The following is a 230,686-nucleotide window of genomic DNA, read 5'->3' on the forward strand; positions in this document are numbered from 1 at the left end:
GAACACCTCAGCCGTCCCGGCGAGCAAGCGCTGAGCCTGGGAGACCCCGTTCTCGGCGGGAGCGGAGCCGGAGCGGCCGGTTCGGGGCGGGGAGTCGGTTGTCCGTGGCGTAGGCGAGACTTGTCCCGTGTCATCGACAGACGAGAGCGCCCCGGCCCAGCCGCCCGCCTCCCCGCCCGCTCCGCCGCCGACCGGACCCGGTGGGGTCCGTATGCCCGGCTGGCTGCCGCGTGCGATGGTGCTGGCCCTGGCGCTCTACGCGTGCTTCCAACTCGGCAGTTGGGCGTTCGACCAGCTCATCGGGTTGCTGACGAACGTTCTGATCGCCTTCTTCCTCGCCCTCGCCATCGAGCCCGCGGTCGGCCGGATGGCGGCTCGCGGGATGCGCCGCGGACTTGCCACGTTCCTCGTCTTCCTCGCTGTGACGATCTTCGGCGTCGGATTCGTGGTGCTGCTCGGGTCGATGCTCGCGGGCCAGATCGTCGACATGGTCGACGAGTTCCCCAAGTACATCGACTCGGTGATCAATTGGGTCAACCAGACCTTCCGTACCGAACTGTCCCGGGTCGAGGTCCAGGACAGCCTGCTGCACTCCGACTGGCTGCAGAAGTACGTCCAGAACAGCGCCACCGGAGTGCTCGACATCTCCACGACGGTGCTGGGCGGGCTGTTCCGGCTGCTGACGATCTTCCTGTTCTCCTTCTACTTCGCGGCCGACGGCCCCCGGCTCCGCCGAGCCCTGTGCTCCGTCCTGCCGCCGGCCCGGCAGACCGAGGTGCTGCGCGCCTGGGAGATCGCGGTCGACAAGACCGGCGGCTACATCTACTCGCGCGGCCTGATGGCGCTGGTCTCCGGCGCCGCTCACTACATCCTGCTGGTCATCCTCGAAGTGCCCTACGCCCCGGCGCTCGCGGTCTGGGTCGGACTCGTCTCGCAGTTCATCCCCACCATCGGCACGTATCTCGCGGGCGCTCTGCCCATGCTGATCGCCTTCACGGTCGACCCCTGGTACGCGCTGTGGGTGCTCGGCTTCGTCGTGATCTACCAGCAGTTCGAGAACTACGTGCTCCAGCCCAAGCTGACCGCGAAGACCGTCGACATCCACCCCGCGGTCGCCTTCGGTTCGGTCATCGCCGGCACGGCCCTGCTCGGCGCGGTCGGAGCGCTGGTCGCCATCCCCGCGATCGCCACGCTCCAGGCGTTCCTGGGCGCCTATGTGAAGCGGTACGACGTCATGGACGACCCGCGCGTGCACGGGGGAAGCAGCCACGCGCCCAGGAGGCCGTTGCCGTCGCGCATGAGCCGCCTGCTGCGAGGACGGGCCGGCGGCCGTGGGGGAGCGGAGGGGACGTCGGACGGGCCGCGTCAGCGGTAGCCCGTCACGTCGGCCGGGAGGCCCGGGTCCTGGACCTCGGTCAGATAGCGCCAGGCGTCGGGCCGGCTCCCGTCCACGTCGGTGAAGCCGTAGACCTGGGCGAGCTGCCCGCTGGAGAGCGACCTGCCGTTCCAGCGGGCCACCTCGGGATCGCCGGCGAGCGCGGCCACGGCACGGCCGACGTATGCGGGTGACTCGGAGATCGCGAAGTGGGGCGTGTGCGCGACGGCGTCGCGCCAGGTGGCCTCGGTCACCCCGTGGGCCTGGAGCATGGCCTCGGACCGGAGCCAGCCCGGGGTGAGCGCCACGGCCGTCGCACAGTGCGGCGCGAGTTCATGGCCGAGGGCGAAGGCCATCCGGTTCACCGCGGCTTTCGCCAGGTCGTAGAAGAACGAGACGCGGTAGTGGGACGCGTTGTACTCGTCCGTCCCGTCGGTCATCTCGACGACCAGCCCGCCCGGTGTCTCGATCAGCAGCGGCAGCGCGAAGTGACTGGTGATGGCGTGGGTGTCGACGGCCAGCCGCAGGGTGTGCAGTCCGGTGTCGAGCGACGACTCCCACACCGGCTTGTCCCACTCGATCTCCGCGCCCCAGATGTCGTTCACCAAGATGTGCAGGGCTCCCTGCTCGCTCGCGATCCGGGCCACGAGCGCCCTGACCCGGTCGGGGACCAGATGGTCGACCTGGACGGCGATCCCCCGTCCGCCCGCCGCGTCGACCAGGGCCACGGTCTCCTCGATCGTCTCGGGCCGGTCCATCTCGGAGCGCTCGGAACCACTGGTGCGGCCGGTCACGTACACGGTCGCCCCGGCGGCGCCGAGCTGGACGGCGGTGCCTCTCCCGGCCCCGCGGGTGCCTCCGGCGACGAGCGCCACACGACCGGCCAGGTCGGGGCCGGGGTGCTGCCCGTAGTGGGGTGCGCCGGGCTCCGTAGTCGCTCCCATACCGACCGAATATAGGGTGATCCGTCAGGTTCCGCAGGTGGTCGACGGCCAGGCCGGGCCACCGGGGAGGGCGTCGGGTCAGGACAGGACGCGGTAGGTCACATGGGTCACCCCGTCCCCCGTGCGCGCCTCGACCTGCTCGAGATCCAGTGACGGTACACCGTCGAAGAGGCGGGTGCCGGCGCCGAGCGTGAACGGCACGATATGCAGGCGCAGCTCGTCGATCAGGCCCGCGGCCAGGTACTGGTTGATGGTCCGTGCGCCGCCGTGGATCGACACGTCGCGCTCTCCGGCGGCCTCGCGGGCCCGGCGGAGCGCGGACTCGATGCCGTCGGTGACGAAGTGGAACGTGGTGCCGCCGTCCATGGGCTGCGGGTCGCGCGGATGGTGGGTGAGCACGAAGACGGGCGCGTGGTACGGAGGATTGCCACCCCACCAGCCCTTCCACGCGCGATCCCACGTGCCGCGTACGGGGCCGAACATGTTGCGGCCCATGATGAAGGCGCCGACCGTCGCCAGCCGGTCGAGTTCGGCCTGGCGCAGCTCGGGCGTCGCGAACATCCACGAGTGCAGCCGGTCGCCCCAGCCGTCGCCGCCGTCCTCGCCGAACGGACGCTGTTCGCTCTGGTCGAGCCCTGCCGAGTATCCGTCCACGGAGATCGAGAGGTCGCAGGTGACTCTGGCTGAATGTCCGGTCATGATGCCGTCCTCCCGCGGCGACCTTGCGGCGCCTGCGCGGTGAACCGCCGGATGCGGTTGTCATGGGGTAGACCGCTGAGGGCCCGCGAACTCATCGCGCCGCCGTCTCGCCGCTCCCGTGTGGTGCGCTTGACACGGAAATCGAACATCCATTCTGATGGGATTCCGGCCGGGTTTTCCCGGGCCCGGCCAATGGAGTTGTCCACAGGTCGGGAGGACGTCGAGGCCCATTGTCAGTGGCAGGGGTTAGCGTCTGTGACGTGAAGCGATCGACTCAAGCAAATCGGGTGGAACCCATGGCAGGAACCGACCGCGAGAAGGCGTTGGACGCCGCACTCGCACAGATTGAACGACAGTTCGGCAAGGGTGCGGTGATGCGCCTCGGTGAGCGGCCGAACGAGCCCATCGAGGTCATCCCCACGGGATCGACCGCCCTCGACGTCGCCCTCGGCGTCGGCGGTCTGCCGCGCGGCCGTGTGGTGGAGGTGTACGGACCGGAGTCGTCCGGTAAGACGACGCTGACGCTGCACGCCGTGGCGAACGCGCAGCGCCAGGGCGGCTCGGTGGCCTTCATCGACGCCGAGCACGCCCTCGACCCCGAGTACGCGAAGAAGCTCGGCGTCGACATCGACAACCTCATCCTGTCCCAGCCGGACAACGGCGAGCAGGCGCTGGAGATCACCGACATGCTGGTGCGCTCGGGCGCGCTGGACCTGATCGTCATCGACTCCGTGGCGGCCCTGGTGCCCCGTGCGGAGATCGAGGGCGAGATGGGCGACTCGCACGTGGGTCTCCAGGCCCGACTGATGAGCCAGGCCCTCCGCAAGATCACCAGTGCGCTCAACCAGTCCAAGACCACCGCGATCTTCATCAACCAGCTCCGCGAGAAGATCGGTGTGATGTTCGGCTCCCCGGAGACCACGACCGGTGGCCGGGCGCTGAAGTTCTACGCCTCGGTGCGCCTCGACATCCGCCGGATCGAGACGCTCAAGGACGGCACCGACGCGGTCGGCAACCGCACCCGCGTCAAGGTCGTCAAGAACAAGGTCGCCCCGCCGTTCAAGCAGGCGGAGTTCGACATCCTCTACGGCCAGGGCATCAGCCGCGAGGGTGGACTGATCGATATGGGCGTGGAGCACGGCTTCGTCCGCAAGGCCGGCGCCTGGTACACGTACGAGGGCGACCAGCTCGGCCAGGGCAAGGAGAACGCCCGCAACTTCCTCAAGGACAACCCCGACCTCGCCAACGAGATCGAGAAGAAGATCCTGGAGAAGCTGGGAGTCGGTGTCCGCCCGGACGCCGCCGCCGCCGGCGAGCCCGGAGCGGACGCGGCCGCGGCCGCGGCACCGGCGGCCGACGCGGCGGCGAAGCCGGCGGCCACCGCGACCACCAAGGCCAAGCCGGCCAAGACCGCGGCGGCCAAGAGCTAGGCCGTGACGCGTCGTACGGAGTGGCCGGACAGCCCTGCCGAGCCCGGCGGTGACGCCGGATCGGGTGACGGGCCCACCGAAGCGTTCGCCGCCGCGCGGGGGGCGGCAGCGGGCGATGCCGAGGTGCGGTCCGGGCACCGCTCACGCGGTGGATCGGGCGCCGGGAGCGGATTCGGCCAGGGAGCGGGCCGCCGTGCCCGCTCCGGCACCAGAAGCAGCGGCTCCCCCTCCTCGTCGAGGGCCGAGAAGGGGGAGCCGCGTGACCCGGTCGAGCAGGCGCGCAACATCTGCCTGCGGCTGCTCACCGGGACACCGCGGACGCGCAAACAGCTCGCGGACGCCCTGCGCAAGCGGGAGATCCCGGACGAGGCGGCCGAGGAAGTGCTCTCCCGCTTCGAGGACGTCGGGCTGATCGACGACGCGGCGTTCGCCGGGGCATGGGTGGAGTCCCGGCACCACGGCCGAGGGCTCGCGCGCCGTGCCCTCGTCCGTGAGCTGCGGACGAAGGGCGTGGACTCGGCGGTGATCGACGAGGCGGTAGGGCAGCTCGACTCGGACCAGGAGGAGGAGACGGCGCGCGAGCTCGTGGCCCGCAAGCTCCGCTCCACACGGGGCCTGGACCGGGACAAGCGGCTGCGCCGCCTGGCGGGGATGCTCGCCCGCAAGGGATACGGGGAGGGCATGGCCCTGCGGGTGGTGCGTCAGGCGTTGGAGGAGGAGGGCGAGGAGACGGAGGGTCTGGACGAGCCTTTCTGAAGCCGGTCCCCTGACACGAGTTCCTCCGGCAGGTATCGCCCAGCGGTTACTGTCCGGCCAGGGAGGTGCGGCGGATGGTGGCGTCGAGGAGGGCCAGGGCGTCGGCGGCGGTGCGGCCGGGATGCCGGTTCCAGGGGCCGATCAGCCCCGGCCACCCCTGCGCGCGCAGTTCCGTGATGAGCCAGGCGCCGGCCCGGTCCACAGTGTCGAGCGAGCCGTAGCCGAGACGGTGCGCGGAGATCATCGCGCCGCAGACACAGCGTGCTCCTCGGGCGTTCCGCAGCCGGTACGGGGTGTTCTGCCAGCCCCACTCAACCAGGATCTGCCGTGCGTAGCCGAGATGGGTCGAGGGGCGCAGGTCGCTCTGCCCGACCCGCCGCCAGAGGTGGACGCGGTCGGGCAGCATCGCCCCCAGCCGTCCGGGCAGCGGTCGCTGGTGCGGAGGCGGCGCGGGGAGAGCCCGCAGAGTGTCGTCGATCAGCCGGTCCACGGGTACGGACAGCAGGCTCCGCCAGTCGGAGGGCCTCGCAGGTCCGGGAGCGGGGGTGGGATCGGCGGCGGTGTACTCCCAGCCCGTGACGATCTGCTGCCACGCCTGGGTGTCGTGCAGCCGGGCAGCCTGGCCGTCGAGCTGATCGGGGGTGAGGACAGCGGTCGCCATATGCGGTCATCTCCGTACATTTCGGTCCTCTGTGTGAGGTGAATGTCGGTCACGCGCGGCGATTGCTCCAGTGGAACGTGGCGTTCGGGTGGGTGGCAGCAGAGGTCTGGCGCCTGACCTCGGGTGTCAGGCGCCAGGTGCCGAGAATCGAGTGTGGGGGGACGGGTGCCGGTTTGGGCGGCCCGGGCGTCAGGCGGAGACGACCGGGAGTCCCGCCGCGCGCCACGCCTGGAAGCCGCCGATCAGGTCGGTGGCCCGGTGCAGTCCCAGCTGCCGCAGCGAGGCGACCGCGAGGCTGGAGGCGTATCCCTCGTTGCAGATGACGACGACCTGGAGGTCGTGGCCTACCGCCTCGGGGGCGCGGTGGCTGCCCTGCGGGTCGAGCCGCCACTCCAGTTCGTTGCGTTCGACGACCAGCGCGCCGGGGATCAGGCCGTCCCGGTCTCGGAGGGCCGCGTACCGGATGTCCACGAGCAGGGCCCCGGCCTCCGCGGCTGCGGCGGCCTCGCGCGGGTCGATCCGGTCGTAGCCGGCCCTGACCCGCTCCAGCAGCTCGTCGATGCCCACCGGTGCAGGGTCCGTCACGGATTCGCTCCCCCTCGGGTGCCCGACCGTGTTCCCGTTCTCGCTCACTGCCAGTCCTCGGGGCTCTCGGTCTGCTCCAGCCGGAGCACCGCACCGGTGCGGCTGAACCGGCGGATCCGCGGCAGCGGCGGGTAGTAGGCATGGACGGAGACCGCGTGCACGTCCTCGGACTCGTTGAGGACCTCATGGACGTGGTTCTGCCCGAAGGCCCGGCCCTGACCGGTGGCCAGCTCCCTCGACCGGTCCACCCCGTCCGTCAGCTCCAGCTTTTTCCAGCCGTCGGTGGGCAGCCGCACGGCCAGCGAGTGCTCCTTGAGGGCGCCGGCCGCCGTCGTGAACGCGCCGATCGAGTCGGCGTGATCGTGCCAGCCCGTACCGGTGCCGGGCGGCCAGCCGATCAACCACGCCTCGCTGCCGCCGGGGCCGTCGAGCCGGATCCAGGTGCGCCCGTCCGGATCGAGGGGCAACGAGGCGATGAGCGCCTCGTCCCGGGCGGTGCTGCGGACGAACTCCAGCAGCTCCGCGATCGTCGGCGCGGCGGCGGATGTGGCAGACGAGGAAGCGGAGGACGCGGGGGCGGAAGGAGAAGGCACCGAGCCGGCCGTGGGCACGGCGGAGTGAGGGGAAGACACGAGGACCGTCCTGAGAGTTCGCGCGGGGTTCCGGCCGTGCGGAAAGCGGCACGGGCCGGCAGAGGGAGGCGATTCAGCAGGACGGGCGACACACGCAGCCCGCGTAGCGGACGAGGTCCATATGGACCCTCCGCCACAGGCGCACATCGGTGTCGGTCATGATCTGGAGTACACCACGCGTGCCCGTGACGGTCAATGTGCGTCCCGGCCACGGCCGAGACCTGTGCGGTCCCTGACGGACCACCGGTCAGCGGTGCCCGGCAGTCCTCTCGGCGTGGACCCGCCCCCGGGGCAGCTTCTCGCCCCCGGTCTCCCGGCCGGTGCTCTCTCGGCCCTCGTTCTCCCCGCCCTCCTCCGCCGCGTGCTCCCGCCCCCCGCGGGGCGCGCCGCCCAGCGCGGCCTGGGCCGCGGTGAACAGCTCCGCGGGCCGTACGCCGCCGAACGCCGCCACCAGATGCCCGTCCGGCCTGACCAGCAGGACGGTATGGGCCGATGCCCCCGGATAACTCTCGGTGACCAGCAGCTCCGTCGTACCGGGGAGCGCCGCCACGGCGTCCGTGAGGCGGGGCATGACACCCGCGGTCTGCCAGTGCCGCCGGTCCCAGACGCCGGTCCCCGGAGCGACCAGGATCACCAGCGGATGGCCCTGCCCGAGCCGCTCCCGCAGCCGTGTCGTCGTTCCGTCCGGCGCGGCCACCGTCACATCGGCGACCGGCGCACCGGGGGGCGTACCGACCACGGTGTGCGCCTCGGCGTGCGGTGGTGAAAGGGGGGAGTGCGAGTACGAAGGGGGCGCACCCAGCGCTCCGCGGCCCAGGTGGCCGTCGGCGAGGAGGGTGTCGTGACCGCGTGCGGCGCCCGGGACCAGGGTCCGCAGACCGCCTCCGCCGCGCAGTATCGGCAGCGACTGATCGGCGGCGCGCAACCGGGCGGCCACCGCGGCCCGCCGCTCCGCCTGATAGCTGTCGAGCAGTTGCTCGGCCGGACCGTGGTGCCAGGCGTGGGCCAGCTTCCAGGCCAGGTTCTCGGCGTCCCGGATGCCCTCGTCGAGCCCCTGCGTGCCCAGAGCGCCCAGCAGGTGTGCCGCGTCCCCCGCCAGGAACGCGCGCTGCTTGCGCCAGCGCCGGGCGAGCCGGTGGTGCAGCGTATGGACGCCGGTGTCCAGCAGTTCGTAGGCCGGGGTCTCGCCGCACCAGCCGGCCAGCGTGTCCCGGATCCGGGTGACCACCGCTTCGGGGGTGACCAGTTCGCCGCGCGGCGGCAGCAGCCAGTCCAGCCGCCAGACGCCGTTCGGCAGCGGCCGGGCGGAGACCTCCTCGCCGCCGGTCCGCCAGGGCGGCTGCCGGTGCAGAACGGCCTCGTCGGGCCAGGGCAGTTCGGCTCGCAGCGCGGCGACGGCATGCCGTTCCACCGCAGTACGGCCGGGAAACCGGATGTCCAGCAGCTTGCGCACGGTCGACCGGGCGCCGTCGCAGCCGACCAGATAGCTTCCGCGCCACCAGGTCGACCCCGGCTCCCTGGTGTGCACCGTGATGCCGTCGCGGTCCTGCTCCAGCGTGTCGATCCGGCTCATCGGCACCAGCCGGACCAGCGGTTCCTTGTCCACCGCCGCACGCAGCGCGGCGCTCAGCCCGTGCTGCGGCAGGTGCAGCGGCGAGGGAAGCAGCCCGGGGAGCGGCTCGCCGTCCTCGTCCGGCCGGCCCCCGCTCAGCGGCACCTCCCGGACCGACTGCTTCCGGCGCATCGAACGCCAGCCCGTCCACCGCAGCCCGACCCGGTCCAGCTCCCGGCAGCCGAGGCGGTCCACCAGGTCGGCGGTGTCCTCGCGGAGCACGACCGTGCGGGCGGGCCGGGACTCCTCCTCGCCGGGGCCCTCGTCGAGGAGCACCGAGGGGACGCCCTGGGCGGCGAGGGCCAGCGACAGCGTCAGGCCGACGGGCCCGGCGCCGACGACGATCACCGGGTCCACAGCGCGTACCCTCCGGCCCTTACGGTCATGCGGAACGTGGCAGAAGTAGCCGGGTGCGTGATCACAGAACGTATGCAACCCACTGGTGGTGCTTGCGTCAAGTGACCGAGGCAGCGACGCGTGCGCCGCTGCCTCGAATGCTCCTGCCGGGAGGGGCCGACAAGGCCCCGGGGAGATCAGTCCTTCGTCACTCCGGCCCCAGCGGCACCATCGGCCGTCGAGCCTGCGCCCCCTGCGCCCCCGGCCTCCGGGCCGGGAACGGCCTCCACCGTGGGGATGTCGGCGGTCTGCACGCCGGGCGCCACCTTGATGCCGGTCTTGGCCCGGCGGCCGCGCTTCTCGATCCACGTCGCCAGCGCCGAGAGCAGCAGACACATCGCGATGTAGATCGTGCCGATGACGACGATCGTCGAGACGTACGGGTACTGGCCGTTCACCTGGGTGTTGGAGGCGATCAGCCGCGCGGTCTGGAGCAGCTCCGGGTACAGGATGATGAAGCCGAGCGAAGTGTCCTTGAGGGTCACCACGAGCTGGCTGATGATCGTCGGCAGCATCGAACGGATCGCCTGCGGCATCAGGACGGTCGTCATGACCTGCGTCTTGCTCATGCCGAGGGCGTACGCGGCCTCGCTCTGGCCCTTGGGCACCGAGTTGATCCCGGCGCGCAGCACCTCGGCCTGGACGCAGCCGTTGTAGACGGAGAGGCCCGCCGCCAGCGCCCACATCGAGTAGTCGGTGAGGAAGCCGACCCAGATCGCGTAGATGGTGATCAGCAGCGGCAGCGAGCGGAACAGCTCGATGAAGGTGGTCGCCACCCAGCGGACCGGCTTGTGGTCGGAGAGCCGGCCCACCGCCAGGAGCACGCCGAGGACCAGCGAACCGACCGCGGCGAGACCGAATGCCTTGAGCGTCGCGAGCACCGCGTCGGCGATGTTCTGCCGGATGCCCGCGTAGTTGAAGATGTCCCACATCTCGGGGGCGAGGTGCCCCTTGTCGGCCAGCCGCATGATGCTGACGGCGATCAGCGCCACGATGGCGAGGCTGCCGACGACGGCGTAGATCCGGTTGCGGACGACGGCCTTGGGACCCGGGGCGTCGTAAAGAACGCTGGCGCTCATCGGGCGACCTCCATGCGACGCTCCAGCAGCCGGAAGAGGCCGCTGATGGTAAAGGTGATGATCAGGTACCCGATGGCCACCCAGATGAAGACGGGGACGATGTCGTAGCCCTTGTCACTCATCAGCTTCTGCCAGCCGAACAGTTCGGCGTTGCTGAAGGCGCCGGCGATCGCGGAGTTCTTCGTCAGGGCGATGAAGATGCTGCTCAGCGGCGGGATGACCGTCCGCGTCGCCTGGGGGAGCACCACGATCTGCAGGGTCTGGGCGAACGTCATGCCGATCGAGCGCGCGGCCTCCGCCTGTCCCAGCGGCACGGTGTTGATGCCGGAGCGGACCGCCTCGCAGACGAAGGACGAGGTGTAGAAGCCGAGGGCCAGGGAGCCGAGGACGAACGGGCTCATCCCCGGGAAGAGGATCTCCGGCACCACGAAGAAGAAGATCAGGAAGAGCAGGGTCAGCGGGGTGTTGCGCATCAGCGTGACCCACGCGGTGCCGAAGAACCGCAGCGGCGGCACCGGCGAGACCCGGAATCCGGCGACGACGACACCGAGAACCAGGGCGATAAGCGAGCTGACGGCGGTGATCGACACAGTTCCTATGAAGCCGTCGCGGAACGCTGGGAAATTGTCGAGCAGTACGTTCATGAGGTCTCCGCGTCGGCGGTCGTCGGCATCGGGGCAGGGGAAGGAGCGCCCCGTTCGCTCGCCGCCCTCGGGGAGAGGGGGACGGCGGCGGCGTACGGGACGCCTGGGTCACTCGCGGGGGCGTCGTGACGGTGTCGGCGTTCGGGCGCCCGACGGGGCCGGGCGCCCGAGGGCGTCAGTAACGCTCGATGGCCGGCGGGTCGACGAAGTCCGAACCGGACAGGCCGAGGGTGGCCTCGTAGATCTTCTTGTACGTGCCGTCCTTGACGCGGTCCTCCAGCGACTTGCTGATGGCCTCGCGGAGCACCTTGTCGTCCTTGTTCAGACCGATACCGTAGGGCTCGTCGGTGAACGGCTTGCCGACGACCTTGAGCTTGCCCTTGTTGGCCGCGGCGTAGCCCTTGAGGATCGAGTCGTCGGTGGTGACGGCGTCGACCTGCTTGGTCAGCAGCTGCTGCACGCAGTCGGAGTACTTGGCCAGCTCGACGACGCTCGCGCCGTACTCCGGCTTCTTGATCTCCTGCAGCGGCGTGGAGCCGACGATCGAGCAGACCTTCTTGCCCTTCACCGACTCCTTGCCGGTGATCGAGGTCTCGTCCTTGCGCACCAGGAGGTCCGCGCCGGCCTTGTAGTACGGACCGGCGAAGCCGACCTGCTTCTTGCGCTCGTCGTTGATCGTGTAGGTGCCGACGTAGTAGTCGACCTGGCCCTTGGAGATGGCCGTCTCACGGACGCCGGAGTCGACGGTCTTCCACTCGATCTGCTTCTCCGAGAAGCCGAGGTCGGCCGCGACCATCCTGGCGATCTCGATGTCGAAGCCCGAGCGCTCCTTGGTCGCCTGGTCCTCGAAGCCGAGGTACGGCTGGTCGGCCTTGGCGCCGATGATGAGCTTGCCGCGCTGCTTGGCCTTCTTGAAGACCGGGGAGTCGAGGGCGACGTCCTTGGCGGCGGTGTACGTGGGCAGCTCGGGGGCGCCCGAGGCGCCCGGCTGGGTACCGCCCGGTTTGTCACCGGCGGAACCCTCCTTGCCGCCACACGCGGTCGCGGTCAGGGCGAGGACGGCGATGGCCGCCACGGCGGCGGACTTGCGGAGCTTCATGTGAACAATCCTTAGGTCGTAGGTCGTGGTCGTCAGTGGTGAAGGATCTTCGACAGGAAGTCCTTGGCCCGGTCGCTGCGCGGATTGCTGAAGAACTGGTCGGGCGCCGCCTCTTCGACGATCTTCCCGTCCGCCATGAACACGACGCGGTTGGCGGCGGACCGGGCGAAGCCCATCTCGTGGGTGACGACGATCATCGTCATCCCGTCCCTGGCCAGCTGCTGCATGACTTCGAGGACCTCGTTGATCATCTCCGGGTCGAGCGCCGACGTGGGCTCGTCGAAGAGCATGACCTTCGGGTCCATCGCCAACGCCCGTGCGATCGCGACGCGTTGCTGCTGACCACCGGAGAGCTGCGCCGGGTACTTGTCGGCCTGTACGCCGACGCCCACCCGGTCGAGCAGAGTCCGGGCCTTCTCCTCCGCAGCCTTCTTGTCGGCCTTGCGGACCTTGATCTGACCCAGCATGACGTTCTCCAGCACCGTCTTGTGTGCGAAGAGATTGAACGACTGGAAGACCATGCCCACGTCGGCACGCAGCCTGGCCAGCTCCTTGCCCTCCTGGGGCAGGGGCTTGCCGTCGATCGAGATCGCTCCCGAATCGACCGTCTCCAAGCGGTTGATCGTGCGGCACAGCGTGGACTTGCCGGACCCGGAAGGCCCGATGACGACCACGACCTCGCCACGGGCGATGGTCAGGTCGATGTCCTGGAGCACATGCAGCGCGCCGAAGTGCTTGTTGACGTTGCTCAGTACGACCAGGTCGTTGGCCACGGGCGCGGCATCCTCGGCGGCCTTGGTCACTGAAACTCCGCTCATCGGCTTCTTGCTCCGTCCTCCTCGGTTGAACAAGGACCCTAATGACGCAGTGCGACCAACGTCATTACATCTGAGCGGAAATTGAGCATAACGATCCGGCGGCAACCGGACACTCCGTGTGAACAGGACGCCCGGCGCCGCCCCGGGGCGTACCGGGTGCGTAACGGAAACCCCGCTGTAACCGGCAGACTCTTGACTGGTGTGCCGTTCATCGGCGTGGATGCCTTGAGCGGGGTCGACGCGGAGCGTCGATGAACGGAAGATCGCTCCAAGGGTCTTCCGGATGAAGCAGGGTGAAACGCGGGATAACACCCCGTGACAGCGTGCAACGGTTGCACGTATGAGCCCGAGGAGCCGGACGGCCCCGGGAGAGACGGAGAGGAGGGTCATGAGACTGCTGCTCGTCGAGGACGACGACCATGTCGCGGCGGCCCTGTCCGCCGTGCTCGCCCGGCACGGATTCCAGGTCGTGCACGCCCGCAACGGCGAGGAGGCCCTGCGCGCGCTGCTGCCCGCCGACAAGGAGCCCTTCGGGGTGATCCTCCTCGACCTCGGCCTGCCCGACCAGGACGGCTACGAGGTGTGCGGCAAGATCCGCAAGCGCACCGCGACCCCCGTGATCATGGTCACCGCCCGCGCCGACGTGCGCTCACGCATCCACGGCCTCAACCTCGGCGCCGACGACTACGTCACCAAGCCGTACGACACCGGCGAGCTGCTCGCCCGGATCCACGCGGTCGCCCGGCGCACCTCCGCGGGCGAGGACACCGCCCCGACCCCCGTCGCCGCCCTGCGCCTCGGGCCGGTCGCCATCGAGCTGCCGACCCGCCGGGTCAGCGTCGACGGTGAGGAAGTCCAGCTCACCCGCAAGGAGTTCGACCTGCTGGCCCTCCTCGCCCAGCGCCCCGGCGTCGTCTTCCGCCGCGAGCAGATCATCAGCGAGGTCTGGCGCACCAGCTGGGAGGGGACCGGACGCACCCTGGAGGTCCACGTCGCCTCGCTGCGCTCCAAGCTGCGGCTGCCCACCCTGATCGAGACCGTGCGGGGCGTCGGCTACCGGCTCGTCGCGCCGTCGGCGTAGCCGGCGGGTACGTTTCCCCGGTGCGCTCCCGTCTGCTCCCGCTGCTCATCGTCCTGATGGCCGCAGTCCTGGTCACCCTCGGCTTCCCGCTCGCGATCAGCGTGGCCGCCGCCGAGCAGCAGCGCCTGGTGATCGACCGGATCGACGACACCGCGCGGTTCGCCGCCCTGGCCCAGTCCATCACCGACACCTCCCCGGACAGCGAGGAGCGCCGCCGCACCCTCCAGACCGACCTGGAGGTCTACGCCTCGGTGTACGACATCCGCGCCGGTGTCTTCTTCCAGGACAACCGGGCCCTGGCCAAGGCGCCCGGGTCCTGGGGCCTGCCCGCCGAGGGGGAGGGGCGCACGGCCTTCGACGAGGCGCTGCTCGGCCGGCGCTCGCACGATCCGCCGCAGGTCTGGCCCTGGCGCGACGGGCGTGTCGTCGTCGCCTCGCCCGTGGTCCGCGACGGCGACGTGGTCGCCGTGGTCGTCATCGACTCGCCCACCGGCGAGATGCGGTCCCGGATCGTGCGGACCTGGCTGCTCATCGGCCTCGGCGAGGCACTGGCCCTGCTGGTGGCGGTCGCCGCGGCGGTCCGGCTCACCGGCTGGGTCCTGCTGCCCGTCCGGACCCTGGACGCGGCCACCCGCGACATCGCCGGGGGCCGCATGCGCTCCCGCGTCGCCGCCTCCGCCGGGCCGCCGGAGCTCCGGCACCTGGCCCGCTCCTTCAACGAGATGGCGGACAACGTCGAGGACGTGCTGGAGCAGCAGCGCGCCTTCGTCGCCGACGCCTCGCACCAGCTGCGCAACCCGCTCGCCGCCCTGCTGCTGCGCATCGAGCTGCTCGCTCTGGAGCTGCCCGAGGGCAGCGAGGAGATCGCGGCCGTACGCACCGAGGGCAAGCGGCTGGCCCGGGTCCTCGACGACCTCCTGGACCTCGCACTGGCCGAGCACGCCGAGGCGGACCTCCAGCTGATCGACATCGTCCCGCTCGCCGCCGAGCGGGTCGCGTCCTGGCGCCCGATGGCGGACCGGGAGGGCGTGCGTCTCACCCTGGAAGGCGCCCCGGCCGCCACCGCCTGGGCGGACCCCGTGGCGCTCTCCAGTGCCCTGGACGCGGTGATCGACAACGCTCTGAAGTTCACCCCGGCCGGGGAGGACGTCACCGTCACCGTCGCCGCCGGAACTCGTACCGCGACCGTCGTGGTCGCCGACCGGGGCCCCGGCCTCACCGAAGCGGAGCTGGAACGGGTCGGGGACCGCTTCTGGCGCAGCACCCGCCACCAGAACGTCAGCGGATCGGGGCTTGGCCTCTCCATCTCCCGGGTGCTGCTCGCGGCGGGCGGCGGCTCGATCGCGTACGAGCACCACGCACCGCACGGCCTGCGGGTGACTGTCTCGCTGCCCCGCGAACGGCCGGGCGGCTGAGCGGGGAATCCCCAGGTCAGGAGGGCGTGCGCCCTCACCAAGGAGCGGTCAGGGCTTCACCGAGCGGTAGTAGTCCTTGGCCCCTTCGTGCACGTCCAGCGGATCCGTGTAGATCGCCGTCCGCAGGTCCACCAGCTGCGCCGCGTGGACCTCACGGCCGATCCGGTCCCGACTGTTGATCACCGTCCGGGTGAAGGCCTCGGTCATGGCCGCGTCCGTACGGTCGGTCGTGACGAGCAGATTGGCGACGGCGACCGTGGGCACCGACTGGCCCTGCTGGGCCTCCGGATAGGCGTCGGCGGGCATCATGGCCGACCGGTAGAAACGGGTGGGGCCGGTCGCCGCCTGCAACTTCGCGACCAGGTCGGCCTCCAGCGGCACCAGCCGGATGTCGAAGCGCTCCGACAGCTCCTGCACGGCGGCGGTCGGCAGCCCGCCCGACCAGAAGAAGGCGTCCAACTGGCCCTGCGTCAGGCGTACGGGCATCGTGTCGATACCCACCGGCACCGGGGTGATGTCGTCGGCCGGATCGAGCCCCGCCGCTTTCAGCAGCCGGTCCGCGACCAGCCGCACCCCGGAACCCTCCTGGCCGACGCCCACCCGCTTGCCCCGCAGATCGGAGGCGCTGCGGATGTCGGAGTCGCGGGGGACGACCAGCTGGACGTAGTCGTCGTACAGCCGGACGCAGCCGCGCAGCCGCTGGGCCCCCTGCCTGCCGTCGCGCAGATAGGTGGCCACGGCGTCGGCCGTCGCGATGGTGAAGTCCGCCTCGCCCGTCGCCACCCGGGCGAGGTTCTGCTGCGACCCCTCGCTGGTCCGCAGCCGTATGGCCACCTCCGGCATGTCCTTGGCGAGCGCGTCCTCCAGCCGCTCCCCGTACCGCTGGTAGACGCCGCTGGGCACCCCGGTGGAGAAGGTGAGCGGACCGCTCGGATCCCCCTCGTCCCCCTGGGGCTGCAGCCACCACGCGAGCAGCCCGAGCACGACCGCGAGCACGGCGCCCGTCTGCAGGGTGCGCCGGCGGCCGAATCGGGACAGAGCGTGGTGCATGCGCGCGATCCTGCCAGCTCACCCACCCCCCTGGCCAGGCTCGCCCATGAGGCCCGCCCCACAGTCGGCGGCGGAGAGGAGAGGGGCAGGGCACGGGGCAGGAGGGGCGCCGCCCGGCAACCGCCTACCCTTGTCCCATGAGCAGCGGCAACCGGAGCGAAGCAGTGGACGTCCAGAAGAGCTACGAGGTGCGCACCTACGGGTGCCAGATGAACGTCCACGACTCCGAACGGCTGTCGGGTCTCCTGGAGGGCGCCGGTTACGTCCGCGCCCCCGAAGGCTCCGACGGCGACGCCGACGTCGTCGTCTTCAACACCTGCGCGGTGCGGGAGAACGCCGACAACAAGCTGTACGGGAACCTCGGCCGCCTCGCGCCGATGAAGACCAAGCGCCCCGGGATGCAGATCGCCGTCGGCGGCTGTCTCGCGCAGAAGGACCGCGACACCATCGTCAAGCGGGCCCCCTGGGTCGACGTCGTCTTCGGCACGCACAACATCGGCAAGCTGCCCGTCCTCCTGGAGCGCGCCCGCATCCAGGAAGAGGCGCAGATCGAGATCGCCGAGTCCCTGGAGGCCTTCCCCTCCACGCTCCCCACCCGCCGCGAGTCCGCCTACGCCGCGTGGGTCTCCATCTCGGTCGGCTGCAACAACACCTGCACCTTCTGTATCGTCCCGGCGCTGCGCGGCAAGGAGAAGGACCGCCGCACCGGCGACATCCTGGCCGAGATCGAGGCGCTGGTCGCCGAGGGCGTCTCCGAGGTCACCCTCCTCGGCCAGAACGTCAACGCGTACGGCTCCGACATCGGCGACCGCGAGGCCTTCTCCAAGCTGCTGCGCGCCTGCGGAAAGATCGAGGGCCTGGAGCGGGTCCGCTTCACCTCGCCGCACCCCCGCGACTTCACCGACGACGTCATCGCCGCCATGGCCGAGACGCCCAACGTGATGCCGCAGCTCCACATGCCGATGCAGTCGGGATCCGACACCATCCTGAAGGCGATGCGCCGCTCCTACCGCCAGGAGCGCTTCCTCGGGATCATCGAGAAGGTGCGCGCCGCGATGCCGGACGCCGCCATCTCCACCGACATCATCGTGGGCTTCCCCGGCGAGACCGAGGAGGACTTCGAGCAGACGATGCACGCCGTCCGTGAGGCGCGGTTCGCCAACGCGTTCACCTTCCAGTACTCCAAGCGCCCCGGGACCCCGGCCGCCGACATGGACGGCCAGATCCCCAAGGAGGTCGTGCAGGAGCGGTACATGCGCCTGTCCGCCCTCCAGGAGCAGATCTCCTGGGACGAGAACAAGAAGCAGGTCGGCCGCACTCTGGACGTCATGGTCGCCGAGGGCGAGGGCCGCAAGGACGGCGCCACCCAGCGCCTCTCCGGCCGCGCGCCCGACAACCGCCTGGTCCACTTCACGCAGCCCGAGAAGGCCGTGCGCCCGGGTGACGTCGTGACCGTCGAGATCACCTACGCCGCCCCGCACCACCTGCTCGCCGAGGGCGCCCCGCTCGCCGTACGGTCCACCCGCGCGGGCGACGCTTGGGAGAAGCGCACCACCGAGGCCGCCGCGAAGCCCGCCGGAGTGATGCTGGGCCTCCCCGGCATCGGCGCCCCCGACCCGCTCCCGGCCACCGCGGCCCCGGCCTGCGGCATCGGCTGAGGGCCCGGGGCGCGCCGCGCAGGGGCCGGCTGACGCCCCTACGGGGCCGACCGGCTCGCGCCCGTCGGCAAGTACGCTGACCGGCATGCTTGTCGCCGCCGCCGTCTGTCCCTGTCCGCCACTCCTGGTGCCCGAGGTCGCCGCCGGGGCCGCCCCCGAGCTCGACGCCGCGCGTGACGCGTGCTTCGGCGCCGTGGGCGTGCTCGCCGCCGCGCGACCGGACCTGCTCGTCGTCGTGGGGCCCGGCGACAAGCCTTCCGGACCCGGCGAACACCCGAGCGTCGGGCCTTACCCGCCCGGTGCGCACGGTTCCTTCCGGGGCGTCGGCGTGGACCTCGACGTGACGCTCGGCCACGCGCCCGAGGGCGCCACGACGGCGGGCCGCCCGCTGCCGCAGTCCCTCACGGTGGGCGCCTGGCTGCTGGGCCGGGCCCACTGGACGGGCGCTCCCGTGGAAGGGCTCGCCCTGTTGCAGACGGCGGCCCCGGGGGACTGCGCGGAGGCCGGCCGCGCCGTTGCCGGACGCGCCGACCGGGTCGCGCTCCTGGTGATGGGCGACGGCAGTGCCTGCCGCACGCTCAAGGCCCCCGGCTATCTCGACGACCGGGCGGCCGCGTTCGACGCCCGGGCCACCGAGGCGCTCGGCTCCGCGGACCTCGACGCCATCGCGGCGCTAGACGCCACGCTCGCCCGCGAGCTCAAAGCGGCCGGCCGGGCCCCCTGGCAGCTGCTCGGCGGCGCCGCGCGGGACGCCGGGCTCGCCGGACGGCTGCTGTACGAGGACGCCCCGTACGGCGTCGGCTACACGGTCGCCGCCTGGTCCTGAGGAGACGGGTCCTGGGGAGACCGGTCCTGAACAGGCAGGTCCCGAACAGACCGGCGGCGGGCCCGGAGCGCTGGGCTCCGGACCCGCCGCCGGGGCAGGACCGCTGCGTCAGGGAGCGGGCGGCGGCGGAGGAGGCGTGTTGCCGGGGGTGCTCCCGGGTGCCGGGGCACCGGGGGTTCCGGGTGTGCCGCCGTCCTTCTGGCCCAGCTTGTCCACGGCCTCCTTGGCCTTGCGCGTACCCGAATCGATCTTGTCGCTGTACTTGCCCTTGGTCTTCTGGTCGACCGTGCGCGCGGCCTTGTCGAGGCCCTGCTCGATCTTGCCCCCGTGCTGCTGCGCGAGGTCGCCGACCTTCTCCTTGGCCGGCCCCAGCTTGGCCTTCAGGTTGTCCAGGAACCCCATTGGGTCACCTTCCGTGCAGTGTGGAGGACTGTCTTCGCGGGAACGTTCTCCCGCCCCCATTGTCCGTCACCTGTCCGTTCCTGCCGTTTTTACTCCTCCGACGGTGCCACCCGGTGTGTTCGGGAGGGCCCGGATTTTTGGGAGACTGTCCAGGTGACCCCTCCCCACCCCACCCCCCGTGTCATCACCGTCGTAGGCCCCACAGCGGCCGGAAAGTCGGATCTGGGGGTCTTTCTCGCCCAGCGGCTCGGCGGCGAGGTGATCAACGCCGACTCCATGCAGCTCTACCGGGGGATGGACATCGGCACGGCGAAGCTGACACTCCCCGAGCGCGACGGGGTGCCGCACCGCCTGCTGGACATCTGGGACGTCACCGAGGCCGCCAGCGTCGCCGAGTACCAGCGCCTGGCCCGCCGGGAGATCGACCGGCTGCTCGCCGAGGGGCGCACCCCCGTCCTGGTCGGCGGCTCCGGGCTGTACGTGAAGGGCGCCATCGACGCCCTGGAGTTCCCCGGTACGGACCCCGAGGTGCGCGCCCGCCTCGAAGCGGAGCTTGCCGAGGGCGGCTCCGGCGTCCTGCACGCACGACTCGCCGCCGCCGACCCGGAAGCCGCCCGGTCCATCCTGGCGAGCAACGGCCGCCGCATCGTCCGCGCCCTCGAGGTCATCGAGATCACCGGCAAGCCCTTCACCGCCAACCTCCCCGGTGACGAGCCGGTCTACGACGCCCTCCAGATCGGCGTCGACGTGGAGCGCCCCGAGCTGGACGAGCGCATCGCCCTGCGCGTCGACCGGATGTGGGAGGCCGGACTCGTGGACGAGGTGCGCGCCTTGGAGGCGTCCGGGTTGCGCGAGGGCCTCACCGCCTCACGGGCCCTCGGCTACCAGCAGATCCTCGCGGCGCTCGCGGGGGAGTGCACCGAGGACGAGGCGCGGGCCGAGACCGTGCGCGCCACCAAGCGCTTCGCCCGCCGTCAGGATTCGTGGTTCCGCCGCGACCCGCGTGTCGTGTGGCTCGGAGGCGGAGACCATGACCGGGGGGAACTCCCGCACCGGGCACTGACGTTGGTCGAACGAGCGGTCACAGCCTGATCACGTGATGGCATCGGGAAGCTCCGCCCGTCAATTCGGTGCCCGGGACCGTGCCATCATCGAGCATCGATCCACCAGTGGAGTCCGAGTTGGGAGGGCGCGTGGCGATGGAGGCCGGCCCTCGCGACACGGAGCAGCGCGACACAGAGCACGAGGTGCCGTCACCGCGGGAGACCGCGGGACGGCTGAGCCCCGACGGGCCCGACGAGCAGGACGTGACCCCCGAGGTCGAGGTCGAGCTGCGGCCCACCCGCAAGCTGCGGATCTGGCAGCTCGCCCCCATCGTCATGCTGGCCGCGGTCGGCTCGCTGATGTTCGCCTTCCCGCTCGCCTTCGAGTTCGGTGACGGCGGTGCCATCGTCGCCATGCTGGGGCTCCTGATCAGCTGCTGCGCGGCCGGCTGGGGCATGATGGCGGCCCGCCGCGTGGGTCACACCTGGCCCGGACTGCCTTCCCGCGGCTCGGGCGACCGCCCCGACTGGCGGGTGATCGCGCTGTACGCCGCGACCGGCCTCGCCCTGGTCGCCCTCGCCGTCTGGCGCGTGGCCCGGCTGCGCTGACGGCCGCGGGCCCGCGCGACGAGCCCTCGTCGCCCCGTGGGCCGGCCCGGACGGCGAAGCCGATCGCACGGGCGACGGCCCGGGCCGCGGGGTCTGCCGGAGCGGGTTGTCGGCGCCGCCTCGTACAGTGGGCGTGTGAGCACCTCGCAGATCGCCTTCCTCAAGGGTCACGGCACCGAGAACGACTTCGTGATCGTCCCGGACCCGGACAACGCCCTCACGCTGCCCGCCGTCCTGGTCGCCCGGCTCTGCGACCGCCGGGCCGGTATCGGCGGCGACGGACTGCTGCACGTCGTGCGGTCCGCCGCGCACCCCGAGGCGCGGTCCATGGCGGACGAGGCCGAGTGGTTCATGGACTACCGCAACGCGGACGGCTCGATCGCCGAGATGTGCGGCAACGGCGTGCGTGTCTTCGCGCACTACCTCCAGCGCGCCGGCCTCGTCGAGGAGGGCGACCTGACCGTCGCGACCCGGGGCGGCCCCAAGCGCGTGCACCTCGCCAAGAACGGCGACATCACCGTCTCCATGGGACAGGCCCTGCTGCCCGAGGCGAGCGTCACGGTCAGCGTCGACGGCCGCAGCTGGCCCACCCGCAACGTCAACATGGGCAACCCCCACGCCGTCGCGTTCGTCGACGACCTGGACCACGCGGGCGATCTGGTCACCGCCCCGCCCTTCACCCCCGAAGCGGTCTACCCCGAAGGCGTCAACGTCGAGTTCGTCGTCGACCGGGGCCCGCACCACGTCGGCATGCGCGTCCATGAGCGCGGCTCCGGCGAGACCCGCTCCTGCGGCACCGGGGCCTGCGCGGTCGCCGTCGCCACCGCCCGCCGGGACGGCGCCGACCCCGCGGTGACCGGACTCCCCGTCACGTACCGGGTGGATCTCCCCGGGGGCACCCTCGTCATCACCGAGCACCCCGACGGCGCGGTCGAGATGACGGGTCCCGCCGTGATCGTCGCCGAAGGCGTCATCGATCCGGCCTGGCTCGAAACCGCCTGAGCATTGGCTCGACGCTTTCGGTGGAACGGCTCTTTGCCTTCCGAAGCAGGGCTTGCTCGAAACGGTGATCGGTCCGGGCTTCGCTCGAATGGGTGATCCGTTTCACGCTGGGCGAGAGCTGGACTGCGCCACGTGGTGGGCTCGGTAGCATCAAGCACCGGCCCCGAGGCGCATCCAGCCCTCGCCCCGCCGGTCGAGTCGCCGGAGGTGCCCATGAGTGCAGAGGCCGCCGATCCGGGCGCCCCCCTTCGCAGGCGGAGCCGCCCCCGGATCGATCTGCGCAGACTGGGCCGGGTGGCACTGCGCGGCCCGGTCTCCCGCGACCGGCTGCCCGACGCCATCAGCCATGTCGCCGAGGCACACCGCGCCCACCACCCCGACGCCGACCTGACCATCCTGCGCCGGGCCTACGTCCTCGCGGAGTCCTCGCACCGCGGTCAGATGCGCAAGAGCGGCGAGCCGTACATCACGCATCCGCTGGCCGTCACGCTGATCCTCGCCGAGCTGGGAGCGGAGACCACCACGCTCACCGCCTCGCTGCTCCACGACACCGTCGAGGACACGGAAGTGACGCTCGATCAGGTCAAGGAGCAGTTCGGCGACGAGGTCTGCTATCTCGTCGACGGCGTCACCAAACTGGAGAAGGTCGACTACGGCGCCGCCGCCGAACCGGAGACCTTCCGCAAGATGCTCGTCGCCACCGGCAACGACGTCCGGGTCATGTCCATCAAGCTCGCGGACCGGCTGCACAACATGCGCACCCTCGGGGTGATGCGCCCCGAGAAGCAGGCCCGGATCGCCAAGGTCACCCGTGACGTCCTCATCCCGCTCGCCGAACGGCTCGGTGTGCAGGCGCTCAAGACCGAGCTGGAGGACCTGGTCTTCGCGATCCTGCACCCCGAGGAGTACGAGGAGACCCGCGCCCTCATCGCCGCGGCGACGGGCCCGGACGACCCCCTCGAAACCATCGCCGACCATGTGACCCACACCCTGCGCGACGCGGGCATCAGCGCCGAAGTCCTCATCAGGCCACGCCACTTCGTCTCCGTGAACCGGGTCCGCAGGAAACGCGGCGAACTGCGCGGCACCGACTTCGGGCGGCTGCTCGTCCTGGTCGGCGAGGACGCCGACTGCTACGCCGTCCTCGGTGAACTGCACACCTGCTTCACCCCGGTGATCTCCGAGTTCAAGGACTTCATCGCCGCCCCCAAGTTCAACCTCTACCAGTCGCTGCACACCGCCGTCGTCGGCCCCGAAGGGGCCGTCGCCGAAGTCCTCATCCGTACGCACCGGATGCACAAGGTCGCCGAAGCGGGCGTCGTCGCGCTGGGCAATCCGTACGCCCAGGACCCCGCCGCGGACCCGCAGACCGAGCCGTCCGACGAGCGCGCCGACCCCACCCGGCCCGGCTGGCTCTCCCGGCTGCTGGACTGGCAGGAATCCGCCACCGATCCCGACACCTTCTGGACCACCCTGCGCGACGACCTCGCCCAGGACCGCGAGATCACCGTCTTCCGCACCGACGGCGGCACCCTCGGGCTGCCCGCCGGAGCCAGCTGCGTCGACGCCGCCTACGCCCAGTACGGCGACCTGGCCCACACCGCCATCGGCGCCCGGGTCAACGGCCGCCTCGCCACCCTGAGCACCGTCCTCAGCGACGGTGACACCGTGCAGCTGCTGCTCGCCCAGGACACCGCCTCCGGCCCCTCGCCCGACTGGCTCGACCACGCGCGCACCCCTGCCGCCCGGATCGCGATCACCGGCTGGTTCAGCGACCACCCGGACGAGGCGAAGCCCGACCCGGAGACCGTCGAGGCGACCGGACCCGGCGCTCAGAGCGAGCCCTCCCCGGAACGCGAGGCTCCGGTAGCCCCGGCCCGCAGCCGGTCCGGGCCCCGCGCCCCGGGCGTCGTCGTCGAGGGGCCGAACGCCCCGGTACGCCTGGCCGGCTGCTGTACGCCGGTGCCCCCCGACGAGCTGACCGGCTTCGTCGTCCGGGGCGGCGCGGTCACCGTGCACCGCCGGGAGTGCCCCGCCGTCGCCGCGATGCAGGAGATCGGCCGTGCCCCGGTCGCGGCCCGCTGGGCGGACGGGGAGGGCCGGGAGGCCGACGCGGGCTGCCGGGTCACCCTGGTCGCCGAATCGTTCGGCCGCCCCCGGCTCCTCGCCGACCTCACCGAGGCCATCGCCACGGCCGACGCGGCGATCGTCTCCGCCACCGTGGAACCCCCCAGCGAACAGCGGGTCCGCCACACCTACACCCTCCGGCTCCCCGACGCGGCCGGCCTTCCCGGCCTGATGCGAGCCATGCGCGACGTCGCCGGGGTCTACGACGTCAGCCGCGCCCAGCACCCGGCCCCGACGGGCTGAGCCGCCTCGCACCACCCGTCCTCGTTCGGGTGGTGCGGCGCGCGGCTCCCCGGCCGGGCGCCCCCACGCTGATAGCGGTAGTCCATGCCGCTCATGACCCGCCGCCTGCGCGCCGCCCTGCTGGCGACCGCCTCGGCCACCCTCGTCGCCGCCGCTCTGCCCGCCCCCGAGCCCCTGGGTATCGGCGACCGGCTCTTCCCCGAGCTGGGCAACCCCGGATACGACGTCCTCGCGTACGACATCGCCTTCACCTACCACGGCTCCAACACCAAGCCCCTGGACGCCGTCACCAAGATCCGCGCTCGCACCACCGCCCCGCTGGACCGGATCAACCTCGACTTCGCCCGGGGGACCGTCCAGGGCGTCGAGGTCAACGGGCAGAGCGCCGACTTCGGCAGCAAGAGGGAGGACCTCGTCCTCCAGGCACCCCGCCGCCTCCCCGCGGGCGCACCGCTGAACATCACCGTCCGGCACACCAGCGACCCGAGCGGATCCGGGGACGACGGCGGCTGGGTGCGTACCGCCGACGGGCTCGCCATGGCCAACCAGGCCGACGCCGCCCACCGCGTCTTCCCCGGCAACGACCACCCCTCCGACAAGGCGTACTTCACCTTCCGGATCACCGCCCCGCACCGGCTGACGGCGGTCGCGGCCGGGCTGTCCACCGGGAAGACCCGGCACGGCTCCTCGATCACCTGGACCTACCGCACCGAGCACCCCATGGCCACCGAACTGGCCCAGGTCTCCATCGGCAGCTCCGCCGTCGCGCACCGCACAGGACCGCACGGGCTGCCGGTACGCGACGTCGTCCCGGCTGCCGACCGGAAGAAGCTGGAGCCCTGGCTGAGGAAGACCCCGGCCCAGCTGGAGTGGATGGAGCAGCGGGTCGGCCGCTACCCCTTCGAGACGTACGGGGTGCTCGTCGCCGACAGCCCCATCGGGTTCGCCCTGGAGACCCAGACGCTGTCGCTGTTCGGGAAGTCCTTCTTCACCGAGCCCGCCTACCCGGAGTGGTACGTCGACTCGGTGATGATCCACGAGCTGGCCCACCAGTGGTTCGGCAACAGCGTCTCGCCCGCGAGCTGGTCCGACCTGTGGCTCAACGAGGGACACGCCAGCTGGTACGAGGCCCGGTACGCCGAGGAGAACGGCGGCCCGACCCTGGAACGCCGGATGCGTGAGGCGTACGAGCTGTCCGACGGCTGGCGCGCGGACGGCGGTCCTCCGGCGCACCCGGACGGCCCGGCTCCGGGGAAGAAGCTCAGCCTGTTCCGCCCGGTGATGTACGACGGCAGCGCGCTGGTGCTCTACGCACTGCGCCAGGAGATCGGCGAGGCCGCCTTCGACCGGCTGGAGCGCACCTGGGTCCGGGTGCACCGGGACTCCACGGCGACCACCGCGGACTTCACCCGGCTGGCGTCCGGTATCGCCGGCCGCGACCTGACCGCCTTCTTCGACGGCTGGCTGCACGGCGGGAAGACCCCGCCGATGCCCGGGCACCCGGACTGGAGCAGCGCGAAACCCGCGTGACGGGCCCGGTGGGTCCGTGCCACTATCGACGCGTCGGCGCGGCGGACCGCACCGGAGTTCCCCGAAGGGAATCATCCGGGAAGATCACACGTTGCAACTGACGTAAAGACTTCTATCGACGTAAGGATCCAATGACCTCCTCTTCTTCCCTTCCCCAGGACGCGCAGGACGCGCAGAGCGCTACGGAGAACACGACCGAGAGCCTCACCGAGGCCCGCCGGGCCGACGCCCTGATGGAAGAGGACGTCGCCTGGAGCCACGAGATCGACGGAGCCCGGGACGGCGACCAGCTCGACCGCTCCGAGCGTGCCGCCCTGCGGCGCGTGGCCGGTCTCTCCACCGAGCTCGAGGACGTCACCGAGGTCGAGTACCGCCAGCTGCGCCTGGAGCGCGTGGTGCTGGTGGGCGTCTGGACCTCGGGGACGGTGCACGACGCGGAGATCTCCCTCGCGGAGCTCGCCGCACTCGCCGAGACGGCGGGCGCCCAGGTGCTGGACGCGGTGTACCAGCGGCGCGACAAGCCCGACCCGGCGACCTACATCGGTTCGGGCAAGGCGCTGGAGCTGCGCGACATCGTGCTCGAATCCGGTGCCGACACCGTCGTCTGCGACGGTGAGCTGAGCCCCGGCCAGCTGATCCACCTGGAAGACGTCGTCAAGGTCAAGGTGGTCGACCGGACCGCCCTGATCCTCGACATCTTCGCCCAGCATGCCAAGTCCCGCGAGGGCAAGGCCCAGGTCTCGCTCGCGCAGATGCAGTACATGCTGCCCAGGCTGCGCGGCTGGGGCCAGTCGCTCTCCCGCCAGATGGGCGGCGGCGGTTCCAGCGGCGGTGGCGGAATGGCCACCCGTGGTCCCGGTGAGACCAAGATCGAGACGGACCGGCGGCGGATCCGCGAGAAGATGGCGAAGATGCGCCGGGAGATCGCGGAGATGAAGACCGGCCGCGAGATCAAGCGGCAGGAGCGCAAGCGCAACAAGGTGCCCTCCGTCGCCATCGCCGGATACACCAACGCGGGCAAGTCGTCGCTGCTCAACCGTCTGACCGGGGCCGGTGTCCTGGTGGAGAACGCCCTGTTCGCCACCCTGGACCCGACCGTCCGCCGGGCCGAGACGCCGAGCGGCCGCACCTACACCCTGGCCGACACCGTCGGGTTCGTCCGGCATCTGCCGCACCACCTCGTCGAGGCGTTCCGCTCCACCATGGAGGAGGTCGGCGAGTCCGATCTCATCCTCCATGTGGTGGACGGCTCCCACCCGGTGCCGGAGGAGCAGCTCGCCGCGGTGCGCGAGGTGATCCGGGACGTCGGCGCGGTGAACGTCCGAGAGATCGTCGTGATCAACAAGGCGGACGCAGCGGACCCCCTGGTCCTCCAGCGCCTCCTGCGCAACGAGAAGTACGCGATCACGGTCTCGGCCCGGACGGGCGAAGGCATCGAGGAGCTGCTCGCGCTCATCGACGCCGAGCTGCCCCGGCCGTCCGTCCAGGTCGAGGCGCTCGTGCCGTACATCCAGGGGGCCCTGGTCTCCCGGGTGCACTCCGAGGGCGAGGTGCTCTCCGAGGAGCACACCGCCGAGGGCACCCTGCTCAAGGCCCAGGTCCACGAGGAGCTGGCCGCCGAGCTGGAGACCTTCGCGCTCGCCGCGCACTGACGGCCGCGGGACCGTACGACAGCCGAAGGCCCGGCCCGGACCCCCTGAAGAGGTCCGGGCCGGGCCTTCGGCGTACGGCCGGGGTGCGGGGCTACCGACCGGCGAACTTGTCGCTCATCTTCGCGAAGGTGCGCCGGGCGTCCTCGCCGAGCCGCGGTCCGGCCAGCCAGCCCGAAGTGACCGGTCCGATCGAGGTGTTGGAGACCAGCATCGACTTCCCGTCCGGCCCGGCGACGAACCAGCCGCCGCCGGAGGAGCCGCCCGTCATGGTGCAGCCGATCCGGTACATGGTCGGGGTCCCCGGGGCGATCGAGAGCCGGCCGGGACGGTCGACGCACTGGTGCATCAGCAGACCGTCGTACGGCGGGCCCGCCGGGTAGCCCCAGGCGCCCATGCCGCTGATCTGCTGGATCTCCGGCGCGTCGAAGGAGACCTGCAGCGCGTTGCCCACCGTCTCCTCGAGGGACTTCGATCCGCTCGCAGGCTTCACATGCAGGACCGCGTAGTCGTACGGCGCACCGGCCCCGCCCGTCGGGCCGCCGCCGGAGATCCACTCGCCGGAGGACGCGGCCCAGTCCGCCCAGTAGGTGCCGTACGGGGCGACCTCCTGCGGCTGCGCGGTCCGCAGCTGCGCCGCGTTCTTGCCCTGGTCGTTGTACGAGGGCACGAAGACGATGTTGCGGTACCAGCCGCCGCCCGCACCCGCGTGCACACAGTGTCCGGCGGTCCACACGAGGTTGGACTTGCCGGGGTTCTCCGGGTCCTTCACGACCGTGCCCGAGCACACCATGGAGCCCTTGGGGGAGTCGAAGAAGACCTTGCCGACCGGGGCGGCGTACCGGTGGTAAGGCAGCTTCTCCGGCTTGGCCTGCACCGGGGCGGGCTCCGGGTCGCTGACATCCTGGCCGGCGGAGAGGTCACCGGCCGCCATCGTCTTGGCGGGCTCCTCCGCCGAGGCCATCCGCTCCGGCTTCCACAGGCCGTCGATGACCGGGTTGACGAAGTCCTCGGCCTCGCGGAGCCAGCCGTCCTCGTCCCAGTTCTTCCACTCCCCCTTCTTCCACTTCTCCGGGTCCACCCCGTGCTTCTTCAGGGCATCGCCCAGATCGCCGGGGAGACCGGTGGCGGGGTCCGTCTCGGCCGCCTCTCCGGTGGCCGACGGCTCGGCGGCCGCGGAGTCCTCCTCGGGGGCGCAGGCCGTGGCCGTCAGTGTGAGCGCCGCGACGAGGCCGGTGGCGGCCAGCAGCGGACGTATCGATCGCATGGAAGGAATCCCCCTGAACAGCTGGTTCGTGCGATGGCGCGCGACCTCGCCAGGCGCGGTGGCCCGGTCGCGGTCGTGCATTCTGTCATGTACATGTCATGCGGGATGTCCGAGTCGGCCGCCGGTCGCACACGGCCCCCGGCAGTCGACTGCCGGGGGCCGGCCCCGCAGGCCCTGGCGCGCCCTACTGGCCCGCGTACTTCTCACTCACCGCGCGGTAGATGCCCTCGGCCTCCTTGCCGAGCCGCGGACCGGCCAGCCAGCCTGCCGTGACCGGGCCGATCGAAGTGTTCGAGACCAGGGCGGGCTTGCCGTCCTGGCCCGCCGCGACCCAGCCGCCACCGGAGGAGCCACCGGTCATCGTGCAGCCGATGCGGTACATCGTGGGCTGCTCCCGGAAGACCGAGAGGCGACCCGGCCTGTCCTTGCACTGGAGCAGCTTCTGGCCGTCGTACGGCGGCGCGGCCGGGTAGCCCGTGGCCGTCATCTCGGCGATCTTCGGCACGGCCGGAGCGTTGAACTCGACCGGCAGCGCCGAACCGACGGTCTCCTCCAGCGACTTGCCGCCCGCGCCCTTCTCCGGCGTCACGTGCAGCACCGCGAAGTCGTACGGCGCGCCCTGGCCGCCGACCGCGGCGCCCTGCTCGATCCACTGCTCGGAGGTCTGGGCCCACTGGCCCCACCACACACCGTAGGGAGCGATCTTCTCCTTGGGCGCGGTCTCCAGCTCGGCCGGCGACAGTCCGTCGTTGTTGTACGCCGGGACGAAGGCGATGTTGCGGTACCAGCCGCCCTTCTTGCCCGCGTGCACACAGTGCCCGGCGGTCCACACCATGTTGGACTTGCCGGGGTTCGCCGGGTCCTTCACCACGGTCGCGGAACAGACCATCGAGCCCTGCGGGCCGTCGAAGAGCAGTTTCCCGGACTCCGGGGCGTTGTCGTGGTACGGCGTCGCGACATCGGCGGCCCGGACCGGGGCCGGCGTCGGGTCCGTCACGCCGTCGTCGCCCGAGATGTCGTTGTCGACCGGGTTCTCCGGGGGCTTGTCGGCGTCCCGCATCCGGTCCGGGTCCCACAGGCCCTCGATGATCGGGTTGACGAAGTCCTTGGCCTCCCGCAGCCACTTGTCCTTGTCCCAGTTCTTCCACTCCCCGTCCCGCCACTTGTCGGGGTCGATCCCGTGCTCCTTGAGGCGGTCCTTCAGGTCGTCCGGAAGGGCGACCTTGCCGTCGGCCTGGCCGGCGGAAGCGCTGGGCGTGCCGCCCGCGTTGTCCTCCTCCGGACCGCACGCGGTGGCGGTGAGCGCCAGCACGGCTGCGACGGCGGTCGCGGCGAGCGCGGAGGAGGGCATGCGCCGTGCGCGCCTCCCGCGGCGTGCGGTATCGGTCGGGCGAATGGGTCGCATCTCGTGATCCCCCTGGGACTTCGTCACTCGGTACTCGTGCTGCATTGCGGACACTTCGGGCGCCGGAGCTGATGGTTCCGCGCCGCTGTGCGGCCCCCACTATGCCGGTGCCGATGGTGACGGTACGCAGCAGGTCCACGGTTCCGTCGCCGCGAGGATGTTCCGATTTACCCGTGATCCATCGCGGTCGGTGTCGTTGGTACGTACGGGGGACACCAGGACAGCGTTCACGGCCTCGGTGCGTCCGCGCGAAATCGTACCGACGTGCAACGCAACTGTTACCGCAGGAGGATCAAGAGCCGTGTCCGTGACCGAACCCGCACCGGTGGCGCCGCCCTCCGCGCACGAGGGCATCCTCCGCCGTCAGGCCCTGCGCGAATCGGCGGCCCGCACCTACGCCCGGTCCCTGCCGATCGTCCCGGTGCGCGCCCGCGGGCTCACCATCGAGGGCGCGGACGGCCGCCGGTATCTGGACTGCCTGTCGGGCGCGGGCACCCTGGCGCTCGGCCACAACCACCCCGTCGTGCTCGAAGCGATCCGGAAGGTCATCGACTCCGGCGCCCCCCTGCATGTGCTGGACCTCGCCACCCCGGTCAAGGACGCCTTCACCACCGAGCTGTTCGCCACCCTGCCCCGGCAGTTCGCCGACAACGCCCGCATCCAGTTCTGCGGCCCCGCCGGCACGGACGCCGTCGAGGCCGCCTTCAAGCTGGTCCGCTCCGCGACCGGGCGCTCCGGCCTGCTGACCTTCACCGGCGCCTACCACGGCATGACCGCCGGGGCCCTGGAAGCCTCCGGCGGCGCCACCGACGTCCGGGTCACCCGGCTCCCCTTCCCGCAGGACTACCGCTGCCCGTTCGGGACCGGCGGCGAGCACGGCGCCACGCTCGCCGCCCGCTGGACCGAACACCTGCTGGACGACCGCAAGGGCGGGGTGCCCGCCCCCGCCGGGATGATCGTGGAGCCCGTCCAGGGCGAGGGCGGCGTCAACCCCGCCCCCGACGCCTGGCTGCGCCGCATGCGCCGGATCACCGAGGAACGGTCCATCCCGCTCATCGCCGACGAGGTCCAGACCGGCGTCGGCAGGACCGGCGCGTTCTGGGCCGTCGAACACAGCGGCGTCGTCCCCGACGTCATGGTCCTCTCCAAGGCGATCGGCGGTTCCCTGCCCCTCGCCGTGATCGTCTACCGTGCTGAGCTGGATCTTTGGCAGCCGGGCGCGCACGCGGGTACGTTTCGTGGCAACCAGCTCGCCATGGCGGCGGGCGCGGCCACGCTCGCGTACGTCAGGGAGAATCAACTGGCGGACCGCGCAGCGGTCCTGGGGGCGCGGATGCTCGCCCGTCTCCGGGAACTGAGGGCGCATCACCCGGGAATCGGTGACGTACGGGGGCGTGGACTGATGATCGGCCTGGAGCTGGTGGATCCCGAGAGCGCGCCCCTGCCCGCCGAAGCCGGCGACCCCGCCCCCGCCCCGCCGCCCGACCCGGCCCTCGCCCAAGCCGTCCAGCAGGAATGCCTGCGACGCGGCCTCATCGTCGAACTCGGCGGCCGGCACGGCGCCGTGGTCCGCCTCCTGCCGCCCCTCACCCTCACCGACGAGCAGGCGACTGCCGTCGTCGACCGTCTCGCCGACGCGCTGGCAGCCGCGACACGCTCCCCGCACCGTCGGACCACCGCCGGGCCGACCTCCTGACCCCGGAATCCCCACAAGGAAGAACGCCGTGAACCCCACCCCCGCGCCCGAGGCCGAAGGCCCCGGTACCCCCCAGCACCGAGGGCAGGACGGACCGGCCGCCCCCGGCACGGTCGAGGCGACGACCGTGCCCCGCCAGAAAACCCCGCACGGCCCCGCCCCCGCCGCATACGCGCCCGGGTCCAATCTCGCGGCCCAGGGCCCGGGCTTCGACGCGCTCGACGACCCGGACCCGCTCCGCGCCGCCGACGCGGCGGGCACCGAAAGCCTGCTGCGCTGCTGGACCCGGGAGAACGACCTGCCCCGCCCCGACGGAGCCACCCTGCGCATCGCCTTCCCCGCGAGCGGCACCGCCCTCCTCGTCCCCGTGCAGTACTGGTCCGCCACCGGGGCCCACCGTTTCGGCGCTCCCGCCCTGGAGAACGCCCCCGTCGGCGCCCCGCCCGCCGACGCCGCCACCGTCGCCGTCCTCATCGGCCGCGAGGGCGGCGAGAGCGGCGCCGGCGATCTGGTCGCCCGGGTCGCCGACTCCGTACGCCACACCGCCGGCTTCATCGAGCAGCGGCGGCGCAGCCCGGCCGACCCCGCCGATGCGGATCTCTTCCTCACCGCCGAACAGTCCCTGCTGCTCGGCCACCCCCTCCACCCCACGCCCAAGAGCCGCGAGGGCCTCTCCGAATCGGAGTCCCGCCGCTATTCGCCGGAGCTGCACGGCTCCTTCCCGCTGCACTGGTTCGCCGTCGACCGGTCGCTGGCCGCCACCGACTCCGCCTGGAGCGAGGGCGGTCCGGCCACCGCCGAGGAACTGCTCGCCCCGCACGCCGCAGGGCTGAAGACGCCCCCCGGCACCGTCGCCGTCCCCGTCCATCCCTGGCAGGCCGCCGACCTGCTCCACCGCCCCCAGGTCCGCGCCCTCGCCGAGACCGGCCTGCTCCACGACCTCGGCCCGTACGGCGAGCCCTGGCACCCCACATCCTCCATCCGCACCGTGCACCGGCCCGGGGCGCGGGTCATGCTCAAGCTCTCCCTCGGCGTACGCATCACCAACTCCCGCCGGGAGAACCTCCGCAAGGAACTGCACCGGGGCGTCGAGGTCCACCGCCTCCTGTCCACCGGCCTCGCCGAGCACTGGCAGCGGGAGCACCCCGGCTTCGACATCGTCCGCGACCCCGCCTGGCTCGCCGTCGACGACCCCGAGGGCGCCCCCGTCACCGGGCTCGACGCGGTGCTCCGCCACAACCCCTTCGGCCCGGGCGACGACGCCGCCTGCATCGCCGGACTCACCGCGCAGCGCCCCCGGCCCGGCCGCCCCGGTATGCACTCCCGGCTCGCGGAGGTCGTCTCCGCCCTGCGCGCCCGCACCGGCCTCACGGGCGCCGACGTCTCGGCCGAATGGTTCCGGCGCTATCTGCACCACGTCGTGCTCCCCGTCCTCTGGCTCGACGCCCACGGCGGAGTCGCCCTCGAAGCCCACCAGCAGAACACCCTCGTCCTCCTCGACCCGGACGGCTGGCCCGTCGGCGGCCGCTACCGGGACAACCAGGGCTACTACTTCCGCGACTCCCGCCGCGCCGAGCTGGACCGGCGGCTCCCCGGCATCGGCACCGTCAGCGACACCTTCGTCTCCGACCCGGTCACCGACGAGCGGTTCGCCTACTACCTCGGCATCAACAACGTCCTCGGACTCATCGGGGCGTTCGGGTCCCAGCACCTGGCCGACGAACAGCAACTCCTCACCGTCCTGCGCCAATTCCTCACCGAGGCCGCGGAACTGGGCTCGCCCCTGCCCGCGTATCTCCTGGAGAACCGCCAACTGCGCTGCAAAGCCAACCTGCTGACCCGGCTGCACGGCCTCGACGAGCTGGTCGGACCGGTCGACACCCAGTCCGTGTACGTCACCATCGCCAACCCGCTCCACAGCTGAACCGCCGCACCAGAGAGACTCCGACCGCACCCGCACCGGAGAAGCTCACCGACCGCACCCGGTCCAGAGAGGAGAGCCCCACCGTGCCTCCCGCCGACGCCTCAGCGGAACCCGGCACCGCGCCCGACGGCGGGAGCACCGGAGCCGAGGACACTCTCGACCTGAAGCTCACCGAGGAGCTCCTCGCACTGATCGCCGAGGAGCGCAGCGCCGGGACGCGGCGGACCGCCGTCCCCGGTGAGCTGCTGGGCGACCCCGGATCCTGGCCGTCCGCGCGGACCACGGCGGGGGAGTTCGCCCTCCTCCCCGTCCGGCTGGAGCGCGACACCCCCGTCATCAGCCGCTGGATGAACGACCCCGCCGTGGCGGCCTTCTGGGAGCTCGCCGGACCCGAGTCCGTCACCGCCGACCACATCCGGCCCCAGCTCGAAGGGGACGGGCGCAGCATCCCCTGTCTCGGCGTGCTGGACGGCACCCCCATGAGCTACTGGGAGATCTACCGCGCCGACCTGGACCCCCTGGCCCGCCACTACCCCGCCCGCCCCCACGACACCGGTGTCCATCTCCTCGTCGGGGGCGTGAAGAACCGGGGCCGGGGCGTGGGCACCACCCTGCTCCGCGCCGTCGCCGACCTCGTCCTGGACAACCTTCCGCGCTGCGGGCGGGTCGTCGCCGAACCGGACCTGCGCAACACCCCGTCCGTATCCGCGTTCCTCAGCGCCGGTTTCCGCTTCTCCGCCGAAGTGGATCTCCCCGACAAACGCGCCGCCCTGATGATCCGCGACCGAACGTACCGAGCCCAGCTGTGACTTACTCTCCGCACTTTCCACACCGCTCGAACCTCATAGGTTCCCTCCGGAGGAGTCCCCGTGCCGATATATCCCACGAGCCGTGACGCAGCCGAGTCCCCGCAGCTGTTCAGCCCCGCGGAGCTGAACCGGCAGATCTGGGACCGGGCCGCGGCGAGGCTCCTCGCCAAGATGCTCGGCGAGTTCGCCTACGAGAAGATCATCGAGCCGGTTCCGGCGCCGGGGACCGGCGGACTCCACCGGCTGACCCTCGACGACGGGGGAGTGCTCGCCTTCACCGCCCGGCGCGGCGTCTACGGCAGCTGGCGCGTCGACCCCGAGTCGATCGAGATCACCGCGCAGCCCCCGGCCGCCCCTGCCGACGGACCGCCCGCCGACCGGGCCGACGTGCAGTCCAACGGCTCGTTCACCGTCCAGGCCGACGTACAGGCCAACGGCTCGCCCGCCGCCTCCCGGCCGTTCCGCGACCCGCTGACCTTCCTCACCCGGGCCCGTGACCTTCTCGGGCTCGACGGCACGACGCTGGGCCACCTCATCCGCGAGCTGACCCTGACGCTGTCCGCCGACGCCCGGCTGGACCACACCGCGCTCACCGCGGACCGGCTCGCCGCCCTGGACTACGCGGAGCTGGAAGGCCACCAGACCGGCCACCCCTGGCTGGTGGCGAGCAAGGGGAGGCTCGGGTTCTCCGCCGCCGACGCCGCCCGCTTCACCCCCGAGACCCGCAGCCCGCTCCGGCTGCCGTGGATCGCGGTCAGCACCCGCATCGCGCAGTTCCGCGGCGTCGGCCGCGTCGGCACCCCCGACCAGCTGTACGCCGGAGAGCTCGACCCGGACGTCCGGGACGCCTTCGCCGACGTGCTGCGGGCCCGGGGACACGACCCGGAGGACTACTTCCACCTCCCCGTACACCCCTGGCAGTGGGACGAGTGGATCGTGCCGCTCTTCGCCCCCGCCATCGCCGACGGCGACATCGTGGCCCTGCACACCGACGGCGACGCCCGCCTCCCGCAGCAGTCCATCCGCACGTTCGCCAACGTGGACCGTCCCGAGCGGCACACGGTGAAGCTTCCGCTCTCCATCCTCAACACCCTGGTCTGGCGCGGCCTGCCGACCGAGCGGACCCTCGCCGCCCCCGCCGTCACCGCCTGGGTCCAGGGGCTGTGCGAGGGCGACCCCTTCCTGCGCGAGACCTGCCGGGTCATCCTCCTCGGCGAGGTCGCCTCCGTCGCCGTCGAACATCCGCTGTACGACCACCTCCCCGAAGCGCCCTACCAGTACAAGGAACTCCTCGGCGCGATCTGGCGCGAGCCCCTGCCGCCCCGCCTCGCCCCGGGCGAACGCGCCCGCACGCTCGCCTCCCTCCTCCATACGGATCCGACGGGCCGCGCGTTCACCGCGGAGCTGGTCGAGCGGTCCGGCCTCTCCCCGGAGACCTGGCTGAAGCGCCTCTTCGCCGCCCTGCTGCCGCCCCTCCTGCACTTCCTCTACCGCTACGGCACCGTGTTCTCTCCGCACGGCGAGAACGCCATCGTCGTCTTCGACGAGAACGACGTGCCCGTACGGCTCGCCATCAAGGACTTCGTCGACGACGTGAACATCAGCGCCCACCCGCTGCCCGAACACGCCTCCATGCCCGACGAGGTGCGCGCCGTCCTCCTCACCGAGGAGCCGTCCTTCCTCACCCAGTTCATCCACTCCGGCCTCTTCGTCGGCGTCTTCCGCTATCTGTCACCCCTGTGCGAGGAGCAGCTCGGGGTCTCCGAGGACGCCTTCTGGTCACTCGTCCGGGCGGAGATCGTGCGCCACCACGCCCGCTTCCCGGAGCTGAAGGAGCGGTTCGAGCTGTTTGACATGCTCACCCCCGAGATCGAACGCCTCTGCCTCAACCGCAACCGTCTGCATGTCGACGGCTACCGGGACCGGGCCAGCCGCCCGCATGCGGCGATCCACGGCACGGTCCCCAATCCGTTGCACCCCTCAGCCCGCGCCCGGGAGTGACCGTCGTTGTCAGTGGTGCGCCGTAGGCTGGTCGGGCTATGACGAAGCCATCCCTCCCCGAGCTCCTGCACGCCGCCGTCACCGCCGTCGGTGGTACGGAACGGCCCGGCCAGGTCACCATGGCCGAAGCCGTCGCCGAGGCGGTCGACGCCCAATCCCACCTGCTCGTCCAGGCCGGCACCGGTACGGGCAAGTCGCTCGGCTATCTGGTGCCCGCCTTGGCGCACGGGGAGCGGGTCGTCGTGGCCACGGCCACCCTCGCCCTCCAGCGGCAGCTCGTGGAGCGCGACCTTCCGCGTACGGTCGAGTCCCTGCATCCGCTGCTGCGCCGGCGCCCGCAGTTCGCCATGCTCAAGGGCCGGTCGAACTACCTCTGCCTGCACCGGCTCCACGAGGGGGTGCCGCAGGACGAGGAGGAGGGACTCTTCGACCAGTTCGAGGCGGCGGCCCCGTCCAGCAAGCTGGGGCAGGACCTGCTGCGGCTGCGGGACTGGTCGGACGAGACGGAGACGGGCGACCGGGACGACCTCACGCCCGGCGTCTCGGACCGGGCCTGGGGCCAGGTCTCGGTCTCCTCGCGGGAGTGCCTCGGCGCGACGAAGTGCGCGTACGGCGCCGAGTGCTTCGCCGAGGCGGCCCGCGAGCGGGCCAAGCTCGCGGATGTCGTCGTCACCAACCACGCGCTGCTCGCGATCGACGCCATCGAGGGCGCGCCGGTGCTGCCGTCGCACGAGGTGCTGATCGTCGACGAGGCCCATGAGCTGGTCTCCCGGGTCACCGGCGTCGCCACCGGCGAGCTGACCCCCGCCCAGGTCAACCGCGCCGTCAGGCGTGCTGCGAAGCTGGTCAACGAGAAGGCGGCCGATGCCCTCCAGACCGCGGCCGAGGGGTTCGAGCGGGTCATGGAGCTGGCGCTCCCCGGACGGCTCGAAGAGGTGCCCGAGGACCTCGGATACGCGCTGATGGCGCTGCGCGACGCGGCGCGCACGGTGATCTCCGCGATCGGCGCCACCCGGGACAAGTCGGTCGAGGACGAGAACGCCGTCCGCAAGCAGGCGCTGGCCTCGGTCGAGTCGATCCACGGCGTCGCCGAGCGCATCACCCAGGGCTCCGAGTACGACGTCGTCTGGTACGAACAGCACGACCGGTTCGGCGCCTCCGTCCGGGTCGCCCCCCTCTCCGTGTCCGGGCTGCTGCGCGAGAAGTTGTTCGCCGAGCGGTCCGTGGTGCTGACCTCGGCCACCCTCAAGCTCGGCGGCGATTTCAACGGCGTGGGCGCGTCGCTCGGGCTGGCCCCGGAGGGCACGGCGGGCGAGGACGTCCCGCAGTGGAAGGGGTTGGACGTCGGCTCCCCGTTCGACTACCCGAAGCAGGGCATCCTCTACGTCGCCCGGCATCTGAACACCCCGGGGCGCGAGGGATCGCGTACGGACATGCTGGACGAGCTCGCCGAGCTGGTGGAGGCGGCCGGCGGCAGGACGCTGGGGCTGTTCTCCTCCATGCGGGGAGCCAAGGCGGCGGCCGAGGAGCTGCGGGAGCGCCTGGACAAGCCGATCCTGCTCCAGGGCGAGGAGACGCTCGGCGAGCTGATCAAGAACTTCGCGGCCGACCCGGAGACCTGCCTGTTCGGCACGCTGTCGCTCTGGCAGGGCGTCGACGTCCCGGGGCCGAGCTGCCAGCTGGTGGTCATGGACCGGATTCCGTTCCCCCGGCCCGACGATCCGCTGATGAGCGCCCGGCAGAAGGCGGTCGAGGAGGCGGGCGGCAACGGCTTCATGGCCGTGGCGGCGACGCACGCCGCCCTGCTGATGGCCCAGGGCGCGGGCCGCCTCGTCCGTGCGACGGGCGACAAGGGCGTCGTCGCCGTGCTGGACCCCAGGCTCGCCAACGCGCGGTACGGAAGCTATCTGCGCGCCTCGCTGCCGGACTTCTGGTACACCACCGACCGGAACCAGGCGCGCCGCTCGCTGGCCGCCATTGATGCCAAGGCCAAGGCGGACGGGGCGTAGACGGGCCCCTTGCGCCGGCTGTGCCGTCCCGGGGCAAGGCAAAGCCCCGGGACCGACGTCGTGATCGACGTCCTAGGGGGTCCCGGGGCCGACAAGCCCTGACCGACGCTGCCGTCTCCTCAGACGCGGCGCAGCACCGCCACCACCTTGCCCAGGATGGTCGCCTCGTCGCCGGGGATCGGCTGGTACGCGGCGTTGTGAGGGAGCAGCCATACGTGACCGTCCTCCCGGCGGAAGCGCTTGACCGTGGCCTCGCCGTCGAGCATGGCGGCGACGATGTCCCCGTTCTCCGCGACGGGCTGGCGTCGGACGGTGACCCAGTCGCCGTCACAGATCGCGGCCTCGATCATCGAGTCGCCGACAACCTTCAGGACGAACAGCTCACCGTCGCCGACAAGCTGGCGGGGGAGGGGGAAGACGTCCTCGACGGACTCCTCGGCGAGGATCGGACCACCGGCGGCGATGCGGCCCACCAGCGGCACATAGGACGCGGCGGGCTTGCCCGTCGTGTCGGTCGGCTGGGTGCTGGGCTGGTCCGATCCGCGCACCTCGTAGGCGCGGGGGCGGTGCGGGTCCCGGCGGAGGAAGCCCTTGCGCTCCAGGGCCATCAGCTGGTGGGCGACGGACGAGGTGCTGGAGAGGCCCACCGCCTGACCGATCTCCCGCATGGAGGGCGGGTATCCCCGCCGCTGCACGGAGTCGCGGATGACCTCGATGACCCGCCGCTGCCGGTCCGTGAGCCCCGAGCTGTCCGCCCGGATGCCGGGAGGCCTGCCGGGCATGGAGCGCCCGGGGCGTGCGGGCTCGGGCCCGTCCGTGTTCGTGACTGAGTCATTCATGGCATGCACCGGCTCAAGTCGGCTCTGGGAGCGGTGGTCCCGGGCGGTGATGGTGGCGCTGTCTGCGGTGGTGGTCACGTCGGCCCCTCTCGAATGTTCTCCCTAGCTGGACAACGGTAGTAGCTTTCGAAAGGTTGCGCCAAACACACGTTCGAGTGAAAAACGAATAAAGGGGTGCCGCAGTGCCGCCGACAGGTGTATGGGCGCTGTGGTGGAGGTCGCGCGGCCTCCGTGTGGCGGCCCTGTCGCGGCACCGGCCCAAGTCTTTCATCCGGACCTGTGGGCAGAGTCTTTCATCCGGCCCCGGGGCGCCTTTCATCCGGCCCCGGGGCGGCGAAGCCCCGGCGGCTCGACGGCCCCGTGTTTCCCGTACCCTCTTCCCTGGCCCACGCTCCCCGGGCGACCTCCTGGCGATCTCCCGACGAGGTCCGGCGCGCGACACGCGATGGGGGCGAAACGCGACTCGACCCTAGATCTAGTGGTTGGATTGCCTCAGTCGCCCAGAAGTTGTGGTCTCGGTTCAATCGCGCCGCGGTCATCGCCTATGCTGGGGACTGCTTCCAGGGGCCCGGACAAGGCCCTGAAGAGGCTATTCAGTCGTGCGTGTGAAGGAGGGTTGGGAGCCATGCACTGCCCCTTCTGCCGGCATCCCGACAGCAGAGTCGTCGACAGTCGCACCACCGACGACGGAACGTCGATCCGTCGCCGCCGCCAGTGCCCCGACTGCTCCCGCCGCTTCACCACGGTGGAGACCTGCTCGCTGATGGTGGTCAAGCGCAGCGGCGTGACCGAACCCTTCAGCCGTACCAAGGTCATCTCCGGCGTCCGCAAGGCATGCCAGGGGCGGCCCGTCACGGAGGACGCCCTCGCCAAACTCGGCCAGCGGGTCGAGGAGGCGGTGCGCGCCACCGGCAGCGCCGAACTGACCACCCACGACGTGGGACTGGCCATTCTCGGCCCCCTGCAGGAACTCGACCTCGTCGCGTACCTGCGCTTCGCGTCCGTGTACCGGGCGTTCGATTCCCTGGAAGACTTCGAGGCCGCCATCGTGGAACTGCGCGTGCGGCGGCCTTCCGCGGAGGACTGCGGGAGCGGCGAGGCCCCTGAGGTCCCCGCGCCCGCCATTGCCGCCGACTGAGCGGTACCCGCCCGTCACGGTCCGGAGTCACCTCCGGCCGACCGATGGCCGGGCGAATGAAGACCTGCTCCCGTGGCCGAGTGCGGCCCACGGGACAACGGACACACACTGTGCCTGGGAAGATCTCGGCACTTCAGGGCGTTTTCGCCCACATATGGGAGGCGGCATGACAGAGACGGCGAGCGGCCCGGCACGAGGTTCCCGCACCAAGGGCGCCAAGGCGAGCAAGGGTCTGCGTATCGAGCGCATCCACACCACCCCCGGCGTGCATCCGTACGACGAGGTGACGTGGGAGCGCCGTGACGTCGTCATGACCAACTGGCGCGACGGCTCGATCAACTTCGAGCAGCGTGGCGTCGAGTTCCCCGACTTCTGGTCGGTGAACGCGGTCAACATCGTCACCAGCAAGTACTTCCGCGGGGCCGTCGGCACCCCGCAGCGCGAGACCGGCCTCAAGCAGCTGATCGACCGGATCGTGAAGACGTACCGGAAGGCCGGCGAGGACAACAGCTACTTCGCCTCTCCCGCGGACGCCGAGATCTTCGAGCACGAGCTGGCCTACGCCCTCCTGCACCAGATCTTCAGCTTCAACTCGCCCGTCTGGTTCAACGTCGGCACGCCCCAGCCGCAGCAGGTCTCCGCCTGCTTCATCCTGGCCGTCGACGACTCCATGGAGTCGATCCTCGACTGGTACAAGGAAGAGGGCATGATCTTCAAGGGCGGCTCCGGCGCCGGCCTGAACCTCTCCCGTATCCGCTCCTCCAAGGAGCTCCTCTCCTCCGGCGGCAACGCCTCCGGCCCGGTCTCGTTCATGCGCGGCGCCGACGCCTCCGCCGGAACGATCAAGTCGGGCGGCGCCACCCGCCGCGCGGCCAAGATGGTCATCCTCGACGTCGACCACCCCGACATCGAGAACTTCATCGAGACCAAGGTCAAGGAGGAGGAGAAGATCCGCGCCCTCCGCGACGCGGGCTTCGACATGGACCTGGGCGGCGACGACATCACGTCCGTCCAGTACCAGAACGCCAACAACTCGGTCCGGGTGAACGACGAGTTCATGAAGGCCGTCGAGTCGGGCGGCAAGTTCGGGCTGCGCGCCCGGATGACCGGCGACGTCATCGAAGAGGTCGAGGCCAAGTCCCTCTTCCGCAAGATGGCCGAGGCCGCCTGGGCCTGCGCCGACCCGGGCATCCAGTACGACGACACCATCAACGCCTGGCACACCTGCCCGGAGTCCGGCCGGATCAACGGCTCGAACCCGTGCAGCGAGTACATGCACCTGGACAACACCTCGTGCAACCTCGCCTCGCTGAACCTGATGAAGTTCCTCAAGGACGACGGCCTGGGCCACCAGTCCTTCGAGTCCGAGCGCTTCGCCAAGGTCGTCGAGCTGGTCATCACCGCGATGGACATCTCGATCTGCTTCGCGGACTTCCCCACGCAGAAGATCGGCGAGAACACCCGCGCCTTCCGGCAGCTCGGCATCGGTTACGCCAACCTCGGCGCCCTCCTGATGGCGACCGGCCACGCGTACGACAGCGACGGCGGCCGCGCGCTCGCCGGAGCCATCACCTCGCTGATGACCGGCACCTCGTACAAGCGCTCCGCCGAACTGGCCGCGGTCGTCGGCCCGTACGACGGCTACGCCCGCAACGCCGAGCCGCACCAGCGCGTCATGAAGCAGCACGCCGACGCCAACGCCAAGGCCGTCCACGTGGACGACCTCGACTCCCCGGTCTGGGCCGCCGCGACGGAGGCATGGCAGGACGTGATCCGGCTCGGCGCGAAGAACGGCTTCCGCAACGCGCAGGCCTCGGTCATCGCGCCCACCGGGACCATCGGCCTCGCGATGTCCTGCGACACCACCGGTCTGGAGCCCGACCTCGCCCTCGTCAAGTTCAAGAAGCTTGTCGGCGGCGGCTCGATGCAGATCGTCAACGGCACGGTGCCGCAGGCGCTGCGCCGCCTCGGCTACCAGCCCGAGCAGATCGAGGCGATCGTCGCCCACATCGCCGAGCACGGCAACGTGGTCGACGCCCCCGGCCTGAAGACCGAGCACTACGAGGTCTTCGACTGCGCGATGGGCGAGCGCTCCATCTCCGCGATGGGCCACGTCCGGATGATGGCGGCCATCCAGCCGTGGATCTCCGGCGCGCTCTCCAAGACGGTGAACCTCCCCGAGAGCGCCACCGTCGAGGACGTCGAAGAGGTCTACTTCGAGGCGTGGAAGATGGGCGTCAAGGCGCTCGCGATCTACCGCGACAACTGCAAGGTCGGCCAGCCCCTCTCCGCCAAGACCAAGGAGAAGGAGAAGGAAGAGGTCACCGCGAAGGCCGAGGAGACCATCCGCGAGGCGGTCGAGAAGGTCGTCGAGTACCGACCGGTCCGCAAGCGTCTCCCCAAGGGCCGTCCCGGCATCACCACCTCCTTCACGGTGGGCGGCGCCGAGGGCTACATGACCGCCAACTCCTACCCGGACGACGGTCTCGGCGAGGTCTTCCTGAAGATGTCCAAGCAGGGCTCGACCCTCGCGGGCATGATGGACGCCTTCTCCATCGCCGTCTCGGTCGGTCTGCAGTACGGCGTCCCGCTGGAGACGTACGTCTCGAAGTTCACCAACATGCGCTTCGAGCCGGCCGGTATGACGGACGACCCGGACGTGCGGATGGCGCAGTCGATCGTCGACTACATCTTCCGCCGCCTGGCGCTGGACTTCCTGCCCTTCGAGACCCGCTCGGCCCTCGGCATCCACTCCGCCGAGGAGCGTCAGCGCCACCTGGACACCGGCAGCTACGAGCCGTCGTTCGAGGCGGACGGCGTGGACGCGGACAGCCTGGCCCAGTCGGCCCCGGTCCACCCCGAGCCCCTGAAGGCGGTCCCGGCTCCCGCGGAGTCCGCCGCCAAGGCAGCGCCGAAGACGGCGCACACCTCGGCCGAACTGGTCGAGATGCAGCTCGGCATCAGCGCCGACGCCCCGCTCTGCTTCTCCTGCGGTACGAAGATGCAGCGCGCCGGCTCCTGCTACATCTGCGAGGGCTGCGGCTCGACGAGCGGCTGCAGCTGACCGGACACGGAAGCGGTGCGCGCAACCGCGTAGGGCTCAGCTGACCCGCGGCCCACGAAGGGGACCGGCCACCGGCCGGTCCCCTTCGGCATGCCGCTCCGGGTTGTCCGGAACTGACCGTCGTCAGCCCTCGGCAGCCCGGCTTCCCATCGCGGCGGCGAACGTGTCGGGGTCGCCGTCGTAGCCGCGTACGGCCGAGAGGAAGCCCCACGGGCCCGAGCCGTCCCGAGTGAACTCGCCGACGACCGCCGCGGTCGCCCAGGCCAGGTCGGAGAAGTCGTTCTCCGCCAGCTTCGTGTAGCCCTCGGCGATCTCCATCGCCGTGCTCCCTATGGCGCCGAAGGTCTTGTGGCCGTCGCGCTGCTGGATGGCGACACCGACCACCACCCGGCCGTACCGCTCGGCCAGCCGGTTCAGCTCGATGGTCATGACCTCGTCGAAGCCGAAGCCCTGGCCGGTCCGGCTGTCCCGGTTCAGCGTGATGGTGCCGTCCGGGGAGCGGCTGTCGAAGTGGACCAGGTAGGCGGGGGCGCCGTACGGATCGTCGGCCGGGTAGGTCGCCGCGATGATGTCGAGGTCGTTGGCCGCCGCCCCGTGCGGGCTCGGGTCCCATTTGACCCGCACTTCGACCTTCTCGATGTCCTTGTTCGGAGTGCTCAAGAAACTCCCCTCCCGGCCGACGGCCCACGGACCGTTCTCATCACCCGATACACGATGGACCGATCATGTACGGAACCGGCCGCCGAACCAACTGCCCCGGAATCGGACGGCGGATTCGGGCCACCGGCCTCACCGCCGGCCCCCAGGCCCTCGGCGCGCTCGTCCCCGCACATCAGGATGTCCGTACCGCCGTCCACGAGGACGACCGCGCCGAAGTCGTCGGGAGCGGAACGACCGGTTCGGGTGCACTCCCCGGGACCGTGACGCGTGCCACGCTCCGCGCCGTACGATGGCGCGGTGCTGGTGAAGTGGATTCGCTGTTCCGTGGTGGACCGTCATGGTTTCGAGCGGGGTCAGCGGAAGTGGGCGGGGCTGCTCGGCGAGCCGGGGTTCAGAGGACAGAGCGGCGGGTGGAGCCGAACACGCCCCGACGTCGCCCATGTCTTCGCGTTCTGGGAGAACCGTGTCTTCTACGACTCCTTCATGGCCCGCGGGCACGACCGGCTGGCGGCCGGGCAGTCGGGCATGTTCCGCGATATGCAGGTCACGCTCTTCGAGCGCCGCTTCGACGTGAAGACGGGCTTCGAGCCCCACTTCGCCGAGGCCGACGTCGTACGGGTGGCGCACAGCCGGGTGCACGAGGAGCGCGCCGAGCACTTCGTGTTGATGCAGCAGCAGGTATGGAATCCCGCCATGGCCGGCTCGCCCGGCATGCTGCGCGGTGTGTTCGGCGAGGCGCCGGGCAACGAGTTCCTGGCGCTGTCCCTGTGGAAGTCGAGCGCCGAGCGGGGCAAGTACCGCGCGGCCGGGGCCGAGCGGCTGGCGGCCCGCGCGCAGACCGAGACGGACGTCATCTCGCTGACGGGAGACATCGTGGAACTGGAACCGTCCTGGACGGTGTGACCCGGGCCGCCCGGCCTCTCCCGGACGGTGTGACCCGCGCGGCACGCCCCGACCGATCGCGCGGACCCGATCCGTTCTAGGCTCGGGACATGGCACGACCGCAGCGCATCGTCCTCGTCCGGCACGGCGAGTCCGAGGGCAACGCCGACGACACGGTGTACGAGCGGGAGCCCGACCACGCGCTCCGGCTCACCGCCACCGGTCTGCGGCAGGCCCGGGAGACCGGGGAGGAGCTGCGCGAGCAGTTCGGCGACGAGCGGGTGAGCGTCTACATCTCGCCCTACCGCCGCACGCACGAGACGTTCCGGGCGTTCGATCTCGACCCGGCACGCGTCCGGGTCCGCGAGGAGCCGCGGCTCCGCGAGCAGGACTGGGGCAACTGGCAGGACCGGGACGACGTACGGCTGCAGAAGGCCTACCGGGACGCCTACGGGCACTTCTTCTACCGCTTCGCCCAGGGCGAGTCCGGCGCCGACGTCTACGACCGGGTCGGGGCGTTCCTGGAGAGCCTGCACCGGAGCTTCGAGGAGGCGGACCACCCGGAGAACGTCCTGATCGTCACCCACGGACTGACGATGCGGCTGTTCTGCATGCGCTGGTTCCACTGGTCGGTCGCGGAGTTCGAGTCGCTGTCCAATCCGGGCAACGGCGAGACGCGGACCCTGCTGCTGGGCGAGAACGGCCGCTACACCCTCGACCGGCCCTTTGAGCGCTGGCGGACCCCTGAACCGTACGGCCGTACCGGTTAGAGTGGCTGTGCGATGACCGCTGATTCTGCTTCCGCGCGGCGCTTCGAACGCGCCCTGGCCAGCCTGCGTGGGCTGTCCGTGGGAGACGCCCTGGGCTCCCAGTTCTTCGTTCCGGCCAACTACCCCCTGCTGAAACAGCGGGCCCTGCCGCCCGGGCCCTGGCAGTGGACCGACGACACCGAGATGGCCTGCTCGGTCCTCGCCGTGCTCGCCGAGCACGGCCGCATCGACCAGGACGCGCTCGCCCGCTCCTTCGCCGAGCACCACGACTTCGACCGCGGCTACGGCCCCGCGGTCAACCGGCTCCTCCGGCTCGTACGGGAGGGCGGCGACTGGCGGGAGCTGTCCTCGGCGCTGTTCAAGGGCCAGGGCTCCTGGGGCAACGGTTCGGCGATGCGCGTCGCCCCGCTCGGCGCCTGGTACGCGGACGACCCGGAGCAGGCGACGCACCAGGCGGAGATCTCGTCGTACACCACCCACCAGCACCGTGAGGCCGTCGTCGGCGCGATGGCCGTGGCCGCCGCCGCGTCGCTCGCCGCAGCCCCCGGAGGGCCGCCGAGCCCCGAGGACCTCCTCGACGGCGTGATCGCGCTCGTGCCCCGCAGCGCCGTCGGCGCCGGGCTGCGCCGGGCCCGCGACATGCTGGACTACCAGGACGCGGGGACGGTCGCCGCGGTCCTCGGCAACGGCCGCCGGACCAGCGCCCACGACACCGTGCCGTTCGCGCTCTGGTCGGCGGCCAGGAGCCTCGGGAACTACGAGGAGGCGTTCTGGGTGACGGCCCAGGCGGGCGGGGACGTCGACACGACGTGCGCCATCGTCGGCGGTGTCGTCGCGTCCGGCGAGACCGGAGCGCCGCCCTCCGGCTGGCTGGCACAGACGGAGGAGTCACCGGCGTGGCTGACCCCGTCCCTGCGCTGACCCTCCGGCTGTTCTGCTCCTCTGTCACGGTCCTGCCACAGGATCACTCTGCGTATCTGCGAACGAGAGTTCGGGACTACTCTTTCGGCCACGCCGCCCCTGGTTGATCTTGAGGGCGCGCGCCGAATGAGACACCGGGCCGGGCGTACGGCTATGGGCCGCGCCCGGAACCGCGGTGGGGGAGGGGTCCCATGTCCGATCAGCCGTCCGAGGCGTCCAGACCGCCGGAGCAGTCACCGCAAGCCGACCCGCAACAGCAACCGGAACCGCAACCACCGGCGCCCACCGCGGCCGCCGCACCCGACCCGTCCGTCAAGGCCGCCGCGCCCGACCAGTTGGTCAAGGACGCCGCGGCCGCCGACGCACCGTCGCGCGCCGGCACACCGGCAGCCGGAGCCGGCAACCCCTGGCAGTACGGGGCGGGGGCACCCGGAGCCAGAAACAGTACGGGTGACGGCGTGACGGCCCGGCTTAGGCCACCCGCTCCGCCCCTGATCCGTCCCGCCGTGCTCTGGACGGTCCTGGCCACCGCCGTCCTGAGCGCGCTCCTCCTGGGCGACGGACTCGGGGTGAACCTGCTGATCGTGGCGGTGCTCGCCGCGCTGGCGGCGTTCTTCGCCGCACGGTCGGCGGGCCGCCGGCTGCGGCCCTGGACCGCGACCTGGGCGGTCGGGGGCCTCGCGCTGCTCGCCGTGCCCGCGCTCCGGGACGCGGGCTGGCCCACGTTCCTCGCCGTGGTGTCCGCCTTTGCGCTGGGCTCGCTGGCACTGCACGGCAGCCGAAGCTGGCTGGGCGTACTGATCGGCTCACTGGGCCTGTTCGACTCGGTCGTCCCCGGCATCATCTGGGGCGTGCGGGGGATACGCGCCCGGGCCGACGGCTCGCGGGCGCGCTGGGGCGCGGGCCTGCGCACCACGGCGGTGGCCGCCGTGCTGCTGGTGGTCTTCGGAACGCTCTTCGCGAGCGCGGACGCCGCCTTCGCCGATCTGCTGGGCAGCCTCATACCCGACGTCTCGCTCGGCGATGGCCCCTGGCGGATCTTCCTGTTCGCGCTCGGTCTGGCCGGTGCGCTCGCCGCCGCGTACGCCGCCGCGGCACCGGTGCGCTGGGACGGGATCACCGTGTCGCCCGGCAAGCCGCGGGGACGGGTCGAGTGGGCCCTTCCGCTGATCGTGCTCAACCTGCTCTTCGCCGCGTTCATCGCCCTCCAGCTCGTCGTCCTCCTCGGTGGCTACGAGAAGGTACGGGCGGAGACCGGGCTCGACCACGCCGAGTACGCCCGCCAGGGCTTCTGGCAGCTGCTGTGGGCGACCCTGCTCACCCTCCTCGTCATCGCCCTGGCCCTGCGCTGGGCTCCGCGAGGCGGCAGCCGGGACCGGACGCTGGTGCGCGCCGTCCTCGGCACCCTCTGCGTGCTCACCCTCGTCGTCGTCGCCTCCGCGCTGCGCCGCATGGACCTGTACGTCGACGAGTACGGCCTCACGAGGCTCCGGATATCCGTGGCCGCGATGGAACTCTGGCTCGGGGTGGTGCTGGTCCTGATCCTGGCGGCCGGGGTCTTCGGGGCCCGGTTCCTGCCCCGGGCCATCGCGGTGAGCGCGGCGGCCGGGGTCCTGGTTTTCGGGCTGCTCTCGCCGGACGGACTGATCGCCGAGCAGAACGTCCAGCGCTTCGAAGCCCGCGAGTCCGCCGGCATCGACATCGACTACCTCAAGGACCTTTCCGCCGACGCCGTACCGGCCCTGGACCGACTGCCCGAACCGGAACGCTCCTGCGCGCTGCGGATCATCCAGCGCGAGGTCCTTCACACCGACACCCCCTGGTACGCGACCAGCTGGGGAGAAGCCCGGGCGAAGGAGATCCTGGAGAAGCGCCCGGTGCAGGGCGACGGCCGGGACTGCTACCGCCTGGGCACGGACGGGTTCCGCGACGGCTACGAGCCGGACGACGACGGCTACGACCCGTACTGAGCAACGGGCTTCCGGGCGGCAGCGCGACTCGGAGCCGACACACCCTCTGAGCCCACGGGCCCTGAGAACCCTGCTGGGTTCAGAGGCTCTCGGGGCCCCTGAACCTGCCCTCGATGGCTGATTCGCAGGACGCAGGGTGCCCCGGGGTGTTGCCGCCGTGGCTCTCGGCGTACGCTGGCTGGCGCCATGCCGTACGAAGCACCCACGCATACCGTCGAGCGCTCGATCCGCGCTACCACCGGTGCCAGGACCGTCGCCGGTGTCGATGAGGTCGGACGCGGGGCGTGGGCCGGACCCGTCACCGTATGCGCGGCGATCACCGGCCTGCGGCGACCGCCCGAAGGTCTCACCGATTCCAAGCTGTTGACCCCGCGGCGCCGCGCCGAGCTCGACCCCGTGCTGCGGAGCTGGGTCACCGCCTACGCCCTGGGCGACGCCTCGCCGCAGGAGATCGACGACCTCGGAATGACCGCCGCTCTCCGGCTCGCCGCCGTGCGCGCCCTGGAAGGGCTGCCGGTCCGTCCCGACGCGGTGATACTCGACGGCAAGCACGACTACCTGGGCGTTCCCTGGAAGGTCCGCACCGTGATCAAGGGCGATCAGTCCTGTATCGCGGTCGCGGCGGCCTCGGTGATCGCCAAGGTGCACCGCGACCGGATGATGGCCGAGCTCGGTGCCGCGTCCGAGGACTGCAGCGACTTCGCCTTCGACGCCAACGCGGGGTATCCCTCGCCCGTGCACCGGGCCGCGCTGGAGGAGCGGGGGCCCACGGCCCACCACCGCCTCTCCTGGTCGTACCTGGACGGGCTGCCCCGGTGGCAGCACCTGAAGAAGGTCCGTATTTCCGCCGAGGCGGCCGCACTCGAAAGCGGGGGCCAGCTCGGCTTCGAATTCTGATCGCGCGCACGCGCCCTCTCGACCACGCCGACGACATCGGCGTTCACCCCAGACCACTTTCACGCCTCTGATCTCCGAGGAGCCTCAGATTCCCGAGAGCGCCCAGGGTCCCCGCGTCACTCCGGCCGCCGGCCGCACCGCGCCGACCCTCCGTCCCGTACCCGGTCCGCGTTCAGCGGCCACCCCGCGTCCCGGCCGCCCCGGCCCCGCGCGCCCCGCGCCCCCGGCGCAGCGCGCCCACCCCGCCCCCGCGGCACCCGCCCCGACCCGTCCGAAGCCGGCCGAGAATCGTTCCGCACCGCAGATCCAGGTGATCCCGGCCTCGGTGGCCGGTGCGCTGGACGCGGCCGAGGAAGCCGTCGACCTGCTGCTGGAGTCCGGTCGCGCACCGGGCGACATCCTGGTGCTCACCACCGGCGAACAGCACCCGTGGGCCGCCCACGAGCTGTCCTTCGGCGAAGCCGCGTACTGGTCCCAGCACGACGCGGGTGACGACGTCTTCTTCGCCGACGTCTCGGCGGCCGACCGGGCGGCTTCCCGGCCCGTGGTCGTCGTCGCGGTCAACGGTGACGCCGGCGGGACCGTGGCGCGCACCCTGCCCGTCGCACGTGACCGCGCGGGCGCGCTGCTGATCGTCTGCGGAGACCCGCAGACGATCAACTCCGCACTCGGCACCGGGGTCTGACCGGTATCCCGGCCGCCCGCACGGGCGGCCGGGGCCGCCTGGCCGGTCCCCGGGCGTGACCGGGGCCGACCGGATGACGATCAGCGCCGTCCGACACGCCGCCGGTCTGCCCTCAGCGGGCCGCCGTGCGACGCAGCGCCTCCACCGCTCCGCCGCCCGACCGGGTCGGGGCGGTCCGATGGTCGTGGACGGAGACTGCGTCGGCCAGGGGCGAGGGCTCCGACAGCGAACTGGGCCGCCGTCCGCCCCTTCCCTCGCCGAGCACCTGCCAGCCCCCGCGGGTCAGCGTGATGTACGCGCCGCAGCGCAGCCCGTGCAGGGTGCAGGCGTCCCGAAGGCCCCACATCCACGCGCCGTCCTCCTCGGTCCACCGTTCGTCGCCGTCACGGCAGTACAGAAGTACGGCCGTACGGACCGGCGTACGGCGGCGCAGATCGTGTGGGATGACCCGCCGCAGCTGCGCCAGCAGGGCGTTGCGGAACTCCCAGCCGTCCGCGGCCGCCGTCGACCGGCGGGCGAACGAGGCGCTCGCCGTGAGCCGTTCCTCATGGTCGAGGACCGCGACCACGGCGGTGGCCGGAGTCGGCCGGTGGCGGGAGTGCAGCCCGCTGACGACCTCCCGGGGGCTGCGCAGCAGGGGGATGCCCGCGGAGGCCCACTCCGCCGGTTCGAGCATGCGGGCAAGGCGGTTGACGGAGTCGGCGGAAACCGAGGACGCCGATGTCGACGTGGCTGAGGACGGGGCGAATCCGAAGGTCACGGTCCTCCCTTCGCTACGCGCCCACGGTGCGGGCAGGGTCGAGTGAGGGCGCGCCGCGGCACAGCCCTTCCGGGCCCGACGAGAACTGTGCGGGGGCGCTTCCAATTCTCCCTGGCCTACCGGCAGGCGGCAACGAGCAATTGCTGCGGCTGACGGGAATCAGCCGGAATGACACTGATATCCCTGCCCAGACCCACCCGGGATGACTCCTCCCGTCACCCCTGAACCGCGAGGACCAGCGGAAACACCCCCTGAGCTCCGGCCCGCCGCAGCAGTCGCCCCGCCACGGCCAGGGTCCAGCCGGTGTCCGACAGGTCGTCCACCAGCAGAACGGGGCCGTCGGCCGCCGCCAACGCCGCCGCCAGATCCGGCTCGACGACCAGGGTCTCGTGAAGCGCCCGCACCCGCTGCGCGCTGTTGGTCTGGGACATCCGCACCTCATCGGAGCCCGGCGCGTAGGAGACCGTCCCCAGCAGGGGCATCCGGCCGATCTCGGAGATGCGCCGGCCGAGCGACTCGACCAGCTGCGGCCTGCGGCGTGAGGCGACGGTCACCACACCGACCGGCCGGGGAGCCGCGTCCGCCGAGCCGGAGGCCCAACCGCCCGGCCCCTTCGCCCAGTCGGCGAGCACGGTGACCACGGCGTCCGTGACATCGTCCGGCACCGGAGCGTCCTGGGCCTGCGCCGCCAGCATCGGGCGCAGCCGGTTGCCCCAGCCGATGTCGGAGAGCCGGCCCAGCGCCCGGCCGGCGAAGGACAGTTCGCCCGCGGGGATACGCCCCTTGAGATCGATCCCCACCGCGGGCAGGCCGGTGGGCCACATCTTGCGGGGATCCACCTCCACACCGGGCCGCCCCAGCTCGTGGCGGGCCCCGTCCAGGGCGGCGGTGGAGACCTTGTCGTCGAAGCGCGCGCCCGCGCAGTTGTCACAGCGCCCGCAGGGCGCCGCCTCCTCGTCGTCCAGACGCAGCCGCAGGAACTCCATCCGGCACGCCGTCGTCGAGGCGTAGTCGCGCATGGCCTGCTGTTCGGCCTCCCGCTGCCGGGCGACCCAGGCGTAACGCTCGGCGTCGTAGACCCAAGGAGCGCCCGTGGAGATCCAGCCGCCCTTGACGCGCTTCACCGCACCGTCGACGTCCAGCACCTTGAGCATCGTCTCCAGCCGGGTCCGGCGCAGATCGACCAAGGGCTCCAGGGCGGGGAGCGAGACCGGCCGCTCCGCCCGGGCCAGCGCGTCCAGGGTGCGCCGCACCTGCTCCTCGGGCGGGAAGGCGACGGAGGCGAAATACTGCCAGATCGCCTCGTCCTCTTTGCCGGGGAGCAGCAGCACCTCGGCGTGCGCCACACCGCGCCCCGCACGCCCGACCTGCTGGTAGTAGGCGATGGGGGAGGAGGGCGAGCCCAGGTGCACGACGAAGCCGAGGTCGGGCTTGTCGAACCCCATGCCCAGCGCGGACGTGGCGACCAGGGCCTTGACCCGGTTCGCCAGGAGATCGTCCTCGGCCTGCTGCCGGTCGGCGTTCTCGGTCCGCCCGGTGTACGAGGCCACCGCGTGCCCGTTCTGGCGCAGATAGGCGGTGACCTCCTCGGCCGCCGCCACGGTCAGCGTGTAGATGATCCCGGAGCCGGGAAGCTCGCCGAGATGGTCGCCCAGCCAGGCCAGCCGGTGTGCCGCGTTGGGGAGTCGGAGCACGCTCAGGCTCAGGCTTTCGCGGTCGAGCGGCCCCCGCAGGACCAGCGCGTCCGTGCCGGCGCCGGTGCCCAGCTGCTCCGCGACGTCCGCCGTCACCCGGGCGTTGGCCGTGGCGGTGGTGGCGAGCACCGGGACGCCGGCCGGCAGATCGGCGAGCATCGTCCGCAGCCGCCGGTAGTCGGGCCGGAAGTCGTGCCCCCAGTCGGAGATGCAGTGGGCCTCGTCGACCACCAGGAGCCCGGTCGCCGCCGCCAGCTTCGGCAGCACCTGGTCGCGGAAGTCCGGGTTGTTGAGCCGCTCGGGGCTCACCAGCAGGACGTCGACCTCGCCCGCCGCCACCTCGGCCTGGACGCTCTCCCACTCCTCGGTGTTGGACGAATTGATCGTGCGGGCGCTGATCCCGGCCCGGGCCGCCGCCGCGACCTGGTTGCGCATCAGCGCCAGCAGCGGTGAGACGATCACGGTCGGGCCGCTGCCCTGGGCGCGGAGCAGCGAGGTCGCCACGAAGTAGACGGCGGACTTGCCCCAGCCGGTGCGCTGCACGACCAGAGCTCGGCGTTTGTCGGCGACGAGCGCCTCGATGGCCACCCACTGGTCCTCGCGCAGCACGGCCGTACCGCTGTCGTCGCCCACCAGGCGGGCGAGGACGGAATCGGCCGAAGCCCTGAGCGCTGCACGGTCTGCGTTGGTCATGCCCCCATGCAACCCGATGACTACGACAAACCGCGAACGACGACGCGAGCCTGTGGATAACGTTATCCACAGGGGTCGCGGGATTCGGCGGCTCGCGGGACCGTCGAGCCATGAACAAGCACCACGAATCCACCGGCACCCCCGGGGAGCAGCAGATCACCCTGCGCGGCCCCGCCGACCTCGCCGACGCCCTCCCGTATCTCATGGGCTTCTACCCCAACGACAGCGTCGTGATGGTGGCCCTGCACGGCGGCCAGGGCCGGTTCGGGGGCCGGCTCCGCCTCGGAATCCCGCAGGCGCCCGGCGAGTGGGGGCCGGTCGCCGACCAGTTGGCGGAGTGCCTGGTCTCGGGGAGCGAGCGTCGCGAAGGGCGGCCCGACGCGATCGTGATCTTCCTCTGCCAGGACTCACCGGACGGTTCGAGCGGCCGGCTGACCATGGAGCGGCTCAGGCCGTTCGCCCAACGTCTGCGCACGGCGTGCGGAGCGCTCGACGTCCCCGTCCTCGAAGCGCTCTGCCTCTCCGACGGCCGCTACTGGTCCTACTGCTGTCCCGACCCGCGGTGCTGTCCCGACCAGGGAAACCCCCTGGCCATGCCCGGTACGACGGTGATGGCCGCGGCCGCCACCTACGCGGGCGTCCATGTGCGGGGCACGCTGCGCGACATGGAGGCCCGGCTCCAGCCCTGGCGGACTCCTGCAGCCGTGCGGGCGCAGGAGAAGGCCCTGGACACGGTCGGGCCCGCGCTGCTGCCGAAGCTCCTCGACGAGCGGGCCAGGCGGGAGGTCGCGATGGAGACCCTCGGGCTGGCACGCAGGCTCATGGACCGGATCGAGGAGGCGCAGCCCGCGCCACCCGCACTCTCGGACGCCGGGGACGACCAGTTGATCGGTTCCGACGAGGCCGCCGCAGTCATCCTCGGGCTCCAGGACCGTGAGACCCGGGACAAGGCCGCCGCCTGGATGGAGGGGCCGGAAGCCCAGTCCGCCCTGCGGTTGTGGCGGACGCTGGCACGGCGCTGCGTCGGACCGTACAAGGAGCACGCCGCAGCTCCGCTCACCCTGGCCGGCTGGGTCTCCTGGTCCACGGGTGACGAGCCCGGCGCCCGGGTTGCCCTGTCGCTGGCACTGCGCGCCGATCCGGACTACACGTTCGCCCAACTGCTGCACCGGGCCTGCAACGAAGGGCTCGATCCGGAGGCCCTGCGCCGTTGTCTGCGGGAGGCGGCCGGCGCCGACGAGGAGCGGCCGGGCGCCGATGCCGAAGCGGGGGAGGCGGTGGTGGGGTCCGGCACCGACCGGGGCGCCACCCCTCTCCACGTCCGCAAGGTCCGCCCGCTGCCCGACGGCGGGCGGCGGCGGGGGCGCGCTCTCCGGCCTCCGGGCGCCGGGCGGCGGAAGGCGTCACCCGGCTCGACCCGCCCCCGGGTCCCGGCGGCCGGGCGGCGGACGCACGAGGCCCGGCGGTACGGCCGACGCGGCAGCAGGGCGCGGCGGCATGACTGACCGTCCCGTCGACGGGCAGCTCCTGCCACCCCCTGGTGCTCCCCACCGCGGCGATTCCGGAACAGCGGCACCCGGACTGATCACGAGCATGCCGAAGGGAGTGTTTATCGTCAGGAAGACGACTATGATCGCGGCATGCCGCCCTACGACCCGTCGACCTTCCCGCCCTTCGCAGTCACCGTCGACCTGGTCGTGCTCACGGTGCGCCGTCACGCGCTCTGCGCGCTGGTCGTCCGTCGCGGAGAGACCCCCTTCCAGGGCCGATGGGCGCTGCCCGGTGGTTTCGTCAGGCTGGACGAGGACCTGGGCTCCGCGGCAGCGCGCGAGCTCGTCGAGGAGACCGGCCTCTGCGCGCACGATCCCGCGAAACCGGCCGTGGGCAACGGCGCGCACCTGGAGCAGCTGGCCACCTACGGCGACCCGGCGCGCGACCCCCGGATGCGGGTGGTCAGCGTCGCCCACCTCGCCCTCGCGCCGGACCTGCCCGCGCCCCGGGCCGGCGGCGACGCCAACAGTGCGCGCTGGGCGCCGGTCGAGGATCTGCTGCACCCCGGCACAGGGCGGGAGGGCGAGCAGGCGGCGACGCTGGCCTTCGACCACGCGCGGATCCTGGCCGACGGGGTGGAGCGGGCCCGCTCCAAGATCGAATACTCCTCGCTGGCCACGGCGTTCTGCCCGCCCGAGTTCACGGTCGGCGAGCTGCGCCGGGTGTACGAAGCGGTGTGGGGCGTGGTCCTCGACCCCCGCAATTTCCACCGCAAGGTCACCGGGACGCCGGGGTTCCTGGTGCCGTCCGGCGGGACGACCACGCGCCAGGGCGGACGGCCCGCGCAGCTTTTCCGAGCCGGGGCGGCCACGGTGCTCAATCCGCCGATGCTGCGCCCCGAGGTCTGAGCCCCCGGCCGTTCCCCCACGCCGGTCCCGCGGAACGCCCATCGGCCCGACCCTGCGCCAAAAGTCTGAAATGTCGCGTTATGTTGCTGCGGTAACCCCTTGCCGCCGAGCGGTCTCACCGTCCGCGAGAGACGCGAGAGAAGCGATGCTCCAGGCCATCGGACTCACCAGCACCCCCCGTCGCGACGCTCCGCCCGCCGTGAACGATCTGACCTTCGAAGCTCCGCCCGGCCGGGTCACGGCCCTGCTCGGCGCCCCCGGCTCGGGCAGGACGACGGCCCTGCGGCTGATGCTCGAACTGGATGCCGGGCGGGGCGTCGCCTACTTCCGGGGGCGGCCACTGCACCGCATCGCCCACCCGGCACGGGAAGTGGGCGTGCTGCTCGGCGACGTACCCGGCCATCCCTCCCGGACCGCCCGGGGGCAGCTCCGGATGCTCTGCGCGGCCGCGGGCGTGCCCGCCACCCGGGCCGACGAGGTGCTGGAGGTCGTCGGTCTCGCCGGGCTCGGGGACCAGCGGCTGGGGACCTTGTCGGTGGGGATGGACCGCCGCCTCGGCCTCGCTTCCGCGCTGCTGGGAGACCCGCACACCCTGGTCCTGGACGAACCGGCGGACGGGCTGTCCCCACGGGAGAACAGCTGGCTGTACGGGCTGCTGCGCGCCCACGCGGCCCAGGGCGGCACGGTCCTCTACACCACGGGCGACCCCAAGGAGGCGGCCCGCACCGCCGATCGCGTCGTCACCATCGGCGGCGGGCGCCTCGTCGCCGACCAGGACGTCGCCGACTTCGCCCGTACCCGGCTCCGGGCCCGCGTCGCCGTCCGCACCCCGCACGCGGCCCGGCTGGCGGCCGTGGTCAGCCGGGAGGCCCGGGCGGCGCAGCGCTCCGTCGAGGTGGTCGAGGAGGCGAGCGGCCGGCTGACGGTGTACGGCAGCAACTGCGCGGAGATCGGCGACACCGCCTACCGGCACGGCGTCCCCGTCCACCAGCTCGCGGACGAGATCGGCGACACCGGACCCGCCGACCCGGCGGCAGGGGGAGCGGAGCGGGGCGACGCGGCCGCCGCCCTGTCCGAGCTGCCGCCCCCGATCCGGGTGCGGCCCGCGCGCGGCCCGCTGCGTCCCCTCCGGTATGAACTGCGACGCTCCCTCGGTGTCCGGACAACGACCATGATCATGGCCGCCGTTCTGGTCGTGTCGGCCGCGATGTCCGTCCTGCTCGCCCGTACCGACGGCACCGCCCTTCCCCGCGTGCTCGCCGCCTGGCCCGCTCTGCTGCCGCTGCCTCCCGCCGCGCTCGGCGCGGGTCTGCTCGGGGCGCTGTCCTTCGGGGACGAGTTCCGCTATCCCGCGCTCGCCGCCGCCCGCGGCACCGTGCCCCGGCGGCTCGGGCTGCTGCTGGCCAAGCTCGCGGTGACCGCGGGCTTCGCCCTGCTGCTCGCGGCCCTCACCGTGGTGGGCGGAGCGCAGAGTCTCCGGCTCGTGTACGGACCGGACTTGATCGACATCCCTTCGAACGCCTTCGCGCTGGGCGCGAGTTGGGCAGGGCTGACGGTCGGCTGCGCCTGGGCGGGGCTGCTGGCCGCCGGCGTCTTCCGGGTGGCCGGTGCGGGTATCGCCGCGGTGCTGGCCGTACCGGTGCTCGTCGTTCCGCTGGTGCAGAAGATCTTCGCGGCGCCGTCCGCGCGTTCGGTCACCGGGCTCCCGGGCCGGCTGCGTGAACTGGCCGGGTGGCAGCTGCCACAGGAGGCGGACCACTGGATCCTCGCTGTCGCACGGGTGGTGGCGCAGCCCGTCGGGACCGCGCTCACCCTGTCGTTGTCGGCGCTGATCTGCGCGTATCTGTTCACCAGCCTTCGGGGAAAGGCGCGTTGGTGATCGCCGCCGCCCCGTACCGAGCAGGGGGGTCCGCAACTCCCTGAAAAATGACTGGTCTGTGCGGATATGGCGTCAATTGCGGAGCGGGCGCCGATCACCCTTTCGTGTGCTTTTCACCAAAGACCTCAAGGGGTGGGGGAGCCGCGCCGACAAAGGATGCGTGAGTACCCTTGCGCACACCATGATGACCGCCGCCCGCACCGCCGATTCCGGCCTGGCCGGCTCGGGCGAACTCGACCGCTATCCCTATCCGGAGTCGCCGGCCGGCGAGCGTGCCGCGGCCCGGGCCTGGGGCGGCACCGATTCCGAGCTGGGACGGGCGAGCCGACGGGGCTCGGCCAGCCGGGGGCGCGGTCTCCACGGCCAACTCGTCCAGCAGCTGGGCCAGATGATCGTTTCCGGTGACCTCGGCGCGGACCGCCCCCTCGTGCCCGAGGAGATCGGCCAGCGATTCGAGGTCTCCCGCACTGTCGTCCGCGAGTCCCTGCGCGTCCTCGAAGCCAAGGGGCTGGTCAGCGCGCGTCCCAATGTGGGGACGCGGGTCCGCCCGGTCAGCGACTGGAACCTGCTGGATCCCGACATCATCGAATGGCGCGCCTTCGGACCGCAGCGGGACGACCAGCGCCGTGAGCTGGCCGAGCTCCGCTGGACCATCGAACCGCTCGCGGCCCGCCTCGCGGCCGGGCACGGCCGGGACGACATTCAGCAGCGGCTCGCCGACATGGTCGAGATCATGGGACACGCGACGGGGCAGGGGGACGCGATCACCTTCTCGCGCGCCGACGCGGAGTTCCACGCGCTGCTCATCCAGGCCGCGGGCAACCGGATGCTCGAACACCTTTCCGGCATCGTCTCCGCCGCCCTCCATGTCTCCGGCGGTCCCGTCACCGGCTGTGACCGCCCCGGCGAGACCTCGCTCGCCCACCACGCACGCATCGCCGACGCTCTGGCATCGGGCGACGCCGGGGCCGCCGAGACCGCCATGCGTCAACTGCTCGTCGTCCATCCCGACGTCGAACGAGTGGTTCCCGCGCCGCGCGAGCACTGACCGGGGCGACGGGAGCGCGGGCCCGGTGCCGCCGGCCGCACGCGTCCGGCGGCACAATAGGAGGGGATGCAACCTTTGGTCCCGTACGCCGCAAATGGGGTGTGACTCGGGCCACGCGGATTGGCCGTAACACTCCTCGAAGCAGCGCGATGACTTAAGAGGTGAGCGCAGCGGAAGGAATACAGCGGCCCTGGGGCGCGCTGTTTCAGTTCTGAGGCCAAGCCCGCGCCGTCGACGACATCCCCAGTCGGCGGTCGTCGGTTCCAGCCCCCTCCAGGGCAGGGCCGGAAGCCGTTTCCATCGTTCCGAGAGGTTGTTCGTGTCGGCCAGCACATCCCGTACGCTCCCGCCGGAGATCGCCGAGTCCGAGTCTGTGATGGCGCTCATCGAGCGGGGAAAGGCTGATGGGCAGATCGCCGGCGATGACGTGCGTCGGGCCTTCGAGGCTGACCAGATTCCGCCAACCCAGTGGAAGAACGTTCTGCGCAGCCTCAACCAGATCCTCGAGGAAGAGGGTGTGACGCTGATGGTCAGTGCCGCGGAGTCGCCGAAGCGCGCCCGCAAGAGCGTCGCAGCGAAGAGCCCGGTCAAGCGCACCGCCACCAAGACCGTCGCGGCGAAGACCACCGTGACCAGGACCGTCGCGGCCACCGCCGCCCCGGCGGCCGAGAGTGCGGACGCGGTGGCCGACGACGCCGTCGCGGCCGCTCCGGCGAAGAAGGCGGCGGCCAAGAAGACCGCTGCCAAGAAGACAGCCGTGAAGAAGACGGCGGCCAAGAAGACCGCCGCGAAGAAGTCCGGCAAGCAGGACGACGAACTCCTCGACGGCGATGAGCCCGTCGAGGAGGTCAAGGCCGGCAAGGGCGAGGAAGAGGAGGGCGAGGGCGAGAACAAGGGCTTCGTCCTCTCCGACGACGACGAGGACGACGCACCTGCCCAGCAGGTCGCCGTCGCCGGCGCCACCGCCGACCCGGTCAAGGACTACCTGAAGCAGATCGGCAAGGTTCCCCTCCTCAACGCCGAGCAGGAGGTCGAACTCGCCAAGCGCATCGAGGCCGGCCTCTTCGCCGAGGACAAGCTGGCGAACGCCGACAAGCTCGCACCGAAGCTCAAGCGCGAGCTGGAGATCATCGCCGAGGACGGCCGTCGGGCCAAGAACCACCTTCTGGAGGCCAACCTCCGTCTGGTGGTCTCCCTGGCCAAGCGCTACACCGGTCGCGGCATGCTCTTCCTGGACCTGATCCAGGAGGGCAACCTCGGTCTGATCCGCGCGGTCGAGAAGTTCGACTACACCAAGGGCTACAAGTTCTCCACGTACGCCACCTGGTGGATCCGTCAGGCGATCACCCGCGCGATGGCCGACCAGGCCCGCACCATCCGTATCCCGGTGCACATGGTCGAGGTCATCAACAAGCTCGCGCGCGTGCAGCGCCAGATGCTCCAGGACCTGGGCCGCGAGCCCACCCCGGAGGAGCTGGCCAAGGAACTCGACATGACCCCCGAGAAGGTCATCGAGGTCCAGAAGTACGGCCGCGAGCCGATCTCGCTGCACACCCCGCTCGGCGAGGACGGCGACAGCGAGTTCGGTGACCTGATCGAGGACTCCGAGGCGGTCGTCCCGGCGGACGCGGTCAGCTTCACGCTCCTCCAGGAGCAGCTCCACTCGGTGCTCGACACGCTCTCCGAGCGTGAGGCGGGCGTGGTCTCGATGCGCTTCGGTCTCACCGACGGTCAGCCGAAGACGCTCGACGAGATCGGCAAGGTCTACGGCGTGACGCGTGAGCGCATCCGTCAGATCGAGTCCAAGACGATGTCGAAGCTCCGGCACCCGTCGCGTTCCCAGGTGCTCCGCGACTACCTGGACTAGAGCGCGGAAGGCGGCTCGCCGAAGAGCGGACGCCGAAGATCCACCGGCCGAGGGCCCGGAACCCCCAGGGGATCCGGGCCCTCCGGCGTGTCTCCGGGGCCGGACACGGGCTGCCTGGATGACGCTGGGTGAAACGGTTTGTCGTCTCAGTGTCAGGAGCCTCCATGCCCCGTCCCGTCGTCCGTGCCCTGACCGGGGCGCTCGCCCTGACCGCCGCCACGGCCGTGCTGCCGCTCTCCGCGCCGTCCGAGGCGGTCGCGGAGAGCATCATCGTCGGCGGACAGCCCGCCCCCGTGGCGGACAGCCCCTGGGTCGTGGCGTTGTCGAGCCGGGACCGGTTCGGAGGTGCGCGCTCCGGGCAGTTCTGCGGCGGGGTGGCCGTGGCTCCCACGAAGATCCTGACGGCCGCCCACTGTCTGAGTGACGAGGCGCTCGGCGGACCGGCGGAGCGGGTGAAGGACCTGCTGGTCATCGCCGGCCGGGAGCGGCTGAGCGATTCCGGCGGACGGGAGGTCCCGGTCCGGCGGATCTGGGTGAACCCGGCCTACGACCCGGTCTCCAACGCGGGCGACCTGGCGGTGCTGACCCTGTCCCGCGCCCTGCCGAAAAGCGCGACCATTCCGATGGCCAGGAGCGGGGACGCCGCCTACCGGGCCGGGACGGCCGCGGACGTCTACGGCTGGGGCGATACGACGGGCAGCGGCACCTACGCCTCCGTGCTGCGTTCCGCCCGGGTCCAGGTCCTGCCCGACGGCGACTGCGCGCGGGCCTACCCGGGCGGCCGCGAGGGTACGTACAAGGCCTCGGCGATGCTCTGTGCGGGCGAGCCCGCGGGGGGCCGGGACGCGTGCCAGGGCGACAGCGGCGGGCCGCTGGTGGCCCGTGGGCGGCTCATCGGCCTGGTGTCCTGGGGCAGCGGCTGCGGACGCCCGGGCAGCCCCGGGGTGTACACACGGGTCTCCGCCGCCCTGGAATGGGCCGCGGGCCGCGTCTGAGCCATGGCGGGCCGCCTCGGAGCCTCAGGGGGACCGCCCGGGCCCGCTGAACGAGAACGGGCGGCTCCCCCGGTGGGGGAGCCGCCCGTCGGCCGGTCCTGGACCAGCCCCTGGCTCGTCGTGGATGCGAGGTGTCAGTGTTGGTCCTCGTCGGCAGCAGCCGTCTGTACGGCGGTGAGCCGATCCGTCTCATCCTGTATTTCCGCGGCGATCTTCTTGAGTTCCGGCTCGAACTTGCGCCCGTGGTGGGCGCAGAAGAGCAGTTCACCGCCACTGATCAGGACGACGCGCAGATATGCCTGGGCGCCGCAACGGTCACAGCGGTCTGCTGCGGTCAGCGGGCTCGCGGGGGTCAGAACAGTAGTCACGTCGCCTCTTCTCTAGCTCGACGAGCTGTCGTACCAGGGTCAACATCCAACCAGGCCGAAAACGTTCCCGCTCGTGGCTTTTCTTCGAAACTTCTTCTCGGTGTGGCTGTCTGTTGCCGGTTGGCGGCGAATGTGCCGTATGCGGAGCGCTACGGTTTCGCATTGCTTGTCTTGGGGTGGGTCCCGCCGGCCGGCTTGCCGGTTTGTTCATGAGGACGTGCCCGGAGCCTAAATGGTTCATGCGTCGAAGGGAACGTGATGTGCACGTCACTCCAACGAATGATCGAACATTCATGCGAGCCCGGATGGGGCTCGACTAGCATGAGGATTCCCCGAGGGTGGCGTTACAACCGCTCTACCAGGCCTCTGTAGGCTCTCAGCGGCAACCGACGCCCCGCCCGATACCCACGGGGGCCCCAGATGAAATTCAGCGAGGAGCGAACCGCGTGACCGCCGAAACGTCCGTGCCGTCCACCGCGATGCTGGCCGCAGCAGGAGGCGACCGGGACAGCTCCAACTACACCGCGCGGCACCTCCTCGTCCTCGAGGGTCTCGAGGCGGTCCGCAAGCGCCCCGGTATGTACATCGGGTCCACCGACAGCCGTGGCCTGATGCACTGCCTCTGGGAGATCATCGACAACTCCGTCGACGAGGCCCTCGGCGGCTACTGCGACCAGATCGAGGTCATCCTCCACGACGACGCCTCCGTCGAGGTCCGGGACAACGGCCGCGGCATCCCGGTCGACGTCGAGCCCAAGACGGGACTCTCCGGCGTCGAGGTCGTCATGACCAAGCTGCACGCCGGAGGCAAGTTCGGCGGCGGCTCCTACGCGGCCTCGGGCGGTCTCCACGGCGTCGGAGCCTCCGTGGTCAACGCCCTCTCCGCCCGCCTGGACGTCGAGGTCGACCGCAACAGCGCGACCCACTCCATCAGCTTCCGGCGCGGCGTCCCCGGCATGTTCACCGAGCAGGGGCCGGACAGCCCGTTCGATCCGGCCAACGGCCTGCGCAAGGGCAAGCGCGTCCCCAAGACCCGTACCGGTACCCGGGTGCGGTACTGGGCGGACCGGCAGATCTTCCTCAAGGACGCCAGGCTCAACCTGGAGACGCTCCACCAGCGGGCCCGCCAGACCGCCTTCCTCGTCCCCGGCCTCACGATCATCGTCCGCGACGAGCGAGCGCTCGACGGCGAGGGCAAGACGGAGGAGACGTTCCGCTTCGACGGCGGCATCAGCGAGTTCTGCGAGTACCTGGCCCAGGACAAGGCCGTCTGCGACGTCCAGCGCCTCAGCGGCACGGGCACCTTCAAGGAGACCGTCCCGGTCCTCGACGACCGCGGCCACATGACCGCCACCGAGGTCACCCGCGAGCTCACCGTCGACATCGCCCTGCGCTGGGGCACCGGCTACGACACGACCGTACGGTCGTTCGTGAACATCATCGCCACCCCCAAGGGCGGCACCCACGTCACCGGGTTCGAGCGCTCCCTGACCAAGACGGTGAACGAGGCGCTGCGCTCCGCCAAGATGCTGCGGGTCGCCGAGGACGACATCGTCAAGGACGACGCCCTCGAAGGGCTCACCGCCGTCGTCACCGTGCGGCTCGCCGAGCCGCAGTTCGAGGGGCAGACCAAGGAGGTGCTCGGCACCTCGGCGGCCAACCGGATCGTCGCGGGCGTGGTCGCCAAGGAGCTCAAGGCGTTCCTGACCTCCACGAAGCGGGACGCCAAGGCGCAGGCCCGGGCGGTGCTGGAGAAGGCCGTGGCCGCCGCCCGCACCCGGATCGCGGCCCGGCAGCACAAGGAGGCCCAGCGCCGCAAGACCGCGCTGGAATCCTCGTCGCTGCCCGCCAAGCTGGCCGACTGCCGCAGCGACGACGTCGACCGCAGCGAACTGTTCATCGTCGAGGGGGACTCGGCGCTCGGCACTGCCAAGCTGGCCCGGAACAGCGAGTTCCAGGCGCTGCTGCCGATCCGCGGCAAGATCCTCAACGTCCAGAAGTCGTCCGTCTCCGACATGCTGAAGAACGCCGAGTGCGGCGCGATCATCCAGGTCATAGGAGCAGGCTCCGGGCGGACCTTCGACATCGACGCCGCCCGCTACGGCAAGGTCATCATGATGACCGACGCCGATGTCGACGGCTCTCACATCCGCACCCTGCTGCTGACCCTCTTCCAGCGCTACATGCGCCCGATGGTCGAGGCGGGACGGGTCTTCGCCGCGGTGCCCCCGCTGCACCGGATCGAGCTGGTCCAGCCCAAGAAGGGCCAGGACAAGTACGTCTACACCTACTCCGACAACGAACTGCGCCAGACCCTCCTGGAGTTCCAGCGCAAGAACGTCCGGATCAAGGAATCGATCCAGCGCTACAAGGGCCTCGGCGAGATGGATGCCGACCAGCTGGCCGAGACGACGATGGACCCGCGCCACCGCACGCTGCGGCGCATCAACATCGGCGATCTGGAATCCTCCGAGCAGGTCTTCGACCTGCTGATGGGCAACGAGGTCGCGCCCCGCAAGGAGTTCATCACCAGCTCCGCCGCGACCCTGGACCGCTCGCGGATCGACGCCTGACCCCGGTCCCCCCCGCACGGCCCCCGCCCCGGTCCCGCCGGAGCGGGGGCCGCGTGCGTTTCCCGGGGCCCCGCCGGGGAAGCGCGCAGCCCTCCGGGATATCTGTCACCTGAAGGGGTGAAGTCGGGCGAATGACGCGCCCGGGATCCTCCCGAACCGCCCATCGTTGGCCGTGCGGCCGAAAAGGTCAGCGGATCAGGGGAGTTGTTCGGTGGAGAAGGAAGCAGGGCCGGAGACCGCGGGAGTGCGGCTCGACGACCCGTGGGACGACGTACCCGCCCCCCGCCGGGGCGACCACGACGGTACGGGAGGCGCCGCGGCCCTCGACGGATCCGGCGCGGCGGGACCCGGCCCCCGGCCCAGCGCGGCCGACATCTATCTGGAGGTGCACCGCAGCGACGCCTTCCGCGAGGTGCGCCGCCGCTACCGCCGCTTCGTGGCCCCCGCCGCCCTCGCCTTCCTGCTCTGGTATCTCGCCTACGTCGTCGCCGCGACCACCACCCCCGCCCTGATGGCCCGCCCGGTCGCCGGAGCGGTCAATGTCGCGATGGTGGCCGGGCTCGGCCAGTTCCTCACCACGTTCCTGCTCACCTGGGCGTACGCGCGGCACGCGCGGCTGCGCAGGGACCGGGCGGCGCTCGATCTGCGCTGGGACACCCAGGAGATGACGAGAGGGCTCGGACGGTGAAAGGAGACCACCAGGCCCTCGCCCTGCTGCTGTTCAGCGCGTTCGTCGCGGTGACGCTCTTCATCACCACCTGGGTCGGCCGCAACCGGCAGGGCTCCGCGGAGGAGTTCTACGCCGGCGGACGCCTGTTCTCGCCCATGGAGAACGGATTCGCCATCGCCGGCGACTACATGTCGGCCGCCTCGTTCCTCGGCATCTCCGGGCTGATCGCCCTCTTCGGCTACGACGGCATGCTCTACTCGGTCGGCTTCCTCGTCGCCTGGCTGGTCGTTCTGCTGCTCGTCGCCGAACTCGTCCGCAACTGCGGCCGGTTCACGCTGGCCGACGTGGTCGCCGCGCGGATGGCGGAGCGCCCGGTGCGTACCGCCGTCGGCACCTCGTCCGTCACCGTCTCCGTGCTGTATCTGGTCGCCCAGATGGTCGGCGCGGGCAGCCTGGTGGCCCTGCTGCTCGGCGGTACGAGCGACGCGGCCCGGTCCTGGACCGTGGTCGGGGTCGGCGCGCTCATGGTGATCTACGTGTCGTTCGGCGGTATGCGCGCCACCACCTGGATCCAGATCGTCAAGGCCGTCCTGCTGATGGCGGGAGCCGTCGCGCTCACCGTGCTCGTCCTGGTCCACTTCCACGGGAACATCAACAACCTGCTCAACACCGCGGCCGAACGCAGCGGCCACGGCAAGGGCTTCCTCGCCCCCGGCCTGCGGTACGGCGGGGACTGGACCTCGCGCTTCGACTTCATCAGCCTGGGGGTGGCCCTGGTCCTCGGCACGGCGGGGTTGCCGCACATCCTGTCGCGCTTCTACACGGTGCCCACCGCCCGCGCCGCGCGCCGGTCCGTTGTCTGGTCCATCGGCCTGATCGGCAGCTTCTACCTGATGACCATCGTGCTCGGGTTCGGCGCCGCCGCACTCGTCGGCTCCGCCGAGGTCCGCGCATCGAACGCGGCGGGCAACACAGCGATCCCGCTGCTGGCCCTCGATCTGGGCGGCGGCGAGGGCTCCACCGGTGGAACGATTCTCTTCGCCGTGGTCGCCGCCATCGCCTTCGCCACCATCCTGGCCGTCGTCGCGGGCATCACGCTCGCCTCGTCCGCCTCGGTCGCCCACGACCTCTACGCCTCGCTCCGCCGTCCCGGGCGCAGGAGGCGCAGCGAGGTCGCCGTGGCGCGTACGGCCGCCGCCGGGATCGGTGCGGTCGCGATCGGTCTCGGGCTGCTCGCCCAGGACCTCAACGTCGCCTTCCTGGTGGGCCTCGCCTTCGCCGTGGCCGCCTCCGCGAACCTCCCGGCCCTGCTCTACTCGCTGTTCTGGCGCAACTTCACCACCCGCGGCGCGGTCTGGGCGGTGTACGGCGGCCTGGTCCCGGCGGTCGTCCTGGTGCTGGTCTCACCCGTCGTCTCGGGCAGCCCGACGTCGCTGTTCCCCGGCGTCGACTTCCAGCTCTTCCCCCTGGAGAACCCGGGCCTGGTCTCGATCCCGTTCGGCTTCCTGGCCGGTTGGATCGGTACGGTCACCTCGCCCGAGCCGCCCGACGAGGCCAAGCACGCCGAGACCGAGGTCCGGGCGCTGACGGGGGCCGGGGCGGCGTAGGGCAGCGGGGAAGGCCCTCGGGTGGCTCAGCCGGCGGCCCAGGCGTACCGGTGTTCCGGGCGGCCCGTCTCGCCGTACCGCAGGGTCAGCCGGACCTTGCCGGTGCGCTCGAGGAGCTTCAGATAGCGCTGGGCGGTCTGCCGGCTCATCCCGGCGCTGTCCGCGATCTCCTGCGCGGAGAGCGGACCCTCGGCCCCGCGCAGGGCTCGCCGGACGAGCTCGGCGGTGGTGGGGGAGTGGCCCTTGGGGAGGGCCGTCTCGCCCGTCGTCCACAGCGCGCCGAAGAGCCGGTCCACCTCCGCCTGCTCGGCCTCCCCGCCCCCGTCGAGCGTCTGCCGCAGCGCCGCGTACGCTTCCAGCTTCGCGCGCAGACCGGCGTACGTGAACGGCTTCACGAGGTACTGGAGCGCACCGTGCCGCATCGCGTCCTGCACGGTCGCGACGTCCCGGGCGGCCGTCACCATGATCACGTCGACCTGATGGCCGAGGCGGCGCAGCTCCCGTACGACGGCGAGGCCGTTGCGGTCGGGCAGATAGTGGTCCAGCAGGATCAGGTCGACCGGGACCTCCTCGACCGTCTCCAGCGCCCCGGCCGCCGAGTGGACCTGTGCGGCCACCCGGAAGCCGGGGACCTTGGCGACGTACGCCGCGTTGATCTGCGCCACCCGTACGTCGTCGTCGACGATCAGGACCTCGATCACCGCTGCTCTCCCGTCGTCGCCGGATGCGCGGGGTGCGGCGCGCCGTCCGGGGAGCCCGCGGCGGGCTCCGCCAGCGCCTCCGGCAGCACGACCGTGAACACCGCGCCGCCCCCGTCCGCCCCGGACACCGTCACACTGCCTCCCTGGCGCTCCGCGAGCCTCCGTACGAGGGCGAGCCCGAGGCCGCGCTTGCCGTGCGCCGGGACGTCCTTGGTGGACCAGCCCTCCGTGAAGATCGACGCGTGCTGGTCCTCCGGGACGCCGGGGCCGCTGTCGCGCACTCCCAGGATCACCGTACGGCCCTCGGTCCGCAGGCCGACCTCGATCCGCGCCCCGTCCGATCCGGCCGCCGCGTCCGTGGCGTTGTCGACGAGGTTGCCCACCACCGTCACCAGACCCCGGGGATCGACCACCCGGTCCGGCAGCAGCGTGCCGGGAGCCAGCCGCAGCGAGACCCCGCGCTCGGCGGCCACCGTCGTCTTGCCGACGAGGAGGGCGGCCAGCAGCGGGTCCTGGACCTTCTCCGTGACCTGCTCGGCTGTCGCCCGGTGCACGCCGACCACCTCGGTCACGAACTCCATCGCGTCCTCGTGCATCTCCAGCTCCAGCAGCCCCAGCAGGGTGTGCAGCCGGTTGGCGTGCTCGTGGTCCTGGGCGCGCAGGGCGTCGATCAGCCCCGTGGTGGAGTCGAGCTCGCGGCCCAGGTGCTCCAGCTCGGTCCGGTCGCGCAGGGTCACCACGGCTCCGCCGTCGTCCGTGGGCATCCGGTTGGCCAGCAGCACCCGGCTGCCCCGTACCGCCAGCAGGTCGTCGCCGACCACCCGCCCGGCCAGTACGTCCGTGGTCCTCCCCTCGCCCAGCACCTCCTCCAGCGGCCGGCCGGCCGCCTGCGGACCCAGACCCAGCAGCCGCTGCGCCTCGTCGTTCAGGAGCCGGACGCGGCCGGTCCCATCGAGGGCGACGACCCCTTCGCGGATGCCGTGCAGCATGGCCTCGCGTTCGGTCAGCAGCGCGGAGATGTCGGAGAACGCCAGGTCGTGGGTCTGCCGCTGCAGCCTGCGGGAGATCAGATACGCGGCGAGCGCCCCGACGGCCAGGGCCCCGCCCGCGTATGCGAGCAGCCCCGGGATCGCCGCGAGGAGCCGGGCGCGGACGCTGTCGTAGGCGATACCGACCGACACCGCGCCGACCACCTCGCCGGACGGGCCGAACAACGGCACCTTGCCCCGCGCCGAGCGGCCGAGGGTGCCGCTGTCGATCTCCATCACCTCACGGCCGCGCAGCGCCTCACCGGGGTCGGTGGAGACGACCGCGCCGATCCGGTGGATGTCGGGATGGGACCAGCGCACCCCGCGCTCGTTCATGACGACGACGTACTCCGCGCCGGTCGCCTGCCTGACCCGCTCGGCGGCCGACTGGACGGGGCCCCCGTCCGACGGGTCCGTGCTGCTCAGGTTCTCCACGATGTCCGGCTGGGCGGCGGTGGACTGGGCGATGGCCAGGGCGCGGCGCATCGCCTGGTCGTCCAGCTGGTCGCTGAGCGGGGCCAGGAAGAGGCCGGTGACCAGGATCGTCACACCGGTGATGATGGCCAGCTGCATCAGCAGGACCTGGGAGAAGACCCGCTGGGGCCAGCCGAACCGGCGCGGTCCCCGGCCGGGGGTCGGTGGGGCGTTCATCGTAGAGACGGTAAGGGCCGGGCGACCGGGGCGGAAATCTCGTCGCGCGGATCCCGGGAATTCGAGCGTCCGCTCCGCTACCTCTTGCCTCCGGCCGCCGTGTCTGTGAGCGTTTCAGCGCTGCCTCCGTGAGCGTCCCGGGGGCAGTTCACCATCAACGCAATCCTCTTGCGTTTCTTGCGCTAATCTTGCGCTCATGACGCGACGACTTGCTCAAGTGGCCCAGAAGGTGGGAGTCAGCGAGGCGACGGTCAGCCGGGTGCTGAACGGCAAGCCGGGCGTCTCCGACGCCACCCGGCAGGCCGTCCTCTCCGCGCTGGACGTCCTCGGCTACGAGCGCCCGACCCAGCTGCGCGGCGAACGGGCCCGGCTGGTCGGCCTGGTCCTGCCGGAGCTGCAGAACCCGATCTTCCCGGCCTTCGCCGAAGTGGTCGGCGGCGCGCTCGCCCAGCAGGGGCTGACCCCGGTGCTCTGCACCCAGACCAAGGGCGGCGTCTCCGAAGCCGACTACGTCGAGCTGCTCCTCCAGCAGCAGGTCTCCGGCGTGGTCTTCGCGGGCGGCCTCTACCACCAGGCCGACGCCCCGCACGACCACTACAAGGTGCTCGCCGACCGCAAGATCCCCGTCGTGCTGATCAACGCGGCCATCGAACACCTCGGCTTCCCCGGCGTCTCCTGCGACGACTCCGTCGCCGTCGAACAGGCCTGGCGCCACCTCGTCTCGCTCGGTCACGAGCGCATCGGACTCGTCCTCGGACCGTCCGACCACGTGCCCTCGCAGCGCAAGCTCGCCGCCGCCCGGGCGCTCGCCGAGGAGACCGGCACGAGCATCCCCGACGAGTGGGTGGCCCGGGCCATGTTCTCGCTGGAGGGCGGGCAGGCCGCCGCGACCCGGCTGCTGGAGCGCGGTGTCACCGGCATCATCTGCGCCAGCGACCCGCTCGCGCTGGGCGCGGTGCGCGCCGTCCGCCGCCGGGGGCTCTCGGTCCCCGGCGACGTCTCGGTCGTCGGCTACGACGACTCGGCCTTCATGAACTGCACCGAGCCGCCTCTGACCACCGTCCGCCAGCCCATCGAGGCCATGGGGCGCGCGGCCGTGGAGCTGCTCTCGGTGCAGATCGGCGGTCGGGCCGTGCCCTCGGACGAGCTGCTCTTCGAACCGGAGCTGGTGGTGCGCGGGTCCACGGCACAACCTCCGCGCGGGAATTCCCTGTGATCCGTAGTTAATTTGCGCTCCCCGGGATCCTTGGTCCGGACCTGGGGTCTTGCGCAGAGTGCGGAGTCCTGGTCAGGGGAGCGGCTGCGGCGGCCGGGGCCCGGTGTACTGCCCGCTCGGCCGGATGCGGAGCGGGCGCTCCCCGTACTCCTCCAGCGCGTGGGCGATCCAGCCCGCCGTACGGGCCACCGCGAACACGGTCTCGCCCGCGTCCGCCGCCATCCCCCGGGAGACCGACAGGACGGCCAGCGCCAGGTCGATGTTGGCGTGCAGCGGAGCGTGCCGCGCCGTCGTGGCCACCACCTCACGGGCGGCCGCCAGTGCCCCGGCCGCCCGATCCACATCCGTCAGCAGCTCGAACAGGACGGTCGCCCGGGGGTCCTCGCCCCGGTACAGCCGGTGGCCCAGACCGGGGACCCGCCGCCCGGTCCGCAGATGGTCGGCGACCACGGGGACCGCGCTGCCCCGGTCCACCGCTTCCCGCAGCAGCCGGTGCGCCAGGCCGCTCGCCGCTCCGTGCAGCGGCCCCTCCAGCACGCCGAGGCCCGCCGACACCACGGCGTACGGATGGGCCCGCGCGGAGGCGGCGACCCGGGCGGCCAGGGTGGAGGCCGCCAGGTCGTGGTCGATCAAAAGCGCCAGGGCGGCGTCCAGCACGGCGAGGGAAGGGGCGTCGGCCGGCTCCGCGGTGAGTCGCGGCCACAGCTCCGCCGCCAGCGAACCCCCTTCGGCCGCCGGACCGCCCAGCACCGGCAACGCGCCCACCAGGGTAGGGATCAGGCCGCGCGCACTGTTCAGCACTGCCTCGGGCGACAGATCGAACCGCAGCGGATCCGTGGCAGCGGCAGCCGTCACCGCCACCCGCAGCCGGTCCGTCGACCCACTGTGCGCGGGCAGTGCCTCGACCGCCCTGCGGGCCGCCGCGAGGGTCCCGGCGGAGGCGGTGAACCGGGCGCCGGGGCGCAGCTCACCCGTCCACAGCCACTCGGCGACCTCCTCGTAGCCGTAGCGCCGGGCCAGCTCCGTCGCGTCGACCCCGCGGAAGTAGCAGCGGTCGCCCTCGATGAGCGTGATGCCGGTCCGGAAGGCGAGGTCACCCCCGGCCGGGGACGGGTCACGGCGCCCCGAGCGCCGTGCCAGCGCCCGCACCTCCTCGGCGTCGAACGTGCTGCCCCGCCCTCCGGCGGCCCGCACGCTGCTGAGCTGGCCCCGGCTGACGTAGGCGTACACCGTCTCCGGCTTCACGCCCAGCAGTTCGGCCGCCTGCCGGGTGGTGAGCCGGGGGGCGTCGTGAGGCTCGGGCTCTGGTTGATCCGTCATGGAAACCACCGTATCCACTCCGCATACACATTGATTCAGTCAACATTGACAGATCTTCCGTCAAGCATGGACAGTCGAATCAATGTTGCATGCACGGAGGAGAGAGCAGCCATGACCACCACCCCTGTCGCCCTCGCGGTACCCCGTGGCCTCGCCGGTGTCGTCGTCACCGACACCGCCCTCGGTGACGTCCGCGGCCGCGAAGGCTTCTACCACTACCGCCAGTACTCGGCGATCGAACTGGCGCGGACCCGCGGCTTCGAGGACGTGTGGTACCTGATGTTCCACGGGGAGCTGCCCGACCGGGCCGCGGCCGCCGACTTCGCGGCCCGTACGGCGAGCCTGCGCACGCTCCCGGCCGACGTGACCGATGCCCTGCCCGCCATCGCCCGCGCGAGCGCCGTCTCGGGCCCCCTCGCGGGGCTCCGCACCGCGCTCTCCCTGCTCGGCGCCTCGGCCGGCTTCCGCCCGGTGTACGACATCGACGCCGAGCGCCGACGCGAGGACGCGCTCGCCGTCTGCGCGGCCGTGCCCACGATCCTGACCGCCCTCCACCGCCTCGGCCAGGGGCTGGAGCCGGTCGCACCCCGCGCGGACCTGCCGCATGCCGCGAACTACCTCTACATGCTGACCGGTTCGGAGCCCGGGCCCGACCAGGCCAGGGCGGTCGAGCAGTACCTCGTCTCGACCGTCGACCACGGCTTCAACGCCTCCACGTTCACCGCCCGCGTCGTCGCCTCCACCGGAGCCGACCTGGCCGCCTGCCTGGTGGCGGCCGTCGGCGCGCTCTCCGGACCGCTGCACGGCGGAGCCCCCAGCCGGGCCCTGGACACCCTGGACGCCATCGGCACGCCGGACCGGATCGACGGCTGGATCCGCGAACAGGTCCTCTCCGGCCGCCGCATCATGGGCTTCGGCCACCCCGTCTACCGCACCGAGGACCCGCGCTCCCGGATGCTCAAGTCGATCGCCCAGGGTTTCGGCGGTCCGCTCGTCGACTTCGCCGTGGAGGTGGAGGCCCAGGTCGAGGCGATCCTCGCCGAGCTCAAGCCGGGCCGGGAGCTGCACACCAACGTGGAGTTCTACGCCGGGGTGGTCATGGAGCTGTGCGGCCTGCCGCGCGCGATGTTCACCCCCACCTTCTGTGCGGCGCGAGTGATCGGCTGGAGCGCCAATATCCTGGAGCAGGCGGAGGACTCGAAGATCATCCGCCCGGCGGCCCGCTACGTCGGCGCACCCCCGCCGCAGCCGGTCCCGGCACCCTGACGACGCTCCCAGGAAGGCTCCCGTTGACCCCGCCCCCCACCCCGCAGATCCCGGTCGTCGTCCTGGCGGGCTTTCTCGGCTCCGGCAAGACCACGCTCCTGAACCATCTGCTCCGCAACCGGGCGGGCACCCGGATCGGCGTGATCGTCAACGACTTCGGGGCCATCGAGATCGACGCCATGACCGTCTCGGGGCAGGTCGGCTCGACGGTCTCGCTGGGCAACGGCTGCCTGTGCTGCGCCGTGGACGCGAGCGAGCTCGACACCTTCCTGGAGACGCTGACCCGGCCGTCCGCCCGGCTGGACGTGATCGTCATCGAGGCGAGCGGACTGGCCGAACCCCAGGAACTCGTCCGTATGCTCCTGGCCAGCGACAACCCGCACATCGTGTACGGGGGCCTCGTCGAGGTCGTCGACGCGGCGGAGTTCGACTCCACCCGCCGACGGCACCCCGAGCTGGACCGCCATCTGGCCGTCGCCGACCTCGTCGTCCTCAACAAGACGGACCGGGTGGGGGAGGCCGAGCGGGAGCGGCTGCGGGCGACGGTCGCGGAGCTGAGCGGCCCCGCGGCCGTGATCTCCGCCGAGCACGGCCGGATCGACCCCGAGCTGCTCTTCGACCCCGCGCTGCGGACGGACGGTGAGGAGACGGCGGGTCAGCTGAGCTTCGAGGACCTGCTGCGTCAGGAGGAGTGCGAAGAGCACGAGGAGTGCGACGGCCACGGGCACACCGGTCATCTCCACGCGGCCTACGAGAGCGTCGACTTCACCGCCGACGTGCCGATGGACCCACGCCGCTTCATGGCCTTCCTCGACTCCCGGCCCGAAGGGCTCTACCGGATCAAGGGGTTCGTCGACTTCGGCGCGGGGGACCGGGACAACACCTACGCCCTGCATGCGGTCGGCCGGTTCCTCCGCTTCGTCCCCCGGCCGTGGGCGCGCGGCGAACAGCGGCTCACCCAGCTCGTCATGATCGGCGCGGGCATCGACGCCGCAGCGCTGCACGAAGGGCTGGCCGCCTGCCGCGCGGAGCCGGGGCGGCCCGACGCCCCGGACACCGAACGCGCCATGTGGGGGGTGCTCCGCTACGTACCGGAGCCCGCCCGCGAAGGGGACGCCGAGGCCGACGCAGTCGACGTACACGAAGCCGCCGTGGACGCATAGACCAGGGAGCGGCCGAAGCGGCGCAACCAAGGAGCGGCCGAGGAGGCGTCGTACCTCCCCGGCCGCTCCTGCCGTACGGCAGCGTCAGTACAGCGGCGGTCCCGCGATCACGGCCACCTGCTCCAGCAGGGGCGTCCCCGAACCGTCCCGCCTCGGGTCCGGCTCCGGCAGCTTCGCCGGAGTGCCGTTCTTCTGGGCGGCCCGGGCCGGGGTGGGCCCCGCCCAGGCGAACACCAGGACGTCCTCGCCCTTCAGGAACCGCTGGCAGCGCACCCCGCCGGTCGCCCGGCCCTTGCGCGGATACTGGTCGAACGGGGTGAGCTTGGACGTCAGCACCGAATCGTCCAGCGTGCCGTGCGAGCCGGCCACCGTGAACACGACCGCCTCGGCCGCCGGGTCCACCGCCGTGAACGACAGCACCTCGGCCCCGGCCGCCAGCTTGACGCCCGCCATGCCTCCGGCGGGCCGGCCCTGCGGACGCACCGAAGCCGCCGGGTAGCGGAGCAACTGGGCGTCGGAGGTGATGAACACCAGGTCCTCCTCGCCCGTCCGCAGCTCGGTCGCGCCCACGATGCGGTCACCGTCCTTGAGGGTGATGACCTCCAACTCGTCCTTGTTGGCCGGGTAGTCCGGCACGACGCGCTTCACCACGCCCTGGAGCGTGCCGATCGCGAGCCCCGGAGAGTCCTCGCCGAGCGTCGTGAGGCAGATCAGCTCCTCGCCCGCCTCCAGCGTGAGGAACTCGGAGATCTGCGCCCCGCCCGAGAGATTCGGCTCCGCGTGGGTGTCCGGCAGCTGCGGCAGGTCGATCACCGAGAGCCGCAGCAGCCGGCCGGCCGACGTGACGGCCCCGACGTCACCGCGGGCTGTCGCCGCCACCGCCGACACGATCACGTCGTGCTTGGTCCGCCGGGCGTCCTCGGAGATCTCGACCGGATCCGCGTTCGCCGTACGGGCCAGCAGGCCGGTCGAGGAGAGCAGCACCCGGCACGGGTCGTCCGCCACCTCCAGCGGCACGGACGCGATCTGCGAACCGGCCGACTCCAGCAGCACCGTGCGCCGGTCCGTGCCGAACTTCTTCGCCACGGCCGCCAGCTCCGAGGAGACCAGCTTGCGCAGCTCCGCGTCCGACTCCAGGATCGCGGTCAGCGCCTCGATCTCGCCGTTCAGCTTGTCGCGCTCGCTCTCCAGCTCGATCCGGTCGAAGCGGGTGAGGCGGCGCAACGGGGTGTCCAGGATGTACTGCGTCTGGATCTCGCTCAGCGAGAAGTGCGCCATCAGGCGCTCCTTCGCCTGCGCGGAGTTGTCGCTGTCCCGGATGATCCGGATGACCTCGTCGATGTCGAGGAGGGCGACGATCAGACCCTCGACCAGGTGCAGCCGGTCGCGCCGCTTGGTGCGGCGGAACTCGCTGCGCCGGCGCACGACCTCGAAGCGGTGGTCGAGATAGACCTCCAGCAGCTCCTTGAGGCCGAGGGTGAGCGGCTGGCCGTCGACCAGCGCCACGTTGTTGATGCCGAAGGACTCCTCCATCGGCGTCAGCTTGTAGAGCTGTTCCAGCACCGCTTCCGGCACGAAGCCGTTCTTCACCTCGATGACCAGGCGCAGCCCGTGCGCCCGGTCGGTGAGGTCCTTGACGTCGGCGATGCCCTGGAGCTTCTTCGCCGAGACCAGGTCCTTGATCTTGGCGATCACCTTCTCCGGGCCGACGGTGAAGGGCAGTTCGGTGACGACGAGGCCCTTGCGGCGGGCGGTGACGTTCTCCACGGAGACGGTGGCGCGGATCTTGAACGAGCCGCGGCCCGCCGTGTACGCGTCCTTGATGCCGGTGAGCCCGACGATGCGGCCGCCGGTGGGCAGGTCGGGGCCCGGGACGAAGCGCATCAGCGTCTCGACGTCGGCGCCCGGGTGCTTGATCAGGTGCCGGGCGGCGGCGATGACCTCGCCCAGATTGTGCGGGGGCATGTTGGTGGCCATGCCCACGGCGATCCCGGAGACCCCGTTGACCAGGAGGTTGGGGTAGGCGGCGGGGAGGACGACCGGCTCGCGTTCCTGACCGTCGTAGTTCGACTGGAAATCGACGGTGTCCTCGTCGATCGCCTCGGTCATCAACGACGTGGCATCCGCCATCCGGCATTCGGTGTACCGCATGGCGGCCGGCGGGTCGTCGTTGCCCAGGGAGCCGAAGTTGCCGTGGCCGTCGACCAGGGGAAGGCGCATCGAGAACGGCTGGGCCATGCGGACCAGGGCGTCGTAGATCGAGGCGTCGCCGTGCGGGTGCAGCTTGCCCATGACCTCGCCGACGACCCGGGCGCACTTCACATAACCGCGGTCGGGGCGCAGTCCCATCTCGTTCATCTGGGACACGATGCGGCGGTGCACCGGCTTCATGCCGTCGCGGGCGTCGGGCAGGGCCCTGGAGTAGATCACCGAGTACGCGTACTCGAGGAAGGAGCCCTGCATTTCGTCGACGACGTCGATGTCGAGGATCTTCTCCTCGAAGTCGTCCGGCGGCGGGGTCTTCGTGCTACGGCGGGCCATCGCGGCTGCGACTCCTTCACGGATTCTTTTCGGGCGACCTGAGCTTGTTCGGGACAACACGAGCTGCTGACGCGGTCCATTGTGGACCGCCCCACTGACAACGCCGACCTCGACCCGTCCGAAGGACGGTCCGAAGCCGACCGGGCGGCACGCCGTCGACGGCGCTCGCGACACCATCGACGGAAACATCCGCCGAACGGGAACTTCGCCAGGTGCCGCTGCGCTTGCTTAGAGTGGCAGGTCTGGCAGGAAGTCCAGTATCGCGATCGAAGGGACGTACATGCCCATGGGTCACACGGCCACCGCACAGGCCGGCTCCGGCGGCTTGACAGCGACCGAGCACCGCCTGGCCAACGGCCTGCGTGTGGTGCTCTCCGAGGACCATCTGACCCCGGTCGCCGCGGTCTGCCTCTGGTACGACGTCGGCTCGCGCCACGAGGTCAAGGGACGCACCGGCCTGGCTCACCTCTTCGAGCACCTGATGTTCCAGGGTTCGGGCCAGGTCAAGGGGAACGGTCACTTCGAGCTCGTCCAGGGGGCCGGCGGCTCGCTCAACGGAACGACCAGCTTCGAGCGGACCAACTACTTCGAGACCATGCCCACCCATCAGGTGGAGCTGGCCCTGTGGCTCGAAGCCGACCGGATGGGCTCCCTCCTCGCCGCGCTCGACGAGGAGTCCATGGAGAACCAGCGCGACGTCGTCAAGAACGAGCGCCGCCAGCGTTACGACAACGTGCCCTACGGCACCGCGTTCGAGAAGCTGACCGCCCTCTCCTACCCCGAGGGCCACCCCTACCACCACACCCCCATCGGCTCCATGGCCGACCTGGACGCGGCCACGCTGGAGGACGCCCGCGCGTTCTTCCGTACGTACTACGCGCCCAACAACGCGGTGCTCTCGGTGGTCGGCGACATCGATCCCGAGCAGACCCTCGCCTGGATCGAGAAGTACTTCGGCTCCATCCCCTCCCACGACGGCAAGCAGCCGCCGCGCGACGGGACACTGCCCGAGATCATCGGCGAGCAGCTGCGCGAAGTGGTCCACGAGGAGGTCCCGGCGCGTGCCCTGATGGCCGCCTACCGCCTTCCGCACGACGGCACCCGCGCCTGCGACGCCGCGGACCTGGCGCTGACCGTGCTGGGCGGCGGGGAGTCCTCCCGGCTGCACAACCGCCTGGTCCGCCGAGACCGTACGGCCGTGGCGGCGGGCTTCGGCCTGCTGCGGCTCGCCGGGGCGCCCTCGCTGGGCTGGTTGGACGTGAAGACCTCCGGCGGCGTCGAGGTGGAGACGATCGAGGCCGCCGTCGACGAGGAGCTGGCCCGGTTCGCCGCCGAGGGGCCCACCCCCGAGGAAATGGAGCGGGCCCAGGCGCAGTTGGAGCGCGAGTGGCTCGACCGGCTCGGCACGGTCGCCGGCCGCGCCGACGAACTGTGCCGTTACGCGGTCCTGTTCGGCGACCCACAGCTCGCCCTGACCGCGGTGGGCCGCGTCCTGGACGTCACCGCGGAGGAGGTGCGCGCGGCCGCCGAGGCGGCCCTGCGCCCCGACAACCGGGCGGTGCTGGTCTACGAGCCCATCGAGCCGGCCGACGAGGCCGCCGAGGGCGAAGAGGGCACCGACGCGCACGAGGGGGCGGCCAAGTGAGCGACGCCGCCGTGACTGGAGTAGCCATGGAGTTCCACCCGCAGCCCACGCCCGGCACGGCCCGCCCCTGGGCCTTCCCGGCGCCCGAGCGCGGCGCTCTGCCCAATGGGCTGACCGTGCTGCGCTGCCACCGCCCCGGCCAGCAGGTCGTCGCCGTGGAGATCTTCCTGGACGCGCCGCTGGAGGCCGAGCCCGAGGGCCTGGACGGCGTGGCCACGATCATGTCGCGGGCGCTCTCCGAGGGCACCGACAAGCACAGCGCCGAGGAGTTCGCCGCCGAGTTGGAGCGCTGCGGCGCCACGCTCGACGCGCACGCCGACCACCCCGGCGTCCGGGTCTCCCTGGAGGTCCCGGCCTCCCGGCTGGCCAAGGCGCTCGGACTGGTCGCCGAGGCGCTGCGTGCCCCCGCCTTCGTCGAGAGCGAGATCGAGCGACTGGTGGGCAACCGCCTCGACGAGATCCCGCACGAGCAGGCCAACCCGTCCCGGCGCGCCGCCAAGCAGCTCTCCAAGGAGCTGTTCCCGGCCACCGCCCGGATGTCCCGGCCGCGCCTGGGCACCGAGGAGACGGTCCGGCGGATCGACCAGGCCGCCGTGCGCGCCTTCTTCGACGCCCACGTCCGCCCGTCCACCGCGACGGCCGTGATCGTCGGCGACCTGACCGGCATCGACCTGGACGCGCTGCTGGCGGAGACCCTCGGCGACTGGTCGGGCAACACCGCCCAGGCCCGCCCGGTGCCGCCCATCACCGCGGACGACACCGGCCGCGTGGTCATCGTGGACCGTCCCGGCGCGGTCCAGACCCAGCTGCTGATCGGCCGCATCGGCGCCGACCGGCACGAGCGCGTGTGGCCCGCGCAGGTGCTCGGCACGTACTGCCTGGGCGGGACCCTCACCTCCCGGCTGGACCGGGTGCTGCGCGAGGAGAAGGGCTACACCTACGGCGTGCGCGCCTTCGCCCAGGTGCTGCGCTCCTCCGGCCCCGACTCGGGCGGCGCGGCGATGCTCGCGATCAGCGGCTCGGTGGACACCGAGTCCACCGGACCGGCCCTGGACGACCTCTGGAAGGTCCTGCGGACGCTCGCCGCCGAGGGGCTGACCGACGCCGAGCGCGAGACGGCCGTGCAGAACCTGGTGGGCGTCGCCCCGCTGAAGTTCGAGACCGCCGCCTCCGTCGCCAGCACGCTGGCCGACCAGGTCGAGCAGCACCTCCCCGACGACTACCAGGCCCACCTCTACGCCCGGCTCGCCGAGACGGGCACCGTGGAGGCGACCGCCGCCGTGGTCAACGCCTTCCCGGTCGACCGGCTGGTCACGGTCCTCGTGGGGGACGCCGCGCGGATCGCGGAGCCGGTGAAGGCCCTCGGTATCGGAGAGGTGACCGTCGTCACCGGCTGACACCGCCGCGGAGCACGGCCGCCACCGTGCGACCCACTGCCGTGAACAGGACCCCGACGGAAGAGACTTCGTCGGGGTCCTGTGTTTTTGCCTGTTTAGTCCGCTTCACCACCTTTGGTGGGGTGGTTGCCTGTCTGCCCTGTGGGATGCACGACAAATCCCCTTATCCGTTTGGTGATGGGAAGCCGCCCCGCCTAGCGTCGGCCCGGCTGTCCGTCACCCGTATGCCGCAGCCGCGGCGCCGGGCAGTCATCGCCGAGTCCCCGTCAGGCGCGAGCCTGGGGAGCCGGGGACCCACGCAGTCCCTGGGGTGAATCGGAGGCCCGTGCCGCGAACCGGCGCGGGGATCCGTAGGAGACCTTCCTGCTCCGAACCCGTCAGCTAACCCGGTAGGCGAGAAGGAAGGAAAGGAACCAGCCCCTCCATGGCGTTCACCCGTGCCACCGGGAAGCACCGTGCCCCGAGCCGCCTCACGCGTCGCAGCGCCCAGGCCGCCGGCATCGCGGCCCTGGCCACCACCGGAGTCCTCGGCTCGCTGTCCTCCCCGGCGCTCGCCGCTGACACCGAGGCCGCCAAGGTCGCCGACACCGGCCTCGCCCAGGCCCTCTCCGTCGACGCCACCCTCGCCGAGCAGATCGACGCTCAGGCCCGCGCCCAGGAGCGGCAGGCCGACGCGGTCGCGAAGGCGAAGGCCAAGGCAGCCGCCGAGGCCCGCGAGAAGGCCGCCAAGGCCAAGGCGAAGGCCGAGGCCGAGGCCCGTGCCGAGGAGGTCCGCGAGGAGGAGGCCCGTGCCGCCCGCGCCGCCGAGCGCGCCCGGCTGAACGCCTTCCACCTCCCGGTCGCCGGCTCCCACGTCACCACCGGCTACAACACCGGCGGCTCCCTCTGGTCCTCCGGCAGCCACTCCGGCGTGGACTTCCAGGCCGCCTCCGGCAGTTCCGTCGTCGCGGTCGGCGCCGGCACGGTCGTCGAGGCCGGCTGGGGCGGCGCGTACGGCAACAACATCGTGCTCCGGATGGCGGACGGCACCTACACCCAGTACGGCCACCTCTCGTCGATCGGCGTCTCCGTCGGCCAGAGCGTCTCCTCCGGCCAGCAGATCGGCCTCTCCGGCTCCACCGGCAACTCCACCGGCCCGCACCTGCACTTCGAGGCCCGCACCACCCCCGACTACGGCTCCGACATGGACCCCGTCGCCTACCTGCGCTCCCACGGTCTGAACGTCTGACCCGCCGCGCGCGACCCACCGTCCGAAGGCCCCGGCACCCGCCGGGGCCTTCGGTAATTCCCGCGTGAAGATATCCCTGGATTCCGGCCTGCCATCGGAAATTCCGCCGGATTGTCATAGAGTCACGGAACAGACGTCGGGCGGCCGCGTTTCGCGGGGATCAAGGCGGAGGTTCGGATATGCGCATTCCCGCGCATTCGGTATGCACGGCAATCCGTGACGACATCGTCTCCGGTGTCTACGAGCGTGGCAGCCGCCTCACCGAGGAGTTGCTGGCACGCCGCTACGGGGTCTCCCGCGTCCCGGTCCGCGAGGCGCTGCGCACCCTGGAGTCCGAGGGGTTCGTGGTCACCCGCAGACACGCCGGCGCCTGCGTGGCCGAGCCCACCGTCCAGGAGGCCGCCGACCTTCTGGAGGTGCGGATGCTCCTGGAGCCGCTGGGCGCGGCCCGCGCCGCCCAGCGCCGCACCGAAGCCCACCTGAAGGTGCTTCGCGGTCTGGTCAGACTGGGCCAGGAACGGGCCCGCCGGGGCGAGGGCGAGGACTTGCGCTCGCTGGGCGGCTGGTTCCACGAGACCCTCGCGCAGGCCTCAGGCAGCCCCGGGCTCATCGCGCTGCTCACCCAGCTCCGGCACAAGATCGCCTGGATGTACGCGGTCGAGCAGCCGGCCCGTCCGGTCGACTCCTGGGCCGAGCGCGGCGCGATCGTGGACGCGGTGGCGCGCGGCGACGCGGAACGGGCGAGGGCGCTCACCGCCCAGCACGCGGAACGCTCCACCGCCGAGCACCGGCTCCGCCGCCCGGATCTCCCGGGGCGTCGCACCGCCCCCGTCCCCCCGGTGAGAAGTTCGCAACACGGCGTAAACACTGCGGGCGTCCGGCATTAACAGAAACACCGTATACAAAGAGGGAAGTAATTCCGGGGCACCATTTCACGCTGCCCGCATTGGCGAGGTGCGGATCTTTCCCGAATCCTTCGCGGAAACGAAAGAGCCGTGATCCCTTCACCGGGTCACGGCTCTCGCGCGGGTCGAATCCGGACGGACCGGAGTCGGAGGGGTCAGACGGTCTCCGGAAGCTCTTCCAGGCCCTCGGCGACCAGCTTCGCCAGCCGGTCCAGAGCGGCCTCGGCGTCGTCCGCGTCGGACGCGAGCACGATCTCCTCGCCGCCCTGCGCGCCCAGACCGAGCACGGCCAGCATGGAGGCGGCGTTCACCGGGTTGCCGTCGGCCTTGGCGATCGTCACGGGGACGCCGGAGGCCGTGGCGGCACGGACGAAGATGGAAGCGGGGCGGGCGTGCAGGCCCTCGGCCCAACCGACGTTTACGCGGCGCTCAGCCATGGTTCTGCCCTTCACATATCAATGGTTGTCTAGACCAGTCTCTCATGCAGTGCGCGGTGCTGTGCCCGGCCTCCCGTCCGGCCGTAGGCTTTGGCCATGGAGCCCACGCCGGAACAGAGTCCGCATCACGCGTACCCCGACCACTGGGAAGCGGACGTGGTGCTCCGTGACGGGGGTACCGCGCGCATCAGGCCGATCACCACGGACGACGCCGAGCGACTGGTCAGCTTCTACGAGCAGGTGTCCGACGAATCGAAGTACTACCGCTTCTTCGCCCCGTATCCCCGCCTATCCGACCGGGACGTGCACCGCTTCACCCATCACGACTACGTCGACCGGGTGGGACTGGCGGTCACGATCGGCGGCGAGTTCATCGGGACCGTCCGCTACGACCGCATCGACGACCGGGGCCGCCCCGCCTCCGCCCCCGCCGACGAGGCCGAGGTCGCCTTCCTCGTCCAGGACGCCCACCAGGGCCGCGGAGTCGCATCGGCGCTGCTCGAACACATCGCCGCGGTCGCCCGTGAGCGCGGCATCCGCCGCTTCGCCGCCGAGGTGCTCCCCGCCAACAACAAAATGATCAAGGTGTTCCGGGACGCCGGGTACACCCAGCGCCGCAGCTTCGAGGACGGCTCCGTCCACCTCACCCTCGACCTCGAACCCACCGAGAAGTCCCTCGCCGTCCAGCGCGGCCGCGAACAGCGCGCCGAGGCCCGCTCGGTACAGCGCCTCCTGGCCCCCGGCTCCGTCGCGGTCATCGGCACCGGCCGCACCCCCGGCGGCGTGGGCCGCACGGTCCTGCGCAACCTCCTCGCCGCCGGCTACACCGGCCGCACCTACGCCGTGAACCGCGCCTTCGACGAGGGCCTCGCCACCCTCGACGGGGTCCCCGCCCACCGCTCGCTCGGCGAGATCGACGAGCAGGTCGACCTCGCCGTCATCGCCGTCCCCGCCCACCGGGTCCCCGAGGCCGTCGCCGACTGCGGTGAGCACGGCGTCCAGGGCCTGGTCGTCCTCTCCGCCGGTTACGCCGAGCGGGGCGCCGAGGGCCGCGAGCTCCAGCGCGAACTGGTCCGGCAGGCCCGCTCGTACGGCATGCGGATCATCGGCCCGAACGCCTTCGGCATCATCAACACCGCCGAGACCGTCCGGCTGAACGCCTCCCTCGCCCCCGAGTCGCCCGCCCGCGGCCGGATCGGCCTGTTCACCCAGTCCGGCGCGATCGGTATCGCCCTGCTCTCCGGCCTCCACCGGCGTGGCGCGGGCCTGTCCTCGTTCATCTCGGCGGGCAACCGGGCCGACGTCTCCGGCAACGACTTCCTCCAGTACTCCTTCGAGGATCCGGACACCGACGTCGCGCTGCTCTACCTCGAATCGCTCGGCAACCCCCGCAAGTTCACCCGCCTCGCCCGCCGCACCGCCGCCGTGAAGCCCGTCGTCGTGGTGAAGGGCGCCCGGCACAGCGGCACCAACCCGCCCGGCCACGCCGTCCCGGTCAGCCGCATCCCCGACACGACGGTCTCCGCGCTGATGCGGCAGGCCGGTGTCATCCGGGTCGACACCGTGACCGAGATGGTCGACGCCGGTCTCCTGCTGGCGGGCCAGCCCCTCCCGGTCGGCCCCCGGGTCGCCATCCTCGGCAACTCCGAGTCCCTCGGTCTGCTGACGTACGACGCCTGCCTCGCCGAGGGGCTGCGCCCGCGCCCGCCGATCGACCTCACCACCGCCGCCTCCCCGCAGGACTTCCGCGACGCGCTGGCCGAGGCGCTCGCGGACGGGACCTGCGACGCCGTGATCGTCACCGCCATCCCGTGGGTGGGGGAGAACGGGGAGGCCGAGACCGGTGACGGACAGGTGCTGGCCGAGGCCCTGACCAAGGCGGTGGCCGGGGGGTCGGCCAAGCCGGTGGCCGTCGTCCACGTCGAGATCGGCGGCCTCGCCGAGGCGCTGGCCGCCGCGAGCAGCACGGCGGCCCCCCGCCCCCGGACCGCGGCGCCGCGGACCGCGTCCCCGGAAGCGGGCCCGGACCGGGCGGCGGCCACCGCCCCGGAAGCGACCACGGACCGCACCGGGACCACCACCCCGGCAACGACGGCCGCCCGGACAGGGCCCACCGCCCCGGGAACGCCGGCCGCCCCCGCAACGCCGCCCGCTCCGGCCGCTTCCGGAACGTCGGCCTCCGCGAGGCCTGCCCCCGGAACAGCGACCTCGACGCCTGCCCCCGGAACGTCGACCTCCGTAACCCTTGCCCCCGGAACAACGACCTCCGGTACTCCCGTCCCCCGAACTTCGACCCCCGCAACGGCCGACCCCGAAGCCCCCGCCCGCCCCGGCCGTATCCCCGCCTACCCCGCCGCCGAACGCGCCGTACGCGCCCTCGCCGAGGCCGTGAAGTACGCCCAGTGGCGGCGCCAGGCCGCCGTGCCCGGCAAGATCCCCGAGTTCCTCGACGACACCATCGACGAGGCCGGGGCCGCCGCCCTGATCGAGGCACAGCTCGCCACCGCCCCCGACCCGCGCGGGCGCCCGCTCACCCACGACGAGGCCCGCGAGCTGCTCGGCCGCTACGGCATCGACGTACGCCCCGCCCTGCCCGCCCCCGACCCCGAGGCGGCCGTCGCCGCGGCGGCCCGGCTCGGCTACCCGGTGGCCCTCAAGACCACCGCGCCCCACCTGCGCCACCGCGCCGACCTCGGCGGGGTCCGCCTCGACGTGGCCGACGAGGAGGCGCTGCGCCGGGCGTACGGAGAGCTGACCGACCTCCTCGGCAAGCCCGCCGAACTGCTTCCCGTCGTCCAGGCGATGGCCCCGCGCGGCGTGGACACCGTCGTGCGGGCCTCCATCGACGCGGCCGCCGGGGCGATCCTCTCCTTCGGCCTCGCGGGAGCGCCCTCCGAACTGCTCGGCGACACCGCGCACCGGCTGGTCCCCGCCACCGACCGGGACGCCGCCGAGCTGATCCGGTCCATCAGGGCGGCCCCGGTGCTGTTCGGCTGGCGCGGCTCGACCCCGGTCGACACGGCCGCGCTCGAAGAGCTGCTGCTGCGGCTCTCCCGGCTGGTCGACGACCACCCGGAGGTGGTCTCCGTCGCCCTCGAACCCGTCGTCGTCGCCCCGCAGGGACTCACCGTGCTCGGCGCGAGCGTCCGGCTCGCCCCGCCGCCCGCCCGGAGCGACGTCGGCCCCCGCCGCCTTCCGAACTACTGAGACCCACCGGCCGGTGGCCCCCGGGGCGTCCCCGGCAGTCACCGGCCCGCCGTAGGATGGTGCTCATGGCAAAGACCGGTACGACGACCAAGGGGCTGCGCGCGGCGATCGAGCGCAGCGGCTACTACCCGGCCCTCGTGGCCGAGGCGGTGGAGGCCGCCGTCGGCGGGGAGCCGGTCGCTTCGTACCTGGTCCACCAGGAGACCACGTTCGACTCCAACGAGGTGCGCCGTCATGTGACCGTCCTCGTCCTGACCGAGCACCGGTTCATCGTCAGCCACACCGACGAGCAGGCCGCCGACACCAGCTCCCCGACGCCGTACGCCACCACCTCCACCGAGTCGGTGAAGCTGGAGCGGATCTCCTCCGTCGTCGTCAGCCGGGTGGTGGCCAACCCGGAGAAGTACGTCCCGGGCACCCTGCCCCGCGAGGTCGTCCTGACCATCGGCTGGGGCGCGGTCTCCCGGATCGACCTGGAGCCCGCCGCCTGCGGCGACTCCAACTGCGAGGCCGACCACGGCTACACCGGCAGCTCCACCGCCGACGACCTGAGCCTGCGGGTCAGCGAGGCCGGTGACGGCCCCGACGCCGTGCGCCAGACCCTCGTCTTCGCCCAAGCGCTCTCCGAGGCCACGGCCGCCACCGCGGCGAGTGGCCGCTGATGGCCCAGCCCGCCTGGCAGGACCCCGTGCCGCTGGACCTCGGCACCGCGCCCGTGCCCGAGTACGGCAGCGGTTCGCTCGCGGACCTGCTGCCGACGCTCGCCGCCGGACTGGAGGTGCCGGGCTTCACCGCCGCGATCCCCGAGCTGACCCCGGCCGACCGCAACTGCGTCTTCCTGATCGACGGCCTCGGCTGGGAGCAGATCAAGGCCCACCCGGACGAAGCCCCGTTCCTGCACTCCCTGCTCCCCACCTCGCGCGGTTCCACCGGCCGCCCGCTCACCGCCGGCTTCCCCTCCACCACCGCGACCTCGCTCGCCTCCGTCGGTACGGGGCTGCCGCCCGGCGAGCACGGCCTGCCCGGCTACACCGCGCGCAACCCGGAGACCGGCGAGCTGATGAACCAGCTCCGCTGGAAGCCGTGGACCGAGCCGAAAGCCTGGCAGCCGTATCCCACGGTCTTCCAGCTCGCCGACGCGGCAGGCGTCCACACCGCGCAGGTCTCCGCGCCGATGTTCGAGCAGACCCCCCTCACCAAGATCGCGCTCAGCGGCGGCTCCTTCCTCGGCCGGCTCTCCGGCGAGGACCGGATGGACGTCGCCGCCCAGCGCCTGGCCGCGGGCGACCGCTCGCTCGTCTACACGTACTACAGCGAGGTCGACGGCAAGGGCCACCGCTTCGGCACCGACTCCGACGCCTGGCGCGGCCAGCTGATGTACGTCGACGGACTCGCCCGCCGCCTCGCCGAGCAGCTCCCGCCGCGTTCCGCGCTCTACATCACCGCCGACCACGGCATGATCGACATCCCGTTCGACGAGCAGTCCCGGATCGACTTCGACGAGGACTGGGAGCTGAGCGCGGGCGTCGCCCTCCTCGGCGGCGAGGGCCGCGCCCGCCACGTCTACGCGGTCCCCGGAGCCCAGGCCGATGTCCTGGCCGTCTGGCGCGAGGTCCTCGGCGAGCAGTTCTGGATCGCGAGCCGGGACGAGGCCGTGGCTGCCGGCTGGTTCGGCCCGACGATCGACGAGCGGGTGTACGGACGGATCGGCGACGTGGTCGCCGCCGCCCACGACGACGTGATCATCACGGCCTCCGTCAACGAGCCGCACGAGTCGGCGATGGCGGGCGTGCACGGCTCCCTGACCCCCGTGGAGCAGCTCGTCCCGCTCCTCGAAGTACGCTCGTAGCCCCTCCTGCCCCACGGCCTCCTCCGAAAGGTGCTCGACCTCTCATGCCCGAGCTGGTGTTCTTCTCCGGAACCATGGACTGCGGAAAGAGCACGCTGGCCCTGCAGATCGGTCACAACCGCTCGGCCCGCGGCCTCCAGGGCGTGATCTTCACCCGGGACGACCGCGCGGGGGAGGGCAAGCTCTCCTCCCGGCTCGGCCTGGTGACCGACGCCGTCGAGGCCGAGGAGGGCATGGACCTGTACGCGCACATCGTGGACCGCGTCAGCCGGGGCGGCCGGGTCGACTACGTGATCGTGGACGAGGCGCAGTTCCTCGCCCCGGACCAGATCGACCAACTGGCCCGTGTGGTCGACGATCTGAAGCTCGACGTCTTCGCCTTCGGCATCACCACGGACTTCCGCACCAAGCTGTTCCCGGGCTCCCAACGGCTGATCGAACTGGCCGACCGCATAGAGGCCCTCCAGGTCGAGGCGCTCTGCTGGTGCGGGGCCCGCGCCACGCACAACGCCCGGACGGTGGACGGCGAGATGGTCGTCGCGGGCGCCCAGGTCGTCGTCGGCGACGTCAACCGGCAAGCCGGCGAGGTCGGTTACGAGGTGCTGTGCCGCCGCCACCACTGCCGCCGCATGACGAGCGGTTCCGCACGCGCCGGAGCGCTCTCGCCCGACGTCCTGCCGGTGTCGTCGGACTGAGGCGCGCGGGCCGCGACGGAGGGGGTGCGCCGGCGCCGCTGCCGGCGAAGACCGGGCCGGAGGTCGTGGCACAGGACGTCGCCGATGAGCCGCCCTCGGGGCACGCGCGCCTAAGGGCTCCCGGTGGAGCCGCCGGTGGTCCTGATGATCGTGAACACGGCCCCCTCCGGGTCCGCGACCGTCGCCAGCCTGCCGCTCGACCCCTCGCGCGGCGGCTGCAGCACGCGCCCGCCCAGCTCCACCACCCGGGCCGCGGCCCGATCGGTGTCGGCGACCTCGAAATACGTCATCCAGTGCGGCCCCCGGTCGCGCGGCAGAGCATGGCCCACCCCGTGCAGGGCCGCCACCGCCACGTTGTCCAGGTGCAGCGTCTGGTAGTCGAAGTCGGCGGAGAGCACCGCCTCAGCCTCGTAGCCGAAAACCGTCTGGTAGAACTTCGCGACCATCGAGGTCTCCCGCGTCACCAGCTCGTTCCAGACGGGCGTCCCGGGTGAGCCCGCCGTCCTCGTGCCGATGTGGCGCAGGCCCTGCCAGATGCCGAAGACCGCCCCGCTCGGGTCGGAGGCGATCGCCAGCCGCCCGGCGTCCCCCGCATCCAGCGGGCCGACCGCGACCGTCCCGCCGCAGGAGCGGATGGCCTCCGCGGTGGCGTCGGCGTCGTCGGTGGCGAGGTAGGTGGTCCAGGCGATGGGGAGATGCCGGTCGGGCGGCAGCTGGCCGATGCCCGCGACCTCCTCGCCGTGCAGCAGCCCGCGGACGTAGGGGCCCAGCTGTTCGGGGCCCGGCCGGAACTCCCAGTCGAACAGGGCTCCGTAGAACTCCTGGGTAGCGGTCAGGCCGTGCACGATCAGACTCACCCAGCAAGGTGTTCCGGGCGTGCGCCGGGCGGGGGCCTCGGTCATCGTCTTCTCTCTCCTCGACCGTTGTGGTGGCCGTGCGGGGGAACGGGACAGCGGCGCCGTCCCGGGTCAGGACGCGGTCCGCGTGCCCCGTGCAGATGCTTGCACCCCCCGGCGCGGGAGGCGCACCGGCCGCGCCGCGTCGGCCGGGTTCTCGACGAAGGAGGGCCGGGTTTCCGCCGGCCGTCCCGTCCGACGCTGTTACGGGTGCCGGCCCCGCTGCGCGAGGATGGCACCCATGAAGCCCATCATCACCGCATCCGAATGCGCGAGCGAGTCGGCCGGGTCCCGGCCCCCGGTGCTCCTGGACGTCCGCTGGCAGCTCGGCGGTCCGAACGGCCGCCCCGACTACGAGGCCGGCCATCTGCCCGGCGCGGTCTTCGTCGACCTCGACGAGGAGCTGGCCGGGCCGGCGGGCGAGGGCGGCCGCCACCCCCTCCCGGACCCGGAGGCCTTCGGCTCCGTGATGCGCCGGGCGGGCGTCGGCCAGGACACCCCCGTCGTGGTGTACGACGGCGGGCAGGGCTGGGCCGCTGCCCGCGCCTGGTGGCTGCTGCGCTGGACCGGGCACCGGAACGTACGGGTCCTCGACGGCGGGCTCGCCGCCTGGACCGGTGACGTCACCACGGAGGTCCCGCACCCCGCCGAGGGCGATTTCCGGCCGAAGCCGGGGGCCCTGCCCACCCTGGACGCGGAAAGTGCGGCGGCCTTCGCCCGGTCGGGTCTGCTGCTGGACGCGCGGGCGCCCGAGCGCTACCGGGGCGATGTGGAGCCGATCGACCGCGTCGGCGGCCATATCCCCGGGGCCGTCTCCGCACCGACCACGCACAACGTCGACGCGGACGGGCGCTACCTCCCGGCCGAGCAGTTGGCCGCACGGTTCGCCGGGCTGGGCGCGGAGGGCAGCACCGAAGGCGTGGGCGTCTACTGCGGATCCGGGGTCTCCGGCGCGCACGAGGTGCTGGCCCTGGAGATCGCCGGCTTCACCGGTGTCCTGTACCCGGGCTCCTGGTCCGAGTGGTCCTCGGACCCCTCCCGGCCGGTCGCCACGGGGCCCGAGCCCCAGTAGTCCCGCGGCGCCGGACCACGGCGAAGGAGCGGGGGCCGTACGCCATCGCGTACGGCCCCCGCCCCCACCGGTGGTCATCCCCGGTCAGTCCTGCTTCTTGCGCCGGGTGCCGAAGACGATCTCGTCCCAGCTCGGCACGGCGGCCCGGCGGCCCGGCCGGACCCCGTCCGCCTCCGCCTGACGGTCCGTCGTCCCGGTGAGCCGGTCGCGATGACCGGCCACCGCCCGGGGCATCAGCACATCCGCGTACGCGGACCCCGCACCGGCCGAAGCGGCGGCTGCCGGCGGCTCGTCCGCCTCCGCCTCCTCCGCCGGTTCCAGCGCGGGAGGCTCGGGCTGCGCGGGCCGCTCGGGCACGACCATGTCGCCCCGGAAGCTCGGCACCGCCTCCAGCAGGCTGGTCAGCGAGTCACGCTCACCGGCCGACGCGCTGCTCACGTACTCCTCGGGCTCCGCGACCGGCGCGGGCCGCTCGATCTGGCGGTCCAGGGCCCGGTCGAGCGGGCGCTCGCGGTCGGTCTGCCGGTCGAGGCTCCGGTCCAGCGGCCGGTCGCGCGGCAGCCGGGCGATCCGGGGCACGAACGGGAAGCTGGGCTCCGGCGCGGCGACCTCGTCGGTCTCGCCGATCAGCGAGCGCGCCTCGTCGTCCAGCGCCTGGACCAGCCGCCTCGGTGGATCGTACGTCCAGCTCGCCGAGTGCGGTTCGCCCGCGACCCGGTAGACGAGCAGGACTTCCCAGGTGCCGTCGTCACGGCGCCACGAGTCCCACTGGACGGTTTCCTTGTCGGCGCCGCGCAGCAGGAGACGTTCCTGCACCGCCTCGCCGAGCTGGGGGCCGGTGTTCTCGCCGGGACGGCGCACAGGAGTCTTCCGGGCCCGCTCGGCCATGAAGGCGCGCTCCGCGAGCACGGGGCCCTCGAAACGGCGTACACGGTCGACGGGGATGCCCGCGAACTGGGCGACCTCCTCCGCGGAGGCACCGGCCCGTATGCGGGCCTGGATGTCGCGGGGTCGGAGGTGGCTCTCCACCTCGATCTCGATCTGGCCGAGCCGGGCGCGGTCGTTGCGCACGGCGGCGCGCAGCCGCTCATCGATCGGAAGCGTGTACTCCGTGCTGTCCGCAGCCTTGAGCACCAGTCGTGTGCCGTCGTTGGAGACGGCCACGACACGCAGTTCGGGCATGGGGACCTCCCGGGTGGTGCCTGCCGACGTCACGTGCGTCGCTGCTTCCGCTAGTCGAGTGTGACCTGCCCGGGTGCAGCCTGCCACAACCTTGCCAAATTGCCCGGCGTGTCGGGCGCTCGCCCTGGTTCGCCCACCTAGGGTGCCGCCGTCGGCCCCCTCCGTCAGCTGCGGATTCCCACGTCGGAGTCCGCCCCAGGGCTCGTCACAGTACTCCATTCGGGCCACCGGGGTGGACCGGCGCGCCGCCGAAGTTCTCGCGCGGTGCGGGAGTTGAGGTACCCAGTTCTCCGCGAAATGCCCCTGATGCGTGTCGTGCTTCACACAATCACCGGAAACGGAACTATCCACTTCGCTCATTTGTCCCTTCCTGTTGCATGGTGGGAGAGATGTCAAGCAGGGGCTGGTAATGGTTCAGAAGCCGGAAAGTGACGCAGAACCCAAGGAAAGGCGCATAGATCTGAGTCTCCCGCAGGTCGCCGGGAGCGCCGTGGCGGCCGTCGCGGCAGCCGTGCTGGCCTCGCAGTTGGGCGTGTACGGCACGATCGCCGGCGCGGGCGTGATGAGCGTCGTCGCCACCTGCGGCGGCTCGGTCTTCCAGCACTTCTTCCGCCGCACCGGCGAGCAGATCCGCGAGGTGACGGTCCAGGTGACCCACCCGGAGGGCCGTCAGGTGACCGTGCACACCAAGGAGACGACGCCCGCCGGGCGCAGAGCCGCCGCGGAACGGGCGGAGCCGGAGCCGCCGGGGCCGCAGTCGGCGGGCGACGCCACCACGGTGCTGCCCACGGTCGGCCCGGGCACGGTCCCGGAGGTGGTCCCGGACGCGGAGAGCACGCAGGTGCTGAGGACGCCCGACACGGACCGGACGCAGTTGCTGCGTCTCGGCGACGACGAGCGGACCCGGATGCTCCGCGTTCCGCCGGCCGCAGGCCCCGGAGCCGACGGCGACCGTACGCAGATGCTCCCGCGCGCCCACGACCGTACGCAGGCGCCCCCGCAGGCCGGAGCGCACCGGACCGCCGCCCCCGACGACGCGTTCGGCGCGGGCGTCACCCACGGCACCCGGCTGCGCGGCTGGAAGCGCCCCGCGCTCGCGGCCGCCGCGGTCTTCGCGGTCTCGATGGCCGGGATCACCGCGTTCGAGCTGATCTCGGGCAACGACCTCAGCGGCGGCCAGGGCACCACCCTCACCTCCGTGGTGCGCGGCGGCGGCGACCGGGGCCCGGGGCCGGCGGACCCCGCCCCGTCCGGGGACACCGGCAAGGACGGGGGAGCGGACGAGCGGACTCCGACCCCGGGCGACGGCACCGGGTCCGGCCCCGCCACGGACGGCGGCGACGGCAGCGGCACGAGCCCGGACCCGGGCAGGAGCCCGGGCGCTGAGAACCCGACCACCGGGCCCACCCCCACCCCGACGCCCTCCGGATCCGCCGGTGAGCCCACGCCCGAGCCGACGCAGCCGACTCCGTCGAATCCCGGCGACACCGGCGCCGGCGAACCCTCGACCGGCACGGGCATCGCCCCCGGGCAGGGCGAGCAGGCCCCGCCCGGTGCGGGCGCCGACGCCGAGTGACCGACGTACCGGCGGAATCACTTCGGCCCCGGCCTCCCCTCGCCGGCGAGAGGGGGCCGGGGCCGACGCCGTACCGGAGGCGGCCCGGACTCAGTCGCCGAGCACGCGCCGCAGATAGTCGTTGCCGAACAGGCGGTCCGGGTCCAGCCGGTCGCGCAGCGCGGTGAATTCACCGAAGCGCGGGTAGACCTCCGCCAGGTAGGCCGCGTCCCGGGTGTGGATCTTGCCCCAGTGCGGCCGGCCGGCGTGCGCCGTCATGATCCGCTCGACCGCGGTGAAGTACGAGCGGTGCGGCGTGCCCTTGTAGAGGTGCACGGCGATGTACGCGCTGTCCCGGCCGGACGCGGTCGACAGGGCCATGTCGTCGGCCGGAGCGGTGCGCACCTCGACCGGGAAGCTGATCTTCAGCGGTGACCGCTCGAGCATGGCCTTCAGCTCCCGCAGCACCGTCACCGCCTGCTCGCGCGGAACGGCGTACTCCATCTCCACGAACCGCACCCGGCGCGGGCTGGTGAACACCTTGTACGGGATGTCGGTGTACGTACGCGCCGACAGCGCCCGGCTGGAGAGCCTGGCGATCGAGGGGATCGTCGCCGGGACCGCGCGACCGAGCGAACAGGCCACCTGGAAGACCCCGTTGGACAGCAGCTCGTCGTCGATCCAGCTGCTCACCCGGCCGGGCGGGGCGGCCGGACCGGCGCTGCGGTTGTTGCGCTTGGTGTTGCAGTTCCCGGTATGCGGGAACCAGTAGAACTCGAAGTGCTCGTTCTCGGCCACGAGCTGGTCGAAGTCCGCGGTGACCCGGTCGAAGCCCATCGGCTCCTCGCGGGCCGTCAGCAGGAAGATCGGCTCCACGGCGAGGGTGACCGCGGTGATCACCCCGAGGGCGCCAATCCCGACCCGGGCCGCGGCGAAGATCTCCGGGTTCTCCTCGGCGGAGCACACCAGGACCGTGCCGTCGGCGGTGACCAGCTCCAGTGCCCGGATCTGCGCGGATATGGAGGCCGACTCGCGGCCCGTGCCGTGTGTCCCGGTGGAGGTCGCCCCGGCGATCGTCTGCTCCATGATGTCGCCCATGTTCGTGAGCGACAGGCCCTCGCGGGCGAGTGCGGTGTTGAGCCGCTTGAGCGGGGTGCCCGCCTCCACCGTCACGGTCATCGCCTCACGGTCGATGTCCCGGATCCCGGTGAGCAGGTCGGGGCGTATCAGCACTCCGTCGGTGGCGGCCACCGCCGTGAAGGAGTGGCCCGAGCCGACCGGCTTCACCTTCAGGCCGTCCGTGTGCGCCCGGCGCAGCACGTCCGCGAGCTCGCTCACGGACGCGGGTGACTCGGTGCGGGCGGGCCGCGCGGTGACGGTGCCCGCCCAGTTACGCCACGCGCTCGTCGTCGTCCGTGCGTAGGTGTCGGTCATCTTCCCCGCGCCCTCCCGTCGCAGCCGGCCCGGCCAGCCGGCGATATCCCAGGAACGCCACCGCAGCCGCGAGCGCTCCCGCCACGACGGGCACCGCGTACCCCGCCTTCGCCCCGGCGGCGTCGACCACCCAGCCGGCGGCCGAGGAGCCGAGCGCCACTCCGACCGCGAGCCCGGTACTGGTCCAGGTCATGCCCTCGGTCAGCTTGGTGCGCGGTACGTGCGCTTCGACGAGGGCCATGGTGGTGACCATCGTCGGTGCGATGGCGAGGCCCGCGACAAAGAGCGCCACGGCCAGCAACGGAAGGTTCCCGGCCAGTAGGAGGGGGATCATACTCACGGCCATCGCGCAGACACCCACCAGCCACCTGGTCGCGGGGTTCCCCTTCAGGTGCAGCAGTCCGAACACGGCCCCCGCGAGACACGAGCCGAGCGCGTAGACGGCCAGCACCAGGGAGGCCGCGGCCTTGTGGCCGCGCTCCTCGGCGAAGGCCACGGTCACCACGTCCACGCCCCCGAAGATCGCGCCGGTCGCCACGAAGGTGGCCACCAGGACCTGGAGCCCCCGCGAACGCAGCGCCGAGCCCCCGGTGTGCTGCGACTTCGGGTGCGGCATCGGCTCGGTCGCGCGCTGCGCGGTCAGCCAGAAGACGCCGACCAGCAGGAAGGCGGCGGCGATCAGAGGTCCGGCCTCCGGGAACCACGCGGTGGAGAGGCCGATGGAGATGATCGGGCCGAAGATGAAGCACACCTCGTCGACGATCGACTCCCACGAGTACGCGGTGTGCAGATCCCGGCCGGAGCCCCGGTAGATCTCCGCCCAGCGGGACCGGACCATCGACCCCACGCTCGGCACACAACCCGCGCCCCCCGAGAAGACGAACAGCGTCCACTCCGGCGCCCCCTGCTGGGCGCAGACGAGCAGACCCGCCACCGCCGCCACGGCGACCAGCGTGACCGGGCGCAGCACCCGGCGCTGCCCGTAGCGGTCGACCAGCCGGGAGACCTGGGGGCCGCAGACCGCGGCCGACATCGCCAGGGTGGCCGACAGCGCCCCGGCCAGTCCGTAGCGGCCGGTGAGCTGGGAGATCATCGTGACGACGCCGATGCCCATCATGGACAGCGGCATCCGGCCGAGGAAGCCTGCGGCGGAGAACCCCTTGGTACCGGGGGCGGAGAAGATGGCGCGGTAGGGGCTGGGCAAGGGGGACTCCGGTGGTGCCTGTCAGGCGTATAGCTGGCCCATACAGCTTACGGGCGGCCGGGCGTCCCGGACACCGGATTCCGGGGCGGACCCGGGAGCGGTTCCGGCGGGTTCCCCACCGGCCGTTCCACGCTTTACCGACGGACCGCCGGATGTCGGTTGCCGCCCCGTCGGAGAGGGGTGGCAGGATCGAGGGCATGTCCGATCTGCGCGATCCCGCTCCCTACGACGCCCTGCTGCTGCTCTCCTTCGGCGGCCCCGAGGGCCCGGACGACGTGGTCCCGTTCCTGGCGAACGTGACCCGCGGCCGCGGCATCCCCGAGGAACGCCTCAAGGAGGTCGGCCGGCACTACTTCCTGTTCGGCGGGGTCAGCCCGATCAACGCGCAGAACCGCGCCCTGCTCGACGCGCTGCGCAAGGACTTCGCCGACCACGGCCTGGACCTCCCGGTCTACTGGGGCAACCGCAACTGGGCCCCGTATCTGACCGATGTCCTGCGCGAGATGACCACCGCCGGACACCGTCGCATCGCCGTCCTCGCCACCAGCGCCTACGCCTCCTACTCGGGGTGCCGTCAGTACCGCGAGAACCTCGCCGAGTCCCTGGCCGCGCTGGAGGCCGAGGGTCTTGAGCCGCCCCGGGTCGACAAGCTGCGCCACTACTTCAACCACCCCGGGTTCGTCGAGCCCGTGGCCGACGGCGTCCTCGCCGCGCTCGCCGACCTCCCCGAGGACGTCCGCGCGGGCGCTCACATCGCGTTCACCACCCACTCCATCCCGACCTCCGCCGCCGACGCCTCCGGCCCGGTGGAGGCGCACGGCGAGGGCGGCGCGTACGTGGCCGAGCACCTCGACGTGGCGCGGCTGGTCATCGAGGCGGTGCGCGCCGAGACGGGTGTCGAGCACCCCTGGCAGCTCGTCTACCAGTCCCGCAGCGGCGCCCCGCAGATCCCGTGGCTGGAACCCGACATCTGCGACCACCTGGAGACCCTGCACGGCGAGGGCGTCCCCGCGGTCGTGATGGCGCCCATCGGCTTCGTCTCGGACCACATGGAGGTGCTGTACGACCTCGACACCGAGGCCACCGCCAAGGCCGCCGAGCTCGGCCTGCCGGTCCGCCGCTCCGCCACGGTGGGCGACGACCCGCGCTTCGCCGCAGCCGTAAGGGACCTGGTCCTGGAGCGTGCGGCGAGCGAGCGCGGCCGGGCGGTCCAGCGCTGCGCACTGGGGTCGCTGGGGCCCTCCCACGACCTCTGTCCGGTCGGCTGCTGTCCCGCCAGGGCCCCGAAGCCCGCCGCCGCGGGCGCCGACAGCCCGTACGTGTAGCCCGTACGACCGCTCGTACGACCACCCGACCGTGCGCACCGATCACCTGGGAGCACCGTGACCGACCCCGCCCTGTCCGATCTGCTCGACCTCGCTCTCGAAGCCGCCCGCCGCGCCGGCGCCCTGCTGCGCGACGGCCGCCCCGCCGACCTGGGGGTGGCCGCGACCAAGTCCAGTCCCATCGACGTGGTCACCGAGATGGACATCGCCGCCGAGAAGCTGATCACCGGCTACCTCACCGACTTCCGGCCCGACGACGGCTTCCTCGGCGAGGAGGGCGCCAGCTCCCCGGGCTCCACCGGCATCCGCTGGGTCATCGACCCGCTCGACGGGACGGTGAACTACCTGTACGGCCTGCCGACGTGGGCCGTCTCCATCGCCGCCGAGCGCGACGGCGAGCGGGTCGTGGGCGTCGTCGAGGCCCCGATGCGCCGTGAGACGTACCAGGCAGTGCTCGGCGGCGGTGCGTTCGCGAACGGCGAAGCGCTGCGCTGCCGACCCACCGCGCCGCTGGACCAGGCCCTCGTCTCGACCGGCTTCAACTACGTCGCCCACGTCCGCGCCCACCAGGCGGACGTCGCCCGGCGACTGATCCCCAGGCTCCGCGACATCCGGCGCAGCGGTTCGGCCGCGGTCGACCTCTGCGATGTGGCGGCGGGCCGTCTCGACGGCTACTACGAGCGCGGGCTGCACCCCTGGGACCTGGCCGCGGGCGACCTCATCGCCCGGGAGGCGGGCGCGCTGACCGGCGGCCGCCCGGGGCTGCCCGCCGACGGCGACCTGACGGTGGCCGCGACCCCCGGCGTCTTCGAGCCGCTGCAGGCCGCACTCGACGAGCTGGGTGCCTGGCACGACTGACCCGAAGCCCCTGGTGGGGCCCTGAGGGCCCGCCGGCACAGCACAGGGCCCCGGATGCCTGGACAGCATCCGGGGCTCTGTGGCGTACGGCTCAGACGCTGGCGGCGCCGATCTCCACGCCGTGCTCGGCGGCGAGACGGTGCAGATCGTCCAGCTCGCCCTGCTCGACATCCGCGAGGAAGTCGTCGCCGTCCTCGCGCGCCCGCGTGAGGTCGGACTCGGTCGTCTTGATGCGTTGCAGCAGACCTGCGGTGAAAGCGTCCATGATGCGCCCCCTCATCGTGGGTCGGTGGCACGGGGGTGTGCCCGGGATACCCCCGGCCGGGGAAGCCGGAGGAGCGGGTGATCGCGCCGCCGCTCCGGGGAAAAGGGGCGGGCCGTGGCAGGCCACGGGACAGGCGTGATCGCGGGTGTGAACCCCTCTTCCCCATGCCGCGGCTCAGAGAAACCTCAACTGCCCCGGAAAGCCGCCGGTTTCCGTGCGGAAGGCCGCCGGAAGGCCCGGCCCGCCGCCGTCTTACCGCCGGTTTATGCGCGTTGAGGGCAGGATGGAGGTACACGGTCGGCCCGGCTGCCCGTGTCCGAGCGGCCCCGTGTGGGCCGCTCGCTCTGTGAACCCGACGAAGGACCGAAGGAAGGACTGCGCCGTGCGCGTACTCGTCGTCGAGGACGAGCAGCTGCTCGCCGATGCGGTGGCCACCGGACTGCGCCGGGAGGCCATGGCCGTCGACGTCGTCTACGACGGTGCCGCGGCCCTGGAGCGCATCGGGGTCAACGACTACGACGTCGTCGTGCTGGACCGGGACCTCCCGGTGGTGCACGGGGACGACGTCTGCCGCAAGATCGTCGAACTCGGCATGCCCACCCGGGTGCTCATGCTCACCGCCTCCGGCGACGTCAGCGACCGGGTCGAGGGCCTGGAGCTGGGCGCCGACGACTACCTGCCCAAGCCCTTCGCCTTCAGCGAGCTGACCGCCCGGGTGCGCGCGCTGGGCCGCCGTACGACGGTGGCGCTGCCGCCCGTCCTGGAGCGCGCCGGCATCAAGCTCGACCCGAACCGGCGCGAGGTCTTCCGCGACGAGGTGGAGATCCAGCTCGCCCCGAAGGAGTTCGCGGTGCTGGAGGTGCTCATGCGCAGCGAGGGCGCGGTCGTCTCGGCGGAGCAGCTGCTGGAGAAGGCCTGGGACGAGAACACCGACCCCTTCACCAACGTGGTGCGGGTCACGGTGATGACGCTCCGCCGCAAGCTCGGCGAGCCGCCCGTCATCGTCACCGTGCCGGGCTCCGGATACCGGATCTGAGGACCATGGCCACCACACCGGAGCCGCCCGCGGCGCCACCGAAGCCCACCTGGGAGCCCAAGCAGCCGGACCCCCCGTACCCCTGGCTGCGCCCGACCATCCGGATACGGCTCACCCTGCTGTACGGCGGGATGTTCCTGATCGCGGGCATCGTGCTGCTGTCGATCATCTACATGCTGGCCGCGCAGGCGCTCCACGACGCGGGAAGCGTGGCCTTCCGGGTCGCCGGGACCAATGTCCAGATCACCAGCGACACCTGCCCGCAGCTCGGCGCCGCTCTCAACAACGACCAGCTGAACGACGCCATCAAGGCCTGTACGTCGGCCCAGCGGCAGCAGGCGCTGGACAGCCTGCTCAACCGGGCCCTCCTCGCCCTGGTCGGCCTCAGCGTGATGGCCTTCGCCTTCGGCTACGCCATGGCCGGACGCGTCCTGTCCCCGCTCGGCCGGATCACCCGGACCGCGCGCCGGGTGGCCGGCACGGACCTCAGCCGGCGGATCGAGCTGGACGGCCCGGACGACGAGCTGAAGGAGCTGGCGGACACCTTCGACGACATGCTGGACCGGCTGGAGCGGGCCTTCACCGCACAGCAGCGGTTCGTCGGCAACGCCTCGCACGAGCTGCGCACCCCGCTGGCGATCAACCGCACCCTGCTGGAGGTCCATCTCTCCGATCCCGGGGCCCCGCCGGAGCTCCATCAGCTCGGCAAGACACTCCTGGCCACCAACGAGCGCAGTGAGCAGCTGGTCGAGGGCCTGCTGCTGCTGGCCCGCAGCGACAACCAGATCGTCGAGCGCAAACCGGTGGACCTGGCGGAGGTCGCCGAGCGCGCCATCGACCAGACCCGGGCGGAGGCGCTGGCCAGGAAGGTCGAGATCCGCGGTGAGCGGGAATCGGCCACGGTGCAGGGCAACGGGGTCCTGCTGGAGCGGATCGCGCTGAACCTCGTGCAGAACGCCGTGCGCTACAACGTGCCCGAGGACGGCTGGGTGGAGGTCACCACCGAGGTGCGGGACGGGCAAGCCCTGCTCGTCGTCTCCAACACCGGCCCGGTGGTCCCGGCGTACGAGATCGACAACCTCTTCGAGCCCTTCAGGAGGCTGCGTACGGAGCGCACGGGCAGCGACAAGGGGGTCGGGCTCGGCCTGTCGATCGCGCGGTCCGTCGCGCGGGCCCACGGAGGCCGTATCATCGCGGAGCCCCGCGAGGGCGGTGGTCTCGTGATGCGCGTCACTCTGCCGGTCTGAGAGGCCGCACGATGTGACTCCGCACCGAATCTTCATGTTCGCTTTGGGCGGAATTTTCAGGACCCGTTCCCGGGCGAGTCGTGTGTGATCGATCACAGGGCCGATTTTCCGGCCGTCCACGCTCCGTGATCGCGAGTCTGCCGGAAAGCCGGTAATCGTCCGGGTTTTCGGGGATCGTTATCACGGGAAGTACACGGGGTGGCACCCGTGAACTGCACAGTCGGGACCGTGTACGGTCCCCATCGCCACCCAAGCCGAGCCTCGTCGAGGCGGCCGGTTGGGTGTCGATTGAGTAACAGACCTTGATGTGAGGCAAAATCTCCGCCTCAGGTCGGGCACAAGTCCGGCCTCTCACGCGTTACGTGCGCTGAGACACCTAGACACCCAAGAGGGGGAGAGCGACATGGCGACGGATTACGACACCCCACGCAAGACCGACGACGACGTGGACCAGGACAGCCTCGAAGAGCTCAAGGCGCGTCGGAGTGACAAGACGGCCTCCGCCGTCGACGTCGACGAGTTCGACGCTGCCGAGGGCCTGGAGCTGCCCGGTGCGGACCTCTCCAACGAGGAGCTGGCCGTCCGGGTGCTGCCCAAGCAGGCGGACGAGTTCACCTGCATGAGCTGCTTCCTGGTGCACCACCGCAGCCAGCTGGCCCGCGAGAAGAACGGTCAGCCCATCTGCCGCGACTGCGACTGAGGTCGGGTCGGCCGTGGCAGGCGAGACACCGTTCCGGAAGCGGCGCCCCTGGCGTCGGCACGACCAGCAGGCGCAGCAGGACGGTACCGGCGGCACAGGCCCGGCAGAAGGCGGTCACGCGTCTGCCGAGCGGTCCGCCGCCCCGCCGGATCACTCCGGCGGTTCCGACGACGAGCGAGGCCGTTCGGCCTCGCTCGAAGTGGCCGGGTCGGCAGCACTGCCGGACCTGGCCGCGCAACAGGAACAGCAGGACCGGGCGGAGCCCCAGGCAGGGGGCCGCCTGCACGCGGTGAAACGGGGCGTGCGCAAGAGCGGGGAGAGTGCCAAAGCGCTGGCCGCGCAGCTGGCCGACCGCATCATCGACACGGCTCCGCGCGTGCCGGTGCGCGATCTCGCCACCCTGCGCAGGCAGTTCCCCGGGCTCGGGCCCGAGGAACTGGCCGACAAACTGGTCACGGGAGCCTGCCGGGGCACCGCGACCGTCGGCGCCGGCATCGGGGCCGCCGCGATGATGCCCGTACCGCCCGCCATGCTCGCCGAGCTGGCGGCGGAGGTCACCGGCGTCGCCGCGATCGAGATGAAGCTCGTCGCCGAGCTCCACGAGGTCTACGGCCGCCGCCCCCCGGGCAATCTCGGCCAGCGCAGCACCGCGTATCTGACGTCGTGGACGGAGGAGCGCGGCATCGACGTCACCCGGCCCACCACGCTCAACGCCGCCCTCGGCGGCCAGATGAAACGTGAGCTGCGCCAGCAGATCATGAAGCGCATGGCGCGCAACCTGCCCAACCTGATCCCGTTCATGATCGGCGCCGCCGTCGGCGCCACGATGAACCGCCGCGACACCCGCAAGCTCGGCGACCGGGTCAGGAACGACCTGCGCAAGGACCAGATCCCCTGGGACCGGCTGCCGGCGCTGCCGCCGCTGGAGCAGCCGCTGAACCCTGCCGAGCTGCCCAAGGAGATCGAGGGCCCCTGAGAGGCCCTCGGCCGGCCCGGCGAACGGCTCAGGCGGTCGGTACGGCGCTCAGTGCCGCCGCCAGGCCCCGCGGGTCCCGGGTGGAGAGATAGACGTACGGAGTCGGGTCCTCGGGGTCCGTGACCTCCACCCGCACCGCCGTCTCCACGTAGCCGCGCAGCAGCATGAACGCGCGGGCGTCCGCCTTGTGCGTGCGCCAGGCCCGCGCCTCCTCCGCGTCCAGCACCTCGGGCTCGCCGAGCGCCGACAGCGGAATCCGGGCTTCGCCGGCGACGAGCGACCCCGCCACCACCCGGATCCGGGCCGAGCCGTAACCGCTCACCACGAGGGCCGCCGCGGCCGTCCCGCCGACGAGCCCCGCGAGCATCGGCAGGGTGCCCAGCGGCAGCAGCATCAGAGCACAGGCGACACCGACCCCGAAGGCGATGAACCACCAGGAGCGGGGCGCGGTGAGACGTTCGTCGAAGGGCGGTGCGGAAGGCTGCATGGGACCAAGCTTGGCACGGCGCGACCGGCACACCCCCGCGCGGGTAAGGTCTGCGCCTGTGAGTGGAACATCAGCAGCTCTGACGCCCCCGGCCGACGCCGTCGCGCCGGTCCGGCACCCCGACGCGCCCGCCCCCGGCGAGCTCCTCGGGGCGCACTACGAACACTGCTTCGGCTGCGGCGGGGGACAGCCTCACGGACTGCACCTGATGGCGAGGGCCGGTGAAGGCGTGAGCGTCACCGCCGAGTTCACCGTGCAGCCCGCCCACCAGGGCGCCCCCGGCCTGGCGCACGGCGGCGTGCTCGCCACGGCGCTGGACGAGACCCTCGGCTCGCTGAACTGGCTGCTGCGCACGATCGCGGTGACCGGACGGCTGGAGACCGACTTCGTCCGCCCCGTCCCCGTGGACACCGTGCTGCACCTCGACGCCCGGATCACCGCCGTGCACGGGCGGAAGATCTACTCCACCGCCACCGGCAGGATCGGCGGCCCCGAAGGCCCCGTCGCGGTCCGGGCCGACGCCCTCTTCATCGAGGTCAAGGTCGACCACTTCATCGACAACGGCAGGCCCGCCGAGATCCAGGCGGCCATGTCCGACCCCGATCAGGTCCGGCGCGCCCGCGCCTTCGAGGTGAACCCGTGACCCGCACTCCGGTCGACGTACTGATCCGCCTGACCGACCCGGACGTGCCGATTCCGGCGTACGGGCACCCGGGCGACGCCGGGGCCGACCTGGTGACCACCGAGGCCGCCGAACTCGCCCCCGGCGAGCGCGTGGTGCTGCCCACCGGGGTCTCGATCGCCCTGCCCGACGGGTACGCCGCGTTCGTGCACCCGCGCTCCGGCCTCGCAGCCCGCTGCGGAGTGGCCCTTGTGAATGCCCCAGGGACGGTTGATGCCGGGTACCGTGGGGAGATCAAGGTGATCGTGGTCAACCTCGACCCACGCGAGAGCGTGAGATTCGAACGGTTCGACCGGATTGCCCAACTGGTTGTCCAGCAGGTCGAGAAGGTGCGCTTCCACGAGGTGGCGGAACTTCCCGGCTCGGCGCGGGCCGAAGGGGGCTTCGGGTCCACCGGCGGCCACGCGTCGGTGGACGGCGCCGAGGGCGGGATCACCCACGGTGGGAACAGCTACGCTTCGGTCGTATCCGACCGGGAAGGACAGTGACGTGTTCGGACGTCGCAAGAAGAGTGGTTCCGCCGAGGACGCGGCGGACGAGGTGCGCGAGACCGAGCAGGTCGCCGACGAGTCAGGCGCATCCGACGGGGCCGACACCGGCACGCGTCGGATGAATCTTCCGCCGGCCCCCCGGCCGGACGGACCCTGGGACAGCTCCGAGGTCTCCCAGCCCGGCGAGGGCCGGGTCGACCTGGGCGGCATCTTCGTCCCCGGGGTCGAGGGCATGGAACTGCGCGTCGAGGTGGCCGGGGACGCGATCGTCGCCGCCACCGTGGTGCTGCGCGACAGCGCGATCCAGCTGCAGGCCTTCGCCGCCCCCAAGAAGGAGGGCATCTGGGGCGAGGTCCGCGACGAGATCGCCTCGGGCATCACCCAGCAGGGCGGCATCATCGACGAGGTCGAGGGCCCGCTGGGCTGGGAGCTGCGCGCGCAGGTGCCCGTACAGCTCCCGGACGGCACGGGCGGGGTGCAGCTCGTGCGTTTCGTCGGCGTCGACGGTCCCCGCTGGTTCCTGCGCGGAGTGATCTCCGGCCAGGGCGCCGTCCAGCCGGAGGCCGCGGGGCTGCTGGAGACGATCTTCCGGGACACCGTGGTCGTCCGCGGCGAGGGCCCGATGGCCCCCCGCGACCCGATCGTCCTCAAGCTCCCCGACGACGCCCAGATGGTGCCCGAGGGCGTGCAGCAGGAGGACCAGGAGAGCTCCCGGTTCTCCGGCGGCATGGGCCAGCTCCAGCGCGGCCCCGAGATCACCGAGGTCCGCTAGCGGCACCTCTCGTCACGCCACGGCGACGGCCGGTGGGCCGCACCCCCTCCCGGGTGCGGCCCACCGGCCGTCGTACGTACCGCCCCCGGCCATTGCCCGGCCGTGTGCCGTACACACATACTTGGCGGGCGACGTACGTACGACGGGGGAGCAGCATGGCCGAGAGCACCAGCGGGCAGTCCGGCACGGCCCTCGTCGAGGATCCGGCCCGCAGCGCCATGGTCACGGTCGAGGACCTGCACCGCTCGTACGGGAGCGGAGCGGCGGCCGTCCACGCCCTGCGCGGCGTCTCCTTCGAGATCCCGCGCGGCGAGCTGGTCGCCCTCAAGGGCCGCTCCGGCTCCGGCAAGACCACCCTGCTCAACCTGGTCGGCGGCCTGGACACCCCCGACCGCGGCCGGATCGCCGTCGACGGCACCGAACTGGCGGGCCTCGGCGAGAAGGGCCTGCTGGAGCTGCGCCGGGACCGGGTCGGCTTCATCTTCCAGTCCTTCGGCCTCATCCCGATCCTGACCGCCGCCGAGAACGTCGGCGTACCGCTGCGGCTGCGCAAGGCCGACCCGGCCGAGCGCGACGAACGGGTCGCCCTCCTGCTCTCCCTCGTCGGCCTCGCCGACCACGCCGAGCAGCGCCCCGGCGAGCTCTCCGGCGGCCAGCAGCAGCGGGTCGCCATCGCCCGCGCCCTCGCCAACCGCCCCGCCCTCCTGATCGCCGACGAGCCCACCGGACAGCTCGACGCCGAGACCGGGCTCGCCGTGATGGAACTGCTCCGCGCGGTCGTCCGCAGCGAGAACGTCACCGCCCTCGTCGCCACCCACGACCCCCAGCTGCTGGGCCTCGCCGACCGGGTCCTGGAGCTGAGCGACGGCCATATCGTCGAACAGGCCTGAGCCCCCGGGCCCTGCCCCTCCGGCCCCCCGGCGCGCATCAGAGTTCCGTCAATACGCCCCTCACCTGCACTCCCGGGACCGAACCACGGCCCGCGGCGGAGTAGCGTCGACGGCGGCAGCCGCACCGGGCGCGCCACCGGCCCTCCGCACGACACGGCCGGACGGAAGAAGACAATGGGGCCATGGGACGCGGCACACTCCGGATCTACCTGGGCGCGGCACCGGGCGTCGGCAAGACGTACGCGATGCTCTCCGAGGCGCACCGCCGGGTCGAGCGCGGCACCGACTGCGTGGTGGCCTTCGTGGAGCACCACGCCCGGCCGCGCACCGAGGTACTGCTGCACGGCCTGGAGCAGGTCCGCCGCAGCGAGATCAGCTACCGCGGCGCCCACTTCACCGAGATGGACGTCGACGCCGTGCTGGAGCGCGCCCCGGCCGTGGCCCTGGTCGACGAGCTGGCCCACACCAACGTCCCCGGCTCCCGCAACGCCAAGCGCTGGCAGGACGTCGAGGAGCTGCTCAAGGCCGGGATCGACGTCATATCCACGGTCAACATCCAGCACCTGGAATCACTCGGCGACGTCGTCGAGTCGATCACCGGCGTCCGGCAGCGCGAGACCGTCCCCGACGAGGTGGTCCGCCGGGCCGACCAGATCGAGCTGGTCGACATGTCGCCCCAGGCGCTGCGCCGCCGGATGGCGCACGGCAACATCTACCAGCCCGACAAGATGGACGCCGCCCTCTCGAACTACTTCCGCCCCGGCAACCTCACCGCCCTGCGCGAGCTGGCCCTGCTGTGGACCGCCGACCGGGTCGACGAGTATCTCCAGCAGTACCGGGGCGAGCACAACATCCGCACCACCTGGCAGGCCCGCGAACGCATCGTCGTCGGGCTGACCGGCGGGCCGGAGGGCCGCACCCTCATCCGCCGCGCCTCCCGGATGGCCGCCAAGGGCTCCGGAAGCGAGATCCTCGCCGTCTACATCGCCCGCAGCGACGGCCTGACCTCCGCCTCGCCGAAGGAGCTGACCGTCCAGCGGACCCTGGTAGAGGATCTCGGCGGCACCTTCCACCACGTCATCGGCGACGACATACCCGCCGCCCTGCTGGAGTTCGCCCGCGGCGTCAACGCCACCCAGATCGTGCTGGGCTCCAGCCGCCGCAAGACCTGGCAGTACATCTACGGCCCCGGGGTCGGCGCGACCGTCGCCCGCGAGTCCGGACCCGACCTCGACGTCCACATCGTCACCCACGAAGAGGTCGCCAAGGGCCGCGGTCTGCCCATCGCCCGCGGCGCCCGGCTCGGCCGCGCCAGGATCATCTGGGGCTGGCTCGTCGGCGTCGTCGGCCCCGTGCTGCTCGCCGTCGTCCTGCGCACCATGGAGGACGCCCCGGGCCTCGCCAACGACGTCCTGCTCTTCCTCTTCCTGACGGTGGCCGCCGCCCTGCTCGGCGGGCTGAGACCCGCGCTGGCCTCGGCGGCCGTGGGCTGCCTGCTGCTGAACTACTGGTTCACCCCGCCGACCCGCACCCTGACCGTCCAGGACCCGGAGAACCTCGTCGCCATCGTGATCTTCTTCGCGGTGGCGGTGGCGGTCTCCTCCGTGGTCGACCTCGCGGCCCGGCGCACCCACCAGGCCGCCCGGCTGCGCGCCGAGTCGGAGATCCTCTCCTTCCTCGCCGGCAGTGTGCTGCGCGGCGAGACCGCCCTGGACGCCCTGCTGGAACGGGTCCGCGAGACCTTCGCCATGGAGTCCGTCGCCCTGCTGGAGCGCAGCAGCGACGTCGAGCCGTGGACCTGCGCCGGATCCGTCGGACCGGCCCCCGTCGCCCGCCCCGACGACGCCGACGTGGACATGCCGGTCGGCGACAACCTGGCCCTCGCGCTCTCCGGCCGGGTGCTGCCCGCCGAGGACCGCCGGGTGCTCGGCGCGTTCGCCGCCCAGGCCGCCGTCGTCCTGGACCGCCAGCGCCTGGTCGGGGAGGCCGAGCAGGCCCGCAGGCTCGCCGAGGGCAACCGGATCAGGACCGCCCTGCTCGCCGCCGTCAGCCACGACCTGCGCACCCCGCTGGCCGCCATCAAGGCCGCCGTCAGCTCGCTGCGCTCCGACGACGTCGCCTGGTCCGACGAGGACGAGGCGGAGCTGCTGGAAGCCATCGAGGACGGCGCGGACCGGCTGGACCACCTCGTCGGCAACCTGCTGGACATGTCGCGCCTCCAGACCGGCACGGTCACGCCCCTGATCCGCGAGATCGACCTCGACGAGGTGGTCCCCATGGCGCTCGGCGGCGTCCCCGAGGGCAGCGTCGACCTCGACATCCCCGAGACGCTTCCGATGGTCGCCGTCGACCCCGGGCTCCTGGAGCGGGTCGTCGCCAACGTCGTCGAGAACGCCGTCAAGTACAACCCGGGCCGGGAGCCCGTCGCCGTGGCCGCCAGCGCACTCGGCGGCCGGGTCGAGCTGCGGGTGGTGGACCGGGGCCGGGGCGTGCCCGACGAGGCCAAGGAACGCATCTTCGAGCCCTTCCAGCGGTACGGGGACGCGCCGCGCGGCGCCGGAGTGGGGCTCGGCCTCGCCGTCTCCCGGGGCTTCGCCGAGGCCATGGGCGGCACGCTGGACGCCGAGGACACCCCGGGCGGCGGGCTGACCATGGTCCTGACCCTCGCCGCGGCGCCGGGCGGGGTCCGGGCAGACCCCGAGCTGCCGGCCCAGGTCACCTCGTGACCCACCCCCGGGCGCACCCCGCCCGCCCCGACGTGTTCCCCACCCCCTCCTCGTACAGCCCGTTCAGCCCGTACAGCCCGTTCAGCAGAAAGGCAGGTCCGCGATGACCAGGGTGCTTGTGGTCGACGACGAGCCGCAGATCGTCCGCGCCCTCGTGATCAACCTGAAGGCCCGCCAGTACGAGGTCGACGCCGCGCCCGACGGGGCGACCGCCCTCCAGCTCGCCGCCGCCCGCCACCCCGACGTCGTCCTCCTCGACCTCGGGCTGCCCGACATGGACGGGGTCGAGGTGATCAGGGGACTGCGCGGCTGGACCCGGGTCCCCATCCTCGTCCTCTCCGCGCGCCAGACCTCCGACGAGAAGGTGGAGGCGCTGGACGCCGGGGCCGACGACTACGTCACCAAACCGTTCGGCATGGACGAGCTGCTGGCCCGGCTGCGCGCCTCCGTACGCCGGGCGGAACCGGTCGGCCAGGAGGGCGGCACCGAGGACGTCGCCCTCGTCGAGACCGCCGGATTCACCGTCGACCTGGCGGCGAAGAAGGTGCACCGGGCCGGCCGCGACGTACGCCTCACCCCCACCGAATGGCACCTGCTGGAGGTCCTCGTCCGCAACGCCGGCCGCCTGGTCAGCCAGAAACAGCTCCTCCAGGAGGTCTGGGGTCCCTCCTACGGCACCGAGACCAACTATCTGCGCGTCTACATGGCCCAGCTGCGCCGCAAGCTGGAGGCGGACCCCTCGCACCCCCGTCACTTCGTCACCGAACCGGGCATGGGGTACCGGTTCGAGCGCGACTGATCCCGCACCGGCTCACCCTTTCGAGTGATCATCGCGGGCCTGCATGTACCGCCCGCAGGCCCGGTACCCTTCGGGTATGAGTGCTGTTCCCCGATCCGAGAAAGCCGGGAAGGCCGGGAAGGCGGCGAAGCCTTCCGGGCGCTTCCGCCGCATGCTCGACCGGCTCTCCAGTTCCCAGGAGGACCTGGAGTCCCAGGAGCTGCGGGAGGACGCGCAGGCCACCGGGTGCACCCGGATCTCCGAGTGCTCCGACCGGCAGATCGTGAAGGTGGCTGGTACGTTGCGGACCGTCACCCTCCGCCCGCGGGCCGGAGTGCCCGCCCTGGAGGCGGAGCTCTTCGACGGCACCGAGCCGCTGGACGTGGTCTGGCTCGGCCGTCGTTCCATCGTCGGTATAGAGCCCGGCCGCAGGATCATCGCCTCGGGACGGGTCGCCATGAGCCACGGCCGCCGGGTGCTGTTCAACCCCACATACGAACTCCGACCGCTCGGCAAGGAGTAGCCGGTGACGTCTCTCGACAAGCCGACGTCCGACACGGACCAGCCCCACAGCACCGACCCGCAACACACCGGCGGGAGGCACGCCGCCCTGCAGGACGCGGAGTCGAAGGCGGTCACCGAGGCCGCCCTCTTCGAGGCCTTCGGCGGGGTGCGCGGCATGGTGGAGACAGTCCTCCCCGGGCTGCTCTTCGTCACGATCTTCACCATCAACAAGAACCTGCAGATCTCGGCCGTCGCGGCCCTGGCCGTGTCCCTGGCCCTCGTCGCCGTCCGGCTGATCCGCCGCGACACCGTCAAGCACGCCTTCAGCGGCGTCTTCGGGGTGGCCTTCGGTGTCGTCTTCGCGATGATGACGGGCAACGCCAAGGACTTCTATCTGCCGGGCATGCTCTACACCCTGGGCCTGTCGATCGCCTACATCGCCACCGCCGCCGGCGGCGTACCCCTGATCGGCCTGATCCTCGGCCCCGTTTTCAAGGAGAACCTCTCCTGGAGGACCCGTAATCCGGGCCGCAAGAAGGCGTACACCAAGGCCAGCTACGCCTGGGGCCTCATCCTGCTGGCCAAGTGCGCGATCCTATTCCCGCTCTACTGGTGGGCCGACACCACCCAGTTCGGCTGGGTGCTCATCGCGCTGAAGATCCCGCCGTTCCTGCTCGCGGTCTACCTGACCTGGGTCTTCCTCGCGAAGGCGCCGCCGCCCATCGACGTCTTCGCCGAGATGGAGGCCGAGGAACAGGCCGAGAAGGAGCGCAAGGCGCAGGCCGCCGCCGCGGCGCTCCGCGACCCGAAAGCCTGACCCCGCACGCTCCACGGAAAGGGGCCCGGAACCGCTCAGCGGTTCCGGGCCCCTTTCGCATGGTGGCCCGCTCAGTCGTCCTCAGGACTCCGCCGGACCGACAGCAGGTCCTCCAACTGCTCCTCGCGCGCCTGGGCGGCCACGAACAGCAGTTCGTCCCCGGCCTCCAGGGACTCCTCGGGGCTCGGCGTCAGCACCCGCGTACCGCGGATGATCGTCACCAGCGAGGTGTCCGCGGGCCAGGCCACATCCCCGACGCGGATACCGGCCAGCGCCGACTCCGGCGGCAGGGTCAGCTCCACCAGGTTGGCGTCGCCGTGGCTGAAGCGCAGCAGCCGGACCAGATCGCCGACACTCACCGCCTCCTCGACCAGGGCCGACATCAGACGCGGCGTCGAGACGGCGACGTCCACGCCCCAGGACTCGTTGAACAGCCACTCGTTCTTCGGGTTGTTCACCCGGGCGACCACGCGCGGCACGCCGTACTCCGTCTTGGCGAGCAGCGAGACGACCAGGTTCACCTTGTCGTCCCCGGTCGCGGCGATCACCACGTTGCACCGCTGCAGCGCCGCCTCGTCCAGCGACGTGATCTCACAGGCGTCCGCGAGCAGCCACTCGGCCATCGGGACCCGCTCCACCGAGATGGCGGTCGGCGCCTTGTCGATCAGCAGCACCTCGTGCCCGTTCTCCAGCAGCTCGGCGGCGATGGAACGACCCACCGCGCCGGCCCCGGCAATCGACACACGCATCAGTGACCGTCCTCCTCGGGACCCTTGGCGAAGGCCTCTTCGACCTGGCCGATCTCGTCCGTACGCATCATCACGTGGACCAGGTCGCCTTCCTGGAGAACGGTCTGCGAAGTCGGCAGTATGGCCTCGCCCAACCGGGTGAGGAAGGCCACCCGGACCCCCGTCTCCTCCTGGAGCGTGCTGATCTTGTGGCCGATCCAGGACGGCGTCGTGTGCACCTCGGCGAGCTGCACACCCCCGCTCGGATCGCGCCACAGCGGCTCCGCGCCCGACGGCAGCAGCCGTCGCAGCATCTGGTCCGCCGTCCAGCGCACCGTCGCCACGGTGGGGATGCCGAGGCGCTGGTAGACCTCGGCGCGCCGGGGGTCGTAGATGCGCGCCGCGACGTTCTCGATGGAGAACATCTCGCGGGCCACCCGGGCCGCGATGATGTTGGAGTTGTCGCCGCTGCTGACCGCGGCGAACGCCCCGGCTTCCTCGATCCCCGCCTCGCGGAGGGTGTCCTGGTCGAAACCGACCCCGGTGACCCGGCGACCGCCGAACCCGGACCCCAGGCGGCGGAACGCCGTCGGGTCCTGGTCGATCACCGCGACGGTGTGCCCCTGCTGTTCCAGGGTCTGTGCGAGAGCGGCACCGACGCGCCCGCAGCCCATGATGACGATGTGCACTGTGCGCCTACCCCGCCGTCCTGGTCATCCGGCTGACCTGCGAAAACACGCTGCTCACACTTCTCTCTCGGCTTGCTGGGCAAACAACGCGGCACACACCCGCGGTGTGGCCAGGAGTCGAGCTTATGTGCCGGGGAAGTCGCTGACTCATCCGAGGCTCCGTAGCGGCGCGCACTCCGGTAAAGGAAAAGCAAAACAGGCCCGACGGGCGCAAGGATCGCGTTAAAGAATGGTCGGGCAATTGCCTCCGACCGCAGGAGATTGCGGGGCCACGTCGAAAGGGCGTGCGTTCCGGCCACGGGCTCCGCTTACGATCCTCAGCGTGTCCAAACTGACCGACCTGCCCAAACGGATCCTGATCGGCCGGGCGCTGCGCAGCGACAAGCTCGGGGAGACCCTGCTCCCCAAGCGCATCGCGCTCCCCGTCTTCGCGTCCGACCCGTTGTCCTCGGTGGCGTACGCACCGGGAGAAGTCCTCCTCGTGCTGTCCATCGCGGGGGTGTCGGCATATCACTTCAGCCCCTGGATCGCCGTCGCGGTCGTCGTCCTCATGTTCACGGTCGTGGCCTCCTACCGGCAGAACGTCCACGCCTACCCGAGCGGCGGGGGCGACTACGAGGTCGCGACCACCAACCTCGGCCCCAAGTCCGGACTGACCGTCGCCAGCGCCCTGCTCGTCGACTACGTCCTCACCGTCGCCGTGTCGATCTCCTCCGGGGTCGAGAACCTCGGCTCCGCGGTCCCGTTCGTCATCGAGCACAAGACGTTCTGCGCCATTGGCGCCATCGTCCTGCTCACCCTGATGAACCTGCGCGGGGTGAAGGAGTCCGGGAAACTCTTCGCCATCCCCACCTATCTCTTCGTGGCCGGCGTCTTCCTCATGATCCTTTGGGGGGCCTTCCGCGGACTGATCCTCGGCGACACGATGCACGCCCCCACCGCCGACCTCGAGATCAAGCCCGAACACGAGGGGCTGGCCGGATTCGCACTCGTCTTCCTCCTCCTGAGGGCCTTCTCCTCCGGGTGTGCCGCCCTCACCGGGGTCGAGGCGATCAGCAACGGGGTGCCCGCCTTCCGGAAGCCGAAGAGCAGGAACGCCGCGACCACCCTCGCCCTGATGGGCCTGTTCGCCGTCACCATGTTCTGCGGCATCATCGGCCTGGCCCTGGCCACCGACGTCAAGATGGCCGAGAACCCGGCGGTCGACCTGATCCGCGACGGCGTCCCGGTCGGGGCGGACTTCACCCAGGACCCGGTCATCGCCCAGGTCGCCGAAGCGGTCTTCGGCCACGGCTCCTTCCTCTTCATGGTCCTCGCGGCCGCCACCGCCCTCGTGCTCTTCCTCGCCGCGAACACCGCGTACAACGGCTTCCCGCTGCTCGGCTCGATCCTCGCCCAGGACCGCTACCTGCCGCGCCAGCTCCACACCCGCGGCGACCGCCTCGCCTTCTCCAACGGCATCGTGCTGCTGGCGGGCGCCGCGATCCTGCTCGTCGGGATCTACGGTGCCGACTCCACGAAGCTGATCCAGCTCTACATCGTCGGGGTGTTCGTCTCCTTCACCCTCAGCCAGACCGGCATGGTGCGGCACTGGAACCGCCTGCTCGCCGACGAACGGGACCAGGCCAAGCGCCGCCACATGATCCGCTCCCGCGCCATCAACGCCTTCGGCGCCTTCTTCTGCGGCGTCGTCCTGGTGATCGTCCTCGCCACCAAGTTCACCCACGGTGCCTGGGTGGCCCTGCTCGGCATGGTCATCTTCTACGGCACGATGACCGCGATCCGGAAGCACTACGACCGGGTCGCCGCCGAGATCGCGCCCGACGAGACCCCCGCCGACGAGAGCGTGCGCCCCTCCCGCGTCCACGCCATCGTCCTCGTCTCCAAGCTCCACCGCCCCACGTTGCGCGCCCTCGCCTACGCCCAGCTGATCCGTGCCGACCAGCTGGAGGCGCTCTCGATCAGCGTCGACCCGGACGAGACGAAGGCGCTGCGCGAGGACTGGGAGCGGCGCGCCATCAACGTCCCCCTCAAGATCCTCGACTCCCCCTACCGCGAGGTGACCCGCCCGGTCATCGAGTACGTGAAGGGCCTGCGCCGCCAGAGCCCGCGCGACGTGATCAGCGTCTACATCCCCGAGTACGTGGTCGGGCACTGGTACGAGCACCTGCTGCACAACCAGAGCGCCCTGCGCCTGAAGGGCCGGCTGCTCTTCACGCCCGGGGTCATGGTGACCTCCGTCCCGTACCAGCTCCAGTCCTCGGAGGCGGCGAAGAAGCGGGCCCGCAAGCGCGCGGACTGGAGCGCTCCGGGTTCGGTGCGCCGGGGGCCGGTGGAGCGGGGGAACCGCAAGGGGTGAGGTGAGCCGGGGGAGGGGCCGGCCCGGCCGCGCAAGGTCAACGGGCGCGGGCGCCAGGTTCAGCCGGGCTCGGCTGGGCCCGGTCCACCCCGGCCCGGCCCGGCCCGCTCGTGGTAACCACCCCCACCAGTCCCACGTAGACTGGTGGGCTGTTGTCCGGCAGCATGCTCGACCGCTTACCCCCTTCCTCCCTGGAGCCTCCCCTCATGCAGAACGAACCCACGTCGTCGCTGGTCGGGGAGGAGTACGAGGTCGAGGTCGGGCCCGTCGCACACGGTGGCCACTGCATCGCCCGTACCGCTGAGAACCAGGTGCTCTTCGTCCGCCACACGCTCCCCGGCGAGAAGATCATCGCCAAGGTGACGGACGGCGACACGGACTCGCGGTTCCTGCGGGCCGACGCGGTGCGGATCATCGAGCCGTCCAAGGACCGTGTCGAGGCGCCCTGCCCGTACGCGGGCCCCGGCATGTGCGGCGGCTGCGACTGGCAGCACGCGAAGCCGGGCGCGCAGAGGCGTCTGAAGGGCGAGGTGATCGCCGAGCAGCTCCAGCGCCTGGCGGGCCTGACCCCCGAGGAGGCCGGCTGGGACGGCACGGTGATGCCTGCCGAGGGCGACAAGCTGCCCGCGGGCGAGGTGCCGGCCTGGCGCACCCGCGTCCAGTACGCCGTCGACGCCGACGGCCGGGCCGGCCTGCGCAAGCACCGTTCGCACGACGTCCAGCCGATCGACCGCTGCCTGATCGCCGCGCCGGGCGTCTGGGAGCTCGGCGTCGAGAAGCGCGAGTGGCCGCAGATCGCCGCGGTGGAGGCCATCACCGCCACCGGCTCGAACGACCGCCAGGTCATCCTCACCCCGAAGCCCGGCGGCCGGCTCCCCCTGGTCGAGCTGGACAAGCCGGTCTCGGTGCTCCGCGTCGACGAGAAGGACGGCGGCGTCCACCGCGTCCACGGCCGCGCCTTCGTCCGCGAACGCGCCGACGACCGCACGTACCGCGTCGGCTCCGGCGGCTTCTGGCAGGTCCACCCGCAGGCCGCCAACACCCTGGTCCGCGCGGTCATGCAGGGCCTGCTGCCCCGCAAGAACGACACGGCCCTCGACCTCTACTGCGGCGTGGGCCTCTTCGCCGGCGCCATCGGCCAGCGCCTCGGCGAGAAGGGCGCGGTCCTCGGCATCGAGTCCGGCAAGCGCGCGGTCGAGGACGCCCGCCACAACCTGAAGGACCTGGACCGGGTCCGCATCGAACACGGCAAGGTCGACCAGGTCCTGCCCCGCACGGGCATCACGGAGTGCGACCTGATCGTCCTGGACCCGCCCCGCGCGGGAGCGGGCAAGCAGGTCGTCAAGCACCTGTCGGGCCTGGGCGCGCGCAAGATCGCCTACGTGGCCTGCGACCCGGCGGCCCTCGCCCGGGACCTGGCGTACTTCCGGGAGGGCGGGTACCGGGTGCGGACGCTGCGGGCGTTCGATCTGTTTCCGATGACTTCGCACGTTGAGTGTGTGGCGATTCTTGAACCGACCACAAAGGGCGTCTGACCTGCAGCTTCTTCGAGATCTCGTAGATTTCGGCTGGGTCAGTCGACCTGTTCTCTGAGGTGCACCACGTGGAACGCCTCTGCGGGCCTTGAACGGCCCGCAGAGCGTGCCTGACCTGCTCATCCGAGAGATGTGCTATTTGGGTGATGTGGTCGTTACGTGTGATAGGCGCCTCGCCGAAATGATGGTCCGTCGCGAATGGTGACGCTCGTTTGACGCACATGCTGACGGGTCGTCAGGTAGGTGGCCGCAGCATAACTAGCGGGTTCACCGGGGTTGCGGCTGAGGATGGCAGCTTGGGTGGTGGGGGACTGGGGTGTCGGCACCCGCTGAGATCAACAGCAGCAACGCGACCCGTGAGACGTGTGGGTTTGCCGCACGATGGGGCAGGTCACCCCGGCGGCCAACCACGCCTCTCCGAGAGCCCCGTTCGCCCACGCCTGGACCGGCTCAACGAGCTGTCCGGCGGCTGGCCGCGGCTGGTAGACCTCGCCATCGCCTGCACCGCGAACTGGACGATCCCGACGAGGCCTTGCGTCGCCTGGCCGACCTGTGTACCGACCGGGCCCGTGCACATGCTTTCGCCCAGAACACGGGTCTGTACGCGGACCCGTTCCTCGCCACCGGATACCGAGTCCTGGCGGACGAGTACGAGGACGGGGTGGTCGACTCGGAGATAGCGATGACCGCTGTGGCCGTCAGGAGTGAAGTCGACGAGGAAGAGGCGCGGTGGATCGGGATGTGCCTCGACGCCCTGCAGGTTTTCGACCGCGAAGGTGCCCAACTGCGGCTCGATCCGCTGCTGCGTGAGTGTGTGACGCTCCACCTATGACGCATGGGGGTTCCGGTACCGCCCGTCGACGATCGGGCGCCGAGGTCTGGGTCCCTCTGCCCGGACAGGCTGCCGGCCGATGAAGCGTCTGAGTGTTGCACCGATCGGCAAGCGCGCCGACCTACAGCACCTCGTCCGCCTCCTCGTCGCCCTCATCCGGTGCTACGGCCAGCCCTGCCGCCTCCGCCAGGTCCGGGTCCAGCTCGTCCAAGTCCTGACCCGCGTGAGATTCCACCGCCTCCGTATCGGGGCTCGGGCTGTCCTCCACGAGCATCGGGAGAACGTACGCCTGGGCCTGGCTCGCCAAGTGGAGGGGAAGGGGAAGGGACAGCGCTGCGGCGTAGTCCGGCGCTTGGCGCAGCTGGTGTACGGCGAGTGCCAGCGCCTCGGCGTCGTCGGGCGGTCCGGGCACGGGCGAGGCGGCGTCCTGATGGCAGCCCAGCACCGCGATCTCCACCAGGGTCGGATTCCAGGCGTTGGTACCCGCCTGCGAGGTGAGGTTGCCGGCCGCGTTGACCCGGGTGGCGAGACGATCGAGGGAGGGCGAGACCGGGTGGGTTCCCGGGCGCTCGGTGGTGCTGTAGAAAACCCGTTCACGCGAGGGTGCCCCCTCTTGCTGAGGCGCGAGCTCTGCCCAGAAGCCGGCAGGCTGCCCGTGCGGATTGCCGGCCTCGGCCAGGCCCCACCATTGGGCGCTCTCGCGTCCTCCGCAGCCGCGTACACGCACGAGGCGGAGTTCGTCGTCGAGCCGTCCGGCCGGTGCGTGGCCGGTCTTGATGGGCTTCCTGAACGGCGAAGGCGGAAACCTCTACATCGGCGTCGCCGACGACGGAGCCGTCCTCGGCATCGAGAACGACCTCACCACTCTGGAATCGCAGGCCAGCATCGACGGGTACGAGCTCTTCGTACGCCAACTCCTCGACAGCAGCCTGTCGACCCCGACAGCGACCACCGTCCGCGGACGCTTCCCCGAGATTTCCGGCAACGTCGTCTGCCAGATCAGCGTTGCCGCGGCAGGTAAGCCGGTGTTCGCCAAACCCACCAAGGGCGGCAACGGAGCCACCGACTTCTGGGTCCGAGTAGGCAATGCCACGAAGCAACTCCACGGGGACGACCTTCTGCGATACCAGGAGGAACACTGGGGATGAGCGTCGCCATGGACAGCCCCCCGGCCAAAGGGCAGTGATCTCGGTTCGGGGGTAAGGCGTTGCGGCGGGCAGCGTGAGGGCACCGGGGGTGTGGCGAGGGAAACGTGGGCGAAGAGTGCCTCCGGTGCTTCTACGCGCCCCCGTGTCCGTACAGGTTCGGCCGAAGACCTACTGGCCATGGCGAAGGAACCCCCGATACCTATGGAGGTCAAGGGCTGCGGACCAGGGGGGGCGATGGTGCTTGTCGTGGCACTGCTGGTGATCGGCGGGGTTGCACTGGTGTCGCGTTGCGGGGGCCCGACGGCTTATCACCGGCCGTGTCGCCGTCGCCGTAAAGGACTGTTCGCGCGTTGCCGGGACCATTCCTTCACGTTCGTCGCGATCACCGATCTGGCGGGGCTCGCGCTGTTCGGGCTGGCCTTGGGTGTGTGGGCGCTCTTCGGGGCGGCCGGCTGATGCCGCGTCGGCGAAGCCAGGGAGGGTGGTCGGCGGTGCCCTGGTGGGCCTGGGGCGTGGCAGCCCTCGCCGCAGTGAGTGGTCTGTGGCGTGCCGTCGTGGTCTGGCCCGTGTGGACGGGAACGCTGCTCGCGGTCGGGGTGGCGGGGATGGCACTGAAGCCGGGCCGGTCGGCGGTACGGCGATGGCTCGGACGCTCGACGCTTCCCGGAGCCTCCCTGCGCTACTCGCTGGCACATCTGGACGCACTGGACCCCCGTGCGTTCGAACTGGCGGTCTGCTCCTTGCTGCGCCGCGACGGACTGAGCGCGGAACACGTGGGCAGAGCGGGGGACAAGGGCGCCGACGTGCTCGTCGTCGACCGTTCACGAAGGCGGGTCGTGGTGCAGTGCAAGCGACTGCGCCCGGACCGGCGGGTCGGTGATCAGGACGTGCAGCGGATCAACGGTACCTACCGGCATGATCATGGCGCTCAGTTCGCCGTGATCGTGACCACCGGCGGCTTCACGGCAGCGGCCAGAGCGAGCGGCCCACGCTACGGAATCCATCTCGTGGACCGGAACGCCCTGGAGAGGTGGGCGGATCGGGGCGAGCCGCTCTATCGAATACTTCGCGTGCTCGATCCGGGTGATCCGCGCGGCCGGTGGCTGTCCAGATCTTGACAAGCGGGGATCTCGTGCGGGGCGATCGTAGATCATTGCGATAGACCGGCTCGATCGACAAGCGGGCCTGAAAGAAAAGCAGTTGACGTAGTGAGGGGAAACATGTCCGACGAGGTCGAGTCCGCGCGCATCCAGGTATTCGGTGCCGATCCACGCCACGCGGAGCTGGAAGCCCGGGAACTGCGCGACGTTCTGCACGAGCTGGACGGCGCCCAGGTGCGGTTCGCCGCGGCGGAGACGTCTGATGGTGCCGAGGGAGCGAAAGGGACGGAACTCCTGACCCCGGAGGTCGTGCTCGTCCTCACCACGGGCAGTTTCGGGGTGGCCGGCGCCGCCATCAAGGCATGGGCGAGCGTCCGCAGGAGCCGGAAGGTGCGCATCGAGCATCCTGACGGCACGGTCACGGAGTTCCAGGGTGGAGTCTCCGGGCGGGAGGTTCGGGCGCTGCGCGACGGCCGGGGAGACGGGCAGGACACAGGCCGGGGAGACGGGCCGAGCACGGGCCAGGGATCCAGCCGATGAGCCGCAAGCACGCGCTACTCGTGGGGACCGCGATCTACGGGGACGCGAGCTTTCCCGCGCTTCCCTCGGTGCGTGCGGACGTGCACTACCTGAGTCAGGTCCTGGAGATGCCCGCGGTGGGCGGGTACGAGGAGTGCGTCCGGGTCGAGGACTCGTCGAAGTCGGCCATCAAGCAGGCCATCGAGCAATTCCTCAGGGCTCGTGAACCCGACGAACTGGTCGTGCTCTACCTCAGCGGCCACGGCAAGTACGACCAGGACGGCGGCCAGCTCTACTACGTCACCACGGACACCGAGGGCGGCCGCGTTCAGGAGACCGCCCTCGAAGCCTCCTACGTGACTGATCAGTTGGAGAAATGCGCCGCCCGGCGCAAGGTGCTTCTGCTCGACTGCTGCTTCAGCGGCAGCGCGGTGCAGGGCTTTCGCAGCAAGGGTGCCTCGCACTCGGCGACCGCACCGCTGGTGGAGGCAGGCGGCGTCCACGTCATCACCGCGTCCCAGCACTGGGAGCCGGCGTTCACCACCGAAGCGGACCAGCCGTCCCAGTTCACCCGGGCGATCGTCGAAGGTCTGCACTCGGGCCAGGCGGACCTGGACGGCGACGGCCAGGTCTCGGCGAACGACCTTTTCCGGCACATCAGCCGCGACCTGCAGAAATCGCCCGACGCGCGCCGGCAGACGCCAACCCAGTCCAGCCTGCATGTCACCGGCGACATCTATCTTGCTCGTGCCTCCACCGGACGCCAGATTCCCGCGCTCAAGCCTCTGCCCGCCGGTCACTGCGCCGTCGTCGACGACTCGGGGGAAGCAGCCCCGGCCCCGGTCAAGTCCATCGAAGCGGCCCACGACGATTCCGCGTTCACCGATGCGGACTGGAACCACCTGCTGACGTACTACCAAAACTGTTTGGAAGCCGAGAGCTCCACCGACCACCTGCTTCCCCTCGTGGGCAGCGAACCTCCGCGTGCGGTCTGGGCGGCGAAGGAGGAAGTCCTGCTCTCCGGCGCGGAGACCTCTGTACAGGCGCCGGAGGGCGTCGCGGATCTGGCAGAACGAGCAGGCAAGGATGGTGCCGACCTCTGGTACGGATATCCCGTCGCCGTTCTCTACGACGGCAAGCGGCAGGTGTGCGCACCGCTCGCCATGCGGCAGGTCGAAGTCGAACGCGATTCCCAGGGGCGCAACGTGGTGACCCCCATCGGGCCGATCGCGCTGCATCCCAAACTCGTCCTCGAACGGTTGGGCAAGGACGAGGGCAACGAGTTGCTGGCCGCCTATCAGCCCAACTGGCGACCGGGGTTCCGAGAGGACATGGTCCGCGATCTGCGCAGCCTTCTGCAGGAGCTGGGGCTGTCCGACACGGAGCACCTCGATCCGGGATCGCTCGGTGACGGCAGTTCTCTGCGGGCCGCGCACGAAGGGGCCCGCAACGTAGCGATCGTCTTCGCCACGCGATCGGACTCCGCCGCCACCGCGCAACTGATGAAGGACTACCAGACGCTGCGCAAGAGCGTCGGTCAGTTCTCCGGCACTGCACTGGGAGCGTTCTCAGGACCCGAAGACGCGGGGGCTGACAAGAGCGCTGAGCAGGCGGTGCAGATCGTCGCTCCACTCGAAATCAACGAGGGGCAAGAAGCCGTCATTCGGGCCGCCATGGTCCGCAGGCTCACCGTCGCCACCGGCCCGCCGGGTACCGGCAAGAGCCAGCTCATCGTCAACGCTGTCGCCACGGCCAGGGCAGCCGGTCAGACAGTGCTCGTGGCGTCGACCAACAACAAGGCGGTCGACGAGGTCTGGGAACGGTGTGAGGAGTTGGCGCCCGGACTTCTCGTCCGGACAGGAAACCAGCTGGCCGTCGACCAGGAATTGCGGACGTTGGAGCAGTTGGCGCACAGTACCAAGCCCGATCAGACGTCCCAGACGTACCGCGGTGAACTTCGCAACCACCTCCGGTCGCAGGGTGCGCTGCGACGCCGATTCGGCGACGTCACGAGCAAGGAGAGCCGGCTCGCCGGACTCGGTCGGCTGCGCTTCGACTATGCCGGACAGCACCACGCCACTCCTGAGGAGTTCGCTGCGGCCCTGGGGGACGATGCCGACCTCGGTCGATGGCTGCGTCGGGCCCGTATGGCGGTCCGCCTCGGATTCCTCGGACGTTGGTTGCGGAACAGATGTCTCCGAGATCTGTCCCCCTTGTCGGTGCCTATGTCAGGACGTCAGGACTTCGTCGACCTGCTGTCCTTCGTGGAGGCCGAGTCCGCCTGGCGACAGATGAGTGGCGAAGAGGACACGGCGGTCGACGACGCTGAACTCCTAGCAACGCTGCGTGATGGTGATCGTCGGGTCCGTGACTCGGCAGCAGCAGTGCTCCGCGCTTCAGTCGCCGAGCAGGCACTGACCGCCCGTGCGGGTATCCACGAGCGTGTTGAAGCAGTCAAGTCACGGTCGCCCCGGGAGTGGTCGACCTTGGACCGGATCCTGCCGCAGGTGTCCGGTTGGGCTGTCACCGCGCGGTCCCCCCGGAGATTCCGGGACCGCGCCGGCCTCTTCGACCTGGTCATCGTCGACGAGGCGAGTCAGTGCTCGACGCCGGACGTACTGCCCCTGCTGTTCCGCGCGCGCCGAGCCTTGGTTATCGGCGACCCCATGCAGCTGCAGCACATCACCACCCTTCAACCCCGACAGGAAGCCGAGGCGCACCGGGGGGCCGGGTTGCGCGCTAGCTGGCTCGATGAGCACCGGCTCGAACACCGCCGATACTCCTCGTTCCATGCGGCCGCTCATGCGGCTGGGGAAACCCTGCTTCTGGACGAACATTTCCGTTGTCACCCGGACATCGTCGAGATCTCGAACCAGCGTTGCTACGGAGGTCGGCTGACCGTCCTCACCGACCCCCGGTCCCTGCGGCGGCTCGCAGGTGTCGACGCGGTCCAGTGGCTCGATGTCACGGGAACAGCGCGCAGGGGCGCGAGCGGTTCGTGGCTGAATCACGAAGAGGCCGAACGCGCTCATATTTCGGTTGAACGCTTGCTCAAACGACTGCCCGAGGGCTCGACGGTAGGAGTGGTCACGCCTTTCCGAGCCCAGAAGGACTTGATCGCAGAGCGCTGGAGGCACGAGCCGCGTGTTCGGGTCGGCACGGTTCACACCTTCCAGGGAGGACAACAGGACGTGATCCTGCTGTCGCTCGTGGCGGGGGCGAAAATGCGACCCAGCGCAGTGAACTGGCTGAGCCGTGAGATCAATCTGTGGAACGTCGCCATCACCCGTGCCCGTTCACACCTCATCGTGTTCGGCGACCGTGACTTCTGGTCGGTCCGCGACGGCATGCCGCGCGCGCTACTGGACGCGGCCGAGGCCAAGGCAGGGCAGTCCTCCATCCAGATGGGTTCAGATTCCCAGGACGAGCTGGTCGGCGATCAGCTCCAGCTCCTGCTGGCGGAGGACATTCCCGGTGTGCAACTGGACCGGAACGACACTGCCGACGGCCATCCCTATGACTTCGGCGTCCGCCGAAGCGCCGGCGGGGCCGTTCACGTCAAGCTGGACCATGGCGCTTCGTCCGGCACGGAGAGCGCGCGGCATCTGAGGCTGGCGCTTCGGCACGCGGCGCTGCTGCCCAACGGCGTGAGGCTTCCCGCGTGGCACGTGTGGGCGAGGCGAACCGGCCGGGTGACGGACCGGCTCGGTCGCCCATGACCACCGTGCGATGCCGCCGGAGAGTTCTGCGAACAGCGGTGTGCTTCAAGATCCGCGTCATACACTGTGGTTGGGGGATTTCGATGACGTGACCTGCATGTGTTGTCGACCGCAATCGGCGAGTCAACGCGCCGTACGGGTCTCTCCACCCATTGTTCATCGCAGTCCGCCAGGAGCCCAACGTGCCGTACACGGCAGAGATCAGCCGCAGCAATCCCACGAGCATCATCTTCCTTGTTGATCAGTCGACCTCCATGAGTGACCCCATCGGCGGTGAAGTGCCGCAGCAGAAGGCCGATGTCGTCGCCGACGCCATCAATCGGCTCCTGACCGAACTCTCCATCAAATGCGCCAAGGAGGAGGGCGTGCGCGACTACTTCCACGTAGCGGTCATCGGCTACGGCGCGAGCGTCGGATCCGCGTTCGCCGGGGCGCTGGCGGGCCGGGACATCGTCCCTCTCAGCGAGGTCGCTGACAATCCGGCCCGGGTTGACGAGCGGAGCAAGAAGGTGTCCGACGGTGCCGGCGGTCTGGTGGAGACCGCCGTGAGTTTCCCGCTGTGGATGGATCCGTTGGCCCATGGCGGAACCCCGATGAATCGTGCTCTTCAGTACGCCGAGAGCCTCGTCGCGGGATGGACCGAGCGCTACCCGGCCAGCTTCCCGCCCATCGTCATCAACCTGACGGACGGCGAGTCCACCGACGGTGACCCCACTGCGGCTGCGGAGGCCATCACCTCACACGCCACCGCTGACGGAGCGGCGCTGTTGTTCAACCTGCACGTCTCGGCCTCAGGCGGCACGCCCACCGCCTTCCCCGACACGGCCGACGGCCTCCCCGACAGCTATGCCCGGACACTGTTCGCGATGTCGAGCCCCTTGCCCAGCCACATGCGTTCGTACGCTGCCTCGCAGGGTCAGCGTGTCAGCGAGACCACCCGAGGTTTCGTCTACAACGCGGACATCACCACGGTCGTACAGTTCCTCGACATCGGCACCCGGGCCACTGAACTGCGGTGACGACTCCCACCTCATGCGTGTACGTCACGCACCTCGTGGCTCCCAAGCACGGCAGTACGGAGGCGGAATGCGAAGACGCCGTCACCGTGCTGCCTGGTCACCCCCACGACTACATGCTCCGGGAGCCGCTCACCGCGGGCGTCTGCGACGGGGCTACGGAGAGCGCACTGGCCAAGGACTGGGCCCGTCTGCTTTCCCGTTCCGCGGCCGAACAGGCGATGGCATCGCCGGACCTGTTGGCAGGCGGTACCGGCTTTGAGGAGTTCGCATCGGAGGCAGTGTCACAGTGGGAACCCTGGCTCGGGCAGTACACGCAGGCGCGTCATGAGGAAGGCCGCCCATTGAAGTGGTACGAGCACACCAAGGTCGCAGAAGGTGCCTACTCGACCCTGCTCGCTGTGCGCATCGACCCGGACGCCGACTCCCACTCCAAGTCGACTGAACCAAGCTGGCGATGGCGTGCTGCCGCACTCGGGGACAGCTGTCTGTTCCATCTGCGCGACGACCAGCTGGCCCAGTCGTTTCCGGTGGAGTCCGTCGAGGAGTTCGGTACGACCCCCGACCTTTTCGGTAGTCGTAACCACGATGTGGCATTGCTGGCCCGTCGCTCGCGCTTCACCGAGGGCCGGTGCGGTACCGGCGACCGGCTGTTGCTGATGACGGACGCACTGGCTGCTTGGCTCATGTCCGCCCAGGACCAGGAGGACGCTGTAAAGCAGTTGCTGGAGTTCGCGGGCCCCGAGGATCTGGGCGGGTTCAACAACTGGCTGAACGGACTGCGGGATCGTGGGCAACTGCGCAACGACGACGTGGCACTCGTACGAATCGACTTCGAGGGGCGATGAACGTAGGCCCGGTCACCGGTCCGCAGCGGCAGTTTCCGAGTGGTGCCAAGTATGCGGAGGCACTGCAGCACACACAACTGTGCTTCCAGCACCCCGAACTCGTAGGAGCACGGCCGGAGCTCACCAAACTCGGTCTGCCCCGAGCCATTTCAGGCGCTTTCGCGAGCGTCTTCTCGCTGACCTCGGCCGTCTCGGGCAGACGGTATGCGATCAAGTGCTTCACTCGGAACGTCCCGGATCAGGAACGCCGCTATCAGGCCATCAGCGCGCGACTCGCTCGGCTGAACCCGGGGGAACTGTCGCAGCCATGGAATCTCGGATTCGAGTACCTAACCGACGCCATCAGCGTGGGGCCGCATCGCTATCCGGTACTGAAGATGGAATGGGCCGAAGCCGTCACGTTGTCGTCGTGGCTCGACCACAACCATGCGCGGCCCTCCGCTGTCGATCGTTTGGCCGAGCGTTTCGAAGCACTGACCCGTGATCTTGATGCTCTCGATATAGCTCACGGTGACCTGCAGCACGGCAATCTGCTCGTCGCGAGCGATGACACGCTGCGCCTGGTCGACTACGACGGCATGTTTGTCCCGGAGCTGGCCGGCATGAGTGGCACCGAAAGGGGACACCGCAACTACCAGTCGCCCATGCGTGGGAATGACGACTTCGGGGCGGAGCTCGACCGCTTCTCCGCCTGGGTCATTTTTCTGTCGCTCAAAGCGATTGCTTCCGACCCAGGCCTGTGGAGTCGCCTTCACGAGCCGAGCGGAGAGTTTCTGCTGCTCACCGAGGACGACTTCAAGAGTCCCGGCAGCTCCATGAGACTGCAGACGCTACTGGCCCATCCTGATCGGACGGTGAGCGGACTCGCCGACCAGCTGAGGTCCTTGGCAGCGCAACCGCTGGACGTCCTGCCCCCGCTCGCCTTGGCCTTGCCAAAGCAACGCGCCACCGCGACGACCTCAGCTACCGCCAATGCCCCTGTGCCTCCTGCGGCAGGCGGACTGCCGAGCTGGATGATGACTGGACACGTCTCCCCGGAAGCCGCGCCGCCACCTCCCCAGCCCTCGGACGCCGCTCCAGACGGATTCCGCACCCGAACGCTGCTGGATGTTGCCGCTGCCGGGCTTTGTCCTCTGATGGTGATCGCGACCGTCATCATTTGCGTGGCGGGTTTCCCAGTGTCACCGATCGAAGCAGGGATGCCCGGGTTCGTCGCCGTCGCGCTGATCGTATTCGCTCGGAGTCGCCGTGCGGAGAGGGCTGAGCTGCGGGCCACGTTGAGCAAGCTGACTGGTGAACTTGGACGGCTCGACGACCCGGTCAAGGCAGCAGAGAAGCTGCACAAGGAACGGGCGAGGTTCGACGCGGGGGAAGCTAAGCGGACCGCTGCTCTGACCAAAGCCCAGGCCAAACTCACCGCTCACTACCAGGCCGACCTCAAGGAAGCCGAAAAGCGCAAGGCCCGCAAGGAGCGCGACCTCGACAGGCAGATTGACGGACTTGCGGAAGAGCTCCGTAAGAGCCTGGCCCAGGCACTCACCAACAAGCAGTCCACGTATGTACGGGACCAGCTCGGCCGTCAGCTGATCTCTCAGTCCCCGCCCCCGGGCATCGGGCCGAAGCTCGCCTCGCGTCTGGCAGCGGCGGGCATCCGGACCGCGGCCGACTTCAAGGGCTACCGGCCCGTGCAGAACACGCACTACAACAGCACGGGTGCGGTCCTCGTGCTGAGCAGCGGTCGTGTCGTCGACGTCAACGGCATCGGCGAGGCCAAGGCCATCGCTCTTGATGTCTGGCGAAAGCGGGTGGTTGCTTCAGTGGAAGCACGGCAACCGACCTCCCTCGGCATGTCGGAACGCCAGTCGATCGAAGAGGACATCGCCCGTCGCCGGGCCCAGCTCGTTGCTTGGCGCAAGGGTGTGGAGCCGGAGACCGAGGCGCTGCGTGTGAAAGCACGGAAGCAGAAGGAGGTAGGGCTGGAACGGCTCAACCGGGAGAATTCCCTGGCAGGTGATCGGGCACGGCAGCAGCGTCAGGAGTTTGCTCAGCGTGCGACGACCCTTCAGCAGAACAGCGTGCTCCACGAGGCATTGAGCGCCGCGGTCGAGACCGCCAGGCTTCGACTGCGCCGATTGTCGCTCGGATGCTATGTGCGGTTCCTCTACATCGCCCGCTGACATCACGGTCGTGGGCTGCTGTCAGCGACGGGCCTGCTGCCCGATCGGGTGACATCTGAACTGGCTTGCTCTGTGGGGCGGGTGGGAAGGAGGCCCTTGTGTCGCTGCCTTGTCCGGATGGGTTCCGGGGTGATGCGTCTGCTTCGTAGTGCTCGAAGGTGGGAGTGGATCTGTATCTGCGCAAGCTGGCGTCTTGGCAGGCGACTGTCCGGGACCGGGAGGGGGGAGCGGTTCAGTGGGTCGTTCCCCCTCAGGGTGCAGGCGCGGGCCTGGGGCCTGGAGATGGAGACCGGGTTCTCTCGCGGAGGTGTGCGGGATCTGCGGTCCGGTGCGATGCCCTTCTCTGTGTGGCACGAGCAGTGGTGGGGCGCGCGCGTCGTCGAGCCGGACACGCTGCGGGGCGATGCGGGCAGCATCAGAAGCCACGTCCTGCCCTACTGGGCGGACTGGGAGATGCGGGCCATCACCCGGATGGGCATCCAGAGCTGGATCCGGGCCCTGATCGAGAAGGGCGCGGGAGCCGCAACCATCAGGCGGGCCTACAGTCTGGTGTCGTCGACCATGTGCTCGGCCGTCGACGACGAGGTGATTGCGGTGAGCCCGTGCCGCAACATCCGCCTGCCGGAGACCGCGGCCCAGCCGCCGCAGTGGTTCACGCTCGTCCAGGCGCAGACCAACCTGGACGAACTCCCCCTTGCCTGGCGGTCCATATGTCTGATCGGCTTCTACACAGGTCTTCGGTGGGGCGAGCTCGCAGGGCTGCACCGCCATCGGATCGACCTGCGCCGCTCCCGCCTGTTCGTCGTGGAGGTCAACACCAGGAGCGGCATCAAGGCATACCCGAAGAGTTCCAAGAGCCGCCGGGAGGTTCCGCTCCCGCCGAACGGTCTGGAGGCACTGGAGCGCCATATCCACCAGCTCGACGCGGGCGAGCTGGTCTTCACCACGGTGACTAAAGGACGGGCTGGACGTCGCCTCGACGGCGGCAACTGGCGAAGCCACACCTGGTGGCTGGCCGTCGGCAGTGCCACCTTCGAAGACACGGACGGACAGCAACTGCTCGTTCCGTACTACCCGCCACACTCCATGCGTCACACGTGCGCTTCGTGGCTTGTCCAAAAAGGGGTGTCGCTCTACGAGGTCCAGCACCTCCTGGGCCACGAGAGCTTCCAGACCACACAGCGCTACGCGCATCTTCAGCCGCACGCGCACAAAGCCGTCCTCGACGCCTGGCAGCGCCTGGAAACTCCCTTGGCCATTGCCTCGTAGCGGAGACGCCGACCCCGCCACTGCCGTCGAAGAGGGGACGCGTGACGCTCATTTGACGCTCGCGCCCCAGAAATCCACCACTCAGTGGCCGGAAAAACCTCCTGACCTGCGGCTTCTTGATCTACATGGAATCGCACATGTTTCCGATGACGCACCACGTGGAGTGCGTGGCGATCCTGGAGCCGGCCGCCAAGGGCTCCTGAGCCGCCGTTGCGCGGCCGTCCCGGGTGCTCCGTCCGCTTCAGCCGCCGACGGGCGTGACCCCTGAGGGAGCCGAAACCAGTCGGTACCCGCCGTCCTCGCGGACCACGTGTCCGGCGGTCGGCGGCGGGAAGTGGCTCCCTAGCAGGAGAGTTGACGTACCGGCCAGTGAGCCGAGCACCTTGTTCCGGGTCCTGGCCGCGAGTTCGGGAGCGATGTCGACGCAGCTGCAGAGCTCCGGATGCGCCATCTGGACCGGGTGGTGGATGCTGTCGCCGGTGACCCATGCGGTCTCGCCACCGCTGCTCAGTTCCACCGCTACCTGCCCCGGTGTGTGGCCGGGGGTGGGCAGCAGACGGATGCCCGGCGCGACGTGCGTGCCCTCGTCCGCGACGTCGACGAGGTCGAACAGACCTGCTTCCCGGACGGGATGGACCGAGTCCCGGAACATCTGCCGACGCGCCTCCTCCATGTCGACACCCGCCCAGTAGTCCCACTCGGTGCGTGAGGTGAGATAGCGCGCGTTCGGGAAGGTGGGTACCCAGGCGTCGCCCTCGGCACGCGTGTTCCACCCCACGTGGTCGGCGTGGAGGTGGGTCAGGACCACGACGTCAACGCTCTCCGGCGCGAAGCCCGCCGCCCGTAGCCGTGCTTCGTAGTCGCTGTTCAGGTTGTGCCAGGCGGGGTTGGCGCGCCGCTTCCCGTTTCCGATGCCGGTGTCCACCAGCACCCGCATGCCGTCCACCTCGACGGCGAAGCTGTGACTGGCCAGGCGCAGAATGCCCTTTTCGTCGGCGAATTCGGGGCTCAGCCAGGGAGTCCGGCTCACGAGGTCGGTGGTTGCCCCGGGCAGCAGCCACGGACCGGTCTGGGAGGGCAGGACGACTTCGTCGATGCGTCGTACGGTGTGGTTGCCCACCGTCCAGGAAGAGGCGGGGGGAGTGATGGACTTGGTCGTCTGCGATGAGGTGAACACGGCGACTTTCCTTACCTGTTGTGGGCCGCGAGGACGGAGATCTCCGGAGCGGGTGTGCCGGGTGAGGCGGATGCGTAGTTGCTCGTTGCCGGGCGGGAGGCCGTGTCCGGGGACGGTGCCCGGCGCCGACCGCGCAGCGACGCGGTCAGCGTCGCGACCGCGACGGTCGCCAGTACGGCCACGCAGCCGGCATAGGCCAGTGCTGCCGCACGCAGCCCGAAGCTGGCGGTGAGGGCACCGGCGCCGATGGCGGGCAGACTCATCGCCAGGTAGCTGAGTACGTAATAGAAGGCGAGCGTGCCGCCCTTCTCCCGGGCCGGGACCGAGCCGACGACCGCGCGCAGCGCACCCTGGGAGACGGCTCCGAAGCCGAACCCGGCCAGCGCCGCCCCGGCGAAGAGAAGTACGGGGCCGGCGAGATGGAGGGCACCCAGGGTCAGGACGGCCGCCGGAATCACCGCGCAGCTCCCGAGAAGAGCGGAGACGTCGGCGCGCATCCTGCGCGTGAAGTACACCGTCGGGGCGGCGACGGCCGTCAGCGTGAAGAAGACCATGCCGCCGGCGTATTCGGGTCCGCCGGGGGAGATGAGCCGTGTGAAGCCCGGCCCCAGGGACGAGTAGAAGCCGCCGAGTGCCCAGACGGCGACGACGCCGGCGCCGTTGAGCAGGAGAGCGTGGGCGGCCGCCGACGGCAGCGCCAGGTGGGGCCGCGTCGAGCGCAGTGCTCCGGGGCGGCGGCGGACGGTCTCGGGCGTCGAGACAAGGGCGACGGCCTGCGCGGCGAACACGGCGATCAGGGCCGCGTACACCGTGATCGTCGGAACGGGGGCGAAGCGCACCACGAGGGTCGCTGCCAGGACGCCGGCCGCCATGCCCGTCATGGGCGCGATGCTGTTGGCCAGGGCGGGGCGGCCCGGCCGGGCGGGGTCTTCCAGGTCGAGGAGAGCGGCACCCGCTGCGCTGGTCGCCGCGCCAGTCGCGATGCCCTGCAGTACGCGGGCGCCGATCAGGGTGGTCAGCCCGCCGGCCGTCGCGAACAGCGCCATGGAGGCTACCTGGACCCCGAGCGCGCCCAGGAGCACGGGGCGGCGTCCGACATGGTCGGAAAGGGTTCCGGTCGTCAGCAGTGCGATCAGGAGCGCCAGAGCGTAAGCGCTGAAGACCACGGTGATGTCGAGGGACGACAAGTGCCACTGAGCCTGGTAGTGGGGGTACAGCGGGGTCGGCGCGCTGGATGCTGCGAGCAGCGCGATCAGGATCGAGGCGTGCAAGACGAACGGCAAGCGCCCGGATGGGGAGGAGCGGGGAGGCGCGAGGCCGCCCGCGGGGACGCTCTGCATGAGAGTCCTTCCCGTACTAAAAGCGATTGGTTTGCTTTAAGTCACCGTAGGTCCTACGATCGACTAAAGCAAACGATTCGCTTTTGCGGTGGTCGGAGGTCCTCTAACAGCCCCGGCCCGTTGCGCCGCGCAGATTGGGAAGGAAGCCATGACCAGCGAAATCACCCCCCGAGAGGCAGCCCGAGGGGCGCTGCGGGCGGGGCTCCCCCTCGGGGACGGCCGACATGAAGGAGTGGCCATGACGGCCAACCACATCCACTCCGTGATCAGCACGTTGCGCGAGCTCGATTTCGGCGAGACCCCTCCCGCGTCCTCCTACCGAGCCGGACAGGGGAACGCCGATGCAACCGTTTGAGCTGTCGCTGGCCGAAGCCTCCCGTGCGGTGCGCGCACGGGAGCTGTCCCCCGTCGAACTCACCGAATCGGTGCTCGCCCGTATTGCCGCCGTCGAAGGACGGCTGGGCGCCTACGTCACCGTCACCGCCGACGCGGCTCTGGCCGCAGCGGTCCGCGCCGAACGGGAGATCTCCGCGAGCGGACCGCGCGGGCCGCTGCACGGGATCCCCATGGCGCTCAAGGATCTGATCGACGCGGAGGGGATACCCACCACGGCGAGCTCGCACGTCCGGGCAGGGCACGTGGCGGAACGCGACAGCCGGGTGGCCGAACGGCTCGGCGCTGCCGGGGCCGTCCTCCTGGGCAAGACGCACACGCATGAGTTCGCCTACGGCCTGACCACTCCGCAGACGAACAACGCGTGGGACCACAGCCGGGTTGCGGGCGGATCGAGCGGCGGCTCGGCGGTAGCTGTCGCCGCCGGCGCGGCGACGTTCGCCATGGGCACGGACACGGGCGGTTCCATCCGGGTCCCCGCTGCCCTGAACGGCGTGGTGGGCCTCAAGCCGACCTACGGGCTGGTCCCACGCACAGGCGTGACGTCGCTGTCCTGGTCCCTGGATCACGTGGGCCCTCTCGCCCGCACTGTCCAGGACGTCGCGCTGGTGCTGTCGGCGACCGCCGGCCACGACCCGCGCGACCCGGCGAGCGTGTCCGGCCCGATGCCGGCCCGCTTGCCGGGCGGCGACCTGCGAGGACTGAAGGTCGGCGTACCGCGGAACCACTACTTCGACCGGGTCGCACCCGAGGTCGAGGCGTCCGTACGCGGCGCGGTCGAGCGGCTGGCGGAGCTGGGGGCGGAGCTCGTCGACGTCGAGATCCCGATGGCGCGTTACATCCAGGCCGCCCAGTGGGGGCTGATGGTTCCCGAGGCCACCGCCTACCACGAGCGGTCGCTGCGGGCCACCCCCGACCTGTACGCGGCGGACGTTCGCATCCTGTTGGAGGCCGGCGCACTCACCTCCGCGGGCGACTACCTCCGCGCCCAGCGGGCCCGCACCATGATGCGAGACGCCTGGGCTCGCATGTTCGACGGAATCGACGTCCTCGCCGCGCCGACGGTGCCGATGACCGCCGCCGAGGCGGGGCAGGAAGCCGTCGAGTGGGCCGATGGCACGACCGAGGCCGTGTCGGACAGCTACGTCCGCCTCTGTGCCCCAGCCAACATCACCGGCGTCCCGGCCCTCAGCCTGCCGGTCGGTCACGACCGCGCCGGACTGCCGATCGGTATGCAGCTGATGGCGCGCCCCTTCCACGACGCGACGGTGCTCCGTGTGGGCCGGGTCTACGAGGAGTCGGTGGCCGGCGCGGGGCGGCTTGCTCCCCTGGCCGCCTGAGGGAAGGCGGAGGTTCCAGCCGGTACGCGGTCGCGTCGCCGCAGGGGCGTCCGCCGTGTTCGGGCGCCGGACACGTAGCCCAGGGGTCGCCGAGACCGGCCACCACCTAGAAGCAACAAAATCGCATTAAGGTGGAGCGCATGAGTCCCAAGCCCATGGTCCGCCCCGGCGGGCGCAGCGCACGCGTACAGGAGTCCGTCCATGCGGCGGTACGTGAACTCGTAGGGGAGGTGGGCCGCGACGCGCTCACGGTCCCGATGGTCGCCACGCGGGCGGGCGTGACCCCCTCCACGATCTACCGTCGCTGGGGCGACCTGCAGGAACTCCTGTCCGACGTGGCCGTCGAACGACTGCGCCCGGAAACGGATCCGGCCGATCTCGGAAGCCTGCGGGCCGATCTCGACGCGTGGGCGGAACAGTTCATCGACGAGATGTCCTCGCCGCCCGGCCGCGCCTACATCCGGGACGCCCTGCTCGGCGACCCCGACGGAACCAACGCCGGTCAGTGTTCGGCGTACGCCGCAGCGCAGCTCGACACCGTGTTGGCCCGTGCGGTGCAGCGGGGGGATCCGGTGCCCGAGACGGAACTGCTGATCGACCGTGTCGTGGCGCCGATCATGTACCGCATCCTCTTCCGCCCTGGCCGGCTGGACGCCGCATACGCGCGCGAGCTCGTGACGAACGCCGTGAACGCCCAGCAGACCGAGGCCGACGCCACCCCTCGGCACTCGAAGAAGAAGCCCGACAACTGACCTCTTGGCTCATCGGGCGGTTGGGCCGCCGGGTCGTGAGGCCGGACGGCCGGCTGTACAGGGGCCCTCGCCCCGGGCCCGGCCACGTCCTGGGCGCCAAGGGCTACGGCTCGAAGGGCGGTCCGTGCATGGTCCCGCCCGCCGGGGCAGCCGGGGAGGCCGCCCCGCCGGGCTCGGACCGTGAGGCCCACGAGCGCCGCAACGTCGTGGAACGGTGCTTCGACCGCTCGAATGGGAAGTGAAGGTTCGCCGTCCACTTCGGCAGAACCGCTCGGTCCGACGAAGGCCGCTGCCCTCGCGCTGCTCCTGATGGGGGCGCGAGGGCTGAGGGACCAACTCAGTCCATGTCCTCCCGGTCTTCCTCCATGCTTGCGTACCCGGAGTGGAACAGCGCGAAGAAACTGGGGTACTTCGTGGTGTCGCCGTATTTCGGTGCGAACTCGTAGGCGGACCACTCGCCGTCCGGCCCGACGTCGGTCGGGTCGAGCAGCCAGAAGTCCTCTCCCCGGGCTATTTCGATGGACCGGCGGAACAACTGGACATCGTCCTCGTTGCCGGGTATCGAGGCGTAGGTCTCGATCACGCGTCCGCCGGTCTCGCTGTCCCGCATCCACACGACGCGGCCACACGGATGGACGCCGTCCACGTAACCGTCGAGGTGCGTCCACCCGTCGCTCGCCAGGAAGAATCCCCGCACGCTGGGTGGGAACCGCACTCCGAGCCGCTCCTCGGATGCCGCCACAGCTTCCTCCCGGGCAGCGGCTTCGCCCAGCCACGCCTCGACCCGCTCCCCCTGATCCAGAGCCTCCAGCTGATCCTCGTCCAGCAGATCGGCCAGCTCTTCCTCGTCTGCGTGGAGCTCCACGTACAGCTGGCTGTATCGCTCCAGAAAGACACGCCACTCTTCCGGCGTGGTCAGTACGCCGGCAACTTCGTTCTCTTCAGGCTCAGTTGTCTCCGTCACACCGATCATGGTGCCAGGCGGCTCTGACATTGCCGATGGCTACCACCCGTACCGCGTGCGAGGGCCGGCTCGTGGTCGCCGCCTCTGACGCGGGCGCGGCATCTGACGACCGGCCATGGCCCCGGATGCGAGGAACTACCGGGAGGTCAGGCGTTGCTGACCCCGCTCTCGACGGCGTGGGCCCGCCGTTCGGTGAGGTAGCGGTACAGAGCGCCGAGCGCGGCGGCCTGGACGATGGCCCCGATGGGAATGCCTATCAGTCCCACGGGGCCGGCGACGAGGAACAGCATCGATGTCGGTGCGGTGGCCAAGACGGCCCACACCCCGGCGAAGCTGGCGTCTCCGGAGGAGGAAGCGGAGACGGTATCCACGGTCACCCACAGACACACCGCGAGTACGACGCCCAGATATCCGAGAGCCAGAGGGTTGACCAGGTAATGGCGGAGATTCTGGGGCAGCGAGCGAGGATTCTTGTCCATGTCGGATCTCCTGGAGATGCCGGGCTTCCCGGTGTGGTGACTGACCTGCTGACGATCTGAACGATGCCTTCCGTCGGCATTCGCCACATGAGTAGTCATACTCACGTTCGTTTTCATCGCTCGGCCCCGGGGGCGACGGTCGGCTCGAAGTGGGCCGACGGGCGGTGGTGGTGGGCCAGATCGCGGGCGATGGCGAGGCCCAGACCGGTGCCGCCCCGGCCCCGTCTGTGCCGTCGCCGCGTTCGCCCGCAAAGGAGTCGGGGGGGGGCGGCCGGGGGCCGTCAGCTGCCGTGAGGGAAAGATTCCGGCCTGATGCGATGACTCCCGGTCCGGAGTGCAGATTCTGGACCTGGCTTTGATCTCACTGTTCTAGCGTGATCGCATGAGCGAAGATTCTTCCGTCTTAGTGTCGTCTCTCCGGGATCTGGTTTCGAACGAGGTGTGGGCGGGGTTGACGGCCTACCCGGAGTGGCGCCGCCCGGCAGGGAAGACGCTGTTGTGGCAGGGGACCGAGGGAACGCAAGTTCTGGCCCTGGTGAGCGGGTTGGTCAAGGTGGTCCGGACCGATCGTGACGGGCGGAAGCGGCTCCTCGCCTTTCGTGGTCCGGGTGAGATTCTCGGCGAAATGGCGCTTCGGCGGGGCGATGTGCGGTTGGCGGACGTGCAGACAATGAGCACGTGCAAAGTCTCCGTGATTCCGGCTGACGACTTCCGGCGCCTCGCACGGGAACACGGCCTTGCCGGACCTCTTGCGGATCTGGCGATACGACGACTGAAGGAGCAGACAGAGGTCTATGACGGGGATGTACGCGAACGTCTGGTCATGGCGCTGCTCCGCCTGGTCGAGGTCTCCGGCGGAGAGCGCTCCTTCTCGCTGACCAGGGACGAGCTGGCCCAGCACATCGGTGTGGGGCGCAAGTCGGTGAGCCAGGCGTTGGCGCAGCTGGGCCCGGGCCTGGTGCAGGCCGCCAAGAGCCGGGTCGGCGTGGTCGACGTACAAGCTCTGCGGAGGGCGCTCGGCGCGGTGAGCGCCTGACCGAGGAGTGATGCGCGTCACCTCCTGTCGGTGCCCGGGGAGCGGAACGATCGCGGGCCCGCTGTGAAGCTCGGCATGCCGGACGACGTCACTTCCGGCCCCGCAGCCCGGCTCGAAACCGCCGGGCTGCCCTTCACGGAGGAGCGATATGAGCGAGCACATGAGCCAACTGCCCCGGGCAATCACCGGCTCCTACACGCGCAGCCGTCCGTTGCCGCCCTACCGGGGCATCCTCGCCGTCGACGCCAAGGACTTCACCGGGCGTCCGGCCATCGAGCACGAAGCCGTCAGCCGCGCCGTCCCCGACCTCCTCAGGACCGCCCTGGTGAGGGCGGAGCTCCTTGAACTCTGGGAGAACCGGGCCTTCCCCGCCACAACCGGTGACGGCTACGTCTTCGGGTTCGATCCCGCGCTCATGCCCTTCGTGGTCCACCCCCTGCTGCTCACGCTTCAGGATGTGCTGACCGACTACAACGTCCTGTCCCACGGAGTGGTGCCGATCAGGCTCCGGGCCAGCCTGCACATCGGCCCCCTGCCCGACACCGGCGACGAGTTCGGCGGCAACGGGACGGCGCGCAACGACACGCACCGATCAGGAACCCGTAACGCCGCGCCACCCCGTGGAGGGAGACCTTCGGCGGGCCGCCGCCAGGGTCACAGCCGCTTGGCGCTGCGGAGGGTCTTGGCGTAGTAGCCGTTGCCGTCCAGCCGGGAGACCCCGCCGACGTCGCCGATGGTCGGGCCGTTGATCTCCTCGCGGCTGGAGACGAAGATCAGGTGGCCCTCGGTGTCGTAGCCGAGCACGATGCCGACGTGGTCGAGCCGCTCCTTCGTGCGGGCGTCCAGCTTGAAGAAGACCAGGTCGCCCGGCTGGAGCTGGTCGATGGCGGACGGCCGGTCGTCGGGGCCCACGCCGGTCAGGGGGAGCACGTCGGTGCCCTCGTCGGAGCGGGCCATGCCATTGGCGGTGCGCGGCAGTCCGTCGCCGGAGGTGTCCGAGGACATCAGCGGGTAGCGGGTGCGGTAGCCGAGCACCATCCGGATGAAGCCCGAGCAGTCCAGAGACCTGGCGCGCAGGGACTCCGGTGTGCCGGTCCGACCGTCGCGGAAGGGGTAGGGCAGACCGAGGTAGTCGTAGAAGTCGGACTGCTCCAGGCGCAGGTCGCCGCCTTCCGCGCCGGTGGTGTTCAGCGGCCCGAAGTTGGCGTCACCGGCGTAGGCGACGCCTTGGTCGTCCTTCTTCTGCGGGGCGCCGGCCACGTACTGGAAGGCGGTGGCGAAGACGTCGTCCTCCTTGCTGTCCGCGTACTCGGCGTGCCAGTCGGTGAACCACTTCTCCTTCTCGGCGCCCTTCTTCCAGGGCTCGGGCATCAGACGCACCCAGTCCGTGGTGGAGACCTCGGAGGAGGTGGAGGCCGGTTCGGTGAAGGTGCGGGCCGGGCCGGTGAGCGTGGCCAGGCGTGCCCCGTCGGTGAACACCGCCTTGATCTGGCCGTCGGAGCCGCGCAGGACCGAGCGCGCCGGGTTCTCCAGCCGGGACCAGGTGGCCTCGCCCTCGTCGTCGTCGGCCGAGCCGGAGCCCTTGCCGCCGTCCAGGACGCCGACGTTGCGGACCTCGGTCACCCCGGGCGCCTCCTGCTTGCGCAGCTCCAGGGTGAGGTAGCCGGAGGTCGCGACGAGCGCCAGCACCACCAGTCCCGAGACGACGGGCCGTGACTTCTTCTTCCCTGCCATCGGTTACTCCTCGGTTGTTCGTGGGCTGCCGGTCAGACAGCGGGCATGATGCCGAGCAGCAGCCCGGCGGCGACGACGATGTAGGCCATGAGCGAGACCGTGCCGGTGGCCAGCAGGGTGGGGCCCTTCTGCTGGCGCACCAACTGGTAGGCGATCAGGCCGGGCACGATGAAGCCGAGGGTCTGGTTGCCGTAGAGCAGCGGGAACTCCAGCGACAGCAGGATCATCACCGTGCTCTGGAGCAGCACGCCGAGCAGCACGACCGAGGCGAACAGGCGCTTGCCGTACAGGATCACCAGCCGCTGCATGACCTTGGTGCCGGCGTAGGTGAGTGCCGTGACGCCCAGCACCATGGCCGCGCGCTGGACATCCTCGATCAGCGTCAGCGCGAGCCAGCCCGGGGTGATCATTCCGCCGGGCGAAAGGTTGGTGGTGAGGTAGCACAGCAGCGAGAAGAACAGCCCTATGGCGATACCCAGGGCGGCCATCTCGGGGGTCAGTGCGGCGGTGGTCAACGGGAACTCCGGGCGTCGTCGTGCGGCTCGTCGTGGGGCGGCCAGATGTGCGGTGCGGGCTCGTGCGGCTGCTTCCGCGGCGCGCCGGCGAAGAACTCGAAGGGCTGGTCCCTCCGCCGCCGGCCCTGCGCCTGCCCCTGGCCCTGTTCGGCGTACGGCTCCTGCCGGGTGTCCGGCTCGCGCTGTGCGTACGGGCCCTGCTGGGCGTGCCGCTCGCGCTGTGCGTACGGCTCACGCCCGGCGTCCTGCTCGTGGTGTTCGGGCTGCTGCCGGTAGGAATCCGTCGGCTGCACCGGGATGCGGACCACCGGGATCTCCTGCGTCTGCGAAGCCTGGTAGCGCTCCTCGTACGCCGGGTGGTACGAGGCGAACGGGTCCAGGCGGGACGCCTGCGCCGGGTTCGCGGCGACGGGGTTCGGCACCTCCTCGTCCGCCTCGCTCTCGTCGGCGGGGAGCTCGGCGAGGTACTCCAGCAACTCCTCGCCCTGGCCGTGGATGTTGCCGATGGCCACCAGGGAGGCACCGTCGGACATCCGGCCGAGCATCGTCGGCATGAACTCGTCGGCGGCCCGCTTCTCACCGCCCAGGTCGACCGCCCGGTCCTGCCACTCGGCGGGTATGGCGTCGATCGCGCTCTTGGCGGGGTGGCCGATGACGAAGACGTTGTCGGGCTGGAGGTCGGGGATGATCTCGCCCATCTGCCCGTTGCGCTCCACGCGGTCGGGGCGGCAGTTGATCACCACGTTCAGCGGGCGGCGGATGGCGCCGAGATCGAGGAGCTGGTTGATGTTCATCAGCGTCGACTCGGGGTCGTTGGCCGCGAAGACGTTGGCGAAGGCGAGCCGGTTGCCGTCGGGGGCCGCATAGCGCTCCACCGAGAGCACGCCCGGGTCCGGCGGGGCGTCGTACATCCCCTGGAGGGCGACCTCGCGCTCCACGCCGAGCAGTTCGGCGACGACCAGGGCGATCGCCACGTTCTCCTTGAAGGTGAACCAGCTGAAGCCGCGCAGCTCGTCGTCGCTGACGGTCTCCGGGTCGGCGTACACCAGTTGGCAGTTCCGGGCGTCCGCCTCCTCCTGGAGGATGTGGAAACGTTCCTTCTCGGCGGTGACGCAGATGCCGTCCTCCGGCATCGAGCGGCACAGCGAGCGGGCCACGTCGTCGAGGGTGGGGCCCATCTCGGCGAGGTGGTCCTCGCGTACGTTGCAGAGCACGCCGATCGTCGAGCGGATCAGCTTGCTCTGGTTGACCTCCTGGAGCGCGGGCATCACGGCCATGCACTCGATGACGAGCGCGTCGGGCCGGTAGGTGGCGGCCCGCCGGACGATGCCGATCTGCTCCACCACGTTGGCGATGCCGAACTTGCGGTAGACCGGCTCCTCGGTGGCGTCCGGGTGGATGAAGCGGGCGGCCGTCCCGGTCGTCTTGGCGACGGTGATCAGGTCACCGCCCCGCAGCGCGCCCGCGCAGAGCCGGGTGATGGAGGACTTGCCGCGGATGCCGTTGACGAGCACCCGCGAGGGGATGGTGTGCAGCGCGGCGTAGTGCCGACGCTGCTCCACGATGCCCGCGACGAGCAGGAACACGCTGCCGGTGAGCAGGACGAAGTAGAGGTAGAGCACGCTGGGTCACCTTCCTCCGGCGCCGGGCCGGGACTCGGCGGGCCGGCGCGCCTGGGTCTGCCGACGGGCCTGCAACTGCTGGCGGATCAGTTCGAGGCTCCGGACGACGGCGCCCACCTCGTCCTGGTAGCGGGGGTAGTGCACGGTCTTGAGGTCTCCGTCGGCGAGCTTCTCGGCGGCCGCCGCGAGGGCCCGCAGGGGCCGGACGACGACGAGGTGGATCCAGCCCAGGCAGACCACGATCAGGGCGAGGCCGAGCAGGCTGGCGAGCACGCTGCGGTCCTCGCGCTCGTAGGCGGTGATCTCGAAGCGGCCGGCGTCCTGCCAGCTCACGACGGTCCAGCCCAGGTCGGAGGCGATGCCGCCACCGGTGAACGGCGCCGCGGCGGCCACGGTGACGGTGCCGCCGTCCCGGATGAGCAGCCCGTTCTCCAGCGGCCCGGCGCCCACCCGCACATTGGCCGCGCGCACCAGGTCGGGCAGCGCGTCCTTCGGCAGCCCCTCGAAGGCGCGGAAACCGTCGCTGGCGGCGAGGGTCCGCTCGTCCGCGTTCACGATCCGGACCTCGCCGAGGCCGGGCCGCTTCAGCAGAGAGTTGAGGAACTCCACCCGCACCTCTCCGACCAGGGTCATGCCCTTGCGCTCCGGCACGGGTGCCCCGGCCTGGACGACGGGCCTCTTCTCGCCCTGGCCAAAGACGCGGACCAGCGACGGGTCCTTCTCCGTGCTCCACGGGTGGGGGTCGCCGCCGGCCCGGGCGACGATGTCGCCGGTCGCGCCGACGACGTACAGCGCCTGGTAGCGGGTGTGCTCGCGCAGGGCGCTCTTCAGCACGGTCCCGGTGGCGGCGGGGTCGTCGACGTCGAGCAGGCGGGAGGTGGAGACGAGGTCGGCCTGGGCCTCGTTCAGCGCCCGGCGGGCCCGGTCGGCGACCAGGTCGGTGCGGTCGCGCTGGTCGTTGACCATGACGGCGGGGATGCTGACGGTCCCGTCCGTGCGGTTGAGCAGGAGCCCGACGGGAACGCACCACAGCAGCAGGAGAACCGCCGTCAGCGCCAACGGCCCGCGCGCACCGCCCCGGAACCGGCCGGCCGGGCGCGCGCCGACGGGGCCGTCGGAGGCGTGCTGTCCACCGAGCTGGCCGCGGATGCGCTCCAGCGCGGCGCCGATGCGGGCGGCCTCGCCCCAGCGGGGCACCGTGACCGGGCGGATCAGGTCGCCGCGGGCGAGCCTGCGGGACTCCAGGAACAGGCCGAGCAGCGGGCGCTGCACGGTCATCCACAGCACGGCGACCGCGAGCAGGCCGAGCAGCACCAGGGCGCCCGCCGCGAGCAGGCCGAAGAGCTGCCGGCTGTCGTCGGTGAGGGTCTGCTGCTGGACCACGGGAAGCAGGGAGACGACCGTGAGGCCGAGACCGGCGGCGACGCTCTCCCCGTCCTCCGGGTCGGAGGCGGCGAGGGAGGCGTACCCGACGGTGGCGACCCGGCCGTTGTAGCCCCCGCCCACCAGGGTTCCGCTGACCCCGGGGTAGCCGCGGGAACCGGGCTCCCGGGCGCTCACCGGGTTCTGCTCGGCCTCCTCGGCGGCCCGGTCGGACAGCCGGGTCATCTGCTTCTGCAGGAAGGTGAGTTCCTTGCGCTCCGCGTCCGAGTTCAGCGCCTCGGACTGCTCGAAGCCGGCGGTCGCGAGGATCTCGCCACCACGGGCGACGACGGCCATGCTGCGGAACGGGCCCAGGTTGATGGGGGGTACGGAGAGGCTGTTGGAGGCCACCAGCAGCTGCTGCGCACCCTGCTCCCCCTCCAGCACGGCCATCGTCATCAGGCGTACGTCACCGGTCTCCAGCCGCACCATCCGCGGGGTGAGCGCCTGGTCACCGGAGAGGACGTCCTTGTCCACCCAGGCGAGCGGGATGCGCTCGCCGCGGGCGGCGAGCACCTTGCCGTCCGCCAGGTCCAGCACGGTGGTGCCGGTCCACTTCTGGTACGCCTTGCCCAGGTCCGACAGCACGCGCTCGGGGTCGGCCGGTTTGCCCGCGTTCAGCGCGGTGGCGGTGCGTTCGAGGTCGGTGACCCGCTCGTCGATCGAGGCGCGCAGAGCGATGGCGCCGTCCTCGGCGAAGTGCTGCTGCGAGGAGAGCACCGCCTTCGGCACGACCGGTTCCGCGCCCGGCCCCAGCACCTTGGCCGTGAGGCCCGCGAGGGCGAGGATCAGCACGCACAGCAGGGCGATCGGCGGCCGGATGCCACCCAGCAACGGCATGTCCGCACGTCTGCGGCTGCGCCGCCGGCCTTTCGGCACGAGGGGCGCGGCAGGAGTCGATGTCACCGGTTTTCTTCCTTGGTCGCTGCGGGTGCTCAGTGCCCGGAAGAAGCACCGCTGTCGCATGGCTGCGAGACGTCGTCGTGGAAAGGCGCAAGACGCTGTCGTAGAAAAGACGGACAAGCGCCTAAGAGGTTGTGTCCGTTGGCTTACGTGGTGGTGTGGGCCTGGTCACTTCTCCAGCGACAGCCGCTTCAGGCCGTCACCGCCCGGCGCTCCCCGGTTGAAGAGGAAGCCGCGGGTCCGGTCCTCGGCCAGCCGGTAGCGCGCGGTCCGGTCGGCGGACAGCCCTCCGGGGTTCTCCAGCGCCTGCTGTACGTCCACCAGTCGGAGGTCCTCGACCGCGCCCTCGGGCGCCTTCTCCCCGGGTTCGAGCTCCGGCGGGATGTCCACGAGCGTGGTGCGGTAGCGCGCGGAGACGTCCCAGCCGTCGGTGGTCTCGCGGAACTCGAACCAGCCGATCGCCCCCTCCTCGGTGAGGCCGGTCGGCGAGGAGTGCCGGGCCACCTGGTTGCCGAGGCCGTAGGCGACCCAGGTGCCGTTGACCTTCTGGATCGGCTGCACCACGTGGGCGTGGTGCCCGATCACCAGGTCGATGCCGGTCTCCTCGGTGATCCGCCGGGCCATGTCCAGCTGCGGGACGCTCGGCTCGTTGTAGTGCTCCAGGCCCCAGTGCAGGGAGAGCAGCACCACTTCGGCGCCCTTGTCGCGGGCCCGCTTCTCGGCCTTCTTGATGGCTTCCGTGCGGGAGAGGTTGAAGGCCCAGCTCTGCTTCTCGGGCGTGGGGTTGAGGAAGGACTCCCAGGAGTACGAGAGGTGGGCCACCTTGACGCCGTTGACGTCGCGGATGTTGATCTGCTCTGCTTCCTTCGGCGTCCGCGCCGATCCGCTGTGCCCGAGGCCCACCTCGTCCATGGCGTCCAGCGTGCGGCGCACGGCTTTCAGTCCATGGTCGAAGGTGTGATTGGAGGCTGTCGAGCAGGTGTCGTATCCGACGTCTTTCAGACTGGTCAGGACCTGCGGCGGAACCAGGAATTCCGGGTATCCCTGGAAGGGGCCCTCGGGGTTCCCGACGGGTGTCTCCATGTGACAGATCGCGAGGTCGGCCTTGCTGATCACGGGCTTCACCCCGGCGAGCAGCGGTCCGAAGTCCAGTCCGGCCTCCCCGCGTCCGCTCTTCTCGGCATCCTCGGCGGCCTGCTCGACCAGCTCGGGATGGATGAGGACGTCTCCGGCCGCGGCGACGGTGAAACTGCGGCCGCCGGCCTTGGCCTGGGGCTGCGCGGGCTCGGAGCCGCACGACACGGTGAGGCCGACGGCTATCGCCAGCAGGCCCACCGAACGACCCATACCGAGAGAATTACGGAATGTCACTGAGTCATACTTACATGAGCCTCATGTGTGATCGCCGTATTGCCATCACGGGAGGATCACGTTTCCTCCGCATTTTCGTCCCAGTGGGTTTGATCCTGGCTCTGGCCGGTTGTCAGGCCGATACGTCCCCGACCCCGGAGGACACCGTTCCGCGCGCCCGGGAACTGGTCGACCTGCGCAGCCGCATCCTCGGGTACACGGCGACGTTCCGCCCCGACGCTTCCTACAGCCCGCCCGGCAAGGCGCAGCGCGCGCGGCTGGCGAAGGCCGTCGGGAGTCTGCTGTCGGGTGACGCCCAGGGAGCCGAGCGGCAGCTCGCCCCGCTCGGCCTCGGCCTCAGCCGCCTCACCGACACCGACTCGGGCCGCCGCTACGACGAGATCGCCGCGACCGGCCCGGGGGAGAGTGCCCGCTGGGGCCGCGTGTACCTGAACGCCGACTCGGCCGTCCGCTGGAACGCCCAGGTCCCGCACCCCGTCTCCGACCGCGACACGGAGGACCTGGGCATCCGGCTCCTGGAGCGGAACCCCGGCGGCGCACTCGTCCTCGCGGGAACCCACCGCCGGGCCGGTGAGGACGGCGAGGCCGATGTCGCCCACCGTGAGGACAGCGCCTTCCACGCGATCGTCGTGGAGCTGCAGAAGCGCGGGGTGCCCGGCGTCCAGCTGCACGGCTTCGCCGACTCCTCCGACCGCCCCTGGGACGCCGTCGTCTCCACCGGAGCCGTCGAGACGGCCCCCGCCGAGGTGACCGTTCTGGCCGACCGCATGGACGACGACGGACTACGGGTCTGCCGGGCCTGGGAGGCCCGCTGTCCGCTGGAGGGCAGGAGCAACGTCCAGGGCCGCTCGGCGGAGCGCGCACACGCCGGCTTCGTCCACGTCGAACTGGCCCGCCATGCCCGCGCGGACGACGGCCGCGACACCGAGGAGGCGGCCGAGGCCCTGGGCGGACTGGTCGCGGGGTGGAACGCCGGCGGTTAGGCCGTCGGGGGAGTTCGGGCCGGGCGCCTTCTGAGCGCTTGGTCCCAGGACTTGAGCGTTTGGCTGACGAGATCGGTGAGGAGGTGCAACTGGGCGCAGGTGCGCCCCCGTTCACGGGTGGCCGAGAGGGCGTGCCCGGTCAGGGGCGCGAGTTCGGTCAGCGGGTGTCCGGGCGCGGCCGGGACCTCCGGGTGGCGACGTGCCGGGGGTGGAAGTCGCTCCGGCGGTGGCGTTGTCCTCGGGCCGAACCGATGTATAGCCTGGACAATGGCATGTGACATTGCACCCGGAGGTGGCGATGGAGGTCGTGGTCGTCGGCGCGGGCATCGTGGGCGCCGCGTGCGCGTTCCACGCCGCCTCCGCCGGTCTCGGCGTCACGGTGCTCGACCGGGGCCCCGTCGGTGCGGGCACCACCAGCCGGGGGGAGGGGAACATCCTGCTCTCCGACAAGGAGCCCGGACCGGAGCTGGAGCTGGCCCGGCTCAGCCGTGACCTCTGGGACGAGGCGAGTGAGGAACTGGGTCCGCAGGCAGTCGAGTTCGAGAACAAGGGCGGCCTGGTCGTCGCGAGTTCCCTCGAAGGCCTCGCCGCCCTGCACGCGTTCGCCGCACGCCAGGCAGCGGCCGGTATCCGTACCGAACTCGTGGACCGTGTAGGCGAGTTCGAGCCGCACATCGCGCCCGGCCTCCCCGGCGGCGTCCACTACCCGCAGGACGCCCAGGTGCAGCCCGTCCTCGCGGCGGCCGGGCTGCTGCGGGCCGCCGTCCGGCGCGGCGCCCGGGTGCGTACCGGCGAGGCGGTCGCCGCCGTCACCGGAACCGACGGGCGGGTCAACGGAGTTCGCACGGCAGACGGTGCGATGCTGACCGCCGACGCCGTGGTCAACGCGGCCGGAACGTGGGGTGGAGAGGTCGGCCGCCGCCTCGGCGCCCCCGTCGAGATCCTGCCGCGCCGGGGCTTCGTCCTCGTCACCGAACCGCTGCCGCCGATGATCCGGCACAAGGTCTACTCCGCGGACTACGTCGCCAACGTCGCCTCCAACGACGAGGGCCTGGAGACCTCGTGCGTCGTCGAGGGCACCCGCGCGGGCACCATCCTGATCGGCGCCAGCCGCGAACGCGTCGGCTTCGACACGGCGATGAACCCGGACGTGGTGGCCCTGCTCGCCGCGCGGGCGTGCCGCCTCTTCCCGTTCCTGCGCGACGTCCATCTGATCCGCGCCTACCGGGGGTTCAGACCGTACTGCCCCGACCACCTGCCGGTCGTCGGTCCGGACCCCCGGGTCCCCGGCGTCCTTCACGCGTGCGGCCACGAGGGCGCGGGCATCGGCCTCGCTCCCGGCACCGGCGCCCTGATCACCGCCCAGTTGCTCGGCCGCCCGTGGCGCGGCGCCGACCCGGCCGCCCACACCGGCCTGCTGCCCGACCGATTCCTCACGACCGGAGGTGTGCCGAAGTGACCGGAGCGGCCGAGGAGACCGACGTACCCACCGCACCCGCGTTCACCGTGGACGGCGAACCGCTGGCGTTCGTCCCCGGACAGACCCTGGCCGCCGCGCTCGTCGCCTCGGGCCGGGTCGCCTGGCGGACCACCCGGGGCGGGCAGCGGCCCCGGGGCGTCTTCTGCGGGATCGGCGTCTGCTACGACTGCCTGGTCACCGTCGACGGAAGGCGCGGGCAGCGCGCCTGCCTGGTGCAGGCCCGCGCGGGCATGGCCGTCGGGACGGGGGAGGGCGACGATGACTGAGCCCCAGGACCTCGGCGACCGCGGCGGCCTCGGCGGTGGTGGCGCGACGACCGAACCCGACGACGACCACGCCGCGTCGCGTGAGCCCCGGGACTCCGTCGACCTCGTGGTGGTGGGCGCCGGACCGGCGGGTATGGCGGCCGCGGCCGCCGCCCTGGACGGTGGGCTGCGGGTCGTCCTCGTCGACTCGGGCCCCGCACCGGGCGGCCAGTTCTGGCGCCACCCCCCGGACCACGCGCGCGAGACCCTCCCCACCGGGGACCTGCACCACGACCTGCGCACCTACCGGGCGCTGCGCGCCGCCCTGGCCGCCCACGAGCGCACCGGCCGGCTCACCCTCCTGCTCGACCACCCCGTGTGGACCACGGCCCGCGCGGCGGACGGCTTCACCGTCCACGCCGTGGACCGCAGCAGGCCGCCCGAGGAGCGGGCCGTCGTACTGCGCGCACCGGCCCTGATCGTGGCGACCGGCGCCTACGACCGCCAACTCCCCTTCCCCGGCTGGGACCTGCCCGGCGTCCTCACCGTCGGCGGAATCCAGTCGCTGCTCAAGGGCGGGGGAGTGGTGGCCGGCCGGCGCGTGGTCCTCGGCGGCACGGGCCCCTTCCTGCTGCCCGTCGCCGCCGCCCTCGCCGCCCGCGGCGCCGAGGTGGTCGCCGTGTGCGAGGCGGGGGCGCCCTCGGCCTGGCTGCGCCACCCCGCCCCCCTGCTGCGCAACCCCGCCAAGTGGGCCGAAGCCGCCGGTTACGCGTACACGCTCGCCCGGCACCGGATCCCGGTCCGCACCCGCACCGGCATCGTCGGCGCCGAGGGAGAGGAGCGCGTCGCCGTCGTACGCATCGCAGCCCTGGAGGGCGGCGGGGCGCCGATGCCGGGCACCGAGCGGCGGATCGAGGCCGACACCGTGGGTGTCGGCTGGGGCTTCGTCCCGCAGCTCGACCTGCTGCTCCCGCTCGGCTGCGACCTCGCCGACGCGGGCGACGGCACCATGGCCGCCGTCGTCGACGCCGGACAGCGCACCACTGTTCCCGGCCTCTACGCCGCGGGCGAGACCTGCGGGGTGGGCGGGGCTGCGCTCGCGCTGAGCGAGGGGCGCGTGGCGGCCGTATCGGTGCTCACCGACCTCTCCGCGCCGGGCCGGCCGGGCCTCCGGCCGCCGGCCGCGGAACGCCGGGCGGTGGTCCGGCACCGCGCCTTCGCCCGCGCCCTGGCCCGGGCCCACCCCGTGCCGCGGGACTGGCCTGCCTGGCTGACCGACGACACCACGGTCTGCCGGTGCGAGGAGGTCACCGCGGGGACGGTCCGCGCCGCCCGCGCCGACGGCTCGGCAATCGACCACCGCCAGGTCAAACAGCTGACCAGGGCGGGCATGGGCTGGTGCCAGGGCCGGATGTGCGGTCCCGCCGTGCACTGCCTCGTCGCCGCCCGCGCGGAGCCCTACACCCCCGCCGAACGGCTGATCGCGACCCCCCTCACCCTCGGTGCGCTCGCCGACTCCGGCGAGCCCTTCACCGGCGAGACCCCTTCCGAACCGACCTGAGGAGTTCCCATGAACCGCGTGGACCGCACGGCCCCCACCCGTATGCCCTGGCACGGTGTCATCGTCGCGACGAGCCTCCCGTTCGGCCGGGACCTCGCCGTCGACCACGGCGCCTACGGGGACAACGTCGCCTGGCTCGCCGAACAGGGCCTGCACGGCGTCGCCCCGAACGGGTCGCTGGGCGAGTACCAGACCCTGACGTACGAGGAACGCGACCGCGTCGTCGAGACCGCCGTCGCCCACGCCCCCGAGGGCTTCACCGTGATGCCGGGCGTCGGGGCGTACGGCGCGATCGAGGCCAGGCGGCACGCGCTCTTCGCCAAGGACGCCGGCTGCCAGGCCGTCATGTGCCTGCCGCCCAACGCCTACCGGGCCGACGACCGCGCCGTCCTGGAGCACTACGCGATGGTCGCCTCCGCCGGTCTTCCCGTCACCGCCTACAACAACCCCATCGACACCAAGGTCGACCTGCGTCCCGAGCTGCTCGCCAAGCTGTACGCCGAGGGGTTCATCGTGGGCGTGAAGGAGTTCTCCGGGGACGTCCGCAGGTGCTACGCCATCAACGAACTCGCTCCCGGGCTCGACCTGATCATCGGTACCGACGACACCCTCCTCGAAGTGGCCGTCGCCGGGGCCAAGGGCTGGGTCGCCGGGTACCCCCAGGTCTTCCCGCGCGCCTGCCTCGACCTCTACGACGCCTCGCTGGCCGGCGATCTCACCACCGCGCTCCCGCTCTACCGCCGGCTCCACTCCGTACTGCGCTGGGACAGCAGGACCGAGTTCGTCCAGGCGATCAAGCTCGGCCAGGACATGATCGGCCGGACCGGCGGCGCCTGCCGGCCGCCCCGGCAGGCCCTGGACCCGGAGACCGAGGCCGTCGTGCGCTCCGCCACCCAGGCCCTCATCGACGCGGGGGTGAACTGACGTGCGCTCCAGGGTCTGCTACCACGCGGTCGACTCGCACACCGAGGGCATGCCGACCCGGGTGATCACCGGTGGGGTGGGCGTCCTGCCGGGCGCGACCATGGCCGAGCGGCGACAGCGGTTCATGGCCGAACGGGACGGGCTGCGCACCCTGTTGATGTGCGAGCCGCGCGGGCACTCGTCCATGTCCGGCGCGGTCCTCCAGCCCCCGACCCGGCCGGACGCCGACTTCGGCGTGCTGTTCATCGAGGTCTCCGGCTGTCTGCCCATGTGCGGCCACGGCACCATCGGCGTGGCGACGGTCCTGGTGGAGACGGGCATGGTCGAGGCGGTCGAGCCGGAGACCCTCATCCGCCTCGACACCCCCGCCGGTCTCGTCACGGCACGGGTCGCCGTGCGCGACGGCCGGGCGGAGTCCGTCACCCTGGAGAACGTCGCCTCCTACAGCCACGCGCTGGACCAGGTCGTCGACGTGGCGGGGTTCGGCCCGGTCCGTTACGACATGGCGTACGGCGGCAACTTCTACGCCGTCGTGCGCACCGAGGACCTCGGCATCCCCTTCGACCGGGCGGAGAAGGGCCGGCTGCTCGACGCGGGCCTGGCCGTCATGCGGGCGGTCAACGAGCAGAACCCGGTGGCCCACCCGGAGAACCCCGCGATCGACGTCTGCCACCACGTCTATCTGGAGGCCCCCGGCTCCACCGCCGAGCACTCGCGGCACGCCATGGCGATCCACCCCGGCTGGTTCGACCGCTCGCCCTGCGGGACGGGAACCAGCGCCCGGATGGCCCAACTGCACGCGCGGGGACTGCTGAAGACCGGGCAGGACTTCGTCAACGAGTCCTTCATCGGCTCCCGCTTCACCGGCCGCATCCTGGGCGAGAGCACGGTCGGCGGCCTGCCCGCCGTCCTGCCCGCCGTCACCGGCCGCGCCTGGATCACCGGGACCGCGCAGTATCTGCTCGACCCGACCGACCCCTACCCGGAGGGATTCACCGTATGACCGCCGGGCCGACGGGAAGGGCCCCTCGACGTGCCCCGGCCCCCACCCGGCTTCGGCTCAGCGCGCGCCGAGCCCGCGGGACGGGGCCGCGCGTTCGGCTTCCCGCTTCCGGGCCGCCCACAGCGTCCGCACATGCGCGAGATGGCGCCGCATGTGTTCCTCCGCCGCCTCCGCGTCGCCCTCGATCATGATGTCCAGGAGCGCGGTGTGCTCCTGCGCGGAACCCACCAACGACCCCTCGTGGGACAGGTCGGTGAGGCCGTACAGCCGGGAGCGCTTGCGCAGGTCGGCCACCGTCTCGACGAGGCGCGCGTTCCCCGCGAGGGCGAGCAGGTCGAGGTGGAAGCGGCGGTCCGACTCCAGGTAGCCGATCAGGTCGCCCCGCTGGGCGGCGGCCACGATCTCCTCGGCCACCGGACGCACCGCCTCCAACTGCTCACGGGAGGCGGTGCGGGCCACCCGGCCGATGGTGGGGATCTCGATGAGCGCGCGGATCTCGGTGTACTCGTCCAGGTCGCGCTCGGAGAGCTCGGTGACGCGGAAGCCCTTGTTGCGCACCGCCTCGACCAGGCCCTCCCGAGCCAGATCCAGCATGGCCTCGCGCACGGGCGTGGCAGAGACGCCGTACTCGGCGGCCAGGGTGGGCGCGGAGTAGATCACGCCGGGCTGGAGTTCCCCCGCTATCAGCGCGGCCCGCAGGGCGTTGGCCACCTGGTCGCGCAGATGCTCCTGCACCGAGATGAGTTTGCGGGACTTCAGCTCACTCATGGGTTCCCCTTCAGATTTGTCACCGCACTATACAATGTCACGTTGCGCGGAGCGTCCCTCCTCGGCTGTCAGGGCGTGCGGCGGTCGACGTGGGTGATGACCAGGCGGGTCGGCGGCTGCGGGCCGGTGAGAAGTCCCGGCAGCTCGTCCAGGTGGGCGCGGCGCAGCCCCATCGGCGCCGTCTCGTCCAGGCCGGGCCGACGGCCGGCTTGGAACTCGCCGTAGCGGCGGTCGCGGCGGAAGTCGCCGGCGTCGCGGGCAGGACCGGCCGGCGCACCCCTGCGCCCGGGCGCTGCTCTCGACGGCCCCGCTGCCCGACCCGGGGTGCGCACGGCCGCCTGCCACCTCCCCGGGGCGGACTGAGGGGCCGACGGATTTCCGGCACGGGTCTTCCTGGTGAAGTGTGACCTGTGCCATTGTACATGTCACAGGGCGTGGACATGCCAAGCCTGGCCATCGTCCCCATTCCGTCCGGCCGACAGCACGGCATGACGCCATCCCGAGCCCTGCCCTGTCCATCCCATCGGTCACGCAAGCGCGTGACCCGACCCCTCATGGGAGGAAACAACGTGAGAACCACACTCGTCCGCCGCGGTGTGGGTGCCGTTCTGCCGCTGGCTCTGGCCGGGGCGATGGGCGTCGCGCTGCTCGCGCAGCCGGCCCGGGCGCAGCCGAACTCCCCTTCGGCCGCCACGGCATCGAACGCGTCGCAACCGGCCCGCACCGCCGGGCCGGCCGACCCCGCGCCGCAGGCGCAGCAGTCCCCCGCACCGGACACCGGTCACCGGACCGAGGACCGGCTGAAGGTGTCGCAGCTCCCCCCGCTGAGCGCCGACAAGTCCGCCCTCAGGGAGGCGTACGGCGACCACGACGCCCCGAAGGAGCAGGACGCCGGAGGGAAGCCCTCGGCGAAGGCCGCCGCGTGCGACCCGGCCGACTTCACCGGCCGTACCGGGGCCGAACTGGTGCGCCGGATCAAGGCGTCCACCACCGACTGCGTGAACACGCTGTTCAGTCTGACGGGCAACGACGCCCGACTGGCCTTCCGCGAGGCCCAGATGACCTCGGTGGCGTACGCGCTGCGCGACAACTCCGCCTACTACCCGGGCGACGGGAGCACCGGCACCCCGCAGCTCGTGCTCTACCTCCGGGCCGGGTACTACGTGCAGTGGTACAACCCGGATGCCGTCGGACCGTACGGCAGCGCGCTGCGGACCGCCATCCGCTCGGGTCTCGACAGCTTCTTCGCGAGCCCCCGGTCGCGAGACGTCACCGACGAGAACGGCGAGACGCTGTCCGAGGCGGTCATCCTGATCGACAGCGCCCAGGAGAACGCCCGCTATCTGAACGTCGTCAAGCGGATGCTGGCGGACTACGACTCCTCCTGGAACGGCCTCTCGCGGATGCTCGCCGCGGTCAACGGCGTGTACACGGTGACCTTCAGGGGCCACCAGGTGCCCGAGTTCGTCGCCGCCGTCGAGGCGGACCCGAGCCTCATCGGCTCCCTGCACCGCTTCGCCGCCGACCACCTCTCCCTGCTCGACGGCGACCACGCCTACCTGACCTCCAACGCCGGGCGGGAGCTGGGCCGCTTCCTCCAGTACCCCAGCCTGCGGGGCAGGGCCCGGCCCCTGGCCACCGACCTGCTCGGCCGCAGCTCCATCACCGGCCCCACCGCCCCGCTCTGGGTGGGCATAGCGGAGATGGCCGACCACTACGACCGGGCGAACTGCTCGGCGTACGGCGTCTGCGACCTCCAGGAACGCCTCAAGCGGGAGGTCCTGCCGGTGCGTCACGCCTGCGGCCCCGGCATCCGCATCCTGGCCCAGCAGATGACATCGGCCGAGCTGAGCGCGTCCTGCACCAGCCTCATCGAGCAGGACGCCTACTTCCACCGGATCGCCAAGGACGACGGCCCGGTCGCCGACGACCGCAACACCAGCATCGAAGTGATCGCCTACGACTCCAGCGCCGACTACCAGACGTATGCCGGCGCGATGTACGGGATCGACACCGACAACGGCGGCATGTACCTGGAGGGCGATCCCTCCGTCATCGGCAACCAGCCCCGCTTCATCGCCTACGAGGCGGAGTGGCTGCGGCCGGACTTCCACATCTGGAACCTCAACCACGAGTACACCCACTACCTCGACGGCCGCTTCACCATGTACGGCGACTTCGCCGCGGGCATGAGCACCCCCACCGTCTGGTGGGTGGAGGGCTTCGCGGAGTACATCTCCTACCACTACCGGGGCGAGCCCTACACCGCGGCGATGACCGAGGCCGGCAAGGGCACCTACGCCCTGAGCACCCTCTTCGGCACCGACTACAGCCACGACACCACGCGGGTGTACCGCTGGGGCTACCTTGCCGTGCGGTACATGCTGGAGAAGCACCCCGCCGACATGGACACGGTGCTCGGCCACTACCGCACCGGGCAGTGGGCCGCGGCCCGGACCCACCTCGCCAGCACCGTCGGCACGCGGTACGACAGCGACTTCCGGACCTGGCTGGCGGGGTGCGCGGCCGGTGACTGCGGCGACGGCTCCACCACCCCCGTCTCCGAGTGCACCGACCCCGACCCCCGGGTCCTGGGCGAGAACTGCCGTCGGAGCAGCCTCTCCGCCGCCACCGGCAACTACGCCTACCACTACCTGTACATCCCGGCAGGCACCGAGCAGTTGAAGATCACCGTCAGCGGCGGCACCGGCGACGCGGACCTCTACTCCAGCGGCACCGGCTGGGCCACCACCGCCTCCCACACCGGCCGCGCCACCGGACCCGGCAACTCCCACACCCTGACCGTCACCGACCCGCCCGCCGGCGCCCACTACATCAGCCTGCACGCGGCCGCCTCGTTCGGCGGAGCCACCCTCACGACCGCCTACTGATCCGCCCACCGCACCTTCCGGCCGGGGCCGGGCGCCACGCGCGCCCGGCCCCCGACGATCCCGCGACCCGCGGACGACCGTTCAGCCCGAGGCCGCAGGCGCCGAGGTGTCCGTCGCGACCGACACCGCGAGGAGACCCAGGGCGGTGCCCATCAGATAGCGCTGGGCGCGGAGCCAGGTAGGGCGCCGGGCGAGGAAGGCGGCGATCGCTCCCGCCGCGAGGACGATGCCCAGGTTGACGGTGAGGGCCACCGCGATCTGGACGGAGCCGAGCACGAATCCCTGGAGGAGGACGTTTCCCGACTCCAGACCGATGAACTGCGGGATGAGGGAGAGATACATGATGGCGATCTTCGGATTGAGCAGATTCGTCATCAGACCCATCGTGAACAGCCTGCGTGCGGAGTCGTGCGGCATCTCCTTGGGCGCGAAGACGGAGACGCCCCCGGGCCTCAGGGCGGTCCAGGCCAGATAGGCCAGATAGCCGGCCCCGGCCAGTTTCACCGCCACGTACAGCTCGGGCACCGCGAGGAAGACCACCGACAGACCGAGATTCGTGGCCACCAGATAGACCAGGAAGCCCACGGCCACACCGCCGAGGGAGACCACCCCCGCGCGGCGCCCCTGGGTGATGCTCCGCGAGACGAGATAGATCATGTTCGGCCCCGGGGTGAGCACCATGCCCAGGGCGATCATGGCGACGCCCAGCACTCCGCTCAGCTCAACCATGTTCTCCGCCGCTCTGTTCACGTCCAGGGGTGTTTCGGCGACCGCCTTGCTCGGTGCAATCGGAGTCTAGGTTCGCCTTTCGGGTCGGTTCAACAGCGGACATTGCACTCGGTGCAATGATGTGTTCCGATGCTGCCGACCAAGGAGGTGAAGCCCGTGAAGGACTTCCGGTCCGTCGCGGACGGCGTGGCGGAGGAGATCGCGTCCGGTCGGCTCCGGCCGGGGGAACGCCTGCCTCCGCAGCGGGAGTTCGCCCGGCGCCACGCGATCGCCAACTCCACCGCCGTCCGCGTCTACCAGGAGCTCGCCCGGCGGGGCCTCACCGTCGGCCAGGTCGGACGCGGCACCTTCGTCGCGTCGGCACCCGGCGCTCCCGCTCCCGCCCCGGCCCTCTCGGAGCCCGCCGCGCACCGGGTCGACCTGGAGCTCAACCACCCCGTCGTCCCCGAACAGGCCGGGCTGCTCGCCGCCGGCCTGGAGAAGCTGGTCCGCTCCGGCGACCTGGAGTCGGTGCTCCGCCCGGTCGGGCCCGCCGGTACGCCCGCCGCCCGCGAGGCCGCCGCCGACCTCCTGGTACGGGGCGGCGGGCGGCCCGACCCGGAACGTGTCCTGTTCACCGGGAACGGCCGGCAGGCCATCTCCGCCGCCGTCGCCGCACTGACCCGGCCCGGGGCCCGGCTGGGCGTCGAGGAGTTCACCTATCCGGTGCTGAAGGCCATCGCCGCCCGGCTCGGCGTCACCCTCGTACCGCTGGCCATGGACGAGCACGGGCTGATCCCCGAGGCGGTTCAGGAGGCGCACCGCGCCGAACCGCTGCACGCCGTCTACGTCCAGCCGGTCCTGCACAACCCGCTGTCGCTGACCATGCCCGCGCGGCGGCTGGACCACCTGGCCGAGGTGCTGCTGACATCGGGGATCCACGCGATCGAGGACGCCGTCTGGGCCTTCCTCCGGGACGACCTGCCGTCCCTCGCCTCGCGGGTCCCCGAGCACACCGTCCTCGTCGACAGCCTCTCCAAGCGACTCTCCCCGGGGCTGTCCCTCGGGTTCGCCGTGGCCCCCGCCGCGCTGGCGGGCCGGGTCACGGCTGCCGTGCGATCCGGCGGGTGGACGCCCATGCGGTTTCCCCTGGAGGCGATGGCGCGGTGGCAGGAGGACGGTGTCGTCGCCACGCTCGTACGGGCCAAGCGGCGGGAGGCCGGGGCGCGTCAGGAGATCGCTCGCCGCCACCTCGGTGACTTCCGCACCCGCGGCGACCCGTCCTCGTACCACCTCTGGTGGGAGCTGCCCGCCCCCTGGCGCTCCGACACCTTCGTCGCCGCCGCCGCGCGCCACTCCATCGCGGTGACCCCGGCCGCGGCGTTCTCCGTCGGCCGCCCCCGTGGCCCGCACGCGATCCGCCTCGGCCTGGCGTCCCCCACCGAGGAGGTGCTCTCCCGGACCCTCGCGGCCCTCGCCCACCTCGCCCGGTCCGCTCCGGACGACCTGGCCGAGGACTGAGCACCGGGCCCCGATGCCGAGGACTGAGCACCGGGCCCCGATGCCGAGGACTGAGCATCCGGCCCCGATGCCGAGGACGGGGCGCCGGTTCCCGGCCTCAGGGCGCCCGGTCGCCGCGCTCCGCGATCTCCTCCAGGAGCCCGTCGAGGTCCTTCAGCCGGTCCAGGCCCTGGACCGCCCTGGCCATCCGGTGGTTGGCGCTCAGGGCGGTCCGGTGGCGGTGCAGGAAGGCCCAGTAGCCCGCCGTGTAGGGGCAGGCCTGTTCGCCGGTGCGGTCGGTGGGGCGGTAGGCGCAGGGCGCGCACAGGTCGCTCATCTTGTTGATGTAGGCACCGCCGGAGGTGTACGGCTTGGTCGTCATCCGGCCGCCGTCCGCGTACTGCGACATGCCGACGACATTGGGCAGCATCACCCAGTCGTAGCCGTCGACGAAGCACCGGTGGAACCAGTCGGTCACGGCGGCCGGGTCCCAGCCGTCCTGGAGGGCCCGGCTGCCCAGCACCATCAACCGCGGGATGTGGTGCGTCCAGCCGGTGTCGCGGACCTGGGCCAGGACGGTGGACAGGCAGTTCGCGGTGACCGCGTCGGCGTCCAGGCCGAGGAACCAGTCGGGCAGCGGCGCGGTGTGGCGCAGCGCGTTGCGGTGCCGGTACTCCTCGCCGAAGTGCCAGTACAGCTGCCACACGTACTCCCGCCAGCCCGCGATCTGCCGGACGAAGCCCTCGACGCTGTTGAGCGGCGCCTCGCCCGCGCGCCACGCCTGCTCGGCCCGGTCGACGCACTCGGCGGGGTCCAGGAGCCCCAGGTTGAGGGGGACGGACAGCAGACTGTGGCTCATCACGGGATCGGCCGCGAGCATCGCGTCCTCGTACCGCCCGAAGTCGCCGAGCCGTCGGGCGACGAAGCGCCGGAGCGCGGCCAGAGCCTCCCGCCGGGTGACGGGGAAGAGGCGGGGGCCGTCGCGGCCCACGAACGCGACCTCGCCGTCCCGCTCCCAGCGGTCGAGGTCGTGGCGCACCTCGTCGTCGATCTCGTCCTCGCGCGGGCGGTAGGGCGCGGGGACGTCCAGGGTCCTCACGCCCCGGGGCGGCGGCTCGCGGTTGTCGTGGTCGAGGTTCCACGTGCCGCCGGCCGGCTCGTCGCCGTCCATGAGCAGCTCGTGCTCCCGGCGCATCCACCGGTAGAAGCCCTCCATCCGCAGACGGTCGCCTCCGTGCTCCTCGGCCCATGCCCCGAACTCCTCCTGCGCCAGCAGAAAGCCCCGGGCCGGAAGCACGGCGACGCCGTCCCGGGCGGTCACGAAGTCCAGCGCGGCACGGGAGGTCGGGTGGCAGACCGTCAGGCGGTCGCCCCCGCCGCCGAATCCGGCCTCCGCCAGCCCTTCCGTGTAGGTCCGGGCCCGGACGTAGCGGACCCGGTCGCCCAGTTCGGCCGCCCGGTGCCGCATCGCGGAGAGGACGAGGTGGGCCTTGGCCCGGTGGAAGCGGCGCCGACGCAGGACCGACCGGGCCTCGATCATCAGGACGGGAGCGTGGGCGTCCGGGCCGCCGTGGCACGGGTCCAGGAAGTGGGGGCCGAGCTGGTCCCCGAAGAGCCAGTGGGTGCGTGGTGCCATGAGGGGGTCTGTCCTGCCGTCGAAAGGTGCCGCCTCCGCCACGCTAGGGAGGGCTCGGACGGCTCCTGCGACGCCACGCCGCGCGCACGCACGGTACGGTCGCCGGTGCGCCCGGCGACGCCCGCTCAGGCCGTCGCCGCCGTCATCCGCCGCAGCCCTGTGTACTGGAGCGCGGTGTAGACCGCCACGATCACCGCTCCGATCAGCAGGAACACCACCCCGGCCCCGTTGAGCGGTACGAGGTCGGCGAAGGCGATCACCACGCACCCGACCGCACACGCGGCATTGACCGCGACGACGGCCCTGGCCAGGGCGGGCGGGATCGCCGGATAGCCCGCGATCAGCGCCAGGCAGCCCGCTCCGCCCAGCTGGAAGATCCCGAACGCGACGGCGAAGGCCACCGGCATCCCGGTCAGCGAGCCGAGCGGCGCGGCGGCCGCGACGAGGACGAGGCCCATCACGGCGGTACTCACGCTGTCCACGCGCAGCACCAGGCGGAGGAAGCGGGAGGTGTCCGGGGCCGGGGCCGTCGCTGCGGACGGGGCGAGGGTGTACGTCATCTCGGATCTCCTTCGTACGGCGGGTCGACGCCACGGTGCCACGCACGGCGGCCGGGACTCCATGACCTCCCAGGTCAAGAACGCCCCGGCGGTGATCCACGGATACGGTGGGATCATGGAGATCCAAGTGCCGCCCCGGATAGGCCCGTTGCTCCGGTCGTGGCGCCGCCGCCGCAAGCTCAGCCAGCTCGATCTGGCCCTGCGGGCGGACTCCTCCACCCGCCATCTCTCCTGCGTGGAGACGGGCCGCGCCCGTCCGAGCCGCGAGCTGGTGCTCCGGCTCGCCGAGCACCTCGACATCCCGCTGCGGGACCGCAACGGCCTGCTGCTGGCCGCCGGTTACGCCCCCGCTTACCGGGAGTCACCGCTCGACAGCGACCGGATGGCCATGGTCCGCTCGGCGATCCGGGCGATGCTGGCCGGACACGAGCCCTATCCGGCCGCCGCGATCGACCGGATCTGGAACATCGTCGACCGCAACGACGCGATGTCCCTGCTGCTCGGCGCCGTGCCGCCGCGTCTGACGGAGTCGGGCGGCAACGTGATGCGGCTGATCCTCCACCCGGAGGGGCTCGCCTCCCAGTGCCTCAACTTCGCCCAGGTCCGCGCCCACGCCCTCGGCCGGCTGCGGCACCAAGTGGACACCACCGGCCATGACGACCTGCGGGAGCTGTACGAAGAGGTCTCCGCCTATCCGGTCCCGGCCGGCCTCGACGCCGATCCCGGCCCGGTGGACCCGGCCGGCATCGTCGTCCCGTTGCGTATCCGTACACCGCTCGGCGACATGGCCTTCTTCAGCACGATCGCCACCTTCGGAGCCCCCGCCGACGTGACCCTCTCGGAGCTCGCGGTGGAGTCGTTCTTCCCGATGGACGAGCAGACCGACACCCTGATGCGCACCCTGGCCGCGCCGGGCGGCGGCGGGGGACAGTAGCGGCGCGGTCCCGAGCCGGGGCCAGGCCTCCCGTGGGGGTGGGGCCGCACATCCCGCCCCCGCGTCCCCGCGCCCCACCGGCCCGGCGAGCTTCCTCGTCCGGGTCTCCCGTACCGCGCCGCAAGATCGACCCCGGTTGACTTCATACCCCTGGGGGGTATCTTGGACGGTGAGTGGTCGCGATCCGGCGGCCTTGACGAGGGAGTGGGCCATGCAGACCGGTCTCAAGATCACGGCCTTCGCCGCGGGGCTCGCGGCGACCTTCGGGTCGGCGTACGCGGTGGGCGGCGCGCTGGAGCCCGCGGTCCCGCCGAAGGAGCCGTCCCACCAGGAGAGCGGGGAGGGGCACATCGAGAAGGAGCGCCCCGCGGAAGAGGATTCCGAGCTTCCCGGCGGCCTCCAGGTCTCGCAGGGAGGCTTCACCCTCGACCTCGACACCCCGCGCGTCGAGGCGGGCGAGCCCGCCGAGCTGCGCTTCGCCGTCGTGGACGAGGACACCTCCCGCAACGTGACCGCGTTCCGCCGCGAGCACGGCAAGGAACTGCACCTGATCGTGGCGTCGAGCGACCTCACCACCTACCGGCACCTGCACCCCGAGCGGGCCGCCGACGGCACCTGGTCCACCCCCGTCGAGCTTCCCGAGGCCGGCGGCTACCGGGTCTTCGCCGACTTCACCCCGGACGGGAAGAACGCCGAGGGCATCACCCTGGGCGCCGACCTGGCCGTCTCCGGCGACGCGCGTCCCGAGTCGCTGCCGGAAGCCGAGCGGACGGCGACCGTCGACGGGTACGAGGTCACCCTCGACGGGGCGCTGCGCCCCGGGGCGGGCAGCGAACTGAAGCTGGAGGTCGAGAAGGGCGGCAAGCCGGTCACCGACCTCCAGCCCCACCTCGGCGCATACGGCCACCTCGTCGCGCTGCGCGCCGGGGACCTGGCGTACCTCCACGTCCACCCGAACGGCGAGCCGGGCGACGGGCGTACGGAGTCCGGGCCCGAGGTCTCCTTCACCGCGACGGCCCCGAGCAAGGGGGCCTACCGCCTCTTCCTCGACTTCCGGCACGAGGGGAAGGTCCGTACGGCCGCCTTCACCGTGCACGCCGGGGGCGCGGCTCCCGAGAACTCCGCGCCCGAGGGTGGCGAGTCCGCCGACCACGGTCACTGACCTCCGCCCGCCCCGCTCGGCCGGGCGGGCAGCCTCGACGCATTCCGCCGAGGCCGATCGGGCTCAGCTCACGTCGAGGATCTTCCCCGCGAGCCGGGTCAGGGTTCGCCGCTCGGCGGCAGTCAGCGCACCGAGAGTCCGGTCCAGCAGCTGCGGCCCCCGCCCTCTGCCTCCGCCAGTGCGGGTCCCGCGTTCGGGGGCAGCGTCAGCGCGTACGCCCGGCGGTCCCGGGGATGGCGCTCACGCCGTACGAGACCGGAGTCCTCCAGGCCGTCGATACAACCGACCATCACGCTCCGGTCGACGCGCAACTGCGCGCTCAACTCCTTCTGGGAGCAAGGGCCCACGTCGTTCAGCATCTTCAGCGCGAGGTGCTGGGCCAGGGTCAGCCCGTGCGCGGACCGTTCCTCGTCGATCGAGCGGGCCACCATTCTCGTCGCCCGGCACATCGCGATGTCGGGACGCTCCCGCGCCGGCCGGGAGAAGTACCGCTCGCGGTCACCGGCCTCCGGCTCCCCGCGGGGGGAGGCGGTGCGGGAAGGCGGTGGGGCGGTGGGGCGGTGGGGCGGTCAAGACTGCTCCTCCTGCGGTTTGGGACGGCGAGCCGTCCGGGTGTCGAGATCGTCCGTCCCCAGAACGTTTTCCAGCCCAGCCCAGGGAGCTCTCGACTTGAGCTGCTTGCTGCTCCCTCCGGGCGCGGCGGAGGGGTGGCTCGTCCCCGGCGAGCCCCGGTCGTCCCTCGACGGGATCGCCGACTTTCCGCTGCCCGCACCCGATCGGACGGGCCCCCTCGGGCGGCTCCGCCGCGCCGTCGGTGAACAACGACGCTGCCCCGTAGGGCAGTACGTCTGACGAACCCCGCTCCGTCGGGCTTGCGCCGAGGCGCCGACCGCCGCTCGGAGCTTGTCATCTGCGGTCTTTGACCGCCATGCCCGTGACCGGGGTGAGGGGGTGTGTTTGAGCCACCGACCCCTCTGGCTTAGGCTTGCCTAACCTTCATTGCTCGGCCAACCTGAGGACCCTCCATGCTCGGCTTCACCCGCGTGCGCCGCCACACTCTCGCCGCCACGGCCACCACCGTCGCTCTCGCCGTCGCCCTGGTCGGCTGCTCCTCGGACGGCGACGGCGACACGAAGGACGGGGCGAAGGACTCGGCGAAGAGCGGCGGCGCCTTCCCCGTCTCGATCAAGAGCTCGCTCGGCACCGCGAAGATCGAGGAGAAGCCCGAACGCATCGTCACCCTCGGCCAGGGCTCCGCCGAGACCGCGATAGCCCTCGGCGAGACGCCGGTCGGCATCGAGAGCTACCCGTGGGGCAGTGACAAGTCCGGCTACCTGCCGTGGATCAACGAAGCGGTCAAGAAGTCCGGCGACAAGCTCCCGAAGCAGTTCACGGGCGGCGAGGAGATCGACTTCGAGGCGATCACCGAGCTGGAGCCGGACGTCATCCTCGCCCCCTGGTCGGGCATCACGCAGAAGCAGTACGACGTCCTCAAGGACATCGCCCCCACGGTCGCCTACCCCGACCAGGCGTGGAGCACCGACTGGGACCAGCAGATCGACATCATCGGCAAGGCGCTCGGCCGCACCGAGGACACGAACGGTCTCAAGACGAAGATCGAGAAGCAGCTCGCCGACGCCGCGGCCACCCGGCCGAAATACAAGGACGTCACCTTCTCGTACATCTACAACTCCGGCCCCGGCACCCTCGGCGTCTTCAAGCCCGAGGAGCAGCGCGTCAAGATGGTCTCCTCGCTCGGCCTGAAGGTCGACCCGGTCGTCAACGGCTTCAAGGAGACCCCCGGCACCGACTCGGCCCTCATCGGCCTGGAGAACGCCGAGAAGCTCAAGGACAGCGACCTCGTCTTCACGTTCTACACGGACGAGAAGAACCGCAAGGAGATCGAGGGCCAGAAGCTGTACGCCGAGATCCCCGCGATCAAGAAGGGCGCCGTCGTCGCGAGCAACGACAACTCCTTCGTCACCGCCTCCTCGATCATCAACCCGCTGACCGTGCCGTGGACGATCGAGCGCTACCTGCCGCTCATCGACAAGGCCGTCAAGACCGCCGGCAAGTAACCCCGGCCGGGTATCCGGACCGCCGAGCCCCCAAGGCACACTCCACTCCCATGGCAACCACCACGGTCGCACAGCCGAGCGGCGCGGGTACCTCGCGTACCGGCGCCGCTCGGTCGGCGTTCCTCCTGCTCCTCGGCCTGGCCGCGCTGGCACTCGCGCTCTGCGCCAGCGTCGTGTTCGGCAGCCGCTCCACGTCGTTCGGCGATGTCCTCGACGTCCTGCGCGGCACCGCCGACCCCACCATCACGACCATCATCGAGAGCCGCTACCCCCGCACCGTCCTCGGCGTCCTCGCCGGGGTCTGCCTCGCGGTCGCGGGCACCCTCATGCAGGGCGTCTCGCGCAACCCGCTGGCCGAACCGGGCCTCCTCGGGATCAACGCCGGCGCCTCCGCGAGCATCGTCGCCGCGACCGCCTGGTTCGGGGCCGCCGGCGCCACCGACACCATGTGGTGGGCGCTGCCCGGAGCGCTGATCGCGGGCGTCCTCGTCCATGTCATCGGCTCCGCCGGTACGGGAGCGAGCGTGGTGCGCCTGGTGCTCGCCGGCGCGGTGCTCACCGCCGTCCTGATGGCGTTCATCCAGGCGGTGACCCTCAGCAAACCGCAGGTCTTCGACAGCTACCGCTACTGGGTCGTCGGAGCGCTGGGCGGCCGGGACTTCGACGTCTTCTGGTCCGTCCTGCCGTTCGCCGCCGTCGGCTTCCTGATCGCCCTCGCCCTCGGCCCCGGCCTCAACGCCCTGGCCCTCGGCGACGCGACCGCCGTCGCCCTCGGCTCGCACCCCGGGCGCACGAGGGGCGGGGGACTGGTCGCGGCCACCCTGCTCAGCGCCGCCGCGACCGCCGCCGTCGGCCCGATCGCCTTCGTCGGCCTCGCCGTCCCGCACGTCGTACGGGCCCTTGCCGGCGTCGACTTCCGCGCCCAGATCCTCTTCTCCGCCCTGATGGGCCCCACCCTCCTGCTCCTCGCGGACGTGGTGGGCCGGGTCGTCATGCGGCCCACCGAACTCATGGTCGGCGTCGTCACCGCCTTCATCGGCGCACCCGCGCTGCTCATCGCCGTACGCAGGATGCGGGGCACCTCATGACCGTCACCGACCGCACCGCCCCCGTCCGCAAGGCGCCCCGGGGCTATCTGACCGTCGGCAGCACCGTCGCGATACCCCTGCGCCGGGCGTCCGTGTTCGCGGGCGCCGGGCTCTTCGTCCTCCTCCTGGCGGCCGGCGTCGCGACGCTGGCCTGGGGACGCCTCGGCATCGACCTCGCCGACCTGCCCGCCGCCCTCGTCGGGGACGCCGAGGGCAAGGACCGGTTCGTCTTCAACCGCCTGCGCGGGCCCCGTCTCACCGTCGCCATCGGCGTGGGCGCGGCGCTCGGCCTGTCCGGCGCGCTGTTCCAGTCCGTCACCCGCAACCCGCTCGGCAGCCCGGACGTCATCGGCCTCTCCGCCGGGGCCGGTGCGGGCGCCGCGTTCTGCGCGCTGATGTTCCCCGACACGGTTCCGGTCCCCGTCGGCGCGCTCATCGGCGCCATCCTCGCGATGGCCCTCGTCTACGTCTCCACCGGCACCGGTTTCCGCAACCCCGCCCGGCTCGTCATCGCGGGCATCGGGGTCGCCGCGATGGGCGCGGCCGTCACCCAGTACGTCGTCTACGCCCTGGAACGCGACAAGGCGTCCGTCCTCACCGCGTACGTCAACGGCAGCCTGACCGCGCGCTCCTGGACCGACGCCACGACCGTCTGGCTGGTCCTTGCCGCCGCCGCCCCGCTGGCCGCGCTGATCTCGCGGCGGCTCGACATCGGCGAAATGGGTGACGACATCGCCGAGGGGCTCGGCTCCGAGCCGAAGAAGGCCAAGACCCTCGCCGTGCTCCTCGCCATCGCCCTCTCGGCCGCCGCGGTCAGCGTCTCCGGACCCATCGCCTTCATCGCCCTGACCGCCCCCCAGATCGCCCGGCGCCTCACCCGCGGCTCCGGCCCGCACCTGCTGCTCTCCGCCCTCACCGGCGGCCTGCTGCTGGTTCTCGCGGACCTCTGCTCCCAGCAACTGCCGCTCTTCGACGACCTGCCGGTGGGGATCTACACGATGGCGATCGGCGGCGTGTACCTGGGCTGTCTGCTGGTAGGGGAGTGGCGCAAGGGCGTGCTCTGAGGGCCCCGCCCACCCCACCCCGGCCCGCGCCTTCGCCGTCAGACGTCGAGCGCCGTGCCGTAGAGCCGGTCCACCGTCAGCCGGATGACCACCCGGCGCTCGGCGACCAACTCCTCGAAGAACGCGGCTTCGTCCTCGGGACTCCCGCCCTCCGGGATCATCCCGAGCAGTTCCCGCCCGACCGCGTCCCCGGGCTCCGTGGTGCTTCCGGAGACCTCGGCCTCGCCCTCGGCGACGGCGAACGACCACACGTCGCCACCCGGCACATGCAGCGCCGCACGGGGATCGCGCCGCAGGTGCTTGGTCTTGACCCGGTCGGCCGTCGTCGAGAACCGTACGATGCGTGCCTCGGGGTCCCAGCTGTAGACCATGGTCGTCAGATGGGGGTGGCCGCTGCGCTTGTTCGTGGCGAGCGTGCCGAACTGCTGCCGGCCGAGGAGGCCCGAGAGGGCTTCGTCGGACAGGGCGCGAGGTCCTGGGCGTTGGGTCATGAAGGGGTCAACCTCCGTGGCCGCGCGGTAATTTCCGGTGCCCCTCGGCCGACCGGAGCAGTGGCGACTGGTCACGTACAGGTTCGTCGACCATACTGCCCGCCGTGGAGCAGAGCATAGATTCGAACAAGAAGCCCGAGTTCGCCGCAGGCACCGACCCGGCGTTCATCCCCCTGCCCGGACTGGCGGCGCCCGCCGGAACCCGCGAGCCTGAACCGGAAGCGGAGTCGCAGGCCGGTCCGGAGGCGGCGGAGTTCCGCGACGACGAGGCCGAACCGGCGGCCGCGGAGGGCGACGCCGACCGGGAACCGGAAGCGGCGGACGGAGCAGCGGCGGTCGACGGCGATGCCGAGGCTCAGGCCGATGCCGAGGACCGGGACGGCCCCGTTTTCGAGGTCAGCGACCGGCGCGGTTCGATCCGGGTGGCCCGGGAAGGCGTCCGGTTCCGGCTGGACGACCAAGAGGCCGAGTTCGGTTGGGACGAGATCGGCGCGGTGGAGACCACCCCGGCCCGGTTCGGCCGGAGGTTCACGGTGACCGTCCACCTGTCGAGCCGCCGCTGGTTCAACGCCGAGGTCGAGGCGGCCAGCCGCAGCGAGCTCAAGAGCTGGCCGGCCGAGCTGGACAAGGCCCTGGACGCCTACTTCGAGGAGTGACGCCCCCTCGGGCCGGGGCGGTCGAGCGCGGGACATCCCCCAGGGGGTGTCCCATCGACCGGGCGGGCCGGGCGGCGCTCCTGCCGTGCCGCTCGCGCCGCCCCGTGCAGTCCCGTCACGGCTTCTCGCGTCCGCGGTCCCGGATCCGCATCGTGACGTAGCCGGCCAGGGCGACGACGGCCAGGCCCAGGACCGCCTTGGACACGACGCCGACGTACGCCCCGACGACGTCCCACTGGTCGCCGAGCCAGTATCCGGCCATCACGAGCACCGTGTTCCACACCAGGCTGCCGGCGGTCGTCAGCGCGACGAACACCGGCAGCGGCATGCGCTCCACACCCGCGGGCACCGAGATCAGGCTCCGGAACACCGGCACCATCCGGCCCAGCAGCACCGCCTTCGTGCCGTGCCGCGCGAACCACGCCTCGGTCCGCACCAGGTCGGAGGCCTTGACCAGCGGCAGCTTCGCCCACCAGGCGTGCATCCGCTCCCGGCCGAACACAGCGCCGACGCCGTACAGGACCACCGCACCCACGACCGAGCCCAGCGTCGTCCAGAACAGCGCCGAGGCGATGCTGAGCACGCCCTGCGAGGCGGCGAACCCGGTCAGCGGCAGGATGACCTCGCTCGGCAGCGGCGGGAACACGTTCTCCAGCGCGATGGCCGCACCCGCGCCGGGCCCGCCGAACGTCTCGACCAGACCGGCGGCCCAGCCGGCGATTCCCCCCTGCGGCTCCGAGGCCGCCGACAGCCGGTGGGCCGCAGCGTCCAGGGTCAGGTGCATGCCTCCATGGTCTCGCAGCCCCCGCCTCAGGCCCCGTCGAGAACCACCGAGCGGCTCAGATGGCGCGGCAGATCGGGGTCGAGCCCCCGGGCAGCCGCCCGGGCGAGGGCGAGGCGTTGGACGCGTACGAGATCGGCCAGGGGGTCGAGGGAGCCGTTCACCCACTGGGCGCCCGTGGCGCGCACCTGCTCCGGCAGGCCCTCGGGTGCCTCGCCGAACATCCAGGTCGTGGTGCCGGTGGTGGAGATGCTGATGGGGCCGTGGCGGTACTCCATCGCGGGATACGACTCCGTCCAGGACAACGACGCCTCCTTCATCTTCAGCGCCGCCTCGTGGGCCAGACCCACCGTCCACCCCCGGCCGAGGAAGGAGAACTGGGTGCTCCGCAGAAGCTCGTCGGCGAGCGGCTCGGCGAGGGCCGCCTCGGCGTCCGCGACGACGGCGTCGGAGTGCAGCCCGAGGTGGGCCCGCAGCAGGGTGAGAGCGGTCGTGGCGAAGCGGGTCTGGACGACGGACCGTTCGTCGGCGAAGTCCAGGACGACGAGATCGTCGGCCGCCGCCCTGACCGGGGTCCGCGGATCCGCCGTCACCGCCACCGTGGGGGTGGTGCCGCGCAGCCGGTTCAGCAGCTCCAGCACCTCGGTCGTGGTCCCCGAACGGGTCAGTGCGACGACCCGGTCGTAGCCGCGACCGAAGGGGAACTCGGAGGCGGCGAAGGCGTCCGACTCGCCCTGTCCGGAGCCCTCGCGGAGCCCGGCGTAGGCCTGTGCGATGTAGAAGGAGGTGCCGCAGCCCACGACCGCGACGCGCTCGCCCGCGACGGGCAGGGCGACGGCCTCGGGGCCCCCGGCCAGGGCGGCTGCGCGCCGCCAGCAGGCGGGCTGACTGGCTGTCTCGGTCTCGGCATACGACACGTCTGCACTCCACGGGAACGAGGTGGACCACGGGAACGGGGTTGAGCGGGGTCGATCACCCCGCGTGTAGAATTCTGCACGTTACATGCGGTTATCGAGCAAAAACAAGCAACGTGCAGATGGGGGGAGGGCTCCCCGCGGGCCCTGTGCGACGCTTGCGGCGGTCCGGCCCCCGGCGACCGCGTTCCCGCGAAACGCGGTGCCCGCGCCGGACGGTGAGGAGACGCTCTTGTCCAGGGACGCCCGGTGGGACGCGCTGCTGGAACTGGTCGGCAAGCACGGCAGGGTGGACGTCGAGGAGGCGGCGGTGGCGCTCGACGTCTCGGCCGCCACCATCCGTCGCGACCTGGACCAGCTGGCCGAGCAGCACCTGCTCACCCGCACCAGGGGCGGCGCGGTCGCGCACGGGGTCTCCTACGAACTGGCGCTCCGCTACAAGACGGGCCGCCACGCGCCGGAGAAGCAGGCCATCGGGCGCGCGGTGTCCGGCCTCGTGGCCGTCGGCGAGGTCGTCGGCCTGACCGGCGGGACGACCGTGACCGAGGTGGCCAGAGCGCTGGCGGTACGCCCGGACATCGTGGGCGAGACGGCGGTGGCGGGCGGTCAGCCGACGCTGACCGTGGTGACCAACGCCCTCAACATCGCGAGCGAGCTGGCGATCCGCCCGCAGATCAAGATGGTCGTGACGGGCGGCGTCGCGAGGCCTCAGTCGTACGAGCTGACAGGCCCACTCGCCGTCGGCGTGATGAACGAGATCACGCTGGACGTCGCCGTCCTCGGGGTGAACGCCATCGACATCGAACGCGGCGCGTACGTCCACCACGAGGGCGAGGCCAGCGTCAACCGGCTGCTCGCGGAACGGGCCCAGCGGGTGGTGGTGGCGGCCGACTCGTCGAAGATCGGCAAACGCGCCTTCGCCCGCGTCTGCGACCTGGGCCTCGTCGACGTCCTGGTCACCGACTCCCGCATCGGGGCGGAGGCGAGGGAGCGGTTCGGCGAGGCGGGGGTCCAGGTCATCGCGGTCTGACGGGTCGGGCCGTCGTGAACCGGTGCCCACCGGGTATCGGATGCGACACGGAGGCGGACTTCGCCGTGTCGCTGGTACGCCGAACGGGTGAGGGGCGAGAGGATTGCCCGATGAACAGTGAGTGCAGCCGGTGCCCATCCGACCGGCTCGACGACGGGGTGAACCGGTGAGCAGGTACGACAGGTATGACAGATACGACGCCACCGACGAACAGTGGGAGGGGCTCGCCCAGGTCGTACCCCTGCGCGGCCGTGACGAGTGGCCGTCCCGGATCGACCACCGCACCGTCCCCGACGAGCGCGCCGCCGAACAGCGCCGCCTCGTCGTCCTGCGGGTCCAGGTCTTCGCGGACGCCCGCGAGGTCGCCGAGTATCTCGTCGCCCAGGTTCCGGTGCTGCTCGACCTGACGGCGGCGGAAACGGACGTGGCGAAGCGGATCCTCGACTTCAGCAGCGGTGTGGTCTTCGGCCTCGGCAGCGGAATGCACCGCGTCGACCGCAACGTCTTCCTGCTCGCACCGGTCGGCATGGAGGTCGAGGGGGTCACGCCCGCGGGCCTCGCCCAGTCGTAGGAAGCGGCAGTCGGGACGGCGGCCGGGCGGCGGCGGCCGGTTTCGGACCGCCGCTCGGTCGCGTCCTTCGCGGGGAGGGCGGACGTGCCGGGAGCGTGCCGCGAACGTGCGGGAGGCACTGTCGGTGGCCGGTGGTAGACCTGGTGCTGTGACGGACATCGATGTGGCAGAACTCCAGCGCCGGCTGGCCGCGTTCGCGGCGGCGCGGGACTGGGGGCAGTACCACACCCCGAAGAACCTGGCGGCCGCGCTCAGCGTCGAGGCCTCCGAACTGCTGGAGATCTTCCAGTGGCTGACGCCCGATCAGTCGGCCGGGATCATGGAGGACCCCGAATCCGCCCACCGGGTCGCCGACGAGGTGGCGGACGTGCTCGCCTATCTCCTGCAGTTCTGCGAGGTGGTGGGCATCGACCCGACGGCGGCGCTGGTGGCCAAGTTGGAGCGGAACGAGAAGCGCTTCCCGCTTCCGAGCGCCGCCGAACCCCCCGATCGTCACTCTTCGGAGTGATCGAGTTATCCACATTCGACTTCGTGTCCACAGATTTCCGATTTCCTCTGGCCTTACGGTGCGGTCTACCTCACTGTGGGTAATGAATGAGGTGAGCGGGTTTTCGTACGGACGGGGGAGACAGATGGAAGCGGAGCGACTCATCGAGGCGGGCCGGCGGGCTCTGGCCGACAGCCGGGGCGCGCTGGACGTCATGGCGGAGGCCTGGCAGGCGCAGGCGCTCGCCCGGGCGGTCGGCAGTCGGCTGGCGCTGTGCGGGCCGATGGAATTACGGAGCGAGGCGCGGGCGCTGGGGGAGATCGGCGCCGGATGCTCGGCGCTGGACCATCCGACGGTGATCTCCGGCGGTGCCAGGGCCGCCCAGTTGTCGGGGATCGGCGAGGTCCGGCCGACCCTCGCCGGGCTCGCGCTGCTGCTCGGCGAGGCCGGGATCGCGCTGGTCGGGGTGGCCTGCGACACGGGGGAGGACGGGCTGTACTGGCAGTGCATCGAGGCCATGGACGCGGCGGACGAATCCCTGGACCGTGTGCACGGGATGCTGAGACGCCTGGCGGAGAGGGAGCGGGAGCCCGAGCGGGCGAGGGAGCGCGACGGCCCGTACGGCATACGCGGCCCCGCACCATCGGCCGCAGGGCCCTGAGCGGAGGCCCGGGCTCTGAGGCGCTCCGAGGGGGCGGCGCCGGCTCCGATGAGGCAAGGCAGAGGTTCCGGGGGAGGCGGGGGCCGGGCGACGGCCTCCGGGAAGGCAGGATGGAGGCATGGATCTTCGCATCTTCACCGAGCCCCAGCAGGGGGCCGACTACGACACCTTGCTCAGCGTCGCCAAGGCCACGGAGGACCTGGGCTTCGACGCCTTCTACCGCTCCGACCACTATCTCCGCATGGGCGCCGGCGACGGTCTGCCCGGACCGACGGACGCCTGGATCACCCTGGCCGGACTGGCGCGCGAGACCCGGCGGATCCGGCTCGGCACGCTGATGACCGCCGGCACGTTCCGGCTCCCGGGAGTGCTCGCCATCCAGGTGGCCCAGGTCGACCAGATGTCCGGCGGCCGGATCGAACTGGGCCTGGGCGCGGGTTGGTTCGAGGAGGAGCACAAGGCCTACGGCATCCCGTTCCCGAAGGAGAAGTTCGGCCGCCTGGAGGAGCAGCTCGCGATCGTCACCGGGTTGTGGGCGACGGAGGTCGGCAAGACCTTCAGCTACGACGGCACCTACTACCAGCTCACCGACTCGCCCGCTCTTCCCAAGCCCGCACAGGCCAAGGTGCCCGTCCTGATCGGCGGCCACGGGGCGACGCGCACCCCCCGCCTCGCCGCGCAGTACGCGGACGAGTTCAACATCCCGTTCGCCTCGCTGGAGGACAGCGAGAAGCAGTTCGGCCGGGTCCGGGCCGCCGCGCAGGCGCACGGGCGCTCGCCGGACGACCTCGTGTACTCCAACGCGCTGATCGTCTGCACGGGCAAGGACGACGCCGAGGTCGCCCGGCGCGCTGCGGCCATCGGCAGGGATGTGGAGGAGCTCAAGGCGAACGGCCTGGCCGGATCGCCCGCCGAGGTGGTCGACAAGATCGGCCGCTACGGCGCGATCGGCTCGTCGAGGATCTACCTCCAGATCCTCGACCTGGACGACCTGGACCATCTGGAACTGATCTCCTCGCGGATCCAGTCCCAGCTGACCTGACCTGACCTGACCTGAGGAGGCAGAGGTGGCCGCGAGCACGGGCATCACGCTCGCCGACGCGCTGGACGCCGGGCCCGTCCTGCTGGACGGCGGGCTCTCCAACCAACTGGAGGCGCAGGGCTGCGATCTGTCCGACGCGCTGTGGTCGGCGCGGCTCCTGGCCGAGGCGCCGGAACAGATCGAGGCCGCTCACCTCGCCTATCTCCGGGCCGGGGCGCGGGTGCTCATCACGGCCAGCTATCAGGCCACGTTCGAAGGGTTCGGGAGATACGGGATCGACCGGTCCGGGACCGAGACCCTGCTCGCCCGCAGTGTGGAGCTGGCTCGGGGCGCCGCCGACGCGGCGCGCCGGGCCGGTCCCGGGCGGGAGGCCTGGGTCGCCGCGTCGGTCGGACCGTACGGGGCGATGCTCGCGGACGGCAGCGAGTACCGGGGACGTTACGGGCTGAGCGTCCGGGAGCTGGAGCGTTTCCACCGCCCCAGGGTGGCGGCGCTCGCGGCTGCCGGGCCGGACGTCCTGGCGCTGGAGACGGTGCCGGACCTGGACGAGGCGGAGGCCTTGGTCCGGGTGGCCGAGGAGACCGGACTGCCGTACTGGCTCTCCTACAGCGTGGCCCGTGGCCGGACTCGGGCGGGGCAGCCGTTGGAGGAGGCGTTCGCGGTGGCGGCCGGGCGGGCGTCCGTCCTCGCGGTCGGGGTCAACTGCTGTGACCCGGACGAGGCGCTGGCGGCGGTCGAGCAGGCGGTGGCGGTCACGGGCAGGCCGGCCGTGGTCTATCCGAACAGCGGCGAGGGCTGGGACGCCGGAGCGCGGGGATGGACCGGGCGCGGCACCTTCGATCCGGGCCGGGTGCGGGCCTGGACGCGGGCCGGGGCCCGCCTCGTCGGGGGCTGCTGCCGGGTGGGTCCTGACCTCATGGCCGAGCTGGCCGGTCGACTGGAGGAGCCGGGAGAGCCGCAGCAGTAGACAAGCGGGACGAAAATGCCTGGTGGGGGCAGGGGGTGAGGATCATACTCGGACAGGTGTTCCTGACAATCGGTACGACCGGCACCCAAGAGCGTCCCGCCACTGATCTGGGCTTCCTGCTGCACAAGCATCCCGACAAGGCGCAGGCGTTCTCCACCTCGCACGGCTCCGCCCACGTCTTCTACCCCGAGGCGTCCGCCGAGCGCTGCACGGCCGCACTCCTGCTGGAGGTGGATCCGGTGGCGCTCGTGCGGCGCGGCAAGGGCAAGGGCCGGGGAGGCGCGCCCGACGCGGCGCTCGCGCAGTACGTCAACGACCGCCCCTACGCGGCGTCCTCGCTGCTGTCGGTCGCCCTCGCCGCCGTGTTCAAGTCCGCCCTCGGCGGGGTCTGCCGCGCCATGCCCGAGCGGGCGGAGAGCCCGCTGCCGCTGCGGATCGAGGTGCCGGCCCTGCCCGCCCGGGGCGGCGTCGCGCTGGTGCACAAGCTGTTCGCGCCGCTCGGCTGGGAGCGGGTCGAGGTCACGGCCGTACCACTGGACGAGCAGTTCCCGGCCTGGGGCGACTCGCGCTACGTACGGCTGGTGCTGGAGGGCGAGTTGCGGCTCGCCGACGCGCTGCGGCAGCTCTACGTCCTGCTGCCGGTGCTCGACGACGCCAAGCATTACTGGGTCGCGCCCGACGAGGTGGACAAGCTGCTGCGGGCCGGGGAGGGCTGGCTGGCCGACCACCCCGAGCGGCCGCTGATCACCCGGCGCTATCTGTCCCACCGCTGGGGGCTCACCCGCCAGGCCGACCAGGCCCTGGAGCTGGTCCGGCTCGCCGAGTCGGACGACCTCGACGTGGACAGCGTCGACAACGCCGTGGACGAGAGCACCGACACCGAGGAGAGGCCGGTCCCGCTCGCCGAGCACCGGCGGACCGCGATCCTCGACGCGCTGCGCGCCGCCGGGGCGAGCCGGGTGCTCGACCTCGGCTGCGGCCAGGGCCAGTTGGTGCAGGCGCTCCTCAAGGACGTGCGCTACACCGAGATCGTGGGCGTCGACGTCTCGATGCGTGCCCTCACCATCGCCTCGCGGCGGCTCAAGCTGGACCGGATGGGGGAGCGCCAGGCCGGCCGGGTCACCCTCCGGCAGGGCTCGCTGACCTACACCGACAAGCGGCTGGCCGGGTATGACGCCGCCGTGCTCAGCGAGGTCATCGAGCACCTGGACCTGCCCCGGCTGCCCGCCCTGGAGTACGCGGTGTTCGGTGCCGCGCGCCCCGCGACGGTGGTCGTGACCACGCCGAACGTCGAGTACAACGTCCGCTGGGAGACCCTTCCGGCCGGCCACGCCCGGCACGGGGACCACCGTTTCGAGTGGAGCCGGACCGAATTCCGCCACTGGGCCGGGCAGGTCGCCGAACGGCACGGATACACCGTCCGGTACGTGCCGGTCGGGCCGGACGACCCCGAGGTGGGGCCGCCGACCCAGATGGCCGTGTTCACCCGGGCCACGGAGAGAGGCATGACCACCGAGAAGACGAAGGAGGCGGAAGCCGCATGAACAGCACCGACACCGGCGAGGGAAGCGCCGACAGCATCAGCACCGCCCCCGCGCACGGCCGCGCCGCCGCCCGCAGACTGCCGGTGACCGACCTCTCCCTCGTCGTCCTCATCGGCGCCAGCGGATCGGGCAAGTCCACCTTCGCCCGCAAGCACTTCAAGCCGACCGAGATCGTCTCCTCGGACGTCTGCCGGGGCCTGGTCGCCGACGACGAGAACGACCAGAGCGCCAGCCGCGACGCCTTCGACGTGCTGCACTACATCGCGGGCAAGCGCCTCGAGGCCGGGCGGCTCACCGTCATCGACGCCACGAGCGTCCAGTCCGAGAGCCGCAAGCAGCTCGTCCAGCTGGCCAGGAAGCACGACGTCCTGCCCATCGCCATCGTCCTCGACCTCCCCGAGGAGGTCTGCGCCGCCCGCAACGCGGCCCGCCCGGACCGTGCCTCCATGCCCCGCCATGTCATCCAGCGGCACCGCCGCGAGCTGCGGCGCTCGCTGCGCGGCCTGGAGCGCGAGGGCTTCCGCAAGGTGCACATCCTGCGCACCGAGGAGGAGGCCGAGAGCGCCGAAGTAATCCTGGAGCGCCGCTACAACGACCTGCGCCACCTCACCGGCCCGTTCGACATCATCGGCGACATCCACGGCTGCAGCTCCGAGCTGGAGACCCTGCTCGGCAAGCTCGGCTACGCGGACGGCGCCCACCCCGAGGGGCGTACCGCCGTCTTCGTCGGCGACCTCGTCGACCGGGGCCCCGACAGCCCCGGAGTGCTGCGCCGCGTGATGTCCATGGTGGCGTCGGGCAACGCCCTGTGCGTCCCCGGCAACCACGAGAACAAGCTCGGCCGCTACCTCGCGGGCCGCAAGGTCCAGCTCACCCACGGCCTCGCCGAGACCGTCGAGCAGCTGGAGCGGGAGGACGCCGAGCACCCCGAGTTCCGTGGCCAGGTGCGGGAGTTCATCGACTCCCTCGTCAGCCACTACGTCCTGGACGACGGCAGGCTGGTGGTCTGTCACGCCGGGCTGCCCGAGAAGTACCACGGCCGCACCTCCGGCCGGGTCCGCTCGCACGCGCTCTACGGGGACACCACCGGCGAGACCGACGAGTTCGGCCTCCCCGTGCGCTACCCGTGGGCCGAGGAGTACCGGGGCCGGGCCACCGTGGTCTACGGCCACACCCCCGTCCCCACCACCTCCTGGATCAACAACACCATCTGCCTGGACACCGGCGCCGTCTTCGGCGGCAGGATGACCGCGCTGCGCTGGCCCGAGCGCGAACTCGTCGACGTACCCGCCGAGAAGGTCTGGTACGAGCCCGTCAAGCCGCTGGTGACCGAGGCGCCCGGAGGCAGGGAGGGGCGGCCGCTGGACATCGCCGACGTCCAGGGCCGCCGGGTCGTGGAGACCCGGCACATGGGGCGCGTCGCCGTGCGCGAGGAGAACGCCGCCGCCGCGCTCGAAGTCATGAGCCGGTTCGCAGTCGACCCGCAGCTTCTCCCCTATCTGCCGCCCACGATGGCCCCCACCGCCACCTCCCGCGAGGACGGCTTCCTGGAGCACCCGGCCGAGGCGTTCGCTCAGTACGCGGCCGACGGCGTCGAGCGGGTCGTGTGCGAGGAGAAGCACATGGGCTCCCGTGCGGTCGCCCTGATCTGCAAGGACGCGGAGGCGGCGACCGTGCGGTTCGGCACGGCGGGCCCCACCGGCGCGCTGTACACCCGCACCGGTCGCCCCTTCCTGGACGACCCGGCCCTGACCGAAGAGGTGCTGGCCCGGCTCCGTACGGCCGTCACCGCCGCCGGGCTCTGGGCGGAGTGGGACACCGACTGGGTGCTCCTGGACGCCGAGCTGATGCCGTGGTCGCTGAAGGCGGGCGGGCTGCTGCGCTCGCAGTACGCCGCCGTGGGCGCCGCGTCCGGCGCGGTCTTCCCGCCGGCCGTCGCGGCCCTGGAGCTGGCGGCCGCCCGGGGCGTCGAGGTGGCGGGCCTCCCCGGGGACCAGCGGGCCCGCGCGCAGGACGCCGCCGCGTTCACCGAGGCGTACCGGCGCTACTGCTGGCCCACCGAGGGACTGGACGGGGTGCGCCTGGCGCCCTTCCAGATCCTCGCCGTCCAGGGCCGCTCCCTGGCCGCAGTCCCGCACGACGAGCAGCTCGCCTGGCTGGACCGGCTCGTGGAGCACGACCCGACCGGGCTGCTCCAGGCCACCCGCCGCCTCGTCGTCGACACCGGCGACGAGGGCTCGGTCCGCGCGGGTGTGGACTGGTGGCTGGAAATGACCGGGCGCGGCGGCGAGGGCATGGTCGTCAAGCCGCTCGGCGCCCTCGTCCGGGACGCCGCCGGCCGTCTCGTCCAGCCCGGCATCAAGGTGCGGGGCCGGGAGTATCTCCGCATCATCTACGGCCCGGAGTACACCCGCCCGGAGAACCTGGAGCGCCTGCGCTCCAGGTTCCTCGGCCACAAGCGTTCGCTCGCGCTGCGGGAGTACGCACTCGGCCTGGAGGCGCTGGACCGGATGGCGGAGGGCGAACCGCTGTGGCGGATCCACGAGGCGGTGTTCGCCGTCCTGGCCCTGGAGTCGGAGCCGGTGGACCCCCGGCTCTGACAGCGATCCAACCGGTAGGCGATTCGCCGGGTGAACGGTGCTCCGCGCGGTGAGGATGAAGGCATGGGATTCCATGTCGACTCCGAAGCCGGGCGGCTGCGCCGCGTCATACTCCACCGCCCCGATCTGGAGCTGAAGCGGCTCACCCCCAGGAACAAGGACGCGCTCCTGTTCGACGACGTCCTGTGGGTGCGCCGCGCCCGGGAGGAGCACGACGGGTTCGCCGACGTCCTGCGCGACCGGGGGGTCGCCGTGCACCTCTTCGGCGATCTGCTGCGCGAGTCGCTCGACATCCCGGTCGCGCGGCGGCTCGTGCTCGACCGGGTCTTCGACGAGAAGGAGTACGGCCCGCTCGCCACCGAGCATCTGCGGGCCGCCTTCGAGCAGTTGTCCGCGGCGGAGCTGGCGGAGGCGCTGGTCGGCGGCATGACCAAGCGGGAGTTCCTGGAGCGGTACAGCGAGCCGACCTCCGTCCGCTTCCATGTGATGGACCTGGACGACTTCCTCCTCGGCCCGCTGCCCAACCACCTCTTCACCCGGGACACCTCGGCCTGGATCTACGACGGGGTCTCCATCAACGCCATGCGCTGGCCCGCCCGGCAGCGCGAGACCGTCCACTTCGAGGCGATCTACCGCCACCACCCGCTCTTCACCGGCCCGGAGGCGGGCGCCTTCCACCACTGGTCGGAGGGGCAGGACGACTACCCCTCCACCATCGAGGGCGGCGACGTCCTGGTCATCGGGCAGGGCGCGGTCCTGATCGGGATGAGCGAGCGCACCACCCCGCAGGCGGTGGAGATGCTGGCCCGCGGGCTCTTCGACGCGGGTTCGGCGCGCACGATCGTGGCGCTCGACATGCCCAAGGCCCGCGCGTTCATGCACCTGGACACGGTGATGACGATGGTCGACGGCGACACGTTCACCCAGTACGCCGGTCTCGGCATGCTCCGCTCGTACACCATCGAGCCCGGCAGCGGCCCCCGCGAGCTGAAGGTCACCGACCATCCGCCCGAGCACATGCACCGCGCCATCGCCGCCGCCCTCGGCCTCGACGCGATCCGGGTGCTCACCGCGACCCAGGACGTGCACGCGGCCGAGCGCGAGCAGTGGGACGACGGCTGCAACGTGCTCGCGGTCGAACCCGGAGTCGTCGTCGCGTACGAGCGCAACGCCACGACCAACACCTATCTCCGCAAGCAGGGCATCGAGGTGATCGAGATCCGGGGCAGCGAGCTGGGCCGGGGACGGGGCGGGCCGCGCTGTATGAGCTGCCCGGTGGAGCGGGACCCCGTGGCGTGAGCGGTCGGCGCCAGGCGAACCCATGGCCCTGTATAGGGATGCGGGGCATCGTATAGACTTCCATCCCTGCCGCGCGCAGTGCGCCGATCCCCGCCCGACCCAGGAGCAGTCATCATGGCCATAGACCTCACCGGCCGCCACTTCCTCAAGGAGCTGGACTTCACCTCCGAGGAGTTTCTCGGCCTGGTCGCGCTGGCCGCCGAGCTCAAGGCGGCCAAGAAGGCCGGGGCCGAGGTCCAGCGGCTGCGCGGGAAGAACATCGCGCTGATCTTCGAGAAGACCTCGACGCGTACGCGCTGCGCGTTCGAGGTCGCCGCCGCAGACCAGGGCGCCTTCACCACCTACCTGGACCCCGCGGGCTCCCAGATGGGCCACAAGGAGTCCGTGAAGGACACCGCCCGGGTCCTGGGCCGGATGTTCGACGGGATCGAGTACCGGGGCGACAGCCAGCAGGCCGTCGAGGAGCTGGCCGCGCACGGCGGCGTGCCGGTCTTCAACGGGCTCACCGACGACTGGCACCCCACCCAGATGCTCGCCGACGTCCTCACCATGGCCGAGTACCGCGCGGGCCCCCTCGCGGGGACGGCCTTCGCCTACCTCGGCGACGCCCGCTTCAACATGGGCAACTCCTACCTGATCACCGGCGCCCTGCTCGGCCTGGACGTCCGGATCGTCGCCCCCGAGGCGTACTGGCCGGACGAGGCGGTCGTGGCGCAGGCCCGGAAGCTCGCCGAGGCCAGCGGTGCGGCCATCACCCTCACCGGCGACGTGGCCCAGGGCGTCTCGGGCGCCGACTTCGTCGCCACCGACGTCTGGGTCTCCATGGGGGAGCCCAAGGAGGTCTGGGCCGAGCGCATCGCCGCCCTCGGGCCCTACGCCGTGACGATGGACGTCCTGCGGGCCACCGGCAATCCGGACGTGAAGTTCCTGCACTGCCTGCCGGCCTTCCACGACCTCGGCACCCGGGTCGGCCGGGACATCCACGCCCGGTACGGGCTGACCGAGCTGGAGGTCAGCGACGAGGTCTTCGAATCGCCGCACTCCGTCGTCTTCGACCAGGCGGAGAACCGGATGCACACGATCAAGGCCGTGCTGGTGGCGACGCTCGCCGGGAAGTAGTCCCGCCCGCACGGACACCGGTACGGATCAGGTACGGGTACCGGGCAGGGGTTCGCATGCTCATGCACCGGATTGGGTGAACATGCGTGCTGGTGGCTACGATGTCGGCTCTTGGTGGGGTTCGGACCCGGGGAGACCCCCGCAGGGTCGAACCCCAGAGGGCATGGCCGACGGATCCGGACCGGAGAGGCCGCGCCCCACCTGTGCCGCCGCACGCCGGCGCACGGGCCGTCCCCCCACTGCACCACCAGAGATGAGAACGTCCCGCATGAGCACCGGTCTGCCGCGATCCGGCACCCCGAAGCCGTCTGCCCCCCACCCGTCGGGCCTGCGCCGCAAGAGCCCCGAGCGGCTCATCGCCGAATCCGGCGGCGACCTGGAGGGCCACGGCCTCAAGCGCACGATGGGCCTCTTCCAGCTCGTCTGCTTCGGGGTCGGCGCGATCGTCGGCACCGGCATCTTCGTCGGGCTCTCCGACAGCGTCGCCGAGGCCGGTCCCGCCGTCGTGATCTCGTTCGTCCTCGCGGCGATCACCTGCATCTTCACCGCCCTGTCCTTCGCCGAGCTGGGCAGCGCCATCCCGGTATCCGGAAGCTCCTACTCCTTCGCGTACGCGGCGCTCGGCGAGCGCACCGCCTTCCTCGTCGGCTGGTGCCTGCTCCTGGAGTACGGCGTCTCGGTCTCCGCCGTCGCGGTGGGCTGGAGCCAGTACGTCAACGAGCTGCTGGACAGCCTGTTCGGCTGGGAACTGCCCGCGGCCCTGTCCTCCGGGCCCGCTGACGGCGGTGTGGTCAACCTGCCCGCGGTCGTCGTGATCGCCATGGCCGCCACCCTGCTGGTGCGCGGCGTCCGGGAGAGCGCCACGGCCACCGCCGCCATGGCGGTCCTCAAGATCGGCATCCTGGTCGCGTTCTGCGCGGTGGCGTTCAGCGCGTTCCAGGACGACAACCTCATGCCGTTCGCCACCCACGGGCTCGGCGGGATCACCGCGGGCGCGTCGCTCGCGTTCTTCTCCTACATCGGCTTCGACGCCATCACCACCGCCGGCGAAGAGGTCAAGAACCCCCGCCGCAACATCCCGATCGCCATCCTGATCTGCATCGGCGTCGTCACCCTGCTCTACTGCGCCGTGGCGCTCTCCGCCATCGGCGCGATCGGCTCGGACGACGTGGCGAACAAGAGCGCGGCCCTCTCGATCGCCGTCAACCAGGTCACCGACTCCTCGGTGGGCGGCGGCATCATCGCCTTCGGCGCGGTCGTCGCCATCGCCTCGGTAGTGCTCGCCGTGATGTACGGGCAGACCCGCATCCTGATGTCGATGTCCCGCGACGGACTCATTCCGCGCGTCTTCGAACGGGTCTCGCCCACGACCCACACCCCGGTCGCCAACACCTGGATCGTCGCCTGCGTCTTCGCGGTCCCGGCCGCCTTCGTCCCGCTCGACGTCGTCGTGAACCTGACGACCATCGGCACGCTCGCCACGATGGTCGCCGTCAACGTCGCGGTGGTGGTGCTCCGCCGCCGCAACCCCGAGCTGAAGCGGTCCTTCCGGGTCCCGCTCTACCCGGTCAGCCCGCTGCTGGGCGTCGCCTTCTGCCTGTATCTGATGTACGGGACCGGCTGGGCGACCTGGGTCCAGTTCGCGGTCTTCCTGGCCGTCGGCTCGCTCCTCTACGCCGGCTACGGCCGCAAGCGCTCCCGGCTGGTCAGCTCCCCGGCGACGGACCCGGCTGCGCCGGTATCGCCGGAAGCGTGAACCACACGGCCTTGCCGTGCTCCGTGGTGCGGTGACCGCACGCGGAGCTGAGGGTCCGGATCAGCAGCAGGCCGCGGCCGTGCTCCTGCCAGGGATCGACCTCGAAGCCCGGCTGCGGCCGGGACAGGTCGCCCGGCGGGGCGGGGTCGCGGTCGTGCACCTCGACCTGGCAGCCGGTGGGCATCAGCTCCACGACGAGCTCGATGGGCTCGCCGCCCAGGGTGTGCTCGACGGCGTTGGCCACCAGCTCGGCGGTCAGCAGTTCGGCGGTGTCGCTGTCGGCCGGGGCGTCGATGTCCGACAGGGCCGTACGGATGAGAGCCCGGGCGATCGGCACGGCCGCGGTGGAGTGCGGCAGGGCGATGCGCCAGGAAGCGGGGACGGGGACATCGGGCGGCACGGCAGGGTTTCCGTTCGGGAGCGGGTCTACCTGAAGCGGGAGGTCTCGGCCTCGGACAGGCGTCTTCTCTGGTTCACACGTCGTACTCGTGTCGAGACTTCCTGGTTTCAACCTTACGAACCGCTCCGGCCCAGCCATAGGGGCGGTCGGCCGGAGCAAAGGGGACTTTCGCCACAACAGTCTCATGGATGCTGTATTGCGACCTCGTGACGGTAGTCACGCTTGAGTGATAACTTCGGAGGCGGAACGCGACCCGCGCACGGCCGGCACCAGCCCGATCGCTGAAGGGGACCCCTCCATGAGCCCGTTTCCCAGCTCGGCCCCGAGCGCCGAGGAATGGCGTCATCTCCGGCTGACCCGGGACGACGGTGTGGCAACCGTCACATTCTCCCGCCCCGAAAAACTCAACGCGCTCACCTTCGGCGCCTACGCCGATCTGCGTGACCTCCTCGCCGAGCTCTCCCGGGAACGCTCCGTCCGCGCCCTCGTCCTCGCCGGGGAGGGGCGCGGCTTCTGCTCCGGCGGCGACGTCGACGAGATCATCGGCGCCACCCTGGCCATGGACACCGCGCAGCTCCTCGACTTCAACCGGATGACCGGACAGGTCGTCCGGGCCCTGCGGGAGTGCCCCTTCCCCGTCGTCGCCGCCGTCCACGGGGTCGCGGCGGGCGCCGGAGCCGTCCTGGCCCTCGCCGCCGACTTCCGGGTCGCCGACCCCTCGGCCCGCTTCGCCTTCCTCTTCACCCGGGTCGGCCTCTCCGGCGGCGACATGGGCGCGGCCTACCTGCTGCCCCGGGTCGTCGGCCTAGGCCACGCCACCCGGCTCCTGATGCTCGGCGACGCGGTCCGCGCCCCCGAGGCGGAGCGGATCGGGCTGATCAGCGAGCTGACCGAGGAGGGGAAGGCCGACGAACGCGCCGCCGAGCTGGCCCGCCGCCTCGCCGACGGCCCCGCCCTCGCGCTCGCCCAGACCAAGGCACTGCTCACCGCCGAGCTGGACATGCCGCTCGCCGCCTCCGTCGAACTGGACGCCAACACCCAGGCCCTCCTGATGCACGGCGAGGACTACGCGGAGTTCCACGCCGCCTTCACCGAGAAGCGGCCCCCGAAGTGGCAGGGGCGGTAGCCGTGCCGGGCGGCGGACCATCCGTGCGGCGCATCGCGGTCGTCGGCGGCGGCCCCGGCGGTCTCTACGCCGCTTCCCTGCTCAAACGGCTCGGCCCGGACCGCGAGGTCACCGTCTTCGAGCGCAACGCCGCCGACGACACCTTCGGCTTCGGCGTCGTCCTCTCCGACGAGACCCTCGGCGGCATCGAACACGCCGACCCCGAGGTCCACCGCGCCCTCAGCCGCGAGTTCGTCCGCTGGGACACCATCGACATCGCCCACCGCGGCCGCACCCACACCTCCGGCGGACACGGCTTCGCCGCCCTCGGCCGCCGCCGGCTCCTGGAGATCCTGCACGAGCGCTGCGCCGGCCTCGGCGTCGACCTCCGCTTCCGCACCCCGGCGCCGCCCGCCGCCGAGCTCGCCGCCCACCACGACCTGGTCATCGCCGCCGACGGGGTGCACAGCGCCACCCGCGCCGCGCACGCCGACGCCTTCGGCCCGAGTATCACCGAACACCGCAACCGCTACATCTGGCTCGCCGCCGACTTCGCGCTCGACGCCTTCCGCTTCGAGATCGCCGAAACGCCCTACGGCGTCGTGCAGTTGCACGGCTACCCGTACGCCGCCGACGCCTCCACCGTCATCGTCGAGATGCGCGAGGAGGTGTGGCGCGCCGCCGGACTCGACACCTGCGACCCGGCCGAATCCACCACCCGCTGCGCCAAGTTCTTCACCGAGGCCCTCGACGGCCGTCCCCTGCGCGGCAACCGGTCCTCCTGGCTGGCCTTCCGTACGGTCACCAACTCCCGCTGGTCCCACGGCAACACCGTCCTCATCGGCGACGCGGCCCACACCGCCCACTTCTCCATCGGCTCCGGCACCAAGCTCGCCGTCGAGGACGCCCTCGCCCTGGCCGCCTGCGTCGAGGAACAGCCCGACCTGCCGTCCGCGTTGACGGCGTACGAGGCCGAGCGCCGCCCGGTCGTCGCCTCGACCCAGCGCGCGGCCGCCGCCAGTCTGCGCTGGTTCGAGGAGCTGGCCCACTACGTCGGCCAGCCGCCCCGGCGCTTCGCGTTCAACCTGCTCACCCGCAGCCGCCGGGTCACCCACGACAACCTCCGGCTGCGCGACGCCTCGTTCACCGCCGCGGTCGAGCAGGAGTTCGGCTGCCCGCCCGGCACCCCGCCGATGTTCACCCCGTTCCGGCTGCGCGGCCTGGAGCTGCGCAACCGCGTCGTCGTCTCACCCATGGACATGTACTCCGCCACCGACGGGCTGCCCGGCGACTTCCATCTCGTCCACCTCGGGGCGCGCGCGCTCGGCGGCGCCGGGCTCGCCATGACCGAGATGGTCTGCGTCAGCCCCGAGGGCCGCATCACCCCCGGATGCACGGGCCTGTGGAACGACGAACAGGCCCTGGCCTGGCGGCGGATCACCGACTTCGTCCACACCTGCGCCCCCGGCGCGGCCATCGGCGTCCAGCTCGGCCACTCCGGCCGCAAGGGCTCCACCAAGCTCATGTGGGAGGGCATCGACCAGCCCCTGGACAGCGGCAACTGGCCCCTGACAGCCGCCTCCCCGCTCCCGTACGCCCCCGGCGTCAGCCAGGTCCCGGCCGAGCTGGGCCCTGCCGGACTGGTCGCCGTACGCGAGCAGTTCGCGGAGGCCGCCCGGCGCGCCGCCGACTCCGGCTTCGACCTCCTCGAACTGCACTGCGCCCACGGCTATCTGCTCTCCGGCTTCCTCTCCCCGCTCACCAACCACCGCACCGACGCCTACGGCGGATCCCTGGCCGGCCGGCTCCGCTTCCCCCTCGAAGTCTTCGACGCCGTGCGCGAAGTCTGGCCGGAGGAACGGCCGATGACCGTCCGGATCTCCGCCACCGACTGGGCCGAGGGCGGCACCGACGCCGAGGACGCCGTCACCATCGCCCGCGCCTTCGCCGAGCACGGGGCCGACGCCATCGACGTCTCCACCGGTCAGGTCGTGCCCGGGGAGCGCCCCGAGTACGGCCGCTCCTACCAGACACCGTACGCCGACCGGATCCGCAACACCGTTGACGTCCCCGTCATCGCGGTCGGCGCGATCTCCTCCTGGGACGACGTGAACTCCCTGCTCCTGGCGGGCCGCGCCGACCTCTGCGCCCTGGCCCGTCCCCATCTGTACGACCCGCACTGGACCCTCCACGCGGCCGCCGAGCAGGGCTACACGGGCCCGGGCGCGCCCTGGCCCCTCCCGTACGGCGCGGGCAGCCGCACCCCGCCCACCGGCCGCACCGACGGACCGAAGCCCCGGCTCACGCTGGGGTGACGCCCTCGGGCCCGGCGGCCGTCAGGCACGTGTGGCAGAGGCACGGCGTGGGGTGCGGCGCGCCGTGGTGCGTCTCGCGGTAGCCGGCGGCGAGCCGCTCCAGCAGACCGGCCAGTTCCTCGGCCTCCTCCCGGGACCGAGGGCGCGCCGCGATCGCTGCGGAGCGGCGCAGTACCGCCGGAGCGAACACCTGCTTGGCCCGGAAGGTGTGCAGATGGCGCGAGCCGGTGTCGACGGTGATCCAACGGCCGGTGCGGGCCCGCCCGATGGTGGTCACCTGCTCGTGCCCCATGCCCGGGTAGGTGTCCACGACGTACACCTTGGCCCCGCCCCGGAACGATCTGGTCCCCGGCCGCAGCTCCTGCCCGCCGTCCCCGAACCGCCGCCACCGCACCACGTTCGCGGCGACGAGCCACACCGGCTCGGGGGTCACGGGCTCCGCCGGGCCCTCCCGCTCCGCCGTCACGTCTCCCTCCGCAGCTGCACCCGGTCCGCCACCGGTTCGTAACCGATGCGCAGATACACGCCGTTGCTCGTCGGGTTGGCCAGGTCCGTGAAGAGCAGGACCTCCGCAGCGCCCTCCGCCAGGGCGGCCCGCGAGGACTCGGCCGTCACAGCGGCCCCGTACCCCCGGCCGCGGAACTCCGGCGGGGTGTACACCAACGTCACCCGCACCGTGCCCGCCAGTATCCGGGTGCGCCCCGCGAGGGCCACCGGTCTGCCGCCGCTCTCCCAGAGGGTGAGCGACCCGCGCTCCGTTCCCTCGTCGACCAGCCACTCGGCCGAGGACTTGGGCTGCCCGGTCGCGCCGGCGAACCCCTCCGCCCATGCCACCAGCAGTGCCCGGTCCGCCCGCGTCGCCGCCCTGGCCCGGCCCTCCGGCGCCGGGGAGGGCGGCCGCAGCGTGCCCAGCCGGTACAACCGCTGCTCCTGCACGGTCCGGTAGCCCGGCAGCCGGGCGGCCAGCAGCGCCGTGATGTCCCGGTCCGCGTTGACACCGTCGAGGTCGGGACCCGCCCCCAGGGCCTCCACCAGCGGCGCCACCGCCTCCGGGGGCACGGCGGTCAGCATCGCCGCATGCGGCGGCCTGCGTACCAGAGTCCCCGTCACTGCCCCGTCCGCCCCGCGCCACCACCCGAACACCGGATCGGCCGTCCCGTAGTGATGTGCGCCGGAGCTCCGCAGCCGCTCGGTGACGCTCAGCGCCACCGTGTGCTCGACGGGCCGCGCGGCGAGCGAGGGGCCGGCCGAGGCGAGGAACACCTCGACGTCATGGGTGAAGGTCCAGGTCATGCCCCATCCTGCCCGGGGGCGGCCGGCCGGGACACCCGGATTTCCCTCCGCACGGGGGTCATCCCCGCACGAACCGCTCCCCGGCGTCCCGCAGCCGCTCGTGCAGCCGGCCGAACACCTCCGCGGACCGGCCGCCCGGCCAGTCCGCGGGCAGCAGCTCGGTGGGCAGACCCGGGTCCGCGTACGGGAGTTGCCGCCAGGAGTCCAGCGCCAGCAGATAGTCCCGGTAGGCCGTCTGCGGGCGGGGTGCGCCGTCGGCCCCGGACGCCTCCCAGTCCCGCAGCACCGGTTCGTGCAGCTCCAGGAAGTCGTGGTGCAGGCGCGCCACCGCGTCCAGGTCCCACCAGCGGGCGACCGCCTCGCGGGTGGCGGCGAAGCCGAGGTGCTCGCCCCGGAACAGGTCGACGTACGGGTCGAGTTCGAGCCGTTCCAGGGTGTGCCGGGTCTCCTCGTACAGTCCGGCCGGAGCGATCCACACCCCGGGCGCGGCCGTGCCGAAACCCAACCGGGCCAGCCGGGAGCGCAGCACATGGCGCTTGCTGCGCTCCGCCTCGGGCACGGAGAACACCGCGAGCACCCAGCCGTCGGCGAGGCTCGGCGCGGGGTGCCGGTAGATCCGCCGGTCCCCGTCGTCCAGCAGCTGCCGGGCGTCCGGCGACAGCGCGTACCCGGCCGAGCCGTCCCCTGCCCGGGCGGCCACCAGCAGCCCGCGCCGTTTCAGTCGGGAGACGCACGAGCGTACGGAGGGGGCGTCGACGCCCACGGCGTGCAGCAGGCGGATCAGCTCGGACACCGCGAACGGCGCACCGTCCGCCGGGCGGCCGTAAGCGCCGTAGAGCGTGATGATCAGGGAGCGGGGGGTGCGCAACTCGGCCACGTGATCACTCTAGAGCGGGTGGTGCCGGAGCAGGAACCGCTGGAGCTTGCCGGTCGCCGTGCGGGGGAGCGAGCTGTGGAAGACGAAGACGCGCGGGCACTTGTGCGGGGCGAGGTTGGCCTTCATATGGGCGCGCAGCGAGTCCGCCGTCTGCTCCGAGCCCTCGGTCAGCACCACGTGCGCCACCACGATCTCGCCGCGCAGTTCGTCCGTCCGGCCCACCACGGCCGCCTCGGCGACCTCCGGGTGGCGCAGCAGGGCGTCCTCCACCTCGGGGCCCGCGATGTTGTACCCGGAGGAGATGATCATGTCGTCGGCGCGGGCCACGTAACGGAAGTAGCCGTCGGGTTCGCGGACGAAGGTGTCGCCGGTCAGGTTCCAGCCGTGCCGGACGTAATCCGTCTGGCGGGGGTCGGCGAGATAACGGCAGCCGACCGGGCCGCGTACGGCGAGCAGCCCCGCCTCGCCGTCGGGCAGCTCGTCCCCGTGCTCGTCCACCACCCGCGCCTGCCAGCCCGGCACGGGAACCCCGGTGAGGCCGGGCCGGATCGCGTCGTCGGCGGCCGAGATGAAGATGTGCAGCAGTTCGGTGGCCCCGATGCCGTTGATGATGCGCAGGCCCGTGGCCTCGTACCACGCTCGCCAGGTCGCCGCCGGCAGGTTCTCCCCGGCCGACACGCAGCGCCGCAGCGCCGACAGGTCGTGGCCGTTCAGCCGGCCGAGCATCGTGCGGTAGGCCGTCGGCGCGGTGAACAGCACCGAGACCCGGTGCCGGACCAGCGCGGGCAGCAGATGCTGCGGACCCGCCTGCTCCAGCAGCAGCGTCGAGGCCCCGGCCCGCAGCGGGAAGACCAGCAGTCCGCCCAGGCCGAACGTGAAGCCCAGCGGTGGGCTGCCCGCGAACACGTCGTCGGCCGAGGGGCGCAGCACATGGCGGGAGAAGGTGTCGGCGATGGCCAGGAGGTCCCGGTGCAGATGCATGCAGCCCTTGGGGCGCCCGGTGGTCCCCGAGGTGAACGCGATGAGCGCGACCTCGTCGGCGGCCGTGTCCACCGCCCGGTACGGACCGCTCCTGCCCTCCGCCAGCCGGGCGAGGTCGTCGGGCCCGTCCCCGCCGAACAGGGTGATCCGCAGCCCGTCCACGTCCGCCTTCGCCAGGTCCTCCGCCGACCGGGCGTCGCACAGGGCGTGGCCGATGCGCGCCAGCGAGCAGATGGTGGCCAGCTCCGTGGCGCGCGCCTGCGCCAGTACGGTGACGGCGACCGCGCCCGCCTTCATGACGGCGAGCCAGCAGGCGGCCAGCCAGGGCGTGGTCGGCCCGCGCAGCAGCACCCGGTTGCCCGGCACCACGCCCAGATCCTCCGTCAGCACCCGCGCGATGCGGTCGACGGTCTCCCGCAGCTCGCCGTAGCTCCAGATGCCGCCGTCACCGGAGCGCAGCGCGGGGCGGTCGGCGCCGTACTCCTCGACCGTGCGGTCCAGCAGCTCGTGTCCGCAGTTCAGCCGGTCGGGGTAGCGCGGCGCCGGATCGTCCAGGAGGAGTTCCGGCCACTGCTCCGGCGGTGGGAGATGGTCGCGCGCGAAGGTGTCGGTGTGGGCGCCCGTGGCGCGCCCGGTCGGCTCGTGAGGCGCGCCGGGGACGCGTACGGAGGCGTCGGCGGCGGCTGCGGGCGTGTTCGGCGAGGAATTCGGCTCCATGAAGGATCGCCCCCTTGTCGCCTCTGGAGCGTATCGTTTGGGTGACGGTAGTCAACGGTCCGCGATAGGCCATGGCGTGCGATGCGATGCGACGAGATGCCACGCGACGCGACGGGGCACGCGACACGACGCGACAAGAGAGGCGCCGCCATGACGGCATTCTCCCTCGAACCGGAACAGACCGCCTGGTGCGAGGAGCTGCGTACGCTCGCCGCCCGGGAACTGCGCCCGCTGGCGGAGAAGGGGGAGCCCGGGCGGGTCAACCGCCCCCTGCTGGCCGCACTCGGCGAGCTGGGCCTCCTCGGCCGGATGCTGGGCTCCGGCGCGCTGGACCTGTGCCTGCTGCGGGAGTCGCTGGCCCGGGGCTGCACCGAGGCCGAGACCGCGCTCGCCCTCCAGGGCCTCGGCACCACGCCGATCGTCCAGGCCGGCACCCCCGCCCACCGCGAACGCTGGCTCCCCGAGGTCCGGGCCGGGCGGGCCGTCGCCGCGTTCGCGCTGAGCGAGCCGGGGGCGGGCTCCGACGCGGCGGCCCTGAGCCTGGCCGCCGAGCACACCCCGGCGGGCTGGGCCCTCACCGGCGAGAAGTGCTGGATCTCCAACGCCCCCGAGGCCGACTTCGCCGTGGTCTTCGCCCGCACCACCCCCGGCGCGGGAGCCCGGGGCATCACCGCGTTCCTGGTCCCGTCCGACCGACCCGGACTCACCGGCTCCGCCCTCGACATGCTCTCCCCGCACCCCATCGGCACCCTGGAGTTCGACGGCGTACCGGTCACCCCCGACGACGTCCTCGGCGAACCCGACCGGGGCTTCCGGGTCGCCATGAACACCCTCAACCTGTTCCGGCCCAGCGTCGGCGCCTTCGCCGTCGGGATGGCCCGCGCCGCGCTCGACGCGGCCCTCGCCCACACCGCCCACCGCACCGCGTTCGGCGGCCCGCTGGCCGACCTCCAGGCCGTCTCGCACCAGGTAGCGGAGATGGCCACCCGCACCGAGGCCGCCCGGCTGCTGGTCTACGCGGCGGCAGCGGCGTACGACGCGGGGGAGAGCGGGGTGCCGCGCCGCGCGGCGATGGCCAAGCTGTACGCCACCGAGACCGCGCAGTACGTCGTCGACGCCGCCGTCCAGCTGCACGGCGCCCGCGCCCTGCGCCGGGGCCATCTGCTCGAACACCTCTACCGCGAGGTCCGCGCGCCGCGCATCTACGAGGGCGCGAGCGAGGTGCAGCGCACGATCATCGCCAAGGAGCTGTACACGAACGCCGTCCAGCAGCCGTCCGAGCCCCCGACCCAGGAGCCGCCCGTATGAGTCCGTCGCACCGGATCAACCCGGCCGAACTCTCCCCGCCCACCGGTTTCAGCCACGCCGTCGTCGCCACCGGCGGGCACCTGGTCTTCCTGGCCGGGCAGACCGCGCTCGACCCGGAGGGCAAGGTCGTCGGGGCCACCCTGCCCGAGCAGTTCGCGCTCGCGCTCGGCAATCTGCTCACCGCTCTCCACGCGGCCGGCGGCGCCCCCGCCGATCTCGCCCGGGTCACCGTCTACGCCACCGACGTGGACGACTACCGCTCCCACTCCGCCGAGCTGGGCCGGATCTGGCGCAGGCTCGCGGGGCGCGACTACCCGGCGATGGCCGTCATCGGGGTCGCCCGGCTCTGGGACGAACAGGCGATGGTCGAGATCGACGGGGTCGCGGTTCTCCCGTGAGAGCCCGGCCCCCGAGTAGCGGCGGCGGGGCGCCGGGGCGAGGCTGAAGTGGTCCGGATACCGAGCCGACCCGGGAGAGACCGCGGTGACCAGCCGACCGCCCCCGCGCCCCGCCGCCAAGTCCTACGACGGGGAGGGCATCGTCGTCGGCTTCGACTCGCACCGCTGCCTGCACGCCGCCGAGTGCGTACGCGGTCTCCCCGCCGTCTTCGACGTCGACCGCCGCCCGTGGGTCCAGCCCCACAACGCCCCCGCCGACGAGGTCGCCGACGTCATCCACCGCTGCCCGAGCGGCGCCCTCCAGTACCACCGCACCGACGGCATGCCCGACGAGATCCCCGACGTCCCCACCCACGTGTCGCTCCACGCCGACGGCGTGCTGCACCTGCGCGGCGACCTGGAGATCGCCACCCCCTACGGCCCCCGCCACGAGACCCGGGTGATGCTCTGCGGCTGCGGCGCCACCGCCAACCCGCCGTACTGCGACCACAGCGGACCCTGCGCCGGGCACGGCTGAGACCGGGGGCGGCGGAGGCGGCCGGCGCGCTCGTCGACCGCCACGCGATGCTCCGGGGTCCTGCCCGAGCGGCGACCGACCACGGTCCGGACCACCCGTGAGGGCGGCCGGCTGAAGCCCGGCGCCCCTTGCGTCACCTCATGACGGCAGTGCGCGGCGCGCCGGTCGGGTGAATCGCTCTGGGGGATATATCTGTATTTAGTGCTCTTTATCCCGGATGCCTCGCCGCTCGCCCCGGACCCCCCGCTGTGATCGCGCTCATCGTCGCCCACTTCGCGCTGGCGGCCTGCGCGGGTCCGCTGGTGCACCGGCTCGGCCGGCGGGGCTTCGTCGTGCTGGCGCTGCCCCCGGTGGCCGCCACCGTCTGGGCCTTCACCCGCTGGAACGCCGCCGCGTCCGGCGGCGCGGACACCTGGAGCTGGGAGTGGATCCCGGACTACGGGGTCGCGCTCGATCTGCGGCTGGACGCGCTCGCGGAGCTGATGGTGCTGCTCGCCGCCGGGGTCGGGGCGCTCGTCCTGCTCTACTGCGCCTCCTACTTCACCGACGACACCCCGCAACTGGGCCGGTTCGCGGGGAACCTCCTCGCCTTCGCGGGGGCGATGCTCGCCCTCGTCCTCGCCGACGACCTGATCACGCTCTACGTGTTCTGGGAGCTGACCACGGTCTTCTCCTACCTGCTCATCGGCCACGGCAGCGAACACCGGCACAGCCGCCGCTCCGCCCTCCAGGCGCTCGTCGTCACCACGTTCGGCGGCCTCGCCATGCTCGTCGGCTTCCTGATCCTCGGTCAGGCCGCGGGCACCTACCGGATCTCCGCGATGGTCGCCGATCCGCCCGAGACTACCCTCGCCGTCTCCGTCGCCGTCGTCCTCGTGCTGTGCGGGGCCCTGTCGAAGTCCGCCATCTGGCCGTTCTCCATGTGGCTGCCGAACGCCATGGCCGCGCCGACCCCCGTCAGCGCCTATCTGCACGCCGCCGCGATGGTCAAGGCCGGCGTCTACCTGGTCGCCCGGCTCGCCCCCGCCTTCGCCGACATCCCCGTCTGGAAACCCGTCGTCCTCGTCCTCGGCGGCGCGACGATGCTGCTCGGCGGCTGGCGGGCGCTGCGTCTCAACGACCTCAAGCTCGTCCTCGCCTACGGGACCGTCAGCCAACTCGGCTTCCTCACCCTGCTCGCCGGGACCGGCAACCACGACGCCGCGCTGGCCGCCTTCGCCATGATCCTCGCCCACGCGCTGTTCAAGGCCCCGCTGTTCCTCGTGACCGGGATCGTCGACCATGCGGCCGGCACCCGTGACCTGCGGAAACTCTCCGGGGTCGGGCGCTCGCTGCCGTACGTCGCCGGGGTCGCGGCACTGTCCGCCGCCTCCATGGCCGCCCTGCCGCCCCTGCTCGGCTTCGCCGCGAAGGAAGCCGCCTTCGCGGCGCTGCTCCACGGACCGACCGCCGACCGGTGGGCGCTGGTCGCCGTGGTCGCGGGCTCCGCGCTGACGACCGCGTACACCCTGCGGTTCTTCTGGGGCGCCTTTCTCCGCAAGCCCGGCGTCCCCGACACCCCCGTCCACCGGGTGGGCCCGGCCTTCCTCGCCCCGCCCGCGCTGCTCGCCGTGCTCGGCCTGGTCCTCGGCCCGGCCGTCAGCTGGACCGACCGGCTGCCCAACGCGTACGCCGACCTGTTCCCGGCCGAGCCGGACCCGTACCACCTCGCCCTCTGGCACGGATGGGGTCTTGCGCTGCTGCTGTCGGCCGTCGCCTGGGTGGCGGGCGCCGTGCTCTTCCTCGGCCGGACCCGGGTCACCCGGCTCTCCCGGCGGATCGCATGGCCCACCGCCGACAGCGTCTTCGGCCATCTGCTGCTCGGGCAGGAACGTCTCGCCCTCCAGGTCACCGGCTTCATCCAGCGGGGTTCCCTCTCCGTGTACCTCGCCACCACGCTGCTGGTCATGCTCGGCGGACAGTTCGCCGTCCTCATGGTCGACACCCCCTGGGAAGGAGCCGTGCGCCCCCGGCTCTGGGACAACCCGCTCCAGGGCGCCGTCGCCGCCCTGACCTGCGCCGCCGCCCTGCTCTGCCTGACGGTGCGGCGGCGCATGAAGGCCGTGGTCCTCGCCGGGCTCACCGGCTACGGCACCGCGCTGCTCTTCGTCGTCCAGGGAGCGCCGGACCTGGCGCTCACCCAGTTCTGCGTCGAGACCGTCGCGATGATCGTCTTCGTGCTGGTGCTGCGCCGGATGCCCGTCCACTTCCAGGAGACCGTGAGCACCTGGCGGCGGGCCACCCGCGTCCCCGTGGCGCTCGCGGCGGCCGCGACGGTCGGCGTCGGGATGTGGGTGGCCGCCGCCGCACGCACCGCCGCACCGGCCGGCACCGCCATGGTCCAGGAGGTCGCCGACCACGGGCTCAAGGACGTCGTGGCGACCATCCTCGTCGACCTGCGCGCCTGGGACACGATGGGGGAGTCCGCCGTGCTCGCCGCCGCCGCGATCGGCGTCACCAGCCTCATCTACCTGCACCGCCGCAGCGAGGGCTCGATGGCCCAGGAGGAGTTGCGGGGCCGCACCGCCTGGTCCCTCTCCGCCCACCACTCCTCCCGGCTCCCGCAGGGCGACGACGCCGCCCCCGAACGCAGCTGGCTGGCCGCCGGGGCGACGCTCGCCCCCGAACACCGCTCGGTCGTCTTCGAAGTGGTGGCCCGGCTGCTGTTCCACCCGATCCTCGTGCTCTCGGTCTATCTGCTGTTCTGCGCCGAGTCCCTGCCCGGCGGCGGATTCGTCGCCGGGCTCGTCGCCGGGGTCGCCCTGATCACCCGCTACCTCGCGGGCGGCCGTTTCGAACTCGCCGAGGCGGCCCCCCTGCAGCCCGGTCTCTTCACCGGCCTCGGACTCTTCATCTCCACCGGGGTGGGCCTCCTCGGGCTCGGCGAGGGCACCGTCCTGCACGCCTTCACGTACTACGGACACCTGCCGGTCTTCGGCAAGTACCACCTGAGCACCTCGGTCCTCTTCGACTTCGGCGTCTACCTGCTGGTCCTCGGCGTCGTCCTGGACATCGTGCGGGCCCTCGGCGCCAAGGTCGACCGGCAGATCGAACGGGCCGCGGGCGTCCTCGCCCCCGACGGCGGGCCCGAGGCGGGAGGGCCCCTCCGATGATCGTCAGCGCCTCGCTCATCGCCACGGCCGTCGTCCTCTGCGCCGTCGGCGGCATCCTCATGCTCACCCGCCCGCTGACCCGCATCCTGCTCGGCGCCGTCATCCTCGGCAACGGCATCAACCTCCTGGTGCTCTCCTCGACCGGTCGGGCGGGCGCCGCACCCCTGCTGTACGGGGTGTCGCTGAGCCGGGTCACCGACCCGCTGCCCCAGGCCATCGCGCTGACCGCCATCGTCATCACCCTCGCCACCACCGCGTTCCTGCTGGCCATGGCCTACCGCAGCCACCAGACCACCGGCACCGACGAGGTCCACGACGACCTGGAGGACCGGCGCATCGTGCTGCGCGCCGAAGTCCTGGGCGAACGCGACCAGTTGCGCGAGCAGTTCCGGTCGGGAGCCGAACCCACCGCCGAGGAGCGCGAACGCTACCGCGAGGAGCGCCGCCGGCTCCGCGACCGCCTCCGCGCCGACCGGGCCCGCCAGGCCCGCGGCCGCGACGCCTCCGGCAACCTCTGGAACGACGTGCTGGGCGCGGACCCGGAGGACTACGCCCGCGACGGCGACGCCAAGGCGGACGACCGCTACCCCCGTGACCGAGGAGCCGACGGATGAACGCGCTCGTCCCGCTGCCGGTGCTGCTGCCCCTGTGCGCCACCGGACTCAGCCTCGCCTTCGGCACCCGGCTGGGGCGCTTCCAGCGCTTCATCAGCGTCGCCGTGCTCACCGCCGTCACCGCGCTCTCGGTGATCCTCATGGTCGCCGCCGACCGGCAGGGCCCGCTCTCCGTCCACCTCGGCGACTTCGCCCCGCCGCTCGGCATCACCCTGGTGGCCGACCGGCTCTCCGGGCTGATGCTCACGGTCTCCTCGGCCGTCACGCTCTGCGTGCTCGTCTACTCCCTCGGCCAGGGCATGACCGACCGGGACAAGGAGACCCCGCTCGCCGTCTTCCACCCGGCCTATCTGATCCTCGTCGCCGGGGTCTCCTGCACCTTCCTCGCGGGCGACCTCGTCAACCTCTACGTCGGCTTCGAGATCATGCTGGTCGCCAGCTTCGTCCTGCTCACCCTCGGCGGCACCGGACCCCGCATGCGGGCGGGCTCCACCTACGTGATCATCTCGCTGTTCTCATCGATGCTCTTCCTCACCGCCATCGCCATGACCTACGCGGCCACCGGCACCGCCAACTTCGGCCAGCTCGCCGTGCGGCTGGCCGAACTCCCCATCGGCGTACAGACCCTGATCCAGGCGCTGCTGCTCACCGTCTTCGCCATCAAGGCCGCCGTCTTCCCGCTCGCCGCCTGGCTCCCCGACTCCTACCCCACCGCCCCGGCCCCTGTGACCGCCGTCTTCGCCGGACTCCTCACCAAGGTCGGCGTCTACTGCATGCTGCGCACCGAGACCCTGCTCTTCCCCGGCAACCGCCTCGGTGACCTCCTGATGGCCGTCGCCCTGGCCTCCATGGTCATCGGCATCCTCGGCGCGGTCGCCCAGACCGACCTCAAGCGACTGCTCTCCTTCACCCTGATCAGCCACATCGGCTACATGGTCTTCGGGATCGGCCTCGCCACCCGCGAGGCGTACGGCGGGGCCATCGTGTACGTCGCCCACCACATCACCGTCCAGACGACGCTGTTCCTGGTCGCCGGGCTCATCGAACGCCGAGGCGGCACCACGGAGCTGACCCGGCTCGGCGGTATGGCCAGGGCGGCGCCGATGCTCGCCGCGCTGTTCTTCGTCCCCGCCATGAACCTCGCCGGGATCCCCCCGCTCTCCGGCTTCATCGGCAAGCTCGGGCTGATGCGGGCGGGCGTCGCCGACGGCAGCGGCTGGGCCTGGGTCCTGGTCGCCGGCTCGGCGGCCACCAGCCTGCTCACCCTGTACGTGGTCGCCAAGGTCTGGAACCTCGCCTTCTGGCGCGCCGCCCCGCCCGGCCAGGCCGCCACCGGGACCGTCCTGGAGTCCGGCGACGACAGCGACGAGGACACCGACGCCGGACCCGACCACATCCCCGGCACCGGCGACGAGGGCATCGGGACCACGGCCCCGCCCGCCGGGCAGGCCGTCGCCGCGACCCTGCACGGGCGGGCCGTCACCACCACCAGCCGACTGCCCCACCCCATGGTCGCGGCCACCGCCGCCACCATCGCGATCGGCCTCGCCTTCACCGTCTTCGCCGGCCCGCTCACCGCCTACACCGACCGCACGGCCGCCGAACTCCTCCAGCGGGCCCCCTACGTCCAGGAGGTGCTGGGCCGGTGAAACGTGTTCTGGGCTTCTCCTTCCGCAACGCCGACCTGCCGCCCCTGAGCTTCGAGTTCGGCACGCGCCGGCAGCGGGTGCTCGACCTGCCGCTGATCGCCTGGCTCACCGTCATCTGGGTGCTGCTCTGGTCCACCCTCACCTGGGCCAACGTCCTGACCGGCCTGGTCGTCTCGGTCGCCGTCTGCCTCGCCTTCCCGCTGCCCAGGGTCGACCTCGGGCTGCGGCTCCACCCCTGGGGCATCATCTGCCTGGCGGGCTATCTCTTCCACGACATGTACACCTCGGGGGTGAAGGTCACCCGGCAGACCTTCTTCGGCCTGCCGCACCGGGCCGCCGTCATCGGCGTCCCCCTGCGCTGCCGCAGCGACCTGATGCTCGCCGCCACCGCCGTCGCCGTCTCCAACGTCCCCGGCGGCTCGATCATCGAGGTCCGCCGGGCCACCGCCACGGTCTTCCTGCACGTCCTGGACGCCGACCTGCCCGAGGAGCTCGAAGCCGCCCGCCGCAAGGTGTGGCGGATGGAGGAGCTGACCGTACGGGCCTTCGGCACCCGTGACGAGATCGCCCGGGTCGCCGAACCTCCGCCACCGCCCCAGCTCGCCGCCGGGAGGCCCGCACCGTGACCGCACCCGAACGGGTCGACCAGGCCCTGCTGACCTGCGCCGTCGTCCTGGTCCTCATCGCCGGGGGACTGCTGCTGGCCCGGATCTGGCGTGGCCCCTCCATGCTGGACCGGGCGATCTCGCTGGACGTCTGCGCCGCCCTGATCATCGCCGGTCTCGCCGCCAAGTCGGCCTTCGCCCGGGACCCGTTCTACTTCCCGATCATGCTGGTGCTGGCGTTCCTCGGCTTCACCGGCTCGGTGGGCATCGCCCGTTTCATCGCCGTACGCGACCGGCCCCGCAGTCCGGCAGGCCCCCCTCCGCACTCCGACGACGCCCAGGAGGGCCCGCGGTGAACCTCTGGCTCCAGATCCTCGACACGGCGGGCGCCGTCCTTCTCCTGGTCGGCGCCGCGATCTGTCTGCTCGGGGTGATCGGCATGCTCCGGCTGCCCGACGTCCTCTCCCGCAGCCACGCCGCCACCAAGCCGCAGACCCTCGGCATGATCCTGGTGCTGGCCGGGGTCGCACTGCGGCTGCGGGGCGGCATGGAACTCGCCACCCTCGCCCTCATCGCCTTCTTCCAGATGCTCACCGGACCGGTGGCCTCACACCTGGTGGCCCGCTCCGCCTACCGCACCGGCCAGATCGACCACAGCGAGCTGCTCTTCGACGAGCTCGACGAGCAGCTCACCGATGGGAAGTGAGCGGGTTCTGCCACCCCGTCCCGGCCAAACCCCCCACGGCCCCGGGCCCGCGTGCCATGATGCGGGCAATGCCGGACGCTGGGGGGCGTATGGGAAGCACGGGCACCGTGCTGCGCGAATTGCGCGGCGCACAGAAGAGCGCCAAAGGCGTCTCGCTCTACTCGCGGTACGTGAACCGGCCCGCCGGCCGTGTGCTCGCGGCCGGGGCCTACCGGGCGGGACTGACGCCCAACCAAGTGACGCTGATCAGCGCGGTGTTCACGTACAGCGCACTGGCGTCGGTCGCGCTCGTCGAGCCGTCCTGGACGCTCGCCGTGCTGGTCTACGGCGCCCTCGCGGTCGGTTTCGCCTTCGACTCCGCCGACGGGCAGCTCGCCCGGCTCACCGGCCGGGGCGGGCCCGACGGGGAATGGCTGGACCATGTCGTGGACTGCGGGAAGCTGCTGCTCGTCCACGCCGCGGTCCTGATCTCCTTCTACCGCTTCGGTGAACTGCCCTCTGACAGCTGGCTGTTGCTGCCACTGGGCTTCCAGCTGGCCGCCGTGGTCACTTTCTGCGCGGGGCTGCTGCGCGAACACCTCGGAAAGGCGGCGGCGAGTGCCCGGGGCCCGTCCTGGGCCGCGGCGTCGGCGGCGGGCCCCGTCTCGCGGGTACGGGCCGTGGCCCTGCTGCCCGCCGACTACGGGGTGTTCTGCCTGGTGTTCCTGCTGCTCGGCGCACCCGGGGCCTTCCGCGCCGGGTACGCCGTGCTCGCGGTCGTGCACACGCTGTTCCTGGCGGCATTCCTCGCCAAGTGGTTCAGGGAGCTGAAAGCGCTCCGGGCCGGCTGACGAGGACGTCCAGCGCCCGGCGCAGCTGGGTGCTGGACGTGTGCACGGTGTACGGGAAGTAGACGACCTCCACGCCCACTTCGGCGAAGTCGCGCTCCAGCTTCATCCCCTTCTCCGTGCCCCGCCAGTCGTCGCCCTTGAAGATCACGTCGAACCGGACCTGCTGCCAGGTCTCGACCTTGTCCGGCACGGTCTCCACGAACGCGGCGTCCACGAAGCGCACGCTGCGGACGATCTCCAGTCGTTCGCGGAGCGGGATCACCGGCGTATGGCCCTTGGCGAGCGCGGCCATCTCGTCCGACACGACCCCCGCGACCAGGTAGTCGCACTGGCTGCGGGCATGCCGCAGGATGTTGAGGTGCCCGACGTGGAACAGGTCGTACACCCCGGGTGCGTAACCCACCCTGTGCTGCACCATCCGTATCTCTCCCCCCACGGTGAACGTGATCCGGTGATGTTCCAACGACCTTACTGTGAAGAACACTTGTGCAAGCCGTGAACGGATAAGCTCGACGGGGGCTGTTCCTCGCCGGGAACAGCGGCTGTCGTGGGGGGAAGGCGATCGTCCGATGTCCGATGCTGCGAGGCCCGGTCCGATCCGGGGCCGCCGACTTCTGCTGGTCTCGACCAACTACGCTCCGGAACTCACCGGCATAGGCCCGTACGCCACCCAACTGGCCGAGCACTGGGCCGCGTCCGGCGCCCGCGTCCGGGCGCTCACCGGCATGCCGCACTACCCCTCCTGGCGACTGGAGGAGAGCTACCGGCGCGTGTGGCGGACGGTGGAGATACGCGGCGGCGTCGGCGTACACCGACGCCGCCACTACGTGCCCCCCCGCCAGACAGCCCTGAAACGCGCCGCTTTCGAAGCCAGCATCCTCGCCACCGGACTGATCGCACCGCCGCCCGGCCGCCCCGACGTGGTGATCTCCCAGATGCCCAGCCTCGCCGGCGGGGTCATCGGGGCGCGCCTCGCCCGGCACCACCGCGTGCCCTATCTCCCCGTCGTCCAGGACCTGATGGGCGCCGCCGCCGCGCAGAGCGGCATCCGGGGCGGGGGCCGGGCCGCCGCCGTCGCCGCGGCCGCCGAGCGGTACGCGTTGCGCGGTGCGGCCCTCGTCGGCGTCATCCACGAGAGCTTCGTCCCCGGCGTACGGGCCCTCGGCGTCGACCCCGGCCGCATCCGCCTCGTCCCCAACTGGACGCACGTGCAGGGCCCCACCGCCGACCGGGCCGCGACCCGGGACCGGCTCGGCTGGCCCGACGGCGTACCGGTGATCCTGCACTCCGGCAACATGGGCCTCAAGCAGGGCCTGGAGGTCCTGGTGGAGGCCGCCCGCCTCGCCCCCGGCGTCCGCGTCGTCCTGATGGGCGACGGCAACCGGCGCGACGCCCTGCGCGCCCGCGCCGAAGGGCTCGCCAACGTGGAGTTCCTGACGCCCGCGGGGGGCGACGAGTTCACCGACGTGCTGGCCGCCGCCGACGTCCTCGCGGTCACCCAGCGCGCCTCGGTCCTCGACATGAGCGTCCCCTCCAAGCTCACCTCCTACTTCACCTCGGGCCGCCCCGTGATCGCCTCCGTCGCCGACGAGGGCGGCACCGCCGACGAGGTCCGCCGCTCCGGCGCCGGAGTCCTCGTCGCCCCCGAGGACCCGGCCGCCCTGCTGGAAGCCGTACAGAAGCTCGCCGCAGACCCGGCCGCCGCCGATGCCCTCGGGGCCGAGGGGCCGCGGTACGTCGCACGCCATCTGAGCCGGGAGGCGGGACTCGCCCGTTTCGACGACCTGCTCGCCGAGGTCCTGCGGGACGGACAGGACAGTGGCCGCCGATGACATCTGTGAACCGGGTCCTGGACGACCACGACGAGCCGGCGCTCCTGCGCGACCAGTTCCGCCAACTCCTGCGCTACCGAACCCTGCTGGCCGTCGGCGTGGTCGTCGGACTGCTCGGCGGCGGCTATCTCGCCCTCGGCGGCGAGAAGACGTACACCGCCACCGGGGAGGTCCAGGTCCGGTCGGCCATCGCCGACCCCTTCGCCGCCGGAGCCACCGCCGACAAGGGCATCAACATCGGCTCCGAGCGCCAGACCGCCGTCAGCGACACCGTCGGCACCCTGGCCGCTGGCACCCTCCTCAAGGAAGGCGACGACGTCACCGCCCGCAAGCTGCTCGCCGGACTCCAGGTCACCAACCCGCCCAACACCCTCACCCTCCGCTTCTCCTACACCGGCGCCACCCCCGAACAGTCCCGCGCCCGCGCCGAAGCCCTCGCCAACGCCTATCTCGCCCACCGCAAGGCGCGCACCGAGGAGAGCATCGAGAACATGGCGGGCGGCTACCGCGCCCAGCTGAAGCCGCTGGAGGAGAAGCGCGACCTCCTGGAGGAACAGGCCGGTGCGGGAGCGGCCGACGACGTCACCAGCGCCCGCGCCAACATCATCGTCTCCATCTCCGAGCTGAGCCGGAAGATCTCCGAGCTGAAGGCCCTGGACACCACCCCCGGCTACCTCAACAAGAGGCCGGTCGCCCCGGCGTCGCCCACCGGGGCGGGCCTGCCCCTGCTCCTCGGCCTCGGCGGTGTCGTCGGCCTGGCGCTCGGGCTGCTGCTGTCCTGGGTGCGGCTCGTCTTCGACCCCGCCGTACGCTCCGACCGCGAACTGGTCCGCTCGCTCAGCGCGCCGCTGCTGGGCACCCTGCCCCGGGAGCGCCCCGCCGGGACGGGGCTGCTCGCCATCGGCCGCGGCGGCTCCCGGCTCGCCGAGGAGTACCGCGCGGTCGCCTTCCGGCTCGCCTACGACCCGTCGTTCGCCGAGAGCCGCCGCCTGCTGGTCACCGCCCCGCGCGGGGACAACGCGGCAGCAGCAGCCGCTGCCGCCAACCTCGCCGCCGCCTTCGCCGAGATGGGCCGGGACGTCCTGCTCGTCGAGGCCGACCTGCGCACCCCGGCCCTCGCCCGGCAGTTGGGCTCCGCCGCCCACGAGACGCGTTCGCCGCGCTGGGCCGCCGAGGAGGGTGACGGCAGCTGGCCCACCGGCACCCGCTCGGGCGTGGACGTCCCCGGCTCCGGGGCCTTCACCCTGATCCCCGGTGCCGCCGTGGACAACGTCCCGCGCGCTCTCACCTCACCGCCCGTCGGCCGGATCGTCGGCGAGGCCGACAGCCCGGGCACCGTCGTCATCGTGCTGGCCCCGCCCGTCCTCGCCTACGCCGACGCGGTCGCCCTCGTCGACCGGGTCACCGGCGTCATGATCGTGTGCGACCCGCGCGAGGTGCACCGCAGCGACCTGGAGCGCATCCGCGAGATCATCAGCGCCTCCGGCGGCTCCGTCCTCGGCGCCCTGCTCCACCCGTCCCGGGGCCGGCTGCGCCGTGCCGAGCGCCGCCCGAAGTCCGCCCGCCGCCGCTCCGGAGGCTCGGGACCGACGGCCCCCACCGCCGAGCCGGACAGCCCCGGGGCCGGCCAAGACCCCACCGAGACCCTCGGCCTGCGCTCCCTGACCCTCCCCGCGTCCCGCCGGTGAGAGCCCGCACCGCCGTCCTCTGCTCGGTCGCGGACCAGGGCGTGGCGGCGCTCACCAACATCCTGGTGCTGGTGGCCGCCGCCCGGCTCTCCACCCTCGCCGACTTCGCCCGCTTCTCCGCGGCCTACCTGGTCTTCACGGTGCTGCTCGGCGTCTCGGGGGCGTACACCGGCCAGCCCCTCGTCCTCAAGCGAGGAGCGGGGGAGGAGACCCGGGGCGCCTGCCGGTCCGCAGTGACGTTCACGGTGCTCGCCGCCACCGTGCTCGGCGCGGCGCTGGCCGCCGTGTGCGCCCTCGTCCCCGGCGACACCGCCCGCGCCCTTCTGATGCTCGGCCTCGTCCTGCCCGTGGTGCTGGGACAGGACGCCGTACGGTACGCCTTCTCCACCCTCCAGCGGCCCCATCTCGCGCTGCTCTCCGACCTGTTGCGGCTGGGCTGGGTGCTCGGGGCCCTCTCCGTGCAGGACTACGGGACCTCCCCGGCCCGGCTGATCGCCGTCTGGGGCCTGTCCGCCCTGCCCGCGCTAGTGCTCTCCGCCACCCTCCTGCACCGCGCCACCGCCGGTTGCCCGCTGCGGCTGCGCCCGCTGCTGCGGCGCGGCCACCTCGGGCAGCGCTTCACCGTCGAGTTCGGCGTGGGCAACGCGACCGGCCAGCTGTCCGTCCTCGGCCTCGGCGCGGTCGGCAACCCCCTCCTGGTCGGCGCGCTGCGCGGGGCGACCACCCTCTTCGGGCCGCTCAACGTGCTGTTCACCTCGGCCACCTCCTTCGGCCCGCCGATCCTCGGCCGCATCGGCGACGAGCGCCGCCGGATCCGGGCCGCCGCCGCGCTCGCCGCCGTCCTCGCGGGCCTCGCCGGGCTCTGGGCCACCGTGCTCGCCCTGCTGCCCGACACCGCCGGCCGCCAGCTCCTCGGCGACACCTGGCCGGTGGCGGCCGACCTGCTTCCGGCGACCGGCAGCCAGTACGCGGCGATGGCCGTCGGCACCTGCGGGCTGCTCGCGTTGCGCATGCTCGACCCGCGCACCACGCTCGCCATCCAGGTGGCCTTCTCGCTCATCGCCGTGGCGTTCCTCGCAGGCGGTTACACCGTCGGGGGCGTCCCGGGCGCCGCCTGGGGGCTGTTCCTGGGCTCGCTCTGCAAGGCCGCCGCCACCTGGATCAGGGTGGCCGGGCTGCGCCGTCGTACCGCGGGGCCCGACCGGACCGTGGCGGTCGCCGAGGACGCGGTCGGCGGACGGGCCTGAAACGGAGGCCGGGCCTGGGGTCAGCGGCGGCGCCCTGCCCGCCGCTCCCTGTAGGTGCTGATCGCGACCAGGCACAGCGCGGCGATGGCCAGCTTCCCCGCCGCCTGGAGGAGCGGGCCGCGCAGCAGGATGAAGGTGTATCCGGCGATCAGCGGCGCGGCGATGGCCAGCACGCTCCCGGGGCCCGGCCCCGCCCGGGTGACGGCCAGGGCGTAGCGGCGGTCGGTGCGGGCCGACGCGTAGCCGATCAGCGCCATCCCGCCGATCGTGCCGGCCGCACCGAGATCGACCCAGAACTCGGTCCACAGCGGGGCCGAGAGGTTGGTCATCCGCAGCCCCATCCACTGGCCGACCCGGACGCCGGTGTCCTCCGGCTTCCCGCTCCACACCGCCCGCGGCACGAAGAACAGGCCGGAGCCCGCCAGTTGGCGGCCGTAGGTGTGGCCCCGGGTGTCGACCCAGGAGATGGTGTTGGCGAACATCACCATCTGGTCGTAGTCCTTGGTCACCAGCGGATCGAAGACCGAGGCCGACTGCACGGACCGCTGGCTCCCCTCCTCGTAGCGGAACCTGTCCGCGTACGGGAACAGCACCAGCGCCCCCACCACGCCCGCCGTCAGCACCGTCCGGTAGATCGCCGCACTGCTCGGGAACGCGGCGAACACGAACGCCACCACCACCGTCAGGAACCAGTAACGGGCGTTGGAGACCGGGTTGTTCACCAGCAGGTTCAGTGCCGCCAGCGCCACCCACACCAGCACGGTCGAGGGTCTGCGCCGGGCCCGGTAGGAGGTCGCCAGGCGGCGGGTGTAGAAGAGCAGCGCCAGCAGCGCCGGGACCTGGCCGAAGCCCTTGAGGAACGCCGAGCCCACATGGGACCCCTCCGTGACGACCCCGCTCGCCGCGACGGTCTCGTTGATCTCCTGCCGGCTGGCGAAGAAGACCGAGGGTCCGCCGAGCTTCAGCACGTAGAAGGCGCTCGCCGTGAACGCCAGCAGCACCAGCAGCCGCAGCCGCAGCGGATGAGCGACCGCCGGCCCGCCGCCCGAGCCCCGCGCGGGCGTCCGGCGGCGCAGCGGACGCCGGGAGGCCAGCAGCGCCCCCAGGTCGTAGGCGGCACACCCCACCAGAACCATCGCGATGGCCGTGACCAGGTCCTGACGCGGCCCCACCATCGGCGTCGGGGTCTGCCCGATCACCACCTGGGCGAACGGCGCCACGCCCATCGCGATGTACACGAACATCCAGAAGACGCCCTGGAGCAGCCGCCGCCGTGTGGAGAGGATCATCGTCGCAAGACGGGCCCCCGCGTAGCAGGTCAGCACCAGCTGGAGCCAGTACGCCGTGTCCCGGACCCCGCTGCCGGGCTGGGCGGCGATCACGGCGGGCAGGAAGCAGACCAGGCCGAGGATGAGCGGCACGGACAGCGCCCGCGACAGCATCGACCAGGCGATCGGTCGCTCCGGAGGGCCGCCGGGCCCCCGCGCGTCCACGACCGTGGGGGCGGCCTGCTCCCGCGCCGAGGTGTGCACCGACGTCATGCGCCCCCCCGGGATCAGTGAACCACTGAACACTCTAACGAATCAGCCCACTTGAGGGGGGCCGATGGCTACGCTGTGAATACTTGGCCATAGTCGAGGGGAACTCTGGTGAAAATCCTGCACGTTGTCACGCTCCACACCCCGGACCATGCCTTCGGCGGTCCGACACGCGTGGCGTTCAACCTCTCCAAGGTCCAGCGTGCGCACGGCGACGACGCACGCGTCATGGCCCTCGGCGACGGCTTCCCCCACGGTGAACTGCCCAGCCATGTGGAGGGAGTTCCGGTCCACCTCTTCCAGGCCCGGCACGTCCTCCCGATGTTCGAGGTCAGCGGCATCGCCTCCGCCGGGCTGCTGAACACCGCCCGCCGCATGATGCGCGGCGCCGACCTCGTCCACGTCCATCTGATGCGGGACCTGGTGACCCTGCCCGCGGCCCTCCTCGCGCTCGCGACCCGTACCCCCCTGGTCGTCCAGACCCACGGGATGATCGACCCGACCGAGAAGAAGGTCGCCCAGCTCACCGACCTCCTCGGGGTCCGCAAGGTGCTGCGCGAGGCGGACGCCGTGCTGCACCTCACCGAGATGGAGCGCGTCGACGTGAACGCCGTCGCCGCACCCGTCCCGCTCACCCGTACCGTCCGGCTGGTCAACGGCGTGCGTCCGCAGGAGCGCAAGCCCGCCCGCGAGCCCGGCCGTCCGCCCACCGTGCTGTATCTGGCCCGGATCCAGGAGCGCAAGCGGCCCGAGGACTTCGTCGCCGCGATGCCGCACGTCCTCGCCCGCCACCCGGACGCCCGCTTCGTGCTGGCCGGCCCCGACACCGGCGCGCTGGCCGGCACCCTCGCCCTCGCCCGGAAGCTCGGGGTGGCCGAATCCCTGGACCACGTGGGCCCGTTGGAGCACGACGAGGTGCTGGCCGCCGACCGTGAGGCCGATGTGTATGTGCTGCCCGCGATCGAGGAGCCGTTCCCGGTCTCGGTGCTGGAGGCGATGTCGGTCGGCACCCCGGTCGTCATCACCCGCACCTGCGGACAGGCCCCCGATGTGGCGCGGGCGGGTTCGGGCCGGGTCATCGACAGCCGGGTCGGCGAGGACGCGGCCAACGCCCGCAAGGTCGCCGACGCCGTCCTGGAGCTGCTGGAGCCGGAGGCCGCCGAGCAGGCGGGCAAGGCGGCCTGGGAGCTGGTGAACGAGCAGTTCACCATCGAGGCCGTCACCGCCACCCTCCGGCGGACCTACGAGGACGTGGTCCGCCGGAGGTGAGGATGAGCGGCTGACGTATCAACGGATAGGCTTCTCACGGGACTTGAGCGCGATCTGCCAGCGGTAGAAGCTCATCGCCAGCGCGAAGTCGAAACCCGCCCGGCCGTCCAGGAATCCCCGCTTGTAGAGATACATGTAGGCGAAGGAGACCACCGGCTTGAACGGCGCCTTGTGGAACAACTGCCCCTGACGCGACTTGACCTGGCGCACCTGCTCCTTCACCTGGGGGTGGTGCTCCAGCCAGGCCTCCCAGTCGGAGTAGCGGTTGTGCCGCTCGAACCAGGCGGTCACCGGGTCGAGGTCCTGGTGCTCGATGGGGTGGGTGAGCGTGCCCACGCTCGCCGCGACCGGTTGGTAGTGGCCCTCCACCTCCCCGATCCCCGGTGCGTCCAGGTCTCCGACCTCCGGGTAGTGGCAGCGGGTCCGGTCGGTCAACGACCGCTTGCGGATGGTGTATCCGTGCCGCAGCCGCTTCCCGGAGAACCAGTAGCCGAGCGGTATGTCGTACGCGGCGGGCTTCGGCGCGGCCGGGTTCCGGAAAGTCTCCCGCAGCTCGGCCAGCAGACCGGGGCTGAGCCGCTCGTCGCCGTCGAGCAGCAGGATCCAGTCCAGGTCCGTGCGGACGTTCTCCAGGCACCACTGCTTCTTCCGCGGGTGCCCCCCGTCCCAGGTGTACGTGACCACCTCGGCTCCGCACTCCTCGGCGATCTTCACCGTGTCGTCGGTGCTGTGGGAGTCCACCACGACGACCGCCTCGAAGTGGCCGAGCACCGATTTCACCGCCTCCGCGATGTTCAGCCCCTCGTTCTTCGTGGGGATCGCCACGGCTATCGGGAGTTTCGGCGTACCTGCGGTCATCCCGCGGCTCCTTCGGGCAGCCAGGCGTAGCAGCCTGTGGACGTGAACGTACGGGCGGAATCGGGGAGGGTGATCTTCCGGGACTTCCCGGTGTCGGAGGTGCCGGAGGCCAGCTCCTTACCGCCCGCCCCTTCGATCTGCCAGGCGCAGTCCGTGGTGGGGGATGCCGAGCGGTACACGCCCGGACGGAGCTTCTTCCCGGTGTGCTTGCCGTCCGGGTAGCCGTACGCCGCCTCGTCGACCAGGTCCTGGTGCTGGGTGCAGAGCCCGGCGACGGCGTCCTTCGCGTCGGGGACCTCGCCCGTCACGATCGCGCCGACCGCGGTGTCCCGGTCGGCCTTGACGAGGTAGCGGAGCTTGTCGCAGGTCTCCTGGCCGGTCTGGAGCACGGCCGCCGGGTCCATACCCTTCGGCACCCGGTCCTTCAGATACTCCTTCTGCTCCTTGGTGAACGTCCCCGTGGCCGGGGTGATCTCGTCGACGGGCGTCTTCGGGCCCTCGGCCGTGGCGGCCGGAGCGGACGCCGTGGGCTCCCCGGCGGGCGGTGTGGCGGGCTCGGTGGCCGTGGTGGCGGACGGGCCGGGGGCGGCGGGCCCGGAGGCCGCGGGGCGCTGGGCGCCCGCGGCCTCCGGGTCGGTCCCGTCCGCGGACGAGCCGCAGGCGGCCAGCGCCGCCGCCGTCAGGACGACGGCGGCGCAGGCCGGGAACGGGTTTCTCATCGCTCAGCCGTTCCTCAGGGCGTAGTGCGCGCTGATCGTGGATCCGCTCAGCGCGCTCGGGTAGATGGCGGTCTCGTCGATCTGCCCTTCGAAGAAGTTGCTGGTGGGACGGTTCGGCCAGCCGGACAGGTTGTCCCCGCCGACCCGCCAGTAGCCCGGCTGGCTCTCGTTGCCGGAGACCAGGATGTTCGACGCGCGCAGCTGCCCGTCGACGTACAGCGACATGCCCTGGCCCAGCGGACCCTGGGTGGCGACGACGTGGTGCCACTGGCCGTCGTTGTACGCCCCCGAGGTGGCGATCGTGCGGGTGCCGCCGCTCTGGACGCCGAACACGAGGCGCCCGTCGTTGCGCATGTAGACGTGCTTGTCGTGACGGGTGCTGTTCTGCTGGGTCATGTTGCCGAAACCGACGATCTTCCCGCCCCGCGTCGTGGTCGTCCTGATCCAGGTCTCGATGGTGAACCGGGCGGGCTGGGTGTGCAGCCGGTTGCTGTAGGCGTACTCGTCGGTGCCGCTGAACCCGATCGCCGTCGAGGGCCCGGCGACCGCCGCCGGGGTCTGCCGGTAGGCGGGGCCGTTGCGCATGAAGCCGTTGTTCAGATTGCCGCTGCTGTCGTGCGCGAAGGTGGAGGCGCCCTCGTCCCAGCGCCAGTAGAGGCTCGCCCCGTCGGACCTGACCCGCGCCGGGTACGCCTCCGTCGCGCTCGCCACCGTGGCGGACTGGGCCGGGGACTTGGCGCTGGTGTTGGTGCCGTCGCTCGCGGTGATCCGGTACGAGTGGGTCTCGCCCGCCGCGACGTCGGTGTCCGTCCAGGTCAGCTGCGGACGGTCCCAGAAGACCGAGTAGCCGGTCGTCGTGTGGATCGGGGTGTTCGAGCCGTCCTTGTAGATCCGGTAGGTCAGCTCACCGTCGTCGGTGTCGAAGCTGGTCTGCCAGTTCACCTCGATCCGCCCCGGGGTCAGCGTGGAGAGACTGACGTTGGGCACCCAGGGCGCGCCTGTGTCCGGGCCGTCCGCGAACCGGGTCAGACCCTGCTGCGGCTTGGTGTTGACGGTGGTGAACTCACCGCCCACCCACAGGTAGTGACGCCCGCCGCTGCTCGTCCGGGTCATCACACGCGGCCCGACGGGCTCCCCGATCCCGTCGTTGGTGTCCGGGAACCAGGGCAGCAGCTTGGGGTCCTCGACCGACTGGGCCAAGAGGTGCTTGCGCGGCTGGTCCGGGAACGCGCCCATGCTGGCGCAGTCGTGGGCGTGGCTGCCGCTGTACAGCACCCCGGAGTGCACCAGCACGGCCTGGGTCGCGCCGAGGCAGGTGTCGCGCCAGCGCTGCTCGAAGTTGTCGAGGTTCAGCGCGATGCGTCCGTCGAACACACCGCCGCCGGTGCCTTCGTTGCCCGTGTAGAAGCCCTCCGCGTCCGTGGTGATGTCCTGGACCGTGGAGTTGTTGTGGATGAACCCCGGGTAGGCCTTGGTGAGCTGGCCCGTGGTGGCGTCGACGACGGCCAGGGCGTGGGTGTTCGTGCCGTTGATCCGGAAGAAGTCTCCGCCGAGCAGGACGTACCGCCCGTCCGGGGTCACCTCGACGGCCCGTGCGACCTCGTCGGCGTTGGCCGCGAAGGGCAGCAGTGAGGCTCCGGTCGTGACGGCGGCGAAGTGGCTCCTGGTCTGCCCGCCGACTGTGGTGAAGTCGCCCGCCAGATAGACCGTGTCGTCGGTGACGGCGAGCCCCCGCACGGTCGCCGAGACCCCGATCTTGAAGGAGTTGCTGACCGTGCAGGTCTCGGTGTCGATCGCCGCGATGTTGCTCACGCCGACGCCGTTCACGGCCCCGAACTGGCCGCCCGCGTAGAGGGTTTCGCCGTCCGGGGAGAGAGCGAGGGCCCGTACGGTCGCGGTCCCCGAGGAGATGGTGAAGGACAGCGAGCAGTCCGTGGGCGCCCCGGTCGCCGCGTCGAACGCGGCGAAGTTCACCGCGGACTGTTCGTTCGTGCCGGGGGCGGCGGTGGGGGGCCGCAGGGTGGAGAAGGTGCCGCCCGCGTAGACGACGCCCTCGCCGGCGGCCATCGACCAGACGATGCCGTTGGTCTGCCAGGTGGTGAGGTCGTCCGCGGTGATGGCGACCGGTGGTGTCAGCGCCGCCGCCCCGGAGGCCCCGACCGTGGTCGCGGTCAGGGCTCCGGCCAGCAGGCCGAGAGCGGCGGAGGCGGCCCGCAGACGGCCGCGCCCTCCGCTTCTGCGCCCCGTACTTCCGTTCATCATTCAGCTCCGAAGGTGAGATTCACGCTGCGGCCCGAAGGCCGCGGATGCTGCCTCGCCCGACCGGCCGGGGGGACGGTGCGTCCCCCCGGGGGCCGGGGCGAGTGGGGAGGCGGGGCCGGGGCCCCGCCCGTGGCCGGCGCGTCGATCTCCACCGAGCGGTCGGTGGAGATCGGCGGTGGCGCCGGTGATCGTCCCGGGCACGGGCGCTACGAGCGCCGACCGGGAGTCATGGGCGGCCGCCGGCCCGGTGCGGGCGGCGGCGGTCACGCGGTCCTGTCGACCCGGTAAGGGGACGGCGGACCGGCGGCGGAGCAGGCCGGCCCGGCCACCGGGGGAGCGGCGCCCGTCGCGGCGACGCCGTTCCACCGGCCCACCCGGACGGCGGTGGGGCCCGTTCACCGGCCCACGCGCACGGTGGCGCGGTCCCGTCACCGGTCCACCCGGACAGCGGCCCCGGACAACTGGTCGGCCAGCTTGCGGATGTCGGCGTCGACCATGATCCGGGCCAGCTCCCGGGACTTCACCTCGGGCTTCCACCCCAGCAGCTCCTCGGCCTTGGAGGCGTCGCCGATCAACGCGTCGACCTCGCTGGGACGTTCGTACTTCGGGTCGTAGCGCACGTGCTCGCGCCAGTCGAGGCCCGCGTGCTCGAAGGCGTACTCCAGGAACTCCCGCACGCTGACGCCCTCGCCGGTGGCGATCACGAAGTCGTCGGGGTTGTCGCACTGGAGCATCCGCCACATGGCGTCCACGTACTCCGGCGCGTACCCCCAGTCCCGGACCGCGTCCAGGTTGCCCAGGTGCAGCCGGTCCTGGAGCCCCGCCTTGATCCGGGCGACACCCCGGGTGATCTTCCGGGTCACGAAGGTCTCGCCCCGGCGCGGCGACTCATGGTTGAAGAGAATCCCGTTCACCGCGAACATGCCGTACGCCTCGCGGTAGTTGACCGTGGCCCAGTAGGCGTAGACCTTCGCCACGCTGTACGGGCTGCGCGGGTGGAACGGGGTCTTCTCGTTCTGCGGGGGCGGACTGGCGCCGAACATCTCGGAGGACGACGCCTGGTAGATCCGGGTCTGGATACCGCTGGCCCGGACCGCTTCGAGGAGCCGGATGGTCCCGAGCCCGGTGACGTCGCCGGTGTACAGCGGGGCGTCGAAGGACACCCGCACATGCGACTGCGCGCCCAGGTTGTAGACCTCGTCGGGCTGGATGTCGCGCAACAGGTTCACCAGCGCCACACCGTCGGACAGGTCCGCGTGATGCAGGACGAAGGAGCGCTCCGGCTCCTCGGGACCCTGGTAGATGTGGTCGATCCGCTCGGTGTTGAAGCTTGAGGAACGGCGTATGAGCCCGTGCACCGTGTATCCCTTGTCGAGCAGCAACTCGGCCAGATACGAACCGTCCTGGCCTGTCACTCCGGTGATGAGCGCGGTCTTCGCCACGATTCCCCCTTCTCTGCTGATCGCCTCGACGGCGATGTTCACCGATATTCCGGAATTGGTGCGTTCTGCGGCAAAGCGTCACCGCGGTCCTTCCCTGCTGGCACAATCCGAGCCATGACGACCGAACTCCCCGTCCCGCCCCAGGAATCCGCCCGTTCCCTACTGCGGCCCGGCTCCCGCATATTCGTCGCGGGACACCGCGGCCTGGTCGGCTCGGCGGTGGCCCGCCGCCTCGCAGACGACGGCCACGAGGTGCTCACCCGCGGCCGTGACCTCCTCGACCTGCGCGACGCCGCGCGGACCGAGACGTATCTCAAGGAGGTCCGCCCGGACGCCGTGGTGCTGGCCGCCGCCAAGGTGGGCGGGATCATGGCCAACAGCACCTTTCCGGTGCAGTTCCTGGAGGACAACCTGCGCATCCAGCTCAGCGTGATCGCGGGCGCGCACGCGGCCGGGACGGAGCGGCTGCTCTTCCTCGGCTCGTCGTGCATCTACCCCCGGCTCGCGCCCCAGCCGATCCGCGAGGAGTCGCTGCTCACCGGGGAGCTGGAGCCCACCAACGAGGCGTACGCCCTCGCCAAGATCGCCGGAATCGTCCAGACCCAGTCCTACCGGCGGCAGTACGGCGCCTCCTACATCAGCGCCATGCCCACCAATCTCTACGGGCCCGGCGACAACTTCGACCTGGAGACCTCGCACGTCCTGCCCGCGCTGATCCGCCGCTTCCACGAGGCGCGCAGGGACGGGGCCCCCGAGGTCACCCTGTGGGGTTCCGGCTCGCCGCGCCGCGAGTTCCTCCATGTCGACGACCTCGCCGCCGCCTGCGTGAGCCTGCTGGAGGCCTACGACGGCGACGAACCCGTCAACATCGGCTGCGGCGAGGACCTCACCATCCGCGAACTGGCGGAGACCGTACGGGATGTGACGGGATACGAGGGACGCATCGCCTGGGACACCTCGAAGCCCGACGGGACCCCCCGCAAGCTGCTCGACGTCACCCGCCTGAACGCCCTCGGCTTCACGCCGAAGATCCCGCTGCGCGACGGCATCGCCCGCACCTACGCCTGGTGGCTCGGACAACTCCCGCCCGGACAGTGACCGCCCGCCGCCGGGAGCACCCTCTCGGCGGCACACCGGTGGTGCTCCTCGCATCCGGCCGCCCGTCGCCATTCAGTACGCCCCGCGGCCGTCGGTGACGGCGCGCACGGTGCGGGCGAGGAGTCCCATGTCGGCGGCGACCGACCAGTTGTCCACGTACCAGAGGTCGAGCGAGACGGTCTCCTGCCAGCTCAGGTCGGAGCGCCCGCTCACCTGCCACAGGCCCGTGAGCCCCGGCTTCACCGTGAGCCGGCGGTGCTCCCGCTCGTCGTAGCGGGACGCCTCCTCCGGCAGCGGCGGCCGTGGCCCCACCAACGACATATGGCCCAGCAACACATTGACCAGTTGCGGGAGTTCGTCGATCGACGTACGCCGCAGCATCCGGCCGACCGGAGTCACCCGGGGGTCTCTGCGCATCTTGAACAGCGGCCCGTCGACCTCGTTGACCACGGCGAGCTGCGCCTTGAGATGCTCCGCGTCCGCCACCATCGTGCGGAACTTCCACATGGTGAACGGCCGGTTGTGCTGCCCCTGCCGCACCTGCCGGTGGAAGACCGGCCCCCGAGAGGACAGCCGGACGCTCAACGCCACCGTCAGCAACAGCGGTGCCAGGGCCAGCAGTCCGAACAGGGCGCCCGTACGGTCCAGCACGGTCTTGACCATCGCCTGCGGCCCCCCGCGCAGCGGCGGCGCGATGTGCAGCAGGGTGAGCCCGGCCACGGTCACGGGACGCACCCGCTCGGCCGCCACGCCGGACAGTTCGGAGAGAACGGACAGTGCGACGCCCCGGTCGTGCAGCCCCCAGCCGAGGCGTCGCAGCCGGTCACCGGTCAGCTGCGGCCCCGGAGCCACCAGCACCAGGTCCGCCCCATGGGCGTAGACGCCGGCGAGCACCGTCGGCACATCGTCGTCGGCCGGGCAGGACGCGAGGCGGCCCGGGATCTGCACCCCCTCCGCCTCCAGCCGGGCGGTGCCCACCGGAATGGCGGCGACCAGGGCGTAGTCGTGGTCCGTACGGGAGGCGAGCAGCCCGGCCGCCCGGTCCATGCCCGCAGCCTCACCGACCAGCAGCACCCTGCGGACCCGGCCGGCCCGTCGGGCGGAGCGCGGCCACCGCCGCAGCCCCGACACCGCGGCGGCCACCAGCAGCCCCGGCGCGACGGCCACGACGGCCGTGGCCGGGTCCACCGGGCTGCCCGCAGCCGTGTGCAGCACGGCCAGCAGGCCGATGAGCACGAGCCAGTCGCCGACCGCGCCCACCGCGCAGGAAGCACCGCCGGGCTCGGCCCGCAGCCGGTCGGTGTACCGCCCCCGGGCGCCGCGCAGCCCGGACCACAGCAGCCCTGCGACCGCGGCGGCCGCCAGCGGGCGGGGCTGGTCCCCCGCGTGCAGCAGCAGCCAGGCCGGACCGGCCAGGCCCAGCAGGTCGGTCAGTGCGGCGAGGACCGGCCCGCGCGCGGGTATCCGCCGGGCCGGTGCCGGGCCTGCCGGGTCGCGCTGAGCCGTCGGGGCCCTCCAGATCTGCTCCAGGGCCGCCGTGCGATTCCGGGAGGCGGCGGTGCGAGAGCGCGGTGCGCCCCGGAGCCCCACCGGTCCGGATAGGTCGGTATCAGGTATTTCGACATGCCCCATGAGCCCCCCAGCCACAGTTGCACCCCCACAAACGGGACGCATCCGCCGATCCCATGGACTGACGGATGCGCCCTCGCTCGGTGCACGATATCCACACACGTGCCATTTCGCTGGAGTTCTCGTGAAGTTCAGACGGCTCGGTTCAGACACGGCTGATCGACCGGAACCGTCCGATGTCGCCTGGTGGGCAAGGATGTTGACGGAGTGACCGCCGGGTAAGCGCTTGTGCCCGTCGGTGCCGAGAGGGCGGCTCGCGGAGGTCCGGCCCGGCCGCGCCCCGGCGGGAGATGCGTGAACCCCCTGGCGGGCGGTGTGCCCGGCCAGGGGGTTCACGCATCCCCCTCGCGGCCCCGAGAGGTGCGAGGGCTGCTACGACGTCAGAGAGCGCCCTCCGTGCGCCTCCTGGCGCGCCGGTGGACCAGCGCCCCGGCGCCAACGAGCGCTGCTGCCGCGAGAGTTACCGATGTCATAGGGGCCCCGGTGGCCGCCAGGCCGCCGCCACCGGACGTGGAGGCGGTCCCGGTGCCGCCCGTGAGACCCCCGCCGACCGTGGAACCGGAGCCGCCGACCGTACCGCTGGAGCCTCTGGCCGTACCCGTGGAGCCGGAGTCCCCGGAGCCGCCGCTCGCACGCGTACCGCTGTCGCCACCTGTCGACCCGTCACCTCCCGTACTGCCGGAGCCGTTGGAGGTATCACCGCCGCCGCCCGTGGCCCCACCGCTGTCGCCGCCGGTGGCCGCGGTGACGGTGAGTGTCACGGCGGCGGTGCGGGTGGTGCCGGCGTCGTTGCGGAACTCGGCGCGGTAGCGGTAGCCGTCCTGCGCGGTGCGCGCGGTGAACGTGAGGGTGGGTTCCGTCGCGTCCTCGACGTCCTTCCAGGTCTGCGAGCCGTCGGTGCTGACCTGCCAGCGGACCGCGGGCTCCGGGGCGCCCTCCGCCTCGGCGGTGAGGGCGACCTCCTCGCCCTCCTTCGCCGTGAGGTCGGCGGGGGCGCGGCTCACCAGGGGCGAGACCTGCCGGACCAGCTTGGTGATCTTCCCCTCTGCGGGGCTGGTCACGAAGACGGTGGCGCCGCCCGGTTCGACGGCGAGCGAGGCCGCACCGGCCTGGGAGTGGTTGCCGGGCAGCGGCAGGTCCTGGGCGGCCGCGGCGAAGTCCTCGCTGCCGTACACGGTCAGCGTCCCGTTGTTGTCGTTGGCCGGGTCGGAGAGGTCCCCGCCGTCCTGCCAGACGACGTAGGCCCGGCCCGACGCCGTGTCGAAGGCGGCGTCACGGGCCAGGTCCTTGCCGACGAGCGTCTTGACCAGGGTGCCCGCGGCGTCGAAGACCAGCACCGACCGGTCGACCCCGACCCACACCGCGCCGGTGGCCGGGTCCGTCGCGGTGAATCCGGCCATGCCCGGCCCGCCGGGCAGGTCGAAGGAACCGCCGACGGTGAACGACGCGAGGTCCACTCGGTGCAGTTTCCCGGCCGCGAAGTCGGTGTACCAGAGCGCACCCCGCTCGGGGTCGGCGGCGAACCGGGTGCCGCCGGGCAGGGTGAGGGTCCGGGTCGCCGTGCCGGTGGCCCGCTCGATCTCGGAGAGCGTCGCGCCCTGGGCGACCAGGGCCGTGTCCGGGGTCGTACCGGGGGCGATGTCGGTGATGGTGGACCCGGCGAGCCAGACGCCCGAGGCCGCCTTGTCCCCGGACTCGGCGCTGCCGACTCCCCGCAGCGGATAGTGGTAGACGACGCCGTCGCCCGGCAGCGGTCCCGCGATGCGCGCGGCGGCCGAGGGCCGCAGCGCACCGGTGGATCCGGGGGCCTGGCTGATCCAGCTCTCGGACGTCCCGTCCTCGGGGTTCAGTACGTGGAGCCCGCGCTCGTCGGCGTCGGCCGTGTCGGGGAGGTTGTCCGCGCCGACGTACAGCTTCTTCGAGTCGGGGTGCAGCAGCAGGTCCAGCGGCTTGCCCGCGGTGGTGAAGTCGGCGGCGGCCTTGTAGGAGACGGTTCCCGCGGGCACGTCGACCCCCTCGCCGCCCGGCTCCCGGCCGGCGAAGGCGACGGGTATGCGTACGTCCTGCCTGCGGTCGCCGGCGGCGCGGTGGTCGGCGCGGGTGACGACGGAGCAGGCCACCTCGGCGCAGTCGAGGCCGTCGCCCTTCTCCGCGATCTCGATCTCCACGTCGAAGGTGCCGCCTGGCCCGAAGGCCTGCGCGAGACCGCCCTCGTACGGGTCGCCCGGAGGCACGATCCACTGCGAGGTCTTCGAACCGCCGCTCATGTCCGCGCCGCCGAGGCAGGGGGAGGGCACGCGGTGGTCCCCGTTGTCCTTGCACAGGGCGACGTAGACGCCGGTGGTGAGGCCGTAGTCCTCGCCCCGGACCCGGACCTTCTGCCCGGCCGGGGCGAGACCGGCGGTGGCCGAGACGGTGAGCTTCTGCCCCTGGGGGCCGGTGGCGGTCCTCGGGGTGCCGGCGTCGGCGCCGACCGCCGCGCCGACGGGGACCCCCGCGAGCAGCAGGGCGGCGACGGCGGCCGTGGCCGCCCGGCGTCCCGGCCTGCTGCGGCCGCCGGGCGGGGTGCCCGGAGTCGATGTCATGTCATTCCTCGTCAGGACGCGTGGCAGCCCGGCCCCGGCAGGAACGGCCGGGACCGGGCAGCGGGGCTGGAGAACTCGTCCGGTGCTACCCGAAGGTGATCGGAGCGTGGACGTCGTACTTGCGGTCGTTGGTGTCGGTGTGGTCGGCGCGGGTCACGACGGCGCACTCGACGGTGTCGCCGCAGACGTTGCCGCCGCCGAGGTCGGCCTTGACGTGTATCCGGACGCTGAAGGTGCCGCCCGCGCCGAAGGGCGAGGTGTTGGGGAGGCCGCCGCCCAGGCTGGAGACCCAGTGCGAGGCGCCGGTGGTGCCGGATTCGTCCTGGCCGCCGAGACACGGCGACGGCTTGTTGGCGCCCTGGGCGCCGTCCACCACGCACAGGCTCACGTAGACGCCCTGGGCGGTGTTGTAACCGCTGCCGGTGACAGTGATGTTGGCGCCCGAGGCGGCCGCGCTGTCGGGGGCCGTCAGCGACAGGTTGTAGGTGGTGCCGCCTTCGGTGACGGTACGGGTGCCGGTCGCGGCGGCGGCGGGGGAGGCGACGGCCACGGCCAGTGCGGCGGCGGCGAACGCGGCGAGGCCCGCGCGGGCGACGGTACGGGTGGAGGGAACAGCACTCACGGGATGAGCACCTTTCTCGGCATCGGTAACCAGAACCACGGACACCCAGTCGACTTAGGTAAGGCATACCTAAGTACACGTCTGTTGGGTTGTCAACAAAGCGGCCCGGCCCGTACGGAGAGGGTCAGCCGTCGTCGGCCGACGGCAGCGCCTGCTCGGTCCAGATGGTCTTTCCGGTCGGCGTGTAGCGGGTGCCCCACCGCTGCACGAGCTGCGCCACGATGAACAGGCCGCGCCCGCCCTCGTCGTCCTCCGCGCTGTGCCGCAGGTGGGGGGAGGTGTGCCCGGTGTCCGCGACCTCGCACACCAGGGTGCGGTCCCGGATGAGGCGGAGCCCCAGCGGGCCGCCCGCGTACCGGACCGCGTTGGTGACCAGCTCGCTGACGACGAGCTGGGTCGCGAACACCAGCTCCTCCAGGCCCCAGGCCTCCAGTTGCCCGGTGGCCAGCTCGCGGGCGCGGCCCACCGACACCGGCTCCGCGCTCAGCTCCCAGTCGGCGACCCGCTCGGCGTCGAGCTCACGGGTGCGGACCAGGAGCAGGGCCGTGTCGTCGGCGCTCGTGCCGCCCGGCACCAGCGCGGACACCGCCCGGTCGCACAGCTCCTCCAGTGACGCGGAACGGTCGGCGAGCACCCGGCCCAGCGTGTCGAGGCCGTGGCCGATGTCGTGGTCCCGGCCCTCGACCAGACCGTCGGTGAACAGGGCCAGCAGGCTGCCCACCGGCAGCTCGAACTCCATCGCCTCGAACGGCAGGCCGCCGAGGCCCAGCGGCGGCCCGGCGGGCAGGTCCGGGAACGACACCCGGCCTCCGGGGTCGACGACCGCCGGCGGCAGATGCCCGGCCCGGGCCATGACGCACCGCCGGGAGACCGGATCGTAGACCGCGTACAGGCAGGTCGCCCCGGTGGTCACGTCGTACGTCTCGACGGCCCCGCCGTAGGCGTCCGGCGGCTCCTCCGCGGGCTGCCCCACCAGGTCGTCCAGGCGGGTCAGCAGTTCGTCGGGGGGCATGTCGAGTTGCGCGAAGGCCCGTACGGAGGTGCGGAGCCGTCCCATGGTGGCGGCGGCCTGGAGACCGTGCCCGACCACGTCCCCCACCACGAGACCGACCCGGGTCCCGGACAGCGGGATCACGTCGAACCAGTCCCCGCCGACGCCGGTCACATCGTCGGCGGGCAGATAGCGGTAGGCGGTCCGGACCGCTGACTGCGGCGGCAGGTGGTGCGGCAGCAACTGTCGCTGGAGGGCGAGGGAGGCGGTGCGCTCGCGGGTGTAGCGGCGCGCGTTGTCGATGCAGACCGCGGCCCGGGCCGCCAGTTCGTCGGCCAGGGAGACCTCGCCGTTGTCGAACGTGGTCGCCCGGTCGGGGGTGGGGGGCCTGCCCGGGGCGTCGGGCTCCACGCCCCGGTCGAAGGTGACGAGCCCGAGGATGCCGCCCCCGGCCCGCAGGGGGACGACCAGGGTGCCCTCGTCGAGCACGAGGCCGCCGGAGGCCAGGCTGCGGTGCTGGGGGGAGCCGGGCGGGTAGACGACCGGCGGATACGGGTGCCGGTCGTCTCCGGTCGAGCTCGTGGCCCCGGACGCGGCGTGCGGTCGGGCCTCCGGGCCTCCGGAATCCAGCAGTCCGGGGCCCGGGACGCCCGGCTCGGGCACGTTGGGGTCCGGTCGGCCCGGGTCCGGGAGGGCCGGGTCCGGGACGCCTGGGTCCGGTGTGGCGGAGCCCGGCTCCGAGCGGTCCGCGACCCGGAGCAGCGACATGTCCGCCGTGCTGCCCACCGCCGCCGTCTCCCCGGTCACCGCTGCCCGTGTGACATCGACCCGTACGGTCGCGGCGAAGTCCGGCACGGCCACCTCGGCGATCTCCTCGGCGGTGGTGGCCACGTCCAGGACGGTGCCGATCCTGCGGCCGGCCTCGACGAGGAGGGCCAGCCGCTCCTGGACCCGGTAGCGGTCGGTGATGTCGAAGGCGTCCTCGCACACCCCGAACACGTGCCCGTGGGCGTCCTCCAGCCGGTAGTAGGCACAGGACCACAGATGGTCCCTCCCCGGGTCGCTGGGCGGCTGCCCCCGGAAGTTCAGGTCGAGGACCGGCGCGCCGGTGTCGATCACCTGGTGCATGACGCCGTCGAGCGTCTGCGGATAGCCCGGGGTCAGGAAGGAGCCGCCGGAGTACAGCTCGTCGGCCCGCTTGCCCCGGAACACGGCCAGCGGCTGCCCGATCTCCCGTTCATAGGCGGTGTTGCACCAGGTCAGCCGCAGATCGGTGTCGTAGATCGCCAGCCCGACGGGCGACTGGGTGGCCAGCCCCTGGAGCAGGGCGAGCCGCGACTCCCATTGCCGCAGCTCCCCCACCTCGGCCGCCACCAGGATCCGGTCCGGCGCGCCGGGGCCACGGCCGGCCGCGCCGGGCGGCAGCGGGCACGTCGCCGTCGCCACCAGCAGCTCCCGGCCGTCCCGGGCGTGGGCCGCGTGGATCGCGTTGCCGACGAGGGACGGCGGGCCGATGCGGGTGGCGGCCGGTCCGGACGCTTCGGCTGATGCGGCCGGGGGAGCGCCGCCGACCGGGTGCACCGAGAGAAACGCGCTCAGCGGCCGCCCCAGGGCCTCGGCCGCTCCGTAGCCGAGGAGCTCGGCCGCCGCGGGACTCCAGCCGATGACGGTGCTCTCGGCGTCCAGAACCACCGTGGCCGCCCTGGTGATGTCCAGCGGCCCACGGAAATCGGCGCTCTCCGCCGTGTTCGCCGCGCTCACGGCGCGACCCCGGCCCGGTTCATTACTCTCAGAATCGGCCCTGCCCGGGACCCGCACAACCGCGGTGCCCCGGGGCGAGGTCGCGGAAAGCCGGGGTCAGCGCACCCCGGCGGGCCGGAACTGCACGCTGACGCGCGGCCCGACGGCCCGTGCGGTCTTGGGGATCGCGTGCTCCCAGGTGCGCTGGCAACTGCCGCCCATCACGATCAGGTCGCCGTGGCCGAGCGGTCTGCGGACGGGGGCGGGGCCCGGACGGCGCGGCCGCAGCGCCAGGTGCCGGGGCGCTCCCAGCGAGAGGATCGCGACCATCGTGTCCTCGCTGCTTCCCCGCCCGATGGTGTCCCCGTGCCAGGCGACCCCGTCCCGCCCGTCGCGGTAGAAGCACAGCCCCGCCGTGGTGAACGGCTCGCCCAGCTCGGCGGCGTAGTGCTCGCCGAGCTCGGTACGGGCGGCCTCCAGGGCCGGATGGGGCAGGGGGTCGTGGCGGCCGAAGAAGGCCAGCAGCCGGGGGACCGCCACCACACGCTCGTACATCACGCGCTGCTCGGCCCGCCAGGCGACGTCGCGTACCAGCGTCTCGAACAGCGTGTCCGCTCCCCGGAGCCACTGCGGCAGTACGTCGATCCAGGCTCCATGGCCGAGATCGGTACGCCGCAGTCCGCTCAGAGGGCGGGTGCCGACCTCGGCCTCCTGGTCGAAAAGCGAGCTTTGCAGGTGTACGGCCATGAGGAGAGCGTAACGCCATTCGAGCACGTGTACGAATACTTACGGGATGGCGGGGGCGGGGCCGTCCTTGATCAGATCGGCGCACTTCTCGCCGATCATCATCGTCGTGATGCACGGATTGACTGCGGGAAGGAACGGCATGACCGACGCGTCGGCCACCCGCAGCCCGGTGACGCCCTTCACCCGCAGCTGGGGGTCGAGCGGCGAGTCCGGGTCCTCCGCCGGGCCCATCCGTACGGTCCCGGCCGGGTGGTAGACGGTGTTGTGCGTCTCGCGGATGTAGTCGAACAGCTCCGCGTCCGTGGTCGCACCGGGACCCGGAGCCAGCTCGGCCCCCGCCCACGCCGCCATCTCCGGCTGGGCCACGATCTCCCGCGCCAGCCGCAGCCCGTACGTCATCACCCGTACGTCGTGCTCGTCGGTGAAGTAGCGCGGATCGACCCGGGGCTTGTCCCGGAAGTCCCGGGTCCGCAGCCGCACCGTGCCCCGTGACCGGGCGCGGGTGACGTTCGGGGTCAGACAGAACGCGTTGTCGGAGGTCGGGTAGCCGCGCCGGTAGGTGTTCATGTCGAACGGCACCGAGCCGTAGTGGAACATCAGGTCCGGCCGGTCGAGCCCCGGCTCGGTGTCCGCGAAGATCCCGATCTCCCACCACTGGGTGGACGCGGTGACCATGGGCTGCTTCGCCTCCCACATGATCACCCCCTCCGGGTGGTCCTGGAGGTGCGAGCCGACGCCGGGGGAGTCCACCCGCACGTCCACCCCGGTCTCCCGCAGATGCCCGGCCGGACCGATACCGGACAGCATCAGCAGCTTCGGGGAGTCGATCGCCCCGCAGGAGACGATCACCTCGCGCCGCGCGTGCACCGCCCCGCTGTGCACGGTGTCGGGCTCCAGGTACTCCACCCCCGTGCACCGCCCGCCCTCGAACAGCAGCCGTTTCGCCTGGAGCCCGGTCCGTACCTCCAGGTTGGGCCGCTTGCCCAGCACCGGGTGCAGATACGACACCGAGGCGGAGGAACGGGTGCCGTCCTCGCGGGCGTTGATCTGGAACCAGTGCGCGCCCCGGATCACGGTGGAGCCCGTGTTGAACGGGACGGTGGGGATGCCCGCCGTCGCGCAGGCCTCCAGCAGCGCCGTACCGCACGGGTCGCGGGGCGGTACCGTCCGGATGGTGACCGGACCGGAGCGCCCGTGGTGGTCGCCGGGCGCGTCGTTGGTCTCCAAGCGCCGGTAGAGCGGGTAGCAGTCCGCCGCGCTCCATCCCGTACAGCCGAGCGCCGCCCACTCGTCGAGGTCCTCGGCCGGGGCCCAGAAGGCGATGCAGGAGTTGTGCGAGGAGCAGCCGCCGAGCACCTTGGCGCGGGCGTGCCGCATGAAGCTGTTGCCCCGCTCCTGCGGCTCCACCGGATAGTCCCAGTCGTAACCGGACTCCAGCAGCGCCATCCACCGGTCCAGCCGCAGGATGCTGTCGTCCCCCACGTCCGAGGGGCCCGCCTCCAGCACGCAGACGGTGACGTCAGGGTCCTCGGTGAGCCGGGCGGCGATGACGGCACCGGCCGTACCGCCGCCGACCACGACGTAGTCGAACGTGGACGCGGAGCTCTCTTCGGGCATCGGGTCTCCAGGGTCGGGCAGCCGACGGGGTTCCAGGGGTCCGGGCGGCCGGCGGGTCTGAGGGGTTCAGGCGGCCGGCGGGGGCGGGGGAGCGGTGGGGCCGGCGGACTCGACGCGGTGCTCGGCGAGTACGCCGGTCCGGTGCCGCTGGACGAACCAGTAGTAGGCGAAGCCGCCGAGCGCGACGACGCCGATGAACAGGAACGCGCCCCAGCGCAGATACCAGTGCTGCGGGCCGGTCGCGTTGTACACCTCGGCGCGCGGCCAGGCCAGGTTGAGCGACATGGCCGTGCCCCACAGCACGGCGAGCACGTTGACGGGCAGCCCCCAGCGGCCCAGCGAGAACGCGCCCTCGCGCGGCTCCCAGTCGCCGCGCAGCCGGCGTAGCAGCATCGGCACGGTGACCAGCAGATACGCCACGTAGATCATGATGATCGCGATGCTGGTGATCACCGAGAAGATCTGCGGCTGGTTGATGTTCACGACCAGGATGACGACGCCCACCACCCCGATCAGCACGGCGGGCACCACGGGCGTCCTGAACCGGGGACTGACCCGGGCCAGCTTCGAGCCGGCGGGCAGGTTGTTGTCCCGCGCCATGGCGAACATCAGCCGGATCCCGGCGGCCTGCACGGCCAGCACGCACACCGTGATCGCGACGACCACCGCCCAGAGGAAGATCTCCCCGATCGTGTCGCCGAGCGTCGCCAGCACCACGTACTGAAGTCCGCCGGTGGAGAGCTCCTCGGCCTTGAGGTCCGGCACCGAGAGCAGCGCGAAGAGCAGGATGAACGCGCCGATCAGGAAGGACGCGACGAGCGCCCGCAGGATGGCGCGGGGCGCGTTGCGGCCCGGGTTGTGCGACTCCTCACCGAGCGAGGACGCGGTGTCGAAGCCGTACATCACATAGGCGGAGGCCAGCGACGCGGTGAGGAACGCGCCGAAGTAGCCGAGCGTCTGGCCGCTGCCCAGCCCGTACGTCTCCGTCAGCGCGGTGCTGGGGCCCCGGGTGATGTGCGCGCCCAGGAAGATGATCAGGGCGACGGCGGCGATCAGCTCGATGAAGACGCCCGCGGAGTTGATCCGGGCCATGAGCTTGACGCCGAACGCGTTGACCAGCGTGGAGAACAGGATCAGCACACTGCCGAGCAGGACGGCGTTGGCCGCCTGGTCGTTCTTGCCGCTCCCGTCGCCCACGAACTGGAACCAGCCGTCGATCTGCGGCAGCGTGATCTGGTAGGCCAGCGCCACGGCCGACAGCGTGACCATGGTGGCCGTCATCATCATCCAGCCGCCGAGCCAGCCGACGTGCGGACCGCCCATCTTCTTGGCCCAGTTGTAGACCGAACCGGCCACCGGATAGCGGGCGGCCAGCTCGCAGAAGCACAGCGCCACCATCAGCTGCCCGCAGAAGACCATCGGCCACGACCACCAGTAGGCGGGCCCGCCGAAGCTGACGCCGAAGTAGAACAGCTGGAAGGTGCCGGTCAGGATCGAGATGTAGCTGATCCCGGCGGCGAAGGTGTGGAAGTTGCCGAGCGTGCGCTTGAGTTCGGGGCGGTAGCCCAGCTCGCCGAGGGTGTCGTCGTCCTGCCGGCTCTCCGCCGCGCGGCCCGCCGCGTCCTTGGGGCGGCTCAATCGAACCACCGCTGAGGGGTGGCGGCGACATTGCGCCAGATGTGTTTGGCCTCCTGGTATTCGGCGAGCCCCGCGGGCCCCAGCTCGCGGCCGAAACCGGACTGCTTCATCCCGCCCCACTCCGCCTGCGGTACGTAGGGGTGGAAGTCGTTGATCCACACGGTGCCGGCCCGCAGCCGCGACGCCACCCGGTGGGCGCGCCCGCCGTCCTGCGTCCAGATTGCCCCTGCCAGCCCGTACACGGTGTCGTTGGCCAGCCGGACGGCGTCGTCCTCGTCCCGGAACCGCTCGACGGTGAGCACCGGGCCGAACGACTCGTCCTGCACCACGGACATCGAGGTGGCGCACTCGTCCAGCACGGTGGGCGGGTAGTAGAAGCCGTCCGCCAGCGCCGGATCATCGGGCCGCGCCCCGCCGCAGCGCAGCACCGCGCCCTCCGCGATGCCCTCCGCCACGTACGCCTCGACCTTGTCGCGGTGCGCGGCGGAGACCAGCGGCCCGCTGCGGGCGTCCTCGTCGAACGGCCCGCCGAGCTTGATCCTGCCCGCCCGCGCCACCAGCTCGTCCACGAACCGGTCGTGCAGCTCGTCCTGCACGAGGAGCCGCGCCCCGGCGGAGCAGACCTGGCCCGAGTGCAGGAACACCGCCATCAGCGCGTAGTCGACGGCGGTGTCGAAGTCGGCGTCGGCGAAGACGATGTTGGGATTCTTGCCGCCCAGCTCCAGGGCGACCTTCTTCACGGTGGGCGCGGCGGCCGCCATGATGCGCCGCCCGGTCACCAGCCCCCCGGTGAACGACACCAGATCGACCCGCGGATCCTCCGTCAACGGAGCCCCGACCACACCCCCCGCCCCGAGCACCAGATTGGCGACCCCGTCCGGCAGCCCCGCCTCGGCCAGCAGCCGCATGAGCAGGATGGCGGTGTGCGGGGTCAGCTCGCTCGGCTTGAGGACGAACGTGTTGCCGGCCCCGAGCGCAGGCGCGACCTTCCAGGCGGTCTGGAGCAGCGGATAGTTCCACGGGGTGATGAGCGCACACACCCCGACGGGTTCGTGCACGACCCTGCTGTCGACGTCCGCGAGCCCGGTGTCGACGACCCGCCCCGCGTCCCCGGCCGCGACGAGATCGCCGAAGTACCGGAAGCAGTTCGCGATGTCGTCCATGTCGTAGGCGCTCTCGACGAGCCGCTTGCCCGTGTCCAGCGACTCGGCCCGCGCGAAGACGTCCTTGTCCCGCTCCAGCAGCTCCGCCACCCGCAGCAGGAGCCGCCCCCGCTCGGCGGCGGGCGTCCCCGGCCAGGGCCCCCGGTCGAAGGCGGCCCGGGCGGCGGCGACGGCAGCGTCGGCGTCCTGGGCCCCGCCCTCGTCGACGGTGGCCACCAGCGTGCCGTCGGCCGGACAGCGGATCTCCCGCGTCCGCCCCTCGGCGGCAGCGGTCCACTGGCCATCGATGAACAGCTCCGGCATGGGCTCCTCCTGTACGGGGCCGGGACGGGCGCCCCGCCATGCGCGGGTCACGACGCCGACCGGCTCCCTGCGCGACGACGTCAGCACAGACGGTAGGAGCGGCGGGGCGGGTGCGCATGGCGGGCGCGGCCGATCGGGGCAGGCGGGGACGGGCTCGCCGGAAGGGCTGAGATCGTTGTCCGTGCAACGCCGACGATGCCGCGGCTCGGAGTGCTCCTCGGCGGTCGGTGCTGTCCAGGACCCGGCCGGCGGGCGCGCCCCGATAGGATCCAGCCCGTGTCCTGACCGCAGGTTTCGGGTCAACGGCCGCTGATGCAGGGTGATTTACGGCCGGTCGCGCCGCCGCGACAACAGTGTCGCCGCCGGCGGCCGGAACGCCCGGAACACCGAGTGAGTGGAGTGCCAGTCATGCGTGGAGGCAGCGTCGCCGTGGTCGGCGGCAGCATAGCGGGGTGTGCGGCGGCTCTCGCCGCCTCGCGCGGAGGGGCCGAGCGGGTCACGGTGCTGGAGCGTGCCGATGACCGGCTTCGGGACAGAGGGGTCGGAATCGCCCTCCACAGCGACCGGTACGACGAGCTGCGGGAAGCCGGTTACGTGGCCCCGGAGATGCCCTGGGCGCCGCTGACCCGGCGGGTGTGGAGCGTGCGCGACGGGGAGGCCGACCACGGGCGGGTCGTCGGCGAGCAGCCGTTCCCCTTCCGTGCCTACAGCTGGGGCTCGCTGTGGAGCGAACTGCGGCGCCGGGTGCCCGACGGGGTGTCCTACCGGTCCGGGGCCGTCGTCACCGCCGTCGAACCGGACGCCGACGGTGCGACGCTGAGGCTCGCGGACGGGTACGAGGAGCGCTTCGACCTCGTGATCGGCGCCGACGGATACCGCTCCGTCGTCCGCGAGGCCATGTTCCCCGGCGCGGACGCCACGTACGCCGGATACATCGGCTGGCGCGGCACGTCACCGGACGTCGCCGGCCTCCCATCGGACGGCGAGGACGCTCACAACATCGTCTTCCCCGGCGGCCATTGCATGATCTACCGCATCCCGGACGGCGTCGGCGGGCACCGGCTCAACTGGGTGCTCTACACCGCACCCCCGCAGACCGACGGCCTCCACCCGGACCTGCGGACCCCCACCTCCCTCCCGCCCGGCCGCCTCAACTCCGAACTCACCGCGCACCTGCGCGCCCTGGTCGCCGACAACTTCCCGCCGTACTGGGCGGCCCGCGTGCTCCGCACCCCTGCCGAGACCACCTTCATCCAGCCCATCTACGACCTGGAGGTGCCGCACTACACCTCGGGCCGCCTCGTGCTCGTGGGCGACGCCGCCAGCGTCGCCCGGCCGCACATCGGCGGCGGCAGCGTGAAGGCGCTCCAGGACGCCACGGCGCTGGAGGCCGCCTGGCTGGCCGGGGGCAGCTGGAAGGAGGTCCTGGGAGGCTACGACGAACGGCGCGGCACGGTCGGGGCCGCCATGGTCGCCCTCGCCCGCCGGATGGGCGACGCCCAGGTCGAGAACACCCCCGACTGGACCGCCATGGACCAGGCCGGGTTCGACGCGTGGTGGCAGGCACAGAACAGCGGCTCCGACCGCCGCAGCGGCTTCGGCGGGCACAGCATGAAGGCCCGTTAGGGCGTAGGGAGCCGGGGGCGGTGGCGGGCCGGCAACGGCCGCCGCCCCGCTCCCGTCGCCGTTCGCCGGCCCCCCCGTATCACGGTCCTCCTGCCGCTGGCTCCTCAGGCCCCCGTCGCCGTCAGTTCCAGCGCCGCGTGCAGCGCCGTCGCGTCGGCGCGGGCGTCCTCGCCGGACAGGCGCAGCGTCATCCGCCCCGAGGTGAGGACCGTGAGCGTACGGGCGCACGCGACGGCCTGGGCGGGGCTGGGGGAGACCAGCAGGACGGCGATGCCCTCGGCCGCCAGGGTGGTCACCAACGCGTCGATCTGCCGCACCAGTACGGGCGCGAGGCCCTCCGTCGGCTCGTCGAGCAGCAGCACCCGCGGCGAGCCGAGCAGCGCGCGGGCCAGCGCCAGCATCTGCTGTTCGCCCCCGGACAGGTCCGTACCCCGGTTGCCCCGGCGCTCGCCCAGCCGGGGCAGCAGCTCCAGGACCCGCGCGGGGGTCCACACACTGGGGCGGGTCGTGTCGCCCCGGCGCGGCGGACGGTAGGACAGCCGCAGGTGCTCCTCGACCGTGAGCCCGGCGAACACCCGGCGGCCCTGCGGTACGAGACCGATCCCCGCCCGGGCGATCCGGTGGGCCGGCTGCCCGGTCACGTCACGGCCGTCCAGGCGTACGGTTCCGGCGCTCGGCCGCATCAGCCCGGCGACGGTGTGGACGAGCGTGGTCTTGCCCGCGCCGTTGTGGCCGACCACGGCATGGACCGTGCCGGCGGGGACCGACAGGTCGAGGCCGTGGAGGACGGTGCCGCCGTGGTAGCCCGCGGTCAGGCCGGTGAGTTCGAGCATCGGGTGCCGGTCATCCTCTCGCGTCGGTGGGGGACGGGCAGACGGTCGGGATCGTCCTGGCCCGGGCACCGTCCTGGCCCGCCGACGGGCCGGTTCCGTGGTACGCCTCCCGTACCTCCGGATGCGCCAGCACCTCCTGGGTCGGTCCGCTGACCAGCACCCGCCCCGCCGCCAACACCGTCACCGACGTGGCGAGTTCGGCGACCACCTCGACATGGTGCTCGACCAGGACGACCGCGACGCTGGACGGCAGCGCCCCGAGGATGCCGAGCAGCCGGCCGATGTCGCCGTCGGTCAGCCCGGCAGCCGGTTCGTCCAGGAGCAGCAGCCGGGGGTCACCCGCCAGCGCGGCGGCGAGGTCGAGCATGCGGCGCTGCCCGTGCGAGAGCGCGGAGGCCGGCCGGTGGGCGAGGTCCGCGAGGCCGACCGTCTCCAGATGGCGGCCCGCGGCCTCCTCGTGCAGCCGGTGACGGGAGGGTCTGCGCCATGCTCCGCGACGCTGGGGATGGTGCGGCCAACCCGCCAGCACCACATTGTCCAGTACCGACAACTCCGCTATCACCGAGGGCTGTTGGAAGCTGCGGGCGATACCGAGACGGCTCCGCTTCGCCGTGGGCTTACGGGTGATGTCGGCACCGTCGAGAGCGATCGTGCCGTGGTCGGGCCGGTCGGTGCCCGCGATGAGGTTGAGCAGGGTGGTCTTGCCCGCCCCGTTGGGGCCGATGACGGCGTGCCGGGCCCCCGTCGGCAGTCGCAGGCTCACGTCGTCGACGGCGGTGAGCGTGCCGTACCTGCGGGTGAGCCGGTCGAGGGCGAGGACCGCAGGGGGCGTGGTGGCCGGTGCGGGTGGCGATGTCATGGGGAGGCCTTCCCGGCGCGGGTCGGGGCGGACACGGACGGTGGCTGCTCCTCGGCCCCGGAGGCGTCGGAGGCGTTCGAAGCTCTGGAGGCCCCGGGCACCCCGGAGGCCCCGGACGCTCCCGGTGTTCCGGGAGCGCCTGCCGTATCGGAGGGCGGCCCGGGCTCCCCGCCGCGTCCGGCTCCTCCACCGCCCCGCAGACCCGCGAGCCCGCGCGGCAGCACGTACACCGTCGCGACGAACAGCACGCCCAGCAGCAGCGGCCCGTGGCCCGGCCAGGAACCGGCGACCCAGTCCCGGGTGGCCACGATGAGCCCGGCGCCCAGCAGCGCGCCGATCACCGACGTCGTACCGCCGATGACCACCGCCAGCAGGGCGAACGCGGCGATCTCGAACCCGACGTCGGCGGGGGAGAGGTACTGCTGCACGGTCACCATCAGCGAACCGCCCACACCGGCCAGCGCGCCCGCGCAGATGTGGGCCACCAGCAGGTACCGCCCCACCGGGTGTCCCGAGGCGCGCATCCGCGCCTCGGCGCCCCGGGTGCCGGTCAGCAGTTTTCCCGCCGGGGAGCGCAGGACGAGCAGGGTGAGGGCGACGGCGACGACGGCCACGACGAGCGCGTAGTTGTACAGCTCGCTCTCCTCCAGCATTCCCTCCCCGCCCCACAGAGCCTGTGTGGCCGGGAAGCCGACGAGGCCGTCGGCGCCGCCGGTGACCGACTTGAGCTGGTTGACGACCGCGCCGGTCAGCTCGCCGATCGCAAGCGTGATCATGAGTACGGTCGTGCCGCGGGCCCGGATCACCGCGGGCCCCACCACCGCCGCGAAGACGGCGGCGGCGAGCGCCGAGAGGACGATCTGGACGGGGCCCACGGTCCACCCGGCGTCCGCGAGGTTCGCGGTGGCGTACGCGCCCACGGCGAACGGCGCCGTCTGCCCGAGGGTGGGCAGTCCGGCGTACCCGGTGAGGACGGTGACGCTGACCGCGAGCAGCCCGAGGGCCAGGGCGGAACCGGCCAGCGAGATGCTGTACGCGTCGAGCAGGGCGGGCAGGGCGATCAGCACCACGAGCAGGACGAGCACCGGGGCCGCCTGCCACCACGTGGCCCTGCCCGGCAGCCGGGCCGGCCACGCCGGGGCGTTGTTCCGGCCCCGGGGGGGACCAGCTTCGGCCGGACCCGGCCCCGCACCGGAGGGCGTCCCCGCCACCCCCGGCGTGTCCCGCGGCCCTGCCTTCACCGCCGCCTCGCCCCGCCGTCGCCGCAGGCGGCCCGCCAGCCGGCCCCGGAGCCGGGCGACCGGGTCCGGGGCGGAGGCCTCGGAGCCGTGCCCCGCCCCCGCCGGCTCCGCGAAGCGGGAGCGCAGCACCAGCACCGCCGCCATCGCCGCGAAGAGCAGATACGGCGCCAGCTCCGGCGCCACCGAGACGCCCAGCGTCTGCACCTCGCCCACGGCGACCGCCGCCGCGAACGTCGCCCACAGCGAGCGGAGCCCGCCGAGCACGACCACCACGAGGGAGAGCATCAGCACGTTCTCGGACGTACCGGGTCCGGGGCCGATGATCGGCGCCCCGAGCACACCCGCCGCCCCGGCCAGCGCGCCCGCCGCCGCGAGGACACCGGTGTGCACCGCCCGGGGGCTGTGGCCGGTGGCCGCGAGCATCTGCGGATCGTCGGCGGCGGCCCGTACCGCCGCACCCATACGGGTCCGGGTCAGCACCCACGTCCCGAACGCCGCGAGCAGCACGGCCATCACGATGAAGCAGAGCCGGTACGCCGGGTAGCGGTGCCCCAGCAGCGTCACCGAGGAGTCGAGCACCTCCGGTACGTGGACGGGGAGTTCGTCCGCACCGAAGAACTGGACGAGCAGGTCACCGCCGATCAGCGCCAGCCCGAACGTCAGCAGCGCCTGCGCGAGATGCCCGCGCCGGGCGAGCGGAGCCGTCGCGGCGGACAGCCCCGCCCCCGCCACGCACGCCGCGGCCGTTCCGGCGGCCAGACCGAGGGCGAGACCGCCCCAGGTCCCGTCGCTCAGCTCGGCCCCCGTGTACGCGCCGATCGCGTACAGCGTGCCGTGCGACAGATTCAGCACACCCGCCGTGCCGAAGGCGAGACTCAGACCGGCGGCGACCACGAACAGCAGCAGCCCGAAGGCCACTCCGTCCACCGCCGGTACGAGGTGGGCATCCAGGAGCTCCATGTCAGCTGCCGAGCGTCGCCAGGTCCTGGACCATGACGTTGGCCAACTGGGCACCGTCCGGGCGCACTTGGCGCAGATACCAGGTCTGCACCGGCGAGTGGGCCTTGTCGCCGAACTCCCAGGCGCCGCGCGGGCTGTCGATCTGCCCGAGACCCGCGATGGCCTTGTTGATGGTCTGCGGCGTCACCTCGCCGTCCTTCGCCGCGTCGGCGATCGCCTTGTCCAGCACGGCTGCCGCGTCGTAGGACGACATGGCGTAGGTGGTGGGCTGCGTGTCGTGCTCGGCCGTCCAGTCGGCGGCGAACTTCCGGTTGGCCTCGTTGTCCAGGTCGGCCGCGTAGTTCAGGACGGAGTAGATGTCCTTCGCGGCCGGGCCCTGCGCCTGAAGCACGCTGCCCTCGGTGACGAAGGCCGTGTACAGCGGCAGATCGGCGATGTCCGACTGGGCGTACTGCTTGGCGAAGTCGATCGCGGCCTTGCCGGCGTAGAAGCAGTACACCGCCTTGGCATCCGTCTTGGCTATCTCCGCGAAGTACGGCATGAAGTTGGTCGTCTTCGGGAACGGCGTCCAGGTGGTCTTGCCGTCCGGATTGGCGAGCTTGCCCTTAACACGCTTGAACTCATCGGTGAATCCTCGGAGTTCGTCGTAACCGCCCTGGTAGTCGGGGCCGATCGCGTAGACCGGGCCGTCGACCTTCTCCTTGATGTACGGGGCGATGGCCTTGCCCGGTTCGTCGGACAGGAAGCTCGTGGTCCACACGTACTCGATGTCCTTGACCGGCGGCCGGGCGTTCGACCCCAGGAGGGGGATCTTGGCCTGCTGGATCAGCGGCAGCACCGCGTTGACCGAGCCGCCGCCGACGAGCCCCGTCAACACGTCGACCTTGTCCTTCTTGACCAGCTTCGTGGCCGCGGGCACGGCGGTCGGCGGTCCGTCGCCCTCGTCCGCCACGATCAGCTCGACCTTTCGACCGCCCAGCTTGTTGCCGTGGGTGTCCAGATACAGCTTGAAGCCGTCCCGCAGCTCCGTGCCGACCGGTTCGTAGGTGCCCGACAGGGAGGCCACCAGGCCGATCTTCACGGTGTCGTCGGCGGAGCCGCTGCCGCCGCCGCTGCAACCGGTGACGGCGGCGAGCCCGAGGGCGAGGGCGGCGGCGCCGGCCGGCCGGAACCGGACTCTGCGGCGGCGGGGAGCGGAGGGGGCGAAGGGGAACATGAGGA

At 71.8% G+C, this 230,686-nt stretch carries 196 protein-coding genes, 1 pseudogene and 1 riboswitch; of the genes and pseudogenes, 122 read left to right on the forward strand and 75 right to left on the reverse strand.

Features of this window, described 5'->3' with window-relative positions; all coding sequences use genetic code 11:
- Positions 1 to 211: 211 nt before the first annotated feature.
- Entirely contained in the window at positions 212 to 1,375 is a 1,164-nt protein-coding gene (locus RNL97_RS25140) for an AI-2E family transporter (protein WP_030592231.1), read from the forward strand.
- Here RNL97_RS25140 and RNL97_RS25145 read toward each other — a convergent pair.
- Together RNL97_RS25145 and RNL97_RS25150 are read right to left on the reverse strand one after the other, a co-directional pair.
- Complete coding sequence (locus RNL97_RS25145) at positions 1,366 to 2,250, reverse strand: SDR family oxidoreductase (protein WP_313751668.1); 885 nt, start codon at positions 2,248 to 2,250, stop codon at positions 1,366 to 1,368. The genes RNL97_RS25140 and RNL97_RS25145 overlap by 10 nt on opposite strands.
- A 147-nt stretch (positions 2,251 to 2,397) precedes the next feature.
- Positions 2,398 to 3,018 carry a dihydrofolate reductase family protein gene (locus tag RNL97_RS25150; RefSeq protein ID WP_243315379.1) on the reverse strand — a complete coding sequence of 207 codons (621 nt, stop codon included), beginning with the start codon at positions 3,016 to 3,018 and terminating at the stop codon, positions 2,398 to 2,400.
- Positions 3,019 to 3,314: 296 nt separating this feature from the next.
- Here RNL97_RS25150 and recA point away from each other — a divergent pair, with 296 nt between their 5' ends.
- Positions 3,315 to 4,448, forward strand: a complete 1,134-nt coding sequence (gene recA, locus RNL97_RS25155; RefSeq protein ID WP_313751221.1) for a recombinase RecA — start codon at positions 3,315 to 3,317, stop codon at positions 4,446 to 4,448.
- A 3-nt stretch (positions 4,449 to 4,451) separates the two neighbouring features.
- Complete coding sequence (gene recX / locus RNL97_RS25160) at positions 4,452 to 5,204, forward strand: recombination regulator RecX (protein WP_243315383.1); 753 nt, start codon at positions 4,452 to 4,454, stop codon at positions 5,202 to 5,204.
- A gap of 46 nt (positions 5,205 to 5,250) precedes the next feature.
- On the opposite strand, the gene RNL97_RS25165 is transcribed toward recX, so the two are convergent.
- The 9 genes from RNL97_RS25165 to RNL97_RS25200 form a co-directional block, all read right to left on the reverse strand.
- Entirely contained in the window at positions 5,251 to 5,865 is a 615-nt protein-coding gene (locus RNL97_RS25165) for a DUF6197 family protein (protein ID WP_313751222.1), read from the reverse strand.
- A 189-nt stretch (positions 5,866 to 6,054) separates the two neighbouring features.
- Positions 6,055 to 6,498, reverse strand: coding sequence for a rhodanese-like domain-containing protein (locus RNL97_RS25170; protein WP_391738619.1), 444 nt, complete (start codon positions 6,496 to 6,498; stop codon positions 6,055 to 6,057).
- The gene (locus RNL97_RS25175; RefSeq protein WP_313751223.1) at positions 6,495 to 7,082 is read right to left on the reverse strand and encodes a cupin domain-containing protein; all 588 of its coding nucleotides are present in this window, start codon (positions 7,080 to 7,082) and stop codon (positions 6,495 to 6,497) included. The genes RNL97_RS25170 and RNL97_RS25175 overlap by 4 nt, the downstream gene beginning before the upstream one ends.
- 73 nt (positions 7,083 to 7,155) lie before the next feature.
- Positions 7,156 to 7,242: a putative leader peptide gene (locus RNL97_RS33130; protein WP_311605579.1), complete on the reverse strand. Its 87-nt coding sequence runs from the start codon at positions 7,240 to 7,242 to the stop codon at positions 7,156 to 7,158.
- Between the two features lie 87 nt (positions 7,243 to 7,329).
- Positions 7,330 to 9,051, reverse strand: a complete 1,722-nt coding sequence (locus tag RNL97_RS25180) for an FAD-dependent monooxygenase (RefSeq protein WP_030592212.1) — start codon at positions 9,049 to 9,051, stop codon at positions 7,330 to 7,332.
- A gap of 176 nt (positions 9,052 to 9,227) precedes the next feature.
- Positions 9,228 to 10,169, reverse strand: a complete 942-nt coding sequence (locus RNL97_RS25185; protein ID WP_030592210.1) for an amino acid ABC transporter permease — start codon at positions 10,167 to 10,169, stop codon at positions 9,228 to 9,230.
- Complete coding sequence (locus RNL97_RS25190) at positions 10,166 to 10,813, reverse strand: amino acid ABC transporter permease (RefSeq protein WP_030592207.1); 648 nt, start codon at positions 10,811 to 10,813, stop codon at positions 10,166 to 10,168. The genes RNL97_RS25185 and RNL97_RS25190 overlap by 4 nt, the downstream gene beginning before the upstream one ends.
- A 175-nt stretch (positions 10,814 to 10,988) precedes the next feature.
- Positions 10,989 to 11,912 (reverse strand): glutamate ABC transporter substrate-binding protein, encoded by a 924-nt coding sequence (locus RNL97_RS25195; RefSeq protein WP_030592204.1) that lies wholly within the window; start codon positions 11,910 to 11,912, stop codon positions 10,989 to 10,991.
- A gap of 32 nt (positions 11,913 to 11,944) precedes the next feature.
- Positions 11,945 to 12,730: an amino acid ABC transporter ATP-binding protein gene (locus RNL97_RS25200; protein ID WP_030592201.1), complete on the reverse strand. Its 786-nt coding sequence runs from the start codon at positions 12,728 to 12,730 to the stop codon at positions 11,945 to 11,947.
- Positions 12,731 to 13,118: 388 nt separating this feature from the next.
- Here RNL97_RS25200 and RNL97_RS25205 point away from each other — a divergent pair, with 388 nt between their 5' ends.
- Both RNL97_RS25205 and RNL97_RS25210 read left to right on the forward strand, forming a co-directional pair.
- The gene (locus tag RNL97_RS25205) at positions 13,119 to 13,811 is read left to right on the forward strand and encodes a response regulator transcription factor (RefSeq protein ID WP_030592200.1); all 693 of its coding nucleotides are present in this window, start codon (positions 13,119 to 13,121) and stop codon (positions 13,809 to 13,811) included.
- A 20-nt stretch (positions 13,812 to 13,831) separates the two neighbouring features.
- A complete protein-coding gene (locus RNL97_RS25210; RefSeq protein WP_313751224.1) occupies positions 13,832 to 15,226 on the forward strand; it encodes a sensor histidine kinase in 1,395 nt (464 codons plus the stop codon).
- Between the two features lie 48 nt (positions 15,227 to 15,274).
- On the opposite strand, the gene RNL97_RS25215 is transcribed toward RNL97_RS25210, so the two are convergent.
- Positions 15,275 to 16,276, reverse strand: a complete 1,002-nt coding sequence (locus RNL97_RS25215) for a TAXI family TRAP transporter solute-binding subunit (RefSeq protein WP_313751225.1) — start codon at positions 16,274 to 16,276, stop codon at positions 15,275 to 15,277.
- A 137-nt stretch (positions 16,277 to 16,413) separates the two neighbouring features.
- Here RNL97_RS25215 and miaB point away from each other — a divergent pair, with 137 nt between their 5' ends.
- Both miaB and RNL97_RS25225 read left to right on the forward strand, forming a co-directional pair.
- Entirely contained in the window at positions 16,414 to 17,934 is a 1,521-nt protein-coding gene (gene miaB / locus RNL97_RS25220; RefSeq protein WP_050500213.1) for a tRNA (N6-isopentenyl adenosine(37)-C2)-methylthiotransferase MiaB, read from the forward strand.
- An 85-nt stretch (positions 17,935 to 18,019) separates the two neighbouring features.
- Positions 18,020 to 18,760, forward strand: coding sequence for a class III extradiol dioxygenase subunit B-like domain-containing protein (locus RNL97_RS25225; protein WP_030592196.1), 741 nt, complete (start codon positions 18,020 to 18,022; stop codon positions 18,758 to 18,760).
- A gap of 108 nt (positions 18,761 to 18,868) precedes the next feature.
- On the opposite strand, the gene RNL97_RS25230 is transcribed toward RNL97_RS25225, so the two are convergent.
- Positions 18,869 to 19,162, reverse strand: coding sequence for an antitoxin (locus RNL97_RS25230; RefSeq protein WP_243315388.1), 294 nt, complete (start codon positions 19,160 to 19,162; stop codon positions 18,869 to 18,871).
- A gap of 153 nt (positions 19,163 to 19,315) precedes the next feature.
- Between RNL97_RS25230 and miaA the strand changes: the two genes are divergently transcribed.
- From miaA to hflX, 6 genes are all read left to right on the forward strand, one after another.
- Positions 19,316 to 20,254 carry a tRNA (adenosine(37)-N6)-dimethylallyltransferase MiaA gene (gene miaA, locus RNL97_RS25235; RefSeq protein WP_030592194.1) on the forward strand — a complete coding sequence of 313 codons (939 nt, stop codon included), beginning with the start codon at positions 19,316 to 19,318 and terminating at the stop codon, positions 20,252 to 20,254.
- Between the two features lie 107 nt (positions 20,255 to 20,361).
- Complete coding sequence (locus RNL97_RS25240; protein WP_010072354.1) at positions 20,362 to 20,814, forward strand: hypothetical protein; 453 nt, start codon at positions 20,362 to 20,364, stop codon at positions 20,812 to 20,814.
- A 135-nt stretch (positions 20,815 to 20,949) separates the two neighbouring features.
- Positions 20,950 to 21,816, forward strand: a complete 867-nt coding sequence (dapF, locus tag RNL97_RS25245; RefSeq protein WP_243315392.1) for a diaminopimelate epimerase — start codon at positions 20,950 to 20,952, stop codon at positions 21,814 to 21,816.
- A gap of 213 nt (positions 21,817 to 22,029) precedes the next feature.
- A complete protein-coding gene (locus tag RNL97_RS25250; RefSeq protein ID WP_030581120.1) occupies positions 22,030 to 24,186 on the forward strand; it encodes a RelA/SpoT family protein in 2,157 nt (718 codons plus the stop codon).
- Positions 24,187 to 24,270: 84 nt separating this feature from the next.
- Positions 24,271 to 25,716, forward strand: a complete 1,446-nt coding sequence (locus RNL97_RS25255) for a M1 family metallopeptidase (RefSeq protein ID WP_243315393.1) — start codon at positions 24,271 to 24,273, stop codon at positions 25,714 to 25,716.
- Positions 25,717 to 25,847: 131 nt separating this feature from the next.
- Entirely contained in the window at positions 25,848 to 27,368 is a 1,521-nt protein-coding gene (gene hflX / locus RNL97_RS25260; protein ID WP_243315394.1) for a GTPase HflX, read from the forward strand.
- Positions 27,369 to 27,459: 91 nt separating this feature from the next.
- Here hflX and RNL97_RS25265 read toward each other — a convergent pair whose 3' ends face one another.
- On the reverse strand, positions 27,460 to 28,632 hold the full coding sequence (locus RNL97_RS25265) for a trypsin-like serine peptidase (protein ID WP_243315395.1): 1,173 nt from the start codon (positions 28,630 to 28,632) through the stop codon (positions 27,460 to 27,462).
- A 184-nt stretch (positions 28,633 to 28,816) separates the two neighbouring features.
- Positions 28,817 to 29,983, reverse strand: coding sequence for a trypsin-like serine peptidase (locus RNL97_RS25270; RefSeq protein WP_030581132.1), 1,167 nt, complete (start codon positions 29,981 to 29,983; stop codon positions 28,817 to 28,819).
- A 355-nt stretch (positions 29,984 to 30,338) separates the two neighbouring features.
- On the opposite strand from RNL97_RS25270, the gene RNL97_RS25275 reads away from it, so the two are divergent.
- The 5 genes from RNL97_RS25275 to RNL97_RS25295 all read left to right on the forward strand — a co-directional run bounded on the left by RNL97_RS25275 (position 30,339) and on the right by RNL97_RS25295 (position 38,476).
- Positions 30,339 to 31,733, forward strand: coding sequence for a diaminobutyrate--2-oxoglutarate transaminase family protein (locus RNL97_RS25275; RefSeq protein ID WP_243315396.1), 1,395 nt, complete (start codon positions 30,339 to 30,341; stop codon positions 31,731 to 31,733).
- A 28-nt stretch (positions 31,734 to 31,761) separates the two neighbouring features.
- Positions 31,762 to 33,657 carry an IucA/IucC family protein gene (locus RNL97_RS25280; protein WP_243315397.1) on the forward strand — a complete coding sequence of 632 codons (1,896 nt, stop codon included), beginning with the start codon at positions 31,762 to 31,764 and terminating at the stop codon, positions 33,655 to 33,657.
- 83 nt (positions 33,658 to 33,740) lie between these two features.
- Positions 33,741 to 34,466 carry a GNAT family N-acetyltransferase gene (locus tag RNL97_RS25285; RefSeq protein WP_030581140.1) on the forward strand — a complete coding sequence of 242 codons (726 nt, stop codon included), beginning with the start codon at positions 33,741 to 33,743 and terminating at the stop codon, positions 34,464 to 34,466.
- 60 nt (positions 34,467 to 34,526) lie between these two features.
- Complete coding sequence (locus RNL97_RS25290; protein WP_030581142.1) at positions 34,527 to 36,467, forward strand: IucA/IucC family protein; 1,941 nt, start codon at positions 34,527 to 34,529, stop codon at positions 36,465 to 36,467.
- A 38-nt stretch (positions 36,468 to 36,505) separates the two neighbouring features.
- Entirely contained in the window at positions 36,506 to 38,476 is a 1,971-nt protein-coding gene (locus RNL97_RS25295) for an ATP-dependent DNA helicase (RefSeq protein WP_243315398.1), read from the forward strand.
- A 119-nt stretch (positions 38,477 to 38,595) separates the two neighbouring features.
- Here RNL97_RS25295 and lexA read toward each other — a convergent pair whose 3' ends face one another.
- The gene (gene lexA, locus RNL97_RS25300) at positions 38,596 to 39,393 is read right to left on the reverse strand and encodes a transcriptional repressor LexA (protein WP_010072358.1); all 798 of its coding nucleotides are present in this window, start codon (positions 39,391 to 39,393) and stop codon (positions 38,596 to 38,598) included.
- A 547-nt stretch (positions 39,394 to 39,940) separates the two neighbouring features.
- On the opposite strand from lexA, the gene nrdR reads away from it, so the two are divergent.
- Both nrdR and RNL97_RS25310 read left to right on the forward strand, forming a co-directional pair.
- A complete protein-coding gene (nrdR, locus tag RNL97_RS25305; protein ID WP_030581151.1) occupies positions 39,941 to 40,453 on the forward strand; it encodes a transcriptional regulator NrdR in 513 nt (170 codons plus the stop codon).
- A gap of 166 nt (positions 40,454 to 40,619) precedes the next feature.
- Complete coding sequence (locus RNL97_RS25310; protein ID WP_030581154.1) at positions 40,620 to 43,517, forward strand: vitamin B12-dependent ribonucleotide reductase; 2,898 nt, start codon at positions 40,620 to 40,622, stop codon at positions 43,515 to 43,517.
- Between the two features lie 123 nt (positions 43,518 to 43,640).
- Here RNL97_RS25310 and RNL97_RS25315 read toward each other — a convergent pair whose 3' ends face one another.
- Positions 43,641 to 44,177 carry a TerD family protein gene (locus RNL97_RS25315; protein WP_313751226.1) on the reverse strand — a complete coding sequence of 179 codons (537 nt, stop codon included), beginning with the start codon at positions 44,175 to 44,177 and terminating at the stop codon, positions 43,641 to 43,643.
- Between the two features lie 297 nt (positions 44,178 to 44,474).
- Here RNL97_RS25315 and RNL97_RS25320 point away from each other — a divergent pair, with 297 nt between their 5' ends.
- The 6 genes from RNL97_RS25320 (at position 44,475) to RNL97_RS25345 (ending at position 50,302) form a co-directional block, all read left to right on the forward strand.
- A complete protein-coding gene (locus RNL97_RS25320; RefSeq protein ID WP_030581160.1) occupies positions 44,475 to 45,080 on the forward strand; it encodes a YdbC family protein in 606 nt (201 codons plus the stop codon).
- An 89-nt stretch (positions 45,081 to 45,169) separates the two neighbouring features.
- Positions 45,170 to 45,829, forward strand: coding sequence for a histidine phosphatase family protein (locus RNL97_RS25325; protein ID WP_030581162.1), 660 nt, complete (start codon positions 45,170 to 45,172; stop codon positions 45,827 to 45,829).
- A 12-nt stretch (positions 45,830 to 45,841) separates the two neighbouring features.
- Positions 45,842 to 46,750: an ADP-ribosylglycohydrolase family protein gene (locus RNL97_RS25330; protein ID WP_030581165.1), complete on the forward strand. Its 909-nt coding sequence runs from the start codon at positions 45,842 to 45,844 to the stop codon at positions 46,748 to 46,750.
- Positions 46,751 to 46,941: 191 nt separating this feature from the next.
- On the forward strand, positions 46,942 to 48,720 hold the full coding sequence (locus RNL97_RS25335) for a DUF4153 domain-containing protein (RefSeq protein WP_313751227.1): 1,779 nt from the start codon (positions 46,942 to 46,944) through the stop codon (positions 48,718 to 48,720).
- 186 nt (positions 48,721 to 48,906) lie between these two features.
- Positions 48,907 to 49,617 carry a ribonuclease HII gene (locus RNL97_RS25340; RefSeq protein ID WP_030581170.1) on the forward strand — a complete coding sequence of 237 codons (711 nt, stop codon included), beginning with the start codon at positions 48,907 to 48,909 and terminating at the stop codon, positions 49,615 to 49,617.
- Between the two features lie 67 nt (positions 49,618 to 49,684).
- On the forward strand, positions 49,685 to 50,302 hold the full coding sequence (locus RNL97_RS25345; protein WP_313751669.1) for a hypothetical protein: 618 nt from the start codon (positions 49,685 to 49,687) through the stop codon (positions 50,300 to 50,302).
- A gap of 112 nt (positions 50,303 to 50,414) precedes the next feature.
- Here RNL97_RS25345 and RNL97_RS25350 read toward each other — a convergent pair whose 3' ends face one another.
- Together RNL97_RS25350 and RNL97_RS25355 are read right to left on the reverse strand one after the other, a co-directional pair.
- Entirely contained in the window at positions 50,415 to 51,062 is a 648-nt protein-coding gene (locus RNL97_RS25350) for a hypothetical protein (RefSeq protein ID WP_313751228.1), read from the reverse strand.
- A gap of 215 nt (positions 51,063 to 51,277) precedes the next feature.
- Positions 51,278 to 53,449: a RecQ family ATP-dependent DNA helicase gene (locus tag RNL97_RS25355; RefSeq protein ID WP_030581179.1), complete on the reverse strand. Its 2,172-nt coding sequence runs from the start codon at positions 53,447 to 53,449 to the stop codon at positions 51,278 to 51,280.
- A 110-nt stretch (positions 53,450 to 53,559) separates the two neighbouring features.
- Between RNL97_RS25355 and RNL97_RS25360 the strand changes: the two genes are divergently transcribed.
- From RNL97_RS25360 to RNL97_RS25385, 6 genes are all read left to right on the forward strand, one after another.
- On the forward strand, positions 53,560 to 54,954 hold the full coding sequence (locus RNL97_RS25360; RefSeq protein ID WP_313751229.1) for a DUF4192 domain-containing protein: 1,395 nt from the start codon (positions 53,560 to 53,562) through the stop codon (positions 54,952 to 54,954).
- A gap of 135 nt (positions 54,955 to 55,089) precedes the next feature.
- The gene (locus RNL97_RS25365) at positions 55,090 to 55,848 is read left to right on the forward strand and encodes an NUDIX hydrolase (RefSeq protein ID WP_030581185.1); all 759 of its coding nucleotides are present in this window, start codon (positions 55,090 to 55,092) and stop codon (positions 55,846 to 55,848) included.
- Positions 55,849 to 55,993: 145 nt separating this feature from the next.
- A complete protein-coding gene (locus tag RNL97_RS25370; protein ID WP_030581188.1) occupies positions 55,994 to 57,727 on the forward strand; it encodes an ATP-binding cassette domain-containing protein in 1,734 nt (577 codons plus the stop codon).
- Positions 57,728 to 57,908: 181 nt separating this feature from the next.
- The gene (locus tag RNL97_RS25375) at positions 57,909 to 58,775 is read left to right on the forward strand and encodes a FadR/GntR family transcriptional regulator (protein WP_030581191.1); all 867 of its coding nucleotides are present in this window, start codon (positions 57,909 to 57,911) and stop codon (positions 58,773 to 58,775) included.
- A gap of 319 nt (positions 58,776 to 59,094) precedes the next feature.
- Entirely contained in the window at positions 59,095 to 60,642 is a 1,548-nt protein-coding gene (locus RNL97_RS25380; RefSeq protein WP_030581194.1) for an RNA polymerase sigma factor, read from the forward strand.
- 164 nt (positions 60,643 to 60,806) lie between these two features.
- Positions 60,807 to 61,637: a S1 family peptidase gene (locus tag RNL97_RS25385; RefSeq protein WP_030581197.1), complete on the forward strand. Its 831-nt coding sequence runs from the start codon at positions 60,807 to 60,809 to the stop codon at positions 61,635 to 61,637.
- Between the two features lie 134 nt (positions 61,638 to 61,771).
- Here RNL97_RS25385 and RNL97_RS25390 read toward each other — a convergent pair whose 3' ends face one another.
- Positions 61,772 to 62,005: a DUF7455 domain-containing protein gene (locus RNL97_RS25390; RefSeq protein WP_006128079.1), complete on the reverse strand. Its 234-nt coding sequence runs from the start codon at positions 62,003 to 62,005 to the stop codon at positions 61,772 to 61,774.
- A 446-nt stretch (positions 62,006 to 62,451) separates the two neighbouring features.
- Here RNL97_RS25390 and RNL97_RS25395 point away from each other — a divergent pair, with 446 nt between their 5' ends.
- The 3 genes from RNL97_RS25395 (at position 62,452) to RNL97_RS25405 (ending at position 66,855) form a co-directional block, all read left to right on the forward strand.
- Entirely contained in the window at positions 62,452 to 64,578 is a 2,127-nt protein-coding gene (locus RNL97_RS25395) for a DNA gyrase/topoisomerase IV subunit B (RefSeq protein WP_030581200.1), read from the forward strand.
- Between the two features lie 244 nt (positions 64,579 to 64,822).
- On the forward strand, positions 64,823 to 65,266 hold the full coding sequence (locus tag RNL97_RS25400; protein WP_374115205.1) for a DUF485 domain-containing protein: 444 nt from the start codon (positions 64,823 to 64,825) through the stop codon (positions 65,264 to 65,266).
- Positions 65,263 to 66,855: a solute symporter family protein gene (locus RNL97_RS25405; protein WP_243315410.1), complete on the forward strand. Its 1,593-nt coding sequence runs from the start codon at positions 65,263 to 65,265 to the stop codon at positions 66,853 to 66,855. Before RNL97_RS25400 ends, RNL97_RS25405 begins: the two co-directional genes overlap by 4 nt.
- A gap of 26 nt (positions 66,856 to 66,881) precedes the next feature.
- Here the strand turns inward: RNL97_RS25405 and RNL97_RS25410 are convergent, their stop codons facing one another.
- Together RNL97_RS25410 and RNL97_RS25415 are read right to left on the reverse strand one after the other, a co-directional pair.
- Positions 66,882 to 67,556 (reverse strand): DUF7342 family protein, encoded by a 675-nt coding sequence (locus tag RNL97_RS25410; RefSeq protein ID WP_030581209.1) that lies wholly within the window; start codon positions 67,554 to 67,556, stop codon positions 66,882 to 66,884.
- Positions 67,553 to 69,235, reverse strand: coding sequence for an ATP-binding protein (locus RNL97_RS25415; RefSeq protein WP_030581211.1), 1,683 nt, complete (start codon positions 69,233 to 69,235; stop codon positions 67,553 to 67,555). Before RNL97_RS25415 ends, RNL97_RS25410 begins: the two co-directional genes overlap by 4 nt.
- 196 nt (positions 69,236 to 69,431) lie before the next feature.
- On the opposite strand from RNL97_RS25415, the gene RNL97_RS25420 reads away from it, so the two are divergent.
- The gene (locus tag RNL97_RS25420) at positions 69,432 to 70,451 is read left to right on the forward strand and encodes a LacI family DNA-binding transcriptional regulator (protein ID WP_030581214.1); all 1,020 of its coding nucleotides are present in this window, start codon (positions 69,432 to 69,434) and stop codon (positions 70,449 to 70,451) included.
- A gap of 72 nt (positions 70,452 to 70,523) precedes the next feature.
- On the opposite strand, the gene RNL97_RS25425 is transcribed toward RNL97_RS25420, so the two are convergent.
- The gene (locus RNL97_RS25425; RefSeq protein WP_313751230.1) at positions 70,524 to 71,771 is read right to left on the reverse strand and encodes a citrate synthase; all 1,248 of its coding nucleotides are present in this window, start codon (positions 71,769 to 71,771) and stop codon (positions 70,524 to 70,526) included.
- A 111-nt stretch (positions 71,772 to 71,882) separates the two neighbouring features.
- Here RNL97_RS25425 and RNL97_RS25430 point away from each other — a divergent pair, with 111 nt between their 5' ends.
- Together RNL97_RS25430 and RNL97_RS25435 are read left to right on the forward strand one after the other, a co-directional pair.
- A complete protein-coding gene (locus RNL97_RS25430) occupies positions 71,883 to 73,037 on the forward strand; it encodes a citrate synthase/methylcitrate synthase (RefSeq protein WP_030581220.1) in 1,155 nt (384 codons plus the stop codon).
- A 23-nt stretch (positions 73,038 to 73,060) separates the two neighbouring features.
- Positions 73,061 to 74,200 (forward strand): CobW family GTP-binding protein, encoded by a 1,140-nt coding sequence (locus RNL97_RS25435; protein ID WP_030581223.1) that lies wholly within the window; start codon positions 73,061 to 73,063, stop codon positions 74,198 to 74,200.
- A gap of 84 nt (positions 74,201 to 74,284) precedes the next feature.
- Here the strand turns inward: RNL97_RS25435 and RNL97_RS25440 are convergent, their stop codons facing one another.
- Entirely contained in the window at positions 74,285 to 76,741 is a 2,457-nt protein-coding gene (locus tag RNL97_RS25440; protein ID WP_030581227.1) for a DNA gyrase/topoisomerase IV subunit A, read from the reverse strand.
- A 280-nt stretch (positions 76,742 to 77,021) separates the two neighbouring features.
- Between RNL97_RS25440 and RNL97_RS25445 the strand changes: the two genes are divergently transcribed.
- The 4 genes from RNL97_RS25445 (at position 77,022) to RNL97_RS25460 (ending at position 81,898) form a co-directional block, all read left to right on the forward strand.
- Positions 77,022 to 78,386 carry a M16 family metallopeptidase gene (locus RNL97_RS25445; RefSeq protein WP_030581230.1) on the forward strand — a complete coding sequence of 455 codons (1,365 nt, stop codon included), beginning with the start codon at positions 77,022 to 77,024 and terminating at the stop codon, positions 78,384 to 78,386.
- Between the two features lie 26 nt (positions 78,387 to 78,412).
- The gene (locus RNL97_RS25450; protein ID WP_030581233.1) at positions 78,413 to 79,783 is read left to right on the forward strand and encodes a M16 family metallopeptidase; all 1,371 of its coding nucleotides are present in this window, start codon (positions 78,413 to 78,415) and stop codon (positions 79,781 to 79,783) included.
- Between the two features lie 243 nt (positions 79,784 to 80,026).
- Positions 80,027 to 80,193, forward strand: a riboswitch (cyclic di-AMP (ydaO/yuaA leader).
- Positions 80,194 to 80,207: 14 nt separating this feature from the next.
- A complete protein-coding gene (locus RNL97_RS25455; protein ID WP_313751231.1) occupies positions 80,208 to 81,011 on the forward strand; it encodes a M23 family metallopeptidase in 804 nt (267 codons plus the stop codon).
- Positions 81,012 to 81,190: 179 nt separating this feature from the next.
- Positions 81,191 to 81,898 carry a GntR family transcriptional regulator gene (locus RNL97_RS25460; RefSeq protein WP_030581239.1) on the forward strand — a complete coding sequence of 236 codons (708 nt, stop codon included), beginning with the start codon at positions 81,191 to 81,193 and terminating at the stop codon, positions 81,896 to 81,898.
- Between the two features lie 173 nt (positions 81,899 to 82,071).
- On the opposite strand, the gene RNL97_RS25465 is transcribed toward RNL97_RS25460, so the two are convergent.
- Positions 82,072 to 82,353, reverse strand: coding sequence for an HPr family phosphocarrier protein (locus tag RNL97_RS25465; RefSeq protein WP_007449776.1), 282 nt, complete (start codon positions 82,351 to 82,353; stop codon positions 82,072 to 82,074).
- A gap of 96 nt (positions 82,354 to 82,449) precedes the next feature.
- On the opposite strand from RNL97_RS25465, the gene RNL97_RS25470 reads away from it, so the two are divergent.
- From RNL97_RS25470 to RNL97_RS25485, 4 genes are all read left to right on the forward strand, one after another.
- Positions 82,450 to 85,560 carry a bifunctional acetate--CoA ligase family protein/GNAT family N-acetyltransferase gene (locus RNL97_RS25470; protein ID WP_313751232.1) on the forward strand — a complete coding sequence of 1,037 codons (3,111 nt, stop codon included), beginning with the start codon at positions 82,450 to 82,452 and terminating at the stop codon, positions 85,558 to 85,560.
- Between the two features lie 65 nt (positions 85,561 to 85,625).
- Positions 85,626 to 86,222 (forward strand): DUF5998 family protein, encoded by a 597-nt coding sequence (locus RNL97_RS25475; RefSeq protein WP_030581245.1) that lies wholly within the window; start codon positions 85,626 to 85,628, stop codon positions 86,220 to 86,222.
- Complete coding sequence (locus tag RNL97_RS25480; RefSeq protein ID WP_030581248.1) at positions 86,222 to 87,409, forward strand: alkaline phosphatase family protein; 1,188 nt, start codon at positions 86,222 to 86,224, stop codon at positions 87,407 to 87,409. Before RNL97_RS25475 ends, RNL97_RS25480 begins: the two co-directional genes overlap by 1 nt.
- 44 nt (positions 87,410 to 87,453) lie before the next feature.
- On the forward strand, positions 87,454 to 88,104 hold the full coding sequence (locus RNL97_RS25485; protein ID WP_030581251.1) for a thymidine kinase: 651 nt from the start codon (positions 87,454 to 87,456) through the stop codon (positions 88,102 to 88,104).
- 110 nt (positions 88,105 to 88,214) lie between these two features.
- On the opposite strand, the gene RNL97_RS25490 is transcribed toward RNL97_RS25485, so the two are convergent.
- Positions 88,215 to 89,006, reverse strand: a complete 792-nt coding sequence (locus RNL97_RS25490) for a VOC family protein (protein WP_313751233.1) — start codon at positions 89,004 to 89,006, stop codon at positions 88,215 to 88,217.
- A gap of 235 nt (positions 89,007 to 89,241) precedes the next feature.
- Between RNL97_RS25490 and RNL97_RS25495 the strand changes: the two genes are divergently transcribed.
- The gene (locus RNL97_RS25495) at positions 89,242 to 90,072 is read left to right on the forward strand and encodes a sulfurtransferase (protein WP_313751234.1); all 831 of its coding nucleotides are present in this window, start codon (positions 89,242 to 89,244) and stop codon (positions 90,070 to 90,072) included.
- A gap of 84 nt (positions 90,073 to 90,156) precedes the next feature.
- On the opposite strand, the gene sepH is transcribed toward RNL97_RS25495, so the two are convergent.
- On the reverse strand, positions 90,157 to 91,254 hold the full coding sequence (sepH, locus tag RNL97_RS25500; protein ID WP_030581259.1) for a septation protein SepH: 1,098 nt from the start codon (positions 91,252 to 91,254) through the stop codon (positions 90,157 to 90,159).
- Between the two features lie 490 nt (positions 91,255 to 91,744).
- Between sepH and RNL97_RS25505 the strand changes: the two genes are divergently transcribed.
- A complete protein-coding gene (locus RNL97_RS25505) occupies positions 91,745 to 92,830 on the forward strand; it encodes a hypothetical protein (RefSeq protein ID WP_374115165.1) in 1,086 nt (361 codons plus the stop codon).
- A gap of 90 nt (positions 92,831 to 92,920) precedes the next feature.
- Here the strand turns inward: RNL97_RS25505 and RNL97_RS25510 are convergent, their stop codons facing one another.
- Both RNL97_RS25510 and RNL97_RS25515 read right to left on the reverse strand, forming a co-directional pair.
- Positions 92,921 to 94,243, reverse strand: a complete 1,323-nt coding sequence (locus tag RNL97_RS25510; RefSeq protein WP_313751235.1) for a D-arabinono-1,4-lactone oxidase — start codon at positions 94,241 to 94,243, stop codon at positions 92,921 to 92,923.
- The gene (locus tag RNL97_RS25515) at positions 94,200 to 95,447 is read right to left on the reverse strand and encodes an MFS transporter (protein WP_030581266.1); all 1,248 of its coding nucleotides are present in this window, start codon (positions 95,445 to 95,447) and stop codon (positions 94,200 to 94,202) included. The genes RNL97_RS25510 and RNL97_RS25515 overlap by 44 nt, the downstream gene beginning before the upstream one ends.
- Before the next feature lie 197 nt (positions 95,448 to 95,644).
- On the opposite strand from RNL97_RS25515, the gene RNL97_RS25520 reads away from it, so the two are divergent.
- Both RNL97_RS25520 and RNL97_RS25525 read left to right on the forward strand, forming a co-directional pair.
- The gene (locus RNL97_RS25520; protein ID WP_313751236.1) at positions 95,645 to 96,772 is read left to right on the forward strand and encodes a ferrochelatase; all 1,128 of its coding nucleotides are present in this window, start codon (positions 95,645 to 95,647) and stop codon (positions 96,770 to 96,772) included.
- A 57-nt stretch (positions 96,773 to 96,829) separates the two neighbouring features.
- Positions 96,830 to 97,630, forward strand: a complete 801-nt coding sequence (locus RNL97_RS25525; protein ID WP_030581270.1) for an inositol monophosphatase family protein — start codon at positions 96,830 to 96,832, stop codon at positions 97,628 to 97,630.
- A gap of 91 nt (positions 97,631 to 97,721) precedes the next feature.
- Here RNL97_RS25525 and RNL97_RS25530 read toward each other — a convergent pair whose 3' ends face one another.
- Positions 97,722 to 97,895: a hypothetical protein gene (locus RNL97_RS25530; protein WP_199814181.1), complete on the reverse strand. Its 174-nt coding sequence runs from the start codon at positions 97,893 to 97,895 to the stop codon at positions 97,722 to 97,724.
- Between the two features lie 382 nt (positions 97,896 to 98,277).
- On the opposite strand from RNL97_RS25530, the gene RNL97_RS25535 reads away from it, so the two are divergent.
- The 4 genes from RNL97_RS25535 (at position 98,278) to RNL97_RS25550 (ending at position 101,854) form a co-directional block, all read left to right on the forward strand.
- A complete protein-coding gene (locus tag RNL97_RS25535; RefSeq protein WP_006128158.1) occupies positions 98,278 to 98,931 on the forward strand; it encodes a response regulator transcription factor in 654 nt (217 codons plus the stop codon).
- A gap of 5 nt (positions 98,932 to 98,936) precedes the next feature.
- Positions 98,937 to 100,178 carry a sensor histidine kinase gene (locus tag RNL97_RS25540; RefSeq protein ID WP_030581272.1) on the forward strand — a complete coding sequence of 414 codons (1,242 nt, stop codon included), beginning with the start codon at positions 98,937 to 98,939 and terminating at the stop codon, positions 100,176 to 100,178.
- 403 nt (positions 100,179 to 100,581) lie between these two features.
- Positions 100,582 to 100,878 (forward strand): DUF4193 domain-containing protein, encoded by a 297-nt coding sequence (locus RNL97_RS25545; protein WP_003965732.1) that lies wholly within the window; start codon positions 100,582 to 100,584, stop codon positions 100,876 to 100,878.
- 13 nt (positions 100,879 to 100,891) lie between these two features.
- On the forward strand, positions 100,892 to 101,854 hold the full coding sequence (locus RNL97_RS25550) for a hypothetical protein (RefSeq protein WP_243315430.1): 963 nt from the start codon (positions 100,892 to 100,894) through the stop codon (positions 101,852 to 101,854).
- A gap of 28 nt (positions 101,855 to 101,882) precedes the next feature.
- Here the strand turns inward: RNL97_RS25550 and RNL97_RS25555 are convergent, their stop codons facing one another.
- Positions 101,883 to 102,341, reverse strand: a complete 459-nt coding sequence (locus RNL97_RS25555; RefSeq protein WP_030581276.1) for a DUF3093 domain-containing protein — start codon at positions 102,339 to 102,341, stop codon at positions 101,883 to 101,885.
- A gap of 58 nt (positions 102,342 to 102,399) precedes the next feature.
- Between RNL97_RS25555 and RNL97_RS25560 the strand changes: the two genes are divergently transcribed.
- From RNL97_RS25560 to RNL97_RS25595, 8 genes are all read left to right on the forward strand, one after another.
- On the forward strand, positions 102,400 to 102,984 hold the full coding sequence (locus tag RNL97_RS25560) for a PaaI family thioesterase (protein ID WP_029182603.1): 585 nt from the start codon (positions 102,400 to 102,402) through the stop codon (positions 102,982 to 102,984).
- Complete coding sequence (dut, locus tag RNL97_RS25565; protein ID WP_030581279.1) at positions 102,981 to 103,511, forward strand: dUTP diphosphatase; 531 nt, start codon at positions 102,981 to 102,983, stop codon at positions 103,509 to 103,511. The genes RNL97_RS25560 and dut overlap by 4 nt, the downstream gene beginning before the upstream one ends.
- A 1-nt stretch (position 103,512) precedes the next feature.
- On the forward strand, positions 103,513 to 104,286 hold the full coding sequence (locus tag RNL97_RS25570) for a DUF3710 domain-containing protein (protein WP_030581280.1): 774 nt from the start codon (positions 103,513 to 103,515) through the stop codon (positions 104,284 to 104,286).
- A gap of 155 nt (positions 104,287 to 104,441) precedes the next feature.
- Positions 104,442 to 105,176, forward strand: a complete 735-nt coding sequence (locus RNL97_RS25575; protein ID WP_030581282.1) for an ABC transporter ATP-binding protein — start codon at positions 104,442 to 104,444, stop codon at positions 105,174 to 105,176.
- Between the two features lie 182 nt (positions 105,177 to 105,358).
- On the forward strand, positions 105,359 to 107,902 hold the full coding sequence (locus RNL97_RS25580) for a sensor histidine kinase (protein WP_030581284.1): 2,544 nt from the start codon (positions 105,359 to 105,361) through the stop codon (positions 107,900 to 107,902).
- A 103-nt stretch (positions 107,903 to 108,005) separates the two neighbouring features.
- The gene (locus tag RNL97_RS25585) at positions 108,006 to 108,701 is read left to right on the forward strand and encodes a response regulator (RefSeq protein ID WP_030581286.1); all 696 of its coding nucleotides are present in this window, start codon (positions 108,006 to 108,008) and stop codon (positions 108,699 to 108,701) included.
- A 76-nt stretch (positions 108,702 to 108,777) separates the two neighbouring features.
- Positions 108,778 to 109,203 carry an OB-fold nucleic acid binding domain-containing protein gene (locus RNL97_RS25590; RefSeq protein WP_175466131.1) on the forward strand — a complete coding sequence of 142 codons (426 nt, stop codon included), beginning with the start codon at positions 108,778 to 108,780 and terminating at the stop codon, positions 109,201 to 109,203.
- 3 nt (positions 109,204 to 109,206) lie between these two features.
- Positions 109,207 to 110,001, forward strand: coding sequence for a DUF3159 domain-containing protein (locus RNL97_RS25595; RefSeq protein ID WP_313751237.1), 795 nt, complete (start codon positions 109,207 to 109,209; stop codon positions 109,999 to 110,001).
- A 71-nt stretch (positions 110,002 to 110,072) separates the two neighbouring features.
- On the opposite strand, the gene RNL97_RS25600 is transcribed toward RNL97_RS25595, so the two are convergent.
- Positions 110,073 to 110,750, reverse strand: a complete 678-nt coding sequence (locus RNL97_RS25600; protein ID WP_010059597.1) for a potassium channel family protein — start codon at positions 110,748 to 110,750, stop codon at positions 110,073 to 110,075.
- A complete protein-coding gene (locus RNL97_RS25605) occupies positions 110,750 to 111,418 on the reverse strand; it encodes a potassium channel family protein (RefSeq protein WP_030581290.1) in 669 nt (222 codons plus the stop codon). Before RNL97_RS25605 ends, RNL97_RS25600 begins: the two co-directional genes overlap by 1 nt.
- Before the next feature lie 322 nt (positions 111,419 to 111,740).
- Here RNL97_RS25605 and RNL97_RS25610 point away from each other — a divergent pair, with 322 nt between their 5' ends.
- From RNL97_RS25610 to RNL97_RS25620, 3 genes are all read left to right on the forward strand, one after another.
- A complete protein-coding gene (locus RNL97_RS25610) occupies positions 111,741 to 113,777 on the forward strand; it encodes an APC family permease (protein WP_030581292.1) in 2,037 nt (678 codons plus the stop codon).
- Between the two features lie 206 nt (positions 113,778 to 113,983).
- The gene (locus tag RNL97_RS25615) at positions 113,984 to 115,312 is read left to right on the forward strand and encodes a class I SAM-dependent RNA methyltransferase (RefSeq protein WP_313751238.1); all 1,329 of its coding nucleotides are present in this window, start codon (positions 113,984 to 113,986) and stop codon (positions 115,310 to 115,312) included.
- A 532-nt stretch (positions 115,313 to 115,844) separates the two neighbouring features.
- Positions 115,845 to 116,144: a hypothetical protein gene (locus RNL97_RS25620; protein WP_030581296.1), complete on the forward strand. Its 300-nt coding sequence runs from the start codon at positions 115,845 to 115,847 to the stop codon at positions 116,142 to 116,144.
- Between the two features lie 121 nt (positions 116,145 to 116,265).
- On the opposite strand, the gene RNL97_RS25625 is transcribed toward RNL97_RS25620, so the two are convergent.
- On the reverse strand, positions 116,266 to 116,871 hold the full coding sequence (locus RNL97_RS25625) for an RNaseH domain-containing protein (RefSeq protein WP_234313379.1): 606 nt from the start codon (positions 116,869 to 116,871) through the stop codon (positions 116,266 to 116,268).
- Positions 116,872 to 116,920: 49 nt separating this feature from the next.
- Here RNL97_RS25625 and RNL97_RS25630 point away from each other — a divergent pair, with 49 nt between their 5' ends.
- The 9 genes from RNL97_RS25630 (at position 116,921) to RNL97_RS25670 (ending at position 127,940) form a co-directional block, all read left to right on the forward strand.
- Positions 116,921 to 117,292 (forward strand): AlbA family DNA-binding domain-containing protein, encoded by a 372-nt coding sequence (locus RNL97_RS25630; protein ID WP_313751239.1) that lies wholly within the window; start codon positions 116,921 to 116,923, stop codon positions 117,290 to 117,292.
- A gap of 246 nt (positions 117,293 to 117,538) precedes the next feature.
- A complete protein-coding gene (locus tag RNL97_RS25635; protein ID WP_313751240.1) occupies positions 117,539 to 117,748 on the forward strand; it encodes a hypothetical protein in 210 nt (69 codons plus the stop codon).
- A gap of 56 nt (positions 117,749 to 117,804) precedes the next feature.
- Complete coding sequence (locus RNL97_RS25640; RefSeq protein ID WP_158709121.1) at positions 117,805 to 118,410, forward strand: restriction endonuclease; 606 nt, start codon at positions 117,805 to 117,807, stop codon at positions 118,408 to 118,410.
- 102 nt (positions 118,411 to 118,512) lie between these two features.
- Positions 118,513 to 118,932: an effector-associated constant component EACC1 gene (locus RNL97_RS25645; RefSeq protein WP_030581308.1), complete on the forward strand. Its 420-nt coding sequence runs from the start codon at positions 118,513 to 118,515 to the stop codon at positions 118,930 to 118,932.
- Positions 118,929 to 122,630, forward strand: coding sequence for a caspase, EACC1-associated type (locus RNL97_RS25650; RefSeq protein WP_050500019.1), 3,702 nt, complete (start codon positions 118,929 to 118,931; stop codon positions 122,628 to 122,630). Before RNL97_RS25645 ends, RNL97_RS25650 begins: the two co-directional genes overlap by 4 nt.
- A 182-nt stretch (positions 122,631 to 122,812) precedes the next feature.
- Positions 122,813 to 123,649 (forward strand): vWA domain-containing protein, encoded by an 837-nt coding sequence (locus RNL97_RS25655; protein WP_030581314.1) that lies wholly within the window; start codon positions 122,813 to 122,815, stop codon positions 123,647 to 123,649.
- A gap of 17 nt (positions 123,650 to 123,666) precedes the next feature.
- Entirely contained in the window at positions 123,667 to 124,494 is an 828-nt protein-coding gene (locus tag RNL97_RS25660; RefSeq protein ID WP_234313380.1) for a hypothetical protein, read from the forward strand.
- Positions 124,491 to 126,671: a protein kinase family protein gene (locus RNL97_RS25665; protein WP_030581320.1), complete on the forward strand. Its 2,181-nt coding sequence runs from the start codon at positions 124,491 to 124,493 to the stop codon at positions 126,669 to 126,671. The genes RNL97_RS25660 and RNL97_RS25665 overlap by 4 nt, the downstream gene beginning before the upstream one ends.
- 345 nt (positions 126,672 to 127,016) lie before the next feature.
- Positions 127,017 to 127,940 (forward strand): tyrosine-type recombinase/integrase, encoded by a 924-nt coding sequence (locus RNL97_RS25670; protein ID WP_234313381.1) that lies wholly within the window; start codon positions 127,017 to 127,019, stop codon positions 127,938 to 127,940.
- A gap of 241 nt (positions 127,941 to 128,181) precedes the next feature.
- Here the strand turns inward: RNL97_RS25670 and RNL97_RS25675 are convergent, their stop codons facing one another.
- Both RNL97_RS25675 and RNL97_RS25680 read right to left on the reverse strand, forming a co-directional pair.
- Positions 128,182 to 129,117 (reverse strand): MBL fold metallo-hydrolase, encoded by a 936-nt coding sequence (locus RNL97_RS25675; protein WP_313751241.1) that lies wholly within the window; start codon positions 129,115 to 129,117, stop codon positions 128,182 to 128,184.
- Between the two features lie 11 nt (positions 129,118 to 129,128).
- Positions 129,129 to 130,400 carry an MFS transporter gene (locus RNL97_RS25680; protein ID WP_313751242.1) on the reverse strand — a complete coding sequence of 424 codons (1,272 nt, stop codon included), beginning with the start codon at positions 130,398 to 130,400 and terminating at the stop codon, positions 129,129 to 129,131.
- A gap of 205 nt (positions 130,401 to 130,605) precedes the next feature.
- Between RNL97_RS25680 and RNL97_RS25685 the strand changes: the two genes are divergently transcribed.
- The 3 genes from RNL97_RS25685 to RNL97_RS25695 all read left to right on the forward strand — a co-directional run bounded on the left by RNL97_RS25685 (position 130,606) and on the right by RNL97_RS25695 (position 132,942).
- Positions 130,606 to 130,812 (forward strand): hypothetical protein, encoded by a 207-nt coding sequence (locus tag RNL97_RS25685; protein ID WP_078652004.1) that lies wholly within the window; start codon positions 130,606 to 130,608, stop codon positions 130,810 to 130,812.
- Complete coding sequence (locus RNL97_RS25690; protein ID WP_030581333.1) at positions 130,799 to 132,190, forward strand: Asp-tRNA(Asn)/Glu-tRNA(Gln) amidotransferase GatCAB subunit A; 1,392 nt, start codon at positions 130,799 to 130,801, stop codon at positions 132,188 to 132,190. Before RNL97_RS25685 ends, RNL97_RS25690 begins: the two co-directional genes overlap by 14 nt.
- Before the next feature lie 140 nt (positions 132,191 to 132,330).
- Positions 132,331 to 132,942: a TetR/AcrR family transcriptional regulator gene (locus RNL97_RS25695; protein ID WP_313751243.1), complete on the forward strand. Its 612-nt coding sequence runs from the start codon at positions 132,331 to 132,333 to the stop codon at positions 132,940 to 132,942.
- 337 nt (positions 132,943 to 133,279) lie between these two features.
- On the opposite strand, the gene RNL97_RS25700 is transcribed toward RNL97_RS25695, so the two are convergent.
- Entirely contained in the window at positions 133,280 to 133,915 is a 636-nt protein-coding gene (locus RNL97_RS25700) for an SMI1/KNR4 family protein (protein ID WP_243316429.1), read from the reverse strand.
- 137 nt (positions 133,916 to 134,052) lie between these two features.
- The gene (locus tag RNL97_RS25705; protein WP_030581344.1) at positions 134,053 to 134,385 is read right to left on the reverse strand and encodes an SCO4225 family membrane protein; all 333 of its coding nucleotides are present in this window, start codon (positions 134,383 to 134,385) and stop codon (positions 134,053 to 134,055) included.
- A 382-nt stretch (positions 134,386 to 134,767) separates the two neighbouring features.
- On the opposite strand from RNL97_RS25705, the gene RNL97_RS25710 reads away from it, so the two are divergent.
- Positions 134,768 to 135,421: a Crp/Fnr family transcriptional regulator gene (locus RNL97_RS25710; protein ID WP_030581347.1), complete on the forward strand. Its 654-nt coding sequence runs from the start codon at positions 134,768 to 134,770 to the stop codon at positions 135,419 to 135,421.
- A gap of 148 nt (positions 135,422 to 135,569) precedes the next feature.
- Positions 135,570 to 136,013: pseudogene (locus RNL97_RS25715) on the forward strand (hypothetical protein); the annotation flags it as partial.
- Between the two features lie 62 nt (positions 136,014 to 136,075).
- Here the strand turns inward: RNL97_RS25715 and RNL97_RS25720 are convergent.
- The 5 genes from RNL97_RS25720 to RNL97_RS25740 all read right to left on the reverse strand — a co-directional run bounded on the left by RNL97_RS25720 (position 136,076) and on the right by RNL97_RS25740 (position 142,964).
- The gene (locus RNL97_RS25720; RefSeq protein WP_030581353.1) at positions 136,076 to 137,155 is read right to left on the reverse strand and encodes a C40 family peptidase; all 1,080 of its coding nucleotides are present in this window, start codon (positions 137,153 to 137,155) and stop codon (positions 136,076 to 136,078) included.
- A 32-nt stretch (positions 137,156 to 137,187) separates the two neighbouring features.
- Positions 137,188 to 137,670: a poly-gamma-glutamate biosynthesis protein PgsC/CapC gene (locus tag RNL97_RS25725; RefSeq protein WP_313751244.1), complete on the reverse strand. Its 483-nt coding sequence runs from the start codon at positions 137,668 to 137,670 to the stop codon at positions 137,188 to 137,190.
- Positions 137,667 to 139,292: a poly-gamma-glutamate synthase PgsB gene (gene pgsB, locus RNL97_RS25730; RefSeq protein WP_243315453.1), complete on the reverse strand. Its 1,626-nt coding sequence runs from the start codon at positions 139,290 to 139,292 to the stop codon at positions 137,667 to 137,669. The genes RNL97_RS25725 and pgsB overlap by 4 nt, the downstream gene beginning before the upstream one ends.
- A gap of 6 nt (positions 139,293 to 139,298) precedes the next feature.
- Positions 139,299 to 141,554 (reverse strand): cache domain-containing protein, encoded by a 2,256-nt coding sequence (locus tag RNL97_RS25735; RefSeq protein ID WP_030581359.1) that lies wholly within the window; start codon positions 141,552 to 141,554, stop codon positions 139,299 to 139,301.
- 231 nt (positions 141,555 to 141,785) lie between these two features.
- A complete protein-coding gene (locus tag RNL97_RS25740) occupies positions 141,786 to 142,964 on the reverse strand; it encodes a CapA family protein (RefSeq protein WP_030581362.1) in 1,179 nt (392 codons plus the stop codon).
- Between the two features lie 107 nt (positions 142,965 to 143,071).
- On the opposite strand from RNL97_RS25740, the gene RNL97_RS25745 reads away from it, so the two are divergent.
- From RNL97_RS25745 to RNL97_RS25770, 6 genes are all read left to right on the forward strand, one after another.
- Positions 143,072 to 143,971 carry a hypothetical protein gene (locus tag RNL97_RS25745; protein ID WP_313751245.1) on the forward strand — a complete coding sequence of 300 codons (900 nt, stop codon included), beginning with the start codon at positions 143,072 to 143,074 and terminating at the stop codon, positions 143,969 to 143,971.
- A gap of 298 nt (positions 143,972 to 144,269) precedes the next feature.
- Positions 144,270 to 145,430 (forward strand): NAD(P)/FAD-dependent oxidoreductase, encoded by a 1,161-nt coding sequence (locus tag RNL97_RS25750; RefSeq protein WP_030581368.1) that lies wholly within the window; start codon positions 144,270 to 144,272, stop codon positions 145,428 to 145,430.
- Positions 145,427 to 145,717, forward strand: a complete 291-nt coding sequence (locus RNL97_RS25755; protein WP_050500020.1) for a (2Fe-2S)-binding protein — start codon at positions 145,427 to 145,429, stop codon at positions 145,715 to 145,717. The genes RNL97_RS25750 and RNL97_RS25755 overlap by 4 nt, the downstream gene beginning before the upstream one ends.
- Before the next feature lie 133 nt (positions 145,718 to 145,850).
- The gene (locus RNL97_RS25760) at positions 145,851 to 147,257 is read left to right on the forward strand and encodes an FAD/NAD(P)-dependent oxidoreductase (RefSeq protein WP_313751670.1); all 1,407 of its coding nucleotides are present in this window, start codon (positions 145,851 to 145,853) and stop codon (positions 147,255 to 147,257) included.
- 9 nt (positions 147,258 to 147,266) lie between these two features.
- Complete coding sequence (locus RNL97_RS25765) at positions 147,267 to 148,181, forward strand: dihydrodipicolinate synthase family protein (protein ID WP_030581376.1); 915 nt, start codon at positions 147,267 to 147,269, stop codon at positions 148,179 to 148,181.
- 1 nt (position 148,182) lies between these two features.
- Positions 148,183 to 149,184 (forward strand): proline racemase family protein, encoded by a 1,002-nt coding sequence (locus tag RNL97_RS25770; protein ID WP_030581378.1) that lies wholly within the window; start codon positions 148,183 to 148,185, stop codon positions 149,182 to 149,184.
- Positions 149,185 to 149,241: 57 nt separating this feature from the next.
- Here the strand turns inward: RNL97_RS25770 and RNL97_RS25775 are convergent, their stop codons facing one another.
- Both RNL97_RS25775 and RNL97_RS25780 read right to left on the reverse strand, forming a co-directional pair.
- Positions 149,242 to 149,952, reverse strand: a complete 711-nt coding sequence (locus RNL97_RS25775) for a GntR family transcriptional regulator (RefSeq protein ID WP_030581381.1) — start codon at positions 149,950 to 149,952, stop codon at positions 149,242 to 149,244.
- Positions 149,953 to 150,020: 68 nt separating this feature from the next.
- Entirely contained in the window at positions 150,021 to 150,284 is a 264-nt protein-coding gene (locus RNL97_RS25780; protein WP_078652006.1) for a hypothetical protein, read from the reverse strand.
- 222 nt (positions 150,285 to 150,506) lie between these two features.
- Between RNL97_RS25780 and RNL97_RS25785 the strand changes: the two genes are divergently transcribed.
- Entirely contained in the window at positions 150,507 to 152,843 is a 2,337-nt protein-coding gene (locus RNL97_RS25785) for a M9 family metallopeptidase (protein ID WP_374115167.1), read from the forward strand.
- A gap of 81 nt (positions 152,844 to 152,924) precedes the next feature.
- Here the strand turns inward: RNL97_RS25785 and RNL97_RS25790 are convergent, their stop codons facing one another.
- Complete coding sequence (locus RNL97_RS25790; RefSeq protein ID WP_030581388.1) at positions 152,925 to 153,572, reverse strand: LysE family translocator; 648 nt, start codon at positions 153,570 to 153,572, stop codon at positions 152,925 to 152,927.
- 156 nt (positions 153,573 to 153,728) lie between these two features.
- Between RNL97_RS25790 and RNL97_RS25795 the strand changes: the two genes are divergently transcribed.
- The gene (locus RNL97_RS25795; RefSeq protein ID WP_313751671.1) at positions 153,729 to 155,072 is read left to right on the forward strand and encodes an aminotransferase-like domain-containing protein; all 1,344 of its coding nucleotides are present in this window, start codon (positions 153,729 to 153,731) and stop codon (positions 155,070 to 155,072) included.
- 97 nt (positions 155,073 to 155,169) lie between these two features.
- Here RNL97_RS25795 and RNL97_RS25800 read toward each other — a convergent pair whose 3' ends face one another.
- Both RNL97_RS25800 and RNL97_RS25805 read right to left on the reverse strand, forming a co-directional pair.
- Entirely contained in the window at positions 155,170 to 156,687 is a 1,518-nt protein-coding gene (locus tag RNL97_RS25800; RefSeq protein WP_030581394.1) for a cryptochrome/photolyase family protein, read from the reverse strand.
- 125 nt (positions 156,688 to 156,812) lie between these two features.
- The gene (locus tag RNL97_RS25805) at positions 156,813 to 157,247 is read right to left on the reverse strand and encodes a hypothetical protein (RefSeq protein ID WP_030581396.1); all 435 of its coding nucleotides are present in this window, start codon (positions 157,245 to 157,247) and stop codon (positions 156,813 to 156,815) included.
- 115 nt (positions 157,248 to 157,362) lie between these two features.
- On the opposite strand from RNL97_RS25805, the gene RNL97_RS25810 reads away from it, so the two are divergent.
- Positions 157,363 to 158,181, forward strand: coding sequence for a helix-turn-helix domain-containing protein (locus RNL97_RS25810; RefSeq protein ID WP_313751246.1), 819 nt, complete (start codon positions 157,363 to 157,365; stop codon positions 158,179 to 158,181).
- Between the two features lie 211 nt (positions 158,182 to 158,392).
- A complete protein-coding gene (locus tag RNL97_RS25815) occupies positions 158,393 to 159,343 on the forward strand; it encodes a hypothetical protein (protein WP_313751247.1) in 951 nt (316 codons plus the stop codon).
- 122 nt (positions 159,344 to 159,465) lie between these two features.
- Here RNL97_RS25815 and RNL97_RS25820 read toward each other — a convergent pair whose 3' ends face one another.
- Positions 159,466 to 159,774 (reverse strand): MarR family winged helix-turn-helix transcriptional regulator, encoded by a 309-nt coding sequence (locus RNL97_RS25820; protein ID WP_313751248.1) that lies wholly within the window; start codon positions 159,772 to 159,774, stop codon positions 159,466 to 159,468.
- 594 nt (positions 159,775 to 160,368) lie between these two features.
- Between RNL97_RS25820 and RNL97_RS25825 the strand changes: the two genes are divergently transcribed.
- The 3 genes from RNL97_RS25825 to RNL97_RS25835 are packed head-to-tail and all read left to right on the forward strand — an operon-like array spanning position 160,369 to position 163,573.
- Positions 160,369 to 161,421: an iron-siderophore ABC transporter substrate-binding protein gene (locus tag RNL97_RS25825; protein WP_030581404.1), complete on the forward strand. Its 1,053-nt coding sequence runs from the start codon at positions 160,369 to 160,371 to the stop codon at positions 161,419 to 161,421.
- 50 nt (positions 161,422 to 161,471) lie between these two features.
- A complete protein-coding gene (locus RNL97_RS25830) occupies positions 161,472 to 162,509 on the forward strand; it encodes a FecCD family ABC transporter permease (protein ID WP_313751249.1) in 1,038 nt (345 codons plus the stop codon).
- Positions 162,506 to 163,573 carry a FecCD family ABC transporter permease gene (locus RNL97_RS25835; protein WP_030581409.1) on the forward strand — a complete coding sequence of 356 codons (1,068 nt, stop codon included), beginning with the start codon at positions 162,506 to 162,508 and terminating at the stop codon, positions 163,571 to 163,573. Before RNL97_RS25830 ends, RNL97_RS25835 begins: the two co-directional genes overlap by 4 nt.
- A gap of 38 nt (positions 163,574 to 163,611) precedes the next feature.
- Here RNL97_RS25835 and RNL97_RS25840 read toward each other — a convergent pair whose 3' ends face one another.
- The gene (locus tag RNL97_RS25840) at positions 163,612 to 164,064 is read right to left on the reverse strand and encodes a PPOX class F420-dependent oxidoreductase (protein ID WP_243315462.1); all 453 of its coding nucleotides are present in this window, start codon (positions 164,062 to 164,064) and stop codon (positions 163,612 to 163,614) included.
- Positions 164,065 to 164,168: 104 nt separating this feature from the next.
- Between RNL97_RS25840 and RNL97_RS25845 the strand changes: the two genes are divergently transcribed.
- On the forward strand, positions 164,169 to 164,720 hold the full coding sequence (locus RNL97_RS25845) for a hypothetical protein (RefSeq protein WP_243315464.1): 552 nt from the start codon (positions 164,169 to 164,171) through the stop codon (positions 164,718 to 164,720).
- 115 nt (positions 164,721 to 164,835) lie between these two features.
- Here RNL97_RS25845 and RNL97_RS25850 read toward each other — a convergent pair whose 3' ends face one another.
- A complete protein-coding gene (locus RNL97_RS25850; protein ID WP_030581415.1) occupies positions 164,836 to 165,504 on the reverse strand; it encodes a DedA family protein in 669 nt (222 codons plus the stop codon).
- 26 nt (positions 165,505 to 165,530) lie between these two features.
- Complete coding sequence (locus RNL97_RS25855) at positions 165,531 to 166,418, reverse strand: SIS domain-containing protein (protein WP_030581417.1); 888 nt, start codon at positions 166,416 to 166,418, stop codon at positions 165,531 to 165,533.
- A 229-nt stretch (positions 166,419 to 166,647) separates the two neighbouring features.
- Here RNL97_RS25855 and RNL97_RS25860 point away from each other — a divergent pair, with 229 nt between their 5' ends.
- The 11 genes from RNL97_RS25860 (at position 166,648) to RNL97_RS25910 (ending at position 179,491) form a co-directional block, all read left to right on the forward strand.
- Positions 166,648 to 167,445, forward strand: a complete 798-nt coding sequence (locus RNL97_RS25860; RefSeq protein WP_030581420.1) for a DeoR/GlpR family DNA-binding transcription regulator — start codon at positions 166,648 to 166,650, stop codon at positions 167,443 to 167,445.
- 166 nt (positions 167,446 to 167,611) lie between these two features.
- Positions 167,612 to 168,016, forward strand: a complete 405-nt coding sequence (locus tag RNL97_RS25865) for a cell division protein SepF (RefSeq protein WP_006128240.1) — start codon at positions 167,612 to 167,614, stop codon at positions 168,014 to 168,016.
- Positions 168,017 to 168,164: 148 nt separating this feature from the next.
- Positions 168,165 to 168,524: a nucleotide pyrophosphohydrolase gene (locus RNL97_RS25870; RefSeq protein ID WP_030581422.1), complete on the forward strand. Its 360-nt coding sequence runs from the start codon at positions 168,165 to 168,167 to the stop codon at positions 168,522 to 168,524.
- Positions 168,525 to 168,648: 124 nt separating this feature from the next.
- A complete protein-coding gene (locus RNL97_RS25875) occupies positions 168,649 to 169,164 on the forward strand; it encodes a DUF6099 family protein (protein WP_200722752.1) in 516 nt (171 codons plus the stop codon).
- Positions 169,165 to 169,282: 118 nt separating this feature from the next.
- Positions 169,283 to 170,206, forward strand: a complete 924-nt coding sequence (locus RNL97_RS25880; RefSeq protein WP_030581426.1) for an LLM class F420-dependent oxidoreductase — start codon at positions 169,283 to 169,285, stop codon at positions 170,204 to 170,206.
- Positions 170,207 to 170,231: 25 nt separating this feature from the next.
- A complete protein-coding gene (mmuM, locus tag RNL97_RS25885) occupies positions 170,232 to 171,173 on the forward strand; it encodes a homocysteine S-methyltransferase (RefSeq protein WP_243315466.1) in 942 nt (313 codons plus the stop codon).
- 56 nt (positions 171,174 to 171,229) lie between these two features.
- On the forward strand, positions 171,230 to 172,717 hold the full coding sequence (locus RNL97_RS25890; protein WP_243315467.1) for a 3' terminal RNA ribose 2'-O-methyltransferase Hen1: 1,488 nt from the start codon (positions 171,230 to 171,232) through the stop codon (positions 172,715 to 172,717).
- Positions 172,714 to 175,317 carry a polynucleotide kinase-phosphatase gene (locus RNL97_RS25895; protein ID WP_313751250.1) on the forward strand — a complete coding sequence of 868 codons (2,604 nt, stop codon included), beginning with the start codon at positions 172,714 to 172,716 and terminating at the stop codon, positions 175,315 to 175,317. The genes RNL97_RS25890 and RNL97_RS25895 overlap by 4 nt, the downstream gene beginning before the upstream one ends.
- A gap of 63 nt (positions 175,318 to 175,380) precedes the next feature.
- Positions 175,381 to 176,616 (forward strand): arginine deiminase, encoded by a 1,236-nt coding sequence (locus RNL97_RS25900; protein WP_032786758.1) that lies wholly within the window; start codon positions 175,381 to 175,383, stop codon positions 176,614 to 176,616.
- 114 nt (positions 176,617 to 176,730) lie between these two features.
- Positions 176,731 to 177,735, forward strand: a complete 1,005-nt coding sequence (gene argF, locus RNL97_RS25905) for an ornithine carbamoyltransferase (protein WP_030581440.1) — start codon at positions 176,731 to 176,733, stop codon at positions 177,733 to 177,735.
- Between the two features lie 268 nt (positions 177,736 to 178,003).
- Positions 178,004 to 179,491, forward strand: a complete 1,488-nt coding sequence (locus RNL97_RS25910) for an amino acid permease (protein WP_243315470.1) — start codon at positions 178,004 to 178,006, stop codon at positions 179,489 to 179,491.
- Here the strand turns inward: RNL97_RS25910 and RNL97_RS25915 are convergent.
- On the reverse strand, positions 179,442 to 179,891 hold the full coding sequence (locus RNL97_RS25915; RefSeq protein WP_030581445.1) for an ATP-binding protein: 450 nt from the start codon (positions 179,889 to 179,891) through the stop codon (positions 179,442 to 179,444). The genes RNL97_RS25910 and RNL97_RS25915 overlap by 50 nt on opposite strands.
- A gap of 298 nt (positions 179,892 to 180,189) precedes the next feature.
- Between RNL97_RS25915 and RNL97_RS25920 the strand changes: the two genes are divergently transcribed.
- Positions 180,190 to 181,017 carry an enoyl-CoA hydratase family protein gene (locus tag RNL97_RS25920; RefSeq protein ID WP_030581448.1) on the forward strand — a complete coding sequence of 276 codons (828 nt, stop codon included), beginning with the start codon at positions 180,190 to 180,192 and terminating at the stop codon, positions 181,015 to 181,017.
- Positions 181,002 to 183,311: a bifunctional salicylyl-CoA 5-hydroxylase/oxidoreductase gene (locus tag RNL97_RS25925; RefSeq protein WP_313751251.1), complete on the forward strand. Its 2,310-nt coding sequence runs from the start codon at positions 181,002 to 181,004 to the stop codon at positions 183,309 to 183,311. The genes RNL97_RS25920 and RNL97_RS25925 overlap by 16 nt, the downstream gene beginning before the upstream one ends.
- Here the strand turns inward: RNL97_RS25925 and RNL97_RS25930 are convergent.
- Genes RNL97_RS25930 through RNL97_RS25945 form a run of 4 tightly spaced genes read right to left on the reverse strand, consistent with a single transcriptional unit; the run spans position 183,298 to position 187,179 of the window.
- A complete protein-coding gene (locus RNL97_RS25930; RefSeq protein ID WP_313751252.1) occupies positions 183,298 to 183,777 on the reverse strand; it encodes a hypothetical protein in 480 nt (159 codons plus the stop codon). The genes RNL97_RS25925 and RNL97_RS25930 overlap by 14 nt on opposite strands.
- A complete protein-coding gene (locus tag RNL97_RS25935) occupies positions 183,774 to 184,604 on the reverse strand; it encodes a GNAT family N-acetyltransferase (protein WP_313751253.1) in 831 nt (276 codons plus the stop codon). The genes RNL97_RS25930 and RNL97_RS25935 overlap by 4 nt, the downstream gene beginning before the upstream one ends.
- Positions 184,605 to 184,662: 58 nt before the next feature.
- Complete coding sequence (locus RNL97_RS25940; RefSeq protein WP_030581460.1) at positions 184,663 to 185,481, reverse strand: PaaX family transcriptional regulator; 819 nt, start codon at positions 185,479 to 185,481, stop codon at positions 184,663 to 184,665.
- Between the two features lie 9 nt (positions 185,482 to 185,490).
- Complete coding sequence (locus RNL97_RS25945) at positions 185,491 to 187,179, reverse strand: AMP-binding protein (RefSeq protein WP_030581463.1); 1,689 nt, start codon at positions 187,177 to 187,179, stop codon at positions 185,491 to 185,493.
- A gap of 150 nt (positions 187,180 to 187,329) precedes the next feature.
- Between RNL97_RS25945 and RNL97_RS25950 the strand changes: the two genes are divergently transcribed.
- The 10 genes from RNL97_RS25950 to RNL97_RS25995 all read left to right on the forward strand — a co-directional run bounded on the left by RNL97_RS25950 (position 187,330) and on the right by RNL97_RS25995 (position 196,958).
- Positions 187,330 to 188,487: an acyl-CoA dehydrogenase family protein gene (locus RNL97_RS25950; RefSeq protein ID WP_313751254.1), complete on the forward strand. Its 1,158-nt coding sequence runs from the start codon at positions 187,330 to 187,332 to the stop codon at positions 188,485 to 188,487.
- Positions 188,484 to 188,885 carry a RidA family protein gene (locus RNL97_RS25955; RefSeq protein WP_030581469.1) on the forward strand — a complete coding sequence of 134 codons (402 nt, stop codon included), beginning with the start codon at positions 188,484 to 188,486 and terminating at the stop codon, positions 188,883 to 188,885. Before RNL97_RS25950 ends, RNL97_RS25955 begins: the two co-directional genes overlap by 4 nt.
- A gap of 85 nt (positions 188,886 to 188,970) precedes the next feature.
- Positions 188,971 to 189,402, forward strand: a complete 432-nt coding sequence (locus RNL97_RS25960; RefSeq protein WP_030581472.1) for a (4Fe-4S)-binding protein — start codon at positions 188,971 to 188,973, stop codon at positions 189,400 to 189,402.
- 248 nt (positions 189,403 to 189,650) lie between these two features.
- The gene (locus tag RNL97_RS25965; RefSeq protein ID WP_243315472.1) at positions 189,651 to 192,554 is read left to right on the forward strand and encodes a Na+/H+ antiporter subunit A; all 2,904 of its coding nucleotides are present in this window, start codon (positions 189,651 to 189,653) and stop codon (positions 192,552 to 192,554) included.
- On the forward strand, positions 192,551 to 193,168 hold the full coding sequence (locus tag RNL97_RS25970; protein WP_030581478.1) for a Na(+)/H(+) antiporter subunit C: 618 nt from the start codon (positions 192,551 to 192,553) through the stop codon (positions 193,166 to 193,168). The genes RNL97_RS25965 and RNL97_RS25970 overlap by 4 nt, the downstream gene beginning before the upstream one ends.
- On the forward strand, positions 193,165 to 194,817 hold the full coding sequence (locus tag RNL97_RS25975; RefSeq protein ID WP_313751255.1) for a Na+/H+ antiporter subunit D: 1,653 nt from the start codon (positions 193,165 to 193,167) through the stop codon (positions 194,815 to 194,817). Before RNL97_RS25970 ends, RNL97_RS25975 begins: the two co-directional genes overlap by 4 nt.
- Positions 194,814 to 195,443 (forward strand): Na+/H+ antiporter subunit E, encoded by a 630-nt coding sequence (locus tag RNL97_RS25980; RefSeq protein WP_313751256.1) that lies wholly within the window; start codon positions 194,814 to 194,816, stop codon positions 195,441 to 195,443. The genes RNL97_RS25975 and RNL97_RS25980 overlap by 4 nt, the downstream gene beginning before the upstream one ends.
- Positions 195,440 to 195,778, forward strand: a complete 339-nt coding sequence (locus RNL97_RS25985) for an MrpF/PhaF family protein (protein WP_030581486.1) — start codon at positions 195,440 to 195,442, stop codon at positions 195,776 to 195,778. Before RNL97_RS25980 ends, RNL97_RS25985 begins: the two co-directional genes overlap by 4 nt.
- Entirely contained in the window at positions 195,775 to 196,128 is a 354-nt protein-coding gene (mnhG, locus tag RNL97_RS25990) for a monovalent cation/H(+) antiporter subunit G (protein ID WP_030581489.1), read from the forward strand. Before RNL97_RS25985 ends, mnhG begins: the two co-directional genes overlap by 4 nt.
- Before the next feature lie 89 nt (positions 196,129 to 196,217).
- On the forward strand, positions 196,218 to 196,958 hold the full coding sequence (locus tag RNL97_RS25995; protein WP_030581492.1) for a CDP-alcohol phosphatidyltransferase family protein: 741 nt from the start codon (positions 196,218 to 196,220) through the stop codon (positions 196,956 to 196,958).
- On the opposite strand, the gene RNL97_RS26000 is transcribed toward RNL97_RS25995, so the two are convergent.
- The gene (locus RNL97_RS26000; RefSeq protein ID WP_243315473.1) at positions 196,927 to 197,376 is read right to left on the reverse strand and encodes an FAD synthase family protein; all 450 of its coding nucleotides are present in this window, start codon (positions 197,374 to 197,376) and stop codon (positions 196,927 to 196,929) included. The genes RNL97_RS25995 and RNL97_RS26000 overlap by 32 nt on opposite strands.
- 151 nt (positions 197,377 to 197,527) lie before the next feature.
- Here RNL97_RS26000 and RNL97_RS26005 point away from each other — a divergent pair, with 151 nt between their 5' ends.
- From RNL97_RS26005 to RNL97_RS26015, 3 genes are read left to right on the forward strand one after another with little or no spacing between them, the layout of a single operon-like run.
- Positions 197,528 to 198,790 (forward strand): glycosyltransferase, encoded by a 1,263-nt coding sequence (locus tag RNL97_RS26005; RefSeq protein WP_313751257.1) that lies wholly within the window; start codon positions 197,528 to 197,530, stop codon positions 198,788 to 198,790.
- Complete coding sequence (locus tag RNL97_RS26010) at positions 198,787 to 200,478, forward strand: lipopolysaccharide biosynthesis protein (protein ID WP_243315474.1); 1,692 nt, start codon at positions 198,787 to 198,789, stop codon at positions 200,476 to 200,478. The genes RNL97_RS26005 and RNL97_RS26010 overlap by 4 nt, the downstream gene beginning before the upstream one ends.
- Positions 200,475 to 201,725: an MATE family efflux transporter gene (locus tag RNL97_RS26015; RefSeq protein ID WP_030581503.1), complete on the forward strand. Its 1,251-nt coding sequence runs from the start codon at positions 200,475 to 200,477 to the stop codon at positions 201,723 to 201,725. Before RNL97_RS26010 ends, RNL97_RS26015 begins: the two co-directional genes overlap by 4 nt.
- Positions 201,726 to 201,745: 20 nt before the next feature.
- Here the strand turns inward: RNL97_RS26015 and RNL97_RS26020 are convergent, their stop codons facing one another.
- Positions 201,746 to 203,266, reverse strand: a complete 1,521-nt coding sequence (locus tag RNL97_RS26020) for a hypothetical protein (RefSeq protein ID WP_243315475.1) — start codon at positions 203,264 to 203,266, stop codon at positions 201,746 to 201,748.
- 108 nt (positions 203,267 to 203,374) lie between these two features.
- On the opposite strand from RNL97_RS26020, the gene RNL97_RS26025 reads away from it, so the two are divergent.
- The gene (locus RNL97_RS26025; RefSeq protein ID WP_030581510.1) at positions 203,375 to 204,532 is read left to right on the forward strand and encodes a glycosyltransferase; all 1,158 of its coding nucleotides are present in this window, start codon (positions 203,375 to 203,377) and stop codon (positions 204,530 to 204,532) included.
- Between the two features lie 18 nt (positions 204,533 to 204,550).
- On the opposite strand, the gene RNL97_RS26030 is transcribed toward RNL97_RS26025, so the two are convergent.
- The 4 genes from RNL97_RS26030 to gmd form a co-directional block, all read right to left on the reverse strand.
- On the reverse strand, positions 204,551 to 205,390 hold the full coding sequence (locus RNL97_RS26030; RefSeq protein ID WP_030581513.1) for a glycosyltransferase family 2 protein: 840 nt from the start codon (positions 205,388 to 205,390) through the stop codon (positions 204,551 to 204,553).
- Positions 205,387 to 206,109 carry a hypothetical protein gene (locus tag RNL97_RS26035; RefSeq protein ID WP_313751258.1) on the reverse strand — a complete coding sequence of 241 codons (723 nt, stop codon included), beginning with the start codon at positions 206,107 to 206,109 and terminating at the stop codon, positions 205,387 to 205,389. Before RNL97_RS26035 ends, RNL97_RS26030 begins: the two co-directional genes overlap by 4 nt.
- 3 nt (positions 206,110 to 206,112) lie before the next feature.
- Positions 206,113 to 208,371: a LamG domain-containing protein gene (locus tag RNL97_RS26040; protein WP_050500022.1), complete on the reverse strand. Its 2,259-nt coding sequence runs from the start codon at positions 208,369 to 208,371 to the stop codon at positions 206,113 to 206,115.
- 428 nt (positions 208,372 to 208,799) lie between these two features.
- Positions 208,800 to 209,813, reverse strand: a complete 1,014-nt coding sequence (gene gmd, locus RNL97_RS26045; protein WP_030581522.1) for a GDP-mannose 4,6-dehydratase — start codon at positions 209,811 to 209,813, stop codon at positions 208,800 to 208,802.
- Positions 209,814 to 209,927: 114 nt separating this feature from the next.
- Here gmd and RNL97_RS26050 point away from each other — a divergent pair, with 114 nt between their 5' ends.
- On the forward strand, positions 209,928 to 210,911 hold the full coding sequence (locus RNL97_RS26050) for a GDP-L-fucose synthase family protein (RefSeq protein WP_030581525.1): 984 nt from the start codon (positions 209,928 to 209,930) through the stop codon (positions 210,909 to 210,911).
- A 72-nt stretch (positions 210,912 to 210,983) separates the two neighbouring features.
- On the opposite strand, the gene RNL97_RS26055 is transcribed toward RNL97_RS26050, so the two are convergent.
- From RNL97_RS26055 to RNL97_RS26090, 8 genes are all read right to left on the reverse strand, one after another.
- Positions 210,984 to 212,501: an exopolysaccharide biosynthesis polyprenyl glycosylphosphotransferase gene (locus tag RNL97_RS26055; RefSeq protein ID WP_398867024.1), complete on the reverse strand. Its 1,518-nt coding sequence runs from the start codon at positions 212,499 to 212,501 to the stop codon at positions 210,984 to 210,986.
- Between the two features lie 419 nt (positions 212,502 to 212,920).
- A complete protein-coding gene (locus RNL97_RS26060; protein WP_313751260.1) occupies positions 212,921 to 215,125 on the reverse strand; it encodes a hypothetical protein in 2,205 nt (734 codons plus the stop codon).
- Between the two features lie 85 nt (positions 215,126 to 215,210).
- Positions 215,211 to 215,747: a hypothetical protein gene (locus RNL97_RS26065; RefSeq protein WP_243315479.1), complete on the reverse strand. Its 537-nt coding sequence runs from the start codon at positions 215,745 to 215,747 to the stop codon at positions 215,211 to 215,213.
- A gap of 124 nt (positions 215,748 to 215,871) precedes the next feature.
- Positions 215,872 to 218,499, reverse strand: a complete 2,628-nt coding sequence (locus tag RNL97_RS26070) for a SpoIIE family protein phosphatase (protein ID WP_313751261.1) — start codon at positions 218,497 to 218,499, stop codon at positions 215,872 to 215,874.
- Positions 218,500 to 218,595: 96 nt separating this feature from the next.
- Positions 218,596 to 219,225, reverse strand: coding sequence for an alpha-ketoglutarate-dependent dioxygenase AlkB (locus RNL97_RS26075; protein ID WP_030581539.1), 630 nt, complete (start codon positions 219,223 to 219,225; stop codon positions 218,596 to 218,598).
- A 39-nt stretch (positions 219,226 to 219,264) separates the two neighbouring features.
- The gene (locus RNL97_RS26080) at positions 219,265 to 220,842 is read right to left on the reverse strand and encodes a GMC family oxidoreductase (protein ID WP_030581541.1); all 1,578 of its coding nucleotides are present in this window, start codon (positions 220,840 to 220,842) and stop codon (positions 219,265 to 219,267) included.
- Positions 220,843 to 220,908: 66 nt separating this feature from the next.
- Positions 220,909 to 222,489 carry an APC family permease gene (locus RNL97_RS26085; protein WP_374115170.1) on the reverse strand — a complete coding sequence of 527 codons (1,581 nt, stop codon included), beginning with the start codon at positions 222,487 to 222,489 and terminating at the stop codon, positions 220,909 to 220,911.
- The gene (locus tag RNL97_RS26090; protein ID WP_313751262.1) at positions 222,477 to 223,946 is read right to left on the reverse strand and encodes an aldehyde dehydrogenase family protein; all 1,470 of its coding nucleotides are present in this window, start codon (positions 223,944 to 223,946) and stop codon (positions 222,477 to 222,479) included. The genes RNL97_RS26085 and RNL97_RS26090 overlap by 13 nt, the downstream gene beginning before the upstream one ends.
- Positions 223,947 to 224,354: 408 nt before the next feature.
- Between RNL97_RS26090 and RNL97_RS26095 the strand changes: the two genes are divergently transcribed.
- On the forward strand, positions 224,355 to 225,572 hold the full coding sequence (locus RNL97_RS26095) for an FAD-dependent monooxygenase (protein WP_030581551.1): 1,218 nt from the start codon (positions 224,355 to 224,357) through the stop codon (positions 225,570 to 225,572).
- Positions 225,573 to 225,676: 104 nt separating this feature from the next.
- Here the strand turns inward: RNL97_RS26095 and RNL97_RS26100 are convergent, their stop codons facing one another.
- The 4 genes from RNL97_RS26100 to RNL97_RS26115 are packed head-to-tail and all read right to left on the reverse strand — an operon-like array spanning position 225,677 to position 230,681.
- A complete protein-coding gene (locus RNL97_RS26100) occupies positions 225,677 to 226,405 on the reverse strand; it encodes an ABC transporter ATP-binding protein (protein ID WP_030581554.1) in 729 nt (242 codons plus the stop codon).
- 10 nt (positions 226,406 to 226,415) lie between these two features.
- Positions 226,416 to 227,264: an ABC transporter ATP-binding protein gene (locus RNL97_RS26105; protein ID WP_243315481.1), complete on the reverse strand. Its 849-nt coding sequence runs from the start codon at positions 227,262 to 227,264 to the stop codon at positions 226,416 to 226,418.
- A complete protein-coding gene (locus tag RNL97_RS26110; RefSeq protein WP_032765395.1) occupies positions 227,261 to 229,465 on the reverse strand; it encodes a branched-chain amino acid ABC transporter permease in 2,205 nt (734 codons plus the stop codon). Before RNL97_RS26110 ends, RNL97_RS26105 begins: the two co-directional genes overlap by 4 nt.
- 1 nt (position 229,466) lies before the next feature.
- Positions 229,467 to 230,681 (reverse strand): ABC transporter substrate-binding protein, encoded by a 1,215-nt coding sequence (locus tag RNL97_RS26115; RefSeq protein WP_030581561.1) that lies wholly within the window; start codon positions 230,679 to 230,681, stop codon positions 229,467 to 229,469.
- Between the last annotated feature and the right edge of the window lie 5 nt (positions 230,682 to 230,686).

It is taken from the genome of Streptomyces parvus (assembly GCF_032121415.1).
In the GTDB taxonomy this organism is placed as follows: Bacteria; Actinomycetota; Actinomycetes; order Streptomycetales; family Streptomycetaceae; genus Streptomyces; species Streptomyces globisporus_A.

Coding starts and splice junctions, on each gene's coding strand:
- RNL97_RS25215 (WP_313751225.1), bottom strand. CDS start 16,276: ATGCACCACGCTCTGTCCCGATTCGGCCGCCGGCGCACCCTGCAGACG.
- RNL97_RS25705 (WP_030581344.1), bottom strand. CDS start 134,385: ATGGACAAGAATCCTCGCTCGCTGCCCCAGAATCTCCGCCATTACCTG.
- RNL97_RS25735 (WP_030581359.1), bottom strand. CDS start 141,554: ATGCCGTTGCTGGGTGGCATCCGGCCGCCGATCGCCCTGCTGTGCGTG.
- RNL97_RS25470 (WP_313751232.1), top strand. CDS start 82,450: ATGGAGCCCACGCCGGAACAGAGTCCGCATCACGCGTACCCCGACCAC.
- RNL97_RS25800 (WP_030581394.1), bottom strand. CDS start 156,687: ATGGCACCACGCACCCACTGGCTCTTCGGGGACCAGCTCGGCCCCCAC.
- RNL97_RS25615 (WP_313751238.1), top strand. CDS start 113,984: ATGCAGAACGAACCCACGTCGTCGCTGGTCGGGGAGGAGTACGAGGTC.
- RNL97_RS25895 (WP_313751250.1), top strand. CDS start 172,714: ATGAACAGCACCGACACCGGCGAGGGAAGCGCCGACAGCATCAGCACC.
- RNL97_RS25465 (WP_007449776.1), bottom strand. CDS start 82,353: ATGGCTGAGCGCCGCGTAAACGTCGGTTGGGCCGAGGGCCTGCACGCC.
- RNL97_RS25830 (WP_313751249.1), top strand. CDS start 161,472: ATGGCAACCACCACGGTCGCACAGCCGAGCGGCGCGGGTACCTCGCGT.
- argF (WP_030581440.1), top strand. CDS start 176,731: ATGGCCATAGACCTCACCGGCCGCCACTTCCTCAAGGAGCTGGACTTC.
- RNL97_RS25420 (WP_030581214.1), top strand. CDS start 69,432: ATGACGCGACGACTTGCTCAAGTGGCCCAGAAGGTGGGAGTCAGCGAG.
- RNL97_RS25810 (WP_313751246.1), top strand. CDS start 157,363: ATGGAGATCCAAGTGCCGCCCCGGATAGGCCCGTTGCTCCGGTCGTGG.
- RNL97_RS25850 (WP_030581415.1), bottom strand. CDS start 165,504: ATGCACCTGACCCTGGACGCTGCGGCCCACCGGCTGTCGGCGGCCTCG.
- RNL97_RS26040 (WP_050500022.1), bottom strand. CDS start 208,371: ATGATGAACGGAAGTACGGGGCGCAGAAGCGGAGGGCGCGGCCGTCTG.
- RNL97_RS25815 (WP_313751247.1), top strand. CDS start 158,393: ATGCAGACCGGTCTCAAGATCACGGCCTTCGCCGCGGGGCTCGCGGCG.
- RNL97_RS25165 (WP_313751222.1), bottom strand. CDS start 5,865: ATGGCGACCGCTGTCCTCACCCCCGATCAGCTCGACGGCCAGGCTGCC.
- RNL97_RS25425 (WP_313751230.1), bottom strand. CDS start 71,771: ATGACGGATCAACCAGAGCCCGAGCCTCACGACGCCCCCCGGCTCACC.
- RNL97_RS26110 (WP_032765395.1), bottom strand. CDS start 229,465: ATGGAGCTCCTGGATGCCCACCTCGTACCGGCGGTGGACGGAGTGGCC.
- RNL97_RS25445 (WP_030581230.1), top strand. CDS start 77,022: ATGCCCATGGGTCACACGGCCACCGCACAGGCCGGCTCCGGCGGCTTG.
- RNL97_RS25875 (WP_200722752.1), top strand. CDS start 168,649: ATGGAAGCGGAGCGACTCATCGAGGCGGGCCGGCGGGCTCTGGCCGAC.
- sepH (WP_030581259.1), bottom strand. CDS start 91,254: ATGCCCGAACTGCGTGTCGTGGCCGTCTCCAACGACGGCACACGACTG.
- RNL97_RS25765 (WP_030581376.1), top strand. CDS start 147,267: ATGAACCGCGTGGACCGCACGGCCCCCACCCGTATGCCCTGGCACGGT.
- RNL97_RS26115 (WP_030581561.1), bottom strand. CDS start 230,681: ATGTTCCCCTTCGCCCCCTCCGCTCCCCGCCGCCGCAGAGTCCGGTTC.
- RNL97_RS26020 (WP_243315475.1), bottom strand. CDS start 203,266: ATGACGTCGGTGCACACCTCGGCGCGGGAGCAGGCCGCCCCCACGGTC.
- hflX (WP_243315394.1), top strand. CDS start 25,848: ATGACCTCCTCTTCTTCCCTTCCCCAGGACGCGCAGGACGCGCAGAGC.
- RNL97_RS25185 (WP_030592210.1), bottom strand. CDS start 10,169: ATGAGCGCCAGCGTTCTTTACGACGCCCCGGGTCCCAAGGCCGTCGTC.
- RNL97_RS25955 (WP_030581469.1), top strand. CDS start 188,484: ATGAGTCCGTCGCACCGGATCAACCCGGCCGAACTCTCCCCGCCCACC.
- RNL97_RS26005 (WP_313751257.1), top strand. CDS start 197,528: ATGTCCGATGCTGCGAGGCCCGGTCCGATCCGGGGCCGCCGACTTCTG.
- RNL97_RS25190 (WP_030592207.1), bottom strand. CDS start 10,813: ATGAACGTACTGCTCGACAATTTCCCAGCGTTCCGCGACGGCTTCATA.
- RNL97_RS25325 (WP_030581162.1), top strand. CDS start 45,170: ATGGCACGACCGCAGCGCATCGTCCTCGTCCGGCACGGCGAGTCCGAG.
- RNL97_RS26090 (WP_313751262.1), bottom strand. CDS start 223,946: ATGCCGGAGCTGTTCATCGATGGCCAGTGGACCGCTGCCGCCGAGGGG.
- RNL97_RS26010 (WP_243315474.1), top strand. CDS start 198,787: ATGACATCTGTGAACCGGGTCCTGGACGACCACGACGAGCCGGCGCTC.
- RNL97_RS25455 (WP_313751231.1), top strand. CDS start 80,208: ATGGCGTTCACCCGTGCCACCGGGAAGCACCGTGCCCCGAGCCGCCTC.
- RNL97_RS25335 (WP_313751227.1), top strand. CDS start 46,942: ATGTCCGATCAGCCGTCCGAGGCGTCCAGACCGCCGGAGCAGTCACCG.
- RNL97_RS26060 (WP_313751260.1), bottom strand. CDS start 215,125: ATGACATCGACTCCGGGCACCCCGCCCGGCGGCCGCAGCAGGCCGGGA.
- RNL97_RS25375 (WP_030581191.1), top strand. CDS start 57,909: ATGATGACCGCCGCCCGCACCGCCGATTCCGGCCTGGCCGGCTCGGGC.
- RNL97_RS25935 (WP_313751253.1), bottom strand. CDS start 184,604: ATGACCTGGACCTTCACCCATGACGTCGAGGTGTTCCTCGCCTCGGCC.
- RNL97_RS25820 (WP_313751248.1), bottom strand. CDS start 159,774: ATGGTGGCCCGCTCGATCGACGAGGAACGGTCCGCGCACGGGCTGACC.
- recA (WP_313751221.1), top strand. CDS start 3,315: ATGGCAGGAACCGACCGCGAGAAGGCGTTGGACGCCGCACTCGCACAG.
- RNL97_RS25415 (WP_030581211.1), bottom strand. CDS start 69,235: ATGAACGCCCCACCGACCCCCGGCCGGGGACCGCGCCGGTTCGGCTGG.
- RNL97_RS25665 (WP_030581320.1), top strand. CDS start 124,491: ATGAACGTAGGCCCGGTCACCGGTCCGCAGCGGCAGTTTCCGAGTGGT.
- RNL97_RS25910 (WP_243315470.1), top strand. CDS start 178,004: ATGAGCACCGGTCTGCCGCGATCCGGCACCCCGAAGCCGTCTGCCCCC.
- RNL97_RS25485 (WP_030581251.1), top strand. CDS start 87,454: ATGCCCGAGCTGGTGTTCTTCTCCGGAACCATGGACTGCGGAAAGAGC.
- RNL97_RS25835 (WP_030581409.1), top strand. CDS start 162,506: ATGACCGTCACCGACCGCACCGCCCCCGTCCGCAAGGCGCCCCGGGGC.
- RNL97_RS25225 (WP_030592196.1), top strand. CDS start 18,020: ATGCTTGTCGCCGCCGCCGTCTGTCCCTGTCCGCCACTCCTGGTGCCC.
- RNL97_RS25460 (WP_030581239.1), top strand. CDS start 81,191: ATGCGCATTCCCGCGCATTCGGTATGCACGGCAATCCGTGACGACATC.
- RNL97_RS25995 (WP_030581492.1), top strand. CDS start 196,218: ATGGGAAGCACGGGCACCGTGCTGCGCGAATTGCGCGGCGCACAGAAG.
- RNL97_RS25440 (WP_030581227.1), bottom strand. CDS start 76,741: ATGGCCCGCCGTAGCACGAAGACCCCGCCGCCGGACGACTTCGAGGAG.
- miaB (WP_050500213.1), top strand. CDS start 16,414: ATGAGCAGCGGCAACCGGAGCGAAGCAGTGGACGTCCAGAAGAGCTAC.
- RNL97_RS25250 (WP_030581120.1), top strand. CDS start 22,030: ATGAGTGCAGAGGCCGCCGATCCGGGCGCCCCCCTTCGCAGGCGGAGC.
- RNL97_RS25205 (WP_030592200.1), top strand. CDS start 13,119: ATGAGACTGCTGCTCGTCGAGGACGACGACCATGTCGCGGCGGCCCTG.
- RNL97_RS25945 (WP_030581463.1), bottom strand. CDS start 187,179: ATGGAGCCGAATTCCTCGCCGAACACGCCCGCAGCCGCCGCCGACGCC.
- RNL97_RS25360 (WP_313751229.1), top strand. CDS start 53,560: ATGAACAAGCACCACGAATCCACCGGCACCCCCGGGGAGCAGCAGATC.
- RNL97_RS25150 (WP_243315379.1), bottom strand. CDS start 3,018: ATGACCGGACATTCAGCCAGAGTCACCTGCGACCTCTCGATCTCCGTG.
- RNL97_RS25575 (WP_030581282.1), top strand. CDS start 104,442: ATGGCCGAGAGCACCAGCGGGCAGTCCGGCACGGCCCTCGTCGAGGAT.
- RNL97_RS26080 (WP_030581541.1), bottom strand. CDS start 220,842: ATGCCCGAAGAGAGCTCCGCGTCCACGTTCGACTACGTCGTGGTCGGC.
- RNL97_RS25880 (WP_030581426.1), top strand. CDS start 169,283: ATGGATCTTCGCATCTTCACCGAGCCCCAGCAGGGGGCCGACTACGAC.
- RNL97_RS25495 (WP_313751234.1), top strand. CDS start 89,242: ATGAAGCCCATCATCACCGCATCCGAATGCGCGAGCGAGTCGGCCGGG.
- RNL97_RS25370 (WP_030581188.1), top strand. CDS start 55,994: ATGCTCCAGGCCATCGGACTCACCAGCACCCCCCGTCGCGACGCTCCG.
- RNL97_RS25690 (WP_030581333.1), top strand. CDS start 130,799: ATGCAACCGTTTGAGCTGTCGCTGGCCGAAGCCTCCCGTGCGGTGCGC.
- RNL97_RS25685 (WP_078652004.1), top strand. CDS start 130,606: ATGACCAGCGAAATCACCCCCCGAGAGGCAGCCCGAGGGGCGCTGCGG.
- RNL97_RS26030 (WP_030581513.1), bottom strand. CDS start 205,390: ATGACCGCAGGTACGCCGAAACTCCCGATAGCCGTGGCGATCCCCACG.
- RNL97_RS25365 (WP_030581185.1), top strand. CDS start 55,090: ATGCCGCCCTACGACCCGTCGACCTTCCCGCCCTTCGCAGTCACCGTC.
- RNL97_RS25710 (WP_030581347.1), top strand. CDS start 134,768: ATGAGCGAAGATTCTTCCGTCTTAGTGTCGTCTCTCCGGGATCTGGTT.
- RNL97_RS25975 (WP_313751255.1), top strand. CDS start 193,165: ATGAACGCGCTCGTCCCGCTGCCGGTGCTGCTGCCCCTGTGCGCCACC.
- RNL97_RS25805 (WP_030581396.1), bottom strand. CDS start 157,247: ATGACGTACACCCTCGCCCCGTCCGCAGCGACGGCCCCGGCCCCGGAC.
- RNL97_RS25555 (WP_030581276.1), bottom strand. CDS start 102,341: ATGCAGCCTTCCGCACCGCCCTTCGACGAACGTCTCACCGCGCCCCGC.
- RNL97_RS25970 (WP_030581478.1), top strand. CDS start 192,551: ATGATCGTCAGCGCCTCGCTCATCGCCACGGCCGTCGTCCTCTGCGCC.
- RNL97_RS26000 (WP_243315473.1), bottom strand. CDS start 197,376: ATGGTGCAGCACAGGGTGGGTTACGCACCCGGGGTGTACGACCTGTTC.
- RNL97_RS25200 (WP_030592201.1), bottom strand. CDS start 12,730: ATGAGCGGAGTTTCAGTGACCAAGGCCGCCGAGGATGCCGCGCCCGTG.
- RNL97_RS25700 (WP_243316429.1), bottom strand. CDS start 133,915: ATGATCGGTGTGACGGAGACAACTGAGCCTGAAGAGAACGAAGTTGCC.
- RNL97_RS25840 (WP_243315462.1), bottom strand. CDS start 164,064: ATGACCCAACGCCCAGGACCTCGCGCCCTGTCCGACGAAGCCCTCTCG.
- RNL97_RS25230 (WP_243315388.1), bottom strand. CDS start 19,162: ATGGGGTTCCTGGACAACCTGAAGGCCAAGCTGGGGCCGGCCAAGGAG.
- RNL97_RS26105 (WP_243315481.1), bottom strand. CDS start 227,264: ATGACATCGCCACCCGCACCGGCCACCACGCCCCCTGCGGTCCTCGCC.
- RNL97_RS25695 (WP_313751243.1), top strand. CDS start 132,331: ATGAGTCCCAAGCCCATGGTCCGCCCCGGCGGGCGCAGCGCACGCGTA.
- RNL97_RS25750 (WP_030581368.1), top strand. CDS start 144,270: ATGGAGGTCGTGGTCGTCGGCGCGGGCATCGTGGGCGCCGCGTGCGCG.
- RNL97_RS26035 (WP_313751258.1), bottom strand. CDS start 206,109: ATGAGAAACCCGTTCCCGGCCTGCGCCGCCGTCGTCCTGACGGCGGCG.
- RNL97_RS25240 (WP_010072354.1), top strand. CDS start 20,362: ATGGAGGCCGGCCCTCGCGACACGGAGCAGCGCGACACAGAGCACGAG.
- RNL97_RS25590 (WP_175466131.1), top strand. CDS start 108,778: ATGAGTGCTGTTCCCCGATCCGAGAAAGCCGGGAAGGCCGGGAAGGCG.
- RNL97_RS25310 (WP_030581154.1), top strand. CDS start 40,620: ATGACAGAGACGGCGAGCGGCCCGGCACGAGGTTCCCGCACCAAGGGC.
- RNL97_RS25740 (WP_030581362.1), bottom strand. CDS start 142,964: ATGGGTCGTTCGGTGGGCCTGCTGGCGATAGCCGTCGGCCTCACCGTG.
- RNL97_RS25520 (WP_313751236.1), top strand. CDS start 95,645: ATGTCCGATCTGCGCGATCCCGCTCCCTACGACGCCCTGCTGCTGCTC.
- RNL97_RS25255 (WP_243315393.1), top strand. CDS start 24,271: ATGCCGCTCATGACCCGCCGCCTGCGCGCCGCCCTGCTGGCGACCGCC.
- RNL97_RS25900 (WP_032786758.1), top strand. CDS start 175,381: ATGGGATTCCATGTCGACTCCGAAGCCGGGCGGCTGCGCCGCGTCATA.
- RNL97_RS25475 (WP_030581245.1), top strand. CDS start 85,626: ATGGCAAAGACCGGTACGACGACCAAGGGGCTGCGCGCGGCGATCGAG.
- RNL97_RS26100 (WP_030581554.1), bottom strand. CDS start 226,405: ATGCTCGAACTCACCGGCCTGACCGCGGGCTACCACGGCGGCACCGTC.
- RNL97_RS25650 (WP_050500019.1), top strand. CDS start 118,929: ATGAGCCGCAAGCACGCGCTACTCGTGGGGACCGCGATCTACGGGGAC.
- RNL97_RS25825 (WP_030581404.1), top strand. CDS start 160,369: ATGCTCGGCTTCACCCGCGTGCGCCGCCACACTCTCGCCGCCACGGCC.
- RNL97_RS25545 (WP_003965732.1), top strand. CDS start 100,582: ATGGCGACGGATTACGACACCCCACGCAAGACCGACGACGACGTGGAC.
- RNL97_RS25195 (WP_030592204.1), bottom strand. CDS start 11,912: ATGAAGCTCCGCAAGTCCGCCGCCGTGGCGGCCATCGCCGTCCTCGCC.
- RNL97_RS25760 (WP_313751670.1), top strand. CDS start 145,851: ATGGCGGCCGCGGCCGCCGCCCTGGACGGTGGGCTGCGGGTCGTCCTC.
- RNL97_RS25775 (WP_030581381.1), bottom strand. CDS start 149,952: ATGAGTGAGCTGAAGTCCCGCAAACTCATCTCGGTGCAGGAGCATCTG.
- RNL97_RS25490 (WP_313751233.1), bottom strand. CDS start 89,006: ATGACCGAGGCCCCCGCCCGGCGCACGCCCGGAACACCTTGCTGGGTG.
- RNL97_RS25385 (WP_030581197.1), top strand. CDS start 60,807: ATGCCCCGTCCCGTCGTCCGTGCCCTGACCGGGGCGCTCGCCCTGACC.
- RNL97_RS25510 (WP_313751235.1), bottom strand. CDS start 94,243: ATGACCGACACCTACGCACGGACGACGACGAGCGCGTGGCGTAACTGG.
- RNL97_RS26075 (WP_030581539.1), bottom strand. CDS start 219,225: ATGGCCGTACACCTGCAAAGCTCGCTTTTCGACCAGGAGGCCGAGGTC.
- RNL97_RS25920 (WP_030581448.1), top strand. CDS start 180,190: ATGAGCCCGTTTCCCAGCTCGGCCCCGAGCGCCGAGGAATGGCGTCAT.
- RNL97_RS25790 (WP_030581388.1), bottom strand. CDS start 153,572: ATGGTTGAGCTGAGCGGAGTGCTGGGCGTCGCCATGATCGCCCTGGGC.
- RNL97_RS25450 (WP_030581233.1), top strand. CDS start 78,413: ATGGAGTTCCACCCGCAGCCCACGCCCGGCACGGCCCGCCCCTGGGCC.
- RNL97_RS25340 (WP_030581170.1), top strand. CDS start 48,907: ATGCCGTACGAAGCACCCACGCATACCGTCGAGCGCTCGATCCGCGCT.
- RNL97_RS25430 (WP_030581220.1), top strand. CDS start 71,883: ATGACCACCACCCCTGTCGCCCTCGCGGTACCCCGTGGCCTCGCCGGT.
- RNL97_RS25630 (WP_313751239.1), top strand. CDS start 116,921: ATGGGCTTCCTGAACGGCGAAGGCGGAAACCTCTACATCGGCGTCGCC.
- RNL97_RS25530 (WP_199814181.1), bottom strand. CDS start 97,895: ATGGACGCTTTCACCGCAGGTCTGCTGCAACGCATCAAGACGACCGAG.
- RNL97_RS26095 (WP_030581551.1), top strand. CDS start 224,355: ATGCGTGGAGGCAGCGTCGCCGTGGTCGGCGGCAGCATAGCGGGGTGT.
- RNL97_RS26050 (WP_030581525.1), top strand. CDS start 209,928: ATGACGACCGAACTCCCCGTCCCGCCCCAGGAATCCGCCCGTTCCCTA.
- RNL97_RS33130 (WP_311605579.1), bottom strand. CDS start 7,242: ATGACCGACACCGATGTGCGCCTGTGGCGGAGGGTCCATATGGACCTC.
- RNL97_RS25355 (WP_030581179.1), bottom strand. CDS start 53,449: ATGACCAACGCAGACCGTGCAGCGCTCAGGGCTTCGGCCGATTCCGTC.
- RNL97_RS25585 (WP_030581286.1), top strand. CDS start 108,006: ATGACCAGGGTGCTTGTGGTCGACGACGAGCCGCAGATCGTCCGCGCC.
- RNL97_RS25540 (WP_030581272.1), top strand. CDS start 98,937: ATGGCCACCACACCGGAGCCGCCCGCGGCGCCACCGAAGCCCACCTGG.
- RNL97_RS25600 (WP_010059597.1), bottom strand. CDS start 110,750: ATGCGTGTGTCGATTGCCGGGGCCGGCGCGGTGGGTCGTTCCATCGCC.
- RNL97_RS25580 (WP_030581284.1), top strand. CDS start 105,359: ATGGGACGCGGCACACTCCGGATCTACCTGGGCGCGGCACCGGGCGTC.
- RNL97_RS25645 (WP_030581308.1), top strand. CDS start 118,513: ATGTCCGACGAGGTCGAGTCCGCGCGCATCCAGGTATTCGGTGCCGAT.
- RNL97_RS25720 (WP_030581353.1), bottom strand. CDS start 137,155: ATGGCAGGGAAGAAGAAGTCACGGCCCGTCGTCTCGGGACTGGTGGTG.
- RNL97_RS25480 (WP_030581248.1), top strand. CDS start 86,222: ATGGCCCAGCCCGCCTGGCAGGACCCCGTGCCGCTGGACCTCGGCACC.
- RNL97_RS25295 (WP_243315398.1), top strand. CDS start 36,506: ATGACGAAGCCATCCCTCCCCGAGCTCCTGCACGCCGCCGTCACCGCC.
- RNL97_RS25270 (WP_030581132.1), bottom strand. CDS start 29,983: ATGCCCTCCTCCGCGCTCGCCGCGACCGCCGTCGCAGCCGTGCTGGCG.
- RNL97_RS25330 (WP_030581165.1), top strand. CDS start 45,842: ATGACCGCTGATTCTGCTTCCGCGCGGCGCTTCGAACGCGCCCTGGCC.
- RNL97_RS25950 (WP_313751254.1), top strand. CDS start 187,330: ATGACGGCATTCTCCCTCGAACCGGAACAGACCGCCTGGTGCGAGGAG.
- RNL97_RS25785 (WP_374115167.1), top strand. CDS start 150,507: ATGGGAGGAAACAACGTGAGAACCACACTCGTCCGCCGCGGTGTGGGT.
- RNL97_RS25265 (WP_243315395.1), bottom strand. CDS start 28,632: ATGCGATCGATACGTCCGCTGCTGGCCGCCACCGGCCTCGTCGCGGCG.
- nrdR (WP_030581151.1), top strand. CDS start 39,941: ATGCACTGCCCCTTCTGCCGGCATCCCGACAGCAGAGTCGTCGACAGT.
- RNL97_RS25140 (WP_030592231.1), top strand. CDS start 212: ATGCCCGGCTGGCTGCCGCGTGCGATGGTGCTGGCCCTGGCGCTCTAC.